At 67.0% G+C, this 225585-nt stretch carries 208 protein-coding genes, 4 tRNA genes and 1 pseudogene (1 of these 213 only partly in view); 76 read left to right on the forward strand and 137 right to left on the reverse strand.

Features of this window, described 5'->3' with window-relative positions; genetic code table 11:
- Nucleotides 1-127: ABC transporter permease subunit (locus KGA65_RS12695; protein WP_445666955.1), on the reverse strand; the 127-nt coding region annotated here is incomplete at its 3' end.
- A gap of 353 nt (nucleotides 128-480) precedes the next feature.
- Between KGA65_RS12695 and KGA65_RS12700 the strand changes: the two genes are divergently transcribed.
- Together KGA65_RS12700 and KGA65_RS12705 are read left to right on the forward strand one after the other, a co-directional pair.
- A complete protein-coding gene (locus KGA65_RS12700) occupies nucleotides 481-2316 on the forward strand; it encodes a sensor histidine kinase (protein ID WP_225863500.1) in 1836 nt (611 codons plus the stop codon).
- The gene (locus KGA65_RS12705; RefSeq protein WP_225863501.1) at nucleotides 2309-3646 is read left to right on the forward strand and encodes a sigma-54-dependent transcriptional regulator; all 1338 of its coding nucleotides are present in this window, start codon (nucleotides 2309-2311) and stop codon (nucleotides 3644-3646) included. Before KGA65_RS12700 ends, KGA65_RS12705 begins: the two co-directional genes overlap by 8 nt.
- Nucleotides 3647-3661: 15 nt before the next feature.
- Here KGA65_RS12705 and KGA65_RS12710 read toward each other — a convergent pair whose 3' ends face one another.
- Entirely contained in the window at nucleotides 3662-4609 is a 948-nt protein-coding gene (locus KGA65_RS12710; RefSeq protein WP_225863502.1) for an amino acid ABC transporter substrate-binding protein, read from the reverse strand.
- A 200-nt stretch (nucleotides 4610-4809) separates the two neighbouring features.
- Here KGA65_RS12710 and KGA65_RS12715 point away from each other — a divergent pair, with 200 nt between their 5' ends.
- Complete coding sequence (locus KGA65_RS12715) at nucleotides 4810-7230, forward strand: methyl-accepting chemotaxis protein (RefSeq protein WP_225863503.1); 2421 nt, start codon at nucleotides 4810-4812, stop codon at nucleotides 7228-7230.
- Here KGA65_RS12715 and KGA65_RS12720 read toward each other — a convergent pair.
- From KGA65_RS12720 to aroC, 3 genes are all read right to left on the reverse strand, one after another.
- Nucleotides 7204-10440 (reverse strand): efflux RND transporter permease subunit, encoded by a 3237-nt coding sequence (locus tag KGA65_RS12720; RefSeq protein WP_225863504.1) that lies wholly within the window; start codon nucleotides 10438-10440, stop codon nucleotides 7204-7206. The two genes, KGA65_RS12715 and KGA65_RS12720, sit on opposite strands and share 27 nt — an antisense overlap.
- Before the next feature lie 36 nt (nucleotides 10441-10476).
- Nucleotides 10477-11625 carry an efflux RND transporter periplasmic adaptor subunit gene (locus KGA65_RS12725; RefSeq protein WP_225863505.1) on the reverse strand — a complete coding sequence of 383 codons (1149 nt, stop codon included), beginning with the start codon at nucleotides 11623-11625 and terminating at the stop codon, nucleotides 10477-10479.
- Nucleotides 11626-11771: 146 nt separating this feature from the next.
- Entirely contained in the window at nucleotides 11772-12875 is a 1104-nt protein-coding gene (aroC, locus tag KGA65_RS12730) for a chorismate synthase (RefSeq protein ID WP_225863506.1), read from the reverse strand.
- Nucleotides 12876-13083: 208 nt separating this feature from the next.
- Between aroC and KGA65_RS12735 the strand changes: the two genes are divergently transcribed.
- Nucleotides 13084-15378, forward strand: a complete 2295-nt coding sequence (locus KGA65_RS12735; RefSeq protein WP_225863507.1) for a putative bifunctional diguanylate cyclase/phosphodiesterase — start codon at nucleotides 13084-13086, stop codon at nucleotides 15376-15378.
- A gap of 24 nt (nucleotides 15379-15402) precedes the next feature.
- On the opposite strand, the gene KGA65_RS12740 is transcribed toward KGA65_RS12735, so the two are convergent.
- Nucleotides 15403-15873 (reverse strand): CBS domain-containing protein, encoded by a 471-nt coding sequence (locus KGA65_RS12740; RefSeq protein ID WP_225863508.1) that lies wholly within the window; start codon nucleotides 15871-15873, stop codon nucleotides 15403-15405.
- Nucleotides 15874-16003: 130 nt separating this feature from the next.
- On the opposite strand from KGA65_RS12740, the gene KGA65_RS12745 reads away from it, so the two are divergent.
- Entirely contained in the window at nucleotides 16004-16798 is a 795-nt protein-coding gene (locus tag KGA65_RS12745) for an alpha/beta fold hydrolase (RefSeq protein WP_225863509.1), read from the forward strand.
- A gap of 18 nt (nucleotides 16799-16816) precedes the next feature.
- Here KGA65_RS12745 and KGA65_RS12750 read toward each other — a convergent pair whose 3' ends face one another.
- Together KGA65_RS12750 and kbl are read right to left on the reverse strand one after the other, a co-directional pair.
- Complete coding sequence (locus tag KGA65_RS12750; protein WP_225863510.1) at nucleotides 16817-17767, reverse strand: NAD-dependent epimerase/dehydratase family protein; 951 nt, start codon at nucleotides 17765-17767, stop codon at nucleotides 16817-16819.
- On the reverse strand, nucleotides 17764-18990 hold the full coding sequence (gene kbl / locus KGA65_RS12755) for a glycine C-acetyltransferase (RefSeq protein WP_225863511.1): 1227 nt from the start codon (nucleotides 18988-18990) through the stop codon (nucleotides 17764-17766). The genes KGA65_RS12750 and kbl overlap by 4 nt, the downstream gene beginning before the upstream one ends.
- Nucleotides 18991-19121: 131 nt before the next feature.
- Here kbl and KGA65_RS12760 point away from each other — a divergent pair, with 131 nt between their 5' ends.
- Entirely contained in the window at nucleotides 19122-19697 is a 576-nt protein-coding gene (locus KGA65_RS12760) for a helix-turn-helix domain-containing protein (protein WP_225863512.1), read from the forward strand.
- A 13-nt stretch (nucleotides 19698-19710) separates the two neighbouring features.
- Here KGA65_RS12760 and KGA65_RS12765 read toward each other — a convergent pair whose 3' ends face one another.
- Nucleotides 19711-20946, reverse strand: a complete 1236-nt coding sequence (locus tag KGA65_RS12765; protein WP_225863513.1) for a YihY family inner membrane protein — start codon at nucleotides 20944-20946, stop codon at nucleotides 19711-19713.
- A gap of 19 nt (nucleotides 20947-20965) precedes the next feature.
- On the opposite strand from KGA65_RS12765, the gene KGA65_RS12770 reads away from it, so the two are divergent.
- The gene (locus KGA65_RS12770; protein ID WP_225863514.1) at nucleotides 20966-21367 is read left to right on the forward strand and encodes a DUF2069 domain-containing protein; all 402 of its coding nucleotides are present in this window, start codon (nucleotides 20966-20968) and stop codon (nucleotides 21365-21367) included.
- The gene (locus tag KGA65_RS12775) at nucleotides 21364-22767 is read left to right on the forward strand and encodes an FAD-binding oxidoreductase (protein ID WP_225863515.1); all 1404 of its coding nucleotides are present in this window, start codon (nucleotides 21364-21366) and stop codon (nucleotides 22765-22767) included. The genes KGA65_RS12770 and KGA65_RS12775 overlap by 4 nt, the downstream gene beginning before the upstream one ends.
- Nucleotides 22768-22801: 34 nt before the next feature.
- Here the strand turns inward: KGA65_RS12775 and KGA65_RS12780 are convergent, their stop codons facing one another.
- From KGA65_RS12780 to tsaD, 24 genes are all read right to left on the reverse strand, one after another.
- Entirely contained in the window at nucleotides 22802-23302 is a 501-nt protein-coding gene (locus KGA65_RS12780) for a DUF1178 family protein (RefSeq protein WP_225863516.1), read from the reverse strand.
- Nucleotides 23303-23306: 4 nt separating this feature from the next.
- On the reverse strand, nucleotides 23307-23894 hold the full coding sequence (locus KGA65_RS12785; RefSeq protein ID WP_225863517.1) for an NUDIX domain-containing protein: 588 nt from the start codon (nucleotides 23892-23894) through the stop codon (nucleotides 23307-23309).
- Complete coding sequence (locus KGA65_RS12790) at nucleotides 23884-24207, reverse strand: DUF2818 family protein (protein ID WP_225863518.1); 324 nt, start codon at nucleotides 24205-24207, stop codon at nucleotides 23884-23886. Before KGA65_RS12790 ends, KGA65_RS12785 begins: the two co-directional genes overlap by 11 nt.
- Before the next feature lie 17 nt (nucleotides 24208-24224).
- Nucleotides 24225-25733: an NADH-quinone oxidoreductase subunit NuoN gene (gene nuoN / locus KGA65_RS12795; protein ID WP_225863519.1), complete on the reverse strand. Its 1509-nt coding sequence runs from the start codon at nucleotides 25731-25733 to the stop codon at nucleotides 24225-24227.
- A gap of 19 nt (nucleotides 25734-25752) precedes the next feature.
- The gene (locus tag KGA65_RS12800) at nucleotides 25753-27228 is read right to left on the reverse strand and encodes an NADH-quinone oxidoreductase subunit M (protein ID WP_225863520.1); all 1476 of its coding nucleotides are present in this window, start codon (nucleotides 27226-27228) and stop codon (nucleotides 25753-25755) included.
- 19 nt (nucleotides 27229-27247) lie between these two features.
- Nucleotides 27248-29266 carry an NADH-quinone oxidoreductase subunit L gene (gene nuoL / locus KGA65_RS12805; protein ID WP_225863521.1) on the reverse strand — a complete coding sequence of 673 codons (2019 nt, stop codon included), beginning with the start codon at nucleotides 29264-29266 and terminating at the stop codon, nucleotides 27248-27250.
- A gap of 20 nt (nucleotides 29267-29286) precedes the next feature.
- The gene (gene nuoK / locus KGA65_RS12810; protein WP_225863522.1) at nucleotides 29287-29601 is read right to left on the reverse strand and encodes an NADH-quinone oxidoreductase subunit NuoK; all 315 of its coding nucleotides are present in this window, start codon (nucleotides 29599-29601) and stop codon (nucleotides 29287-29289) included.
- A complete protein-coding gene (locus KGA65_RS12815; protein WP_225863523.1) occupies nucleotides 29598-30236 on the reverse strand; it encodes an NADH-quinone oxidoreductase subunit J in 639 nt (212 codons plus the stop codon). Before KGA65_RS12815 ends, nuoK begins: the two co-directional genes overlap by 4 nt.
- Nucleotides 30237-30289: 53 nt before the next feature.
- A complete protein-coding gene (gene nuoI, locus KGA65_RS12820) occupies nucleotides 30290-30787 on the reverse strand; it encodes an NADH-quinone oxidoreductase subunit NuoI (RefSeq protein WP_225863524.1) in 498 nt (165 codons plus the stop codon).
- Between the two features lie 20 nt (nucleotides 30788-30807).
- On the reverse strand, nucleotides 30808-31869 hold the full coding sequence (gene nuoH / locus KGA65_RS12825; protein WP_225863525.1) for an NADH-quinone oxidoreductase subunit NuoH: 1062 nt from the start codon (nucleotides 31867-31869) through the stop codon (nucleotides 30808-30810).
- 20 nt (nucleotides 31870-31889) lie between these two features.
- Complete coding sequence (nuoG, locus tag KGA65_RS12830; protein WP_225863526.1) at nucleotides 31890-34202, reverse strand: NADH-quinone oxidoreductase subunit NuoG; 2313 nt, start codon at nucleotides 34200-34202, stop codon at nucleotides 31890-31892.
- Nucleotides 34203-34218: 16 nt separating this feature from the next.
- Nucleotides 34219-35565, reverse strand: a complete 1347-nt coding sequence (gene nuoF, locus KGA65_RS12835) for an NADH-quinone oxidoreductase subunit NuoF (protein WP_225863527.1) — start codon at nucleotides 35563-35565, stop codon at nucleotides 34219-34221.
- 2 nt (nucleotides 35566-35567) lie between these two features.
- Nucleotides 35568-36065 carry an NADH-quinone oxidoreductase subunit NuoE family protein gene (locus tag KGA65_RS12840; protein WP_225863528.1) on the reverse strand — a complete coding sequence of 166 codons (498 nt, stop codon included), beginning with the start codon at nucleotides 36063-36065 and terminating at the stop codon, nucleotides 35568-35570.
- The gene (locus KGA65_RS12845) at nucleotides 36062-37315 is read right to left on the reverse strand and encodes an NADH-quinone oxidoreductase subunit D (protein WP_225863529.1); all 1254 of its coding nucleotides are present in this window, start codon (nucleotides 37313-37315) and stop codon (nucleotides 36062-36064) included. The genes KGA65_RS12840 and KGA65_RS12845 overlap by 4 nt, the downstream gene beginning before the upstream one ends.
- A gap of 15 nt (nucleotides 37316-37330) precedes the next feature.
- Nucleotides 37331-37930 (reverse strand): NADH-quinone oxidoreductase subunit C, encoded by a 600-nt coding sequence (locus tag KGA65_RS12850; protein WP_225863530.1) that lies wholly within the window; start codon nucleotides 37928-37930, stop codon nucleotides 37331-37333.
- A 17-nt stretch (nucleotides 37931-37947) separates the two neighbouring features.
- Entirely contained in the window at nucleotides 37948-38424 is a 477-nt protein-coding gene (locus KGA65_RS12855; RefSeq protein WP_022981287.1) for a NuoB/complex I 20 kDa subunit family protein, read from the reverse strand.
- 69 nt (nucleotides 38425-38493) lie between these two features.
- Nucleotides 38494-38853: an NADH-quinone oxidoreductase subunit A gene (locus KGA65_RS12860; RefSeq protein WP_225863531.1), complete on the reverse strand. Its 360-nt coding sequence runs from the start codon at nucleotides 38851-38853 to the stop codon at nucleotides 38494-38496.
- Nucleotides 38854-39007: 154 nt separating this feature from the next.
- Nucleotides 39008-39092: transfer RNA gene (locus KGA65_RS12865), tRNA-Leu, on the reverse strand.
- A gap of 123 nt (nucleotides 39093-39215) precedes the next feature.
- The gene (gene secG / locus KGA65_RS12870) at nucleotides 39216-39563 is read right to left on the reverse strand and encodes a preprotein translocase subunit SecG (protein WP_225863532.1); all 348 of its coding nucleotides are present in this window, start codon (nucleotides 39561-39563) and stop codon (nucleotides 39216-39218) included.
- A gap of 49 nt (nucleotides 39564-39612) precedes the next feature.
- Nucleotides 39613-40353 carry a triose-phosphate isomerase gene (gene tpiA / locus KGA65_RS12875; RefSeq protein ID WP_225863533.1) on the reverse strand — a complete coding sequence of 247 codons (741 nt, stop codon included), beginning with the start codon at nucleotides 40351-40353 and terminating at the stop codon, nucleotides 39613-39615.
- 42 nt (nucleotides 40354-40395) lie between these two features.
- A complete protein-coding gene (locus tag KGA65_RS12880; RefSeq protein ID WP_225863534.1) occupies nucleotides 40396-41388 on the reverse strand; it encodes an NAD(P)H-quinone oxidoreductase in 993 nt (330 codons plus the stop codon).
- A 9-nt stretch (nucleotides 41389-41397) separates the two neighbouring features.
- Nucleotides 41398-43662 (reverse strand): polyribonucleotide nucleotidyltransferase, encoded by a 2265-nt coding sequence (pnp, locus tag KGA65_RS12885; RefSeq protein ID WP_225863535.1) that lies wholly within the window; start codon nucleotides 43660-43662, stop codon nucleotides 41398-41400.
- A 210-nt stretch (nucleotides 43663-43872) separates the two neighbouring features.
- The gene (gene rpsO, locus KGA65_RS12890) at nucleotides 43873-44142 is read right to left on the reverse strand and encodes a 30S ribosomal protein S15 (RefSeq protein ID WP_225863536.1); all 270 of its coding nucleotides are present in this window, start codon (nucleotides 44140-44142) and stop codon (nucleotides 43873-43875) included.
- A 179-nt stretch (nucleotides 44143-44321) separates the two neighbouring features.
- A complete protein-coding gene (tsaD, locus tag KGA65_RS12895; RefSeq protein ID WP_225863537.1) occupies nucleotides 44322-45350 on the reverse strand; it encodes a tRNA (adenosine(37)-N6)-threonylcarbamoyltransferase complex transferase subunit TsaD in 1029 nt (342 codons plus the stop codon).
- Nucleotides 45351-45493: 143 nt separating this feature from the next.
- Here tsaD and KGA65_RS12900 point away from each other — a divergent pair, with 143 nt between their 5' ends.
- Complete coding sequence (locus KGA65_RS12900) at nucleotides 45494-45757, forward strand: hypothetical protein (RefSeq protein ID WP_225863538.1); 264 nt, start codon at nucleotides 45494-45496, stop codon at nucleotides 45755-45757.
- A gap of 17 nt (nucleotides 45758-45774) precedes the next feature.
- Here the strand turns inward: KGA65_RS12900 and fdx are convergent, their stop codons facing one another.
- The 10 genes from fdx to uvrB form a co-directional block, all read right to left on the reverse strand.
- Complete coding sequence (gene fdx / locus KGA65_RS12905; protein WP_225863539.1) at nucleotides 45775-46113, reverse strand: ISC system 2Fe-2S type ferredoxin; 339 nt, start codon at nucleotides 46111-46113, stop codon at nucleotides 45775-45777.
- A gap of 23 nt (nucleotides 46114-46136) precedes the next feature.
- Complete coding sequence (hscA, locus tag KGA65_RS12910) at nucleotides 46137-47993, reverse strand: Fe-S protein assembly chaperone HscA (protein ID WP_225863540.1); 1857 nt, start codon at nucleotides 47991-47993, stop codon at nucleotides 46137-46139.
- Nucleotides 47994-48002: 9 nt separating this feature from the next.
- The gene (gene hscB, locus KGA65_RS12915) at nucleotides 48003-48521 is read right to left on the reverse strand and encodes a Fe-S protein assembly co-chaperone HscB (protein WP_225863541.1); all 519 of its coding nucleotides are present in this window, start codon (nucleotides 48519-48521) and stop codon (nucleotides 48003-48005) included.
- Complete coding sequence (locus KGA65_RS12920) at nucleotides 48518-49012, reverse strand: GNAT family N-acetyltransferase (protein WP_225863542.1); 495 nt, start codon at nucleotides 49010-49012, stop codon at nucleotides 48518-48520. Before KGA65_RS12920 ends, hscB begins: the two co-directional genes overlap by 4 nt.
- 86 nt (nucleotides 49013-49098) lie before the next feature.
- The gene (gene iscA / locus KGA65_RS12925) at nucleotides 49099-49422 is read right to left on the reverse strand and encodes an iron-sulfur cluster assembly protein IscA (RefSeq protein ID WP_225863543.1); all 324 of its coding nucleotides are present in this window, start codon (nucleotides 49420-49422) and stop codon (nucleotides 49099-49101) included.
- Between the two features lie 4 nt (nucleotides 49423-49426).
- Nucleotides 49427-49828, reverse strand: a complete 402-nt coding sequence (iscU, locus tag KGA65_RS12930) for a Fe-S cluster assembly scaffold IscU (RefSeq protein WP_225863544.1) — start codon at nucleotides 49826-49828, stop codon at nucleotides 49427-49429.
- 30 nt (nucleotides 49829-49858) lie between these two features.
- Nucleotides 49859-51079 (reverse strand): IscS subfamily cysteine desulfurase, encoded by a 1221-nt coding sequence (locus KGA65_RS12935; RefSeq protein WP_225863545.1) that lies wholly within the window; start codon nucleotides 51077-51079, stop codon nucleotides 49859-49861.
- A 68-nt stretch (nucleotides 51080-51147) separates the two neighbouring features.
- Nucleotides 51148-51681, reverse strand: coding sequence for a Fe-S cluster assembly transcription factor (locus KGA65_RS12940; protein WP_225863546.1), 534 nt, complete (start codon nucleotides 51679-51681; stop codon nucleotides 51148-51150).
- Between the two features lie 262 nt (nucleotides 51682-51943).
- A complete protein-coding gene (locus KGA65_RS12945; protein ID WP_225863547.1) occupies nucleotides 51944-52435 on the reverse strand; it encodes a low molecular weight protein-tyrosine-phosphatase in 492 nt (163 codons plus the stop codon).
- Nucleotides 52436-54559, reverse strand: a complete 2124-nt coding sequence (gene uvrB, locus KGA65_RS12950; RefSeq protein WP_225863548.1) for an excinuclease ABC subunit UvrB — start codon at nucleotides 54557-54559, stop codon at nucleotides 52436-52438.
- Nucleotides 54560-54702: 143 nt separating this feature from the next.
- Here uvrB and KGA65_RS12955 point away from each other — a divergent pair, with 143 nt between their 5' ends.
- From KGA65_RS12955 to KGA65_RS13000, 10 genes are all read left to right on the forward strand, one after another.
- On the forward strand, nucleotides 54703-55893 hold the full coding sequence (locus tag KGA65_RS12955; RefSeq protein ID WP_225863549.1) for an amino acid aminotransferase: 1191 nt from the start codon (nucleotides 54703-54705) through the stop codon (nucleotides 55891-55893).
- Between the two features lie 35 nt (nucleotides 55894-55928).
- Entirely contained in the window at nucleotides 55929-56618 is a 690-nt protein-coding gene (locus tag KGA65_RS12960; protein ID WP_225863550.1) for a DUF6445 family protein, read from the forward strand.
- Nucleotides 56619-56788: 170 nt separating this feature from the next.
- Complete coding sequence (locus tag KGA65_RS12965) at nucleotides 56789-58090, forward strand: polyhydroxyalkanoate depolymerase (protein ID WP_225863551.1); 1302 nt, start codon at nucleotides 56789-56791, stop codon at nucleotides 58088-58090.
- Nucleotides 58091-58170: 80 nt separating this feature from the next.
- Complete coding sequence (gene rsxB / locus KGA65_RS12970; protein WP_225863552.1) at nucleotides 58171-58875, forward strand: electron transport complex subunit RsxB; 705 nt, start codon at nucleotides 58171-58173, stop codon at nucleotides 58873-58875.
- Entirely contained in the window at nucleotides 58875-59513 is a 639-nt protein-coding gene (gene nth, locus KGA65_RS12975; RefSeq protein ID WP_225864104.1) for an endonuclease III, read from the forward strand. Before rsxB ends, nth begins: the two co-directional genes overlap by 1 nt.
- Before the next feature lie 363 nt (nucleotides 59514-59876).
- Nucleotides 59877-61676 carry an NAD(P)H-dependent oxidoreductase subunit E gene (locus KGA65_RS21070; RefSeq protein ID WP_225863553.1) on the forward strand — a complete coding sequence of 600 codons (1800 nt, stop codon included), beginning with the start codon at nucleotides 59877-59879 and terminating at the stop codon, nucleotides 61674-61676.
- Nucleotides 61673-62419 (forward strand): 2Fe-2S iron-sulfur cluster-binding protein, encoded by a 747-nt coding sequence (locus tag KGA65_RS12985; RefSeq protein WP_225863554.1) that lies wholly within the window; start codon nucleotides 61673-61675, stop codon nucleotides 62417-62419. The genes KGA65_RS21070 and KGA65_RS12985 overlap by 4 nt, the downstream gene beginning before the upstream one ends.
- A complete protein-coding gene (locus KGA65_RS12990) occupies nucleotides 62416-62994 on the forward strand; it encodes an NADH-quinone oxidoreductase subunit B family protein (protein WP_225863555.1) in 579 nt (192 codons plus the stop codon). The genes KGA65_RS12985 and KGA65_RS12990 overlap by 4 nt, the downstream gene beginning before the upstream one ends.
- Before the next feature lie 5 nt (nucleotides 62995-62999).
- Nucleotides 63000-64514 (forward strand): Ni/Fe hydrogenase subunit alpha, encoded by a 1515-nt coding sequence (locus tag KGA65_RS12995; protein WP_225863556.1) that lies wholly within the window; start codon nucleotides 63000-63002, stop codon nucleotides 64512-64514.
- Nucleotides 64511-65008, forward strand: coding sequence for a hydrogenase maturation protease (locus KGA65_RS13000; protein ID WP_225863557.1), 498 nt, complete (start codon nucleotides 64511-64513; stop codon nucleotides 65006-65008). The genes KGA65_RS12995 and KGA65_RS13000 overlap by 4 nt, the downstream gene beginning before the upstream one ends.
- An 18-nt stretch (nucleotides 65009-65026) precedes the next feature.
- Here the strand turns inward: KGA65_RS13000 and KGA65_RS13005 are convergent, their stop codons facing one another.
- The 7 genes from KGA65_RS13005 to cysS form a co-directional block, all read right to left on the reverse strand.
- Entirely contained in the window at nucleotides 65027-66148 is a 1122-nt protein-coding gene (locus KGA65_RS13005) for an HDOD domain-containing protein (protein ID WP_225863558.1), read from the reverse strand.
- A gap of 120 nt (nucleotides 66149-66268) precedes the next feature.
- Nucleotides 66269-66361: transfer RNA gene (locus KGA65_RS13010), tRNA-Ser, on the reverse strand.
- A 28-nt stretch (nucleotides 66362-66389) separates the two neighbouring features.
- On the reverse strand, nucleotides 66390-67679 hold the full coding sequence (locus KGA65_RS13015; protein WP_225863559.1) for an aspartate kinase: 1290 nt from the start codon (nucleotides 67677-67679) through the stop codon (nucleotides 66390-66392).
- Between the two features lie 74 nt (nucleotides 67680-67753).
- A complete protein-coding gene (tilS, locus tag KGA65_RS13020) occupies nucleotides 67754-69127 on the reverse strand; it encodes a tRNA lysidine(34) synthetase TilS (RefSeq protein WP_225863560.1) in 1374 nt (457 codons plus the stop codon).
- 4 nt (nucleotides 69128-69131) lie between these two features.
- Nucleotides 69132-70103, reverse strand: coding sequence for an acetyl-CoA carboxylase carboxyltransferase subunit alpha (locus KGA65_RS13025; RefSeq protein WP_225863561.1), 972 nt, complete (start codon nucleotides 70101-70103; stop codon nucleotides 69132-69134).
- A gap of 32 nt (nucleotides 70104-70135) precedes the next feature.
- Complete coding sequence (locus tag KGA65_RS13030) at nucleotides 70136-70789, reverse strand: DNA-3-methyladenine glycosylase family protein (RefSeq protein ID WP_225863562.1); 654 nt, start codon at nucleotides 70787-70789, stop codon at nucleotides 70136-70138.
- A gap of 1 nt (nucleotide 70790) precedes the next feature.
- Entirely contained in the window at nucleotides 70791-72167 is a 1377-nt protein-coding gene (cysS, locus tag KGA65_RS13035) for a cysteine--tRNA ligase (protein ID WP_225863563.1), read from the reverse strand.
- 137 nt (nucleotides 72168-72304) lie between these two features.
- Here cysS and KGA65_RS13040 point away from each other — a divergent pair, with 137 nt between their 5' ends.
- Genes KGA65_RS13040 through KGA65_RS13055 form a run of 4 tightly spaced genes read left to right on the forward strand, consistent with a single transcriptional unit; the run spans nucleotide 72305 to nucleotide 74976 of the window.
- Nucleotides 72305-72883 carry a peptidylprolyl isomerase gene (locus KGA65_RS13040; RefSeq protein WP_225864105.1) on the forward strand — a complete coding sequence of 193 codons (579 nt, stop codon included), beginning with the start codon at nucleotides 72305-72307 and terminating at the stop codon, nucleotides 72881-72883.
- A 2-nt stretch (nucleotides 72884-72885) separates the two neighbouring features.
- Nucleotides 72886-73389, forward strand: a complete 504-nt coding sequence (locus tag KGA65_RS13045; protein ID WP_225863564.1) for a peptidylprolyl isomerase — start codon at nucleotides 72886-72888, stop codon at nucleotides 73387-73389.
- Complete coding sequence (locus KGA65_RS13050) at nucleotides 73382-74179, forward strand: UDP-2,3-diacylglucosamine diphosphatase (RefSeq protein ID WP_225863565.1); 798 nt, start codon at nucleotides 73382-73384, stop codon at nucleotides 74177-74179. The genes KGA65_RS13045 and KGA65_RS13050 overlap by 8 nt, the downstream gene beginning before the upstream one ends.
- 8 nt (nucleotides 74180-74187) lie before the next feature.
- Nucleotides 74188-74976 carry a M90 family metallopeptidase gene (locus tag KGA65_RS13055; RefSeq protein ID WP_225863566.1) on the forward strand — a complete coding sequence of 263 codons (789 nt, stop codon included), beginning with the start codon at nucleotides 74188-74190 and terminating at the stop codon, nucleotides 74974-74976.
- A gap of 76 nt (nucleotides 74977-75052) precedes the next feature.
- Here KGA65_RS13055 and clpA read toward each other — a convergent pair whose 3' ends face one another.
- Together clpA and clpS are read right to left on the reverse strand one after the other, a co-directional pair.
- On the reverse strand, nucleotides 75053-77362 hold the full coding sequence (gene clpA / locus KGA65_RS13060) for an ATP-dependent Clp protease ATP-binding subunit ClpA (RefSeq protein ID WP_225863567.1): 2310 nt from the start codon (nucleotides 77360-77362) through the stop codon (nucleotides 75053-75055).
- Nucleotides 77359-77715: an ATP-dependent Clp protease adapter ClpS gene (gene clpS, locus KGA65_RS13065; RefSeq protein WP_225863568.1), complete on the reverse strand. Its 357-nt coding sequence runs from the start codon at nucleotides 77713-77715 to the stop codon at nucleotides 77359-77361. Before clpS ends, clpA begins: the two co-directional genes overlap by 4 nt.
- Before the next feature lie 235 nt (nucleotides 77716-77950).
- On the opposite strand from clpS, the gene KGA65_RS13070 reads away from it, so the two are divergent.
- Nucleotides 77951-78175: a cold shock domain-containing protein gene (locus KGA65_RS13070; RefSeq protein ID WP_225863569.1), complete on the forward strand. Its 225-nt coding sequence runs from the start codon at nucleotides 77951-77953 to the stop codon at nucleotides 78173-78175.
- Between the two features lie 117 nt (nucleotides 78176-78292).
- On the opposite strand, the gene icd is transcribed toward KGA65_RS13070, so the two are convergent.
- From icd to hemN, 3 genes are all read right to left on the reverse strand, one after another.
- Nucleotides 78293-79546: an NADP-dependent isocitrate dehydrogenase gene (gene icd / locus KGA65_RS13075; RefSeq protein WP_225863570.1), complete on the reverse strand. Its 1254-nt coding sequence runs from the start codon at nucleotides 79544-79546 to the stop codon at nucleotides 78293-78295.
- A gap of 133 nt (nucleotides 79547-79679) precedes the next feature.
- On the reverse strand, nucleotides 79680-80378 hold the full coding sequence (locus tag KGA65_RS13080) for a sulfite exporter TauE/SafE family protein (protein ID WP_225863571.1): 699 nt from the start codon (nucleotides 80376-80378) through the stop codon (nucleotides 79680-79682).
- Nucleotides 80379-80380: 2 nt separating this feature from the next.
- Complete coding sequence (gene hemN, locus KGA65_RS13085) at nucleotides 80381-81790, reverse strand: oxygen-independent coproporphyrinogen III oxidase (RefSeq protein ID WP_225863572.1); 1410 nt, start codon at nucleotides 81788-81790, stop codon at nucleotides 80381-80383.
- Nucleotides 81791-81954: 164 nt separating this feature from the next.
- Here hemN and fnr point away from each other — a divergent pair, with 164 nt between their 5' ends.
- A complete protein-coding gene (gene fnr, locus KGA65_RS13090) occupies nucleotides 81955-82689 on the forward strand; it encodes a fumarate/nitrate reduction transcriptional regulator Fnr (RefSeq protein ID WP_225863573.1) in 735 nt (244 codons plus the stop codon).
- A 62-nt stretch (nucleotides 82690-82751) separates the two neighbouring features.
- On the opposite strand, the gene KGA65_RS13095 is transcribed toward fnr, so the two are convergent.
- From KGA65_RS13095 to KGA65_RS13135, 9 genes are all read right to left on the reverse strand, one after another.
- Complete coding sequence (locus KGA65_RS13095) at nucleotides 82752-83033, reverse strand: hypothetical protein (protein ID WP_225863574.1); 282 nt, start codon at nucleotides 83031-83033, stop codon at nucleotides 82752-82754.
- A 65-nt stretch (nucleotides 83034-83098) separates the two neighbouring features.
- Nucleotides 83099-83380: a nitrogen fixation protein FixH gene (locus tag KGA65_RS13100; RefSeq protein ID WP_225863575.1), complete on the reverse strand. Its 282-nt coding sequence runs from the start codon at nucleotides 83378-83380 to the stop codon at nucleotides 83099-83101.
- 23 nt (nucleotides 83381-83403) lie between these two features.
- Nucleotides 83404-84876: a cytochrome c oxidase accessory protein CcoG gene (gene ccoG, locus KGA65_RS13105; RefSeq protein ID WP_225863576.1), complete on the reverse strand. Its 1473-nt coding sequence runs from the start codon at nucleotides 84874-84876 to the stop codon at nucleotides 83404-83406.
- Nucleotides 84877-84890: 14 nt separating this feature from the next.
- On the reverse strand, nucleotides 84891-85808 hold the full coding sequence (ccoP, locus tag KGA65_RS13110) for a cytochrome-c oxidase, cbb3-type subunit III (protein ID WP_225863577.1): 918 nt from the start codon (nucleotides 85806-85808) through the stop codon (nucleotides 84891-84893).
- Nucleotides 85809-85856: 48 nt separating this feature from the next.
- A complete protein-coding gene (locus KGA65_RS13115) occupies nucleotides 85857-86027 on the reverse strand; it encodes a cbb3-type cytochrome oxidase subunit 3 (RefSeq protein ID WP_225863578.1) in 171 nt (56 codons plus the stop codon).
- A gap of 17 nt (nucleotides 86028-86044) precedes the next feature.
- Entirely contained in the window at nucleotides 86045-86665 is a 621-nt protein-coding gene (gene ccoO, locus KGA65_RS13120; protein WP_225863579.1) for a cytochrome-c oxidase, cbb3-type subunit II, read from the reverse strand.
- A 19-nt stretch (nucleotides 86666-86684) separates the two neighbouring features.
- A complete protein-coding gene (gene ccoN, locus KGA65_RS13125) occupies nucleotides 86685-88130 on the reverse strand; it encodes a cytochrome-c oxidase, cbb3-type subunit I (RefSeq protein ID WP_225863580.1) in 1446 nt (481 codons plus the stop codon).
- 32 nt (nucleotides 88131-88162) lie between these two features.
- Complete coding sequence (gene ccoS / locus KGA65_RS13130) at nucleotides 88163-88366, reverse strand: cbb3-type cytochrome oxidase assembly protein CcoS (protein WP_022982560.1); 204 nt, start codon at nucleotides 88364-88366, stop codon at nucleotides 88163-88165.
- 30 nt (nucleotides 88367-88396) lie between these two features.
- The gene (locus tag KGA65_RS13135; protein WP_225863581.1) at nucleotides 88397-90670 is read right to left on the reverse strand and encodes a heavy metal translocating P-type ATPase; all 2274 of its coding nucleotides are present in this window, start codon (nucleotides 90668-90670) and stop codon (nucleotides 88397-88399) included.
- A 75-nt stretch (nucleotides 90671-90745) separates the two neighbouring features.
- Here KGA65_RS13135 and KGA65_RS13140 point away from each other — a divergent pair, with 75 nt between their 5' ends.
- A complete protein-coding gene (locus tag KGA65_RS13140; protein WP_225863582.1) occupies nucleotides 90746-91222 on the forward strand; it encodes a DUF192 domain-containing protein in 477 nt (158 codons plus the stop codon).
- A gap of 75 nt (nucleotides 91223-91297) precedes the next feature.
- Here the strand turns inward: KGA65_RS13140 and KGA65_RS13145 are convergent, their stop codons facing one another.
- Together KGA65_RS13145 and xseA are read right to left on the reverse strand one after the other, a co-directional pair.
- The gene (locus KGA65_RS13145; protein ID WP_225863583.1) at nucleotides 91298-91882 is read right to left on the reverse strand and encodes a superoxide dismutase; all 585 of its coding nucleotides are present in this window, start codon (nucleotides 91880-91882) and stop codon (nucleotides 91298-91300) included.
- Nucleotides 91883-91969: 87 nt separating this feature from the next.
- A complete protein-coding gene (gene xseA, locus KGA65_RS13150) occupies nucleotides 91970-93301 on the reverse strand; it encodes an exodeoxyribonuclease VII large subunit (protein WP_225863584.1) in 1332 nt (443 codons plus the stop codon).
- Between the two features lie 342 nt (nucleotides 93302-93643).
- On the opposite strand from xseA, the gene KGA65_RS13155 reads away from it, so the two are divergent.
- The 6 genes from KGA65_RS13155 to adk all read left to right on the forward strand — a co-directional run bounded on the left by KGA65_RS13155 (nucleotide 93644) and on the right by adk (nucleotide 97512).
- On the forward strand, nucleotides 93644-94267 hold the full coding sequence (locus KGA65_RS13155; protein ID WP_225863585.1) for a MotA/TolQ/ExbB proton channel family protein: 624 nt from the start codon (nucleotides 93644-93646) through the stop codon (nucleotides 94265-94267).
- A gap of 16 nt (nucleotides 94268-94283) precedes the next feature.
- Nucleotides 94284-94718, forward strand: a complete 435-nt coding sequence (locus KGA65_RS13160) for an ExbD/TolR family protein (RefSeq protein ID WP_225863586.1) — start codon at nucleotides 94284-94286, stop codon at nucleotides 94716-94718.
- The gene (gene lpxK, locus KGA65_RS13165) at nucleotides 94715-95776 is read left to right on the forward strand and encodes a tetraacyldisaccharide 4'-kinase (RefSeq protein WP_225863587.1); all 1062 of its coding nucleotides are present in this window, start codon (nucleotides 94715-94717) and stop codon (nucleotides 95774-95776) included. The genes KGA65_RS13160 and lpxK overlap by 4 nt, the downstream gene beginning before the upstream one ends.
- Nucleotides 95766-95963 carry a Trm112 family protein gene (locus tag KGA65_RS13170; protein WP_225863588.1) on the forward strand — a complete coding sequence of 66 codons (198 nt, stop codon included), beginning with the start codon at nucleotides 95766-95768 and terminating at the stop codon, nucleotides 95961-95963. The genes lpxK and KGA65_RS13170 overlap by 11 nt, the downstream gene beginning before the upstream one ends.
- The gene (gene kdsB, locus KGA65_RS13175; RefSeq protein ID WP_225863589.1) at nucleotides 95960-96718 is read left to right on the forward strand and encodes a 3-deoxy-manno-octulosonate cytidylyltransferase; all 759 of its coding nucleotides are present in this window, start codon (nucleotides 95960-95962) and stop codon (nucleotides 96716-96718) included. Before KGA65_RS13170 ends, kdsB begins: the two co-directional genes overlap by 4 nt.
- Nucleotides 96719-96858: 140 nt before the next feature.
- Nucleotides 96859-97512, forward strand: a complete 654-nt coding sequence (adk, locus tag KGA65_RS13180) for an adenylate kinase (protein ID WP_225863590.1) — start codon at nucleotides 96859-96861, stop codon at nucleotides 97510-97512.
- Between the two features lie 119 nt (nucleotides 97513-97631).
- Here the strand turns inward: adk and KGA65_RS13185 are convergent, their stop codons facing one another.
- The 5 genes from KGA65_RS13185 to KGA65_RS13205 form a co-directional block, all read right to left on the reverse strand.
- Nucleotides 97632-100448: a TonB-dependent receptor gene (locus tag KGA65_RS13185; RefSeq protein WP_225863591.1), complete on the reverse strand. Its 2817-nt coding sequence runs from the start codon at nucleotides 100446-100448 to the stop codon at nucleotides 97632-97634.
- Nucleotides 100449-100734: 286 nt separating this feature from the next.
- The gene (locus KGA65_RS13190) at nucleotides 100735-101634 is read right to left on the reverse strand and encodes an LD-carboxypeptidase (protein WP_225863592.1); all 900 of its coding nucleotides are present in this window, start codon (nucleotides 101632-101634) and stop codon (nucleotides 100735-100737) included.
- Nucleotides 101631-102269 (reverse strand): tRNA adenosine(34) deaminase TadA, encoded by a 639-nt coding sequence (tadA, locus tag KGA65_RS13195; RefSeq protein WP_225863593.1) that lies wholly within the window; start codon nucleotides 102267-102269, stop codon nucleotides 101631-101633. Before tadA ends, KGA65_RS13190 begins: the two co-directional genes overlap by 4 nt.
- Nucleotides 102270-102314: 45 nt before the next feature.
- Nucleotides 102315-103004, reverse strand: a complete 690-nt coding sequence (locus KGA65_RS13200; RefSeq protein ID WP_225863594.1) for an LrgB family protein — start codon at nucleotides 103002-103004, stop codon at nucleotides 102315-102317.
- Nucleotides 103005-103014: 10 nt separating this feature from the next.
- Entirely contained in the window at nucleotides 103015-103422 is a 408-nt protein-coding gene (locus tag KGA65_RS13205) for a CidA/LrgA family protein (RefSeq protein ID WP_225863595.1), read from the reverse strand.
- 94 nt (nucleotides 103423-103516) lie between these two features.
- On the opposite strand from KGA65_RS13205, the gene KGA65_RS13210 reads away from it, so the two are divergent.
- Nucleotides 103517-104395, forward strand: coding sequence for a LysR family transcriptional regulator (locus KGA65_RS13210; protein WP_375142644.1), 879 nt, complete (start codon nucleotides 103517-103519; stop codon nucleotides 104393-104395).
- Between the two features lie 33 nt (nucleotides 104396-104428).
- Here KGA65_RS13210 and KGA65_RS13215 read toward each other — a convergent pair whose 3' ends face one another.
- From KGA65_RS13215 to guaB, 4 genes are all read right to left on the reverse strand, one after another.
- A complete protein-coding gene (locus tag KGA65_RS13215; protein ID WP_225863597.1) occupies nucleotides 104429-105022 on the reverse strand; it encodes a 2'-5' RNA ligase family protein in 594 nt (197 codons plus the stop codon).
- Nucleotides 105023-105026: 4 nt separating this feature from the next.
- The gene (gene guaA, locus KGA65_RS13220) at nucleotides 105027-106610 is read right to left on the reverse strand and encodes a glutamine-hydrolyzing GMP synthase (protein ID WP_225863598.1); all 1584 of its coding nucleotides are present in this window, start codon (nucleotides 106608-106610) and stop codon (nucleotides 105027-105029) included.
- Nucleotides 106611-106619: 9 nt separating this feature from the next.
- Nucleotides 106620-107891, reverse strand: a complete 1272-nt coding sequence (locus KGA65_RS13225; RefSeq protein ID WP_375142638.1) for a TCR/Tet family MFS transporter — start codon at nucleotides 107889-107891, stop codon at nucleotides 106620-106622.
- 71 nt (nucleotides 107892-107962) lie between these two features.
- Nucleotides 107963-109435, reverse strand: a complete 1473-nt coding sequence (gene guaB / locus KGA65_RS13230; RefSeq protein ID WP_225863600.1) for an IMP dehydrogenase — start codon at nucleotides 109433-109435, stop codon at nucleotides 107963-107965.
- A gap of 142 nt (nucleotides 109436-109577) precedes the next feature.
- On the opposite strand from guaB, the gene KGA65_RS13235 reads away from it, so the two are divergent.
- Entirely contained in the window at nucleotides 109578-110084 is a 507-nt protein-coding gene (locus KGA65_RS13235) for a DUF4124 domain-containing protein (RefSeq protein ID WP_225863601.1), read from the forward strand.
- A 16-nt stretch (nucleotides 110085-110100) separates the two neighbouring features.
- Here KGA65_RS13235 and KGA65_RS13240 read toward each other — a convergent pair whose 3' ends face one another.
- Complete coding sequence (locus KGA65_RS13240; RefSeq protein WP_225863602.1) at nucleotides 110101-110436, reverse strand: RnfH family protein; 336 nt, start codon at nucleotides 110434-110436, stop codon at nucleotides 110101-110103.
- Nucleotides 110423-110875 (reverse strand): type II toxin-antitoxin system RatA family toxin, encoded by a 453-nt coding sequence (locus KGA65_RS13245; protein WP_225863603.1) that lies wholly within the window; start codon nucleotides 110873-110875, stop codon nucleotides 110423-110425. Before KGA65_RS13245 ends, KGA65_RS13240 begins: the two co-directional genes overlap by 14 nt.
- Nucleotides 110876-110923: 48 nt before the next feature.
- Between KGA65_RS13245 and smpB the strand changes: the two genes are divergently transcribed.
- Together smpB and pip are read left to right on the forward strand one after the other, a co-directional pair.
- The gene (gene smpB, locus KGA65_RS13250; RefSeq protein WP_225863604.1) at nucleotides 110924-111394 is read left to right on the forward strand and encodes an SsrA-binding protein SmpB; all 471 of its coding nucleotides are present in this window, start codon (nucleotides 110924-110926) and stop codon (nucleotides 111392-111394) included.
- Nucleotides 111395-111399: 5 nt separating this feature from the next.
- A complete protein-coding gene (gene pip, locus KGA65_RS13255) occupies nucleotides 111400-112371 on the forward strand; it encodes a prolyl aminopeptidase (RefSeq protein WP_225863605.1) in 972 nt (323 codons plus the stop codon).
- A 7-nt stretch (nucleotides 112372-112378) separates the two neighbouring features.
- Here pip and KGA65_RS13260 read toward each other — a convergent pair whose 3' ends face one another.
- Nucleotides 112379-114190: an NAD(P)/FAD-dependent oxidoreductase gene (locus tag KGA65_RS13260; protein WP_225863606.1), complete on the reverse strand. Its 1812-nt coding sequence runs from the start codon at nucleotides 114188-114190 to the stop codon at nucleotides 112379-112381.
- 352 nt (nucleotides 114191-114542) lie between these two features.
- Between KGA65_RS13260 and KGA65_RS13265 the strand changes: the two genes are divergently transcribed.
- The gene (locus KGA65_RS13265) at nucleotides 114543-116576 is read left to right on the forward strand and encodes a sigma-54-dependent Fis family transcriptional regulator (protein ID WP_225863607.1); all 2034 of its coding nucleotides are present in this window, start codon (nucleotides 114543-114545) and stop codon (nucleotides 116574-116576) included.
- A gap of 9 nt (nucleotides 116577-116585) precedes the next feature.
- On the opposite strand, the gene KGA65_RS13270 is transcribed toward KGA65_RS13265, so the two are convergent.
- From KGA65_RS13270 to phaR, 3 genes are read right to left on the reverse strand one after another with little or no spacing between them, the layout of a single operon-like run.
- On the reverse strand, nucleotides 116586-117776 hold the full coding sequence (locus tag KGA65_RS13270) for a PLP-dependent transferase (RefSeq protein WP_225863608.1): 1191 nt from the start codon (nucleotides 117774-117776) through the stop codon (nucleotides 116586-116588).
- 22 nt (nucleotides 117777-117798) lie between these two features.
- Nucleotides 117799-119205, reverse strand: coding sequence for a 30S ribosomal protein S12 methylthiotransferase RimO (rimO, locus tag KGA65_RS13275; protein WP_225863609.1), 1407 nt, complete (start codon nucleotides 119203-119205; stop codon nucleotides 117799-117801).
- A gap of 43 nt (nucleotides 119206-119248) precedes the next feature.
- Entirely contained in the window at nucleotides 119249-119818 is a 570-nt protein-coding gene (gene phaR / locus KGA65_RS13280; RefSeq protein ID WP_225863610.1) for a polyhydroxyalkanoate synthesis repressor PhaR, read from the reverse strand.
- A 207-nt stretch (nucleotides 119819-120025) separates the two neighbouring features.
- On the opposite strand from phaR, the gene KGA65_RS13285 reads away from it, so the two are divergent.
- The 11 genes from KGA65_RS13285 to KGA65_RS13335 all read left to right on the forward strand — a co-directional run bounded on the left by KGA65_RS13285 (nucleotide 120026) and on the right by KGA65_RS13335 (nucleotide 130360).
- On the forward strand, nucleotides 120026-121324 hold the full coding sequence (locus KGA65_RS13285) for an O-acetylhomoserine aminocarboxypropyltransferase/cysteine synthase family protein (protein WP_225863611.1): 1299 nt from the start codon (nucleotides 120026-120028) through the stop codon (nucleotides 121322-121324).
- A gap of 97 nt (nucleotides 121325-121421) precedes the next feature.
- Nucleotides 121422-122210 carry a TetR family transcriptional regulator C-terminal domain-containing protein gene (locus KGA65_RS13290; RefSeq protein WP_225863612.1) on the forward strand — a complete coding sequence of 263 codons (789 nt, stop codon included), beginning with the start codon at nucleotides 121422-121424 and terminating at the stop codon, nucleotides 122208-122210.
- Nucleotides 122211-122436: 226 nt separating this feature from the next.
- Nucleotides 122437-123024: an NAD(P)H-dependent oxidoreductase gene (locus KGA65_RS13295; RefSeq protein WP_225863613.1), complete on the forward strand. Its 588-nt coding sequence runs from the start codon at nucleotides 122437-122439 to the stop codon at nucleotides 123022-123024.
- 5 nt (nucleotides 123025-123029) lie between these two features.
- Nucleotides 123030-124340, forward strand: a complete 1311-nt coding sequence (locus tag KGA65_RS13300) for an amidohydrolase family protein (protein WP_225863614.1) — start codon at nucleotides 123030-123032, stop codon at nucleotides 124338-124340.
- Nucleotides 124337-124807, forward strand: a complete 471-nt coding sequence (locus KGA65_RS13305) for a RidA family protein (RefSeq protein WP_225863615.1) — start codon at nucleotides 124337-124339, stop codon at nucleotides 124805-124807. The genes KGA65_RS13300 and KGA65_RS13305 overlap by 4 nt, the downstream gene beginning before the upstream one ends.
- A 5-nt stretch (nucleotides 124808-124812) precedes the next feature.
- Nucleotides 124813-125673 (forward strand): creatininase family protein, encoded by an 861-nt coding sequence (locus KGA65_RS13310; protein ID WP_225863616.1) that lies wholly within the window; start codon nucleotides 124813-124815, stop codon nucleotides 125671-125673.
- A gap of 70 nt (nucleotides 125674-125743) precedes the next feature.
- Nucleotides 125744-126748: an ABC transporter substrate-binding protein gene (locus KGA65_RS13315; protein WP_225863617.1), complete on the forward strand. Its 1005-nt coding sequence runs from the start codon at nucleotides 125744-125746 to the stop codon at nucleotides 126746-126748.
- Between the two features lie 65 nt (nucleotides 126749-126813).
- Nucleotides 126814-127644 carry an ABC transporter ATP-binding protein gene (locus tag KGA65_RS13320; protein ID WP_225863618.1) on the forward strand — a complete coding sequence of 277 codons (831 nt, stop codon included), beginning with the start codon at nucleotides 126814-126816 and terminating at the stop codon, nucleotides 127642-127644.
- Nucleotides 127641-128462, forward strand: coding sequence for an ABC transporter permease (locus KGA65_RS13325; protein WP_225863619.1), 822 nt, complete (start codon nucleotides 127641-127643; stop codon nucleotides 128460-128462). The genes KGA65_RS13320 and KGA65_RS13325 overlap by 4 nt, the downstream gene beginning before the upstream one ends.
- 25 nt (nucleotides 128463-128487) lie before the next feature.
- Entirely contained in the window at nucleotides 128488-129867 is a 1380-nt protein-coding gene (locus KGA65_RS13330; RefSeq protein WP_225863620.1) for an FAD-binding oxidoreductase, read from the forward strand.
- Entirely contained in the window at nucleotides 129860-130360 is a 501-nt protein-coding gene (locus KGA65_RS13335; protein ID WP_225863621.1) for a nucleoside deaminase, read from the forward strand. The genes KGA65_RS13330 and KGA65_RS13335 overlap by 8 nt, the downstream gene beginning before the upstream one ends.
- Nucleotides 130361-130449: 89 nt before the next feature.
- On the opposite strand, the gene KGA65_RS13340 is transcribed toward KGA65_RS13335, so the two are convergent.
- The 3 genes from KGA65_RS13340 to KGA65_RS13350 form a co-directional block, all read right to left on the reverse strand.
- Nucleotides 130450-130526: transfer RNA gene (locus tag KGA65_RS13340), tRNA-Val, on the reverse strand.
- Nucleotides 130527-130592: 66 nt separating this feature from the next.
- Entirely contained in the window at nucleotides 130593-132854 is a 2262-nt protein-coding gene (locus KGA65_RS13345; RefSeq protein ID WP_225863622.1) for a RelA/SpoT family protein, read from the reverse strand.
- Nucleotides 132851-133732, reverse strand: coding sequence for an alpha/beta fold hydrolase (locus KGA65_RS13350; RefSeq protein ID WP_225863623.1), 882 nt, complete (start codon nucleotides 133730-133732; stop codon nucleotides 132851-132853). The genes KGA65_RS13345 and KGA65_RS13350 overlap by 4 nt, the downstream gene beginning before the upstream one ends.
- An 81-nt stretch (nucleotides 133733-133813) precedes the next feature.
- On the opposite strand from KGA65_RS13350, the gene KGA65_RS13355 reads away from it, so the two are divergent.
- A complete protein-coding gene (locus KGA65_RS13355; protein WP_225863624.1) occupies nucleotides 133814-134584 on the forward strand; it encodes a 3-hydroxybutyrate dehydrogenase in 771 nt (256 codons plus the stop codon).
- Nucleotides 134585-134614: 30 nt separating this feature from the next.
- Here KGA65_RS13355 and KGA65_RS13360 read toward each other — a convergent pair whose 3' ends face one another.
- Nucleotides 134615-135343, reverse strand: a complete 729-nt coding sequence (locus KGA65_RS13360; protein WP_225863625.1) for an SIMPL domain-containing protein — start codon at nucleotides 135341-135343, stop codon at nucleotides 134615-134617.
- Between the two features lie 152 nt (nucleotides 135344-135495).
- On the opposite strand from KGA65_RS13360, the gene ompR reads away from it, so the two are divergent.
- The 7 genes from ompR (at nucleotide 135496) to KGA65_RS13395 (ending at nucleotide 144658) form a co-directional block, all read left to right on the forward strand.
- Nucleotides 135496-136230, forward strand: a complete 735-nt coding sequence (ompR, locus tag KGA65_RS13365) for an osmolarity response regulator transcription factor OmpR (RefSeq protein ID WP_225863626.1) — start codon at nucleotides 135496-135498, stop codon at nucleotides 136228-136230.
- Between the two features lie 24 nt (nucleotides 136231-136254).
- Nucleotides 136255-137589 (forward strand): sensor histidine kinase family protein, encoded by a 1335-nt coding sequence (locus tag KGA65_RS13370; RefSeq protein ID WP_225863627.1) that lies wholly within the window; start codon nucleotides 136255-136257, stop codon nucleotides 137587-137589.
- Between the two features lie 229 nt (nucleotides 137590-137818).
- A complete protein-coding gene (locus KGA65_RS13375; RefSeq protein WP_225863628.1) occupies nucleotides 137819-138769 on the forward strand; it encodes a TAXI family TRAP transporter solute-binding subunit in 951 nt (316 codons plus the stop codon).
- Between the two features lie 97 nt (nucleotides 138770-138866).
- Nucleotides 138867-140996, forward strand: a complete 2130-nt coding sequence (locus KGA65_RS13380) for a TRAP transporter permease (RefSeq protein ID WP_225863629.1) — start codon at nucleotides 138867-138869, stop codon at nucleotides 140994-140996.
- Nucleotides 140997-141006: 10 nt separating this feature from the next.
- Nucleotides 141007-141381, forward strand: a complete 375-nt coding sequence (locus tag KGA65_RS13385; RefSeq protein WP_225863630.1) for a DUF1850 domain-containing protein — start codon at nucleotides 141007-141009, stop codon at nucleotides 141379-141381.
- Entirely contained in the window at nucleotides 141381-143252 is a 1872-nt protein-coding gene (locus KGA65_RS13390; protein WP_225863631.1) for a sensor histidine kinase, read from the forward strand. The genes KGA65_RS13385 and KGA65_RS13390 overlap by 1 nt, the downstream gene beginning before the upstream one ends.
- A 38-nt stretch (nucleotides 143253-143290) precedes the next feature.
- The gene (locus KGA65_RS13395) at nucleotides 143291-144658 is read left to right on the forward strand and encodes a sigma-54-dependent transcriptional regulator (RefSeq protein WP_225863632.1); all 1368 of its coding nucleotides are present in this window, start codon (nucleotides 143291-143293) and stop codon (nucleotides 144656-144658) included.
- Here the strand turns inward: KGA65_RS13395 and ispF are convergent.
- Together ispF and ispD are read right to left on the reverse strand one after the other, a co-directional pair.
- Complete coding sequence (gene ispF, locus KGA65_RS13400; RefSeq protein ID WP_225863633.1) at nucleotides 144651-145151, reverse strand: 2-C-methyl-D-erythritol 2,4-cyclodiphosphate synthase; 501 nt, start codon at nucleotides 145149-145151, stop codon at nucleotides 144651-144653. The two genes, KGA65_RS13395 and ispF, sit on opposite strands and share 8 nt — an antisense overlap.
- Nucleotides 145152-145522: 371 nt before the next feature.
- Nucleotides 145523-146254, reverse strand: a pseudogene (gene ispD, locus KGA65_RS13405) (2-C-methyl-D-erythritol 4-phosphate cytidylyltransferase); the annotation flags it as partial.
- 94 nt (nucleotides 146255-146348) lie between these two features.
- Between ispD and mfd the strand changes: the two are divergent.
- The 3 genes from mfd (at nucleotide 146349) to KGA65_RS13420 (ending at nucleotide 151307) form a co-directional block, all read left to right on the forward strand.
- Nucleotides 146349-149813 carry a transcription-repair coupling factor gene (gene mfd, locus KGA65_RS13410; protein ID WP_225863634.1) on the forward strand — a complete coding sequence of 1155 codons (3465 nt, stop codon included), beginning with the start codon at nucleotides 146349-146351 and terminating at the stop codon, nucleotides 149811-149813.
- Between the two features lie 4 nt (nucleotides 149814-149817).
- Nucleotides 149818-150528 carry a phosphoserine phosphatase SerB gene (gene serB, locus KGA65_RS13415; protein WP_225863635.1) on the forward strand — a complete coding sequence of 237 codons (711 nt, stop codon included), beginning with the start codon at nucleotides 149818-149820 and terminating at the stop codon, nucleotides 150526-150528.
- A gap of 83 nt (nucleotides 150529-150611) precedes the next feature.
- Complete coding sequence (locus tag KGA65_RS13420; protein WP_225863636.1) at nucleotides 150612-151307, forward strand: PleD family two-component system response regulator; 696 nt, start codon at nucleotides 150612-150614, stop codon at nucleotides 151305-151307.
- Between the two features lie 10 nt (nucleotides 151308-151317).
- Here KGA65_RS13420 and hrpA read toward each other — a convergent pair whose 3' ends face one another.
- Nucleotides 151318-155340, reverse strand: coding sequence for an ATP-dependent RNA helicase HrpA (gene hrpA / locus KGA65_RS13425; RefSeq protein WP_375142640.1), 4023 nt, complete (start codon nucleotides 155338-155340; stop codon nucleotides 151318-151320).
- 11 nt (nucleotides 155341-155351) lie between these two features.
- On the opposite strand from hrpA, the gene argA reads away from it, so the two are divergent.
- The 11 genes from argA (at nucleotide 155352) to dnaJ (ending at nucleotide 168654) form a co-directional block, all read left to right on the forward strand.
- The gene (argA, locus tag KGA65_RS13430; RefSeq protein ID WP_225863638.1) at nucleotides 155352-156692 is read left to right on the forward strand and encodes an amino-acid N-acetyltransferase; all 1341 of its coding nucleotides are present in this window, start codon (nucleotides 155352-155354) and stop codon (nucleotides 156690-156692) included.
- A gap of 45 nt (nucleotides 156693-156737) precedes the next feature.
- Entirely contained in the window at nucleotides 156738-157010 is a 273-nt protein-coding gene (locus KGA65_RS13435) for an oxidative damage protection protein (protein WP_225863639.1), read from the forward strand.
- 194 nt (nucleotides 157011-157204) lie between these two features.
- Complete coding sequence (locus tag KGA65_RS13440) at nucleotides 157205-157510, forward strand: H-NS histone family protein (protein ID WP_225863640.1); 306 nt, start codon at nucleotides 157205-157207, stop codon at nucleotides 157508-157510.
- A 211-nt stretch (nucleotides 157511-157721) separates the two neighbouring features.
- Entirely contained in the window at nucleotides 157722-159623 is a 1902-nt protein-coding gene (gene dnaG / locus KGA65_RS13445) for a DNA primase (RefSeq protein ID WP_225863641.1), read from the forward strand.
- 324 nt (nucleotides 159624-159947) lie between these two features.
- Nucleotides 159948-162164, forward strand: coding sequence for an RNA polymerase sigma factor RpoD (gene rpoD, locus KGA65_RS13450; protein ID WP_225863642.1), 2217 nt, complete (start codon nucleotides 159948-159950; stop codon nucleotides 162162-162164).
- A 46-nt stretch (nucleotides 162165-162210) separates the two neighbouring features.
- A complete protein-coding gene (locus tag KGA65_RS13455) occupies nucleotides 162211-163158 on the forward strand; it encodes an adenylate/guanylate cyclase domain-containing protein (RefSeq protein ID WP_225863643.1) in 948 nt (315 codons plus the stop codon).
- Nucleotides 163159-163206: 48 nt separating this feature from the next.
- Nucleotides 163207-164304: a ferrochelatase gene (gene hemH / locus KGA65_RS13460; RefSeq protein WP_225863644.1), complete on the forward strand. Its 1098-nt coding sequence runs from the start codon at nucleotides 163207-163209 to the stop codon at nucleotides 164302-164304.
- Nucleotides 164297-164728, forward strand: coding sequence for an Hsp15 family ribosome-associated heat shock protein (locus KGA65_RS13465; RefSeq protein WP_225863645.1), 432 nt, complete (start codon nucleotides 164297-164299; stop codon nucleotides 164726-164728). The genes hemH and KGA65_RS13465 overlap by 8 nt, the downstream gene beginning before the upstream one ends.
- A gap of 109 nt (nucleotides 164729-164837) precedes the next feature.
- Complete coding sequence (grpE, locus tag KGA65_RS13470; protein ID WP_225863646.1) at nucleotides 164838-165365, forward strand: nucleotide exchange factor GrpE; 528 nt, start codon at nucleotides 164838-164840, stop codon at nucleotides 165363-165365.
- Nucleotides 165366-165460: 95 nt separating this feature from the next.
- On the forward strand, nucleotides 165461-167398 hold the full coding sequence (dnaK, locus tag KGA65_RS13475; RefSeq protein WP_225863647.1) for a molecular chaperone DnaK: 1938 nt from the start codon (nucleotides 165461-165463) through the stop codon (nucleotides 167396-167398).
- 110 nt (nucleotides 167399-167508) lie between these two features.
- Nucleotides 167509-168654 (forward strand): molecular chaperone DnaJ, encoded by a 1146-nt coding sequence (gene dnaJ, locus KGA65_RS13480; RefSeq protein ID WP_225863648.1) that lies wholly within the window; start codon nucleotides 167509-167511, stop codon nucleotides 168652-168654.
- A gap of 67 nt (nucleotides 168655-168721) precedes the next feature.
- Here the strand turns inward: dnaJ and KGA65_RS13485 are convergent, their stop codons facing one another.
- The 8 genes from KGA65_RS13485 to ppsA form a co-directional block, all read right to left on the reverse strand.
- Nucleotides 168722-169966, reverse strand: a complete 1245-nt coding sequence (locus tag KGA65_RS13485) for a TolB-like translocation protein (protein WP_225863649.1) — start codon at nucleotides 169964-169966, stop codon at nucleotides 168722-168724.
- Between the two features lie 196 nt (nucleotides 169967-170162).
- Nucleotides 170163-171296 (reverse strand): PA0069 family radical SAM protein, encoded by a 1134-nt coding sequence (locus KGA65_RS13490; RefSeq protein ID WP_225863650.1) that lies wholly within the window; start codon nucleotides 171294-171296, stop codon nucleotides 170163-170165.
- Between the two features lie 53 nt (nucleotides 171297-171349).
- A complete protein-coding gene (dnaB, locus tag KGA65_RS13495; RefSeq protein WP_225863651.1) occupies nucleotides 171350-172765 on the reverse strand; it encodes a replicative DNA helicase in 1416 nt (471 codons plus the stop codon).
- 142 nt (nucleotides 172766-172907) lie between these two features.
- Entirely contained in the window at nucleotides 172908-173360 is a 453-nt protein-coding gene (rplI, locus tag KGA65_RS13500) for a 50S ribosomal protein L9 (protein ID WP_225863652.1), read from the reverse strand.
- 14 nt (nucleotides 173361-173374) lie between these two features.
- Entirely contained in the window at nucleotides 173375-173659 is a 285-nt protein-coding gene (gene rpsR, locus KGA65_RS13505) for a 30S ribosomal protein S18 (RefSeq protein ID WP_225863653.1), read from the reverse strand.
- A 16-nt stretch (nucleotides 173660-173675) separates the two neighbouring features.
- The gene (gene priB / locus KGA65_RS13510; RefSeq protein ID WP_225863654.1) at nucleotides 173676-173984 is read right to left on the reverse strand and encodes a primosomal replication protein N; all 309 of its coding nucleotides are present in this window, start codon (nucleotides 173982-173984) and stop codon (nucleotides 173676-173678) included.
- A gap of 34 nt (nucleotides 173985-174018) precedes the next feature.
- Complete coding sequence (gene rpsF / locus KGA65_RS13515; RefSeq protein ID WP_225864106.1) at nucleotides 174019-174381, reverse strand: 30S ribosomal protein S6; 363 nt, start codon at nucleotides 174379-174381, stop codon at nucleotides 174019-174021.
- Nucleotides 174382-174582: 201 nt separating this feature from the next.
- The gene (ppsA, locus tag KGA65_RS13520) at nucleotides 174583-176985 is read right to left on the reverse strand and encodes a phosphoenolpyruvate synthase (RefSeq protein ID WP_225863655.1); all 2403 of its coding nucleotides are present in this window, start codon (nucleotides 176983-176985) and stop codon (nucleotides 174583-174585) included.
- A gap of 223 nt (nucleotides 176986-177208) precedes the next feature.
- On the opposite strand from ppsA, the gene ppsR reads away from it, so the two are divergent.
- Nucleotides 177209-178030, forward strand: a complete 822-nt coding sequence (gene ppsR / locus KGA65_RS13525) for a posphoenolpyruvate synthetase regulatory kinase/phosphorylase PpsR (RefSeq protein ID WP_225863656.1) — start codon at nucleotides 177209-177211, stop codon at nucleotides 178028-178030.
- Nucleotides 178031-178040: 10 nt separating this feature from the next.
- On the opposite strand, the gene KGA65_RS13530 is transcribed toward ppsR, so the two are convergent.
- The 16 genes from KGA65_RS13530 to rpsB form a co-directional block, all read right to left on the reverse strand.
- Nucleotides 178041-178850 (reverse strand): TrmH family RNA methyltransferase, encoded by an 810-nt coding sequence (locus KGA65_RS13530; RefSeq protein WP_225863657.1) that lies wholly within the window; start codon nucleotides 178848-178850, stop codon nucleotides 178041-178043.
- Nucleotides 178847-179473 carry a ribonuclease HII gene (rnhB, locus tag KGA65_RS13535; RefSeq protein ID WP_225863658.1) on the reverse strand — a complete coding sequence of 209 codons (627 nt, stop codon included), beginning with the start codon at nucleotides 179471-179473 and terminating at the stop codon, nucleotides 178847-178849. The genes KGA65_RS13530 and rnhB overlap by 4 nt, the downstream gene beginning before the upstream one ends.
- On the reverse strand, nucleotides 179445-180563 hold the full coding sequence (lpxB, locus tag KGA65_RS13540; protein WP_225864107.1) for a lipid-A-disaccharide synthase: 1119 nt from the start codon (nucleotides 180561-180563) through the stop codon (nucleotides 179445-179447). Before lpxB ends, rnhB begins: the two co-directional genes overlap by 29 nt.
- Before the next feature lie 43 nt (nucleotides 180564-180606).
- A complete protein-coding gene (gene lpxA / locus KGA65_RS13545; RefSeq protein WP_225863659.1) occupies nucleotides 180607-181395 on the reverse strand; it encodes an acyl-ACP--UDP-N-acetylglucosamine O-acyltransferase in 789 nt (262 codons plus the stop codon).
- 16 nt (nucleotides 181396-181411) lie between these two features.
- Nucleotides 181412-181861 carry a 3-hydroxyacyl-ACP dehydratase FabZ gene (gene fabZ, locus KGA65_RS13550; protein ID WP_026096745.1) on the reverse strand — a complete coding sequence of 150 codons (450 nt, stop codon included), beginning with the start codon at nucleotides 181859-181861 and terminating at the stop codon, nucleotides 181412-181414.
- Nucleotides 181858-182910: a UDP-3-O-(3-hydroxymyristoyl)glucosamine N-acyltransferase gene (gene lpxD, locus KGA65_RS13555; protein WP_225863660.1), complete on the reverse strand. Its 1053-nt coding sequence runs from the start codon at nucleotides 182908-182910 to the stop codon at nucleotides 181858-181860. The genes fabZ and lpxD overlap by 4 nt, the downstream gene beginning before the upstream one ends.
- Nucleotides 182911-182926: 16 nt before the next feature.
- Nucleotides 182927-183433 (reverse strand): OmpH/Skp family outer membrane protein, encoded by a 507-nt coding sequence (locus KGA65_RS13560; RefSeq protein ID WP_225863661.1) that lies wholly within the window; start codon nucleotides 183431-183433, stop codon nucleotides 182927-182929.
- Nucleotides 183433-185742: an outer membrane protein assembly factor BamA gene (bamA, locus tag KGA65_RS13565; protein ID WP_225863662.1), complete on the reverse strand. Its 2310-nt coding sequence runs from the start codon at nucleotides 185740-185742 to the stop codon at nucleotides 183433-183435. The genes KGA65_RS13560 and bamA overlap by 1 nt, the downstream gene beginning before the upstream one ends.
- A 14-nt stretch (nucleotides 185743-185756) precedes the next feature.
- On the reverse strand, nucleotides 185757-187121 hold the full coding sequence (gene rseP, locus KGA65_RS13570) for an RIP metalloprotease RseP (RefSeq protein WP_225863663.1): 1365 nt from the start codon (nucleotides 187119-187121) through the stop codon (nucleotides 185757-185759).
- Between the two features lie 3 nt (nucleotides 187122-187124).
- Nucleotides 187125-188318 (reverse strand): 1-deoxy-D-xylulose-5-phosphate reductoisomerase, encoded by a 1194-nt coding sequence (gene ispC, locus KGA65_RS13575; protein WP_225863664.1) that lies wholly within the window; start codon nucleotides 188316-188318, stop codon nucleotides 187125-187127.
- Between the two features lie 11 nt (nucleotides 188319-188329).
- Complete coding sequence (locus KGA65_RS13580) at nucleotides 188330-189166, reverse strand: phosphatidate cytidylyltransferase (protein WP_225863665.1); 837 nt, start codon at nucleotides 189164-189166, stop codon at nucleotides 188330-188332.
- A 10-nt stretch (nucleotides 189167-189176) separates the two neighbouring features.
- Nucleotides 189177-189917 (reverse strand): undecaprenyl pyrophosphate synthase, encoded by a 741-nt coding sequence (gene uppS / locus KGA65_RS13585; protein WP_225863666.1) that lies wholly within the window; start codon nucleotides 189915-189917, stop codon nucleotides 189177-189179.
- Nucleotides 189918-189934: 17 nt separating this feature from the next.
- Nucleotides 189935-190495 (reverse strand): ribosome recycling factor, encoded by a 561-nt coding sequence (gene frr / locus KGA65_RS13590; RefSeq protein ID WP_225863667.1) that lies wholly within the window; start codon nucleotides 190493-190495, stop codon nucleotides 189935-189937.
- Between the two features lie 23 nt (nucleotides 190496-190518).
- Nucleotides 190519-191229 carry a UMP kinase gene (gene pyrH, locus KGA65_RS13595; protein ID WP_225863668.1) on the reverse strand — a complete coding sequence of 237 codons (711 nt, stop codon included), beginning with the start codon at nucleotides 191227-191229 and terminating at the stop codon, nucleotides 190519-190521.
- A gap of 82 nt (nucleotides 191230-191311) precedes the next feature.
- Nucleotides 191312-192202, reverse strand: coding sequence for a translation elongation factor Ts (gene tsf, locus KGA65_RS13600; RefSeq protein ID WP_225863669.1), 891 nt, complete (start codon nucleotides 192200-192202; stop codon nucleotides 191312-191314).
- Nucleotides 192203-192320: 118 nt separating this feature from the next.
- Nucleotides 192321-193070: a 30S ribosomal protein S2 gene (gene rpsB / locus KGA65_RS13605; protein WP_225863670.1), complete on the reverse strand. Its 750-nt coding sequence runs from the start codon at nucleotides 193068-193070 to the stop codon at nucleotides 192321-192323.
- Between the two features lie 473 nt (nucleotides 193071-193543).
- On the opposite strand from rpsB, the gene KGA65_RS13610 reads away from it, so the two are divergent.
- Together KGA65_RS13610 and KGA65_RS13615 are read left to right on the forward strand one after the other, a co-directional pair.
- Nucleotides 193544-194761: an NAD(P)/FAD-dependent oxidoreductase gene (locus KGA65_RS13610; protein WP_225863671.1), complete on the forward strand. Its 1218-nt coding sequence runs from the start codon at nucleotides 193544-193546 to the stop codon at nucleotides 194759-194761.
- Between the two features lie 63 nt (nucleotides 194762-194824).
- On the forward strand, nucleotides 194825-196378 hold the full coding sequence (locus KGA65_RS13615; RefSeq protein WP_225863672.1) for an NAD(P)H-hydrate dehydratase: 1554 nt from the start codon (nucleotides 194825-194827) through the stop codon (nucleotides 196376-196378).
- Between the two features lie 18 nt (nucleotides 196379-196396).
- Here KGA65_RS13615 and rnr read toward each other — a convergent pair whose 3' ends face one another.
- On the reverse strand, nucleotides 196397-198649 hold the full coding sequence (gene rnr / locus KGA65_RS13620; protein WP_375142645.1) for a ribonuclease R: 2253 nt from the start codon (nucleotides 198647-198649) through the stop codon (nucleotides 196397-196399).
- Between the two features lie 115 nt (nucleotides 198650-198764).
- Here rnr and KGA65_RS13625 point away from each other — a divergent pair.
- Nucleotides 198765-198849: transfer RNA gene (locus KGA65_RS13625), tRNA-Leu, on the forward strand.
- A gap of 168 nt (nucleotides 198850-199017) precedes the next feature.
- On the opposite strand, the gene KGA65_RS13630 is transcribed toward KGA65_RS13625, so the two are convergent.
- The 20 genes from KGA65_RS13630 to KGA65_RS13725 all read right to left on the reverse strand — a co-directional run bounded on the left by KGA65_RS13630 (nucleotide 199018) and on the right by KGA65_RS13725 (nucleotide 219617).
- On the reverse strand, nucleotides 199018-199539 hold the full coding sequence (locus KGA65_RS13630; protein ID WP_225863673.1) for a phosphoribosyltransferase: 522 nt from the start codon (nucleotides 199537-199539) through the stop codon (nucleotides 199018-199020).
- A 45-nt stretch (nucleotides 199540-199584) separates the two neighbouring features.
- Nucleotides 199585-200925 (reverse strand): adenylosuccinate synthase, encoded by a 1341-nt coding sequence (locus KGA65_RS13635; protein ID WP_225863674.1) that lies wholly within the window; start codon nucleotides 200923-200925, stop codon nucleotides 199585-199587.
- 46 nt (nucleotides 200926-200971) lie between these two features.
- The gene (locus KGA65_RS13640) at nucleotides 200972-202138 is read right to left on the reverse strand and encodes an ATP phosphoribosyltransferase regulatory subunit (protein ID WP_225863675.1); all 1167 of its coding nucleotides are present in this window, start codon (nucleotides 202136-202138) and stop codon (nucleotides 200972-200974) included.
- Between the two features lie 65 nt (nucleotides 202139-202203).
- A complete protein-coding gene (locus KGA65_RS13645; RefSeq protein ID WP_225863676.1) occupies nucleotides 202204-202398 on the reverse strand; it encodes a DUF2065 domain-containing protein in 195 nt (64 codons plus the stop codon).
- 18 nt (nucleotides 202399-202416) lie between these two features.
- Nucleotides 202417-203316 carry a protease modulator HflC gene (gene hflC, locus KGA65_RS13650; protein ID WP_225863677.1) on the reverse strand — a complete coding sequence of 300 codons (900 nt, stop codon included), beginning with the start codon at nucleotides 203314-203316 and terminating at the stop codon, nucleotides 202417-202419.
- Nucleotides 203317-203340: 24 nt separating this feature from the next.
- Nucleotides 203341-204717 (reverse strand): FtsH protease activity modulator HflK, encoded by a 1377-nt coding sequence (gene hflK / locus KGA65_RS13655; protein WP_225863678.1) that lies wholly within the window; start codon nucleotides 204715-204717, stop codon nucleotides 203341-203343.
- On the reverse strand, nucleotides 204671-205900 hold the full coding sequence (hflX, locus tag KGA65_RS13660) for a GTPase HflX (protein ID WP_225863679.1): 1230 nt from the start codon (nucleotides 205898-205900) through the stop codon (nucleotides 204671-204673). The genes hflK and hflX overlap by 47 nt, the downstream gene beginning before the upstream one ends.
- 40 nt (nucleotides 205901-205940) lie before the next feature.
- On the reverse strand, nucleotides 205941-206183 hold the full coding sequence (gene hfq, locus KGA65_RS13665) for an RNA chaperone Hfq (protein WP_225863680.1): 243 nt from the start codon (nucleotides 206181-206183) through the stop codon (nucleotides 205941-205943).
- 93 nt (nucleotides 206184-206276) lie between these two features.
- Complete coding sequence (gene der, locus KGA65_RS13670) at nucleotides 206277-207617, reverse strand: ribosome biogenesis GTPase Der (RefSeq protein ID WP_225863681.1); 1341 nt, start codon at nucleotides 207615-207617, stop codon at nucleotides 206277-206279.
- A gap of 24 nt (nucleotides 207618-207641) precedes the next feature.
- Nucleotides 207642-208772, reverse strand: coding sequence for an outer membrane protein assembly factor BamB (gene bamB / locus KGA65_RS13675; RefSeq protein WP_225863682.1), 1131 nt, complete (start codon nucleotides 208770-208772; stop codon nucleotides 207642-207644).
- Complete coding sequence (locus KGA65_RS13680) at nucleotides 208769-209431, reverse strand: YfgM family protein (protein ID WP_225863683.1); 663 nt, start codon at nucleotides 209429-209431, stop codon at nucleotides 208769-208771. The genes bamB and KGA65_RS13680 overlap by 4 nt, the downstream gene beginning before the upstream one ends.
- A gap of 69 nt (nucleotides 209432-209500) precedes the next feature.
- Nucleotides 209501-210799, reverse strand: coding sequence for a histidine--tRNA ligase (gene hisS, locus KGA65_RS13685; protein WP_225863684.1), 1299 nt, complete (start codon nucleotides 210797-210799; stop codon nucleotides 209501-209503).
- A 111-nt stretch (nucleotides 210800-210910) separates the two neighbouring features.
- On the reverse strand, nucleotides 210911-212212 hold the full coding sequence (gene ispG, locus KGA65_RS13690) for a flavodoxin-dependent (E)-4-hydroxy-3-methylbut-2-enyl-diphosphate synthase (protein ID WP_225863685.1): 1302 nt from the start codon (nucleotides 212210-212212) through the stop codon (nucleotides 210911-210913).
- Nucleotides 212213-212219: 7 nt separating this feature from the next.
- Nucleotides 212220-213161 (reverse strand): helix-turn-helix domain-containing protein, encoded by a 942-nt coding sequence (locus tag KGA65_RS13695; RefSeq protein ID WP_225863686.1) that lies wholly within the window; start codon nucleotides 213159-213161, stop codon nucleotides 212220-212222.
- Nucleotides 213154-213954 (reverse strand): type IV pilus biogenesis/stability protein PilW, encoded by an 801-nt coding sequence (pilW, locus tag KGA65_RS13700; RefSeq protein WP_225863687.1) that lies wholly within the window; start codon nucleotides 213952-213954, stop codon nucleotides 213154-213156. The genes KGA65_RS13695 and pilW overlap by 8 nt, the downstream gene beginning before the upstream one ends.
- Nucleotides 213955-213957: 3 nt before the next feature.
- Nucleotides 213958-215094, reverse strand: a complete 1137-nt coding sequence (gene rlmN / locus KGA65_RS13705) for a dual-specificity RNA methyltransferase RlmN (protein ID WP_225863688.1) — start codon at nucleotides 215092-215094, stop codon at nucleotides 213958-213960.
- Between the two features lie 38 nt (nucleotides 215095-215132).
- Nucleotides 215133-215558, reverse strand: a complete 426-nt coding sequence (gene ndk, locus KGA65_RS13710; RefSeq protein ID WP_022979854.1) for a nucleoside-diphosphate kinase — start codon at nucleotides 215556-215558, stop codon at nucleotides 215133-215135.
- A gap of 78 nt (nucleotides 215559-215636) precedes the next feature.
- Entirely contained in the window at nucleotides 215637-217607 is a 1971-nt protein-coding gene (locus KGA65_RS13715; RefSeq protein ID WP_225863689.1) for a pseudouridine synthase, read from the reverse strand.
- Complete coding sequence (gene scpB, locus KGA65_RS13720; protein ID WP_225863690.1) at nucleotides 217604-218332, reverse strand: SMC-Scp complex subunit ScpB; 729 nt, start codon at nucleotides 218330-218332, stop codon at nucleotides 217604-217606. Before scpB ends, KGA65_RS13715 begins: the two co-directional genes overlap by 4 nt.
- A gap of 307 nt (nucleotides 218333-218639) precedes the next feature.
- Nucleotides 218640-219617 carry an RluA family pseudouridine synthase gene (locus KGA65_RS13725; RefSeq protein WP_255650550.1) on the reverse strand — a complete coding sequence of 326 codons (978 nt, stop codon included), beginning with the start codon at nucleotides 219615-219617 and terminating at the stop codon, nucleotides 218640-218642.
- A gap of 63 nt (nucleotides 219618-219680) precedes the next feature.
- On the opposite strand from KGA65_RS13725, the gene KGA65_RS13730 reads away from it, so the two are divergent.
- Nucleotides 219681-220484 carry an outer membrane protein assembly factor BamD gene (locus KGA65_RS13730; RefSeq protein ID WP_225863692.1) on the forward strand — a complete coding sequence of 268 codons (804 nt, stop codon included), beginning with the start codon at nucleotides 219681-219683 and terminating at the stop codon, nucleotides 220482-220484.
- 53 nt (nucleotides 220485-220537) lie between these two features.
- On the opposite strand, the gene yoaA is transcribed toward KGA65_RS13730, so the two are convergent.
- Both yoaA and KGA65_RS13740 read right to left on the reverse strand, forming a co-directional pair.
- Complete coding sequence (gene yoaA, locus KGA65_RS13735) at nucleotides 220538-222544, reverse strand: DNA repair helicase YoaA (protein ID WP_225863693.1); 2007 nt, start codon at nucleotides 222542-222544, stop codon at nucleotides 220538-220540.
- A gap of 4 nt (nucleotides 222545-222548) precedes the next feature.
- On the reverse strand, nucleotides 222549-222704 hold the full coding sequence (locus tag KGA65_RS13740) for an HP1242/YdcH family protein (protein WP_225864109.1): 156 nt from the start codon (nucleotides 222702-222704) through the stop codon (nucleotides 222549-222551).
- Between the two features lie 92 nt (nucleotides 222705-222796).
- Here KGA65_RS13740 and KGA65_RS13745 point away from each other — a divergent pair, with 92 nt between their 5' ends.
- Nucleotides 222797-223564 (forward strand): PP2C family protein-serine/threonine phosphatase, encoded by a 768-nt coding sequence (locus tag KGA65_RS13745; protein WP_225863694.1) that lies wholly within the window; start codon nucleotides 222797-222799, stop codon nucleotides 223562-223564.
- A 34-nt stretch (nucleotides 223565-223598) separates the two neighbouring features.
- Here the strand turns inward: KGA65_RS13745 and zapE are convergent, their stop codons facing one another.
- Nucleotides 223599-224696, reverse strand: coding sequence for a cell division protein ZapE (gene zapE, locus KGA65_RS13750; RefSeq protein WP_225863695.1), 1098 nt, complete (start codon nucleotides 224694-224696; stop codon nucleotides 223599-223601).
- Between the two features lie 99 nt (nucleotides 224697-224795).
- On the reverse strand, nucleotides 224796-225585 hold the 3' portion of the coding sequence (gene lpdA, locus KGA65_RS13755) for a dihydrolipoyl dehydrogenase (protein WP_225863696.1). Its footprint extends 638 nt past the window's final position; 790 of the gene's 1428 nt are visible here — the last part of the coding sequence; the start codon falls outside the window, past its right edge — the gene reads right to left on this strand; the stop codon is at nucleotides 224796-224798.

The following is a 225585-nucleotide window of genomic DNA, read 5'->3' on the forward strand; positions in this document are numbered from 1 at the left end:
GCACTTCGCCGTGCGCAAAGTTGATCAGGCTGATGATCCCGTACACCATCGTGTAGCCCAGCGCCACCAGAGCGTACATGCTCCCCAGCACCAAACCATTGATGATCTGTTGAACGAAGATATCCATTCAATGAACCCTGTTGTTGAGCGGCGAACCGCGTCCTGCAATGCAAGGTCATATCGCACAGCCTGTGCCAGCTGGGGTTTGCACCAACATGGTTCATGGATAACCCTGAGCCCAACCGCGCAAGTTCGGCATTTGGCCCCGCTTCGGTGCCCTCTTCTGCACGCCCCTCGTGCGGCCATCGGGTGACTTTCCGCACCCAATTTTTGGCATGAGTGCGGTTTTCCACACCACCACCACCCGCTGTGACGCCCGGCGGGCTGCTTGCCCACGGGAGACCCGCTCCGGAGGCCTCGGCTTTGGGCACACTACGCACCCTGATGTCCGAACCAAGTCCTCCGCTGGATACCGCCGACATGGCGCCCTGGCCCTTGCGCCTGCTGCGCACGGGCACCGTGGCCCTGGGTGTCCTGGCCCTGGTGGGGCTGGGCAGTTGGGTGGGCTACCGCTGGAACGAGCGCGCCGGCCTGGACAACCTGGCGGCGGTGGCCAATGAACGGCTGGAGCTCTATGCCGCCACACTGGAAGCCGAGCTGGCCCGCTACGCCTACCTGCCCAGCCTGATCGCGGCCGATGCCGATGTGCGTGCGATGCTGTTGCACCCCGAGTCGCCGCAGGCCCGGGAGGCCGCCCGGCTGACGCTGGCCCGCATTGGTGTGCGCGCCGGGGCCACCGAGGCAATGGTGACGGACGCCGAGGGCCGTTTGCTGGCCACCAGCGCCCCGAACGGCGGCGACACCCCGGCGCGGGACCTGGCCCAGCCCTCGGACCACTTCGCACGCAACCCGGTGGATGGCAGCACCGACTATCTGTTTGTGCACCCCATCGTTCTGCAGGGAATCACCCGTGGCCGGGTGGTGCTCAAGCTCAACCTGTCGCCGCTGGAGGCCACCTGGGTGGACCTGGGTGCCCGCTCGCAGAGCGAGCGGCTGCTGGTGCTGGACGAGCGCGACACCGTGGTCATCACCTCGGTGCCCGACTGGAAGTACCGCTGGCTGGCCCCCGACCCTGGTCAGATCGGCCCGCTGTCGGCCCCGCCGCATGCCGTGGGCACCCTGGCCCTGGCCATCGATCGCCAGATCTCGCCCACGGTCAGCCTGGTGCGGGTACCGCCCACCAGCCAACCGATGCCGGCACGGCTGCTGCGACAGGAACGGGCCCTGGTGGCACTGGGGGGGCGGCTGCTGAGCCTGTCGGACCCGTCCGAGGTCTGGCGCCAGGCGCGCACCGCGGCCTGGGGCGGCGGCGCTGCTGGCGCTCTGGCGGGCAGTCTGCTGCTCTACGCGCTGCACCGGCGGCGCGCGGTGCGCCAGCTGCTGCAAGCCCGCAACGCCCTGCAGCAGGCGCACGACCAACTGGAACGGCAGGTGGACCTGCGCACCACGCAGCTGCGCACCGCCAACGATGAACTCAAGCGCCAGATCGCCCAGCGCGTGCTGGCCGAGGATGAACTGCTGCAGGCCAGCAAGCTGGCGGTGCTGGGACAGATGTCCACCGGCATCTCGCACGAGATCAACCAGCCCCTGACGGCACTGCGGGTGCTCTCACGCAACAGCCTGCGCCTGCTGGAGGCCGGCCGCCAGCCCGATGTAGCCACCAACCTGCGCACCATCGACGAGATGGCCGAGCGCATGGGACGCATCGTCTCGCAGCTGAAGTCCTTCGCCCGCAAGGACAGCCTGCGCCACCAGCCCGTGGCCCTGGCCGGCGCGGTGCGCAACGTGCTGCTGATGCTGGACCACCGGCTGCGCCACGAGGAGGTGCGCGTGGTGCAGGACGTGCCCGAAGGCCTGTCCGCCCTGGGTGACACCAACCGGCTGGAGCAGGTGCTGCTGAACCTGGCCGGCAATGCACTGGACGCCATGGCCGGCAGCGAGGAAGCCCGCCTGAGCTTCCGGGCCCACCGCGAGGGCGACCGGGTCTGGCTGCAGGTGGAAGACAACGGCCCGGGCATCCCCGAAGCCCAGATGGATCACCTCTTCGAGCCCTTCTACACCACCAAACCCGCCGGTCAGGGCCTGGGCCTGGGCCTGGTGATTTCGGCCAAGATCGTGCGGGAATTCGGCGGTACGCTGCGCGCCCGCCGCACCGCCCAAGGCATGTGTTTCGAATTCGATCTGGCCGCCGAGGCGCCCGGCCAGCCGCCGGCGCCGCGCGGGCCGGTGAACCCGCAAAAGGATGAACATGTTTGACGGATTTCAGGTTCTCTACATCGAGGACGATCCGCCGGTACGCTCCAGCGTGGCGCAAACGCTGGAGTTGTCCGGTCTCGCGGTGCAGGCCTTCGGCACGGCCGAGGACGCCCTGCCCCACATCACCGAAGGCGCCCAGGCCATCGTCATCACCGATGTGCGCCTGCCGCGCATGGACGGCCTGACACTGCTGGAGAAGGTGCAGCAGATCGACGCCGGCATTCCGGTGGTGGTGGTGACCGCGCATGGCGACATCTCGATGGCGGTGCGGGCCATGCGGGCCGGCGCCTACGACTTCATCGAAAAGCCCTTCGACCCCGAACGCTTCGTCGAGACCGCCATCCGCGCGCTGGACAAGCGGGTGATGCGCGTGGCACTGGACGACCTGCGCGCCCAGTTGCAGCACCGCATCGGCATCGAGTCGGTGCTGCTGGGCCATTCGGCGGCCATGCAGGAGGTGCGCCGCAAGGTGCTGCGCCTGGCGGCCACCTCGGCCGACGTGATGATCCTGGGCGAGACCGGCACCGGCAAGGAGCTGGTGGCCCGCTGCCTGCACGACCAGAGCAACCGCCGCGACCGCAACTTCGTCGCGATCAACTGCGGTGGTCTGCCCGAGACCCTGTTCGAGAGCGAACTGTTCGGCCATGAGCAAGGGGCCTTCACCTCGGCCGCCAAACGCCGCATCGGCAAGATCGAGCATGCCAACGGTGGCACCCTGCTGCTCGACGAGATCGAGTCGATGCCGATGGCCATGCAGATCAAGCTGCTGCGGGTGCTGCAGGAACGCAAGCTGGAGCGTCTGGGCTCGAACGACGAGCTGTCGATCAACCTGCGGGTGGTGGCCGCCACCAAGTGCGATCTGCGCGCGCTGAGCGAGCAGCAGAAATTCCGGGCCGACCTGTACTACCGGCTCAACGTGGCCCAGGTGCAGCTGCCGCCGCTGCGCGAACGGCGCGAGGACATTCCGCTGCTGTTCGAGTACTTCGTCGGCCAGGCGACCGAGCGCTATGAACTGGAGGCCCCCGAACTGAGCCCCGAGCGACTGCGCGACCTGATGGCCCACGACTGGCCGGGCAATGTGCGCGAGATCCGCAATGCGGCCGACCGCTTCCTGCTGGAGGGCGACCTGGGCGAACTGCTGGCCGGCGCCAGCAGCGACCCCGTCACCCTGGCCCAGCAGATGGACAAGGTGGAGAAGGCGCTGATCGAGCAGGCCCTGCGGCGCTGCCAGGGGCGCATGCAGGACGTGATGGCACAGCTGGGCACACCCAAGAAAACGCTCTACGACAAGCTGCACCGGCACGGCATCGACCCGGGCCAGTTCCGCTGAGCGGACCCGCCGGTTTCAGCGGTAGACGGCAGGGTCCGGGGAATCGGTCGGGTGGGCCACCACCCGCTTGAGGGCCGGGCTCATCGGCAGCTGCAGGATCACACCACGCGGCGGGATGGGCTGCAGGAACCACTTGGCATAGATGGCCTGAATCTCGCCGCTGCGGTAGAGGCCCACCAGCACGTCGTCCACCAGGCGCTTGAAGACCGCATCCCCCTTGCGCAACGCGATCGCATAGGGCTCGCTGGTCAACGGGGTCGGAGCGATCATGTAGTCGGCCGCGTCGGGGGCATCGGCCAGCAGGCTCTGCAGCAGCACGTCGTCCATGGCGTAGGCGGCAGCGCGACGCGTGGTGACCATGCGGAAGCCCTCAATGTCATACAGACCGGCGAGGATCTTCATGTCCAGCCCGCGCCGCTGGTTTTCCGCCTGCAGGTACTGGATGCTGGTGGTGGCCAGGGTGGTGGCCACCGGGCGGCCACGCAGGTCGTCCAGGCTCAGCACCGGGGCATCGCGGCGCGACAGCAGCTTGCTGCTGGCCACGAAGAAGGTCACCGAAAACGCCGCCGTGCGCTCGCGCTCCACGTTGTGCGTGGTGACACCGCACTCCATGTCCACGGTGCCGTTGGCCACCAGCGGCAGCCGGGTGGCGGAGCTGACCGCCATCATCCGCACCTCCAGGTCCGGCAGCGCCAGCCGCTGGCGCACGGCCACCACCACCCTGCGGCACAGGTCCACGCTGTAGCCCACCGGCTGACGGTCGGCATCCAGGTAGGAGAACGGTGGTGAGGACAGCCGGTAGCCCAGCGTGATCAGACCGGTGTCGTGGATCTTGCGCAGCGTGGCCGAGCCCCCGATCACGAACGCCTCGGAGGTGGCAGCCCGCGCCACGGGGACGGTCAGAACGGCGGCGGCGGACAGACCCGCCAGCAGCAGGCGGTGAAGGGAGAGAGGGCTGGTCATGACGGTACGGCGACGCCGATTGTGACAAATTGCCAGGCAACCTTTCGTGCAACAACGCACATCCGCCAGGCCATTCGTGCTTTCCCGGATCAACCGAAGCATCTCCGCGGCCGATCCCCTGCTGATCCGGCGACTCAGGTTTTTCTGACTCCCCCAACATCGGGGCCGGAGACCACTGCGCGATCCGAGGAAGTCAAACCATGGCCATCTTTCAATCCCCTCTGCGGGCCGGCAATCATCTGATGCGCCGCCTGCGCATGCCCGTCAAACTGACCTTGCTGGGTGCCATGCTGTTGATTCCCCTGCTGGTGAGCGTCATCACCGCCGGGCTGGACAACCAGGCCCGCATCGAAACCGTCCGCGCGGAGCACCAGGGCATTGCCCAGGTGGCGCCCTTGTCGGAGGCGCTGTTCGAGTTGCAGGTGCACCGCGGTCTGGCCAACCGGGTGCTGCGCGGCGACACGGCGGCACGCGCCCCGCTGGCCCAGAGCACCGGGCGCCTGCAGGATCGGCTGGCCGCCCTGGAGCAGGCCCTGGCACTGCCGGGCCGCTATTCGGTCCTCGCCGAATGGCAGGCCCTGCGGCCGGGGCTGACCGCCCTGGCCACGGCCACGCCGCAGGGCACGCCGGCCACGGTCTTTGCCACCCACACCGCCCAGGTGGAGGCCCTGCGCCTGCTGGCCATGCAGATCGCCGAGCGCTCGCAGCTGCTGCTGGACCCGGAAGCGGACACCTATTTCCTGATGACGCTGGCCACCCAGCAGGTGTTGCCCTGGAGCGAGGCCCTGGGGCAGGTGCGGGGCCAGGGCGCCGGCCTGCTGGCCAGCGGCCAGGCCACGCCGACAGAGCGGGCCCAGCTGCTGAGCCGGGCCGCCTCCCTCAGCGAGATGCTGAAGGACCTGCAGTTCTCGGTCGCCGCCCTGGAACGGGCCGGCGTGCCGGCCCCGGCCCATTGGGAGCAGGCCCGTCAGCGCACCGAGACGCTGGCCCGGCAGCTGGCGCAGCGCTTCGCCGCGGACACCCTGCAGGGGGATGCCGACAGCTACTTCCGCGAGGCGAGCAGCGCCATCGACGCAGTGCGCGGCTTCCAGGAGGCGGCGGCCCAGGAGCTGACCCGTCGACTGCAGGCACGTGAACAGAGACTGTTGTCCCTGCAGCGGGTGCAACTCGGTGCCAGCATGGTCGGCCTGCTGCTGATGGTCTACCTCAGCCTGAGCTTCTACCGCAGCTTCATCGGCGCCTTGCGGGTGGTGCAGCGGGGCGTGAAGTCGATGGCCGGGGGCGACATGTCCCAGGCCGTGCAGGTCGAGGGCCGGGACGAGCTGGCGGACATCGGCCGGGGGGTTGAGGCCATGTCCTCACACCTGTCGGCCATGGTGGCCGACATCCGGAGCAGCGCGGTGCGGGTGGGCTATTCCGGCCAGCAGGCCGCCACCCGGGGCAATGCCCTGGCCGAGCGCACCGAGGCCCAGGCCACCAGCCTGCGCCAGACCATGGCCACCGTGAGCCAGCTCAGCCAGGCGGTCACGAACAACGCCCAGGCCGCCCAGGAGCTGGACCATCTGACCCAGGCCCTGCGCGAGCAGGCCGAAGCCGGCGGTGAGGCCATGCAGGCCACCGTGGGGGCGATGGGCTCGCTGGAGACCAGTTCCCGGCGCGTGGGCGAGATCATCAGCGTGATCGACGGCATCGCCTTCCAGACCAACATCCTGGCCTTGAACGCCGCGGTGGAGGCGGCCCGGGCCGGCGAAGCTGGACGCGGATTTGCCGTGGTGGCCACCGAAGTGCGCCAACTGGCCCAACGCAGCGCGGCGGCCGCGGCCGAGATCCGCACGCTGATCGGTCAATCCGGTGAGGAGGTGGCGCGCTCGGTCACCCGGATCCAGTCGGTGGGCCACACGCTCGACCAGGTCGTGGGCGGTGTGCGCAATGTCTCCGACCAGCTGCGCATGATCGCCGAGGCCAGCACCCAGCAAAGCGTGGGCCTGGCTGAAGTCACCAAGACCGTCGGCGCCCTGGAAGACATCACAGTGCAGAACGCGGCGATGGTGGAGGAGGCCGCCGAGGACGCCGCCGAACTGGTGCGGCGCGCCCAGGCCCTCAGCGAAGCAGTGGCCTCGATCCGCCTGCGCCAGGGCAGCGCCGACGAGGCCTGCGCCCTGGTGGAACGCGCCCACGCGCTGGTGACCCAACAAGGCCTGGAGGGGGCGATCCGCACCTTCTCGCAGCCCAACGGGGGCTACATTGACCGCGATCTCTACATCTTCATCGTGGACCGCGAGGGCCGCTACCTGGTGCACGGCCTGAAGCCAGCCATGAACGGCCACCGCGTGCACGAGCTCCCGGGGATTGATGGCGACCGTTTCGTGCGCGAGGCCTGGGCTGCTGCCGGCGGCCATGGCCAGCACTGGGTCGAGTACGACATCATCAACCCGGAAACCGGCCAGGTGCAGCCCAAGGCCAGCTACGTGGTCGCCCTGAACGACCGGCTGCTGCTGGGCTGCGGCATCTACCGCAGCACCAGCGCCGCAGGCGCTGCCGGATCTCTGGCCGCTGGCGACAGGCCGACCGCTGCCGCCGGCCGTGTCGGCAGCTCAGTGCCCCAGGCTTTGCTCGCCTGAGACGGCGCCCTCGTCGGGCTCGTGCAACCGGGCCTCACGCTGCGCCGCCCGGCGCAGCGCCTCGGGCCGCACCAGATAGCTGTAGATCACCGGCACCACCAGCAGCGTCAACAGGGTGGAGGTGAGCACACCACCGATGATGGCGCGGCCCATCGGGGCCTGGATCTCGCCGCCCTCGTTGAAGGCCAGCGCCATCGGCAGCATGCCGAACACCATGGCCGCGGTGGTCATGATGATCGGCCGCATCCGGATCAGGCCGGCCTCCTTCACCGCCTCGGCCACGCTCTGGCCGGCCCGCACCGCGTGGTTGGCGAAGTCCACCAGCAGGATGGCGTTCTTGGTCACCAGGCCCATCAGCATGATCAGGCCGATCAGCGAGAACAGGTTGATGGTCGAGTGCGTGAGCAGCAGCGCCAGCATCACGCCGATGAGTGACAGCGGCAGCGAGGCCATGATCGCCAGCGGCTGCAGAAAGCTGCCGAACTGGCTGGCCAGCACGATGTAGATGAACACCACCGCCAGGGCCAGCGCAGCCACCATGTTGCCGAAGATCTCACCCTGCTCCTTGGCCTGACCACCCACGTCGAAGCGGTAGCCCGGCGGCAGCACGGTGGCCTTGATGAGCTTCTGCACATCGGCGCTCACGTCGCCCACGGCCCGGCCGGAGGCATGGTCCACCCCGGCGTAGATGGCCTGGCGGCGCTCCAGGTTCTGGCGCTTGATGACCAGCGGGTTCTCCACCGGCTCGACCGACACCACCCGCTCCAGCGGGATGGGCGTGCCGTCCTTGGCATAGGCCACCGGCAGCTGGCGCAGCTGGGCCACCTGCTGACGGTCCTGGCTGTTCAGGCGCAGCAAGACCTCCACCTGCTCGCCGTCCGGCGTGGTCCAGTAGCTGGCCACATCGCCATTGACGTAGGTGCGCAGCGCGGTGGCCACCTGGGTGGTGCTGAGCCCCAGTTCACGCACGGCGCTGGGCTTGATGCGCACGGCATAGGCCGGCACGCCGGGTTCCACCGAGCTCTGCAGGTCGGTGATGCCGCGGATCTTCTTGACCTTCTCGCTCAGGTCGGTGGTGATCTGGTTGAGCACGTTCGGATCCGGCCCCAGGATGGCCACGTTGATCGGCCGGTCCCAGCCCAGGATGATCTGGATGCCGGGCACCGAGGCCAGTTCGCTGCGCAAGGCGTCCTCAATCTCCTTCTGGCTGCGGTGGCGCTGGGCCTTGGGCTTGAGCACCAGGCCGATGCCGGCGGTGTTGCGGCCATCCTCGCCGCCCACGGTGGTGCTCATCGACTCCACTTCCGGAAACTTGGCACGGATGATGGTTTCGACCTGGTGGATCTTCTGGTTGGAACGCTCCAGGCTGCTGCCCACCGGCAGCTTGACCTGCACCTGGGTGAAGCCCTGGTCGGTCTGCGGGATGGTCTCAGCCCCGATCAGGGGCGCCAGCATCAGGGCCACCACCAGCGACAGCCCCGCCAGCCACAACACCAGGCCCCGCGGCGTGACCGTGGCCCAGCGCAGGCGCCGGGGCGCCTGGCGGTCCAGCTTGCCTTGTGCATCGCGCGGATGGGCCCAGACCGGCACCGGCGGCAGCCACAACCGGTAGCGGCGCGAGCTGAAGGCCCAATCCACCAGCGCGGCGTAGGCGTCGTGCAGCACGTCCATGCCCCAGTCCACCGCCGCCAGCAAGTGGCGGATCACTGGCAGGCGTCGAAAGCGGTCGGTGGGCGGATCGGGCCAGACCGAGGACAGCATCGGGTCCAGCGTGAAGCTGACGAACAGACTGACCAGCACGGCCACCGTGACCGTGATGCCGAAGGGGTAGAAGAACTTGCCGACGATGCCCTTCATGAAGGCGACCGGCACGAACACCGCGCAGATGGCGAAGGTGGTGGCCATCACCGCCAGGCCGATCTCCTCGGTGCCCTGGCGCGACGCCGTGAGGTGGTCCTTGCCCATGCCGACATGGCGCACGATGTTCTCGCGCACCACGATGGCGTCGTCGATCAGCAGGCCGATGCACAGCGACAGCGCCATCATGGTCATGAAATTCAGCGTGAAGCCGAAGGCATAGACCGCGATGAAGCTGGCGATCACCGAGATCGGCAGCGTCAGGCCGGTGATGACGGTGGAACGCCAACTCTGCAGGAACAGGAAGACGATGGCCACCGTCAGCAGCGCACCCTCGATCAGCGTGCGCTGCACCCCATGCAGCGAGTCCTGCACCCAGTCGCTGTTGGCGTAGATGATGCGCAGTTCCACGCCCGGCGGCATGCTGCCCTGCATGCCCTCCACCGCCTCCTTGATCGATTCCCCCGCCCGGACGATGTTGGCGTCCTTCTGCTTGTAGACCTGCAGCGTGATGGCCGGGTCGCCGTTCACGCGCGACATCGACTCGGCCTCCCGGTCGGTCTCGACCACCTGGCCCAGGTCGCCCAGCGTGGTCACGCCGTTGCCGGTGCGGGCCACGACGATCTGCGCGAAGTCCTTGGGATCGCGCACCCGGCCCTCCACCCGCACGATGGCATCGACCGTGCCGTTGCTGACCAGGCCCACCGGCTCGTCGGCATTGCTGCGCTTGAGCGCGGCGGCCACATCGGCCGGGGTGAGTGCGGCCGCTCGCAGGCGCGCCGGGTCCAGCTCCACCCGCACCTGGCGCACGTTCAGGCCGCTGGCGACCACGCGGGCCACGCCCTCGGCCCGCTCCAGACGTTTGACCACCGTCTGGTCGGCCAGCAGCGACAGCTCACGTTCGCTGCGGTTGTGGCCCACCAGCGCCAGCACCACGGTGGGCTGGGCGTTGTCATTGTCGAAACGGCTGATGAACGGGGCCTTGGCGTCCTCGGGCAACGAGGCCTGCAGCGCGGCGATCTTCTCGCGCACATCCTGGTTGGCCTGGCTGATGTCGGCATCGAGGTTGAACTCGACCACCGTCTCGCTGCGCCCCTCCAGGCTGTTGGAGCGGATCATCTTGACGCCGGCAATGCTGTTGAGCGCCGACTCCACCGGCTTGGTGATCTCGGTCTCCACCGCCGAGGGCGAGGCCCCGGGGTAGCTGATCGAGACGAACACCACCGGCGGGTTGATGTCGGGCATCTGCTCGACACCCAGACGCAGGTACGAGAACAGCCCGAGCACACAGACCGCCACCATCATCATGGTGGCGAACACGGGGTTGTTGATGGCGACGCGGGTCATCCACATGACGGTCTTCCTTCCCAGCGGTGAGGGGACGACGCGTCAGTGCGTCTGCGCCGCAGACGCGGCAGACACGGCCGGGGCCGTCGCCTGCACGCGGGCCGCCTGGCCCTCGCGCAGGTTGTCAAAGCGCGCCGCCAGCACCGGTGTGCCCGCGGCCAGGCCATCGCTGACCTCGACCAGCCCACGCGCGGCGTCCCGCCGGCCGGTGGTCACGGTGCGACGCAGCAGCTTGCCCTGCTCCAGGGTCCAGACATAGTCCTGGCCCGAGCTCGAGGAAATGGCCGTGACGGGCACCGTCAGCCGCGGTTCACCCGAGGGCAGCAACACCACCGCGGTGGCGAACTGGCCCGCCCGCAAACGCTCCTGCGGGTTGTCCAGCGTGACGGTAACGCCGATCGAGCGGGTGCCGGCCTCGGCCGCTGGCGCAATGCGCGCCAGGGTGGCCTGGATGGGTTCGTCCACCCCTTCGACCTGCAACTGCACCGCCATGCCCGGATGCAGTTGGCCCACCTCGAAGGTGGCCACGCTACCGGCCATCTCCAGCTTGCGCAGGTCCACGATGGTCAGCAGCTCCTGTTCGGCCGCCACCTTCTCGCCCGGCAGCGCGTGGCGCTTGGCCACGATGCCGTTGAAGGGCGCCACCAGGGCGGCCTCGCGCAGCTGGATTCGTGCAGTGTCCACCTGGGCCAGCGCGGCCTGGTACTGGGCCTTGGCACTGTCCAGCGAGGCCTTGGAGTTCTCCAGCGCGACAGGCGAGATGAACTTCTGCTCGGCCAGGCCGAGGTTGGAATCGTGGCTGCGCTGGGCCTGGGTCAGCAGCGCCTTGGCGGCTTCGGCCTGGGCCTGTTTCTCGTTGAGGCGGGCGTTGAGTTCCGCCAGGTCGATCACCCCCAGCGACTCACCGGCCTGGACCCGGCTGCCCTCGCCCACCCGCAGACTCACCAGCGTGCCGGCCGCCTTGGCCCGCACGATGGCGGTGGATGGCGCCACCAGCGGCCCCGAGAACGTCACCCGCCCTGGCAACGCCAGGCGCTGCGGCTGCACGACCTCGGCCGGCGTGAAAACCAGCGTCGCCTCCTTGGGCTTGTCCTCGGCTGTCGACCTGGCCTTGCGCGCCACCAGCCCTCCCACCAGAAGGGCCAGCACCACCACGGCGGCCAGACCTCCCATCCACCTGCGTTGTCGCATGTCTGTTCCTGTTTTGTTCGATCACTCTTGTGGAGCGGTCGGAGTGTAGAGGCCGCCTTCGGACTTCAAGAGTCCAGGCGATAAACAGCATGGGGGATGGATGAACTGCAGCCGCCCGCGACGAACGGCGGCAGCACCGGGTCGGCTCAGCCTCGGGCGGCGTGGGCGATGTCGGGGGTGGGCACGCGCACGTCGCCGCACTGCGCCCGGTGGCGCAGCGCATGGTCCATCAGCACCAGCGCCAGCATCGCCTCGGCGATCGGCGTGGCGCGGATGCCCACGCAGGGGTCGTGGCGACCGAAAGTCTCGACCTGCGCCGGCTGGCCCTGCAGGTCGATCGAACGGCGCGGCAGGCGGATCGAGCTGGTCGGCTTGATCGCGATGTTGACCGTGAGGTCTTGCCCGGTGGAGAGACCGCCCAGCACGCCACCGGCGTGGTTGCCGATGAAACCTTCGGGGGTCAGTTCATCTCCGTGCTCGCTGCCGCGTTGGCGCACGCTGTCGAAGCCGGCGCCGATCTCCACGCCCTTGACCGCGTTGATGCCCATCATCGCGTAGGCGATGTCGGCATCGAGCTTGTCGAACAAGGGCGCGCCCCAACCCACCGGCAGGCCCGCGGCCTCGACATAGAGACGGGCCCCGACGGAGTCGCCACTCTTGCGCAGCGCGTCCATGTAGTCTTCCAGCTCGGCCGTCTTGCTGGTCGTGGCGGCGAAGAACGGGTTCTGCTCCACCTGCGACCAGTCGTCGCGCGGAATGTCGATCTCGCCGATGGCCGTCATGCAGCCCCGGATGCGGATGCCGAACTGCTCGGCCAGCCACTTGCGGGCCACGGCCCCCGCGCCCACCATCGGCGCGGTCAGGCGGGCCGAGCTGCGGCCACCGCCCCGGGGGTCGCGGATGCCGTACTTGTGCCAGTAGGTGTAGTCGGCATGCCCGGGGCGGAAGCTCTGGGCGATGTTGCCGTAGTCCTTGCTGCGCTGATCGGTGTTGCGGATCAGCAGACAGATGGGCGTGCCGGTGGTCTTGCCCTCGTACACGCCGGACAGGATCTCGACCGCGTCCGGCTCGTTGCGCTGGGTGACGTGGCGACTGGTGCCTGGGCGACGACGGTCCAGCTCGGGCTGGATGTCGGCCTCGGACAAGGCCAGGCCCGGCGGGCAGCCGTCGATCACGCAGCCAATGGCCGGACCGTGGCTTTCGCCGAAGTTGGTGACACAGAAGAGCTCGCCAAAGGTGCTGCCGGACATGACACGGTGGGGCCGGCAAGCTGGAGGGCGGGCCGCGCCCTGGGGGTTCAGGGAAGGTGCCATTTTATCGACCGGTGCACAAAACTGCCCAAGGTGTGAAACAGCACCGCTTTTCCCGCCCCCATCGGTCGTTCAGATCGGGCCCAGTTCGGCGAAAGTGTTCACATCCCCTAGAACCCAACATCCCCCGTCCCTTGCCGCCCGACCGATGAACATCCTTCCTCCACTGCGGATGCTGTGCCGCCACCTGCGCGCCGGGGCCGGGTGGGGCCTGCTGCTGCCGGCGGCGGGCTGGGCGCAAACAGATCCGGTGTCCGTACTGGGAGACGGTGGCCTGTGGGCCGGCCTGGCACTGGGCAGTGGCACGGTGCTGGCGGCCAACGCATGGCGCTGGTGGCGCCGACGGGGCGAGGACACCAGCGCCCTGCTGCAGGCCATGCTGGACCAAAGCCCGCAGTTCCTGGCCCTGATCACCCCCGCGGGTCGCCTGGTGCGCAGCAATCGCACCGCCGCCCGCTGGCTGCAGGCGGCCAGCCCGAAGCGCGGGCACCGTGACGAAGCCCTTTGGCACCATCCGCTGTGGGGCGCCGCCCAGGGCCAGCAAGAGCCTCTGCGTCTGGCCGTGGCCCAGGCCGCGGGAGGCCGGGTGTCGCGGCTGGACCTGCTGCTGAAGGACGATGGCGGCACGCCGCGCGCGATGGAGCTGACCGTGTGCCCGGTCGCCGCCCTGCCCGGCCAGCCCCAGGGCCACATCCTGATCGAAGCGCAGGACGTCACCGCGCGCCGACAGACGGAAGACAAGCTCAAGCTGGCGTCGGCCGTGTTCGACCAGACCCGCGACGGCGTGCTGATCGCCGACCCGCGCGGGATCATCCTGCTGGCCAACCCGGCCTTCTGCCAGATCACCGGGTTCGAGGCGACCGATCTGCAGGGACAGTCGATCCAGCTGCTGTCGCCCCTGATCGACGACACCGAGCTGCCACGCCAGATGCGCCACGCCCTCACCCACTGCGGCCACTGGCAGGGCGAGGTCCACAGCCTGCGGCGCACGGGAGGGTTTCTGACGGCCTGGGCCTCCCTCAGTGCGCGCCGCGACACCCAAGGGCGCCCCGGGCATGTGGTGGTGATCCTGCATGACATCACCTCGGTGCGCCAGGCCGAGCAGAAACTGCTGCGCCGCGACCACTTTGACGGCCTGACCGACCTGCCCAACCGCCAGTTGCTGGTCGACCGCATGTCCCAGGCGATGTCCTTGTCCAAGCGTCATCACCAGCCGCTGGCGCTGCTGTTCCTCGATGTGAACCAGCTGCGCCACGTCAATGACAACTTCGGCCATACCGCGGGTGACGGCATCCTGCGCGAAGTGGCCCAGCGGCTGCGACAAAGCCTGCGCGAGGTGGACACCGTGGCCCGCCTGGGTGGCGACGAGTTCGCGGTGCTGCTGCCCGGCACCTCCACCGAAGGCGCCGGACAGGTGGCCAGCAAGCTGCTGGAACGTCTGGCCGAGCCCTGCCAGGTCGACGGCCACGACTTCAGCCTGACCTTCTCGATCGGGGTCACCGTCTGCCCGGACGACGCCGACTCCCCCGAAGCCCTGCTGCGCTGCGCCGACACCGCCATGTACCGTGCCAAGCTGGAAGGCCGGGGCCGCTGGTGCACCTATTCGGCGGACATGTCCCACCGGTCGGCGCGTCAACTGCAACTGGAAGCCGCGCTGCGCCTGGCGGAGGAGCGGGGTGAGTTGCAGCTGTACTACCAACCGCAGATCTGCCTGCACACCGGTCGGTGGGTGGGGGTCGAGGCCCTGATCCGCTGGTTCCACCCCGAACTGGGTCTGATCTCCCCGGCCGAGTTCATTCCGCTGGCGGAAAGCAGTGGCCAGATCCTGTCGATCGGTGCCTGGGTGATGCGCACTGCCGTGTCACAGATGAAGCAGTGGATCGAGGCGGGTCAATCGCCGGGCACGGTCGCCGTCAACCTCTCGGCCGCCCAGTTCCGCGACCCGGGCCTGCCCGAGTTGGTGCAGCGCGTGCTGAGCGAAGCCAACCTGCCGCCCGCCTGCCTGGAGCTGGAGCTGACGGAAAGCGTCGCCGCCCACACGCCCGAAGAGGCACGCGCCATCATGGACCGGCTGCATGCCCTGGGGGTTCGCCTGTCGATCGACGACTTCGGCACCGGCTTCTCGTCGCTGAGTCACCTCAAGCGCTTCCCGATCCACACGCTGAAGATAGACCAGTCCTTTGTGCGGGACATCGGCACCGATCCGGACGACCGCGCGATCGTGCAGGCCATCATCCAGATGGCCCGGGCGCTGCGGCTGACGACGATCGCCGAGGGCGTGGAGACCGACGAGCAGGCCGCCTTCCTGCAGTCCCACGGCTGTGAGGTCGTCCAGGGCTACCGCTTCTGCAAGCCATTGCCCCCGGATGAACTACAGACCTGGGCGCAGCAGCACGCCCGCCCGGAACACCCCAACTTCACCCCGGTGGCACAACCGGTCTGAAACTCAGACCGGCAGGAACGACGCTCAGGCCGCGGCCACGCCGCTGGACGAAGCGGCTTCGTCCCCCGGCCAGTCGCGGATGTAGGCCTTGAGCATGCGATTCTCGAAGTCCTGGGCCTCCACCACCGTCTTGGCCACGTCGTAGAACGAGATCACGCCCATCAGCGTGCGGCCGTTGAGCACCGGCATGTAGCGGGCATGGCGCCCCAGCATCATGCGGCGCACTTCATCGATCTCCGTCTCGGGTGTGCAGGTCAGCGGCGCATCGTCCATCACGCTGCGCACCAGGCGCGAGCCGATGACCATCTCGTTGCCCACCACGGCGGCAATCACCTCACGGAAGGTCAGCATGCCCACCAAGTCGCCGTGCTCCATCACGACCACGGAGCCGATGTCATTGTCGGCCATGGTGCGGACGGCTTCGGCCAGCGGCAGGTCTGGCGACACGGTGAACAACGTGTTGCCCTTCACACGCAGGATGTCACTGACTTTCATGGGTTGTCTCCTTGTTCCAGACCTCGAAACCGATCCATTGCTGTTGAACCGGCAACATAGCACACAATCCCCGGTTTTCTTGTTGCGGTCTCCCACGGGAACCGCGTTTTCCCTCGTCTGAAGCCGCCCCATGGAACTGACCGTCGACCACCGCCATGTCCATCTGGCCTGCTGGGAACCCGCCGCCCCAGCCGCCCGCACGCTGCTGCTGCTGCACGGTGCCCTGAACGACCACAGCGTCTGGAATGCCCTCGGCGGCGCCTGCGCAGCGGCCGGCCACCGAGCGCTGGCGCCGGACCTGCCCGCCCATGGCGGCAGCGCCGGCCCGCTGCAGCCGGACATCGACGCGCTGGCCGACTGGGCCCTGCGGGTGGCGGACGCTGCCGGGGTGGCACGCTTGAGCGTGGCCGGCCACAGCATGGGTTCGCTGATCGCGCTGGCGCTGGCCGCCCGGGCCCCGGAACGCATCGACCACCTGCTGCTGCTGGGCACGGCCTTCCCGATGCGGGTCAGCCCGGCCCTGCTGGCGTCGGCCGAGGCCACGCCCGAAGCCGGCATGGACCTGGTCAACACCTTCTCTTACTCCCCGGCGGCGGTGGCACAAAGCGACGGCCCGCTGGCCGAGGCCCGCGCGGCCAGCCGGGCCCTGATGGCCCACACCCAGGCCGGCTGCACCGACGGCAACCTCTTCCTGCACGACTTCCAGCTCTGTGACCGGTACACCGGCGGGCTGGAGGCTGCAGCCCGGGTGCGCTGCCCGGTCACGCTGATCCAGGCCGACGCCGACCGCATGACGCCGGCCAAGGCCACGGTAGCCCTGCTGGAGGTGCTGAACGCCGATGTACGGATGGTGCCCGGCGGCCATGCGATGCTGCAGGAGCAGCCTGAGGCCGTGGCCCAGGCGGTGCTCGACGCGCTGGCCTGAGCCAGCGCCGGCCTGCCCTCAGGCGGCGCGCGACGGCGACAGTGCCGCCAGCATCTCCCGCACCATCTCGGTCAGGCCGAAGCGCGGGGTCCAGCCCCAGTCGGCCCGGGCCTGACCGTCATCCAGCGAGCGCGGCCAGCTGTCGGCGATCGCCTGGCGGAAGTCCGGCGCGTAGTCGATCGTGAAACCGGGCAGCTCGGCCCGGATGGCCGCGGCGATCTGGGCCGGCGTGAAGCTGATGCCCGCCAGGTTGTAGGCCTTGTACTGGGGCAGGCGCGCCAGCGGGGTGTCCATCAGCGCCAGCGTGGCGCGAATCGCATCGTCCATGTACATCATCGGCAGCGCGGTGTCCGGGCTCAGGAAGCTGGTGTAGCGGCCCGCGCGCAGCGCCTCGTGGAAGATCTCCACCGCGTAGTCAGTGGTGCCGCCGCCCGGCGCCGTCTTCCAGCTGATCAGGCCGGGGTAGCGCACGGTGCGCACGTCCACGCCATGGTTGCGGCGGTACCAGGCGCACCAGCCCTCCCCCGCCAGCTTGGAGATGCCGTAGACGGTGGTGGGCTCCATCACGGTTTGCTGCGGCGTCTGGTCGCGCGGCGTGCTGGGGCCGAAGGCCGCGATCGAGCTGGGCCAGAACACCCGCTCCAGCTGATGGGTGCGGGCCAGTTCCAACACGTTGAGCAGGCCTTTCATGTTCAGGTCCCAGGCCCACATCGGGTGCTGCTCGCCGCGGGCCGACAACGCCGCCGCCAGGTGGTAGATCTGGGTGATGCCGTGACGCTCGACCACGGCCGTCAGGGCCGCGGCGTCGGTCACGTCCAGGGCCTCGTGGGCCAGGCCGGGCACGCGACCACGGGGCGAGAGGTCGCTGGTGACCACGGCCTCGCGGCCATGACGCGCCGCCAGCACGCTGGCCAGGTCGGTGCCAATCTGCCCGTTGGCACCGATGATCAGGATGCGGGGTGCGCTCACTGGGCGGTCCCTTTCAGCAGCCCCAGCTCGTGGCCGGCCTGGGCGAAGGCGGCCACCGCACGCTCCAGCTGGGCCCGGTCGTGCGCGGCGCTGAGCTGCACGCGGATGCGGGCCTGGCCCTGCGGCACCACCGGGTAGAAGAAGCCCACCACGTAGACCCCCAGTTCCAGCAGGCGCGCGGCCAGTTGCTGCGCCTTGACGGCGTCGTAGACCATGATGGGCACGATGGGGTGCTCGCCCGGCTTGATCTCGAAGCCGGCCTCGACGATGGCCCGGCGGAAATAGGCCGTGTTGTCGGCCAGCTTGTCGCGCAGCGCGGTGGAGGCTTCCAGCAGATCCAGCACCTTGATCGAGGCCCCGACGATGGACGGCGCGACGGTGTTGGAGAACAGGTAGGGGCGCGAGCGCTGGCGCAGCAGTTCCACCACCTCCTTGCGGGCCGCGGTGAAGCCGCCCGAGGCACCGCCCAGGGCCTTGCCCAGGGTGCCGGTGATGATGTCCACCTTGCCGAAGATGCCGCGGTGCTCGTGGGTGCCGCGGCCGGTGCGGCCCATGAAGCCAGTGGCGTGGCTTTCGTCCACGCCCAGCAGTGCGCCGAAGCGGTCGCACAGCGCGCGGATGCGGTCGAGCTGGGCGATGGTGCCGTCCATCGAGAACACGCCGTCGGTGAACACCAGGATGAAACGTGCGCCGCCGGCACGGGCCTCCTCCAGGCAGCGCTCCAGGTCGGCCATGTCGTTGTGGGTGTAGCGCCAGCGCCGGGCCTTGCACAGACGGATGCCGTCGATGATGGAGGCGTGGTTGAGCGTGTCGCTGATGATCGCGTCCTGCTCGCCCAGCAGGGGCTCGAACAGACCGCCGTTGGCGTCGAAGGCCGCCACGTAGAGGATGGCATCCTCGGTGCCCAGGAAGCGGGCCAAGCGCCCTTCCAGGGTCTTGTGCAGATCCTGCGTGCCGCAGATGAAGCGCACCGAGCTCAGGCCGTAGCCATGGCTGTCCAGGGCCTCGTGGGCCGCGGCGATCACCTCCGGATGGCTGGACAGGCCCAGGTAGTTGTTGGCGCACAGGTTGATGACCTCGCGGCCATCGGTGGTGCGCACCAGCGCGCCCTGCGGCGTGGTGAGGACGCGCTCGCTCTTGTAGAGACCGTCCTCACGCAGGGTTTGCAGTTCCTGGCGCAGGTGGGCGTAGAAGGCATCGGTGGACGCACGGGGATCAGACATGGTGGAGTCCTTGGCGGGTGAACGGATGGTTCACAGTGTTCACTGATTGTTTGCTTGTTCGATATATCGAACATCAGTGCAGTATCATGACACCATTCCCTTCCGTCAAGCCCCCGCGCTGAAAGACCGCGATGTCGCGCCTGCCCTCTTCCGAACCGCCCCGCGTCGGCCAGACACTGGCCACCCTGCGCCAGGCCCGTGCCCTGTCGCTGGACGAGCTCTCACGCCAGGCCGGGGTGTCGAAATCGATGCTCTCGCAGATCGAGCGCAACCAGGCCAACCCCACCGTGGCCGTGGTCTGGCGCCTGGCCAACGCGCTGGGCGTGCCGATGGCCGAACTGCTCAGCGGCGAGGAAAGCGGCACTCCGGCGATGGTGACAGTGCCACCGCACGCCATCCCCTCATTGCGCAGCCCGGACGGGCTGTGCGAATTGCGCATCCTCGGGCCGATCGAGCTGGCCGGCCAGTTCGAGTGGTACGAGCTGACGGTGCAGCCCGGCGGCGTGCTGGCCAGCGAAGCGCATGAACCTGGCACGCGCGAACACCTCACCGTGCATGCCGGCACCCTGCGCGTCGAAGCGGGTGACGACGCCCAAGCCCTGAGCACGGGCGAGACCGCCCGTTACGCGGCGGACCAGCTGCACGTGATCCGCAACCCCAGCGCCGAGACGGCCCGCGCCCTGCTGGTCGTGGTCCACGTCAGCTAGGGCTGCGGCGCCGTCAGCTGCGCAACAGCTCCGCCAGCGTCAGCGTCTCGACGCCGCTGCGCTGACGGAATGTCCGGACCACGTCCTGGGGCGCCAGCAGCAGGCTGTCGACCAGGGGAGCCACCAAGGTGGTGGCCGGATCGCACAGCAGGGTGTGGCGCTGTGCTCCGCCCTCGTCCAGACGTCCCACCCAATCGCGGGCGATCAAGGTGTCCAGCACCGGCTCGATCTGCAAGGGGTCGGTGCGCAACCGCGCCGACAGAGCGTCCAGGGTCAGCCCGCCGCGCCCGGCCTGGCGCACTTCGTCCAGCGCCCGCAGCACGGACAGGCTCAAGGCGAAAGCCCGCCCCGGCACGTCCGGCTGACGCACCACGCCCATTTGCAGACTGGGCGCATAGGCGGCGATCACCGCGCCACACAGCACGATCACCCAGACCAGGTACAGCCAGAGCAGAAAGATCGGCGCGGTGGCGAACGCCCCATAGATCGCCGAGTAGGTGGCGACCGAGGTCACGTACCAGGCCAGCCCGGTCTTGGCCAGCTCGAAGGTCACACCCACGAACAAGGCTCCCCCGAGCGCATGGCGCCAGCGGACATGGGTGTTGGGCACGTAGTAGAACAGCGCCCCCATTCCGCCGATCTGCAGCAGGAACTCCAGCAGAGCCAACACCAGCCGCACCCCACCTGGCAGGGCACTGACCAGGCCCTTGGAGGCGGACAGCACGTAAGAGGTCAGGCTCAGGCTGACACCCAGCACCAGCGGCCCCAGCGTCAAGGCCGCCCAATAGACCAGCACCCGCTGCCCGATCGGCCGAGGCTTGCGCACCCGCCAGATGCCGTTGAGCGTGCGGTCGATCGTCAGCATCAGCGAGATCGCGCTGGCCAACAGGAACAGCAGCCCCACGCCACCGACCCGGCTGGCCTTGCTGGCGAACTGGGTCAGCGCCGCCAGCACCGGGCGGGCGATCGCCTCGGGCACGAGGCTCTGCAGGAAATACTTCTGCAGCGCCATCTGGAACTTGCCAAACACCGGAAAGGCGGTGAAGAGGGCCAGCATCACCGTGAGCAAGGGCACCAGCGCGATCAGCGTCGTGAAGGTCAGGCTGCCGGCGCTGAGGCCCAGCCGGTCTTCGCGAAAGCGCTGGCGCAAGGTGCGCAGGGTGTCGAACCACGGCCAGGTCCGCAAGGTGGTGAACAGCAAGCCGATCTGCGACTGCCAGTGGCCCCGCAGGGCGGTCTTCAAGCTCATGCCAGCTATCATGCCAAACATGTCGGAGCCCTCCCTGGTGACCCTGGCGCCGGATGGCGTCACCCGCGCCACACGCGCCCTCGCGCTGGCCAGCCTGATCGGGCTCATTGCACTGGGTCTGGCCTGGGAACTGTGGCTGGCCCCCACCGGCCACCGCACCATGGCGCTCAAGGTGCTGCCGCTGCTGATGCCCCTGGCCGGCCTGTGGCGCCACCGCCTCTACACCTACCGCTGGGTCAGCCTGATGGTCTGGCTCTATTGCGCCGAAGGCCTGGTGCGCGGCACCAGCGACACTGGCCTGGGCCGCTGGCTGGCCTGGATTGAGGTGCTGCTGTGCGTGCTGCTGTTCGCGGCCAGTGCCTGGCAGGTGCGCTGGCGCCTGCGTCGGGCCCATCGGGCCGCCGAAGGAGAAACCGCATGAGCCAGGCCCTGCTGTCCGAACTGCGCGAACTGCTGGGCCCGGCCCAGGTGCTGACCGAAGGGGACCTCAGCGCCTGGGAGCGCGACTGGCGCAAGCGCTACCACGGCCGTGCACTGGCTGTCGTGCGGCCCGGTACGCCCGAGGAGGTGGCCGCGGTCGTGCAGGCCTGCGGCTTGCACGATGTGAGCCTGGTGCCCCAGGGCGGCAACACCGGGCTGGTCGGGGGCGGCGTACCCGATGACAGCGGGCGCCAGATCCTGCTCAGCCTGTGCCGGCTCAACCAGGTCCGCGCCATCGACCGGGCCAACCTGACGATGACGGTGGACGCCGGCTGCATCCTGCAGCAGGTGCAGCAGGCCGCCGACGAGGCCGGGCTGCTCTTCCCGCTCAGCCTGGCGGCCGAAGGCAGCTGCACCATTGGCGGCAACCTGGCCACCAACGCGGGCGGCACCCAGGTGCTGCGCTATGGCAATGCGCGCGAGCTGTGCCTGGGCCTGGAGGTGGTGACCGCGGCCGGCGAGATCTGGAACGGCCTGAGCGGCCTGCGCAAGGACAACACCGGCTATGACCTGCGCGACCTGTTCATCGGCAGCGAGGGCACCCTGGGCATCATCACCGGCGCCACGCTCAAGCTCTATCCGCGCCCTGTCGGCCGGCGCACCGCACTGGCCACCTGTCGCGACCTGGCCCAGGCCGTGGCCTTGCTGGAGCTGACGCGCCACCACCTGGATGCCGGCCTGACCGGCTTCGAGGTCATGAGCGCCTTTGCATTGCAACTCGTCGCCAAACACTTTCCACAGATCCCGCAGCCGTTTCCCCAGGCGCCCTGGTCGGTCCTGCTGGAACTGGTGGCCCCGGACGACGCCCAGGCCCAGGCGGCGCTGGAGGCGGTGTTGGGCGCCGCCCTGGAGCAGCACATCATCGACGACGCGGTCGTCGCGGAAAGCCTGGCCCAGTCGCATGCCCTGTGGCATCTGCGCGAGTCGATCCCATTGGCGCAAAGCGAAGAGGGCCTCAACATCAAGCACGACATCTCGCTGCCGGTCTCGGCCATCCCGGCCTTCGTCAGCCGTACCGACGCGGCGCTGCAAGAGGCCGTGCCGGGCGTGCGGATTGTCAATTTCGGCCACCTGGGGGATGGCAACCTGCACTACAACGTGCAGGCCCCGGAGGGTGAAGCGGCCCCGGCCTTCCTGGCCCAGCACGAAGACCGCTTCAATGCCCTGGTCTACGACGCGGTGCAGCGTCTTGGCGGCTCGATCTCGGCCGAACATGGCATTGGCGCCCTCAAGCGTGAGCAACTGCCGCAGTACAAGTCACCCGTCGCCCTGCGGCTGATGAAGGCCGTGAAGAAGGCCCTGGATCCGCTCGACCGCCTGAACCCGAACCGGGTGATCTGACCCACCGAGGGGGGGCTGCCCGCAAGGGGCAGCGTCAGTGGGTCGGCCCCTTGAGGGCCTCGGGCACCGGCAGGCTGAAGACCTCGATTCCCTCGTCGCGCAATTCCTCGCGCTCCTCAGGTGTGGCCTGCCCGCGGATGCCGCGCGACGGTGCCTCGCCCAGGTGGATGCGGCGGGCCTCCTCCGGGAAGCGCTCCCCGACATCCTCCGTGCTGGCCATCACCGAACGCACAGCCTGCAGGAAGATGCGCTGCATCTGCTCGGAGGTCGGGTGCACGGCCGTTTCGCCGGTGACCGATGCAGCACCACCGGTGGATGCGGTGGCGGCAGGTGGTGTTGCACCGGTCGGAGAGATCATCTCGCGAGCCCCCGACAGGTTCAGACGGGGCGCGCTGGGTGAGCGCACCACCTGCGCTTCACCGCAGAGCGGGCAGCTCAACAACCCCTGTTCCTGCTGGCGCACATAGTCCTCTTCCGAGGCAAACCACCCCTCGAAGCCGTGCCCATGGGCACACCGCAGGTTCCAGACCTTCATGGTCTCACCGGCCGGTGTCGGCGCTTTGCCACTGGAGCGACCAGCGTCCGGCACGCCAGTTCTGCAACCAGAGCAACCCGATCAGGGTCTTGGCATCGGTCAGTTCGCCCCGGGCCGCCAAGGCGGCAAGTTCGTCCTCGGTCATCAGGCACAGGTCGATCACTTCCCCGGGGTCCAGATGGCGCTCCCCGGCGGTCAGCCCGCGGGCAAACCAGATCTCGATGAACTCCGTGGAGTAAGCGGCCGCGTTGTGCAGCACACCGGCACAGGCCCACTCGCGGGCGCGGAACCCGGTTTCCTCGGCCAGCTCCCGCATGGCGGCGGCCCAGCGCGATTCGCCCGGATCCAGCTTGCCAGCCGGGAACTCCAGCAGCACCTGCTGCAGCGGATAGCGGTACTGCCGTTCCAGCACCAGGCGGCCATCGTCCAGGAGGGGAATGATGACCACGGCCCCCGGGTGGATGACGTATTCCCGCCCGGCCCGGGTCCCGTCGGCCTGGGCGATCTGGTCGCGCCGCAGCGTCAGGAAATGACCCCGGTACACCTCGTCCGAGGACACCGTGGTCTCGACCAGATGGTCTTCACCCTGCATGGAGGGCCTCAGCGGCGGGCGCCCGGCGGAGATAGCGCCAGACGAACCCCGGCGATGCCAAGGTCAGGAACAGGCACCCCATGGCCGCATAGAACTCCCAGCCCTGGGGCGAGCGCTGACCCAGCGACGACTCCAGGCCGAAACCCAGCGCCATCACGCCCAGCCACAGCAGCACGAGTTCCAGCAGACGCCAGGCAAAGGCCTTGGTCGCACGCCGCGGCCCCACCAACAGCAGACGCTGCGAGACAAAAGGAAGATTGGCCGCCACCAGCGCAGCGGCCAACACCAACCAGACAGCCAGACTCTGCGTCATCCGGTGCCGCCGTCGCCTCAGCCGGCCAGGGCCGCGACGATGACGTCGCGGCACAGGGCCATCAGGCCTTCCGGCAGGATGCCCAGCAGCAGCGCTGCCAGGCCATTGACGGCCAGCAGCGCGCCCACGCCGGGGAAGCTCAGGCCACCGAAGGCCTTGCTTTCACGTGCCTCGTCGAAGTACATGACCTTCACGACCCGCAGATAGTAGAAGGCGCCGATCAGCGACAGCAGCACGGCCACGATGGCCAGCCACATGTAGAGGCTCTGCCCCGTGCTCACCAGCGCCTGCAGGATGGCGAACTTGGCATAGAAGCCCACCATCGGCGGCACGCCGGCCAGCGAGAACATGAAGACCGTCATCACCCCCGCCAGCCAGGGGCTGCGCTTGGCCAGGCCGGCCAGGTCGGCGATTTCCTCGCTCTCGAAGCCTTGGCGGCTCAAGTACATGATCAGGCCGAAACCGCCCAGCGTCGTCAGCACATAGGTGACGAGGTAGAACAGCGCCGAGCTGTAGCCGTTGGCCGCCAGCTGGGTCGAGCCCGCAACCACGGTCGGGGTCAGGCCCAGCAGCATGAAGCCCAGTTGCGCAATGGCCGAGTAGCCCAGCATGCGCTTGAGGTTGGTCTGGGCGATCGCCGCAATGTTGCCCACCACCAGCGACAGCACCGCCAGCAGGATCAGCATCTGCTGCCAGTCGTGCGCAATGCCGCTGAGCCCTTCCACCAGCAGGCGGATGGTCACGGCAAAGGCGGCGAACTTGGGCGCCCCGCCAATCATCAGCGTGATGGCGGTCGGCGAGCCTTGGTAGACGTCGGGCACCCACATGTGGAACGGCACCAGACCCAGCTTGAAGGCCAGGCCAGCGACGATGAACACCACACCGAAGCTCAGCACCGTCGCGTTGACCTGCCCGGTCGCGATGGCGTCGAACACCTCCGGGATGTCCAGCGAGCCGGTCGCACCGTAGAGCATCGACATGCCGTACAGCAGAAAACCGCTGGCCAGCGCGCCCAGCACGAAGTACTTCATCGCGGCTTCGGTCGCGACCGAGTGGTCACGGCGCAGTGCGATCAGGGCATACAGCGAGAGACTCATCAACTCCAGGCCGACGTAGATGACCAGGAAGTTGTTGGCCGACACCATCACCGAGATGCCCAGCACCACGAACATCGCCAAGGTGAAGAACTCCCCCTTCAGCATCTCGCGGCTGCCGATGTAGGGCCGTGCGTAGGCGATGGTCAGCATCATGGCCAGCGCCGCGCTGAGCGCCAGCAGGTGGCCCATGGGGTCCGAGACCACCAGCCCCTGCATCGCGTAGACGGAAGCCTTGGCCCCCTCCGCGCCAAGCCCCGCCTGCAGCGCGGCCACGTGCATCACGGCCACGGCGCCCAGCGACAGCTGCGTCAGCCAGAACGTCAGGCTGCGTGCCGGATGGGTCACGTACAGATCCACCAGCGCCACCACACAGGCAGCGACCAGCAGCAGGATTTCAGGATAGACGACGAGCCAGTTCATTTGAGTCATGGTGTGCATCCCGGCTGTGTCAGTTGAGCTTGGACACGGCCACGTGCTTGAGCAGCTCGGTCACGGAAACATGCATCACATCCGTGAACGGCTTGGGATACAGGCCCATGGCCAGCACGGCCGCCGCCAGCATCGCCAGCATCAGGAATTCGCGGGCGTTGATGTCCTTCAGTTCGCGCACATGGTCATTCGCCACGTCGCCGAAGTAGACCCGCTTGTACATCCAGAGGCTGTAAGCCGCACCCAGCACCAGGGCGGTGGCGGCCAGCAGGCCGATCCAGAAGTTGTAGCCCACGGCGCCCAGGATCACCATCCACTCGCCGATGAAACCAGCGGTCCCCGGCAGGCCGCAATTGGCCATCGCGAACAGCAGCGCGAACGAGGCGAACTTCGGCATCGTGTTGACCACACCGCCGTAGGCAGAAATCTCACGGGAATGCACACGGTCGTACAACACCCCGATGGAGAGGAACATCGCCCCCGAGACGAAACCGTGCGAGATCATCTGCACGATGCCGCCTTCCATGCCCAGCTCATTGAAGATGAAAAAGCCCAGGGTCACAAAGCCCATGTGCGCGATGGACGAGTAGGCCACCAGCTTCTTCATGTCCTGCTGCACCAGCGCCACCAGACCGATGTAGATCACGGCGATCAGCGACAAGGCGATGATGAACCAAGCGTAATGGTGCGCGGCGTCCGGTGCGATGGGCAGCGAGAAGCGCAGGAAACCGTAAGCGCCCAGCTTCAGCATGATGGCGGCCAGCACCACCGAACCGCCGGTCGGCGCCTCCACGTGGGCATCCGGCAGCCAGGTGTGCACCGGCCACATCGGCACCTTCACGGCGAAGGCGGCGAAGAAGGCGAAGAACAGCAGCGACTGCGCATCCATCGGCAGCGGCAGCTTCTGCCAGTCCAGGATCTCGAAGCTGCCGCCCGACTTGATGTACAGGTAGGTCAGCGCGACCAGCATCAGCAGCGAGCCCAGCAGCGTGTAGAGGAAGAACTTGAACGCGGCGTAGACGCGGCGCGGCCCACCCCAGATGCCGATGACGATGTACATCGGGATCAGCGTGGCTTCGAAGAACACGTAGAACAGCAAGCCGTCCAGTGCGGTGAAGACACCGATCATCAGACCCGAGAGGATCAGGAAGGCGCCCAGATACTGGTGGGCACGCTCCTTGATGACCTCCCAGCCGGCGATCACGACGATCACGGTGATGAAGGCCGTCAGCAACACGAACCAGACCGAGATGCCGTCCACACCCAGGTGATACCGGATGTTGAAGCGCGCGATCCAGCTCAGGTTTTCGACGAACTGCATTGCGGCCGTCCCGGCATCGAACCCGGTGATCAGCGGCAGCGTGACGAGGAAGCTGAGGATGGCCCCCACCAGGGCGGTCCAGCGGGCCGCTCCGGGGTTCTCGTTACTTCCCAAGGCCAGCAGGATGATGCCGAAGAAGATCGGCAGCCAGATGGCAACGCTCAAAAGACCCATTCTTGTTCTCCGCCCTCTGTCAACGACCCAGCAGGATCGTCAGATGAGGCCACAGTTGCCAAGTCATCAGACCAAACACACCCAGCACCATCACCAGTGCGTACCAGGACAGATAGCCCGTCTGGACAGTCCGCAGCACACCCGCGAACCAACCGACCGCCCGGGCCGAACCATTGACGATCAGGCCATCGATCAGGCCGACATCGCCGATCTTCCAAAGACCACGCCCGATCAGGCGGGCACCGGCCGCCACGATGTTCTCGTTGATCCAGTCCATGTAGTACTTGTTCTCCAGCACACGGACGATGGGCGAGAAAACCCGGGCCAGCGTGGCCGGGATCGAGGGGGCCACCATGTAGAACACGTAGGCCGCCACCACACCCGCCAGGGCCAGCAGGAACGGCACCGAGGTGAAGGCATGCAGGCCCATGGCCAGCGGCCCCTGGAACTCGTGCGCCAGCTCTTCCATCGCTGGGTGGGCCTCGGTGTTGATGAACACCGCGTCCTTCAGCACGCTGCCGTACAGCAAGGGTTCGATGGCCAAGTAGCCGATGATGACCGAGGGGATGGCCAGCAGCACCAGCGGCAGGGTCACCACCCAGGGGGATTCGTGCGGCGTGTGGGCATGACCATGGTCGTCGTGGTCATGCTCACCTGGGAAGGGCTTGTGGTGGAAATGCTCCTTGCCGTGGAAGACCAGGAAGTACATCCGGAAGGAATAGAAGGCCGTCACGAAGACCCCCGCCACCACCGCGAACTGCGCGAAGCCAGCGGCCGGCAGATGGCTGGTGGCCACCGCCTCAATGATCGAGTCCTTCGAGTAGAAGCCCGAGAAGAACGGCGTGCCGATCAGGGCCAGCGAACCGATCAGCGAGGTGATCCAGGTGATCGGCATGTACTTGCGCAGACCACCCATGTTGCGCATGTCCTGGTCATGGTGCATGCCGATGATGACCGAACCCGCGCCAAGGAACAGCAGGGCCTTGAAGAAGGCGTGCGTCATCAGGTGGAACACGGCCACGTTGTAGGCCGACACACCCAGCGCCACGGTCATGTAGCCCAACTGCGACAGCGTCGAATAGGCCACCACCCGCTTGATGTCGGTCTGGATGATGCCCAGGAAGCCCATGAACAGGGCCGTGATGGAACCGATCACCAGGATGAAGTTCAGCGCGGCATCCGAGAGTTCGAACAGCGGCGACATGCGCGTCACCATGAAGATGCCGGCGGTCACCATCGTGGCTGCGTGGATCAGCGCCGAGATCGGGGTCGGACCTTCCATCGAATCCGGCAGCCAGATGTGCAGCGGGAACTGAGCCGACTTGCCCATCGCGCCGATGAACAGGCAGATGCAGGCCACGGTCAGCAGCCCCCAGTCCTGACCCGGGAAGGTCAGCTTCGCCAGTTCGTTCGATTTGGCGAACACCTCGGTGTAGTTCAGCGAGCCGCTGTACGCCAGCAGCAGACCGATCCCCAGGATGAAGCCGAAGTCACCCACCCGGTTGACCAGGAAGGCCTTCAGGTTGGCGAAGATGGCAGTCGGCTTCTTGTACCAGAAACCAATCAGCAGGTAGGACACCAGACCCACCGCTTCCCAGCCGAAGAACAGCTGCAGGAAGTTGTTGCTCATGACCAGCATGAGCATCGAGAAGGTGAACAGAGAGATGTACGAGAAGAAGCGCTGGTAGCCGGGGTCCTCTTCCATGTAGCCGACGGTGTAGATGTGCACCATCAGCGACACGAAGGTCACCACGCACATCATCATTGCGGTCAGTCCGTCGATCAGGAAGCCGACTTCCATCTTCAGGCTGCCGACCGTCATCCACTCGTAGACGGTGGCGTTGTAATGCGCCCCGTCCACCACCACGGACTTGAAGACCGAGGCCGAGCAGAGGAAGGCGATCAGCACGCCAAGGATGGTGACCCAATGCGCGCCACGGCGCCCGATGGTCTTGCCGAACAGGCCGGCCACCAGGGAGCCGACCAGCGGCGCCAGGGGCACGGTCAGAAGCAGATTCTGGGAGAGTTGTGCAGACATGTTCTTCAGGGCTCCGTGCGTCAGCCCTTGAGCGAGTCGAGCTCGTCCACGGCAATCGTCGATCGGTTGCGGAACACCACGACCAGAATGGCCAAGCCGATGGCCGATTCAGCCGCCGCCACGGTCAGGATGAAGAACACGAACACCTGCCCGGCCATGTCCCCCAGGTAGTGGGAGAAGGCCACGAAGTTCATGTTCACCGCCAGCAGCATCAGTTCGATCGACATCAGCAGCACGATCAGGTTGCGCCGGTTCATGAAGATCCCGACCACCGAGAGTGCGAACAGGAAGCCGCCAAGGGTCAGGAAATGGTAGAGCGTGATGCCGTGGCTCATGCCTGGCCTCCTTCAGCTTCCTTGGGCGCGGACGGCTGTTCCACCGTCGGCGCCATCTTCACCAGACGGACCCGGTCGGCCGCCTTGACCCGCACCTGCTCGGCCGGGTTCTGATAGCGGCTGTCCTTGCGGTGCCGCATCGTCAGCGCGATCGCGGAGATCATGCCGACCAGCAGCAACACCGCAGCGACCTGCAACGGATACAGGTACTGGGTGTAGATCTCCACGCCCAAGGCGCGCGTGTTGCCCAGCTTGAGAACGGCCGGATCAAAGGCCTTGGCCACCGGCAGGTTGAAGCCTGCCTTCATCACGATGGCCATCTCGATGGCGATCAGCACCCCGACCAGGGCGGCCAGCGGGAAATGGTTCCAGAAGCCCTCGCGCAGGCTGTCGGTGTTGATGTCAAGCATCATCACCACGAAGAGGAACAGCACCATCACCGCGCCGACGTAGACCAGCGACAGCGTGATGGCCAGGAACTCAGCCTGCAACAGCATCCAGATGCAGGACGCGTTGAAGAAGGCCAGCACCAGGTACAGGACGGCGTGGACGGTGTTGCGGGCCGTGATGACACGGAAACCCGCAAACAGCAGCACGGCCGAGAAGAGGTAGAACAGAACGGAGGTGGGATTCATGTTGTGTGCGCCTGTCAGGTGCGCTGGATCAAGAGGCGGCGACGCCCCTGCCCTCAGCGGTACTTGGCGTCGGCCTCCTTGTTGGCAGCGATCTGCTTCTCGTAGCGGTCACCCACGGCCAGCAGCATGTCCTTGGTGAAGTACAGATCGCCACGCTTTTCACCGTGGTACTCGAAGATGTGCGTCTCGACGATCGAATCGACCGGGCAGCTTTCCTCGCAGAAGCCGCAGAAGATGCACTTGGTCAGATCAATGTCGTAGCGTGTGGTGCGGCGCGAACCGTCGTCGCGCACGTCGGACTCGATGGTGATGGCCATCGCCGGGCACACCGCCTCGCACAGCTTGCAGGCGATGCAGCGCTCTTCGCCGTTCTCATAGCGGCGCAGGGCATGCAGACCGCGGAAGCGCGGCGACAGCGGCGTCTTTTCCTCGGGAAACTGGACTGTGATGGTGGGCGACAGGAAGTGGCGCCCCGTCAAGGCCAGCCCTTTCCACAACTCCAGCAGCAGGAAGCTGGAGAAGAACGTCTTGAGAGATGCGATTGAAGACATGGGAAGCTCTTTCTCGCGCCTTACTGCCAGATGTTGAAGGGCGACTGGATCCACAGTCCCACCACGACCAGCCACACCAGCGTGACCGGAATGAAGATCTTCCAGCCCAGCCGCATGATCTGGTCATAGCGGTAGCGCGGGAACGAAGCACGCACCCACAGGAACATCGTGACGACCACGAAGACCTTGATCGCCAGCCAGATCCAGCCCGGGATGAAATCCAGGAAGGCAAAGGGGCTCAGCCAGCCGCCCAGGAAGAGCAGCACGGTCAGCATCGACACCAGGATCATGTTGGCGTATTCCGCCAGGAAGAACATGGCAAACGACATGCCCGAATACTCGATCATGTGCCCGGCCACGATTTCCGACTCGCCTTCCACCACGTCGAAGGGGTGGCGGTTGGTTTCAGCCAGACCGGAGATGAAGTACACCAGGAACACCGGCAGCAGCGGCAACCAGTTCCAGGACAGCAGGCCCAGACCCGCATTGGCCATGTGGCCGCGCCCCTGCTGCATGACCACGTCGCTCAGGTTCAGGCTACCCGTCACCATCAGCACGATCACCAGGGCAAAGCCCATCGCGATCTCATAACTGATCATCTGGGCCGAGGCCCGCAGCGCCCCCAGGAAGGCGTACTTCGAATTGGAGGCCCAACCTGCGATGATCACGCCATACACCTCCAGGGAGGTGATGGCCATCAGGAACAGCACGCCGGCGTTGATGTTGGCCAGCGCCACATCGGGGCCGAAGGGGACCACGGCCCACGCCGCCAGGGCCGGCATGATGGTCATGATCGGGCCCAGAAAGAACAAGCCCTTGCTGGCCGCGCTCGGACGGATGATCTCCTTGAAGATCAGCTTGACCGCGTCGGCGATGGGGGTCAGCAGGCCATAGGGCCCCACGCGGTTCGGACCCGGGCGGATCTGCGACCACCCAATGGCCTTGCGTTCCCACAGGGTCAGGTAGGCCACGCAGCCCATCAGCGGTGCGACCACCACGATGATCTTGATCAGCGACCACACGACGGGCCACCACAGGCCGCCCATCAAGGCCAGCCCGGCTTGGTAGAAGTTGTCGATCATGAGAGTTCCTGCCCTCGGCCTCAGGCCGCCTCGACGGCGATCGTGCCGAACATCGCGCCCAGTGCGACGGTATCGGGATGCCCGGCCGGCACACGCACCGTATCTGCCGCCAGGTGGCGGTCTTCACGGGCCGGCAGCACCACGGCCTGAGCGCCCTGGCTGACACGGACCTTGGCCCCCTCGGCCAGGCCCAGCTGTTGCCAGAGCGCCGACGGCAGACTGGCCACGGGCGCAGCGGCGTCACGGGTGTGCTGCAGCGAAGGCGCTCGGCGCACCAGGCTGTCCGCACTGTAGATGGGCACATCGGCCAGACGCTGCAGGCCAGCCTGCCCGGCCACCGGCGTGAGCGAGGCCTGCACCGCGTTGCTCAGGCGCGTGGCCAGCGAGGCCACATCACCCAACGCTTCGGCGCGAACCTCCTCGACCGTTTCCTGCTCGAATCCAGGCAGACCTAGCAGGTTGCCCAGCACGCGCAGCACCTTCCAGGCGGGACGGGTCTCGCCCTTGGCCTGCACCACGCCATGGAAGCTCTGCACCCGACCTTCGGCATTCACGAAGGCGCCACCGGTTTCGGTGAATGGCGCGATCGGCAGCATCACGTCGGCGTTGGGCACCGCTGCGTCCTTGAAGGACGTCAACGCCACCACCAGCCCGGCACCTTCGAGCGCGGCTTGGGCCGCAGCACCATCCGCCGCGTCCAGCACCGGTTCGGTGTTCAGCAGCAGCAGCGCCTTCATCGGCTGGGCCAGCATCTGGCCGGCGTTCAGGCCACCATCGCGCGGCTGGGCCCCCACCAGTTGGGCGCCCACCGTGTTGGCCGCCTCGGTGAGATAGCCCACCGTCGCGCCCGTCTGCTCGCCGATCCAGTTGGCCAGGGCCAGCAACATGGAGGCCTGCGGATGTTGCGCTGCGGCGTTGCCCAGCAGGATGGCCTTCTGGCTGCCCGACAGCAGGGACTGCGCCACAGCTTCCGCCTCGGCAGACACCAGGGCGGTCGCGGGAGCGGCCAGACCCTTGGCCGAAGCCACGTAGCCGGCCACGTCGGCCAGTGCCTGGGCCCAGGCCGACGGCGCCGCGGTCAGCGTGCCCTTCAGCGGCATGGCCCAATCGTCGTGCGTGGCGTTCAGGCTGAACAGCTGGGCGCCATGACGCACCGCTTGGCGGATGCGCTGAGCGAACAGCGGGTGGTCCTTGCGCAGGAATGAACCCACCACGAAGACCCGGTCCAGCGAAGACAGCGAAGCAATCGACGTCCCCAGCCAGCGGGCCCCCTGCCCGGCCGTGAAGTCGGCATGGCGCAGGCGGTGGTCCACATTGTCACTGCCCAGGCCACGCACCAGCTTGGCCAGCAGATGCAGTTCCTCCACCGTGCTGTGGGCCGAACCCAGGGCACCGATGCCCGCCGCGCCGAACTCGGCCTTGACCCGCTTCAGGCCATCGGCGACATAGCCCAGGGCGGTGTTCCAGTCCACCGTCACCCACTGCCCGCCCTGCTTGATCATCGGCGCGGTCAGACGCTGCTCGCTGTTCAGGGCCTCGTAGCTGAAACGGTCCCGGTCGGCCAGCCAGCATTCGTTGACGTCTTCGTTCTCGAACGGAACGACGCGCATCACTTCGTGGTTCTTGACCTGAACAATCAGGTTGGCGCCGGTCGAATCGTGCGGGCTGACGCTCTTGCGGCGCGACAGTTCCCAGGTGCGGGCGCTGTAGCGGAACGGCTTGCTGGTCAACGCGCCCACCGGGCACAGGTCGATCATGTTGCCGGAGAGTTCCGAGTCCACCGTCTGACCGACGAAGGTCGTGATCTCGGAGTGTTCGCCGCGGTTCTGCATGCCCAGCTCCATCACGCCGGCCACTTCCTGGCCAAAGCGCACGCAACGGGTGCAGTGGATGCAGCGACTCATCTCCTCCATGGAGATCAGCGGGCCCACGTTCTTGTGGAAGACCACGCGCTTCTCTTCGGCGTAGCGCGAGGCGCCACCGCCGTAGCCCACGGCCAGATCCTGCAGCTGGCATTCGCCGCCCTGGTCGCAGATCGGGCAGTCCAGCGGATGATTGATGAGCAGGAATTCCATCACCGCCTTCTGGGCGGCCACGGCCTTCTCGCTCTTGGTGCGCACCACCATGCCCTGGGTCACGGGCGTGGCGCAGGCCGGCATCGGCTTGGGCGCCTTCTCCACATCCACCAGGCACATGCGGCAGTTGGCCGCGATGGACAGCTTCTTGTGGTAGCAGAAGTGCGGGATGTAGGTCCCTGCCGCATCGGCCGCATGCATCACCATGCTGCCTTCGGGCACCGAGACCTTCTTGCCGTCGAGTTCGATTTCCAACATATCGTGTATGCCCCGCTCAGACGTAGGCCGGGACCATGCAGGTCTTGTGTTCGACGTGGTACGCGAACTCGTCACGGAAATGCTTCAGCATGCCGCGCACCGGCATGGCCGCCGCGTCACCCAGCGCACAGATCGTGCGCCCCATGATGTTGCCGGCCACGCTGTCCAACAGCGCCAGGTCTTCAGGACGGCCCTGGCCGTGCTCGATGCGATCCACCACGCGCCACAGCCAGCCGGTGCCTTCGCGGCAGGGCGTGCACTGCCCGCAGGACTCGTGGGCGTAGAAATAGGACAGGCGCAGCAGGCTCTTGACCATGCAGCGGGTCTCGTCCATCACGATCACCGCGCCCGACCCCAGCATCGAGCCGGCCTTGCTGATGGCGTCATAGTCCATCGTGCAGTCCATCATGATGGAGGCCGGCAGCACCGGTGCGGAAGAACCGCCCGGGATCACGGCCTTGAGCTTCTTGCCGCCCTTCACGCCGCCCGCCAGTTCCAGCAGCTTGGAGAACGGCGTGCCCATTGGGATCTCGTAGTTGCCCGGGCGCTCCACGTCACCGACCATCGAAAAGATCTTGGTGCCGCCGTTGTTGGGCTTGCCGCACGCCAGGTAGGCCTGCCCACCGTTGCGGATGATCCAGGGCACCGCCGCGAAGGTCTCGGTGTTGTTGATGGTGGTGGGCTTGCCGTACAGGCCGAAGCTGGCCGGGAACGGCGGCTTGAAGCGGGGTTGCCCCTTCTTGCCTTCCAGCGACTCCAGCAGCGCGGTTTCCTCGCCACAGATGTAGGCGCCAAAACCGTGGTGGGCATGCAGATTGAAGCTGAAGCCGCTGCCCAGGATGTTGTCCCCCAGCAGACCGGCCGCGCGGGCCTCTTCCAGAGCCGCCTCGAAGCGTTCATACACCTCGAAGATTTCGCCGTGGATGTAGTTGTAGCCCTGGGTGATGCCCATCGCGTAGGCCGCGATCGCCATGCCTTCGATCACGATGTGCGGGTTGTGCCGCAGGATCTCTCGGTCCTTGCAGGTGCCCGGCTCGCCCTCGTCGGAGTTGCAGACCAGGTACTTCTGCCCCGGGAACGCCCGCGGCATGAAGCTCCACTTCAGACCGGTGGGGAAGCCGGCGCCACCACGACCACGCAGGCCGGAGGCTTTCACCTCTGCAATGACCTGATCCTGGCTCAGGCCTTCACCGCCGTCCTTGCCCAGGATCTTGCGCAGGGCCTGATAGCCACCACGCTCGACGTAGTCCTTCAAGCGCCAGTTGGAACCATCCAGGCTGGCGTAGATCTGCGGCGTGATGTGGCGGTCATGGAAACAGGTCTCCAGACCGCTCGCCTGGAAACGGGAAAGATCGAGTGCCATCGTCAGGCCGCCTTTCCTGCTTCGGTGCGGATCAATTCGATCATCTCGTCGAGCTTCTGGTTGCTCATGTAGCTCAGCATCTGGCGGTCATTCACCAGCATCACCGGCGCGTCGGCGCAAGCGCCCAGGCACTCGCACTTGGCCACGGTGAAAAGACCGTCGGCCGTCGTGCCACCGTCCTCCACACCCAGCTTCTCGCACAGGTGCTCCAGCGCTTGCTGGCCATTGCGCAGCTGGCACGGCAGGTTGGTGCAGACGTTCAGCTTGTACCTGCCGCCCGGCTGCTGGTTGTACATGTTGTAGAACGTGGTGACCTCGTGCACCGCGATGGCCGGCATGCCCAGGTAGTCGCCAATGGCGGCTTCGGCGTCCGGCGACACCCAGCCTTGCTCCTGCTGCACGATGGACAGGCAGGCCATCACGGCCGATTGCGCCTGGTCCGCGGGGTACTTGGCCACTTCCTTCGCGAAGCGTGCCTTGGTGGCGTCAGAAAGTGTCATCGATCGATCTCGCCAAACACGATGTCCATGGTGCCGATCACCGCAACGGCATCGGCAATCATGTGGCCGCGCGCCATCTCGTCGAGCGCAGCCAAGTGGGCAAAGCCAGGGGCCCGGATCTTCAGGCGGTACGGCTTGTTGGCGCCGTCGCTGACCATGTAGATCCCGAACTCACCCTTGGGATGCTCGACGGCGGCATAGGTCTCGCCCTCGGGCACGTGGAAACCTTCGGTGAAGAGCTTGAAGTGGTGGATCAGCTCTTCCATGCTGGACTTCATCTCGACCCGCGTGGGCGGCGCCACCTTGTGGTTGTCGGTGATCACCGGGCCCGGGTTGGCCCGCAGCCAGGCCGAGCACTGCTGGATGATGCGGTTGGACTGGCGCATCTCCGCCACGCGCACCAAGTAGCGATCGTAGGTGTCACCGTTCTTGCCCACGGGGACGTCAAAGTCCATGTTGGCGTAGACGTCGTAGGGCTGGGTCTTGCGCAGATCCCAGGCCACGCCGGACCCACGCAGCATCGGGCCCGAGAAGCCGAGGTTGAGCGCACGCTCGGGCGACACCACGCCAATGCCCACCGTGCGCTGCTTCCAGATCCGGTTGTCGGTCAGCAGGGTCTCGTAGTCGTCGACGTTCTTCGGGAAGCGCGCACAGAAGTCGTCGATGAAGTCGAGCATCGACCCCTGACGGTTTTCGTTGAGCTTCTTGATTGCACGTTCGTTGCGAATCTTGCTGGCCTGGTACTGCGGCATGCTGTCCGGCAGGTCGCGGTAGACACCGCCCGGACGGAAGTAGGCCGCGTGCATGCGGGCACCGGACACCGCTTCGTACAGGTCGAACAGGTCTTCGCGTTCACGGAACGCGTAGATCAGGATGTTCATCGCGCCGCAGTCAATGCCGTGCGCACCGATCCACAGCAGGTGGTTCAGCAGCCGGGTGATCTCCGCGAACATGACGCGGATGTACTGGGCCCGCAGCGGCACCTCAATGCCCAGCAGCCGCTCGGCGGCCAGGCAGTAGGCATGCTCGTTGCACATCATAGACACGTAGTCCAGCCGGTCCATGTAGGGCAGCGACTGGATGAAGGTCTTCTGCTCGGCCAGCTTTTCGGTGGCCCGGTGCAACAGACCGATGTGCGGATCGGCACGCTGGATGACTTCGCCGTCGAGTTCCAGCACCAGGCGCAGCACGCCGTGCGCAGCCGGGTGCTGCGGACCGAAGTTCAGGGTGTAATTCTTGATGTCTGCCATGACGGAATCCCGGGCTCAGTGCAGGCCGCCGTAGTTGTCCTCGCGGACCACGCGGGGGGTGATCTCGCGGGGTTCGATGGTGACCGGCTGGTACACCACACGGCGGGTTTCGGCGTCGTAGCGCATCTCGACATGGCCCGAGACCGGGAAGTCCTTGCGCATCGGATGGCCGATGAAGCCGTAATCCGTCAGGATGCGGCGCAGGTCTTGGTGACCTTCAAAGATGATGCCGTAGAGATCGAAGGCCTCGCGCTCGAACCAGTTCGCCGAGTTCCAGATCTCGGTCACGGAGGCCACGATCGGCAGGTCGTCATCCGGCGCAAACACCTTCACGCGCAGCCGCCAGTTGAGCGCCACGGACAACAGGTGAGACACCGCCACGAACCGAGGGCCTTCCCACGGCGCATTGCGATAGGCCGACATGTCCATGCCACACAGATCGATCAGTTGCTCGAACTGGAGCTTCGGGTCGTCGTGCAGCGCCTTGGCCACTTCGAAGTAGTCCGCTGCCTTGACCGTGATCGTGATTTCGCCGCGTTCGCGCTGGAGGCGCTGGATGCGATCACCCAGCACGCTGGTGAGCGCTGCTTGCAGGTTGTCGAGTTTCTGCGTCATCTGAAAAGCGTCCGCGGTCAGCGGGCAATGGTGTTTTCGCGCCGGATCTTGGCCTGCAACTGCAGGATGCCGTAGAGCAGTGCCTCGGCCGTGGGAGGGCACCCGGGCACGTAGACATCGACCGGCACGATGCGGTCGCAGCCGCGAACCACCGAATAGCTGTAGTGGTAATAGCCGCCACCGTTGGCACAGGAGCCCATCGAGAGCACCCAGCGCGGTTCAGCCATCTGGTCGTAGACCTTGCGCAGGGCCGGCGCCATCTTGTTGCACAGCGTGCCGGCGACGATCATCAGATCGGACTGACGCGGACTGGGGCGGAACAGCATGCCGAAACGGTCGATGTCATAGCGGGCAGCCCCCGCATGCATCATCTCGACCGCGCAGCAGGCCAAGCCAAAGGTCATGGGCCACAACGACCCGGTCTTCGACCAGTTCACCAGCTTGTCGACCGAGGTCGTGACGAAGCCTTCCTTCAGAATGCCTTCATTACCCATGTGTAGTGTGCTTCTCGCTGTGACCGTGGTGCCCTGCGTCGGACACCACCTCGAACACCCGGCCCGGGATCATTCCCAGTCGAGAGCGCCCTTCTTCCATTCGTAGGCAAAGCCGACCACCAGGATCGACAGAAACACCATCATCGCCCAGAAACCTGACGCGCCGATGTCTTTGAGCGCCACTGCCCATGGGAACAGAAAGGCGATTTCCAGGTCGAACAGGATGAAGAGAATGGCGACGAGGTAGTAACGGACGTCGAACTTCATGCGTGCGTCTTCGAATGCCTCGAAGCCACACTCATAGGGAGAGTTCTTTTCCGCGTCCGGGCGGTTCGGCCCCAGCAGGAAGCCCAGGATCTGGGGAGCAATCCCCACCAGGGTACCGACCAGGATGAAGAGGATGACGGGGAGATAAGGTTGCAGGTCCATGGTCGGAGTGTTCCAGCAGTCGTCAATGTCCCATCCGGACGTGAAAAAGGCGCGCCACCCCCGGGGTGACACCCCGGACGCTGCGCGCCCAGCCTGTCCCCGATGGTCTCAGGGCGCCCGACAGGACTCCGGATGAGGATCCTGTCATCGAATTTGGTGCCGACGGCGAGACTCGAACTCGCACAGCTTTCGCCACTACCCCCTCAAGATAGCGTGTCTACCAATTTCACCACGTCGGCATCAAGTTGTCTGTCGTCCAATGACGGTCCGGTTGGCTTGAGGACTTGCTCACCGAACAGCCACTGATTCTAACGTGAAAAATGACTTATCTCAGCTCTCGAGCAAGTCATTCAGAGAGTTTGTTAATTGGAGACAGCCGAAGCAGGCGTTTGCACCGCCGTCGGAATCTGCGGCACGGCCGGGGCGGCCTTCTCCAGGACGCTGCCCGTGTCCGCCGGCTGCGCGCGCGAGACGCTGTTGGACATGAAGGCCAGGCCCAGGGTCGACAGGAAGAACACCGTGGCGCAGACCGCCGTGCTGCGCGACAGGAAGCTCGCGCTGCCGGTGGCGCCAAACAGACTGCCCGAGGCACCGCTGCCAAACGAGGCCCCCATGTCGGCCCCCTTGCCATGCTGCATCAGCACCAGCCCGATCATGATGATGGCGGCCAGCATCTGCAGGACCATCAGCAGGTTCATCCAGATATGCATGAGTCGTACTCCAATGATGTGAGAAAAGTGACGTCTGCCCGCCAGCCAGTCAGCCAGCAGCCCGGCAGATCGCCACGAAGTCTTCGGCCTTCAGTGCGGCGCCACCGATCAGACCGCCGTCGATGTCTGTTTGTGCGAACAGACTGATCGCGTTGTCCGGCTTGACGCTGCCACCGTACAGCAGCTTCATGGCGTCAGCCCGCGGCGTGGCCGCCTTGAGCTGAGCCCGCAGCACGGCATGCACTGCCTGGGCCTGCTCAGGCGAAGCCGTGCGCCCGGTACCGATGGCCCAGACCGGCTCGTAGGCCACGACCATCTCGCCCACGCAGTGGGCCAGTTTCTGGATCACCACCGACAGCTGACGCTTGACCACGGCCTCGGTCTCGCCAGCATCGCGCTGGGCCAGGGTCTCCCCCACGCACACGATGGGCGTGATACCACGCGCCAGCGCGGCCTTGGCCTTCTCGGCCACGACCTGATCGGTCTCGCCATGGTAGGCCCGCCGCTCCGAATGGCCGACGATCACATAACGGCAGCCGAACTCGGCGAGCATGCCCACTGACACCTCTCCGGTGTAGGCCCCTTGCTCATGCACGGAACAGTCCTGGGCACCCCAGCGCACATCGGTGCCGGCCAGGGTCACGGCGGTCTCGGACAGGTACGGGAAGGGCACGCACACCGCCACATCGCATCCAAAGGGACGCGCACCGACGATGCCAGCCAGCAGTTCGGCATTCGCCTTGCGACTGCCATGCATCTTCCAGTTGCCAACCACGAGCTTGCGTCGCATGGAACCTCTCTTGTCTCTCTTGTTTTGTGGGATGGGCCCGCGTCAGGCCGTCCAGTCCAGCACGATCTTGCCGACATGCTGGTTGGACTCCATCAGCACGTGAGCCTGCACCGCCTCCGCGGCCGGGAAGACCTGCGCGATCACCGGACGGATGCGCCCAGCCTCGATCAGCGGCCACACCTGCTCGCGCAGCGCCGCGGCAATGGCCGCCTTGAAGGCCACCGGACGCGGACGCAGCGTCGAGCCGGTGATGGTCAGACGCCGCAACAGCACCTGTCCGGCGTGGAACTCGCTCTTCACCCCCCCCTGGATCGCGATGATCACGATGCGACCATCGTCCGCCAGGCAGGACACCTCGCGGGCCACGTAATCACCGGCCACCATGTCCAGGATCACATCCGCGCCATGCCCGCCGGTGAGGCGTTTGACCTCCTCGGCAAAGTCGCTGACCCGGTAATTGATGGCATGGTCGGCCCCCAGCGCGATGCAGGCGGCGCACTTCTCATCGCTGCCGGCTGTCACCAGCACGGTCGCGCCAAAGGCCTTGCCCAGCTGGATCGCCGTGACGCCGATGCCGCTGGATCCCCCCTGCACCAGCAGGAACTCGCCAGCCTTCAGCTGCCCCCGGTCGAACACGTTCGACCAGACGGTGAAGAAGGTCTCGGGCAGGCTGGCCGCTTCGACCAGGCTCAGCCCGCGCGGAACCGGCAGACACTGGGCCAACGGCACCACACACAGCTCGGCATACCCCCCGCCGGCCACGAGGCCGCAAACGGCATCGCCCAACCGAAGACCCGCCGCAGCCAACGCCGTGACGTCTCCAGCAACGATCTCCCCCGCCACTTCCAGACCGGGCAGGTCGGAAGCACCGGGAGGGGGGGCGTAGTGCCCCTTGCGCTGGATGACGTCCGGACGGTTCACCCCCGAGGCGCGGACCCGCACCAGCACCTCACCCGCCCCGGGGACCGGGTCGGGGCGCACGGCCTCGACCAAGACCTCCGGCGGTCCGAAACGGCTGATCTCGATCGCGCGCATCGGATGGGCTTACTGCTGCTGTTGCTGCTGTTGCTGGTCGGCACCTTCGCCGTTGCCAACGGCTTCCGGCGCGGCCTGCTCGGCACGCTCGCGACGCGGACGCTCACTGCGTTCGCCCCGCTCCCGGCGTTCACCACGTTCCCGCGGCGCGCGCTCGTAGCGCTCTTCTTCCATGCCCTCCGGACGCTCCTGCAGTGCCTTCATCGACAGCTTGATGCGACCCTTCTCGTCGGTTTCCAGCACCTTGACCTTGACGATCTGACCTTCGTGCAGGAAGTCGGACACCTTCTCCACGCGCTGGTGGGCGATCTGGCTGATGTGCAGCAGGCCGTCCTTGCCCGGCAGGATGTTGACCAGGGCACCGAAGTCCAGGATCTTGGTGACCGGGCCTTCGTAGACCTTGCCCACTTCCGCCTCGGCGGTGATCTCGGTGATGCGCTTCTTGGCGAACTCGGCCTTGTCAGCGTCGGTCGAGGCGATGGTGATGGTGCCATCTTCACCGATGTCGATCGTGCAGCCGGTTTCCTCGGTCAGCGCGCGGATGGTGGCGCCTCCCTTGCCGATCACGTCACGGATCTTCTCCGGGTTGATCTTCATGGTGTACAGACGCGGGGCGAACTGCGAGACCTCGGTCTTCGCACCGCCCATGGCTTCCACCATCTTGCCCAGGATGTGCATGCGGGCTTCCTTGGCCTGGGCCAGCGCCACCTGCATGATCTCCTTGGTGATGCCCTGGATCTTGATGTCCATCTGCAGCGCGTTCACGCCCTGCGTGGTGCCGGCCACCTTGAAGTCCATGTCACCCAGGTGATCTTCATCGCCCAGGATGTCGGTCAGCACCGCGAAGCGGTTGCCTTCCTTGATCAGGCCCATCGCGATGCCAGCCACGTGGGCCTTCATCGGCACGCCGGCATCCATCAGCGCCAGGCAGCCGCCGCACACGGAGGCCATCGACGAGGAGCCGTTGGACTCGGTGATTTCCGAGACCACGCGGATGCTGTACGGGAAGTCTTCCTTGCTGGGCAGGCAGGCCACCAGGGCCCGCTTGGCCAGACGGCCGTGGCCGATCTCGCGGCGCTTGGGGCTGCCCACGCGACCAGTTTCACCGGTGGCGAACGGCGGCATGTTGTAGTGCAGCATGAAGGACTCGCTGTACTCGCCGGCCAGCGCGTCGATCACCTGGGCGTCGCGGTCCGTGCCCAGCGTGGCGGCCACCAGGGCCTGGGTCTCGCCACGGGTGAACAGCGCCGAGCCGTGGGCGCGCGGCAGCACGCCGGAGCGGATCTCGATCGGACGCACGGTGCGGGTGTCACGACCGTCGATGCGGGGCTCGCCGGCCAGGATTTGACCGCGCACGATGCGGGCCTCGATCTCGAACAGCAGACCATCGACTTCCACGCCGTCAAAGGCCAGGCCTTGCTCGGTCAGCGCGCCCTTCACGGCGGCATAGGCTTCACGGCAGGCCTGGGTGCGGGCCTGCTTGGAACGGATCTGGTAGGCCGCGCGCAGTTGCGGCTCGGCCAGCTCGGCCACCTTGGCGATGAAGGCTTCGTCCTTGGCCGGCGGCTGCCAGTCCCAGGCGGGCTTGCCGGCTTCGCGCACCAGTTCATGGATGGCGTTGATGGCCGCCTTGCCTTGCTCGTGGCCAAACACCACGGCACCCAGCATCACGTCTTCGGACAGCTGGTCGGCCTCGGATTCCACCATCAGCACGGCGGCTTCGGTGCCCGCCACGACCAGATCCAGCTTGGAATCGGCCAGCTGGGTCTTGCCCGGGTTCAGCACGTACTCGCCGTTGATGTAGCCCACGCGGGCGGCACCGATCGGACCGTTGAACGGGATGCCCGACACGGCCAGCGCGGCGGAGGTGGCGATCATCGCAGCGATGTCGGCCTGGACTTCCGGGTTCAGGCTCAGCACGTGCACGACGACCTGCACTTCGTTGAAGAAGCCTTCCGGGAACAGCGGGCGGATCGGACGGTCGATCAGACGGCTGGTCAGGGTCTCCAGCTCACTGGGGCGGCCTTCGCGCTTGAAGAAGCTGCCCGGGATCTTGCCCGCAGCGTAGGTCTTCTCGATGTAGTCGACCGTCAGCGGGAAGAAGTCCTGGCCGGGCTTCGGCTCGGTCTTGGCGACCACGGTGGCCAGCACCACGGTGTCATCGATATTGACGACCACGGCACCGCTGGATTGGCGGGCGATCTCGCCCGTCTCCATGGTGACCTGGTGCGAACCCCATTGGAAGGTCTTGGTGACTTTGTTGAACATGCTCATGGATGTCTCCGGTGAACGCGGCGCACTTGCGGCGGCGCCGGGGGACCGGGAGTCACCGAGTCGGGCGGTATGTCATTCCAGCGGACGGAACCCGCCCGGCCGCTGGAATGACACGACAGTACCCCGAATCCGGCTGCACTCCTCGAATAGACAAAGAGCCTGTGCTGGGAGTGAATCCAGACAGGCTCTTGGTCATGCGTGCCCGGCCAATTACTTGCGCAGGCCCAGCTTTTGAATCAGAGCGGTGTAACGGTCAGCGTCCTTGTCCTTCAGGTAGGACAGCAGGCGCTTGCGCTGGTTGACCATCTTCAGCAGACCGCGGCGGCCATGGTGATCCTTGGCGTGGGTCTTGAAGTGGGGGGTCAGCTCGTTGATGCGAGCGGTCAGCAGGGCCACTTGCACTTCAGGCGAACCGGTGTCGTTGGCGCTGCGCGCGTGGGCCTTGACGATGTCGGCCTTGATGAGGTCTGCCACGGACATGGCGATTTCCTTTGTTGTGTGGATTCCGCCAAGCCACGCCACCGCTCTCCAGGAGCTGTGCAGCGCCACCCCAACGGTTTCCGTTGATGACTCGCGGTCGCAGGTGAAACCAACCCGCGCCGTGCTTTTCCCTGAGATCCTCAACGGATCACGGAATTCGTGAGTATAGCCGAATCCGCTCAGGCGGCCATCAGATCCCAGCGCGGGCGGACCTCGAAGCTGTAGCGGGTGGCGGGCTGCGCCAAGCCAGCCTGCCAGCGCATGGCCGCGGCCAGCGCGATCATGGCGCCGTTGTCGGTGCACAGGGACAGTTCCGGATAGTGGACGCGCCAATGGCGTTTGGCCGCCGCGTCATCGAGCGCCGCCCGCAGCGCCCGGTTGGCACTCACCCCACCCGCCACCACCAGGCGTTTCAGACCGGTGGCCTTCATGGCCTTGATCGATTTCTGAGCCAGCACATCGACGATGGCGGCCTGGGCACTGGCGGCCACGTCGGCCCGCTGGACCTCGGTCGGCGCAGGCCCCAGTTTGCGCAGCGTGGTCATCACGGCGGTCTTCAGCCCGGCAAAGGAAAAATCCAGGTTCGGCTGATGCAGCAGCGGCCGTGGCAACTCATAGGCATCGGCCCGCCCCGTCTCGGCCAGGCGGGACAAGGCCGGGCCGCCCGGATAACCCAGCCCCAGCAGCTTGGCGGACTTATCAAAGGCCTCGCCCGCCGCATCGTCGATGGTTTCGCCCAGCAGGGTGTAGTGCCCCACCCCATCGACCCGCATCAGTTGGGTGTGACCGCCCGACACCAGCAGCGCCACAAAGGGAAACGCAGGCGGATCGGCCGACAGGAACGGCGAGAGCAGGTGCCCTTCCAGGTGGTGCACGGCCAGCGTCGGTTTGTTCAAGGCTGCCGCCAGGGCGGTGGCCACCCCGGCCCCCACCAGCAGAGCACCCGCCAACCCCGGCCCCTGGGTGTAGGCCACGGCGTCGATGTCCTGCAGCGTCAGGCCGGCCGCCTGCAAGGCCTCCCGCGCCAGCGGAATGGCGCGACGCACATGGTCGCGTGAGGCCAACTCCGGCACCACCCCGCCATAGGCCTGGTGCATGCGAATCTGGCTGTAGAGCGCCTGGCCCAACAGCACGGGCACGCCCGTGGGGACACAGCGCACGATGGCCACGCCGGTTTCGTCACAGGAGGACTCGAATCCCAGGATCACCGCTTCGCGAGGGTTTGTCACAAAAAAATTCCCTTCTGCTTGATCTAGGGCTGTGCCATTGTCACCAACTTTGGTGAGAATCAGTGGTCGATGATTCCACGAGGGCATTGCGAATGCCCCGCCATTCCGAGGACGTTGGGACCATGAAGGAATACAAGATCACGGCTTGGCCTGATTTGCCCGCAGAGTTTCGGCGCACGGCGTACCGGCGCATGGTGAGCGAGTTGTCGCAGCGCCATGTCTCGGAAGCGCATCTGCAGAAATGCACCGGTGCTTCGGCCGCCGAGGTGATGCGCTTGCTGGATTACCTGGAAACCTGCGAACTGCTCGACACCCAGGAAACGGCCGATGGCCTTCCCAAACGCCGGCGGTTTTCCTGGCCCTTCCACATCTTCGCCAATTCCTGAACCACCCGCCGCAGAACTCAGTGGTTCTCGCGGGCGTGGTTGATGGTGTATTTGGGAATCTCGATCGTCACATCCTCTGAGCCCAGAATGGCCTGACAGGACAGACGCGAGGTGGGCGTGAGGCCCCAGGCCTTGTCCAGCAGGTCTTCCTCGATCTCGTCGGGTTCCCCCAGCGAACGGTAGCCCTCCTTCACCACCACATGGCAGGTGGTGCAGGCGCAGCTCATCTCACAGGCATGCTCAATGGCGATGTCATGGTCGAGCAGGGCTTCGCAAATGGACGTGCCAGTGGGCGCCTGGATCTCCGCCCCCTTGGGGCACAGGCTGGCATGCGGCAGGATTCGGATGATGGGCATGGGGAGTCGTCGTCAGACTGGGTTCAGAGGGTGTCCAGGCGTCGCCCAGTCAGCGCTGCCTGGATGCCGCGGTTCATGCGGGCGGCGGCAAAGGCCTCGGTCGCCTTGGCCAAGGCCTCGATGGCCTGGGTGATGGCATCGGGTTGATCGCCCGCCCGGACATCCCGCAGGTTGGCCATCTGGGCGTCGATCGCCTCTCGCTCAGTTGCCTGCAGCAAGTCACCATCGGCCGCCAGGGCCGCCTGGGTGGCCAGCAGCATGCGGTCCGCCTCCACCTGGGCCTCGCGCAGCGCCCGGGCCCGCATGTCCCCTTCCGCACTGGAAAAGCCCTCACGCAGCATGCGGGCGATGTCCTCATCGGCCAGCCCGTAGCTGGGCTTGACCTGCACGGCGGCTTCCACACCGGTGGTCTGCTCGCGCGCTGACACACTCAGCAGGCCATCGGCATCCACCTGAAAGCTCACCCGGATGCGGGCGGCCCCAGCCGCCATCGGCGGAATGCCCCGCAGTTCGAAACGCGCCAGCGAGCGGCAATCCGACACCAGCTCCCGCTCGCCCTGCACCACATGGATGGCCATTGCGGTCTGGCCGTCCTTGAAGGTGGTGAAATCCTGCGCCTTGGCCACCGGGATGGTGGTGTTGCGCTCGATCACGCGCTCCACCAACCCGCCCATGGTTTCCAGCCCCAGGGACAGGGGAATCACGTCCAGCAGCAGCAATTCGCCGTCGGCCGCATTGCCCGCCAGGGCATTGGCCTGGATGGCGGCGCCGAGGGCCACCACCTGGTCCGGGTTCAGGTTGGTCAGCGGCGGTCGGCCGAAGAACTCGCCCACCGCCGCCCGGACGGCGGGCACCCGGGTCGAGCCCCCCACCATCACCACGCCTTGCACCTCGTCGCGGGTGACACGCGCATCCCGCAATGCGCGGCGAACCGCCTGCAGCGTGCGGTCCACCAGCCCCCGGGTCAGGGCATCGAACTGAGTCCGGCTGACGGCCACGCTCCATTCGCGACCGCCCACCGACGCATGCAACGTCACCTGCTCGTTCGTGGTCAACGCTTCCTTGGCGGCACGCGCGGCCACCAGCAGGCTGCGCTTGTCCTGCGGCGTGCGAGGCATCATCCCGGCCTGCGCCGCAGCCCAATCGGCCAGCGCGTGGTCGAAGTCATCGCCACCGAGCGCGGCATCGCCCCCCGTGGCCACCACCTCGAAGACGCCGTGCGAGAGCCGCAGCAGCGAGATGTCGAAGGTACCGCCTCCCAGGTCATAGACCGCATAGAGACCTTCCGAGCCGTTGTCCAACCCGTAGGCCACGGCCGCGGCAGTCGGCTCGTTGATCAGGCGCAGCACGTTCAGGCCCGCCAGCTGGGCGGCGTCCTTGGTGGCCTGGCGCTGTGCATCGTCGAAGTAAGCTGGCACCGTGATCACCGCGCCAAAAATCTCATCGTCGAAGGTGTCTTCGGCGCGGAAGCGCAGCGTGGCCAGGATCTCGGCCGACACCTCGACGGGCGTCTTCACGCCCTGCCGCGTCTGCAGCGCCACCATGCCGGGCTGGTCGACGAAGTGGTAAGGCAGCCGTTCGTGGCCTGCCACATCCGCCAGCCTGCGCCCCATGAAGCGCTTGACCGAGACCACCGTGTTCTCCGGGTCCTCGGCCTGCACCTCCGCGGCCTCCCAGCCGATCTGGCGACCGTCGCCTTCCAGGTAGCGCACCACGGATGGCAGCATCACCCGGCCCTGTGCATCGGGCAGGCACTCGGCCACGCCATGACGCACCGAGGCCACCAGGGAATTGGTGGTCCCCAGGTCGATGCCGATCGCGATGCGGCGTTGATGGGGATCCGGCGCCTGGCCGGGCTCGGAGATCTGCAGCAGAGCCATGGGAAAGATTCAGGAGTCCAGTGCCTCCAGCCGACGGTCGATGTCGGCCCGGAAGCGGTTCACGAACATCAGTGCGCGAACCTGTTGCGCCGCCGCAGCGGCATCGTGGGCCTGGTCGAGCAGACGTTCCAGCTCGGCCAGCATGCGTTGTTCCTCGGCCACCACCTGGTGGTCCAGCCCCTCGACGGCGGCGACATCGCCGGCCTCGTCGAGTGCCTCGCGCCATTCCATCTGTTGCATCAGAAAGCTCGTCGGCATGGCGGTGTTGCTCTCAGCCCCCACCTCCGCACCCGCCAGTTCGCACAGATAGCCCCCCCGGGCGAGCGGATCCTTCAGACGACGGTAGGCCTCGTTCACCCGCACGGCCCACTGCATGGCCACACGCTGGGCCGCCGGCCCTTCGGCCGCGAAGCGATCCGGGTGGACCTGGGTCTGCAGGTCCCGCCAGCGCTGATCCAGCGCAGCGCGATCCAGATGGAACTGCCGAGGCAGGCCGAACAAGGTGAAGTCGTCGTCTTGCAGGTTCATACCGAGAGTCGTTTTTCGTAGAACACCGACAAACCGTTGTCCGGATAGCCGGCAAACGGTCCCCGACGCGTGTAGCCACAGCGCTCGTACAAGCGAATCGCTTCGTGCTGGTCGCGTCCGGTCTCCAGCGTTGCAAGGGACAGGCCGGCCGCCAGCAGACGCTGCTCCAGCGCACTCAACACCTGCTCGGCAATGCGGCGTCCCCGGGCGGCCGGCAACACGAACATGCGCTTGACCTCGCCATAGGGCTGGCCCGCAGTGTCCGGCTCGCCCGGCATGCGGCGCATCGCGCCACAGCCCACCAGTTGTCCGTCCAGCTCCGCAACCAGAAAGTCGATGTCGGGCGCCAGCAATGCCGCCACATCCAGAATGTGGTTGTCTTCGGGCGCATACAGCGAACCGAGGTAGGCATCCAATGCGTCCAGCATGGCCACGACCTCGGGGCGGTCAGCACGCTCGGGACGAATGACAAGGGCGGTGGGTTCAGTCATACAAGGCAACAAAAAGGCGCGGCCCCGGGGCACCGCGCCATCGACTCAGGGCCGTCATTGTCGGCCAAACGGGAACGCCTCTTCCGTCAGATGCGGAAGGACTCCCCACAGCCACAACGGTCCTTTTCGCGCGGGTTGTGGAACTTGAAGCCTTCGTTCAGGCCTTCACGGACAAAGTCCAGCTCCGTGCCGTCGAGGTAAGGCAGGCTCTTCGGGTCCACCAGCACCTTGACGCCATGCTTTTCGAACACGATGTCCTCCGGGGCCACTTCGTCGGCGTACTCCAGCTTGTAGGCCAGGCCGGAGCAACCGGTGGTCTTGACCCCCAGCCGCACCCCCACGCCCTTGCCGCGACGGCTCAGGTAGCGGGTGACGTGCCGAGCGGCAGCTTCGGTGAGCGTGACAGCCATGGTCTCAGTCCACCTTCTCCGGGCTGGTGGCCTTGGCGCGGTAGTCGTCGACCGCCGCCTTGATGGCGTCCTCGGCCAGGATCGAGCAGTGGATCTTCACCGGCGGCAGCGCCAGTTCCTCGGCGATCTGGGTGTTCTTGATCTCCAGGGCCTGATCCAGCGTCTTGCCCTTGACCCACTCGGTCACCAGCGAACTGGATGCGATGGCCGAGCCGCAGCCATAGGTCTTGAAGCGGGCATCCTCGATCAGCCCGGTGGCCGGGTTGACCTTGATCTGCAGCTTCATCACGTCGCCACAGGCCGGCGCGCCGACCATGCCCGTGCCCACCGTGTCGTCGCCCTTGTCGAAGCTGCCGACGTTGCGGGGATGTTCGTAGTGGTCGATGACCTTGTCGCTGTATGCCATGTCTAACTCCTGAACTTCACGGTGCGGCGCTCAGTGCGCGCTCCATTGGATGGTCGACAGATCGACGCCCTCGCGGTACAGGTCCCACAGCGGGGACAGCTCGCGCAACTTGGCCACGCGGTCCTTCAGCGTGGCGATGGCGTAGTCGATCTCTTCCTCGGTCGTGAAACGGCCGATGGTCATGCGCAGGGACGAGTGCGCCAGTTCATCGCTGCGGCCCAGGGCACGCAGCACGTAGCTGGGTTCCAGGCTGGCCGAGGTGCAGGCCGAGCCCGACGACACCGCCAGCCCTTTCACGCCCATGATCAACGACTCGCCCTCGACGAAATTGAACGAGATGTTCAGGTTGTGCGGCACACGGCGGGTCAGGTCACCGTTGATGAACACCTGCTCGATCTCGGTCAGGCCCTTGACCAGACGCTCGTGCAAGGCCCGGATGCGCGGCAGCTCCAGGGCCATCTCTTCCTTGGCGATGCGGTAGGCCTCGCCCATGCCGACGATCTGGTGCGTCGGCAACGTGCCCGAGCGCAGACCACGCTCATGGCCACCGCCGTGCATCTGCGCTTCCAGGCGCACGCGCGGCTTGCGGCGCACGTACAGCGCACCGATGCCCTTGGGGCCGTAGCTCTTGTGCGAAGCCAGGCTCATCAGGTCGATCGGCAGCGTCTTGACGTCGATCTCGACCTTGCCAGTGGCCTGGGCGGCATCCACATGGAACAGCACGCCGTGCTCGCGGCAGATCGCCCCCAGCGCGGGGATGTCCTGGATCACACCGATCTCGTTGTTCACGAACATCACCGAGGCCAGGATGGTGTCGGGCCGGATGGCGGCCTTGAAGGCCTCCAGGTCCAGCAGGCCATCGGGCTGCACATCCAGGTAGGTCACCTCGAAGCCCTGGCGCTCCAGCTCCCGCATCGGGTCCAGAATGGCCTTGTGCTCGGTCTTGACCGTGATGAGGTGCTTGCCCTTCGTCTGGTAGAAGTGGGCCGCCCCCTTCAAGGCCAGGTTGTCCGATTCGGTCGCGCCGCTGGTCCAGACAATCTCACGCGGGTCGGCACCGATCAGGTCGGCCACCTGCTGGCGGGCCTTCTCGACGGCCTCCTCGGCCTCCCAGCCCCAGGCGTGGCTGCGCGACGCCGGGTTGCCAAAGTGCTCCCGCAGCCAGGGAATCATGGCGTCCACCACGCGGGGGTCCACCGGGGTGGTGGCGCCATAGTCCATGTAGATCGGGAAATGCGGAGTCATGTCCATGATGAATCTTCTAGACGGCGCAGCCGCGGCGCGCCCCCTGGCGCCCGCTCTGTCCGCACGACAAATGCTTATTTCGAAAAGGCGTTGCCCAGGGCGAACACCGAATTCGGTGCGGTCACCTTGATGGGCTTGACCACCGGCACGGTGGAAATGGCCCGTTTGACCGGCGCTTCCTCGATGGTCAGGCCCTTGGCCAGCTGGTCGTCGACCAGCTTGCGCAGGTTGATCGAATCCAGGTACTCGATCATCTTGGCGTTCAGGTTGGACCAGAGTTCGTGGGTCATGCAGCGGCCGATGTCATCGCCCATGCAGTTTTCCTTGCCGCCGCAACCCGTGGCATCGATGGGTTCATCCACGGCCACGATGATGTCGGCGACGCTGATCTCTTCGGCCTTGCGGCCCAGCGAGTAGCCGCCGCCCGGCCCACGGGTGCTCTCCACCAGTTCGTGACGGCGGAGCTTGCCGAACAGCTGTTCCAGGTAGGACAGGGAAATCTGCTGACGCTGACTGATGGCAGCCAACGCCACCGGCCCATTGGTGGACCGCAGCGCCAGATCAATCATCGCCGTGACGGCGAAACGGCCCTTGGTGGTCAGACGCATGTGAATCTCCTGTCAACTCGGTTGGCGACGGAGTCACGGCACCATGCCGTGCCTCCGCTGGACGTGGCCTCGCCAGTCCCGTCCTGGCACCAGCCAGAGCGGGTCAACCCTCGGTTGTTCCCGAGCGTTTTGGTCGATTATACACGAAGCCGAGTCTTTTAGTCGAGATTGGCGCCGACAAGTTCCCCAGCCCCGTGCGGAGGCCGCCGTCCCCCGGTCCAAGCAAGATCGCCGCCAGCCGATCCGGCCGTCGTTCAGACTGTCACAGCCCGGTCACGTCCAGCTGATCCAGGAAGCCCTCGCAGGCCGCGTCGACCATGTCGAGCACCTGCTCGAAGCCCTCCGGGCCGCCGTAGTAGGGGTCCGGCACTTCGCGCAGCGGGTGCTCGGGCGCGAAATCCATCAACAGACGGATCCGCCCCTGCAGGCCCGGCGGGCACTGCGCTTGCAGCGCCCGCGCGTGGCCGCGGTCCAGCGCCAGCAGCCAGTCGAATTGGGAGAAGTCCGCCAATTCGACCTGTCGGGCCCGCAGACGGCTCAAGTCCAACCCGCGCCGGGCGGCATGGACCTGCGAGCGCCGATCCGGCGGCTCGCCCACGTGGTAATCGGCGATCCCCGCCGAATCCACCTGCACCCGATCGGCCCAGCCGCGCTCGGCGGCCCGCCCACGCAACACCGCCTCCGCGGTGGGAGAGCGGCAGATGTTGCCGGTGCAGACCATCAACACCCTGACCACGCGGTCCCCCATGCTCATTCAGGCCTTGGCCGCGCCAGGGAACGGCACCACATTGCCGTCATGCACCGGACCGCCACCAAAGGCCTGTTCGCGCAGCGCGGCCAGTTGGTCGCGCACCCGGGCGGCCTTCTCGAACTCCAGGTTGCGGGCATGTTCCAGCATCTGTTTTTCCAGCGCCTTGATGCGCTTGGACAGATCCTTCTCGGACAGCACCTCGACCTCCGCCGCCTGCTGGGCCAGCCGCAGGTCGTCCTGCCCGGACTTGTCCACCACCACGCCATCGATCAGCTCACGCACCTGCTTGTGAATGCCGCGCGGCACGATGCCATGGGCCTCGTTGTAGGCGATCTGCTTGGCGCGCCGGCGTTCAGTCTCGCCAATGGCCTTCTTCATCGATTCGGTGATCCTGTCCGCATACAGGATGGCCCGGCCATGGACGTTGCGCGCCGCCCGGCCGATGGTCTGGATCAGGCTGCGCTCGGCCCGCAGGAAGCCTTCCTTGTCGGCGTCCAGGATGGCCACCAGGCTCACCTCGGGGATGTCCAGGCCCTCGCGCAGCAGGTTGATGCCCACCAGCACGTCGAAGGTGCCCAGGCGCAGGTCGCGCAGGATCTCCACCCGCTCCACCGTGTCGATGTCGGAGTGCAGGTAGCGCACCTTGACCCCGTTCTCGGTCAGGTAGTCGGTCAGCTGCTCGGCCATGCGCTTGGTCAGCGTGGTGATCAACACCCGCTCGCCCAGCTCCACCGTGGTCCGGATCTCCTGCAGCACATCGTCCACCTGCTGGGTGGCCGGCCGCACCTCGACCAGCGGGTCCACCAGGCCAGTGGGGCGCACCACCTGCTCGACCACCTGGCCGGCATGGGTCTTTTCGTAATCGGCCGGCGTGGCCGAGACGAAGATGCACTGCCGCATGCGCCGCTCGAACTCCTCGAACTTCAAGGGCCGGTTGTCCAGCGCACTGGGCAGGCGGAAGCCGTATTCGACCAGCGTGGTCTTGCGGGCCCGGTCCCCGTTGTACATGCCGCCCAGCTGACCGATCAGCACATGGCTTTCGTCCAGGAACATCACGGCGTCGGCCGGCATGTAGTCCACCATGGTCGGTGGCGGATCACCGGGCTTGGCGCCGGAGAGATGGCGCGAGTAGTTCTCGATGCCCTTGCAGTGCCCCACCTCCTGCAGCATCTCCAGGTCGAAGCGGGTGCGCTGCTCCAGGCGCTGAGCCTCGACCAGCTTGCCTTCCTTGATGAAGAAGTCCAGGCGCTCGCGCAGTTCGGCCTTGATGCCCTCAATGGCGGTCAGCACCGTCTCACGCGGCGTCACGTAATGGCTGGCCGGGTAGATCACAAAGCGCGGGATCTTCTGGCGCACCTGGCCGGTCAGCGGGTCCAGCAGCGCCAGCCCATCGATCTCGTCGTCGAACAGCTCGATGCGCACCGCCAGCTCGGAATGTTCGGCCGGAAAGACGTCGATGGTGTCGCCCCGCACACGGAAGGTGCCGCGGCCGAAATCCATGTCGTTGCGGGTGTACTGCATGCGGATCAGGTGGGCGATCAGGTCGCGCTGCCCGACCTTGTCCCCGCTGCGGAGGATCAAGCGCATCTGCGTGTAATCCTCGGGCTTGCCAATGCCGTAGATGGCACTGACCGAGGCGACCACGATGGTGTCGCGCCGCTCCAGCACGCTCTTGGTGGCCGACAGCCGCATCTGCTCGATGTGCTCGTTGATCGCGCTGTCCTTCTCGATGAACAGGTCGCGCTGCGGCACATAAGCCTCGGGCTGGTAGTAGTCGTAATAGCTGACGAAGTACTCCACCGCGTTCTTCGGGAAGAACTCGCGGAACTCGCTGTAGAGCTGCGCCGCCAGCGTCTTGTTGGGCGCGAACACGATGGCCGGCCGGCCCAGACGGGCGATCACGTTGGCCATCGTGAAGGTCTTGCCCGAGCCCGTCACGCCCAGCAGGGTCTGGTAGGCCAGACCGTCTTCCACCCCTTCCACCAGTTGCTCGATGGCGGCCGGCTGGTCACCCGCCGGCGGATAGGGCTGGAACAGCTGGAACGGCGAGCCCGGGTAGGTGACGAACTGCCCCTGGGGAGCCGCGACGGGCGGCTCGGACACGGTGGCGGCAGTGGCATCGGACATGGGGTCTTCCCTCGGTGAGCGCGTAAAATCTGGACGACCCGGCGAACTCCGGTCTTCCGGGTCAATCTGACAGCGTAGCGCATTCACTGAAACAGCGCCGACTGTCTGCACTCCCCGCACCATCTCCTGAACAGGATTTCTCCATGTCGCTCTTCGCTGCCGTCGAAATGGCCCCGCGCGACCCCATCCTGGGGCTCAACGAACAGTTCAACGCGGACCCCAACCCCGCCAAGGTCAATCTGGGCGTGGGTGTGTACACCGACGAAAACGGCAAGCTCCCCCTGCTGGCCTGCGTGAAGGCTGCCGAGACCCAGCTGGTCGAAGCGGCCCGTGCCCGCGGCTATGTGCCCATCGACGGCCTGCCCGCCTATGACAAGGCCGTGCAGACCCTGGTCTTTGGCGAAGGCAGCGACGTGCTGCCCCGCGTGGCCACCGTGCAGGCCCTGGGCGGCACCGGCGGCCTGAAGGTCGGCGCCGACTTCCTGAAGAAGGTGAACCCGAACGCCAAGGTGCTGGTCAGCAACCCCAGCTGGGAAAACCACCGCGCGCTGTTCACCAACGCCGGCTTCCAGGTCGACAGCTACCCCTACTACGACGCCGAGAAGAAGGGCGTGAACTTCGAGGGCATGCTGGCGGCGCTGAACGCCGCGGCTGCCGGCACGGTCATCGTGCTGCACGCCTGCTGCCACAACCCGACCGGCTACGACCTGGTGCCCGCCCAGTGGGAACAGGTCATCGCCGCGGTGAAGGCCCGCAATCTGGTGGCCTTCCTGGACATGGCCTACCAAGGCTTCGGCGACGGCATCGCCGAGGACGGCGCGGTCGTCAGCCAGTTCGTGAAGTCGGGCCTGAGCTTCTTCGTCGCGACCTCGTTTTCCAAGAGCTTCTCGCTCTATGGCGAGCGCGTGGGCTCGCTGAACGTGGTCTGCGCCTCGGCCGAGGAAAAGGCCAAGGTGGTGTCACAGCTGAAGGTCACCATCCGCACCAACTACTCCAACCCGCCGACCCACGGCGCCCAGGTGGTGGCCACGGTGCTGTCCACCCCGGCCCTGCGGGCCCAGTGGGAGGAGGAACTGGCCACGATGCGCAACCGCATCAAGGCCATGCGCGCCAAGCTGGTCGAGCGCCTGCAGGCCCACGGCGTCAAGGGTGACCTGAGCTTCATCACCACCCAGCGCGGCATGTTCAGCTACTCCGGTCTGAGCAAGCCGCAGATGGAACGCCTGCGCAACGAGTTCGGTGTCTACGGTGTCGACTCCGGCCGCATCTGTGTGGCCGCCCTGAACGACAAGAACATCGACTACGTGGCCGCGTCCATCGCCAAGGTGATGTGATCGCACGGGCGCGGGAAGCCGGACAATCCGGCGCCATGAACCCGCGCCCGCCTCAGCCGGTGACCCCCAAGGCCCACCGGCTGATCTACCGCCCGCCCCTGCTGGGGCGGGACTATTGGATCCTCGACGACGCCCTGCCCGACCCTGTGGCAGTGCGCCAGCGGCTGCTGCAGCGCCAGGACTGGGTGCTGGGCGCCCCCCACCGGCCGGAAGCTTGGCCTGGCATGCGCGCCCAGCCGGCGCTGACGCCCGAGGAACTGGCGCCGCTCGAGGCCTGGGCCCGGCAACAGACCCGCCAGAAGAAGCTGTTTGCCGTCGGTGCTGGCCTGCAGGGCAGCCAGTTCAACCACAACTGCGTGCAACTGGTGGGCGCAGGCGAATCCGGCCCTCGGCCCCATACCGATTCGCGCCGGCTGTGCAAGTACGCCGCCGTGCTGTACCTCAATCCGGAGGTGCCGGACCATTGCGGCACGGCCCTCTACCGGGTTCGGCTGCCGGATGGTTCGCCGGGTGGCAACACCCTGCCTGCCCGCTTCAGCAACCTGGTCGAGGCGCTGGACAGCCGCTTCGTCCCGCCCGACCTGTTCGTGCAGGATCTGGCTTTCGACCACCGCTTCAACCGGCTGGTCATGTACAAGGCCGACCTGATCCACAGTGCCACAGGCTACTGGGGCCAGACCCTGGCGGACAAGCGCATGACCCTGGTGTTTTTCTGGATGGCCTGAGCCCCTCCCAGGGGGAACACGGATGCGGTCAGCCCCAATGGCGGGCCGGGATGTTGCGGTGCACAATGCGCTCAGAATCGGATGTCAGACAGATCTGACGGCCGTGGCTGGGCCGCGGCACGCCGGACAGCCCGCCGGCCCCAGGCCGGCACAACCGCGGAGCATGCTTCATGCTGTACCAGATCTATGAAACCCAGCGCGCGCTGCTGGCCCCGTTTTCCGAGTTCGCCAGCGCGACCGCCAAGCTCTACAGCCACCCGATGTCGCCGTTTGCGCATGTGCCGATGTCCCAGCGCTGGGCCGCGGGCCTGGACCTGATGCACCGGGTGACCAAGGAATATGAACGTCCCGAATTCAACATCCGCTCCGTCGATGTGAAGGGTGTGCCGGTCGCGGTGCAGGAGCAGGTGGCCATCCACAAGCCGTTCTGCGACCTGATCCGCTTCAAGCGCTTCACCGACAACGCCGAGGCGCTGGACACGATGAAGGGCCAGCCGGTGGTGCTGGTGGTGGCGCCATTGTCGGGCCACCATGCCACGCTGCTGCGCGACACCGTGCGCAGCCTGCTGCAAGACCACAAGGTCTACATCACCCGCTGGACCGATGCCCGGCTGGTCCCGCAGGAGGACGGCGACTTTCATCTGAACGACTATGTGGCCTATGTGCAGGAGTTCATCCGCCACATCGGCCCGGAGGTGCACGTCATCTCCGTCTGCCAGCCCACCGTGCCGGTGCTGGCCGCCATTTCGCTGCAGGCGACGACGGGGGATGTGGTGCCGCGCAGCATGACGATGATGGGCGGTCCCATCGACGCCCGACGCTCGCCCACCGCGGTGAACAACCTGGCCATGAGCAAGAGCTTCGAGTGGTTCGAGAACAACGTCATCTACCGTGTGCCCCCCAACTACCCGGGGGCCGGCCGCCGCGTCTACCCGGGCTTCCTGCAGCACACCGGCTTCGTGGCGATGAACCCGGACCGCCACCTCAGCTCGCACTACGACTACTTCCTGGACCTGGTGCGTGGCGACGGCGAAAGCGCCGAGGCGCACCGCGAGTTCTATGACGAGTACAACGCCGTGCTCGACATGCCAGCCGATTACTACCTGGACACCATCAAGACCGTGTTCCAGGATTTCGCCCTGGTCAACGGCAGCTGGGTGGTGGATGGCGTGCGCGTCGCCCCGGAGGACATCACCACCACCGCACTGCTGACGGTCGAAGGCGAACGCGACGACATCTCCGGCGCCGGCCAGACGCGTGCGGCGCACGACCTGTGCCACAACATCCCGGCGGACCGCCAGTTCCATTATGACGTCGAAGGCGCGGGCCACTATGGCATCTTCTCCGGCCGACGCTGGCGCGAAAACGTCTACCCGGTCGTGCGGGACTTCATCCTGCGCTTCAACCAACCGGCCCAGGCAGCGGCTCCCGCCCCGGCCAGCAAGCATAGCGCCCCCCGCAAGGTGGCCTGAGCAGTCGGCGCGCCCGCCGCCCCGCGCATGCCGGGGGCGGCGGCGCCGATAATCCCGGGGTGACCACCACGCCCGCCCCCATGCCCTTGGCCCCGGTGAGTGCTGACCCGGAACAAGTCCGGCGCATCGACGCCGCCCTGCCCCAGACTCAGTGCACCCGCTGTGGCTATCCGGACTGCCACGCCTACGCTGTGGCCATCGCCAGCGGCGAGGCCGACATCCACCAATGCCCGCCGGGCGGACAGGAAGGCATCGCCCGGCTGGCCCGCCTGACCGGGCGGCCGGCCCGACCACTGGCCCCGGCCTGCGGACAGGAAAGCCCGCGGGCCGTGGCCGTCATCGACGAGGCCTGGTGCATCGGCTGCACGCTGTGCCTGAAGGCCTGCCCGGTGGACTGCATCGCCGGCAGCAACAAGCGCATGCACACCGTCATCGAAGCCCAGTGCACCGGCTGTGAACTCTGCGTTCCCGTCTGCCCCGTCAGCTGCATCGCGATGGAACCCGTCAGCGGCCAGGTCACTGGCTGGGCAGCCTGGAGCCCCGCCCAAGCCGACGAGGCCCGCCAGCGCTATGCCTTCCACCAACTGCGGGTTCAGCGCGAACAGCGCGAGAACGAGGCGCGCCTGCTGGCCAAGGCCGAGCACAAGCTCTCCGACCTGGAAAACCAGACCCGCCACACCGACCCCGAGGTGATCGCCCGCAAGCGGGCGGTCATTGAGGCAGCGATCGCCCGGGCCCGCGCCTTGCGTGCGCCCCAGGACCCCTCAAAGGGCTCCCCCTCATGATGTCTCCCCGCAAGATCGAACGCTTCTTCGCCACGCTGCAGGCGGCCAACCCGCACCCCGAAACCGAACTGGTCTACAGCAATCCCTTTGAACTGCTGGCCGCCGTGCTGTTGTCCGCCCAGGCCACCGACGTCAGTGTCAACAAGGCCACCGGCCCGCTGTTCCAGGTGGCGTCCACCCCGGGCCAGATGCTGGCGCTGGGTGAAGAGGGCTTGATCCCGTACATCAAGACCATCGGCCTGTACAAGACCAAGGCAAAGCACCTGATCGAGACCTGCCGCATCCTGATCGAACAGTACGGCGGCGAGGTACCGCAGGACCGCGAGGCCCTGGAAGCCCTGCCCGGCGTGGGCCGCAAGACCGCCAACGTGGTGCTCAACGTGGCTTTTGGCGAACCGACCATCGCGGTGGACACGCACATCTTCCGGGTGGCCAACCGCACCGGGCTGGCCCCGGGCAAGACCCCGCTGGCGGTCGAACAGGCCCTGCTCAAGCGGGTGCCGCCCGCCTACCGGGTGCATGCCCACCACTGGCTGATCCTGCATGGGCGCTATGTCTGCCAGGCCCGCAAGCCGCGCTGCGGCGCCTGCCAGGTGGCCGATGTGTGCGAGTACCCGGACAAGACCACGGCCATCTGAGCGCATGAATCTGAGCGCGCATGAAAAAGGCCGCCCCAGGGCGGCCTAGAAATGCCAAGGGCCACAAGATGTGGCCCTGATAGCAACCGACCCTGGAATCGCCTTCAGGCGAAAGGGCCGGGATCCTGCGACGCCGGTGACGGGTTCCGGTGTTCTGCCCAGTGCTGCAGTCGGTTTGTCGTCTCAGTGCTTTGCATTGTGCGCCGCTTCGGTGACGGCGATGTGACAAAGTGCAGCCCCTTTCTCCCGCTGTTCCGCTGAGCCGGATCCCCTGGCACCGAAAGCCCCTCATCGGTGCTCGGGTTTCGTCCGCAGCCACGGCAGGCGGTGCAGGATGCCCCTTCCTCAGCCTCTCGTCACGCCGTGCCCCAGGACGCTCTTGTCTCCGCCGCGCTCCACCGGCATGACCGCCAGGCCAATGCCTTGGTGCAGATCCTGCGCGAACTCCAGGCGACGCTCGGCTGGCTGCCACGCGAGGCCCTGACCCAGGTGGCGCAGGCCACCGGCCGGTCGTTGGCCGATGTGGAGAGTGTGGCCAGCTTCTACCGCTTCCTGCACCTGTCACCCGTGGGCGACTACCGGGTGCTGTTCAGCGACAACATCACCGACCGCATGCTGGGCAGCCAGGCCCTGATGGACCGGCTGTGCCAGCGCTTGGGCGTGCTGCCCGGCCAGGTTCGCGCCGACGGACGGGTCAGCGTGGCCCCGTGTTCCTGCACCGGCCTGGGTGACCAGGGCCCCGCGCTGCTGATCAACCACCACCAGGTGATCACCCGCCTCACCCCCGAGCGGGTGGATGCGCTGGCCAACCACATCGAGGCCCAGGTGCCCCCCGCGGACTGGCCGGCCGAATGGTCCATGGTGGACGACCAGATCCGCCGCCCGGACGTGCTGCTGGGCACCCCCTTCACGCCAGGGAGCGCCCTGCAGGCCGCCCGGGGTCTGGGGCGCGAAGCCACCCTGGACCAGATCCAGCGGTCCAAGCTGCGCGGCCGTGGAGGTGCCGGCTTCGCCACCGGGCTCAAGTGGGAGCTGTGCCGCGATGCGCCAGGGCAAAGCCGCTGCGTGGTCTGCAATGCCGACGAAGGCGAGCCCGGCACCTTCAAGGACCGGGTGTTGCTGACCCGCCATGCCGACCTGGTGTTCGAAGGCATGACGCTGGCCGCCTGGGTGGTTGGTGCCCGGCAGGGCTTCGTCTACCTGCGCGGCGAGTACCGCTTCCTGCTGCCCCACCTGGAGGAGGTGCTGCGCCAGCGCCGCGCGGCCGGTCTGCTGGGACAGGCCCTCCAGGGCGAAGCCGGCTTCGACTTCGACATCACGGTCCACGTGGGTGCCGGCGCCTATGTCTGTGGCGAAGAGTCGGCCCTGCTCGAATCCCTGGAGGGGCACCGCGGCACGCCGCGCATTCGCCCGCCCTTCCCGGTCGAGCACGGCTACCTGGGCCAGCCCACCACGGTGAACAATGTCGAGACCTTTTGTGCTGCAGCCCACATCCTGCTGCGCGGCGGCGACTGGTGGGCCAGCCTGGGCACGCCCCACTCCACCGGCACCAAGGTCCATGCCATCTCCGGCGACTGCGCCCGGCCAGGCATCTACGAATACCCGCTGGGCACGCCCGTCGACCAGATGCTGGAGGACTGCGGCGCCACCGACACGCAGGCGGTGCAGGTGGGCGGCCCCTCCGGCACCTGCCTGTCGGTGACCGAGTTCGGCCGCCGCATCGCCTACGAGGATGTTCCGTCGGCCGGCGCCCTGATGGTGTTCGACCGCCATCGGGACCTGTTCGAGGTGGCGCGCAATTTCGCCCACTTCTTCGCCCACGAGAGCTGCGGTTTCTGTACGCCCTGCCGCGTAGGCACCGAGCTGCTGGCCCGCCGGATGGACAAGCTGGCCGCGGGCCAGGGCTCGCGCCACGACATGCAGGTGCTGCAGGAGCTTGACACCCTGCTGCACCAGAGCACCCACTGTGGCCTGGGTGCCGCGGCCTGCAACCCGCTGCGCGACACGCTGCTGAAGTTCCGGCCCAGCTACGAGCGGCGCCTGCAGTCGCTGCACTTCCTGCCTGCGCTGGATCTGGACGCCGAGCTGTCCATCGCCCGTGCCGCCACCGACCGCCAGGATGCCGGCGCCCACTGGCCGCCCCCCCACGGGATCACCCCATGAGCCGCTACACCGCCTCCAGCCAGAGTTTCCTGCTCGATGGCGAAGAAGTGCCGATGGCGCCCGGCGACACGGTGCTGCAGGCCGCCCACCGGGTGGGCCGCTACATCCCGCACCTGTGCTGGCACCCGGGCCTGCCGGCCCATGGCTCGTGCCGGCTGTGCCTGGTGAAGTTCAATGGCCATCCGGTGTCGGCCTGCACCGCGCTGGCGGCCCCCGGGGCGGTGGTGGAGTGCCAGACCCCGGACCTGCAGACCGAGCGCCGCACCCTGCTGCAGATGCTGTTCGTCGAGGGCAATCACTTCTGCCCCTCCTGCGAACGCAGTGGCAACTGCCTGCTGCAGGCCACGGCCTACCAGCACGACATGGCGGGCCCGCACTTCGAGGAGTTCTACCCGAACCGGCCGGTGGACGCCTCGCACCCCGATGTGCTGCTGGACCACAACCGCTGCATTCTCTGCGGCCTGTGCGTGCGGGCCAGCCAGCTGCTGGACGGCAAGTCGGTCTTCGCCATCGGCGGGCACGGCATCCACAGCCACCTGGTGGTCGACAGCCCCAGTGGACAGTTGGGCGATTCGGCGCTGAGCGTGCACGACCAGGCGACCGGCATCTGCCCCGTGGGCGCGCTGATGCCCAAGCGGGTGGGCTTTCAGGACCCGATCGGCCAGCGGCGCTTCGACCTGCACCGGGTGGACGAGCCGCACAGCCAGGAGGCCCCGCCGCCCGGCCAGGAAGACACGCCATGACGACGCCCGCGCCCCCCGCCTATCCGGAGCCGGCCCCGCGCAAGCTGAAGGTGGCGACCACCTCGCTGGCCGGCTGTTTCGGCTGCCACATGTCGCTGCTGGACATCGACGAGCGGCTGTTCACGCTGATCGAGCATGTGCAATTCGATTGCTCTCCGCTGACCGACCTGAAGGAGGTTGGCCCCTGTGATCTGGGGCTGATCGAGGGGGGCCTGTGCAACGTGGAGAACATCGAGGTGCTGCAGGCCTTCCGCGCCCAATGCAAGGTGCTGGTGGCCGTGGGCGCCTGCGCGATCAACGGCGGCCTGCCTGCCCAGCGCAACCGGCTGGACATCGGCGATGTGCTGCGCGAGGTCTACGTCCACCGGCCCGGCACGCGCGCGGATGCCCAGGTGCCCAACGACCCCGAGCTGCCGCTGCCGCTCAACCAGGTGCGGCCCATCCACGAGGTGGTGCTGGTGGATTACGAGCTGCCGGGCTGCCCGCCTTCGGCCGACACCTTCTGGGCCTTCTTCACCGACCTGCTGGCCGGGCGCACCCCGCGCCTGGCCCACGGCCAGATCCACTACGACTGAACCCCATGGCCAGCACCGACCTGGAAACCGCCGCCCACCCGCAAGGCCTGCGCCGCGTGGCCATCGACCCGGTGTCGCGGGTGGAAGGCCACGGCAAGGTCACGCTGCTGCTGGACGAACACCACCGCGTCCAGCAGGCCCGGCTGCACATTGTCGAATTCCGGGGTTTCGAGGCCTTCATCGAAGGCCGCCCCTACTGGGAGGTGCCGGTGATGGTGCAGCGCCTGTGCGGCATCTGCCCGGTGTCGCACCACCTGGCCGCCTGCAAGGCCCTGGACCATGCGCTGGGCATCACCACCCTCCCCCCCAGCGCCGAGAAGCTTCGCCGGCTGATGCACTACGGCCAGGTGCTGCAGTCGCACGCGCTGCACTTCTTCCACCTCTCGTCCCCCGACCTGCTGTTCGGCTTCGACTCGGAGCCGGCCCGGCGCAACATCGTCGGCGTGGCTCAGGCGCATCCGGACATCGCCCGCCAGGGCGTGCTGCTGCGCAAGTACGGGCAGGAGATCATCCGCGCCACTGCCGGCAAGCGGGTGCATGGCACGGGCTCGGTCCCGGGTGGGATGAACCGCCACCTCAGCCCCGAGGACCGCGGGATGCTGCGCGCCCAGGCCGACACGATGGTGCAATGGGCCCAGGATGCCGTTCACCTGGTGCAGCGCCTGCATGCCCAGAACCCGGCGCTCTATGACCAGTTCGCCCGCCACCCGGCCCACCTGCTGTCGCTGGTCCGGCCGGACGGTGCGCTGGACCTCTACGCCGGCCGGCTGCGGGTGCGCCATGCGCAGGGCACGCTGCTGGAAGACCAGGTGGACGACCAGCGCTACCTCGATCTGATCGAAGAGGAAGTCCGCCCCTGGAGCTACATGAAGTTCCCCTACCTGCGCCGCCTGGGCCCGGCCGAGGGCTGGTACCGGGTGGGCCCGCTGGCCCGGGTGCAGAACTGCGACCGCATTCCCTCGCCGCTGGCCGAGACCGAACGGCAGGCGTTCGTCGCCCATGGTCAGGGCGCGCTGATCGACGCCACCCTGGCCTACCACTGGGCCCGGATGATCGAGCTGCTGCACACGGCGGAAGTGGTGCGTGAGCTGCTGGACGACCCGGACCTGCTGGCCGGCGAGCTGCTGGCCAGCGGCCAGCGCACGGGCGAAGGCGTCGGCATCCTCGAAGCCCCCCGCGGCACGCTGATCCACCACTACCGGATCGACGACGATGACCTGGTGCGCTACTGCAACCTGATCGTCTCCACCACCCACAACAACCAGGCGATGAACGAGGCCGTGCGCTCGGTGGCCCGCACCTACTTCGACGGGCGCGAGGTCACCGAAGGCCTGCTCAACCACATCGAGGTGGCGATCCGCGCCTACGACCCCTGCCTGTCCTGCGCCACCCACGCCATGGGCCAGATGCCGCTGGAGGTCGTGGTGCTCGACGCGGCGGGCCACTGCCTGTCGCATGTGCGCAAGTCCAGCCAGGGCGAACTCACCCAGGGGTCCGGGACGCTGGATTGGACGGCTTGACGTCGCTGGCCTCCCCTGCTGACAACGCCCCCTGGCTGCTGATCGCCTGGGGCAACCGCAGCCGTGGCGATGATGCGCTGGGGCCTCTGTTGCTGGACCGCCTGCAAGCCTGGCTGGGCCAGACGGTTGGCGCACAGGCGCCCCAGGTGGCCTGCATCGAAGACCAGCAACTGCAGGTCGAACACGCACTGGACCTGCTCGGACGCCGGGGCGTTCTGTTCATCGATGCCGCGCTCGATCTGAGACAACCCTTTGCCATCGAAACCCTCCGAGCGAGGCGGGACGCCAGCTTCAGCACCCACGCCCTGTCCCCGCAGGCCGTGCTGCAAGCCCACCTCGACGTCTGCCGATGCCCACCGCCACCCAGCACCCTGTTGACACTGCGGGCCTCTGCCTTCGACCTGGGGACCCCGCCCAGCGCGCAAGCGCTGAGCGATCTCGCGCTGGCCGAAGTCTGGGCACGTGACTGGCTGACCCGTTGCCGGCGGACGTGACGCGGCCGGTCGATCAGCTCATGCGGCCGCCGCGCCTGGCAGCGTGGCCATCAGGCGCTGCAACCGCGCCGCCAGCTCCGGCGACGTCAATGCCAAAGGGAGGCGGGCCATGCGCGGATCGGCCAGACAGGCCTTCACCCGGGTGAACGTGGGCGAAGGGTCACTGGCCAGATCGAAGTCCTGCAGAGACTTCAGCTGGCCCTGGGCCAGCAATTCCCCCAGCCGGGCGCACAGATAGCCCAGGGCCAAGGGCAGCGCCCGCGCGCCGTCCAGCGAGCGATAGGAACGGACCAGCAGTTCGTCCGCATCGCTGGCATCGGCAATGACGCTCGCCGGCAAACCCCACTGCGCCATCAGCAGGCGGCCGATCTCTGAGGCTGGCAGGCCCAACTGGGCTTGCTCAGCGGCACAGCGCCCCGGGTGATCGGGCTGCACCAGGTCCTTGAGCAAGCCCATCGGCGTGGTCGCCACCACCGCCAGCCGGCCCAGAAAGGACAGCAGCACCGCACTCACCACCGCGCCACGGTCCTCGATCGGCAATTCGGCCGTCAGATGCTGCGCCAGCTCACTCGCCAGGGCACTGGCGCGCCAGACACGGTCCAGCATCGGCTGGCGCACCGGAGCATCTGGTGCGAAGGAGGACATCATGGCGTAGCGCAGGCAGATCGCACGCACCTCGGTCAGGCCCAGGTGGATCACGGCCTGAGCCACGCTGGTCACCGGCGTCTCCAGCCCATACAGCGGCGAGTTCACCGCCGACAGCAGCTTGCCCGCAATGACCGGTTCCGAGACGATGAGATCCACCAGTTGGGCCGAGCTGGCTTCACTCAGCAGATCGGTCGACACCAGGTGCAGCATCAGGCGCGATGGCCGGGGTATGTGCTGAAACACGGCCACCAAGGCGGCCTGCCGCGCTGGCGGCACCTCTGCTGCGGACACCCAATGGAAAGGCGCGGGGGGATCGGGTTCGGCGTCCTCGGTGGCCCCGCTTGGAGCCGACGAACCCGCTTCGGTGGGCTGTGCGACGGGAATCACGCGCTTCATGGCCTCCGGACGAGACCGTTGGGAACGCTGCCCCAGGACAACCCAGGCCAGGGCCACCACGCCCAGGGCCACCGCCAGCCAGATGATGTTGCTCATGGCGCGGATTCTGCAATTGGGCGTGACACCCCGAAACCGGGACAAGCCAGCCCCAAAGGCCTCAAACCGCACGTGCCAATGAAAAACGCCGCTTTGAAGCGGCGTTTTTGGCAAGGCGGTTGGCGGAGACGGAGGGATTCGAACCCTCGATGGAGTTTTTGACCCCATACTCCCTTAGCAGGGGAGCACCTTCGGCCTCTCGGTCACGTCTCCAACCTAAGCTTTGCAGTATAGCGTGAAATTACGCTTTTGCCTCGTCGATTGTCGGAATTGCTGCATCCAGATCGAAAGCCTTGTGCAGCGCGCGCACGGCGAGCTCCATGTACTTCTCCGCGATCACGACCGAAGTCTTGATTTCGCTGGTGCTGATCATCTGGATGTTGATGCCCTCTTCGCTCAGCGAACGGAACATCTTGCTGGCCACGCCCACATGGCTGCGCATGCCAATGCCGACGATCGAAACCTTGCAGATCTTGGGATCGCCCAGCACGTCTGACGCGCCAGTGGCCGGCTGCACCTGTGTGCGCAGCAGGTCCAGCGTGCGCTGGTAATCGTTGCGGTTGACCGTGAACGAGAAGTCGGTCTTGCCGTTCGACGACACGTTCTGGATGATGACATCCACCTCGATGTTGGCGTCCGCCACCGCACCCAGGATCTGGGACGCAACGCCCGGCTTGTCCGGCACGCCCGTCACGGTGACCTTGGCTTCGTCGCGGCTGAAGGCGATGCCCGAGACAACGGCTTGTTCCATCTTTTCGTCTTCCTCGAAGGTGATCAGAGTGCCCGACTTGGCCTCTTCCTCAACACTGATATCCCAGGGGGTGAAGCTGGAGAGCACCCGCAGCGGCACGCGGTACTTGCCGGCGAACTCGACCGAGCGGATCTGCAGCACCTTGGAGCCCAGGCTGGCCATTTCCAGCATTTCCTCGAAGCTGATCGTGCTCAGACGACGGGCTTCGGGCACGATGCGCGGATCGGTGGTGTAGACACCGTCCACGTCGGTGAAAATCAGGCATTCGTCGGCCTTCATCGCCGCGGCAATCGCCACCGCCGAGGTGTCCGAACCGCCCCGACCCAGCGTGGTGACGTTCTGGCCCTCGTCCACGCCCTGGAAGCCGGTGATCACGACCACCTTGCCGGCCGCCAGATCGGCGCGCACCTTGGTGTCGTCGATGCTCTCGATGCGCGCCTTGGTGTAGGCCGAATCGGTCTTGATGGGCACCTGCCAGCCTGAATAGCTGATCGCCTCCATGCCTTCGGCCTGCAGCGCCAGGGACAACAGCCCGACCGACACCTGCTCGCCGGTGCAGGCGATCATGTCGAGCTCGCGCAGCATCGCAGGCGTCTGTTTGGCGGGAGAGACTTCCTTGGCCAGGCCCAGCAGGCGGTTGGTTTCCCCGCTCATTGCCGAAGGAACGACGACCATCTGGTGGCCCGCGCGGGCCCACTTGGCCACGCGCTTGGCGACATTGCGGATGCGCTCGGTCGAGCCCATCGACGTGCCGCCGTATTTGTGTACGATCAAAGCCATGAGGTTGCGAATGTAGCGACAGCGCCCAGGTGGGCGAAAGACTTGCACAGCCGCTTCGCGACCACGCAAACCCCCTATTCTATGGGATCGCTGGCGTTTTCGAGCCGGTCGGCCGTCCAGACAGGCCGCCACTGGCGCACCCCGGGGGCAGCCCACTGGCGGGCATCCACCCCCAGCCCCGGCACGAACAGCACCGTGGGCGCGTCCGTGTGGGGATCCAAGCGGCACAGCAGCGGCGCATCGCGCAGCCAGGCCGGAACACCGACCGCCTGGAATTGTTTCTTCAGGTTGCGGGGCGGCCGCCCGGGCCCCAGCTGAAACGTCTCCCCGCCCTGGCGCGACAGGACCCAGGCATCCTGCAGCTGAGCCTGGCTGAGCCCACCTTCCTGGGCGGGCTCGAAATGCAGCGTGCCCCTCCAGGCGCTCAGCCTGATGGGGCTCACCCCCCGCACCGGCCATCGCGAGCCCCATGCCAAGGGCTTGGCAGAGGATGCAACCTCCGCCTGTGTGACCGACAGAACGCCCCGGTAGAGCTGCCAGACCAGCCCCCCTTCGGACGGCCAGCGGGCAGCACCGGGCCGCCCCAGGCGCGCCAGCATCTGACGCTGCAGCATCTCGTGCGGTGGCGGCTGTTGAAACATCCGGGCGGCCTGCCGCAGCCAGGCCTGCAACGCGAACTGCTGCCGCACCGGCGACAGCTGAGCCCAGGCCTGCAAGGGCAGCCGGTCTGGCTGACCGCCCAGCTGATGCAGATCGGCCTGTGCCACCTCGTCGATCAACTGGGCCGCCGCCTGGCTGTGCCGGGCCACTGTCACCAGAGCCTCCGAAGCGGCCGGAAAGTGCTGCGTCAGCACCGGCAGCACGGCCTGACGAATTCGGTTGCGCGCGAAGCGGAGGTCCTGGTTGCTGTCGTCCTCCACGTGCCGCAGCCGGTGCCGGGCCACATAGTGCGCAATCGCCGTGGCTGGCTGATCCAGCCAGGGACGGATCCAGCACAGGCCGTCGCGCCACATCAGCCCCGGCATGGCCGCCAGGCCCCTCGGGCCTGCGCCACGCAGGGCTTGCAGCAACACGGTCTCGGCCTGGTCGCGCCGGTGGTGGGCCAACAGCACCGTGTCGGCCCCTTCGGCCCGGGCCAGTTCGGCCAAGGCGGCGTAACGTTCGCGCCGGGCCCAGGCCTCCACGCTTTCGCCAGCGGACGGTCGGGAGGTCAATCGCCGCGCACGAAACTGCAAGGCCGCATCACCGGCCGCCCAGCGGTGCACCTGTGCGCGGGCCTGGGCCAGCCAGCGGTCGGCCTGCGGCATCAGGCCGTGGTGAACATGCAAGGCCACCACCCGCAGCCCGGTGCCCCGGGCCTGGCGCCACACGGCGTGCAGCAAGGCGGTCGAATCGCGCCCACCGCTGAAGGCCACGGCGAGCACGGGGGCCGCCGGTGCGGCGGCCATGGTCTCAGCGCGCCGAGGTGTCGGTGAAACGGCCGTAGGACTTCAGGCGCTCATAGCGGCGCGCCAGAAGATCCGGTACCGACAGGTCGGACACCTGCCGCAGCGCATCGACCAGCGCGCGCTTGACCGAGGTGGCCATGTGCTTGGGATCGCGGTGGGCACCGCCCACGGGTTCGTTGACGATCTTGTCGATCAGGCCGAGCGCCTTCAGACGGTGGGCGGTGATACCCAGGGCCTCGGCGGCATCCGACGCGCGCTCGGCCGTCTTCCACAGGATGGAAGCGCAGCCTTCCGGCGAGATGACGGAATAGACGGAGAACTGCAGCATCAGCACCTGGTCGGCCACGCTGATGGCCAGCGCGCCGCCCGAACCGCCTTCCCCGATGATCGTGGTGATGATCGGCACTTCGAGCTGGGCCATCTCGAAGATGTTGCGGCCGATGGCCTCGGACTGGCCACGCTCCTCGGCGCCGATACCGGGATAGGCGCCCGGGGTGTCCACAAAGGTGAACACCGGCAGGCCGAACTTCTCGGCCAGCTTCATCAGGCGCAGCGCTTTGCGGTACCCCTCGGGCCGCGGCATGCCGAAATTGCGCGCTGCGCGCTCCTTGGTGTCCCGGCCCTTCTGCTGCCCCACGACCATGCAGGCCTGGCCATTGAAACGGGCCAACCCCCCGACGATGGACTGGTCGTCCGCGAAGGCGCGATCGCCGTGCAGTTCCTGGAAGTCGGTGAAGATCTCGTTGACGTAGTCCAGCGTGTAGGGACGCTGAGGATGGCGGGCGATCTGCGTGACCTGCCAGGGTGACAGCTGGGTGTAGATGTCCTTGGTCAGCTGCAGGCTCTTCTTGTCCAGCCGATCGATCTCTTCCGAGATGTCCACCGCCGACTCGTTCTGGACGTAGCGCAGTTCTTCGATCTTCGACTCGAGTTCGGCAATCGGCTGTTCAAAGTCCAGGAAGTGTCGCTTGCTCATGGGCGGGTACTCCTTTTTCAAGCGCAAAGAGATCAGTAATCGACGGGCAGCGGATCGAGGCTGCGCCACAGGTACCAGGTGGCCACCGAACGGTACGGCGCCCAGCCTTCTCCCAGCTCACGCGCCTCGGCACGCGACACGGGCTCGCCGCTGAAGTAGCGGTTGCTGATGCCCTTGAGCAGGCCCAGGTCGTCAAGCGGCAACACGTTGGGGCGCATGAGGTGGAAGATCAGAAACATCTCGGCCGTCCAACGACCGATGCCGCGGATTGCCACCAGCTCGTCGATGATGGCTTCATCGTCCATGTGCTGCCACTGCGGCACATGGACCTCGCCCTCGACGAAATGCCTGGCCAGATCCCGCAGGTATTCTGCCTTGCGCGCCGACAGACCGGCAGCGCGCAAGCTAGGGGTCTCCTGCGCCAGGACGAGCGTGGGATCAATCGCGTAAGAGGGGCCGCCCAGCAGCGCGGCGAACTTGTCCCAGACCGATTGGGCCGCCTTGACCGAGATCTGCTGCCCGACCACCGAGCGCGCCAGCGTGGTGAAGGCGTCGCCCCGGCTTTGCAGACGGGCCTCACCGAACTGGGGGATGAGCTTCTTCATCACCCGGTCGCGCTTGGAAAGGTACTTGCAGGCGTCGTCCCAGTAACCGGGGGTGACGCCTAGACTGGATGCATCTGCCACGTCAGGCCTTCACCCAGGTGGTGCCTTGCGGCGAATCCTTGAGCAGGATCCCGGCCGCGGCCAGTTCGTCGCGGATGCGGTCGGCGGTGGCAAAGTCGCGTGCTGCCTTGGCCGCCTGGCGTTCGGCAATGCGGGCTTCGATGGTCGTGGCATCCAGCGCCGTGCCCGCCTGCAGGAAGCTCGCGGGCGGCTGCTGCAGGATGCCCAGCACCTCGCCCAGCCCCTTGAGCAGGCCTGCCAGTGCGGGCTGGGCACTGCGGTTCAATTCGCTGGCCAGCTCGAACAGCACGGCCATGGCGCCGGGCGTGTTGAAGTCATCGTCCATCGCGGCGCGGAACGCCTGCGCGGCCGGCAAAGACCAGTCCACCGGCACGGCAGCCTGCGCCTCGTACGGTGCCAGCGCGGTGTAGAGGCGCCGCAGCGCCTGCCGAGCGTCGTCCAGATGGGCGTCGCTGAAGTTGAACGGACTGCGGTAGTGCGTGCGCAACATGAAGAAGCGCAGCGTCTCGCCGTCGTAGTCCTTCAGCACATCCCGGATGGTGAAGAAGTTGCCCAGCGACTTGGACATCTTCTCGTTGTCCACGTTCAGGAAGCCGTTGTGCATCCAGACGTTGACGAAGGGTTGTTCGTTGGCCCCCTCGCTCTGGGCGATCTCGTTCTCATGGTGCGGGAACTGCAGGTCCAGCCCGCCGCCATGGATGTCGAAATGCGGCCCCAGCAGCGCACAGCTCATGGCCGAGCACTCGATGTGCCAGCCCGGCCGCCCCGGCCCGAACGCCGACGCGTACTTGGCATCCTCGGGCTCCTCGGGCTTGGCAGCCTTCCAGAGCACGAAGTCCAACGGGTCCTGCTTGCCATCGCCGACGGCCACACGCTCGCCAGCCCGCAGATCGTCCAGCGACTTGCCGCTGAGCTTGCCGTACCCCGGGAAACGCCGCACCGCGAAATTGACGTCGCCGTTGTCGCCCTGGTAGGCCAGGCCCCTGGCCTGCAGCGTGCCGATCATCGACAGCATCTGGGGGATGTAGTCGGTGGCCCGCGGTTCGTGCGTCGGCGGCGTGATGCCGATCGCGGCGATGTCGGTCCGCATCGCGGCGATCATCTCGTCGGTCAGCGCCCGGATGCTGATGCCGCGGTCCAGGGCGCGACGGATGATCTTGTCATCGATGTCGGTGATGTTGCGCACATAGGTGACGTCGTAGCCGCTGGCCCGCAGCCAGCGGTAGACCACATCGAAGGCCATCATCATCCGCGCATGGCCCATGTGGCACAGGTCGTAGATGGTCATGCCGCAGACGTACATGCGCACGCGGCCGGGTTCGATGGGAGTGAAGGGCTCAACCTGACGGGTGAGCGTGTTATGGATGCGCAACGTCATCGGGGAAACGGCTGGCGCACCGGCTGCCATGCCCCCGTGGACCCACGGGAAAACAGCCGGCTGACGCTCGATACAATCGGGTGAGTATAGCCAAGGAGCCCTTGAACGTGACCGCTACCCTGTCCCGCGTGCCCCGGATGACCCACCCCATTTCCCTCGGTACCAGCCATTGGGCGGCTATCGCGCTGCTGTGCTTGGGTGCCCTCACACCGGCCTGGGCACAGAAGGTGAAGCTGGCCACCACGGAAGGCGACATCGTGCTGGAACTGGATCACGACAAGGCGCCCAAGACCGTCGACAACTTCGTCCAGTACGTCAAGAGCGGCCAGTACAACGGCACCATCTTTCACCGCGTGATCGACGGCTTCATGATCCAGGGGGGCGGCTACACCCCCGACCTGAAGGAAAAGCCGACCCGCGCGCCCATTCCGCTGGAAAGCCGCAACGGGCTGCGCAATGTCCGTGGCAGCCTGGCCATGGCCCGCACGATGGTGCCGGATTCGGCCACCGCACAGTTCTACATCAACGTCGCCGACAATCCGGCGCTGGACCAGCCCAATGCCCGCGATGGCGAGGGCTATGCCGTGTTCGGCAAGGTGGTCCAGGGCATGGACGTCGTCGACAAGATCAAGGCCGTGGCCACCGGCAACAAGGCCGGCTTTGCCAATGTCCCCGTGCAACCCATCCTGATCAAAAAAGCCACGCTGGAGAAATAAGCATGACCAAGACCGTTGAACTGACCACTTCTGCCGGCGTGATCCGCCTTGAACTGGACGACACCAAGGCCCCCGTCACGGTGGCGAACTTCCTGTCCTATGTGAACAAGGGCCACTACGACGGCACCGTGTTCCACCGCGTGATCAAGAGCTTCATGGTCCAGGGCGGCGGCATGACGGCCGACATGAGCCAGAAGTCGACCGACGCCCCGATCCAGAACGAGGCCAACAACGGCCTGAAGAACGACAAGTACACGATCGCCATGGCGCGCACCAATGCGCCGCACTCGGCCTCGGCCCAGTTCTTCATCAACACCAAGGACAACGACTTCCTGAACTTCACCAGCGAGTCGCCCAGCGGCTGGGGCTATGCCGTGTTCGGCAAGGTTGTGGCCGGCACCGACGTGGTCGACACCATCGAGAAGGTGCGCACCGGCCGCAAGGGCTTCCACGACGACGTGCCGCTGGAAGCCGTGGTGATCGAGAAGGCTGTCGAGATTGCCTGAATCCCTGGCTGCCCAGGCCTCCCCGGGCGCAGCCCCCGCCATCGCGGAGCTTCGGCTGCCGGCGGTCTGGCAGCGCCTGGTCTTCATCTCGGACCTGCACCTGTGCGAGGAACTCCCGCGCACCGGGGCAGCGTTCGAGTCGCTGCTGGCGACGGTGCAGGCCGATGCGCTGTTCATCCTGGGGGACCTGTTCGAGTACTGGGTGGGCGATGACATGCTGGCGCAGCCTTTCGAGGCCCATTGCGCCAACGCATTGCGCCAGGCCACCGCCCGGCTCCCCATCCACGTGCTGCGCGGCAACCGCGACTTCCTCCTCGGCGAGCGCTTCTTTGCAGCCACTGGCTGCGTGGATCTGGCCGACCCCACGGCGTTGCGCGCCAGCTGGGGCGAATCGCTGCTGGTCACCCATGGGGATGCCTTGTGCATCGCCGACACGGCCTACCAACAGTTCCGGGCCCAGGTGCGGCAACCGGCCTGGCAGGCCGCCCTGCTGGCCCGCCCGCTGGAAGAACGCCTCGCCTTGGCCAGGCAGATGCGCGCCGCCAGCCGAAGCGGTGACCGCGCACCTGAGAGCTACGCCGATGCCGACCCCGCGCTGTGTTGCCAGTGGCTGGAAGCGGTAGCGGCCCGGCATCTGATCCACGGGCATACCCACCGCCCGGGTCGCGACCGGCTGCCCTGCGATGGCTGGCGGGATGTGCTCAGCGACTGGGAGCTGGACCAGCCGCAGCCACGCGCCGACATGCTGATCTGGTCGCGCGAAGGCGTTCAGCGCCAGTCCCTGGTCTGAGGGCGCCCATGGGCTGGTGGGCACGCTGGCGGGCCTGGCGGGAACGCCGCAAGCGCGCCCGCCACGAGATTCCGCGCCCCCTGTGGCATCAGGTGCTGGCCCACTACCCTTTTCTGGCAGCGTTGCCCCCACCGGAACAACAAGCCCTGCGCGACCTGAGCGCCAGCTTCCTGGCCCGCAAGGAGTTTGCCGGGGCCCATGGCCTGCAGGTGTCCGACGAGATGGCGGTAGCCATTGCCGCCCAAGCCTGCCTGCCGATCCTGAAGCTGGACCTGTCGCTCTACGACCGCTTCGTCGGCATCGTGGTCCAGCCCGATGAAGTCGTCGCCCGCCGCCATGTGATGGACCCGGACGGCGTGGTGCACGAATATGACGAGCCCCTGTCCGGCGAGGCCATGTCCGGCGGCCCCGTGATGCTCTCCTGGCCAGACGTGGCCGAGGCCGGGGTGCTGGCCATCGATGGCTACAACGTGGTGATCCACGAGTTCGCCCATGTGATCGACATGTGCAATGGCGAGGCCGACGGCATCCCGCCCTTGCCCAACGCCAAGGTGTTGGCGCATTGGATTTCGGTGATGGACACGGCCCTGGACGAATTCCGTCAACAGCTGGCGGCGGGCCACCCCACCCTGCTGGACCCCTACGGCGCGGAAGGACCACAGGAATTCTTTGCCGTTTCGGTCGAAGCCTTCTTCGTCAACCCGCAGCCGTTTCGCGCGCACCATCCCACGCTGTACGAACTGCTGGCAGGCTACTTCCGGCAGGACCCCGCCCACCGTACACGCCTCGCGCCGTAGGCAGCAACCGTTCCGCGCCACCAAGGTAGAAGGGCCCGCCGAAGCGGGCCCTTTCGGATGGGGAGGGCCGCCCGCTTCAGGCCGCCGCGGCTTCCGCCTTGGGCTTGTCCCCGCTCTTGCCGGCCGGCTGGATGTCCAGCTGAACCTGACCTTCGGCATCAACATCCACCGTCAGGCGGCCGCCATCGACCAGACGGCCGAACAGCAGCTCGTCGGCCAAGGCCTTGCGGATGGTGTCCTGGATCAGGCGCTGCATCGGCCGCGCCCCCATCAATGGGTCGAAGCCGCGTTTGGCCAGGTGCTTGCGCAACGCGTCGGTGAAGGTGACCTCCACCTTCTTCTCGGCCAATTGCTGTTCCAGTTGCAGCAGGAACTTGTCGACCACCCGCAGGATGATCTCCTCGTCCAGCGCACGGAAGTTGATGATCGCGTCGAGGCGGTTGCGGAATTCCGGTGTGAACAGACGCTTGATGTCCCCCATCTCGTCACCCTGCTCGCGCTTGGTGGTGAAGCCGATGGTGGACTTCTGCATGGCCTCGGCCCCCGCGTTGGTCGTCATGATGATGATGACGTTGCGGAAATCAGCCTTGCGTCCGTTGTTGTCGGTCAGCGTGCCATGGTCCATCACCTGCAGCAGCACGTTGAACACATCCGGATGCGCTTTCTCGATCTCGTCGAGCAGGAGCACCGCATGGGGCTTCTTGGTGACGGCCTCCGTCAGCAACCCGCCTTGGTCGAAACCTACGTAGCCCGGAGGCGCACCGATCAGCCGGCTGACCGCATGACGCTCCATGTACTCAGACATGTCGAAGCGGATCAGTTCAATGCCCAGGATGTAGGCCAACTGCTTGGCCACCTCGGTCTTGCCGACACCAGTGGGGCCGCTGAACAGGAAGGCGCCGATCGGCTTGTCCGCCCGGCCCAGCCCGGAACGGGCCATCTTGATGGCGGAGGACAAGGCCTCGACCGCCGGGTCCTGGCCGAACACCACGCTCTTGAGGTCGCGATCCAGGCTCTTGAGCTTGCCACGATCGTCGCTGGACACATTGGCCGGCGGGATGCGGGCAATCTTGGCCACGATGTCCTCGACCTCGGCACGCGTGATCGTCTTCTTCTGCCGGCTCTTGGGCAGCACACGCTGGGCCGCGCCGGCCTCGTCGATCACATCAATGGCCTTGTCGGGCAGGTGGCGGTCGTTGATGTACTTGGCGGACAACTCAGCCGCAGCCTGCAAGGCCCCCAGGGCGTACTTGACACTGTGGTGTTCCTCAAAGCGCGACTTGAGGCCCTTCAGGATCTCGACCGTCTGCTCGACCGAAGGCTCGACCACGTCCACCTTCTGGAAGCGGCGGGAGAGGGCCGCATCCTTCTCGAAGATGCCACGGTATTCCTGGAAGGTCGTCGCCCCGATGCACTTCATCGCGCCGCTGGACAGGGCCGGCTTCAGCAGGTTGCTGGCGTCCAGGGTGCCACCTGAGGCTGCACCGGCCCCGATCAGAGTGTGGATTTCGTCGATGAACAGGATGGCCTTGGGCTGCTCCTTGAGCTGCTTGAGCACACCCTTGAGCCGCTGCTCGAAGTCACCGCGGTACTTGGTCCCCGCCAGCAGCGCGCCCATGTCCAGCGCATAGACTGTGGCATCGGACAACACCTCGGGCACATCGCCTTCGGTGATCCGCCAGGCCAGGCCCTCGGCGATGGCCGTCTTGCCCACGCCCGCCTCCCCCACCAGCAGCGGGTTGTTCTTGCGGCGCCGGCACAGCACCTGCACCACCCGCTCGACCTCGGCCTCTCGGCCGATCAGAGGATCGATCTTGCCTTCCTTGGCCTGCTGGTTGAGGTTGGTGGTGAACTGTTCCAGCGGGGAACCCTTGCCCTCGCCGCCCTCTTCCTTGTCGCCTTCAGGGCCACCGCCTTCGTTGGCACCCTTGGCCGGCTCCGGCGGATCGGACTTCTTGATGCCATGGGCGATGAAGTTCACCACATCCAGACGGGTGACGCCCTGCTGGTGCAGGTAGTAGACCGCGTGCGAATCCTTTTCACCAAAGATGGCCACCAGCACGTTCGCGCCGGTCACCTCCTTCTTGCCACCGCCAGTGGACTGCACATGCATGATGGCGCGCTGGATCACGCGCTGGAAACCCAGCGTCGGCTGGGTGTCCACCTCATCGGTGCCCCCCACGGTGGGGGTGTTCTCGCGGATGAAGGCCACGAGGCTCTTGCGCAGATCCTCGATGTTGGCCGCACAGGCCCGCAGGACCTCGGCGGCCGAAGGGTTGTCCAGCAAGGCGAGCAGCAGGTGCTCCACCGTGATGAACTCATGGCGTTGCTGCCTGGCCTCGACGAAGGCCATGTGCAGGCTGACTTCCAGTTCTTGCGCGATCATGCGGCCTCCATAATGCATTGAAGCGGATGTCCAGAGCGACGTGCTGCGGCGAGCACCAGTTCGACCTTGGTCGCGGCAATGTCCTTGCTGAACACCCCGCACACCGCACGCCCCTCATGGTGGATCTTCAACATGATTTGGGTGGCGGCCTCAAGATCAAGCCTGAAATATTCCTGCAGCACCATCACCACGAACTCCATCGGGGTGAAATCGTCATTCAGCATGACCACTTGGTACATGCGAGGAGGACGCGTACGCTGTGCCTTGCGCTCGGCAACGACCGCCCCCTGCCCATCATCGGGCTTGGTCGTCGGAATCGCCCCGGGGGGCGATGAGGGTCGGTTCGAGGGCATGAATTCAGTATAGCCAGTTGATCGCCCGTGCACACAGGTAGGAAATGGTCACCCGCCCTGGTGAAGCACATGCCTTGAAAAGCAGACCGATCACCCCCATATCCGCGGCATCCGGCGAGCCGGCTGAGTGCTTCATCTTCATGCACGACCCCGTGCAGCCGGGGAGATTGACACAGCCCGAGCTCCTGCCAAGAATGACGCAACAAAAGCCCGAAAAGGGCCGCAGGAGGAAGAGATGGAAGCCATTGGCACTGTGAAATGGTTCAACGACGCCAAGGGGTTCGGCTTCATCGAACCCGAAAGCGGCGGCGGCGATGTTTTTGCGCACTTTTCAGCCATCCAGATGGATGGCTTTCGCACCCTGAAGCAGGGTGGCAAGGTGCGCTTTGAGCTGGTGGAAGGCCCCAAGGGGCAGATGGCGCAGAACATCCGCCCGCTCGAGGAGCAGGTTCGCTCCTGAGCAGACCTCCACGCCGGCCTCCAGCGGGTCGGTGGCTTGCCCAATGAAAAAGCCCGGCACCGCTGCTCGCGGTGCCGGGCTTTGTGCATGGACGCGGCAAAATGCCGCGCCTCAATCTCACATGTTGTCGATCAGCACCTGGCCGAAGCCCGAGCAGGACACCTGGGTGGCACCGTCCATCAGACGGGCGAAGTCATAGGTGACCTTCTTGCTCAGGATGGACTTTTCCATCGCGGAGATGATGGTGTCCGCCGCTTCCGTCCAGCCCATGTGACGCAGCATCATTTCGGCCGACAGGATTTCGGAACCCGGGTTCACATAGTCCTTGCCTGCGTACTTCGGGGCGGTGCCGTGGGTGGCTTCGAACATCGCCACCGAATCCGACAGGTTGGCCCCTGGCGCGATGCCGATGCCGCCGACCTGGGCGGCCAGAGCGTCGGAGATGTAGTCGCCGTTCAGGTTCAGCGTGGCGATCACCGAGTACTCGGCCGGACGCAGCAGGATCTGCTGCAGGAAGGCATCGGCGATCGAGTCCTTCACCACGATGTCCTTGCCGGTCTTCGGGTTCTTGAACTTGCACCACGGGCCGCCATCGATCGGCTCGGCGCCGAATTCCTTCTGCGCCAGCGCATACGACCAGTCGCGGAAGCCACCTTCGGTGAACTTCATGATGTTGCCCTTGTGGACGATGGTCACGCTGGGCTTGTCATTGTCGATGGCGTACTGGATGGCCTTGCGCACCAGACGTTCGGTCCCTTCGCGCGAGACCGGCTTGATGCCGATGCCCGAAGTTTCCGGGAAACGGATCTTCTTGACGCCCATTTCCTCGATCAGGAACTTGATGACCTTCTTGGCCTTGTCGCTCTCGGCTTCCCATTCGATGCCGGCATAGATGTCTTCCGAGTTCTCGCGGAAGATCACCATGTTGGTCTTCTCGGGCGCCTTGACCGGAGACGGCACGCCGGTGAAGTACTGCACCGGACGCAGACAGACATACAGGTCCAGTTCCTGGCGCAGCGCCACGTTCAGCGAGCGGATGCCACCGCCAACCGGCGTGGTCAACGGACCCTTGATCGACACGACGTAGTCGCGCAGCACTTCCAGCGTCTCGGCGGGCAGCCAGACATCCGGACCATAGATCTTGGTCGACTTCTCGCCGGCGTAAATCTCCATCCAGTGGATCTTGCGCTCGCCGCCATAAGCCTTGGCCACCGCAGCATCGACCACCTTGATCATCACGGGCGTGATGTCAAAGCCCGTGCCGTCACCCTCGATGTAGGGAATGATCGGGTTGTTCGGCACGGTGAGCGAGAAGTCCGCGTTCACGGTGATCTTCTGCCCACCCTCGGGCACCTTGATGTGCTGGTACATGTCGCTTGGCTCCAGGCGTCGTTATGAAAAGAGGTTCCAGAGTCTGAAATTCTAGTTCAGACCGACTGTCTTTCGCCTGACGTTTGTCCGCAGAAACCACCCCGCTCGGAAATGAGCACAGGCACCAGGGTTCTCAGGAGAAACAATAGGCGGCGACCCGCATCCACAGGTCATGCCCCAGGGCCCAGGCCGATGCCCCCGCCAAGGCCGCACCGGACAGACGCACAGCCCAGGCGGTGACACCGCCCCCCAGGGTTGCCTGGTGGCCCCACCAACGCAGCAAGAGCGCCGGGGCGGCCCCCAGGGCCACCGATGACGCCAGGGCGAAGACCCCCATCACTGCGGCGCCGCCCAGTGGACCATTGGCCAGCGCCGCCACCACCAGGGCCGACTGAAGCAGCCCGCAAGGCCAGGCCACCCAGACCACGCCAGCGCCCAAGGCCTTGGACGGCCCGCGCATGGCCTGCCAGCCGTGGGCATCCGGTGCACTGCGATGCCCGTCCCGCCCCAGCCGGTCCAGCCAGGCGGGCTGCCGCCCCATCAGCAGCAGCCAGACCCCCAACGCCAGCGCGGCCACGTGCGCCAGCACCCACAATGGCCGCAAAGCCGGAGACCACTGCCCCAGACTGCCCAAGACCGCCACGCTGGACGCGGCAACCGCCCCGGCCGTGGCATAGCCCAGGATGCGCCCCAGATGGAACCCCATCCAGGTCGAGCGCCCGCCGCCACAGCCCTTCACCACGGCGGCACTGGACGCGCCACACATGGCCACGCAGTGCACCGTCCCGGCCAGCCCCATCATCAGGGCACTGAAAATCAGCGCGAAGTTCACCGTCAGATGATGCGCGAAAACCGTTCCCGCATGCGGTCTGCCTGCAGATGTTTGTCAAACGCCATCGCGATGGCCCGCACGAAGAACCAGCCCTTGGCCGTCACCTGAATGGCGCCGGGCTCGCGCGTCACCAGCCCCATCTCCACGTAAGGAGCCAAGGAGGCCAGTTCGCTCTTGAAATACTCGGGCACCTTGATCAGGTGGGCCAACTCGATGGACTCGAACTCCAGACGCCCCTGGCACATCAACGCCATGATCACCGCGCGACGCAGGAGGTCGTCCCGGGTCAGGGCCAAACCACGGACCACCGGAAACTGACCTTGGCGCACCGCGTCATAGTATTCCGGCAGGGTCTTGGCATTTTGGCTGTAGGTGGCCCCCATGCGCCCGATGGCCGACACCCCCAGGCCGATCAAGTCGCAGTCGGGCTGGGTGCTGTACCCCTGGAAATTCCTGTGCAGGCGCCCCTGCCGCTTCGCTGCGGCCAAGGCATCGCCCGGCAGGGCGAAATGGTCCATGCCGATGTAGACGTAGCCGCCGGCCAAAAAGCCCGCGATGGCGCCCGACAACATCGCCACCCGATCCGCCGCGGGAGGAAGGTCGGCCGAATCGATGCGCCGCTGCGGCTTGAAGCGCTGCGGCAGGTGGGCATAGGCATACAACGCGATCCGGTCCGGCCGCAACTCGCTCACCTGGCGGATGGTGGTGGCAAAGGACGCTGGATGCTGCTTGGGCAAGCCGTAGATCAGATCCACATTCACCGACTCGTACCCCAGCGCTCGCGCCTGCTGGACCAAGTCCCGCACGCTCTCGAACGGCTGCACACGATGAACCGCCTTCTGAACATCCGGGTCAAAATCCTGCACCCCGAAGCTCAGGCGATTGAAGCCCATCTCGCGCCATCGCGCCAGGCGCTCCGCCGAGGCCGTGCGGGGATCCACCTCGATGGAAATCTCCGCCCCGGGGGCCAGCTGGAAGGCACGCCCCAACGACGCCATCAGACGCTGAAGCTCCGCGTCGCTCAGAAACGTGGGAGAGCCACCGCCCAGATGCAACTGAGACACCACCTGCGGCTCCCCCAGGACCCTGGCATGCAGATCAATCTCCAGATCCAGCGCATCCAGGTACTCCGTGGCGCGCTCGTGGTGCTTGGTGATGACCTTGTTGCAGGCACAGTAGTAGCACACGGACTCACAGAACGGGATATGGATGTACAGGGAGAGCGGCGGCTTCCCGCCCACCACGGCCCCCTCCGCCCGCTGCCGCAGGGCACAGGCATAGTCCTCTGCCCGGAACGCCTCGACGAACCGGTCGGCCGTTGGATAAGAGGTGTAACGCGGCCCCGGCACATCGAACTGTTGCAGCAGTTCCACCGGCAGCGTCACGGCATCTGTGTCTGATGTCTGAACCATGCCGGCATGGTGCCAGCACGCACGCCCCCCGGCTTGATTTGACTCAAGCCAGCACCGATACCGACGCCGCAGCGCCCGACAACTTTTGTCCTCCCCGTCAAGAGGCCACACGCCCCGGATGTCCGCTTTTCGCCCCCTCTTGGGGCTTCATTCATAATGTGCGCATGACCGACGCCACACAAGTGAAACCGGACGCGTTCAAGGTTGCGTGTTCCAGTTGTAACCTGCGCGAACTCTGCCTGCCTGTGGGGTTGGGCAGGCCGGATCTTGAGCGCCTTGATGCACTCGTGGCCACCCGCCGCAGCGTTGCCCGCGGCGATACCCTGTTCCGTGCTGGCGACCAGTTCCAATCCCTTTATGCCGTGCGCACGGGTTTCTTCAAGACCTGCGTGTCATCCGAAGACGGCCGAGACCAGGTCACCGGCTTCCAGATGGCCGGCGAGTTGCTGGGACTGGACGGTATCAGCAATGACCGCCATTCCTGTGATGCCGTGGCGCTTGAGGATTCGCAGGTCTGCATCATCCCCTACGGCCAGCTGGAATCGCTGTCCCGTGAATTCACCGACCTGCAGCACCAGTTCCACAAGATCATGAGCCGCGAGATCGTGCGCGACCATGGCGTGATGCTCTTGTTGGGCAGCATGCGTGCCGAAGAGCGTCTGGCGGCCTTTCTGATGAACCTCACGCAGCGCCTGCAGGCCCGCGGCTTCTCGGCCTCTTCTCTGATCCTGCGCATGACGCGCGAGGAGATCGGCAGTTACCTGGGACTCAAGCTGGAAACAGTGAGCCGCACCTTCTCCAAGTTCCAGGACGACGGCCTGCTGGAAGTGAAGCAGCGTCAAATCCGCATCGTGGATCAGGACGGCCTGCAACAGCTGATCAACGGCACGCCCTGCTGAGCGAGGCAGAAGACAGGAATGCCTCCCCGGCAGTGCGCGGGCGGGGGTGAGGCGGGGCCGCCTCAGACGGGAAACGTGCGTCCAGAGGATCCACCGGCATCGCCCTCAGGCCCGGACAGCAATTGCGTCAGGGCCGACGCCGTCGCAATGACGCCCCAGAACAGGAGAAAGGTCACCGAGTAGATGGTGTCCTTGCTCCAGTCGATGCGTTCCTCCCCGAACCAGTGAAGTTCAGCGGGATCGACCACCGCGAAGACCAGCCCCTCGGCCACTCCGGCCATCAGGAATGCAGGCCAGAGAATGCACAGCCACCGCACCGCGCACGAACGCACCGATTCAGACATGTCCTCGCTCCTTTTCTCAGACCTGAACGCCTGAGCGGGAAGCGGCAATGCCTGAATGACAGGCCTTACCGTTCCTGCTTGGGTGTCGCCGCGTGATTGCGGGCCGCCAACGCAGGCGTCATGGCGTCCACCCCTTCACGGGCCTCGGAGGCACCACCCGACTCGTCCTTCAACAGCACCGGATCAGCCCCCCGCACAGCCACCACGGCCGACACGACACTGGCGATGACCACAATCAAGGGGCCGGAAATCACCATCCACACCATCGGATGCCGCCACCATGGCTTCTGGACATCGTCTGCCTTGGAAAGAGGACCTGCAACAGGGGAAACTTCGGATATGGTCATCACAGTAGGGCTCAACGAGTGGGTCAGCGCGGCACCATGAAGGTGGACTTTTCGCTCACCTCGACCGACTGGGTCTTGGCATCGTGCGGCATCCGTTCCACCTTGAACTGGATGGGGTGCATGCCGCTCCCGGATTGCTGGGCTGATTCGAAGGGAATTTGCGCGTTGACAGTGATCCAGCGCGCCTCGGCCGGTGCCAGTTCAAATTCGGTCGGCCCTGCAATCATGATGGCCGGCAGCCCCTGCACCTCGACACGATAGCGCTGCACTTCCTCGGCCGAGTTCATGATCTGGACACGGTAGACATTCTCGACTCGCCCGTCATCGACGATGCGGGCCAGAGAAGCGCGATCCCTCACCACATCGACGCGGAAGGGGCTGCGCAAGGCGATGCTCACGGCAAAGGCTGCGACGATGGCCACCAGGATGCTGGTGTAGATCAACACGCGCGGACGCAGGATCCGACGGAACATGCTGCCACGGTCCAGGTGTTGTTCCAGACCGTTCTCGGTTGCATATCGGATCAATCCGGGCGCATACCCCATCTTGTCCATGATGCCGTTGCAGACGTCGATGCAGGCCGCACAGCCGATGCACTCATACTGCAATCCCTTGCGGATATCGATGCCGGTCGGGCAGACCTGCACACACAGGCCGCAATCCACGCAAGACCCCAATCCCAGCTTGGCCGGATCGGCCTTCTTGGAGCGCGAACCACGCGGCTCGCCTCGCTCCGTGTCGTAGCTGATGATCAGCGTGTCACGGTCGAACATCACGCTTTGGAAGCGTGCGTAAGGGCACATGTACTTGCAGACCTGTTCACGCATGTAGCCCGCGTTGCCATAGGTCGCGAACCCATAGAACAGCACCCAGAACCACTCCCATGGGCCGAAGCTCAGGGTCAGGGCTTCCTGCCCCAGGATGCGGATCGGGGTGAAATACCCCACGAAGGTGAAGCCGGTCCACAGGCCGAACAGAATCCAGGCGCCCTGCTTCCCAAGCCGCCGCCACAGACGGTTGAAAGTCCAAGGGCCCTCGTCCAGCTTCATGCGCTGGGTGCGGTCCCCTTCGAACACCCGTTCGAACCACATGTAGATCTCGGTGTAGACCGTCTGGGGACAGGCATAGCCGCACCACAGCCGCCCCGCCACCGCGGTGAACAGGAAGAGGCTGTAGGCCGAAACAATCAACAGGCCTGTCAGGTAGATGAAGTCCTGCGGGTACAGAACCAGGCCAAAAATATAAAAACGGCGCGAGGCCAGATCGAAAAGAACGGCCTGACGGTCGTTCCAGGTCAACCACGGCAAACCGTAGAAAACAATTTGCGTGAGCCAGACCAAAACCCAACGCCACGTGGCAAACCAGCCACTGACGGCACGGGCATAAATCTTCTTTTGCTTTTGATAGAGCGACACCACCGCCGCTGTACTGTCACGACCAGAGTCCGGTGCTTGTCCTGCCGGAGATGAAGAGATAGGGGTGGTGGTATCGCTCATAAAGTCACTTTAGCTCATTGGGCAGCAACTTTTGTGCTGTGGGACAAGTTCCAGACGTAGGCCGCCAGCACCTTGATCTGTTCGGGCGTGAAGCGCTGGCCCTGCGGTGGCATGACATTGGTCTTGCCATTGTTGACCATCGCCATCACGGCATCCTCACCCCAGCCGTGCAGCCAGACCTTGTCCGTCAGGTTCGGCGCCCCGACCACCGGATTGCCCTTGCCTTCCGGGCCGTGACAAGCTGCGCAAGCCGCGAACTTGGTCTTGCCCAACTGTGCGGCCACCGAGTTGTGCGGGCTGCCCGACAGGCTCAGCACATAGTTGGCCACGTTGCGCACGTCTTCCGGCGTTCCCACGGCAGGCGCCATCACCGGCATCACACCTTGGCGACCGTTGACGATGGTCTTCTCGATGTACTCGGGACCGCCATCCCCACCCAGCCAGTCCTGGTCGGTCAGGTTCGGGAAGCCCTTGCTGCCACGGGCATCGGCGCCGTGGCATTGCGCGCAGTTGTTGACGAACAGCCGCTCGCCAATGGCCATGGCCTGCGGGTTCTTGGCCAGTTCCGGGGCTGGCACATTGTTGAAGGCGGCATACACCGGCGCCATGGCCGCACGTGCCTTGTCGTTCTCAGTCTGCAGCTGACCGATCTCGGTCCAGCCCAGGGCCCCCTTGTTGGAACCCAGGCCCGGATAGAGCGTCAGGTAGACCGCAGCAAAGACCACGGTGATCACGAACAGCCCCATCCACCAGCGCGGCAGTGGGTTGTTCATCTCCTTCAGGTCCTCGTCCCAGACGTGGCCGGTGCTGTTGTCATCGGCCATGACCCTTCTGCGGCTGGCAATGATCAACAGCGCCAGGCAGAAGACCAGCCCGCCGATCACGACGGCCGCGATATAGATCGACCATCCGACGTTGAAAAAGTCACTCATTCTTTTCTCCTGTGGTGAGCGGGCCGGCGCTGCCGGCCCTCGCGCACATCACTTCAGGTGGTGAGCACCGTCGCTCTCATCATCCATGAAGGGCAGCTGGGCCGCCTCGTCAAACCCCGACTTGCGATGCCGACTCCAGGTCCACACCATCAGCGCGACGAACAACACCAGAGACACCACGGTCACGATGCTGCGCAACATGTTCAGATCGATTGACATGCTCGGCTCCTATTCCTTTACTTGCGGGCAGTCCCGAGGACCTGCAGGTAGGCCACCAGGGCATCCATTTCGGTCTTGCCCTTGACCTCGTCACCTGCCGCCGCAATTTCGGCGTCGGAGTAAGGCACCCCCACCTTGCGCAGCGCGCTCATCTTGGGACCGATGGCTGCCGGATCCAGCGTGGCGTCCTTCAGCCACGGGAAGGACGGCATGTTCGACTCCGGCACCACATCGCGCGGATTGTTCAGATGCACGCGATGCCATTCATCGCTATAGCGACCACCAACGCGCTGAAGATCAGGCCCCGTGCGCTTGCTGCCCCACTGGAACGGGTGGTCGTAGACGTACTCGCCGGCCACCGAGTAGGGGCCATAGCGCAGGGTCTCCGCACGGAACGGACGCACCATTTGTGAGTGGCAGTTGTAGCAGCCCTCGCGCAGGTAGACGTCCCGTCCTGCCAGCTGCAGCGCGGTGTAGGGCTTCAGGCCCGGCACCGGTTGCGTGGTCGAGTGCTGGAAGAACAGCGGAACGATTTCCACCAGCCCCCCGATCGCCACGGCGACCAGGATCAGCACAATCATCAGAAAGTTGCTGGTCTCGATCTTCTCGTGACCAGACGGCTTGTGATTGCTCGCCATTTGTTGTTCTCCTTCAGTCTCAGGCGTGAGCGACCACGGCCGGGATCGGCGTGGGCACGGCACGGCCATTGGCGATCGTCATGACCGTGTTCCAGGCCATGATCAGCATGCCGGTCAGGTACATCAGACCGCCGCACACACGAATCACGTAGAACGGATAGGTCGCCTTCACCGATTCGACAAAGCTGTAAACCAGCGTGCCGTCAGGGTTCACCGCGCGCCACATCAGGCCTTGCATCACACCGGCAATCCACATCGCGGCGATGTAGAGCACGATGCCGATGGTGGCGATCCAGAAGTGCAGCTCAATCGCGCGGGTGCTGTACATGCTCTTGCGACCGAACATGCGCGGGATCAGGTGATACAGGGCACCGATCGACACCATGCCCACCCAGCCCAGGGCGCCAGAGTGCACGTGGCCCACCGTCCAGTCCGTGTAGTGCGACAGGGCATTCACGGTCTTGATGGACATCATCGGACCTTCGAAGGTCGACATGCCGTAGAACGACAGGGACACGATCAGGAACTTCAGGATCGGGTCGTCACGCAGCTTGTTCCAGGCCCCCGAGAGGGTCATGATGCCGTTGATCATCCCGCCCCAGCTCGGCGCCAGCAGCACCAGCGAGAAGATCATGCCGACCGACTGCGCCCAGTCCGGCAGCGCGGTGTAGTGCAGGTGGTGAGGACCCGCCCACATGTAGGTGAAGATCAGGGCCCAGAAGTGCACGATCGACAGGCGATACGAGTACACCGGACGCTCGGCCTGCTTGGGAATGTAGTAGTACATGATTCCCAGGAAGCCGGCGGTCAGGAAGAAGCCCACGGCGTTGTGGCCATACCACCACTGGACCATGGCGTCCTGGACACCGGCGTAAGCCGAGTAGGACTTCATCGGCCACAGCGACACCGGCACTTCAGCGCTGTTCACGATGTGCAGCAGCGCGACAGCGATGATGAAGGCACCGAAGAACCAGTTGGCCACGTAGATGTGACGCACCTTGCGGATGCCGATGGTGCCGAAGAAGACGATGGCGTAGGACACCCAGACGACGGCGATCAGGATGTCGATCGGCCATTCGAGTTCGGCATATTCCTTGCCAGCGGTCATCCCCAAGGGCAGCGTCACCACAGCCAACAGCACCACGATGTTCCACCCGATGAAGGTGAACCACGCCAGCTTGGGCAGAAACAGCGCGGTTTGACAGGTGCGCTGAACCACGTGGTAGCTGGTGGCGAAGAGCACCGAGCCGCCAAATGCAAAGATCACAGCGTTCGTGTGCAACGGGCGCAGACGACCGTAGGTCAACCACGGGATGCCATTGATGAGCTCAGGCCACGCCAACTGGGACGCGACGATCACCCCTACCAGCATCCCTACGATGCCGTACAACACCGCAACGAGGGCGAACCCCCTCACCACGGCGTCTGTGTATGCCGGTTGTGCCGGCGCGGAACTATTTGCCATCGGAAGGCCTCCTTCTTATCGAGACTCTTGACTCACTGAGACGGGTTGGATTGTTTTTGAACACCCTGACGAGGCGCTTGATCGTCATCAACGACGGTCGCGTCCTGTTGCAGGATGCGTTCGCCTTCGCGCTCCAGATCATCAAACTGGCCGCGGTGCAGCGCCCAGCCGAACACGCCGATGATGACCAGGACCAGCACAGCGGACAGCGGAATCAGCAGATAAAGAATGTCCATCGAATGCCTTGCAGGGGTGTACTGGACACGTCAGCGCCCAATGCGCCAGGCGTTTCCAACCACCAGCAGTGAACTCAAGGCCATGCCCAGCCCCGCCGCCCAGGGCGGAAGATAACCCAGCATGGCCAAAGGAATGCAAGCGCTGTTGTAGAGCGCCGCCCAAATCAGGTTCTGTCGCACCACGGTCATCGCCTGTCGGGCCAGCCGCCGCGACAGCACCAAATCCTCCAGGCGATTGGACACGATCACGGCATCGGCATGCGAACGGGCCACCAGGGCGCCCTGCCCCATCGCAAAGGAGACATTGGCCCGCGCCAGCACCGGCGCATCGTTGATGCCGTCTCCCACCATGCCAACGATGGCGCCGTCGGCCTGAGCCCGAGCCAGCACATCGCGCTTGATCGCCGGCGTCGCATCACCATGGAATTCGGTCAGCCCCAGCGCGGCCGCCAAGCGGCTGACGCGCTCTGTGCTGTCTCCTGACAACAGGCCCACCTGAATGCCCTCGGCGCCGAGCGCCTGAAGCGCCTGAGCGGCATCGGGCCTGAGTCGCTCGTCGAACTCAAAGCGTGCCAGCGGCTGCCCCACCGGGCCGAAATAGACGGCCTGCCCCTCATCCTGCCCGGCAGCATGCCGCAGGGCCCCTTCGCCCCCTACCCAGGCGAAGGACCCCAGCCGCCAGCGACGTCCGGTGCCATCCGCCCCCTCCAGGCCGGCCCCTGCCTGTTCCTGCACCGCGTCCCATGGGGCCTGCTCCGAGGCCATCCCCTGCGCAGCCAAGGCCTGGGACAACGGGTGACTGGACCAGCGTGCCAGCGACGCCGCTTGTGCGGTCAGCGTCACCGCATCGCCATCGTCCGCCAGCAGCACCGTCCGCGACCACTGTGGCCGCTCCTCGGTCAAGGTGCCGGTCTTGTCGGTGTAGAGCCGGGTCATGGTGGCCAGGGCCTCCAGTGCATCCAGCCGCTGCACCATCACACCGCGCCGCGCCAGGGCACCGGCGGCAGCCACCAGGGCCGAGGGCGCCGCCAGAGACAAGGCACAGGGGCAGGTGACGATCAGCACCGACACCATGACCCAGACCGCCCGGGACGGATCCACCCACGACCAGACCAGCCCGGCCCCCAGCGCCAAGGCCAGCACCGTCCACAGGAAAGGAGCCGCCCAGGCATCCGCCCACCGGGCCAGCGCCGGGCGCTGGCTCATGGCATCGCGCATCATGGCCACGATGGCCTCGTGCCGGGTGTCTGCGCCCACCCGCTCTACCTGCATGGTGGCCGGCGCGCCCAGGTTGATGCTGCCCGCCACCACCTCGTCGCCGGCCTGCTTCACCACCGGACGGGACTCCCCGGTCAGCAGGGATTCATCGGCCTCGGTTTGCCCTTGCTCCAGTCGGCCATCGGCCGGGAAGGCCGCCCCCACCGGCACGCGCACCCGGTCTCCGCGCACCAGACGGAGCACGCTGACCGTCTCGACCGCGTCACCGACCTTGAGCCGCAAGGCCGTCTCCGGCATGCCGGAAAGCGTCTCTTCCAGCGCCTCGGCGGCGCGGTGGCGAGCGCTCATCTCCAGATAGCGCCCCCCCAGCAAGAAGCTCACGAACATCGTGAGCGAATCGAAGTAGACGTCATGCCCGAAAGGGCCGGTCGGGTCGAAGGTGGCCCCTGAGCTCGCGACGAAGGTCACCAGCAGCCCCAGCGCGACGGGCACGTCCATGCCGATCTTGTGCAAGCGCAGACTGCGCCACGCCCCCGTGAAGAAGGGCCCCGCGGAAAACAGCAGCACCGGCAGCGTCACCACCCAACTGCCCCAGTTCAACAGCTGCCGCAGGTCTGGCGCCAGTTCGTTGCCATGCGCGACATAACTGGGCGTGGCGAACATCATGACCTGCATGGCGCAGAAACTGGCCACAAACACCCGCCACAGCGCCTGCCGTCGCTCCTTGCGACGCAGCTCCCGCACCGAGGCTGCCGCATCCGGCGCCGCGTCATAACCCGCCCCCCGGATGGCCTGCACCAGCCGGGACGGCGAGGTCTGCGCCGGGTCCCAGCGAATCTGGGCCCGCCGAGAGGCCGAATTGACGTGCGCCTCCGCGACCCCCGGCACCGCTGCCAGCGCCGATTCGATGATGCCGGCACAGGCGGCACAGTACATTCCGCTCAGCTGGAACGCGGATTCCGCTTGGCGTTGCCCATCCGCGGCCTCGGTCCAGCGGGTGAAGCGCTGTTGTTCGATCGGGTCGTCCAAGACGGCCAGATCAAGACCCGAAGTCGGTTCGGCGCCAAGGGAAACAGCAGCATTCATGAAGCAATCGGAAGATGTCAGCCGCCCAGCGGGCCAGCACGTTGAGGCATGTTATGGCCATCCATCCCCTTTGAAATGACATTCATCAAGAGTAATTCCGTCGTCCTCGGCGCCATTTGGTGGTTGGTCGGGGTTTTCCCGGGCCTGGCCCAGGCCCAGGGCAGCAGCCCACAAGCCCAGCACCTGCCCTCGGTGACCCTGTCGGCGGGGATGTACAACATCGTGGCCCAGGTGGCCCAGACGCCGGAGCAGCGGGAAATCGGCCTGATGTTCCGGAAGGCGATGGCCCCGCACGAGGGCATGCTGTTCGTGTTCGAGCTGCCGGCCACCCAGTGCTTCTGGATGAAGAACACCTTGATTCCGCTGTCCGCAGCGTTCGTCGCCGAGGACGGCACGATCGTGAACATCGAGGACATGGCCCCGATGACCGAAGCCTCCCACTGCTCCCGCAAACCGGTGCGGTTTGTGCTGGAGATGAACCAGGGCTGGTTCACCAAGCGGGGGCTGAAGGCGGGGGCTCGCCTGAGCGGCCCGGCCTTTGCGGCCCCCTGAGCCCGCCGTTGATGGGACAACAAAAAAGGCCGGCATGAAGCCGGCCCTTTTTGGGAGGCGAAGCTCGCTCGCCGATCAGGCGGCGAAATTGGCTTCCGCGAACGACCAGTTCACCAGGTTGTTCAGGAAGGTTTCGACAAACTTGGGGCGCAGATTGCGGTAATCGATGTAGTAGGCGTGTTCCCAGACATCAATCGTCAGAACCGGCTTGTCACCGGTGGTCAGCGGCGTGCCGGCGGCCCCCATGTTGACGATGTCCAGCGAACCATCGGCCTTCTTCACCAGCCAGGTCCAGCCCGAACCGAAGTTGCCGACGGCGCTCTTCGTGAAGGCTTCCTTGAAGGCCGCAAACGACCCCCACTTGGCGTTGATGGCCGCAGCCAGCGCACCCGTGGGCTCGCCGCCGCCATTCTTCTTCAGGCAGTTCCAGAAGAAGGTGTGGTTCCAGGTCTGGGCCGCGTTGTTGTACACGGGGCCGCTGGACTTCTTGACCACGTCTTCCAGCGGCAGGCCCGCGAATTCCGTGCCACCGATCAGGTTGTTGAGGTTCACCACATAGGCATTGTGGTGCTTGCCGTAGTGGTACTCCAGCGTCTCCCGGCTCATGTGGGGCGTCAGGTCGTCCAGGCCAAACGGCAGCGGCGGCAGAGTGTGTTCCATGCAGATTCCTTTCGTGGATGACACGGCGGTCGTCAAGCCCGCCGGCTTCATGGGTGAAGAGTCGGCGTCGATTGTAGGCACGGGTGCCTAATCCGAGCCGCGAGCAGGCCCAGTATCCCTGGCCCCAGCTTCGATATCGGTGACGGTGGCCCGGGCGGCACCATCCTGCCAGACAGCGCGCACGGCCTGCCCGGTGGACAACTGGGCCACCGACAGGATTGGTCGACCATCCGCGCCTTCCACCCAGGCGTAGCCGCGCGCGAGAACGGCCCGGGGATCCAGCGCAGCCAGCCGGGCTGCCCGCAGTCGCAGCGCATGCTGCTGCGTCTGCACCATCTGCCCGGCCGCCCGCTGCCAACGGGTCTCCAGATCGGCCCGCCGCTGCCGGGTCCGCAAGACCTGCGCATTTGATGCCGCGACCAGACGCTGCCGCAAGCGGAGCAGCCGCTCGGCCTGCAGCTGAAGCTGCCGCCGGGGGTCACGCAGCCGCAGCCCCGCCCGGTCCAGCTGTTGCACCGCACTTTCCAGGCGTTGATGCACCCGCCGGATCATCCACTGGGCCCTGCCGTCCAGTGCCGCCAGCAGTTCGTCGCGCGCCGGGGACACCAGCTCCGCGGCGGCCGTCGGCGTGGGCGCCCGCAGGTCCGCCGCCCAGTCGGCCAGGGTCACGTCGGTCTCATGCCCCACGCCGCAGATCACCGGCAGGGCCGACTGTGCCACCGCCAGCACCACACGTTCGTCGTTGAAGGCCCACAGGTCCTCCAGGCTGCCGCCCCCTCGGCAAAGCAGGATGACATCGACCTCCGCCCGCGCATTGGCCTGGGCCAAAGCGGCCTGCAGCGCGGCCGGCGCCTCCGCCCCCTGGACCAGCGACGGGTACAACACCACCTCAACATGTGGCGCACGACGGCGCAGCGTGGTCACGACGTCGTGCCAGACCGCGCCGCTGGCCGAGGTCAGCACCCCCACGGCGCGCGGATGGGCCGGCAGGGCCCGCTTGCGGGCGGGGTCAAACCACCCCTGTGCCGCCAGCCGGGCCTTCAGGCGCAGAAACTCCTCATACAGCGCCCCCGCCCCCAGGGGCTGCAGCGCCTCCACCACCAGCTGCAGTTCGCCCCGCGGTTCGTAGATGGACAGCCGCCCCCGCAGCTCGACCTGTTGCCCATCCCGTGGCGGGCTGGCCAGCATCGCGGCCTGGCGCCGGAACATGACACAGCGGATGGCCGCACCGTTGCCCTGCCCATCCTTGAGCGAGAAATAGCAGTGCCCACTCGCCGCCCGCATGTAGCCCGACAGCTCCCCCCGGACCGTGACGGCGCCGAAGCGCACGGCCATCGCATCGGCGACGGCCAGCAACAGCCCGGCCACACTCCAGGCCCGCCCGACACCATCTTGCCGCGGCTCCAGCTCATCGGTCATGGCCGCATCCTCGAAGCGATCGCGACAGATATCCACGCGCCCGCCATCCCGACGCAACGCGCCCAGAGCCCCTCACGAAAAACGATTCTTCGTCACAACACATTGATTTGTATGGAAATTTGATCGCCATCTTTTTGGGCAATCTAGTGGAAAGCCCGTAGCGACAGGCTTTTCGGCCGCCCCGCACCGGCTTACCCACAAAGTTATCCACAGAAAATGTGGATGCCCCAGGGCACAGACAGCCACCGTCGCACATCTGCCGCACGCTGCAATCGACGACCGCCCCTTCAGTTCATAATCGCGGGCACGCTGTCTGCAAGGCCTTGGGCCAGAGGGGTATCGTTGCTGTCCATCATACAAGCCGCCGGCTGGCCGATTTGGCCGCTGATCCTGTGCTCCGTCGGGGCCCTGGCCCTGGTTCTGGAGCGTCTGGTTTACCTGCGCAAGGTGCGCGTGGCCCCCGAGGGACTGACCGACGAGGTGCTGACCGTGGCCAAGCAGGGTGTTCCCAGTACCGAGGTGCTGAAGAAGCTCGCTGACAACTCCCTGCTGGGCAGCGTGCTGGCCGGTGGCCTGCGTGCCTGGTCCAGCGATCCACGGGCCCCCGAATCCACCCTGCGGCAGGCCTTCGAAACGGCCGGACGCTCGGCGGCACACCAGTTGGACCGCTATCTGAACGCCATTTCCACCATCGCCTCGGCCGCTCCGCTGCTCGGGTTGCTGGGCACGGTGATCGGCATGATCGAGATCTTCGGTTCCCAGGCTCCCGGCAACGGCACCAACCCGGTTCAACTGGCTCATGGCATCTCCGTCGCGCTGTACAACACGGCGTTCGGTCTGATGGTGGCCATTCCGTCGCTGATGGCGCACCGCTACTTCCGCGGCCGCGTCAACGACTATCTGCACGACATGGAGCAGGCCAGCGAGCGACTGCTGCTGCAACTGATGCGCCAAGGCAACCGCTGAGCCCGCAGAAATGGCCATGAACTTCCGTGCCCGCTCTTCCGATGAACCGGAGATCAACCTGATCCCGTTCATTGATGTCTTGCTGGTGATCCTCATCTTCCTGATGCTGTCGACCACCTACTCCCGGTTCACGGAGTTGCAGGTCAATCTGCCCTCTGCGGCCGCCGATGCCGTGCACGAGCGCCCTGCGCAGATCATCGTCGCCGTCGCGGCCGATGGCCGTTATGCCGTCGACAGCCAGGCCGTCGACGGTCGCAGCGTGGACGCGCTGACGGTTGCGCTCCAACGGGCTGCCACGGATCAACAGAACCCCTTCGTGATCATTTCGGCCGATGCCACCGCGGCCCACCAGTCGGTCATCAACGTGTTGGATGCCGCCCGCCGCGCCGGCCTGGTGCGCATCACCTTCGCAGCCCAGGCGCCAGGCTCTGGCGGCAGCCCCAACCCGTGACGACTTCCCGGCTGGCCAACTGGCTGCAGCGCCAGTGGTGGCAGCCTCGCCCTGGCATGGCCGCATGCCTGCTGTGGCCTCTGTCACTGCTGTATGTGGCACTGTCGTCCTTGCAGCGCTGGCGTGGCCGTCGCTGGGCCCAGCGACAGCGGCCCTTGCGGACACCGGTGATCGTGGTTGGCAACCTGATCGTGGGCGGCGCAGGCAAGACGCCCACCACCATTGGCCTGCTGCAGGCGTTGCAAGCACGCGGCTGGCACCCCGGTGTGGTGTCGCGCGGTTATGGGCGCCAGGATGACGAGATGGTGGAGGTTCATGCCGACACCCCGGCCGGCGTTGCCGGTGATGAGCCCCTGCTGATCCATTTGCGTACGCGCGCGCCCCTGATGGTCGGCCGCGACCGCTTTGCTGCGGCCCGCGCACTGCTGGATCGGCATCCGGAGATCGACGTGCTCTTGGCCGACGATGGCCTGCAGCACGCGCGCCTGCCCAGGGACTTGGCCATCGTGGTCTTCGACGCACGCGGACAAGGCAACGGCCTGCCCCTGCCCGCCGGCCCGCTGAGGCAACGCCTGCCCCGCGAGCTGCCCGACGACTGGCAGGTGCTCTACAACGCCGACCGCCCTTCAACGCGCCTGCCCGGGCCCTGCGCCCAGCGCCGTCTGTCCGGCGCCGCGCTGCTGCCCCACTGGTGGCAAGGCCTGCCACCGTCGCCCGAGGCCTTGCGGACACTGGCCGGCCAGTCACAACAGCACCCGCTCGTCGCTGCGGCGGGCATTGCCGAACCCGAGCGCTTCTTCCGCCAGCTGGAACAGGCCGGCCTTCGGCTGAGCCGCCTGCCCCTGCCCGACCACGCGGTGCTGCATCCGCCGCCCTGGCCAACCGATGCGTCGGACGTGCTGATCACCGAGAAGGACGCGGTGAAACTGCAGCCGCAGGCACTGCCACCCCTGCCACGCCTCTGGGTGGTCGCGCTAGACTTGCAGCTTCCTGACGATCTGCTTCGGCGCGTCGACCAAGCTCTGCTCCATTCCAAGAATACGCACCATGACCGCTGACCACCGACTGCTCGAGATGCTGGTATGCCCCGTTTGCAAGGGCCCTCTCCAACTGCGGCGAGATGAACAGCAACGCCCCATGGAACTGGTGTGCGCAGCGGATCGCCTGGCCTTTCCCATTCGTGACGGCATTCCCATCATGCTGGAGGGCGAGGCACGTGTGCTGGGTGCAGAGGAAACACTGTGACCTTCAGCGTTCTCATTCCGGCGCGCCTGTCCTCCTCGCGTCTGCCAAGCAAGCCATTGGCCGATCTGGGGGGCAAACCCATGGTGGTGCGTGTGGCGGAACGCGCACTGCAGTCCGGTGCCCGGCGGGTGGTGGTCGCCACCGATGCCGAAACCATTCAACAGGCCTGCACAGCACATGGCGTCACGGCCATCCTGACGCGCCACGACCATCAGAGCGGCAGTGACCGATTGGCAGAGGCCTGCACACAACTGGGCCTGGATGGCGACGCCATCGTGGTCAATGTGCAAGGGGACGAGCCGCTCATCGACCCCACGCTGATCCGTGCTTGCGCCGAGCAGCTGATCCAACACCCCGATTGCGTCACCGCCACCGCTGCCCACGCCATTCATTCCGAGGCGGAGCTGCGCAATCCCAACGTGGTCAAGGTCGTGCTCGACCGGCGGGGCCGTGCCCTGTACTTCAGCCGCGCCCCCATTCCTTGGTGGCGTGACGGCTCCTCGGGCGGGCACCCCTCGCTGACGTCGAGCTGCCCTCCGCTGCGCCACATCGGCATCTACGCCTATCGAGCAGGCTATCTGCGCGGCTTCCCTGGACTGGAGGCCTCGCCACTGGAACAGGTCGAGTCCTTGGAACAGCTGCGCATCCTCTGGCATGGCGAGAAGATCGCGGTTCATGTCACAGACACCCCGCCGCCCGCGGGCGTGGACACCCCCGAAGACCTCGCCCGCGTCCGCCAGCACTACCTGGGGTAAGCCCGGAGTTTTCAGGCTGAGGCGCGTCAGGTCTGCGCAGGTAAGCCCATGCTATCCTGCCCTCAATCCAGGAACTGCCCGCAGCGCGGGCCAGTTCGCCCACAGCGGCAACAAGAATTCATCATCACGAGGCATTTCCCATGCGATTGATTCTCCTCGGCGCGCCCGGCGCTGGCAAAGGAACCCAGGCGGCATTCATTTGCCAGAAGTTCGGTATTCCCCAGATCTCCACCGGCGACATGCTGCGCGCTGCCGTCAAGGCAGGGACCGAACTGGGATTGGCCGCCAAGAAGGTGATGGATGCGGGCGGCTTGGTCAGCGATGACATCATCATCGGGCTGGTCAAGGAACGCATCGCCCAGCCGGATTGCGCCAAGGGCTTCCTCTTTGACGGATTTCCCCGCACCATTCCGCAGGCCGAGGCCATGAAGGCGGCAGGCGTCAAGCTGGACTATGTGTTGGAGATTGACGTTCCGGACGAGGCCATCATCGAGCGCATGAGTGGCCGCCGTGTTCACGTCGCTTCTGGGCGCACCTACCACGTCAAGTTCAACCCGCCCAAAGTGGAAGGCAAGGACGATGTGACCGGGGAAGAACTGGTCCAGCGTCCCGATGACGAGGAGACGACGGTGCGCAAGCGTCTGGATGTCTACCATTCCCAGACTGAACCCTTGGTCAGCTATTACAGCGACTGGGCCGCCACCGGGGACTCAATGGCACCGGCATATCGGAAGATCTCCGGAATGGGGACGGTGGATCAAATCACGGCGCGCGCGCTGGATGCTCTGCAGTAACCAAGGTTTCACCTCACCCAAAAAAGAGCTCACCTTTGGTGAGCTCTTTTTTTATCGTGCAGCTGCACTGCATAAAAGAGGCGACCCGAGGGTCGCCTTTTCTTGCTCTCAGAACGACATCAATAGAACTTGTACTTCACACCGAAGTTAAACACCGTTCCCAGCGCGCCGGCTTGATGGTAAGTCGCATTGTAGTGCGTCGAACCATAATATGCGGTCAGATCGTAAGGGGCCTTCCGATCAAGGATGTTCTGAATCGATCCATAGACTTGGAGAGCGTCAGAATACTTATAGCTACCGCTCAGGTCCACAGTCGTGAACGAAGGCGTCCGGCAGCCCTTCGGTGCATCCTCTCCATCCGCAAAAGTCAGCAGGCAACCATTCGGATCGCCAGCGTACTCCACGTTGCGGATACTGGACACGTAGTTCACAGTTCCCGTCAACGAGTAGGGACCATTGTCCCAGCCGAGCGAGAAAGTGGCCTTGTCCTTGGGGTTACCAGAAGACGAACTCATCGCCGTCGGACCATAGGTACCCGCATACTGGAACGCCGTACCATCTGCCAGCTTGCGCTTGAATGTGTTGACGTGGGTCCAAGTCGCCGACGCAGTGAACTTGCCAATCGCTTCAATCTTGAAGCGCTGACGCACGTCCAGATCAAAACCGCCAGTGATGGTCGAAGGGCCGTTCGTGTACGGCGTTGAGACAGCCAGCAGCGTACCGGAATTGGGCACGCCAGCCAGTTCGTCCGACGTATCGCGAATCACGGTCGCCGACGGGAAAGCACCCGGGTTGTTCAGCACCGCCGCCACGTCCGCCCCCAGGATCTCATTGGTGCGCTTGATGCGCCAGAAATCCAGAGAAACGCTGGTGTCCTTGAAAGGCTCCAGCACAAAGCCAAACGTGTAGCTGTCGGACTTCTCAGGCTTCACCTTCGGGTTAGCCGCACTCACCACCACCGTTTCGCCTGAACCGCAATCAACCGGATCATTGGTGATCGGGCAGCGTACCGGGTCCACGTACGAGGTATAGCCAGCCGAGCCGCCAACGCTCTTGCCACTTTCGGCAGGGCCAGGTGCGCGGAAACCCTTGGCAAACGTGCCACGCAACACCAGTTCATCCCAAGGCGTGAACTTCAATCCCAGCTTCGGGGTAAACGAGTTTCCGTAGTCGGAATAGTGGTCGTTACGAGCCGCTGCGGTGATTTCGAAGTTCTTCAGCACGGGGGCAGACAACTCCGCGTAGAGCGCGTAAACATCCCGCTTGGCGCTAAAACCAGAGTAACCAAGGCCGATGATGTCAGCTTCATAGGTGCCCGGAGTGGGGGGGCTGTCAACATCTTCATGACGGAACTCCGCACCGACCGCCAACTGCATGGGCCCACCGGGCAGCGTCATCAGCTCGCGGCTTGCCTTGGCATCCAACGAAGTGATCGAGGTCGTCGCGCTGTTGCTCAGTGTCGGCGAGATGGCATTCCGAGTGGCTTCGCTGTTCAGGCCGGCATTCACACCCAGGCGATAAAAGGTCAGATCAGGGTTCTTACCAGTCGTGTTGGTACCATTCAGGTAATCGCGCAGCACGCTGTTGCTGAGGTACCCGTTCTTAGTCACATCGGTCTTGCTCTGGGTGTACAGCAGGCCGGTTTCCCAATCCCAACCAAAGTTCGAGCCCTGCAAGCCCACCAAGGCACGGCTCACCGTGGTGTCATAAATGCTGTCACGCCCCCCCAGGTCTGCGGTCACGTAACGCAAGCGCGCGTACTCACCAGAAGGGTTGTCCGGATGGTCCGGACTCATGGTGATGTAGGTGTTGTCCTTGAAATTTGCATTGATGGCGTCATACCAAGTGCTGCTCACCGAGCTAGGAGTGCCAATGGTAAAGACCTTCGACTTGAACAAACCCACTTCAGCAAAACCGCTCAGCCCATCGCCCAGATCCAGCGTGCCACGCGACAGGAAGTTGATCTTGTCTTCCTTCGGCTGCAACTGGGAATAGTCCAGGGTATTCCAAGTGCATCCAGAGTAGCCCTCCGGCAAAGCGTAATTCGTGGGGCAACCCGTGCTGGGAAGGGCCAGCTGGGTATAAGCACCCAGCGCCGTCTGCCCTTCCGGTTCGGACACCGCGCGATACCAACCCCAGGGACTTGCAGAGGCGCCGCCAGCCGGTGTCTTGTAACCGCGGATGCTTCCTGCGGTAAAGCCGTATCCAAAATGGGTCGCATCAGGATCGCCGATGCCGTTCCGGTTCTTGCGATCAGACTGGAGGATCTCTCCGATTTGCTGTGCTTCCAACGTGAAGAACACGTTGTACTTGTCGGCACCGAAATCGCCGAAGCCACCGGTCAGCGAAGCCTTCGGCGTCTTGCCGTCGCCATACGACGTCACGCCGTAGGAGACGTTGGCCGCCAGGCCTTGGTAGTCACGGCGGGTGATGATGTTCACCACACCACCCATGGCATCAGAACCATAGATCGCAGAAGCCCCGTCCTTGACGACCTCAATGCGATCCACGGCCTCCATCGGAATCGTGCTCAGGTCAACGAAGGTACGTTGACCATCATCCGCCAAGCCATAAGGCGCCATGCGACGCCCATTCAGCAACACCAGTGTGGCATTGGGGCCCAGACCACGCAGGGATACACCGGAGGCGCCAGCCGCAAACCCATTGCCGAACGCCAGCGGAACCGATCCATTGTTGGAAGCGTTCAGCCCCAGAATCACATCGGCGATCGACGTCTTGCCGGACTTCTCGATGTCTTGACGAGAAATCGTTTGAACAGGCGAAGCCGTCTCAGAATCGACACGCTTGATGTTCGAACCGGTCACGGTGATGCGCTGAACGGCCTCGTCAGCGGCTTGTGCCGGCACCCCGGCCAGCATCGCACCGCTGCCAAAAGCAATCAGCAGGCTGCGTGCCAGCTCTGTTCGTTTGATCATCAGAGAACTCCTCAGTGGTTGATCGATAGACCACTCCTGAGCAAGCCACATGCCGGTCTTGTGAAGCCTTGATGTACTTGCAGCAGGAACGTGTGAATCGATTGTGACTGAAGGTCAAGCGATGGCATCCCCCTCAAAAATCCCGATCAGCGCTCTTTCGATGGAAACTGTTGCATCCATGCCGCAATGACATAGGGGGGGCGGCATTTCGGCCGTCCGCCGACGTTCCTGGGACCGTCAATACCCCTATGTCCTTGAGATGACCATGGATTTGGCGCGCACGGAATCAGTGCCAACCGACCAGTGCATCCCGCCCTTCCACGGCCAGTTGGACCCGCAGGCCCAGCGGCATGGTGATCTTGGTGGGCACGTGTCCGAATGGGAATCCCGTGAGGATGGGGACCTGGGTCTGGCTGCGCAGATGGTCGACAACCGTCTTCAGGGTGTAGCCGCGGTCCATTGGCGACTTCTTCCAATCCGAGAACGCTCCCAATAGAACCGCCTTCTGGTTGGACAACACGCCCGCCTGCAACAGTTGCAGCAACTGCCGTTCGACGCGGTAGGGATGCTCTGCCACGTCCTCCAGAAACAGGATACCGCCGCGCACCTTGGGCCAATGTGGCGTGCCCAGCAGCGAGCACAGCACTGTCAAATTGCCGCCCCACAGCACACCACGGGCCTCCAGACCATCAAACCCTGCCGGCGCCCGAAAGCCAACGGCCTCTAACTCACCCGACATGGCTTCACAGAAGCAGTCCGGGGTGATGTCGTCCAACGCCTCAGCACCAAAATCAGCCGCCGCCATGGGGCCGCACCATGTCGGTGCCTTCTTGTGGGCCAACAAGCCCATCTGGAGGCCGGTGAGGTCGCTGTGCCCCACCCACCGGGTCCCCTGGGCCACGCTCTTGGCCAGCAGATCCCAGTCGAGTCGATCCAGCAAACGCGTCAAACCATAGCCACCGCGCGTCGCCATGGCCACCGACGGAGCGGTTGCCGCGACCCGGTGAATGGCCGCCAGTCGCTCGTCGTCCGTCCCGGCAAAGCGTTGGTACTTGCGCGCAGCGGCTTCGTCGATGTGAACGTCGAAGCCGCGCTCTTTCAGACGGCGCGCCGCCAGGCGCAGCGGCGCTGCCTTCAGAAGGACACCGGCAGGCGAATAAAGGATCAGGGAAGGATCTGCGGTCATGATGAACTCGAAGCAGGAGGAAATCCCGCCAAAGCTTCGGGAGGCAGCTCCAACGCCTCGCCTGCGGGAATGGAAAGCGGCTCCGGCGGCACAGCGAGTGATGACGTGGCCGCCTCTTCTGGCACGGTCTGCCGGATGCGCTGTTGCGAACGACGCTCGGCGAAAAAGTCCCGCAGGACCTGCCCGCAGGCCTCGGCCATCAGCCCGCCCTGCACCACCGTGTGGTGGTTCAGCTGCCGGTTGGCGAACAGATCCACCACCGAGCCCGCCGAGCCTGTCTTGGGATCGAACGCACCGAAGACCACGCGCTTGAAGCGCGCATGCATCAATGCCATCGCGCACATCGCGCAGGGCTCGAGCGTCACGAACAGCTCGCAGTCCGGCAACCGGTAGTTCTCGGCCAGTTGGGCTGCATGGCGCAAGGCAACAAGCTCGGCGTGGGCCGTCGGATCATGGGTGGTGATCGGCCGGTTGTAACCGGTGGCCAGCACTTGGCCGTCGCGCAGGATCACGGCCCCCACGGGCACCTCTCCGGCCAACCAGGCGTTCTGCGCCTGGTCCAGGGCGATCCGCATGGCGAATTCGTCCTGGGCAGAAAATGAGGGCTCTTCTGAAGGGGAGGTCGGAGAGGTCATGATCGGTCGCAGTGGACCGGCATCATGCCACGAGGGATACCTGTCTCAGCGCAGCATCAGCGCCAGCAACGGCGCCATCAGGACGTTGAGCACGCCGACCAGGACCATCACCAAACCGGCGACCGCGCCTTCCTCCTGCCCGACCTGGTTGGCCTTGGCCACGCCGGCGCCGTGAGCGCCCATGCCGAACAATGCACCGCGCGCCAGGCTGCTGCGCAGGGGCAGCCAGCGCAGCAGGCCCTCACCCAGTGCCGCGCCCAGCACCCCAGTGAACACGACGAACACCGCCGTCAGATCCGGCACACCCCCGATGTCGCCCGACACCGTCATCGCGAACGGCGTGCTGATGGAACGTGGCAACAAGCTCAAGCGCAGTTCACCGCCCACGCCCAGCACGCTGGCCAAACCCCATGCGGACAGCATCGCCGCTGCGCTGCCAGCCACCATGCCCATCAGCAGGGCCGGCCAATGGCGACGGATCAGCGCCCGCTGCTCGAAGATCGGCACAGCGAACGCCACCGTGGCCGGCCCCAGCAACAGCACCATCCAGTGCGTTCCCCGGATGTAGTCGGCGTAGTTCTCATGCGCGAGCAGCACCAGCGCGATCAACACCGCAGGCGTCACTGCCAGCGGCATGCTCCACCAGCGCGGGTACAAGCGATGGAACGACTTGGCAGCCATGTAGATGACGATCGTGATGGTCGACCAGCCGAGCGTCTGCAGCAGCACGTTCATGGCAGATTCCTCAGGCCGCTGTGTGGCGATGGGCCAGGCGCAGCGTGATGTCCACCACCACGGAGGTCACGGCCATCACCGTCATGGTGCCCAGGATGATCACGGCCAGGATCTTCATCCCCAGCCAGCCAAACAGTTCCGGATGGTCCAGCACCGCCGGCACAGCCGGCACGAAGAACAGCAGCATCTCGGCCAGGAACCAGCGCGCACCTTGGCGCAGGCTGCCCAGTTGAATCCAACCAGTGGTCAGTGCCAGCAGCAACAGCGCCATGCCCACGATCCCGCCCGGCAAAGGCAGGCCGCTCAGACGCACCAGCGCCTCGCCCAACCCCCAGGCCAGCATCAGCATGGCAATCTGCACCAGGCGGTGGTGCCGCCATTGGCGACGCGCCATCACGGACATGTCATGCAAGCTCATAAGGGAAACCTCCTGTTGACTTGCAATGTATGCCGCAACGCATCATGATGAAAGCGAATTGTTCTACTAACTTCAATTCCAAATTGGAATGGACATCAAACTCCGCCCCCTGCGGGCCTTGGTCGAGGTGATGCGCCAGGGCGGCTTCTCACAAGCCGCCCGCACGGTGTTCGCCACCCAGTCGGCCGTCAGCAAGGCCGTGCGCCAACTGGAGGACGACCTGGGCTTCGTGCTGCTTGACCGCGAGGTGCATCCTCCCCGGCTGACCGCGGCCGGGGAGATCGTCTATCGCCGCGCCCTGACCCTGCTGACCGAGCAGGACGACCTGCTGGCTGAACTGAATGCCTTGCGCGGCCTGCAGCGCGGTGAGCTGCGGCTGGGCTTGCCCCCGATCGGCAGCAGCCAGCTGTTTGCCCCGGTGTTTGCCGCCTTCCGCGCACGCTATCCCGGCATCGACATCCGGTTGGTCGAGCACGGCTCCAAGCGGCTGGAAGAGGTGCTGCGCGCTGGCGAAATCGATCTGGCCGGTCTGTTGGCACCGGTGGCGGATGACTTTGATTGCAAGCCCGTGCGCGAAGAACCCATCATGGTGCTGATCGCGGCCAGCCACCCCTTCAGCCAACTGTCCGAAGTGGCCCTGGGCCGGCTGTCCGCCCTGCCCTTCCTGTTATTCGAATCAGGCTTCGCGCTCAACCCGATCATTCTGGAGGCCTGCCAGCAGGCCGGCTTCACGCCAACCGTGGCTGCCCGCACCAGCCAGATCGACTTCATGATCGAGCTGGTTGCCGCAGGCCTGGGCATCGGCTTCCTGCCGCGGATGATGGCCGAGCAGCGCCACCACGCCGGCGTGCGCACCGTGCACCTGACCGAGCCAGCGCTCACATGGCAGATGGCCCTGGCCTGGCGGCGCGGCGCCTACCTGTCCCATGCAGCCCAGGCCTGGCTGGACCTGATCAACCCCACCGCCAGCTGAGGCGCCGCGGCGGGTGCACGCCCCCTGCGCCCGTCAGAGGTGCAGAGGCCAGGTGCCCAGCACCCGGTGCTCCGTGCGCCCCAACAGGCTGTGGATCAGCACGAACTCCTGCGCGGTCCAGGCAATGGGGGCCACGGCTTCCTCAGGCAACTCGCGCGGGGCATAGGTCAGGGTCACATGCGGCGTGAACCGCGTCTCGACCCAGCGGCCCAGTCCTTCCCGGGCCATCGCCAGCCCCAGTTGACGCTGGAAGTCCAGCAAGGCGGCCTCTTGCGCCACAGCCGAGCGCAGCACGTAGGGCGCCTTGTCGCGCCGCAGGCGAAAGCTCGCCCCCCGGTCGAACACCACCTCGAAGGGTGCGACGCAAAGCGAGGCGGCCGCGCGCGAAGCGGCCTGGACCAGATCCTCCGGGACACCCGCATGGTCACCCAGGTGGTGCAAGGTGATGTGCAGTCGCTCGGGTGCGATGGGCTTGCTGCGCAGGTCATGGGCCTCGCGCAATGCCTGGCTGGTCTGCGCCAGCTGCAGACACGCCTGCGGGGATGGGCGCAGCGCAAAAAAGAGCCGATCGGTCGGCGGCGAAGCCGCCGGCGCGTCAAAGCCCATCAGCGGGAGCTGATCGCCCACCCCCTCACTCCCACTCAATGGTGGCGGGCGGCTTGCTCGAGACGTCGTAGGTCACGCGGTTGATGCCGCGCACCTCGTTGATGATCCGGCTGGAGACCTTCTTGAGCAGGCTGTAGGGCAGCTCGGCCCAGTCTGCGGTCATGAAGTCGCTGGTCTGCACCGCGCGCAGGGCCACCACGTAGTCATAGGTGCGGCCATCGCCCATCACCCCCACGCTCTTGACCGGTAGGAACACCGTGAAGGCCTGGCTCGTCAGGTCGTACCAGCTCTTGCCCGAGTTCGGCTCGATGGTGGCACGCAGCTCTTCGATGAAGATCGCATCGGCCCGCTTGAGCAGATCGGCGAACTCCGCCTTCACCTCGCCCAGGATGCGCACCCCCAGACCCGGCCCCGGGAAGGGATGGCGATAGACCATCTCGTGCGGCAGGCCCAGGGCCACGCCCAGCTCGCGGACTTCGTCCTTGAACAGTTCGCGCAGCGGCTCCAGCAGCTTCAAGCCCAGCGTGGCGGGCAGGCCACCCACGTTGTGGTGGCTCTTGATCGTCGTGGCCTTCTTGGTCTTGGTGCCACCGCTCTCCACCACGTCCGGGTAGATGGTGCCCTGGGCCAGCCACTTGGCATTGGTCAGCTTCTTGGCCTCGGCCTGAAAGACCTCGACAAACTCGCGGCCGATGATCTTGCGCTTCTGTTCAGGGTCGGTCACGCCCTTCAGATGCCCCAGGAACTGGGTTGAGGCATCGACATGCACCACCTTCGCATGCAGTCGGCCCGTGAACATCTCCATCACCATCTGGCCTTCGTTCAGGCGCAGCAGGCCGTGGTCGACAAAGACGCAGGTCAGTTGGTCGCCGATGGCGCGGTGGATCAGCGCGGCGGCCACGGAGGAATCCACCCCGCCGGACAGGCCGAGGATCACCTCTTCATCGCCGACTTGCTCGCGGATGCGGGCCACCGCCTCTTCGATGTAGTTGCCCATGATCCAGTCGCCCGCGCAGCCGGCGATGTCCCGCACGAAGCGGGTCAGCATCTCGGCCCCCTGGATGGTGTGGGTCACCTCGGGGTGGAACTGCACCGCGTAGTAGCCCTTGTCCTCATTGGCCATGCCGGCAATGGGGCAGCTGGGCGTGGAGGCCATCAGCTTGAAGCCCGGGGGCAGCGTGGTGACCTTGTCGCCATGGCTCATCCACACCTTGAGCATGCCATGGCCTTCGGGCGTCGCGAAGTCCTGCACCCCCTCCAGCAGACGGGTGTGACCATGGGCCCGCACCTCGGCGTAGCCGAACTCGCGGGTGTCGCTCCAGCGCACCTCGCCGCCCAGTTGCACGGCCATGGTCTGCATGCCGTAGCAGATGCCCAGCACCGGCACGCCCAGGTCCCACACGGCCTGCGGTGCGCGCAGCTGGTGGTCCTCGTAGGTGCTGGCGTGGCTGCCCGACAGGATGATGCCTTTGGGGGCATAGCTGCGGATGAACTCGTCCGACACGTCGTTCGGATGGATCTCGCAGTAGACATGCGCCTCGCGCACGCGCCGCGCGATCAGCTGCGTCACCTGGGAGCCGAAGTCGAGGATCAGGATCTTGTCATGCATGGTGGGATCTCAGGAGGAAGGCGCCTCGGTCGAGGCAGGCATCACCACGGACGGGTGGCGCCGGAAATGGCGGAAGGCCAGCACGGTGGCGGCCACTTGCAGCAGCGCGCACAGGTAGAACGGCGCACCGATGCGCCAGTCGCCATGCGGGAAGTGCGCCGTCATCTGCAGCAGGAAGGAACCGATGACCGGCGCGGCCACCGCGGTGAGGCTGTTGAGCGAAGCGACCGAACCGAGCGTTCGGCCCTGCGAATGCTCGTCCACGGCGGTGGACACCAGCGTCTGCAAGGAGGTGCTGACCATCATGCCGAAGATGTCGAGCACGATGATGGCGTACATCATCCAGCCCTGGGTGGCCAGGCCCCAGAGCAGATAGCACACCGCAGAGGACACCAGACCGATCACCGCGATGCGCTGCGGCGCCATGCGCTTGAGCGCCACCCGGATCAGACCGCCCTGCACCAGCACCGCCATCACGCCGATGGTGAACAGCGACCAGCCGTTTTCCTTGGGGCCCCAGCCGAACTTGAAAGTGGTGTAGAGCACCCATGTGGTGTGCAGGATGAACTGCGCCAGGCTGGACAGGCCGATCACCGCCACCAGCATGCCCACCCCTTGCACCTCGCCCAGGCGTTTGAGCGAAGCCACCGGGTTGGCCTTGCGCCAGTCGATGGGATGGCGGCGCTCCTTGGGCAGCGACTCCGGCAGCACGAAGATGCCGTACAGCGAATTCAGAATGGCCAGGCCGCCCGCCACGAAGAACGGCAGGTGCAGGCTGATGTGGCCCAGCAGACCGCCCATCACCGGGCCCAGCACGAAGCCCATGCCAAAGGTGGCGCCCAGCATGCCGAAACGCTTGGCCCGCTCGCTGGGGGAGGAGATGTCGGCCACATAGGCCTGGGCCACCGCCGCATTGGCCTGCAGCGCGCCGCTCACCAGCCGCACCGCGATCAGCATCCACAGCGCTGTGGCCAAGCCGGTGACGAAGAAGCTCAGTGCCAAGCCGGTGAAGCCGATGAGCAGCACCGGTCGGCGGCCGAAGTGGTCCGACGCGGCGCCGAGGATCGGCGAACCGAAGAAGTTCGCCAGCCCGAAGGCCAGGCTGACGATGCCGTACCAGAAGGCCTGGTCGGTCTGCGAGCCGGTGAAGGTACCGACCAACGGTGCCAGCACCGGAATGATCAGACCGATCGACACCATGTCGATCAGGACGGTCAGCATGATGAACGGCATGGCAGCCGTCCGTTGGCGGGCGCTTCCCGCAGTCTCGGCAGAACTCATCGGACCTCAGACTGATGCTTCAATGACAGCGCCCGGACGGGCCGGGCGCTGCGATGGAGCACGACGGGTTGTCACTCCGCCCGGTAGTTGGGCGCTTCCTTGGTGATCTGCACATCGTGCACGTGGCTCTCGCGGATGCCCGCGGCCGTGATCTCGACGAACTCGGCCCGCTCACGCATCTGGTCGATGGTGGCACAACCGCAATAGCCCATCGAAGCCCTCAGGCCGCCGGCCATCTGGTAGATGATCGACACCAGAGAACCCTTGTACGGCACCCGGCCTTCGATGCCCTCGGGCACCAGCTTGTCCGCGTTCGGGTTGGTGGTTTCGTCGTTCTCCTGGAAATAGCGGTCGGCGGAGCCGGCCTTCATCGCGCCGATCGAGCCCATGCCGCGGTAGCCCTTGTAGCTGCGGCCTTGGTAGAGGATGACCTCACCCGGTGCTTCCTCGGTACCGGCAAACATGCCGCCCATCATCACGGTGCTGGCACCGGCGGCGATGGCCTTGGCGATGTCGCCCGAATAGCGGATGCCACCATCGGCGATCAGCGGCACGCCGGTGCCCTTGAGCGCGGTGGCGACGTTGTCGATCGCCGTGACCTGAGGCACGCCCACACCGGCCACGATGCGGGTGGTGCAGATGGAGCCCGGGCCGATGCCGACCTTGACCGCATCGGCGCCGGCCTCGACCAGCGCCAGCGCCGCAGCACCGGTGGCAATGTTGCCGCCCACCACCTCGACCTGCGGGTAGTTGCGTTTGACCCAACGGACCCGCTCGATCACACCGGCCGAGTGGCCGTGCGCGGTGTCGACGATCAGCGCATCCACGCCGGCCCGGACCAGCAGCTCCACACGTTCCTCGGTGCCCTCGCCCACGCCAACGGCCGCCCCGACACGCAGCTTGCCGTGATCGTCACGGGCCGCATTCGGGAAGGTGGTCTGCTTGGTGATGTCCTTGACGGTGAACAGGCCGCGCAGTTCGAAGGCGTCGTTGACGACCAGCACCCGCTCGAGCTTGTGCTTGTGCATCAGCTCCTTGGCCTCGGCCAGCGACGCCCCCTCCTTCACGGTGATCAGACGCTCACGCGGGGTCATGATCTCGCGCACCGGCACATCCAGGCGGGTCTCGAAACGCAGGTCGCGGCCGCTCACGATGCCAACCACCTTGCCCGCCTCGATCACCGGGAAACCTGAGATGCCGTGCTGCTCGGACAGGGCCTTCACCTCGTGCACCCGGGTATCGGGCGAGATGGTGATCGGGTCCTTCAACAGGCCGGATTCATAACGCTTGACCCGCGCCACCTCGGTCGCCTGCTGCTTGGGCGTGAGGTTCTTGTGCACGATGCCCATGCCACCTTCCTGTGCGATCGTGATCGCCAGGCGGGCCTCGGTCACCGTGTCCATCGCTGCCGACACGAGCGGCAGGTTCAGGACAATGTTGCGGGAGAAGTGGGTTGCCAGCGAGGTGTCGCGCGGCAGGACTTGAGAGAACGCGGGGACCAACAACACATCGTCAAAGGTCAGCGCTTTGCCAAGAAGGCGCATGGGGAAGCTCCAGACGCAAAAGCGGATTATACGGAATGTGCACCGGAGCAGCCTGTCGGCCTGGATACACATTGCCCGTCCACCCGGGCATGGGGCCGCATACACTGGCGGCTGCGCCCCATTCCCTCCCTGCCAGCCTGCCATGAAGCTGTCCCATCTCTGCCTCCTCGGTGTCCTGGCCGTCGCTACCTCGGTGGCATCGGCCCAATCGATCTGGAAATGGCGTGACCGGGACGGTCACCTGATGGTCAGTGACCGGCCGCCCCCCGCCGACATCCCCGAGAAGAGCATCCTGCAGCGCCCCAACGGCCCGCGGATGATGGCCACCAGTGATGAAGCAGCGGCCGCACCGTCCACCCCGGCTTCGGCCGGCCTGGACAAGGAACTGGAAGCCCGCAAGCGCAAGATGCTGCAGGATCAGGCGGCCGAGAAACAGGAAAAGCTGGCTCAGGCCGCTGCGGCCAAGGAGCGTGCCTCGGCCCAGAAGCTGGAGAACTGCCAACGCGCCCGCAACCAGCTGACGATGCTGCAAAGTGGCGTGCGCGTGGCCCGCCCCAACGCCCAGGGTGAGCGGGAGTACCTGGACGACAAAGGCCGCGCCGCCGAGATCGCCCGCACGCAGCAGCTGATCAGCGCCAACTGCAACTGAGCGCGCACCCTGCGTCTCAGGCCTTGTGCCCGCCCGGCGCGGGCCGATCGGTCTTCTGCTTGCGGTAACGCAGACGCCGGGCCTCTTTGGGATCCACACGCAGCCCCCGCCAGACTTCCACCCGGTCGTGCTGGCGCAGCACGGTGTCCAAAGGTTTGGCCTTCATCCAGATGCCGACCGGCAGTTGCTCGTCCAAGAGCAGGCCATGCCGTTCCAGCAGGCCACTGACCCGCAGCGCCTGAGCCAAGGTGCTGCCCGGGGCCATCTTCAACGCCACCCGGTCCACTGCCCGTGGCGCGGGGCTGTAGACCACCTCGATGTCCAGCAGGTCGGCCGGCTCAGCGGGCACCATAGACCTGCTCCGCGCGCTTGACGAAGGACTCGACGAAGGTGTTGGCCACCCGGTCGAACACCGGACTCAGCACCAGTTCCAGCGGACGGCTGGAAAAGGCGTAGCGCAACTCGAACTCGATGCGACAGGCCTTGGGCGGTTCATTGGCCGGCCCGACCGGCAGAAAGTCCCAGGAACCTTCCAGCATCGAGAACGGTCCATCGACCAGCCGCATCAGCACCTGCCGGTCCGGCTGGTGGGTGTTGCGGGTGGTGAAGGCGTGGCGCACCCCTGCGTAGTGCAGGTGCACCTTGGCGGTCACGCCGTCCTCGCGCCGCTCCAGGACTTCACCCCGTTCACACCAGGGCAGGAACTGCGGATAGGCCGGCACATCGGTCACCAGGCGGTACATCTCGGCCGGGGTGTACCAGAGCAGGACGGACTTCTTGACGTGCTTCATACAATGGTCCGATTTTAAGGGGCCCACCGGCCCACCCTGATTGCCCCCATGTCCGCCCTGATCGCAGAAAACCGCCGCGCCCGTTTCGAATACCACATCGAAGAGCAATTCGAGGCCGGTGTGGTGCTGGACGGCTGGGAGGTCAAGGCCATCCGCGCCGGCCAGGTGCAACTCACCGACGGCTACGTGGTGATCCGCAATGGCGAGCTCTACCTGATCGGCTGCCGCATCAACGCGCTGCGCAGCGCCTCCACCCACGTCAGCCCGGAGGCCGACCGCACCAAGAAGCTGCTGATGCACAAGGAGCAGATCAGGCGCCTGATCGGCAAAGTGGAGCAGCGCGGCTTCACGCTGGTGCCCTTGGACCTGCACTACAAGGCAGGCCGGGTGAAGGCCGAGATCGCATTGGCCAAGGGCAAGGCCCAGCACGACAAGCGCGAGACCGAGAAGAAGCGCGACTGGGAGCGGGAGAAGGGCCGCCTGATGCGCCACAAGGTCTCCGGCCCGGCCAAGGATTGAATGCGATGAACACGCCTGCCCTGGACGACATCCTCTACCCGCCGCTGGAGCCGCTGCGCAGCGGCCACCTGCAGGTCGATGGCCGCCACAGCCTCTACTGGGAGACCAGCGGCAACCCCGCCGGCATCCCGGTCATCTTCGTGCACGGCGGCCCCGGCGCGGGCACCTCGCCGCGCAGCCGCCGCTACTTCGATCCGGCCCGCTACCACATCATCCTGCTGGACCAGCGCGGCTCGGGCCAGTCCACCCCGCTGGGCGACTGCCAGGACAACACCACCGATCGGCTGATCGCCGACTTCGAGCAGCTGCGCGAGATGCTGGGCATCGAGCGCTGGCTGGTCTTCGGCGGCTCCTGGGGCTCCACCCTGTCGCTGGCCTATGCCCAGGCCCATCCGCAGCGCTGCCTGGGCCTGGTGCTGCGCGGCATCTGGCTGGGCACGCAGGAAGAGATCGACTGGTGGCTCTATGGGGTGCGCAACATTTTCCCGAGGGAATGGGAAGCCTTCGCCGGCTTCATTCCCGAGGCCGAGCGCGGCGACCTGCTGGGCGCCTACCAGCGCCGCCTGACCCACACCGACCCGGCCGTCTACCTGCCCGCGGCCCGCGCCTGGGCCCGCTACGAAGGCGCCTGCATCTACCTGCGCCCGCAGCCCGAGTCGGTGGCCGCCATGACGGACGACACAGCCGCGCTGGGCATGGGCCGGCTGGAAGCGCACTACTTCGCCCACCAGGCCTTTCTGCGGCCCGGGCAGCTGATCGACGGCGTGCCGGGCATCCAGCACCTGTCGGCCATCATCGTGCACGGCCGCTACGACGTGATCTGCCCGGTGCGCTACGCCTGTGCGCTGGCCGACGCCTGGCCGCAGGCGCGGCTGGTGGTCGTGCCCGATGCCGGGCACTCGTCCTACGAGCCCGGCATCGCTGCCGAGCTCGTGGCCGCCACCGACCGCTTCGCGGCCACCGGCCGGCTGGTCTGAGCCGGGCTCAGCGGGTGTGGTGCACGGCCTGCTGGCCGTAGACCGACACCGGCAGCCCCTCCATGCGGGCCTTGAGCTGCAGCGCCAGGTACAGCGAGTAGTGGCGTGACTGGTGCAGGTTGCCGCCGTGGAACCACAACCCATCCTGCTGGGTGGGCTTCCACATGTTGCGCTGCTCGCCTTCCCAGGGCCCCGGGTCCTTGGTGGTGGCCGAGCCCAGGCCCCACACCTTGCCCACCCGGTCGGCCACCTCGGGGCTGATCAGGTCGGCCACCCAGCCGTTCATCGAGCCGTAGCCGGTGGCATAGACCACCAGGTCGGCCGGCAGCTCGGTGCCGTCGTCCAGCACCACCGCGTTCTCGCTGAGGTGGCTGATGCCCTTGCCCGACTGCAGCTTGATGCTGCCGTCGATGACCAGGTCGCAGGCGCCCACGTCGATGTAGTAGCCCGAGGCCCGCCGCAGGTACTTCATGAACAGGCCCGAGCCATCGTCGCCGAAGTCCAGCATGAAGCCGGCCTTCTCCAGCGCGCGATAGAAGCCCGCATCCCGCTCGCGGATCTGGTCGTACAGCGGCTTCTGGAAGTCGGCCATGATGCGGTAAGGCAGCGAGGCGAAGATCAGGTCCGCCTTGCGGGTGCTGACCCCGTTGGCCACGGCCTGCTCCGAATACAAGGCGCCCAGGCCGATCTCCATCAGCGAGTCCGAACGCACGATGTGGGTGGACGAACGCTGCACCATGGTCACATCGGCCTCGTGCTCCCACAGCGCGGCGCAGATGTCGTGTGCCGAGTTGTTGGCCCCGATCACCACCACCTTCTTGCCGCGGTAGGCGTCCGGCCCCGGGTGCTGCGAGGAGTGCTGCTGCTCGCCACGGAACACGTCCTGACCGGGGATCTTCGGGATGTTGGGCTTGCCGGACATGCCGGTGGCGAACACCAGCTGCTGGGGCCGCAGCACCAGGGTCTCGCCGTTGCGCTGCACCGTCACTTCCCAGGCCTGGGTGGTCTCGTTCCAGCGCGCCTGCGTCGCCCGGGTGGACGGCCAGTAGTTGACCTCCATGACCTTGGTGTACATCTCCAGCCAGTCGCCGATCTTGTCCTTGGGCGCGAACACCGGCCAGTTGTCCGGAAAGGGCAGGTACGGCAGGTGGTCGTACCAGACCGGGTCGTGCAGGCACAGCGACTTGTAGCGCCCACGCCATTGGTCGCCCGGGCGTTCATGGGTGTCGATCACGATGTGCGGCACGCCCAGCTGGCGCAGCCGCGCGCCCAGGGCAATGCCGCCCTGCCCGCCCCCGATCACCAGCACATAGGGCTGCGTGCTGCGGCCCAGCTCGGCGGCCTCCTGCTCGCGCTTCTCCAGCCAGGTCTGGCGGTGCTTGTGGATGCCGTGCTCGGCCCCCTTGGGGCGACGCTGGCCCAGCGGCTCCTCGAAGCCCTTGAGCTCCTGCATCGTGGTCAGCAGGGTCCAGATGCGGCCGTTCTTCAGGCGCAGGTGGCCGGTGCCCCGGGCCAGGCTGGTGTCAATGGTCAGCCAGGCCGAGACCACGCCGTCGGCCTCCTCCACCGTCTCCTTCGGATCGAGCTCAAAGCGCACCGGCAGGGCCGGGCTGAGCTGGTGGCGCAGCATCTCGGTGATCTGCGCCGGTCCCTCCATCGTCTTCAGGTTCCAGGTGAAGAGCACGAGGTCGCGCCAGTAGCTCTCGTCGGCGAAGAGGCCGGCCACAGCCTCGCTCTTCTCGGCGGCCAGGCCCTGGTTGAGCGCGTCCAGCACCGCCTGTGCTGCGGCCTGGGGATCGGAGGTGGAAGGAAGGGTCATGCGTGTCTCCTGTGTCGTGTTGCAGCGCTCGTCGGCGCCGCACCTCTTTCGGCAATGCCTGTGCCAGCCACCGGGTCGGCACCGCGCTGCGCCCGGCTTCGAGGCACCTCTTCCCTCGTGCAGGCCCGTGCACCGGCCCCTCTGCGCCCGCCCCGCTGGCCCCGACTGCCCGGGCTCGCCGCATCCGGTCCCGCGCCACAGGTGTTGCATCGGCGATGGTCCGCTGCAACAGTCCTGCGACACCTGTCGTGCCGGCCTGTCGCGCACCGCCTCGCCAGGCTGTGGGTAAACCTCCATGCAGCGCCGCAGGGCCCTTGCTCACAATCAAGTGACGCCCACGGTGGCCCCTCGCATGAACGCACGCTCCTACGCCTCCCACGTCCAGGAGATCGAGTCCTTCGGCCTCGGTCTGAACCGCAGCACGCCCGCGCGCGACGCGGCCGTGCTGCGCAGCTGGCAGCGCTGCATCGAACGCCATCGGCTGGATCCGGCCGCCACCTGCGAGGCCTACATCGTCCCCGAGGGCCAACTGCGGGTGCACCGCGAGGAATCCGAGCCGCTGATCCGCATTGCCCGCAGCGGGCTGGAGCGCCTGTACCAGCAACTGGCCGGCCTGCAGTACGTGCTGCTGCTGGCCGACCGCCACGGCATCACGGTGGACTTCCTCGGGCATGAGGGCGACGCCGACGCGCTGCGCCAGGCCGGGCTCTACCTGGGCTCCGACTGGCGGGAAGACCGCGCCGGCACCTGCGCGGTGGGGGCCTGCCTGGAAGGCGGCGAGGCGCTGATCATCCACCAGAGCGACCACTTCGACTACACGCACACACCGCTGTCCTGCACCGCCGCGCCCATTTACGACCACCGTGGCGAGCTGGCCGCGGTGCTGGACCTGTCGCTGCTGCGCTCGCCCGAATCGCGCAGCAGCCAGAGCCTGGCCCTGCACCTGGTGACGTCCACAGCCCGGCGCATCGAGCTGGCCCACCTGATGGAGCGCTCGCGCAGCGACTGGGTCTTGCGCCTGTCCCGCTCACCCGACTTTCTGGACGTGGACCCGGACGCCGCGCTGACGCTGGACGGCGCGGGCCGGGTGCGTGGCATGACGCAGGCCGCGGCCCGCATCCTGGCCCAGGCCATCGGCCTGCCCTGGGCCGAGCGGCGCGACCTGCTGGGCCTGCCGCTGGAACGCTTCTTCGAGCTGGATGTGGACGGCCTGCCCAGCCTGCTGCGCCACCGTCTGGCGCAGGACCGCATCGTGCGCGCCCGCGACGGCAGCATCCTGTTCGCCCACGCCATCGAGCCGCAGCGCGGTGGCGCCACGCCGGTGCGCGACGCAGCCCCGAGCGCCGCCACCACGACCGCCAGCCCGGTGCCGCAGGCGCTGCGCGCCCTGTCGGCCGGCGACGCCAGTCTGGACGCCCTGCTGCACAAGGCCGCCCGGCTGGCCCCGCAGCGCCTGCCGGTGATGATCCAGGGCGAGACCGGCGCCGGCAAGGAGTACCTGGCCCGGGCCCTGCACGCGGCCAGCGGCCGGCCGGGGCCCTTCGTCGCCATCAACTGCGCCGCCATCCCCGAGACCCTGCTGGAGAGCGAGCTCTTCGGCTACCTGCCCGGCACCTACACCGGCGGCGCCAGCCGCGGCAAAACGGGCCTGGTGGAGGCCGCGCACCGCGGCACCCTCTTCCTGGACGAGATCGGCGACATGCCGCTGCACCTGCAGGCCAAGCTGCTGCGGGTGCTGTCCGAGTCGGAGATCACGCCGCTGGGCGCGCGCCAGCCCAAGCCGCTGGATCTGCGGGTCATTTCGGCCAGCCATCGGCCGTTGGCGGTGCTGGTGGAGCAGGGCCTGTTCCGCCAGGACCTGCTGTTCCGCCTGAACGCGGCCCAACTGAGCCTGCCGCCGCTGCGCCTGCGTCAGGACCTGGACGCCCTGATCGACCGCCTGGCCGAGGCCCAGTGCCCGGGCCTGCGGCCCACGCCCGAAGCCCGCGCCCTGCTGCGCGCCCACAGTTGGCCCGGCAACCTGCGCGAGCTGCACAACGCCCTGTGCCATGCAGCCGCGCTGAGCGAAGGGCCGTGCTTCGGCCCGGAACATCTGCCGGAAACGGTGCTGGCCACGGCCGCGGGAGAGCCCCAGACTCGCGCGCTGCCCCCTCGCCTGCCTGCGCCGCCCCAGGAACCGCCCCCGCAGGTCGGCAAAGCGGCTGATCCCGTGGAAACCGCTGATCCTGCGATGGCGCTGGAGCAGCTGCTGCAGCGCTGCCAGGGCAATGTGTCCGAAGCGGCCCGCCTGCTGGGCGTCAGCCGCTCCACCATCCACCGCCGCATCCAGCGCCTGGCGCTGGGCGAACGGCGGGTGCGCTGGTCCCCCGCGGACGGACGGGACTGAGCCCGCTCTTCAGCGCGCGTCCAGCCGGGCCAGGCCGGCGGCCAGGTCGGCGATCAGATCGTCCACGGCTTCCAGGCCGATGCACAGGCGCACCAGCGTGCCGCGGTAGGGGCTGCCCAGCGTGCGCATGGCGCCACCCTGGTAAGGCACGGCCAGGCTCACCGGCCCGCCCCAGCTCCAGCCGATGCGAAAGCGCTGCAGCCCGTCGACGAAGCCGTCGACCTGCGCGGCGCTGAAACGCGGGTCCATCTCCAGCGTCAGCAGGCCGGCCGCGGCGCGGCACAGCGCCGCCCAGTGGGCATGGCCTGGGGAATCCGGCAGCGCCGGGTGCAGCACGCGTGTCACCTGCGGCTGGGCCTGCGCCCAGGCCGCGATGCGCCGGGCGGCGGCGTCCTGCGCCGCATAGCGCAGCGGCAGGCTGGGCAGGTTGCGCAGCACCAGCTCGACATCGTTGGCACCCACGCCCAGGCCCAGGCGGCTGTGCGTCCAGGCCAGCTTCTCGTACAGGGCCGTGTCGCGGCAGGCCACCGAGCCCATCAGCACGTCCCCGCCGCCCGAGGGGTACTTGGTCAGCGCATGGATGGTCACATCCACCGCGAGCCCCTCGCCCAGCGCGAAGGCATCGAAGGCCAGGCCGGCGCCCCAGGTGTTGTCCAGGGCGATCACGGCCTGCGGCGCCTTCTCCCGCACCGTTCGCACCAGGGCCGGCAGGTCGGGGAACTCCAGCGTCACCGAGCCCGGTGCCTCCAGCCAGACCAACTTGACGGTCTCGTCCAGCGCCTGGGCCAGGCTGTCGGGCTGCATCGCGTCGTACAGGCGGTGGCCAATGCCCCAGGCTGCCATCTCGTGGCGGGCGAAGTCCTTGCTGGGGTTGTAGACGTTGTCCGGCATTAGCAGGGTGTCGCCCGCCTTCAGCAGGCCCATGTTGACCACGGTGATGGCCGACAGCCCGCTGGGCGCCAGCAGCACATGCTGGGCGCCTTCCAGCGTGGCCAGCCGGGCCTCCAGCGTGAAGGTGGTGGGCGTGCCGTGCAGGCCGTAGGTGTAGGCGCTCTTGTCCACCCAGCTGCGCTGGCGCAGCGCCGCCATGGTGGGGAAGTAGACCGTGGAACCCTTGCACACCGGCACGGCGGGCGATTCGAAATCGCCCGGGGCCTGGTAGGGGTGGTGGATCAGGTCGGTGGACTTGGAATCACTCATGGGACAGGCCTGCGCTGAAGGATCAGAAAGGTTCGCCGACCAGGTCGTGGCCTTCGGCCCCGACGATGCGGACCTTGGCGAATTCGCCCACCTTCAGCTGCACCGAGGCCTTGGCCGGCGGCAGGATGCGCACCGTGCCGTCGATCTCCGGCGCGTCGGCGTAGGTGCGCCCCACCCCGCCGCGGCGGCCCAGGGCCGGCGCGCTGTCCACCAGCACCTGCATGGTGGCGCCCACGCGGCGGCTCAGGCGCTCGATGGAGACCTGCTCGGCCACGGCCATGAAACGGGCACGGCGTTCCTCGCGCACGTCGTCGGGCAGCGCGCCCGGCAGCTCATTGGCGGTGGCGCCATCCACCGGCGAATAGGCGAAGCAGCCGGCGCGGTCGATCTGCGCCTCGCGCAGGAAGTCCAGCAGGTACTGGAATTCTTCTTCGGTCTCGCCCGGGAAGCCGGCGATGAAGGTCGAGCGGATCACGATCTCTGGGCACAGCTCGCGCCAGCGCAGGATGCGCTCCAGGTTCTTCTCGCCGCTGGCCGGGCGCTTCATGCGCTTCAACACATCCGGGTGAGCGTGCTGGAAGGGCACGTCCAGGTAGGGCAGGATCAGGCCCTCAGCCATCAGCGGGATGACCTCGTCCACATGCGGGTAGGGGTAGACATAGTGCATGCGCACCCAGGCGCCATGCTCGCGGGCCAGCTCGCCCAGTTTGGCCGCCAGGTCCAGCATGCGGGTCTTGACCGGCGCGCCGTTCCAGAAGCCGGTTCGGTACTTCACGTCCACGCCATAGGCCGAGGTGTCCTGGCTGACCACCAGCAGCTCCTTCACCCCGCCTTCGAACAGGGCCCGGGCCTCGTTGAGCACATCGCCCACCGGGCGCGAGACGAGGTCGCCGCGCATGCTGGGGATGATGCAGAAGGTGCAGCGGTGGTTGCAGCCCTCGCTGATCTTCAGGTAGGCGTAGTGCTTGGGGGTGAGCTTGATGCCGGCGGCCGGCACCAGGTCCACGAAGGGGTCGTGCGGCTTGGGCACGTGCTGGTGCACCGCATCCATCACCTCCTGGGTGGCGTGCGGGCCGGTCACGGCCAGCACCTTGGGGTGCACCTCGCGCACCATGTTGCCGCCGTCCGCGCCCTCGCGCGCGCCCAGGCAGCCAGTGACGATGACCTTGCCGTTCTCGGCCAGGGCTTCGCCGATGGCGTCCAGGCTCTCCTGCACGGCGTCGTCGATGAAGCCGCAGGTGTTGACGATCACCAGGTCGGCGCCCTGGTAGGTCTTGGCGGTCTTGTAGCCTTCGGCCGAGAGCTGGGTGAGGATCAGCTCAGAGTCGGTCAGCGCCTTGGGGCAGCCCAGGCTGACGAAGCCGATGGTGGGGGTCTCGCCGCTGGTGCCCGGGGTGGCGACGGCGGCGGTGTCGGATGCGGAGCTCATGGGGCCGGATTGTCTCAAACCCGTCCCGGCCCTGGGGGAGGGCTTATTTCTCCGTCGGCGGCGGGAAACCGCCGAACAGGTTGCCAGCCTGCTTCTGCATCTGCTCCTGCATCTGCACGAACAGGTTCTTGGACTGCTCCAGGTAGTTGCCCATCAGGCCCTGCATCATCGGGGCCTGGCCGCTCATGAACTGGGACCACATCTCGGGCGTGAAGCTCTTGGGGTCGTACAGGCCGCTGGCCTGCTCGGCCAGGCGGCTTTGCATGTCCACGAAGGTCTGCAGGTTCTTCTCGAGGTAGCTGCCCATCATGCCCTGCATGGCGTGGCCGTAGAAGCGGATGATCTGCGCCAGCGAACGGGCGCTGAACATGGGCATGCCGCCCGCCTCTTCCTCCAGGATGATCTGCAGCAGGATGCTGCGGGTCAGGTCCTCGCCGGTCTTGGCGTCCCGCACCTCGAACTCGAGGCCGTCCAGCACCATCTGCTTCACATCGGCCAGCGTGATGTAGCAACTGGCCTGGGTGTCGTACAGACGCCGGTTCGGGTACTTCTTGAGGATGCGCAGGGCGGCTGTCGAGGCCGTTCCGCTGGCGTCCGGGTGCTCTTGGGTCATCGGGATGGGGCTCCGTGGTGCTGGCGCCCCCGGGGCATCGGGAGGCGCGACCGATTCTAGTGGTGCCCCCCCGGTGTCGAGCCCCGGGATTGCACGGTTGGCTGCAGCGCAGCAAAGCGCAGCTGCTTATGCGCGTCACGTGCTTCGCGCCGGCCCGAGAAGGCGATAGCCTTGGGGGCTGCTTTCACACCCCACACACAAAACACCATGAGCTCTGCACCGCAACGCTTCGAAACCCTGGCCGTCCATGCCGGTTACGACCCCGACCCCACCACCAAGTCGGTGGCCGTGCCGCTCTACCAGACGGTGGCCTACGCCTTCGACAGCGCCCAGCACGGCGCCGACCTGTTCGACCTGAAGGTGCCGGGCAACATCTACACCCGCATCATGAACCCGACCACCGACGTGCTGGAAAAGCGCGTCGCGGCGCTGGAAAGCGGCATCGGCGCCCTGGCCCTGGCCTCGGGCCAGGCCGCAGTCACCTATGCCATCCTGACCATCACCGAGGCCGGCGACAACATCGTCTCCTCCAGCGCCCTGTACGGCGGCACCTACAACCTGCTGGCCCACACGCTGCCGCAGTATGGCATCCAGACCCGCTTTGCCGACTACCGCCAGCCCGAGCAGTTCGAAAGCCTGATCGACGAACGCACCAAGGCGCTCTACGCCGAGACCCTGGGCAACCCCAAGGGCAATGTGACCGACATCGCCCGCCTGGCCGAGATCGCCCACCGGCACGGCATCCCGCTGATCGTGGACAACACGGTGGCCAGCCCCTACCTGTGCCGGCCGATCGAGCACGGCGCCGACATCGTGGTGGAGTCGCTCACCAAGTACCTGGGCGGCCACGGCACCAGCCTGGGCGGCGCCATCATCGATTCGGGCAAATTCCCCTGGGCCCAGCACAAGGCGCGCTTCAAACGGCTGAACGAGCCGGATGTGAGCTACCACGGCGTGGTCTACACCGAGGCCCTGGGCCCGGCGGCCTACATCGGCCGGGCGCGCGTGGTGCCGCTGCGCAACACCGGCGCGGCCATCTCGCCCTTCAACGCCTTCCAGATCCTGCAGGGCATCGAGACCCTGGCCCTGCGCATGGACCGCATCTGCGACAACACCCTGGCGCTGGCCCAGTACCTGCAACAGCACCCCAAGGTGGGCTGGGTCAACTACGCCGGGCTGGCAGACCACCCCGAGCACCCGCTGGCCCAGAAGTACCTGGGCGGCCGCCCCTCGGGCCTGTTCACCTTCGGCGTGAAAGCGCCGGCCGGCCACGGCCGTGAAGCCGGTGCGCGCTTCCTGGATGGCTTGAAGCTCTTCACCCGCCTGGTGAACATCGGCGACGCCAAGTCGCTGGCCACCCACCCGGCCTCCACCACCCACCGCCAGCTCTCGCCCGCGGAACTGGAGAAGGCCGGTGTGAGCGAGGACGCGGTGCGCCTGTCGGTGGGCATCGAGCATGTGGACGACCTGATCGCCGACCTCGACCAGGCGCTGGCGGCCGTCTGAGCTGCGCGGCATGAAGAAAGGCCGCCGGCACAGAGGTGGCCTATAAGATGCTTGCCGCTGGGGGCCTGTGTGCCCCCGGCCGCACGCTTCATCGTTCATGACTCCCCCCGCTTCGTCCCCGATCCGCAAGGCGCGCGCTGCCGCCACGCGCGCCGGTGGCGTGCTGCGGCCCGCCCCGCCCCCTTCGGTGACGGAGGCCCCCTCGCCGCTGTTCCGCCCGACGCTACCGCCCAGCAGCGAGCCGGTGGCCCCGCCGCGGCGCACCGTGCGCCAGCCCCGGCAGCGCCACCATGCCGGCCGCGCGCAGATCCTGGCGGCCATCCGCAGTTCGGCCATCGACGTCTTCAGCCGCCACGGCTTTGCCGGTGCCACCATGCAGGCCGTCGCCGAGGGCGCCGGCCTGACCAAGCAGCAACTGCTCTATTACGCCGGCAGCAAGGACGAGCTCTACGCCAACCTGCTGCACGAGGTGGTCAACGAATGGCGCGAGGCCTTTTCGCTGACCGAGGAAGCGGGCCAGACCCCCGCCCAGTTGCTGCGCGACTATGTGCACCGCAAGCTGCACTACGCCCTGGTCAATGGGCCGGTGTCGCGCATCTTCACCGCCGAGATGCTGGCCGGTGGCACCCACATCGCCCGCTACTGGCCGGAGATGCTGGCCTCGACCCAGTCCAAGGCCCGGCTGCTGCAGCGCTGGATGGATGCCGGCCTGCTGCGCCCGCGCGACCCGCTGCTGCTGCTGCAGCAGATCTGGGGCATGACCCAGTACTACGCCGACTACCAGGCCCAGGTGGCGGTGATGATGGGCGCCCACCCGCCGCAGGACGCCATCGCTGACGAGATCGCCACCACGGTGCTGCTGGCCTGCGGGCTCTCGCCCGACTGATCTGCCGATCCGCCGGACGGATTCTGGTGCGGCACGCCTCAAGTGCGTGCATCGCGCACCCTGGGCGTGAGCCCTTCCCGGGGCTCCGTCGTCCCCTTTCCCAGCACGCCCCAGCGGCGCTGAAGACGCAGCGCCGACGCCGCGCCACCCGGCGCTGGCCCCGCCGTGCCGCCTGGCATCGCGCTTGCTTATTTTGACCAACAGTCCAATTTAAGAGCCGATCGCCATGCGTGTCCTTGTGATCTTCTGCCACCCGGTGGAAACCAGCTTCAACGCGGCCCTGCACCAGGAAGTGTTGCAAGGCCTGCGGGCCGCCGGCCACGAGGTCGATGACTGCGACCTCTACGCCGAAGGCTTCAACCCGGTGCTCTCGCGCGAGGAACGCCTGGGCTACCACACCGTGCCCAGCAACCAACTGCCCGTCAAACGCTATGTGGAGCGGCTGCAGTGGGCCGAGGGCCTGGTGTTCTGTTTTCCCACCTGGTGCATGGGCCTGCCGGCCATGCTCAAGGGCTTCTTCGACCGGGTGCTGATGCCCGGTGTGGCCTTCGACATCAGCGACCCGGCCCACGTCAAGCCGGCGCTGACCCACCTGAAGCACATCTCGGCGGTGGTCACCTACGGCCGGCCGCGCTATGTGGCCTGGTACATGGGCGACCCGCCGCGCCGCGTCATCCAGCGCTACCTGCGCCTGCTCACCGGCGGCACCGCGCGCATCAGCTACCACCCGTACTACCACATGAACGTGGCCACGCCGACCACGCTGGGGGCCTTCAAGGCCAAGGTGCGCGCCGCCATGGAACGCTTCGCCTGAACGCCATGGCCAGCCCCACCCTCACCGCCACGGCGCCCACGCGGCTGCTCAACGCCCGCCTGCCGCGCTGGCTGCTGCCGGCCGCTTGGCCGATGGACGCCGCAGGCCGTCCGGCCCTGGCCTGCCTCCGTCTGCAAGACGGCCGCATCCAGGCCCTGGCCCCGATGGCACCGGACACCGCAGCGGCCTCCGCCGCCGACTGGGACCTGGCCGGCGCGCCGGTGCTGCCCGGCCTGGTGGACGCCCACACCCACCTCGACAAGACCTTCACGCTGGACCGCATCGGCGCCGTGAAGCCGGGCCTCCTGGCCGCCATCGAGGCCATGATGGCGGACCGCGCCCACTGGACCCGCGCGGACATCCATGCCCGTGCCAGCCAAGCCCTGCGCTGGGCCTGGGAAGCTGGCGTGACCCGCATCCGCAGCCATGTGGATTGGTGGGAACCCAGCCAGGAGCCACTGGGCTGGTCGGTGCTGGGCGAGCTGGCGCAAGAGTGGGCCGGCCGCATCCAGCTGGAGCGCGCCGCGCTGATCCCGCAGACTGCCTTCGAGGACCTGACCCAGGCGCACCGCCTGGCCCGCCACATCGCCGCCAGCGGCCCCGGTGCCCTGCTGGGCGGCTTCATCCATTCGCACCACTGGACGGCCCGCTCGGCCCGCCAGCTGCTGCAGGCCGCGGCCGAGGCCGACCTGGACCTGGACCTGCATGTGGACGAAGAACTCAACCCTGCCGCCGAGGGCCTGGCCCTGGTGGCCCGCACGCTGCGCGAGATCGGCTACGCCGGCCGGGCCGTCTGCGGCCATGTCTGCGCGCTGTCGGCCCAACCCGAAGCCCAGGCCCTGGCCACGCTGGACGCGGTGGCCCAGGCCCCCATCACACTGGTCTCCCTGCCCATCACCAACCTGCTGCTGCAGGACGCCGTGACCGGCCGCACCCCGCGCCAGCGCGGCATCACCCTGGTCAAGGAAGCGCGCGAGCGCGGTATCCCGGTGCTGCTGGCCAGCGACAACGTCGAGGACCCGTTCTGCGCCATCGGCAGCTACGACCCGGTCGACGCCTTCGCCACCGGCGTGCAGGTGGCCCAGCTGCCCGAGGCCTTCGACAGCTGGTCCCAGGCCCTGTGTCGGCCCGACTGGCTCGACCGGTGCGCCAGCGCTGGCTGGGAGGCGTCGCCGGCCCTGACCGGCCGCGTGGCCGACCTCGTCATCTTCACCCGCGCCGGTGCCAGCGGCTGGCCCTCGCGTGCGCAACACCGGGTGGTGCTGCGCGCCGGGCAGCGGCTGGCGCCCACCTCTTTCGACACGGTGACCCCATGAACACCTCTGCTTCTGCCGGCGCCGCGCCGCTGGCCCGCTACGCCGCCAGCCGCCGCGTGGGCGACTACATCTTCCTGTCTGGCGTCATCGCGGTGGACCCGGCCGCCAGCCGCATCGTGCGCGGCTATGACGACATCCCGCCCGAGGCGGCGGCGTTGATTGGCCGCACTGGCGAGTTCTCCTGCGACATCAAGGAAGGCCCGATCCTGGCCCAGAGCTGGTACGTGCTGGACCGCATCCGCCAGACCATCGAGGCCGAGGGCGGCCGCATGGAGGACGTGTTCAAGCTGGTGCAGTACTTCCGCGACCTGGACCACTTCCCGCTCTACAACCGGGTGCGCAAGCTGTTCTATCCGAACCAGCCCCCGGTCTCCACCGTGGTCGGGGTCAGCGGCCTGATGCCCACCGACGACATCCTGATCGAGGTGGAAGGCACGGCCTATCTGCCGCTGCCCCGCCCGGAGTGAACGCCATGCTGCACGGCTTCTGCCCCCCTGCCCGCTTTCTGCCCTACCTGAGCTGGACCGACATCACGACCCTGCCCGACCGCGAGAACACCGTCATCGTGCTGCCTGTGGGCGCCACCGAACAGCACGGGCCGCACCTGCCCTGCGCGGTGGACACGCTGATCGCCGCCGGTGTCGTGGGCCATGCGCTGTCGCGCCTGCCGGCCTCGGTGCCGGCCTATGCGATGGCGCCCATCACCTACGGCAAGTCCGAGGAGCACCTGCACTTTCCCGGCACCGTCACCCTCACCGGCCGCACGCTGCTGTCCACCATCGAGGAGTTGGGCGAGTCGGTCTACCGCGCGGGCTTTCGCAAGCTGCTGTTCGTGAACGGCCACGGCGGCCAGCCCCAAGTGCTGGAGATGGCGGCGCGCGAACTGCGCCTGCGCCACGGCGACTTCATCGTCGTGCCCAGCTTCACCTGGCGGGTGCCGCATGTGGCGGGCCAGTACCTGAGCGAACGCGAGAAGCGCCTGGCCATGCACGCCGGCCATGCCGAGACCGCGCTGGTGCTGGCCCTGGCCCCCGAGACCGTGCACATGGAACGGGCCGAGGCCCACTACCCGCCCGAGTTCCCGTCCAAGCTGCTGTCGCCCGATGGCCGGCCCGCCTGCGCCTGGGCCGCCCGCGACTTCGGCGACAGCGGTGTGATCGGCGACCCGACCCCGGCCACCGCCGAACAGGGCCAGGCCATCCTCGATTCGCTGGCCACGGGCTGGGCCCAGGCCATCACCGAGCTGCATGCAGCCCGCTGGCCCGCGCGCAGCGCCGAGACCTGGGAGCGCGGCCACTTCACCGGCGATGTGGCCGGCCGTACCGCCGCCTGAACGGGCGCACCCCGATCCCTCGTTCACCTTTCACCGTCCCTTCCTCCCTTAGCCGTAGGAGTTCTTCACGATGCAACGCCGTACTTCCTTCTCCTTCAAGCGCACCGGCCGCGTGCTGGCCGCTGGCCTGGCTCTGCTGGCCGCGGGCGCCTCGCACGCCGCCGAGGAGAAGTTCGTCTACCTGACCAACTGGTTCGCCCAGGCCGAGCATGGCGGCTTCTACCAGGCGGTGGCCACCGGCCTGTACAAGAAGCACGGCCTGGACGTGACCATCAAGATGGGCGGCCCACAGGTCAACGGCGTGCAGCTGCTGGCCGCCGGTCAGGCCGACTGCATCATGGGTTCCAGCCAGCTGCAGATGACCCAGGCCCGCTCGAACGGCGTGCCCATCGTCACAGTGGCCGCGCTGTTCCAGAAGGACCCGCAGGCCCTGATCGGCCATGAGGATGTGCACGGCTTCCCCGACATGAAGGGCAAGACGATCCTGATCGCCTCGTCGGCCCGCCAGGGCTTCTGGCCGTGGCTGCAGACCAAGTATGGCTTTACCGATGCCCAGACCCGCCCGTACACCTTCAACATCCAGCCTTTCCTGGCGGACAAGAGCGTGGTGCAGCAGGGCTACATCACCTCCGAGACCTATGCCCTCCACAAGGCCGGCGCCAAGGCCAACGCATTCCTGATGGCGGACGCGGGCTACCCGTCCTATGCCACCACGGTGTCCTGCATGGACAGCACGGTGGCCAAGCGCCACAAGGCCGTGCAGGCCTTCGTGCAGGCAAGCATCGAGGGCTGGAAGAGCTACCTGGCCAACCCGGCTCCGGCCAATGCGCTGATCAAGAAGGACAACCCGCAGATGACCGACGACCAGTTGGCCTTCAGCGTGGCCAAGCTGAAGGAATACGGCTTGGTGACCGGTGGGGATGCGGCCAAGAACGGCATCGGCACCATGACCGAAGCCCGCGTCAAGGAAGGCTATGACTTCCTGGTGGCCAACAAGCTGATCGACCCGGCCAAGGTCAAGCCCGAGCAGACGGTGGACTTTGCCTTCACCAAGGGCGTCAAGGTCCTGCCCTGAGCCTGCAGCGCGGCCGGCCTGCCACCCCGTGGGCCGGCCGCCCTTGTCGTCCTCGCAACCGCACCATGGCTGACACCGACACCCCCACGCCCGCGGGCCCGCGCCCGTACGCAGTCGAGATCCTCTCGGCCGAGAAGACCTACCCCAACGGCACCCGCGCGCTGTTGCCGGTGGACCTGCGCATCGCCCCCGGCGAGTTCGTGACCCTGCTGGGCCCCTCGGGCTGCGGCAAGAGCACGCTGCTGAAGATGATCGCCGGCCTGCACGCGCCCAGCGATGGCCGCCTCCTGCTGTGGCGCCAGCCGGTGGAGCAATTGGCGCGCACCGGCCATGGCATGGACTTCGTGTTCCAGTCGCCCACGCTGATGCCCTGGGCCGATGTGCGGCGCAACGTGCGCCTGCCGCTGGACCTGGCCGGCGTGGCCCGCGCCGAGGCGGATGCCCGGGTGGACGAGGTGCTGACGTTGGTGGGCCTGGAGAAGTTCGACCGCGCCCTGCCACGGGCCCTGTCGGGTGGCATGCAGATGCGCGCCTCCATCGCCCGCGGCCTGCTCACCCGGCCGGACCTGCTGCTGATGGACGAGCCCTTCGGCGCGCTGGACGAGATCACCCGCCACCGCCTGGACGCCGACCTGCTGGCCCTGTGGAAGCAGCGCGGCCTCACCGTCGTCTTCGTCACCCACTCCATCCACGAGGCGGTGTTCCTCTCCACCCGCGTGGTGGTGATGGCCGCGCGGCCCGGCCGCGTGGTGGAAGAGTTCACCATCGACGAGCCCTATCCGCGCAGCGCGGACTTCATGGTGTCCGAGCGCTTTGCCGCCCAGGCCCGCCGCCTGCAGGACAGCCTGCTGCGCGCCAGCCAGGCCGGTCAGGACACCGAGGAGGTCTCCGCATGAGCCGGCCCACCACCCCGACCCGCACCCCGCTGCTGCTGCGTCCGCGCGTGCAGCAGGTGGTCTACCCGCTGCTGGTGCTGCTGGTGCTGCTGGGCGCCTGGGAAGGCGCCGTGGATGCGCTAGAGCTGCCGGCCTACCTGGTGCCCTCGCCCATCCTGATGTTCAAGACCCTGGTGGAGGACGCGGGCATGCTGATGCCGGCGCTGTGGGTCACGCTGAAGATCACGCTGCTGTCCTTCGCGGCGGCCACCGTGATCGGCGTGCTGATCTCCTTCCTCTTCGTGCAGAGCCGGCTGATCGAGCTGGCCCTGCTGCCCTATGCGGTGCTGCTGCAGGTTACGCCCATCGTGGCGGTGGCCCCGCTGATCATCATCTGGGTCAAGGACCCGACGCTGTCGCTGGTGGTCTGTGCCACGCTGGTGGCGCTGTTCCCGGTCATCTCCAACACCACGCTGGGCCTGCGCAGCGTGGACCCGGACCTGCTGGCCTACTTCCGCATGAAGCGCGCCAGCCGCTGGCAGCAGCTCATCCGCCTGCGCGTGCCCGGCGCCCTGCCCTACTTCTTCGGCGGCCTGCGCATCTCCAGCGGCCTGGCGCTGATCGGCGCGGTGGTGGCCGAGTTCGTGGCCGGCACCGGCGGCAGCGGCGCGGGCCTGGCCTACCAGATCCTGCAGGCCGGCTTCCAGCTCAACATCCCCCGCATGTTCGCCGCGCTGCTGCTGATCTCGCTCACCGGCGTGCTGCTCTTCGCCCTGATGGGCCTGCTGGCCCGCTGGGCCCTGGGCGGCTGGCACAGCAGCGCCCAGGCCCAGGAATGAAGCACCCCTCTTCGACATCCCGACCATGACCCCTTCCGCCTACCCCATCGACACCCTGCGCGCCGAGCTGCCCACGCTCGACTGGATCACCGAACCCCACCGCGTCGAGAACCTCTCGCGCGACTTCGCCTGGTACAGCCCGGTGCTGGAACGCACCCTGGCCGGCAAGCACGGCGACATCGCGGTGCGGCCCCGCAGCGAAGACGAGATCCGCGCCGTGGTGGGCGCCTGCGCCCGCCTGGCCATCCCCATCACGCTGCGCGGCACCGGCACCGGCAACTACGGCCAGTGCACGCCGCTGCACGGCGGCCTGATCCTGGACATGAGCAGCTACAACGCCTTCCTGTGGGCCAAGCCTGGCGTAGGCCGTGCGCAGGCCGGCATCCGCCTGGCGGCCTTCGACGACGCCGCGCGGCCGCTGGGCTGGGAGCTGCGCTGGCTGCCCTCCACCTTCCGCAGCGCCACGCTGGGCGGCCTGTTCGGCGGCGGCTTCGGCGGCGCGGGCTCGCTGCGCTACGGCCCGCTGGCCGCGCCGGGCAACATCCTGGCGGTGCGTGCCATGACGGTGGAGCCCGAGCCGCAGATCATCGAACTGCGCGGGCCCGAGGCGCTGGTGATGCACCATGTGTACGGCACCAACGGCATCGTGCTGGAGCTGGAGGTGGGCCTCGCCCCGGCCCACGACTGGCTGGAAGGCGTGGCCACCTTTGACAACTTCGACGCCGCGCTGCGCTTTGGCGCCGACCTGGGTCGCGCCCCGGGCCTGGTGACCAAGGAAGTCAGCTTCATGGCCACCCCCATCACCGACTACTTCACCAAGCTGGGCCTGCCCCAGGGGCGCCATGCAGTGGTCTTCCTGGCCGCGGAGTTCTGCGAAGAGACCATCGCCCAGATGCTGGCCGAGCGCGGCGGCACGCTGAGCTACCGCGCCACCGCCGCCGAGGTGGCCGCCAGCCGCCGCACCCTGCTGGAGTACGTGTGGAACCACACCACGCTGCACGCCTTCAAGGTGGAGAAGAACCTCACCTACATCCAGAGCGCCTACAACCCCAGCTGCTACCTGGAGCAGGTGCGCACACTGGCCCAGCGTTTTGCCGGCGAGGTGCAGATGCACGTCGAATTCCTGCGCACCAAGGAAGGCGAGTACAGCTGCAGCGGGCTGGAGATCATCTGCACCCGCGACGAAACCCGCCTGGCCGAGATCATGCAGGCCTACCGCGACAGCGGCGTCATCATCAACAACCCGCACACCTGCTACGTGGAAGAAGGCAAGCAGAACCTCAAGCTCAACCCGCAGGTGCTGGCCATGAAGCAGCGCTTCGACCCGCAAGGCCTGCTCAACCCCGGCAAGCTCAAGAGCTGGGCCCCGGCACAACCCCTGGCCCAGGAGCCCGCCCATGCCTGAGATCAACGACGCCGATGCGCGCCTGCTGCGGCGCGCGATCGAGCTCTCGTCCGTGGCCACCGCCCACGGCAACCGCCCCTTCGGCGCGGTGATCGGCAGCGCCAGCGGCGAGCTGCTGGCCGAAGGCGCCAACAGCAACAGCCAAACGGGCGACTGCACCGCCCATGCCGAGGTGATGGCGCTGCACGATGCCGCCACCAAGGGCCTCTCACGCGAGGTGCTGGCCCAGGCCACGATGTACGCCTCCGGCGAGCCCTGCGTCATGTGCGCGGGGGCCATCTTCTGGTCCGGCATCGGCCGGGTGGTGTTCGGCATCGACGCCGAAGGCATGCGCGCCTTCCGCAAGCTCGATCAGGGCGCGGGCGACCTGGAGTGGTCGTGCCAGGAAATCTATGCGCGCTCGCCGCGCGCCATCGAGGTCCACGGCCCGGTGCTGCGGAAAGAGGCCACTGTGCCCCACACGGCCTACTGGTCGCGGTTTCAGCCCGACTGAGCCTAGCTCCGCGCCACACAACGCCTGGCCCCCAAAGCAAAAAACCCCCGGTTCCAGAAGAAACCGGGGGCTTGGCAACAGCAGAATTTTGGTAGGCGCGATTGGATTCGAACCAACGACCCCCACCATGTCAAGGTGGTGCTCTAACCAACTGAGCTACGCGCCTGCTGAGCCTCGCAGTATAGACCGCTTTTCAGGAACTGTGCAAGTTTCCGCTGAAAATTTTCGGTGATCAGCGTCGACGCACCTGCCGCACCCCGGCCACCTGCCCCACCTGCGCCAGCACCTGCTGCAGGCGGGAGGCATCAGCCACCTCGATGGTGAAGGTCATGCGCGCGGTGCGGCCGTGCATGTCGTTGACCGTCTGGCTGTGCACACCCACCACCTGCATGCGCTCCTTGGCAAAGACCTCGGAGATGTCGCGCAGCAGCGCCGTGCGGTCCGCCGCTTCGATCTGCACGTCCACCGGGTAGGCGGCTTCGCCGGCCTTGGCGGCCGCGCCCCAGGTCACGGCAATCACCCGCTCGGGCATGCGGTCGGCCATGTGGCGGAAGTTGGAGCAATCCAGCCGGTGCACTGCCACGCCCTTGCCCCGGGTGACGAAGCCACCGATGGCGTCGGGTGGCGCCGGCCGGCAGCAACGGGCCAGGTTGGTCAGCAGGCTGTCCACCCCCACCACCAGCACGCCGCCGCGGGCGGTCGGGGCCGGCCCCGTCGCCCGCCGCAGCAGTGGACTGTCGTCTTCCGCAGGAACCGGTGGCGGGCGCAGCAACTGTTCGATGTTGCGCAGCGAGTACTCGTCCTTGCCGACCAGTTCGAAGAGACTGTCCGCCTCCTTGAAGCCGAGCTGACTGGCCAGCTCGCTGAGTTTGAGCGCGGTCTTGCCCTCGCGCTGCAGCAGCTTCTCCACCGCCTCGCGGCCGCGGGCGATGGTGTCGGCCTGGGCTCGGGCGTTGAACCAGGCCCGCACCTTGGCCCGCGCCCGCGGGCTCTTGAGGAAGCCGGCCTCGGGGTTGAGCCAGTCCAGCGAGGGGCCACCCTCCTTGACCGCGGTGATCTCGACCGTCTGTCCATTCGCCAGCGGGGTGGTCAGCGGCACCATCGTGCCATCCACCTTGGCGCCACGGCAGCGGTGCCCCAGATCGGTGTGCAGCGCGTAGGCGAAGTCCACCGGCGTGGCGCCAGCGGTCAGCTCCACCAGCGCTGCCTGCGGCGTGAAGACGTAGATGCGGTCGTCGAAGTGGCCCTGTACCTGGCCCGCACCCTGACCGGAGAAGTCGCGTTCCCAGGCCAGCAGCTGACGCAGCACGGCCTTGCGCGCCTCGGCCACGCGCTGCTCGAAATCACCGGCAGCGCTGACGCCGCCATAGCCCCTGGTGCCGGCCTCCTTGTAGGCCCAGTGCGCGGCCACGCCGTACTCGGCATGTTCGTGCATGGCCTGGGTGCGGATCTGCACCTCCAGCGGCCGCCCTTCATCGTCCAGCACCACCGTGTGCAAAGAGCGGTAGCCATTGGGCTTGGGCTTGGCGATGTAGTCGTCGTACTCGGCCGCCATCGCGCGGTAACGCTCATGCACCCGGCTGAGGGCGGCGTAGCAGGCCGGGATGTCGGCCACCACCACGCGCAGCGCGCGCACGTCCATCACCTTCTCGAAGGGCAGGTGCTTGCCCTGCATCTTCTTCCAGATGCTGTAGATGTGCTTGGGCCGGCCATAGACCACGGCCGGGATGCCATGGGCCTGCAAGTCGCTGGCCATCTGCAAGCGGGCGGCCTCCACGCTGGCTTCGCGCTCCACGCGCTTCTCGGCCAACAGCTTGGCAATGCGACGGTACTCATCGCCCTGCAGGAAGCGGAAGGACAGGTCCTCCAGCTCCCACTTGATCTGCCAGATGCCTAGCCGGTTGGCCAGCGGGGCAAACACGGCCCGCGCCTCCTCGGCCAGCGCTGCAGGACATTCCCGCTTGCTGGCGGCGAACCAGCGCAGGGTCTGCAGGCGCGAAGCCAGGCGCAGCAGCACCACCCGCAGGTCCTTGGAGAAGGCCAGCAGCATCTTGCGCACGCGCTCGGTCTGCTCGGCGCGCTGCGCGTCGCCCAGCCGGGCCTCGCGGGCGGCGCGCTGGATCTGCACCAGCTTGCGGGTCAGCACCACCAGGCTGGCGTAGGAAGGGCCGAAGGCCTTCTCGACGATGTCCTCAGGACGCTGCAGAAAATCCGCGGCATAGACCAGGAAGGACGCCGCCTGCAGCGACGGCCCGCCCCCGATGCTGGCCAGGATGGCGGCCACGCCCTGGGCGTGGGCGAAGGCATCCTCGCCGCTGTCGAGCACGCGGCCGGTCAGCAGGGGCTCGGCAAAAGCGGTGGCCCGGTTCAGCGCCGACAGGCCGTCTTCGAGCAGCGGTGGCCGCGGCAGGGGTTCCGCCGCCACCTCACTGGCATCGGAAGCCAGCGAGACGATCGGCGCGGTCGGGCTCTGGGTTTCCGAAATGCTCCTCATGGCGCCAGCAGGAAGTCGCGCACCACGGCCACCTGGTCGGGTGCCACCAGCGTGGGGGCATGGCCCACACCGGCAAATTCATGCAGCTGCGCCCGCGGGCCGCGCTGGGTCATGGCCTCGGCCGTGGCCCGCGACAGCAGATCGGATTCGGCCCCACGCAGCAACAGCGTCGGGCAGCGCAGGCGGTCGTAGCCGGCCCACAGCGCGGCCTCGCCGGCGGCCACCAGCTCCGGCGTGAGCGCCAGAAAGGCCTGTCGGATCGCCGGGTCGTAATGGAGTTTGAAGCCTGCCCCGTCGGGACGGATCTGGTGCTCAGTCAGCGCCAGCCACTGGGCCCGGGTGTGCGGGCCAAAGCCATCCGAGATGGCCCACAGCGCATCGGCCGCCTCGTCCAGGGTGGCCCAGTGGGCCGGCTGCCCCAGGTACTGGCCAATGCGCTGCAGCGACACCGGCTCGATGGCCGGCCCGACGTCGTTGAGCACCAGCCGGGTGATCGGCGAACCGCTCAGGCTGGCCAGGCTCAGCCCGATCAAGCCACCCATCGAGGTGCCCACCCAGTGCAGCTCCTGCGCATCCAGCCGGGCCAGCAGCGTCACCATGTCGGCCACGTAGAACGGGATCGCATAGCCCATCGGGTCGGCCAGCCAGTCGGATTCACCACGGCCCACCACATCGGGGCACACCACGCGGTACTCGCCGGCCATGGCCTGCGCCAGGGTGTCGAAGTCGCGCCCCTGCCGCGTCAGCCCATGCACGCACAGCAGCACCTTCGGATTGGTCGGATCGCCCCACTCGTGATAGGCCATGCGGTGCAGCCCGCGGCTGTCGAGGCATTGCACGAAATGCAGGCGGGGTGCTTGTTCGGTGAAGTCGTTCATGGTGTCATGCGTGGCAAGAATGGGCGCCACATAATCGACTGTAGCAACCTCGCAGCCCATCCACTTCAAGGAGACTTGCATATGCTCAAAGGAAAAACAGCCTTGGTCACGGGTTCCACCAGCGGCATCGGACTGGGCATCGCCAAGGCGCTGGCCGCCGAAGGCGCCCAGGTGATGCTCAACGGCTTCGGTGACGTGGAGGCTGCGAAGGCCGAAGTGGCCGCACTGGGCGTGGCGGTGGGCTATCACGGCGCCGACATGAGCAAGCCGGCCGAGATCGCGGACATGATCCAGGCCTGCCAGACCCAGTTCGGCGCGCTGGACATCCTGGTCAACAACGCGGGCATCCAGCATGTCGCGCCGGTGGACGAATTCCCGGTCGAGCGCTGGGACGCGATCATTGCGATCAACCTGTCCTCGGCCTTCCACACCACCCGCCTGGCGCTGCCGGGCATGAAGGCCCGCGGCTGGGGCCGCATCATCAACATTGCCTCGGTGCATGGCCTGGTGGCCTCGGCCAACAAGTCGGCCTATGTGGCCGCCAAGCACGGCATCATCGGCCTGACCAAGACCACCGCGCTGGAGACCGCCACCACCGGCGTGACGGCGAACGCCATCTGCCCGGGCTGGGTGCTGACCCCGCTGGTGCAGAAGCAGGTGGATGCGCGCGCGGCCGCCAACGGCCTCTCGAACGAAGAGGCCAAGCGCCAGCTGCTGGCCGAGAAGGAACCTTCGCTGCAGTTCACCACGCCCGAAGAGCTGGGCGCGATGGCGGTGTTCATGTGCTCGCCGGCGGCCCACAACCTGCGCGGCGCCGCCATCAACATGGACGGCGGCTGGGTCGCGCAGTGAGCCAGGGCCCGGGATCGGGGCCGCCGCGCGTCACTTGAGCTGGATGCTGCCCGTGACCGTGGCCGACACGCGGCCCTGGCCGGCCTCGACCGGCAGGGCCTCGCCATCGCCCACCTTGGCGGCGGCCAGGGTCACCCGAAAGCGCGGCTCGGGCATCGGCGCGGCGCCATCGGTGTTCACCGACACCTCGCGCAGCGTGTAGCCGGCAAAGCCGAATTGACGGGCGTAGTCGGCCGCGTCGGTGCGGAAGCGGGCGATGGCCTGGGCCGTGGCCTCGGCCTGCAGCTTCTCCCGCGCTTCCCGCGACAGGCTGTAGTTCACCCGGGCAATGGTGAGCGTGCCGATCTCCCCGGACAGGCGGGCGATGGTCGGCATGTCCCGGCCCTCCAGCACCACCTCGGTTGAGCCCTGCCAGCCGGTGATGGCGCCCTTGTTGCCATAACGCGGGAAAACCGAGAAGCCGCCGGTGCGCACCTCCAGCTGGCCCGGACGGGCCTGCCGACGCGCTTGCGCCAGCGCGGCCTCGACGGCCTGCTTGAGCTGCTGCTGCACCGCGGTGGCATCGCTGCCCTCCCGCGTCACGGACAGCGTCAGGCTCATCCAGTCCTGCGGCGCCTCCACCGTGGACTGGGCGCTGAGGTTCAGCACCCCGGACGGTGCCGCCACCGTCTGGGCACCGGCCCCGGCCGCCAGGGGCAGCAACACCACACCGGCCCAACGGCTGCCGGAACGCCATGCGAGGGGAAAAGTCGTCTTCATGCTGCGATTAACGCACAAACCCACCCCAGCAGGCCACAGCATCCTCCCGTTGTGTGAAGCAGCAGGAACATTTGTAACAGAGGGTCAGACCCAGCCGGAAACCCCGTGCCGGGCCCCCACAATCCGCCTCTGTTACAAATTGGGGTCTGCCCATGAATGCCACCACCACCGCCCGTCAGGACCGGATCGTCGTTGTCGATGACGATGCCCGCATCCGCGACCTGCTGCGCCGCTATCTGACCCAGGAGGGTTTCGATGTCCTGCTGGCCGAGGATGCCAAGGCCCTGGCCCGCCTGCAGACCCGCGAGACCATCGACCTGATCGTGCTGGACCTGATGCTGCCTGGCGAGGATGGCCTGTCCATCTGCCGCCGCCTGCGCGCGGCCGGCGACCGCACCCCCATCATCATGCTGACCGCCAAGGTCGAGGATGTGGACCGCATCGTCGGCCTGGAAGTGGGCGCCGACGACTACCTGCCCAAGCCCTTCAACCCGCGCGAGCTGCTGGCCCGCATCCATGCCGTGCTGCGCCGCCGCCCCGCCCAGGAGGCCCCCGGCGCGCCCGCCAAGGAAGCCCAGGTCGTCCATTTCGGGCCGTTCGAATTCGACCTCTCGCTGCGCCGCCTGACCAAGGACGGCGAGCAGATCACGCTGACGACCGGCGAGTTCTCGATGCTCAAGGCCCTGGTGCGCCACCCGCGCCAGCCGCTCTCGCGCGACAAGCTGGCCCAGTTGGCCCGCGGACGCGAGTTCGAGCCCTTCGACCGCAGCCTGGACGTGCAGATCTCCCGGCTGCGCAAGATGCTGGAACCCGATCCCTCCAACCCCCGCTACATCCAGACGGTGTGGGGCGTGGGCTACGTCTTCATCCCGGGCGACGCGCCCTGATCCCTGGTCTGTGCAGTCCCCACCGTGTCGCTCAAGCGCCCATCCCTGTCGCTGAACCTCTTCTGGCGCACTTTCGTGCTGCTGGCCCTGCTGCTGACCGGTGGCGTGGCGGCCTGGGTGCAGACGCTGCGGCAGCTGGAGTTCGAGCCACGGGTGGCGCAGGCGGCCCAGCAGATCGCCAGCCTGGTGAACCTGTCGCGTGCGGCACTGCAGTACTCGGACGGCATCAACCGCATCGCGGTCATCAAGACCATGAGTGAGCAGGAGGCGGTGCGCATCCTGCCGCGCAAGCAGGATGACCGCTGGGAGCCCTTCGAGACCGACCGTTTCACCCGCCTGGTGGGGGAAGAGCTCAAGACCCGGCTGGGTGAAGAGACCATCGTGGCCCGCTCGGTCAACGGCGAGCAGGCCCTGTGGGTGGGCTTCACGATCGAGCAGGACCCATACTGGCTGCAGGCCGACTACGCCCGGCTGGAGCCGCTGGCCCCCCGCACCTGGTTTATCTGGGTCTCGATTGCGCTGGTGGCCTCGGTGCTGGGCGCCGCGGTGATCGCCAGCCTGATCAACCGGCCGCTGAAGAACCTGTCGTTTGCTGCCAGCCGCATCCGTGAGGGCGAATACGACTCCCGGCTGGATGAGAGCAACATCACCAGCGAGATCCGCGAGGTCAACATCGGCTTCAACCGCATGGCCCGCGAGCTGGCCAAGGTCGAGGAAGAGCGCGCGGTGATGCTGGCCGGCATCTCGCACGACCTGCGCACGCCGCTGGCCCGCCTGCGGCTGGAGGCTGAGATCAGCGTGGCCGATGAAGAGGCCCGCAAGGCCATGGCGCAGGACATCGACCAGCTCGACGCGATCATCGACAAGTTCATGGACTACGCGCGGCCGGACGACACCAAGACCCGCGCCGTGGACCTGTCCCATGTGGTGGAGCGGGAGGCCGCCGCCTTCCGCGATGGCTCGCAGATCCGTTTCTCGCTGCGCCTGCCGCCGGGCATCAAGGTGCAGGGCGATGATGTGGAACTGGGCCGGGTGTTCGCCAACCTGTTCGAGAACGCGCGCCGCTATGGCCGCACGGTCGAGACCGGCGTCGCCAAGGTCAAGGTCAGCCACGTCATCACGGGTGACACGGTGATCGTCACCGTGCGGGACTACGGCCAGGGCGTGCCCGCCGAGAAGCTGGACCAGCTCACCACACCCTTCTTCCGGGGCGACGCGGCCCGCACCGCCGCCACCGGGGCCGGCCTGGGCCTGGCCATCGTGAAGAAGGCCTTGCAGCGCATCGGGGCCTCGCTGGAACTGGTCAACGCCCGCGATGGCGGCCTGATGGCCCACATCCGGCTGCGCCGCGCCGCCTGAGCCGCCCTGGCGGAAATCCGCCACCAGCACCTGCCCCAGGCGGTTCACCGCCACCGGGTACACCCGTAGCGCGGCCTGCCCGAGGCTGACCAGACGGCCTTGGGACCCCGGATTCCAAGGGCTATCCCTGAGGTTTTCCCGGCCCGGACCATTGGCATGGAGCGTGCAAAGATGCTGGCGCAAAGTGGCCTGATCGCTCTGCCCACAGCACACAACAATGGAGACACGCATGCGAAAACTGCACGCCCTGATCACTGGCGCCCTCTGCGCCTTCTCGCTGGTCACCGCCTCGGCCCAGACCTCCTACATCAACGTCCTGACCGGCGGCACCAGCGGGGTGTACTACCCGATGGGCGTGGCGCTGTCCCAGCTCTACGGCAAGGCTCTGCCCAGCGCCAAGGTCACGGTGCAGGCCACCAAGGCCTCGGCCGAGAACCTGAACCTGCTGGAAGCCGGTCGCGGCGAGATCGGCTTCACGCTGGGTGATTCGCTGTCCGACGCCTGGCAGGGCAATGCCGAAGCCGGCTTCAAGGCGCCGCTCAAGAAGCTGCGCACGGTGGCAGGCATCTACTCCAATTACATCCAGATCGTCGCCAGCGCCGATTCCGGCATCCGCACCCTGGCCGACCTGAAGGGCAAGCGGGTCTCGGTCGGCGCGCCCAAGTCGGGCACCGAACTGAACGCCCGCGCGATCCTGCGCGCCGCCGGCCTGAGCTATCAGAGCCTGGGCAAGGTCGAGTACCTGCCCTTCGGCGAATCGGTGGAGCTGATGAAGAACCGCCAGCTCGATGCCACGCTGCAATCGGCCGGTCTGGGCGTGTCGGCGCTGCGCGACCTCTCCACCTCGATGAAGATCGTGGTCGTGCCCATTCCGGCTGACATCGTGGCCAAGGTGGGTGACGCGGCCTACCAGCCCTCGACGATCCCGGCCCACACCTACGAGGGCCAGAGTGCCGATGTGCCCACCGCCGCGATCCAGAACTTCCTGGTGACCCATGCCGGCGTGTCCAACGACACCGTCTACCAGATGACCAAGGCGATGTTCACCAACCTGCCGGCCCTTGCGGCCGCGCACTCCGCCGCCAAGGGCATCACGCTGCAGAACGCCACCAAGACCTCGCCCATCCCGCTGCACCCGGGGGCCATCCAGTACTACAAGGAAGTGGGCCTGCTGAAGTAAGCCAGCAAGCCACTTCCTTCTTCGCTGCCCATGTGACCCCCGCGCTCCGGCCGCCTGGCCGGAGCGTCCCTCCGCCCTGCGTGCAGGAGCCTTCCCCATGTCCGTCCCCTCTGCCATCGGCGCGTCGCCTGCCGCCGACGATCTGCTGCATTCCCTCGACCATCCCGCCGATGACCATGGCCACACCCGCCGCCTGGCCGGCTGGGGCGCCTGGCTGATCGCGTTGTCGGCCCTGGCCTTCTCCAGCTTCCAGCTGGTGGTGGCCGCCTTCTCCCCGTTGTCGAGCCTGCCCACGCGCTCGATCCACGTCGGCTTCCTGATGCTGCTGGCCTTCTTGCTCTACCCGGGCCGGGCCAAGAGCGCCCGTGACCGGCTGCCCTGGTGGGACCTGGCGCTGGCCGTGGGCTGCTTCGTGCTGGGCCTCTACCACTGGAAGTTCGAGGCCGACCTGGTGATGCGCTCAGGCGACCCCAGCACCGCCGACATGGTGGTGGGCACCGCCTGCGTGGTGCTGCTGTTCGAAGCCTGCCGCCGTGTGCTGGGCCTGGCCCTGCCCATCGTCTGCGCCCTGTTCCTGGCCTACGGCATTTTTGGTGAATACCTGCCCGGCGAGCTGGGCCACCGCCCCTTCGGCATGGACCAGATCATCTCGCAGCTGCACCTGGGCACCGAAGGCATCTACGGCACGCCCACCCTGGTGTCGGCCACCTACATCTTCCTGTTCATCCTGTTCGGTGCCTTCCTGGAGCACGCCGGCATGATCCGGCTGTTCAACGAGATGGCGCTGGGCTTCGTGGGCCATGCCAAGGGCGGCCCGGCCAAGGTGGCCGTGGTGTCCTCGGGCTTCATGGGCACCATCTCCGGCTCGGGCGTGGCCAATGTGCTGACGGTCGGCCAGTTCACCATCCCGTTGATGAAGCGCTTCGGCTACGCGCCGCACTTTGCCGGCGCGGTGGAGGCCACCGCCTCGATGGGCGGCCAGATCATGCCACCGGTGATGGGCGCCGTCGCCTTCATCATGGCCGAGACGCTCAACGTGCCCTACGCCGAGATCTGCAAGGCTGCGGTGGTGCCGGCCCTGCTCTATTACGTGACCACCTTCTGGATGGTGCACCTGGAGGCCGGCCGGGCCAAGCTGCTGGGCCTGCCCAAGGACCAGTGCCCCAGCCCCTGGAAGGCCATCCGTGAACGCTGGTACCTGCTGCTGCCGCTGGCCGCGCTGGTGGCCATGCTGTTCCATGGCTTCACGCCGATGTTCGCCGGCCTCACCGGTCTGGCCCTGACCGGCGTGCTGATCCTGGGCACCACGGTGGCAGCGCAGTTCGGCCAGCGCGCCATGCGGGTGGTGTTCTGGATCGGCCTGGGCATCGTGGCCTCGTTCTTCGTCCAGTTCGGCATCTGGGTCATCATCGGCCTGCTGGCCGCGCTGGTGCTGGCCAACGTGGTGGGCCAGGGGGGCCGCAGCACGCTGGCCGCGCTGCGCGACAGCCTGATCGACGGCGCCAAGCAGGCCGTGCCAGTGGGCCTGGCCTGCGCCATCGTCGGCGTGATCATCGGCACGCTGACCCTGACCGGCGCGGCCACCAGCTTCGCTGGCTTCATCCTGCAGGTGGGCGAGAAGAGCCTGTTCCTGTCGCTGGTGCTGACGATGATCGTCTGCCTGATCCTGGGCATGGGCATCCCGACGATCCCGAACTACATCATCACCAGCTCGATCGCCGCGCCGGCTCTGCTCAAGCTGGGCGTGCCGCTGATCGTCTCGCACATGTTCGTCTTCTACTTCGGCATCATGGCCGACCTGACGCCGCCGGTGGCCCTGGCCGCCTTCGCCGCCGCGTCGATCGCCCGCGACTCGCCGATGAAGATCGGGCTGAAGGCCACCCAGATCGCCGCGGCCGGCTTCGTCGTGCCCTACATGGCCGTCTATGACCCGGCGCTGATGCTGCAGCCCGGCGCCGATGGCGTGCTGCACTGGGGCGCCGCGGTCTACATGCTGTTCAAGTGCCTGGTGGCCATCGGCCTGTGGGGCGCCGCCGCCATTGGCTACCTGGCCCGCCCCCTGCACCCGCTGGAGCGGGTCTGGAGCGCTGCCGGGGCCCTGCTGCTGGTGGCGGCCGTGCCCTTCACCGACGAGCTGGGCTTTGCCGTGGGGGCCTTGATGCTGGCCTGGAACTGGCGCCAGCTGCGCCGCCAACCCGCCGTGCCGCCGGTGGCCCCCAGCCTCTGAGGCCGACGCCATGCCGCTGGCCCTTTGCCTGGCCCGGGCTGGCGCCACCACGGTGGTGGCGGCCAGCCAGTTCAGCCTGAGCTGGACCCACTCGATCGAGAAGATCCGCTGGGAGGAGCTGTGGCGCATCACCCCGGCCGGCCTGGTGGTCGAGGAGGCCCGCATCCAAGGCCACGGCGCCGGCATGGAACCGCCCGAGGGCGCCGTGCTGCGCGACGGCGTGTGGCACTACCACCCGCAGGTGCCGCCCCAGCCCGAGGTGGTGCTGGCGGCCTCGGACTTCACCGCCGACCACACGCTGTGTGCCGAAGGCCGTTGCCAGCCGCTGCACCAGTGGATCGCCGGCGACGGGCCGGTGCATCTGTCGCGCTGCGAGGCCCCGTGATGCGCCGGGCCGCGGGCTGGACGGCGGTGGGCCTGGTGACGCTGGGCCTGGCGATCGTGCTGGGCACCTTTGCCGCCGCCTACCACCACGGCTGGCAGCAGCTGCACGACCAGGCCCAGCGGCGCCTGGCCTTCCTGGCCAGCGACCTCACCACCACGCTGGAGAAGTACGAAAACCTGCCGATCGCGCTGGCCAGCCACTCGGAGCTGCCAGACCTGCTGCTGCATCCGGACGATGCGGCGCGGCGCGACACCGTGAACCGTCGCCTGGAGCGCCTGGCCCAGGCCACCCATGTGTTCGCGATCTACCTGATCGCCGCGGACGGCCAGACGCTGGCGGCCAGCAACTGGCGCACCCCCACCAGCTTTGTCGGCCAGAACTACGCCTTCCGGCCCTACTTCCGCGATGCGCTGGCCGGCGGCACCGGCCGCTTCTATGCCATCGGCGCCACCACCAAGGAGCCTGGCTACTTCCTGGCCCAGCCGGTGCGCGACGAGGACGGCCGCCCCTTCGGCGTGCTGGCGGTGAAGATCTCCTTCGACGACCTGGAGGCCAACTGGCAGCGCAGCGGCGAGCTGCTGATGCTGGCCGATGCGCGCGGGGTGGTGTTCCTGTCCAGCCGGCCGGAATGGCGCTTCCACACCCTGCGCCCGCTGGACGCCGGCACGCAGGCCCTGCTGCAGGCGACCCAGCAGTACGGCGTCCAGGCCCTGGCGCCGCTGCCACTGGACCGCCCCGACGAGGCCTTCGAAGGCCGCGCCACCCGCCTGGCCACCCAGGCGGAGAGCGGCCGCGCGCCGCACTGGCTGCGGGTGGCCGCCCAGCGGCGCACGCTGGGCCCGATGGACTGGACGCTGCTGTCCTTTGCCGAGACCGACGGCCTGCTGCAGGACGCCCGGGCCCAGGCCCTGGCCGCCGGTCTGGCCTATGCGGTGGTGGTGGTGGGCCTGCTCTACGCCCGGCTGCGCCGCCGGCGCGACGAAGAGCTGCGCCTGGTCCGGCGCGACCTGGAGCGCGCCAACGCCGAGCTGGACGCCCGCATCGACGAGCGCACCGCCCACCTGCGCGAGGCCAACGAGGAGCTGGCCCACAAGATCGTGCAGCTCGACCGCACCCAGAGCACGCTGCGCGCGGCACAGGACGAGCTGGTGCAAGCGGGCAAGCTGGCGGTGCTGGGGCAGATGGCCGCCAGCATCACCCATGAGATCAACCAGCCGCTGGCGGCGCTGCGGGCCCTGAACGACAACGCCGGCATGCTGCTGGCGCGCGGCGACCTGGCGGCGGTGCAGGCCAACATCGGCCGCATCGGCGGGCTGACGCTGCGCATTGCCGAGATCGTCGGCCGACTCAAGGGCTTCGCCCGCAAGGACGAGCTGCAACCCATGCCCGTGGCCGTGGCACCGGCCGTCGAAGCCGCCTGCGCCCTGGTGGCCGCCGACGCCCAGCGGGCCGGCATGACCCTGGACGTCGCCCCCATCGCGCCCGAGCTGGCCATGCTCGGCCAGACCGTGCGCATCGAACAGGTGCTGGTGAACCTGCTGCGCAACGCACTGGACGCCAACCGCGACCATGGTGGCCACCACGTGTGGATCAGCGCCCGGCACGAGGGCGACCGGGTCCGGCTCGCGGTGGCCGACGAGGGCCCGGGCCTGAGCCCGGCCGCCCGCCAGCGCCTGTTCGAGCCCTTCTTCACCACCAAGTCCGCGGGCCAGGGCCTGGGCCTGGGCCTGGCCATCTCGGCCTCCATCGCCAATGCGCTGGGCGGCAGCATCGACTTCCAGGACCGCCCGGGCGGTGGCACCGTGGCGACCCTGACGCTGCCGGCCGCCGTGCTGGCCGCCCCCGTGCAGGCCCTGTCCACCATCGGCTGAGACTGAGCGATGATGCCGGCCTCCGCCCTGCCCACCCCATGAGCCACTTCCTGCGCACCGTTGTCCTGATCGAAGACGATCCCGGCGTCCAGCTGGCCGCCGCCCAGGCCCTGGAGATCGGCGGCTTCGAGGTACAGACCTGCGACAGCGCCGAACAGGCCCAGGCCCTGCTGAAACCCGACTTCGCTGGCGTGGTGGTGTGCGACGTGCGCCTGCCCGGCAAGGACGGCCTGACCCTGCTGCGCGAGCTGCACCGCGCCGACCCCGACCTGCCGGTCACGCTGGTGACCGGCCACGGCGACGTGGCGATGGCGGTGGAGGCCATGCGCGAAGGCGCCTGGGACTTCATCGAGAAGCCCTTTGCCTCCGAGCGCCTGATCGACGTGACCCGGCGCGCCGCCCTGCAGCGCCAGCTGGTGCTGGAGAACCGGCGCCTGAAGGCCGCACTGTCCGGCGCGTTGTTGGGCACCGGGCGGCTGATCGGCACCTCGCCGGCGATGGAGCGCATCCGCACCCTGGTGGCCAACCTCGGCCCCACTGGGGTGGACGTGCTGATCGAGGGCGAGACCGGCGCCGGCAAGGAGGTGGTGGCCCAGGCCCTGCACGAGGCCAGCGGTGCCAGCGGCCCCTTTGTGGCGATCAACTGTGGCGCCCTGCCGGAGACGGTGTTCGAGTCCGAGATCTTCGGCGCCGAGCCGGGGGCCTACACCGGCGCCACCAAGCGCCGCGTCGGCAAGCTGGAGCATGCACGCGACGGCACGGTCTTCCTCGACGAGATCGAATCGATGCCGCTGGCCCTGCAGGTCAAGCTGCTGCGGGTGCTGCAGGAACGCTGTTTCGAGCGCCTGGGCGGCAACGCACTGCTGCCGCTGCAGGCCCGGGTGATCGCCGCCACCAAGGTGGATCTGAAGACGCTGTCCGACCGGGGCGGCTTCCGGGCCGACCTGTACTACCGTCTCAACGTGGCCACGCTGCCGCTGCCGCCGCTGCGCGAGCGGCGCGAGGACATCCCCCTGCTGCTGACCCATTTCGCCGAGCTGGCCGGGCTGCGCTTCCGACGCCCGGTGCCGCGCTGGGGCGCGGCGCAGATGGCCGCCTGGCAGGCCCGCGATTGGCCCGGCAATGTGCGCGAGCTGCGCCACCTGGCCGACCGCTGGGTGCTGGGGCTGGAGACCGCCGCGGAGGAACCCGCCACACCCGACCGGGCCAGCCCCGAGGCCCCGGCCGCGCGGGCCGGGCTGGAAGCCCAGCTGGAGGCCTTCGAGCGCGGGCTGATCGAGGCTGCGCTGCGTGAATCGGCGGGCAGCGTGAGTGCGGCGGCCAGCGCACTGGACCTGCCGCGCAAGACCCTGTCCGACCGCATCCGCCGGCTGGGCCTGGACGCCGAAAGCTACCGCCTCAACTGAGCGCGGCCAGCAGGCAGACGGCGCGGGTCTCGATCGCCCGCCCCTCGCCCACCGGGCCCATCTTCTCCGCCGTCTTGGCCTTGACGTTGACCCGCTCGGGCTCGATGCCCAGGGCCTCGGCGATGCGCGCCACCATGGCCGGCACATGCGGCGCCATCTTGGGCGCCTGAGCGACGATGGTGCAGTCGACGTTGACCACCTGCCAGCCAGCCGCGCGCACCCGGCGCATGGCCTCGCTCAGCAACCGGTGCGAATCAGCGCCTTTGAACTCGGCGGCGGTGTCTGGAAAGTGGCGGCCGATGTCACCCAGGCCGGCCCCGCCCAGCACCGCGTCGGTGATGGCGTGCAGCAGCGCATCGGCGTCCGAATGGCCCAGCAGGCCATGGCTGTGCGGGATGGTGATGCCCCCCAGCACCAGCGGCCGGCCCACCACCAGAGCATGGGTGTCCCAGCCCTCCCCGACCCGCAGCGCGGGCAAGCTCGTCGTGCTCATTCGGCCACCTCCATGCGCTGGGCGATGCGCCAGAGCACCCCGCTGGGGTCGGTCAGTGTCATGTCCAGCAGGCCCCAGGGCTGCTGCCGCGGCGCCTCGGCGCGCACGCCGTGTTCAGCGAACTGGTCCAGCACGCCTTCGCGCTCCAGCCGGGTCCAGAAGGCTGGCAGATCGTCCAAGGTCAGGTGCATCCTGGCGTTGGCCGCCTGGGCCGGCTCGAAGGCGTCCTGCAGCAGAAAGGCCGTCTGCCCGAGACGGTAGCCGGCCAGGCCGCCCTGCGCAAACTCACGGGTGAAGCCCAGCGCCTCGTAGAAGCGCTGCGACAGCGCGAAGTCGCGGGCCGGCACATAGGCCCGCAGCTCGGCGCCGCGCTGGGCAGTGCTGAGCAGGCGCTCGGCCAGCGCGAAATCGCCCGGCCAGGTCACCTTGAAGTTCTCGTAGTCGCCGCGCACCAGCTTCGGGCTGTGGCCCAGGGCTTCGATGGCGCTGGCCTCGTCCGTCACCTGCTCGCCGGCAAAGGCCAGCGCCGGCGCCAGCAGGCCCAGGCGGAACATCTGCGGCGTCTGCGCGGCCCACTTGCCGTTGCGTGCCACCGTGGCGGCCACGCGGCCGCTGTGGCCGTCCATGCCCTCAGCCTTGAGCGTGTCGGCCACGGGCAGCGCCAGCAGGCCCCCCACCTCGTCGTCCTGGCAGGCGTCGATCAGCCGGTCCACCCAGGCCGGGCGCAGCAGGCAGCGGGCGGCGTCGTGCACCAGCACCCAGTCCTGCGGCTGGGCGCCGCGGGCACGCAGCTCGTTCAGGCCATTGGCGACGGTCTCGGCGCGGGTCGCGCCGCCCACCTTGGCCAGCCAGAGGCGGCCGTCGGCGGCGTCCACCAGGCCCGGCAGGTCTTCCTCGAACTGGGTGTCGTCCTCGGCCAGCACCACCAGGATGCCGGCCAGGCGCTCCACGCGAGCGAGTGCGGCCAGGGTGTGGGCCACCAGCGGCTGGCCCGCCACCGGCTCGTATTGCTTGGGTTGGAAGCTGCCCGCGCGGCTGCCAGTGCCCGCACAGGGCACGATCGCGAAGCAGCGGGGCTCGGCCCCGACGGTGTAGGTGGTCATCGCCCGGATTCTAGAATTGCAGGGTCCAACGCCCCCGAGCCGTGCTCCGGGGCGTGTTGTCGTTTTCAGCGTGCCCGCGCGCACGCCCTGCCCCATGCAACTGCCCCACATCGCTCCCGGCAAACGTTTCACCCTGCCCCGCCCCACCGGTTCGGGCGACGCCCTGCTGCTGGCCCGCTTCGCCCAGGCCCGCGTGGCCGAGGAGCGGGTGCTGGGCATCGTCACCGCCGAGCCAGGCGACGCCCAGCGGCTGGCCGAGGAGCTGGCCTTTTTCGCCCCGGGGCTGCGGGTGGCCGTGTTCCCGGACTGGGAGACGCTGCCCTATGACACCTTCAGCCCGCACCAGGACCTGATCTCCGAGCGCCTGGCCACGCTCTGGCGCATCCACTGCGGCACGGTGGACGTGGTGCTGCTGCCGGCCACCACGGCCCTGACCCGACTGGCCCCGCCCTCCTTTCTGGCCGGCACCACCTTCCAGTTCAAGCAGAAGACCAAACTGGACGAGGCGGCGCTCAAGGGCCAGCTCACGCTGGCGGGCTACAGCCATGTCAGCCAGGTGGTGTCGCCCGGCGAGTACGCCGTGCGCGGCGGCCTGATCGACCTCTACCCCATGGGCTCGCACGTGCCTTACCGGGTGGATCTGTTCGACAACGAGATCGACTCGATCCGCACCTTCGACCCCGACAGCCAGCGCAGCCTCTACCCGGTGCCCGAGGTGCAGCTGCTGCCCGGGCGCGAGTTCCCGATGGACGAGACGGCCCGGCAGCGCTTCCGCGAGCGCTGGCGCGAGAAGCTCGAAGGCGACCCGACCAAGAGCCGCATCTACAAGGACATCGCCCAGGGCATTGCCACCGCCGGTATCGAGTACTACCTGCCGCTGTTCTTCGACGAGACGGCGACGATCTTCGACTACCTGGGCGCGCAGGCCAGCCTGGTGCTGCACGGCGAGGTGGACGAGGCGCTGCAGCGTTTCTGGACCGACACCCGCGAGCGCCACCGCTTCCTGCAGCACGACCCAGAGCGGCCCATCCTGCCGCCCGAGGCGCTTTTCATGAAGGTGGAGGAGTTTTTCGCCGCCACCAATGCCCACGCGACGCTGGCCGTGCGCGGCAGCGAGGCCGTGGACTGGGCCCGCCCGCTGCCGGACCTGAGCGTCAACCGCGGCGCCACCGAGCCGCTGGCCGCGCTGGAGAAGCACCTGGACAGCACACCCCACCGGGTGCTGCTGATGGGCGAGAGCGAAGGCCGGCGCGAAAGCCTGCTGGAGTTGCTGCGCGACCACAGGATCCAGGTGCCCACGGTCGAGACCCTGGCCGACTTCCTGGCCGGCGACGAGAAGGTGGCGATCACCGCCGCCCCGCTGACCACCGGCTTCTTCTGGCACGAGCCCGAGGCCCAGGTCGCGGTGCAGTTCGTGACCGAGAGCGAGCTCTTCACCGGCGCCACCGGCACCCGCCGCCGGCGCAAGCAGGAGCAGACCAGCAACGTCGACGCGCTGATCAAGGACCTCTCCGAGCTGAAGCTGGGGGATCCGGTGGTGCACTCGGCGCACGGCATCGGCCGCTACCGCGGGCTGATCAAGATCGACACCGGGCTGGAGGGCCCCAGCGAGTTCCTGCACCTGGAATACGCCGACGACGCCACGCTCTATGTGCCGGTCAGCCAGCTGCACCTGATCAGCCGCTACACCGGCGTCAGCCCCGAAGAGGCCCCGCTGCACAAGCTGGGCAGCAACCAATGGGACAAGGCCCGCCGCAAGGCTGCCGAGCAGGTGCGCGACACTGCGGCCGAGCTGCTCCACATCTACGCCATGCGCGCCGCGCGCGAGGGCATGGCGCACCGCTTCTCGCCGCACGACTACGAGGCCTTCGCCGCCAGCTTCGGCTTCGAGGAGACGCCCGACCAGCAGGCCGCGATCCACGCGGTGATCCAGGACATGATCAGCCCGCGGCCGATGGACCGGCTGGTCTGCGGCGACGTGGGCTTCGGCAAGACCGAGGTGGCCTTGCGCGCGGCCTTCGTCGCGGTGCACGCGGGCAAGCAGGTGGCCTTCCTGGCACCCACCACGCTGCTGGCCGAGCAGCACTACCAAACCATCGTCGACCGCTTCGGCAAGTGGCCGGTCAAGGTGGCCGAGCTCTCGCGCTTTCGCAGCGCCAAGGAGGTCAAGGTCGCGTTGGACGGCATGGCCGACGGCAGCATCGACATCGTCGTGGGCACGCACAAGCTGCTGTCCAAGGACGTGCAGTTCAAGCGCCTGGGCCTCTTGATCATCGACGAGGAACACCGTTTCGGCGTGCGCCACAAGGAGGCCATGAAGGCCTTGCGCGCCGAGGTGGACGTGCTGACGCTGACCGCCACCCCCATCCCCCGCACCCTGGGCATGGCGCTGGAAGGCCTGCGCGACCTGTCGGTCATCGCCACCGCGCCGCAGCGCCGCCTGGCCATCAAGACCTTCGTGCGCAACGAGGGCAAGAGCGTGATCCGCGAGGCGGTGCTGCGCGAGTTGAAGCGCGGCGGCCAGGTCTACTTCCTGCACAACGAGGTGGAGACCATCGAGAACCGCCGCCAGGCGCTGCAGGAACTGATCCCCGAGGCCCGCATCGGCGTGGCCCACGGCCAGATGCCCGAGCGCGAGCTGGAACGGGTGATGCGCGAGTTCACCACCCAGCGCTTCAACGTGCTGCTGTGCTCGACCATCATCGAGACCGGCATCGACGTGCCCAGCGCCAACACCATCATCATCGCCCGGGCCGACAAGTTCGGCCTGGCCCAGCTGCACCAGCTGCGCGGGCGTGTGGGCCGCAGCCACCACCAGGCCTACGCCTACCTGCTGGTGCCCGATGTGGAGGGCCTGACCAAGCAGGCCAGCCAGCGCCTGACCGCCATCCAGGAGATGGAGGAACTGGGCTCGGGCTTCTACCTGGCCATGCACGACCTGGAGATCCGCGGCGCCGGCGAGGTGCTGGGCGACAACCAGAGCGGCAACATGATGGAGGTGGGCTTCCAGCTCTACAACGAGATGCTCAACGAAGCGGTGCGCGCGCTGAAGAACGGCGAAGAGCCCGACCTGCTGAGCCCGCACAGCGCCGTGTTCGGCGCCGCCACCGAGATCAACCTGCACACCCCGGCCCTGCTGCCGGACGCCTACTGCGGCGACGTGCACACCCGGCTGAACTTCTACAAGCGCCTGGCCACGGCCGACAAGGCCGAACAGCTGGACCGCCTGCTGGAAGAGGTCACCGACCGCTTCGGCAAGCTGCCCCCCCAAGGCCAGGCCTTGTTCGACACCCACCGTCTGCGCATCCAGGCCAAGCCCTATGGCGTGGTGAAGATCGACGCCAACCCCAAGCTGATGAACGTGACCTTCCGGCCCAACCCGCCGGTGGACGCGCTGCGCATCATCGAGCTGGTGCAGAAGAACCGCGCGGTCAAGCTGGTGGGCAACGAGAAGCTGCGCATCGACCGCGAGATCGCCGACCCGCGCGAGCGCGCCAGCTACCTGCGCGACCTGCTGCGCTCGCTGGGCCAGCCGGTGGCGGCGACTCGGGGACAATAAGCCCATGAGCCGCACCGAACACACGCCCGGCCTGAGGGTCCAGGGCATCACCCCGCCGCTGCGCTGGGCGGACTACCGTCTGGCCGCCTTCGACATGGACTCCACGCTGATCAACCTCGAATGCGTGGACGAGATCGCCTCGGCCGTGGGCAAGAAGGCCGAGGTGGCCGCCATCACCGAGGCGGCGATGCGCGGCGAGATCGCCGACTACAAGGAAAGCCTGCGCCAGCGGGTGGCCCTGCTCAAGGGCGTGCCGGTGTCGGCCATGCAGGCCATCTACGACGAGCGGCTGCAGCTCAACCCGGGCGTGGCCACCTTCGTGGCGGCCTGCCAGGCGGCCGGCCTGAAGACGCTGCTGGTTTCAGGTGGCTTCACCTTCTTCACCGACCGGGTGAAGGACCGGCTGAAGCTGGACTTCTCGCGCTCCAACGTGCTGGACGTTCAGGACGGCCTGCTGACCGGCCGCATGGTCGACCAGCCCTGGGGCGACATCGTGGATGGCGAAGAGAAACGCCGCGCGCTGCTGCAGACCTGTGAACAGCTGGGCATCGCCCCCGCCCAGGCCATCGCCGTGGGGGACGGCGCCAATGACCTGCCGATGATGGGCGTGGCCGGCCTGTCGGTGGCCTTCCACGCCAAGCCCGCGGTGCGGGCCCAGGCCAAGGTGTCGATCGAACAGGGCGGCATGGACCGCCTGCTTGAACTGCTGCGCTGAGGCCGACAGCGCGCGGTCTCGCGCGGCTTTCCTCCGGTATTTCCCGGCTTAACCCCGGGGCGCCAGCGGCCGATATCGCTGGCATGAGCCACATCCTGATCGTCGACCCCGTCGCCGCCCGCAGCCGGGTGGTGCTGGAACTGCTGGCCACCGTGGGCTGGAAGCCCGAGGCCGTGCGCACTCCCTGGGAAGCCCTGGAGGTGCTGCGACGGACGCCGGTGCGGCTGATGCTGGTCAGCGGTGGCGTGCATGGCAGCGCCGGGCTGGCCCTGGGCTACCTGATGCGCACCTGCACGGCCTGGCAGCACATTCCCATGCTGCAGCTGGGCGGTGACGACACCGAGACGGAATGGCGCGAAGCCCGCCGGGCCGGCCTGAACCTGTGCATCGGCTACGAAGCCGGCTTCGAGGATCTGCTGCTGCAGGTGGCCCTGGCCACGGGCAACGGCGAGGTCACCCGGGCCGTGATCGAGAGCTGCCCGCCGGCGGCCTTCGACGATGCGCTGACCCAGGCCTGGCAGGCGCAGATCGACCTGCTGCACCACCCGCACCTGATGCCCGGCAGCCTGCATGCAGCCCGCGAGATGCTGGAGCGGCTGCTGAGCGTGCGCCACGACGAAGCGGCCATCGAAGCCGCCCTGACCCTGACCCGGGTTCCCAAGGGAGGCCCGGCCCTACGCCGCTGGGCCGACCAGCACCTGCCCTGCCCGCCCAAGGTGATGGACCCGGACTTCGAGCGGCTCATGAGCCGCTGCCTGGGCCCGGTGGCGGTGGTCTGAGCCGCCAGGCTCAGCTGGCCAGTTGAGCCCAGGTCTTTTCCAGCCGTTTGACCGAGACGGGTTGCGGCGTGCGCAGCTCCTGCGCGAACAGGCTCACCCGCAGCTCTTCGAGCTGCCAGCGGAAGTCGTCCAGCCGGCTGTCGGCCTGGCCCTTCAAGTCCGCCAGACGGCGCTGATGACGCTGCTCCAGCGGACGCAGCTCCGACAGCCGCTGGGCGTCGCGCGCCGGATCGGCCCGCAGCTTGTCCAGCCGCATCACGATGCCCTTGAGGTAGCGCGGGAAGTGCTGCAGCTGGGCGTAGGGCGTGAGCGCGACAAAGCGCTTGGGCATCAGCCGCTGCAGCTGGGCCGTCACGTCCTCGGCGACCTCCTTCGGGGGGCGGGCGTCCTTGAGCTTGCGCGTGGCCGCGGCGTATTCGGTCAGGATGGTGCCGGCCAGGCGCGCCACCTCCTGGGCGATCAGGTTCAGGCGGCTGCGCCCTTCCTCGATGCGCCGCTCGAAGGCGGTCTTGTCCTGCGGCAGCGGATCGGCCAGGAAGGCCTTGTCGAGCGCCACGTCAATGATCTGCGCCTTCAGCTCCTCGGCCGTGCCCAACGGCATGTAGGCCACCGCCATTCGGGTCAGGTCCGGGATGTTCTTCTCGAGGTATTTGAGCGGCTCGCGGATCTGCAGCGCCACCAGCCGGCGCAGGCCGGCACGGTGCCTGGCTGCCGCCACCTCGGGCTCGTCGAAGACTTCGATCTCCACATGGTCGCCGTGATCGATCAGCGCCGGAAAGCCGATCAAGGTCTGCCCACCCTTGCGGATCTCCATCAGCTCGGGCAGCTCGCCAAAGGTCCAGGCCGTGAGCCGCTGCGCGGCCGGCTCGGCCGGCGCCGGTGGGCGGGCCTTCACGGCCGCGACCACGCCCCGTCCACCCGATGGCGTGGTCACCACCTGGGGCTGAGGGGCCGGTGCAGGCGCCGCCTGCAGCTTGAGGGCGGCCAGGGCCTGGAAGGCCGAGCGCGCCTGCCCGCCCAGCTCGGCCTTGAGCGTGGCCAGCTGCCGGCCCAGGCCCAGCTGGCGGCCATGCTCGTCCACCACCCGGAAGTTCATGAACAGGTGGGGCGCCAGCTGCTCCAGCTTGAAGTCGTTGCGCTGGATGGCCAGCTGGGTGCGTTCGCGCACGGCCTTGAGCAGCACGTCCACCAGGTGCCCCTGCGCAAACGGCACGCTGGCACAGAACTCGGCGACGAACTCGGGCAGCGGCACCAGGCGTGAGCGCGGACGCTGGTGCAGGCTCTTGACCAGCGCCAGCACCTTGGCCTCCAGCATGCCGGGCACCAGCCATTCGCAGCGCTCTTCGCTGACCTGGTTCAGGGCGTAGATCGGCACGGTGACGGTGACGCCGTCCTTCGCATCGCCGGGCTGGTGCAGGTAGTTGACCGCGCAGTCCACCCCGCCCAGGCGCAGCGTGCGCGGGAAGGCGCTGGTGGTCACCCCGGCCGCCTCGTGGCGCATCAGCTCCTCGCGGCTGAGGAACAGCAGCTGGGGATGGGCCTTGCTGGCCTCGCGGTACCAGCGCTCGAAGGTCGCCCCGCTGACCACCTCCGCGCCCACATGCTGGTCGTAGAAGGCGACGATCAGCTCCTCGTCCACCAGCACATCCTGCCGGCGCGACTTGTGCTCCAGCTCCTCGACCTGGGCGATCATCTTGCGGTTGTGCGCGATGAAGGGCAGCCGGCTGTCCCACTCGCCATTCACCAAGGCTTCGCGGATGAAGATCTCGCGCGCGGTCTTGGCATCCACCCGGCCGAAGTTCACCTTGCGCTGGTGGTAGATGACGATGCCGTAGAGCGTGGCGCGCTCCAGCGCCACGACTTCGGCCGCCTTCTTCTCCCAGTGCGGTTCCAGCAACTGCTTCTTGAGCAGGTGGCCGGCGATGCGCTCGATCCATTGCGGCTCGATCGCGGCCAGGCCGCGGCCAAAGAGGCGGGTGGTGTCCACCAGCTCGGCGGCCACCAGCCAGCGGCCCGGCTTCTTGGACAGGTGCGCGCCGGGGTGGCGCCAGAACTTGATGCCGCGCGCGCCCAGGTACCAGTCCTCGTCGTCGGACTTGCAGCCCACATTGCCCAGCAGGCCGGCCAGCATGGCCAGGTGGATCTGCTCGTAGGTGGCCGGGCTCTGGTTCAGGCGCCAGCCGTGTTCGGCCACCACGGTGTGCAGCTGGCTGTGGATGTCGCGCCATTCGCGCACCCGGCGCGGGTTGACGAAGCTCTCGCGCAGCCGCGCTTCCTGCTGCCGGTTGCTGAGCTTGTGCGCCGACGGGCCCTCGCCGGTTCCCCGCCCTTCCTCGATCCACTGCCAGAGCTTGAGGTAGCCGACGAATTCCGACTTCTCGTCGTCGAACTTCCTGTGCTTCTCGTCGGCCGCCTGCTGCTGCTCCAGTGGCCGGTCGCGCACGTCCTGGCCCGACAGGGCCGAGGCGATGATCAGCACCTCGGAGAGGCTCTGACGGTCGCGCGCCTCCAGGATCATGCGGCCCACCCGCGGGTCCAGCGGCAGGCGCGACAGTTCCTGGCCGATGGCGGTGAGCTCATTGGCCTCGTCCACCGCGCCCAGCTCGCCCAGCAGCGCATAGCCATCGGCGATCGCCTTGCGCGGCGGCTCTTCCAGGAAGGGGAAGTCCTCCACCGAACCCAGGCGCAGCGACTTCATGCGCAGGATCACCCCGGCCAGCGAAGAGCGCAGGATCTCCGGGTCGGTGAAGCTCGGCCGGCCCAGGAAGTCCTTCTCGTCGTAGAGCCGGATGCAGATGCCATTGGCCACCCGGCCGCAACGGCCCGCACGCTGGTTGGCCGCAGCCTGGCTGATGGCCTCGACCTGCAGCTGCTCGACCTTGTTGCGGTAGCTGTAGCGCTTGACGCGCGCCAGGCCGCTGTCGACCACGTAGCGGATGCCCGGCACCGTCAACGAGGTCTCGGCCACGTTGGTCGAGAGCACGATGCGCCGGCCGTTGCCGGGGGTGAAGACCCGGTCCTGCTCGGCCTGCGACAGGCGCGCGAACAGCGGCAGGATGTCCGGCTGCGGCCCGTGGCGCAACCGCTGCGCCAGGTGCTTGTGCAGGTGGTCGGCGGCCTCGCGGATCTCGCGCTCGCCCGGCAGGAAGACCAGGATGTCGCCCGGCCCCTCGCGCCACAGTTCATCCACGGCGTCGGCGATCGCGTCGTTGAGGTCGAACTCCTTGCTCTCCTCGAAGCTGCGGTAGCGTTGCTCCACCGGGAAGGTGCGGCCGCTGACCATGATCACCGGCGCCGGCCCGTGGATCGAGGCGAAATGCCGGGCGAAACGCTCGGCGTCGATCGTGGCCGAGGTGACGATGATCTTCAGGTCCGGCCGACGCGGCAGGAGCTGCCGCAGGTAGCCCAGCAGGAAGTCGATGTTCAGGCTGCGCTCATGGGCCTCGTCGATGATGATCGTGTCGTAGGCCTTGAGCAGCGGATCGGTCTGGGTCTCGGCCAGCAGGATGCCGTCGGTCATCAGCTTGACGCTGGCGCCGGGCTGCAGCCGGTCGTTGAAACGGACCTTGTAGCCCACCACCTCGCCCAGCGGCGAGTTCAACTCCTCGGCAATGCGCTTGGCCACCGAGCTGGCGGCAATCCGCCGCGGCTGGGTGTGGCCGATCAGCCCGCTGCCGCCGGCCCCCAGCCCCCGCCCCAGCGCCAGTGCGATCTTGGGCAGTTGAGTGGTCTTGCCGGAGCCCGTCTCGCCGCAGACGATGACCACCTGGTGGGCTTGCAGGGCCTGTGCGATCTCCTCGCGCCGGCTGGAAACGGGCAGCGATTCGGGAAAGCTGATGGGTGGCACGGGCGTGGCCGGCCGGGGCGCCCGGGGGCCGTTGGCAGCGCGCGGCGGACGGGCACGCCGCGCGGCAGGTGCAGAGGACGCAGCGGGCGCGGGACGGGAGGAGGAGGCAGAGTCAGTCACAGGGGCGGGATTATCGGTGCAGGGGCCGGGCCCTGCCGCGCTGCGGCCGGCGGCCGTGCGGCACAATTCCGCCCACCATGGACCTTGTCTTCCCCTACACCTTCGTCCCCTGGTTTCGCTCGGTTGCGCCGCACATCCACGCGTACCGAGGCAAGACCTTCGTGATCGGCATCACCGGCGAGCTGATTGCCGCGGGACGGCTCAACGCCTTCGTGCAGGACATCTCGATCCTGCACGCGATGGGCGTGCACCTGGTGCTGGTGCATGGTTTCCGCCCGCAGGTGAATGAGCAATTGCATGCCAAAGGCCACGAGTCGGTCTTTTCCCACGGCATGCGGGTGACCGATCCCGTGGCGCTGGATTGCGCCCAGGAGGCGGCCGGACAGCTGCGCTTTGAGATCGAAGCGGCGTTTTCCCAGGGTTTGCCCAACACGCCGATGGCCAATTCCACGATCCGGGTCATCTCGGGCAATTTCCTCACCGCCCGGCCGGTGGGCATCGTGGACGGCGTGGATTTCATGCACAGCGGCGTGGTGCGCAAGGTGGACGCCGCCGCCATCCGCCGCTGCATGGACATCGGCGCACTGGTGATGCTGTCCCCTTTCGGCTTTTCGCCCACCGGCGAGGCCTTCAATTTGTCGATGGAAGACGTGGCCACCCAGGTGGCGATTGCACTGCAGGCCGACAAGCTGCTGTTCATGACCGAGATTCCCGGCATCCGCGAAAACCAGGCCGATCCCGACAGCCCGGTCGACACAGAAATCGCGCTGCAGGATGCCGAACGCCTGCTGGCCTCGCTGCCGCGCCCGATGCACCCGACCGACCCAGGCTTCTACCTGCAGTATTGCGTGCGGGCCTGCCGTGCCGGGGTGGAGCGCTCGCATATCCTGCCCTTCGCCATGGATGGCGCCCTGCTGATGGAGGTTTTCACCCACGATGGCATCGGCACGATGGTGGTGGATGAAAAGCTGGAAAGCCTGCGCGAAGCCACCTCGGATGACGTGGGGGGCATTCTGAAACTGATCGAGCCGTATGAAATGGACGGCACGCTGGTCAAGCGCAGTCGCACCGAGATTGAGCGCGATATCGCCAACTACACCGTGATCGAACACGATGGCGTGATCTTCGGTTGCGCGGCGCTCTACCCCTACCCAGAGGCCAAGACCGGCGAAATGGCCGCGGTGACAGTGTCCCCGCAGGTGCAAGGGCAAGGCGATGGTGACAAGATTGTCAAACGCATTGAGCAACGGGCCCGGGCCATGGGCCTGGACAGCCTCTTCGTGCTGACCACCCGCACCATGCACTGGTTCATCAAGCGCGGCTTCGTGCAGGTCAACCCCGATTGGCTGCCCGAGGCCCGAAAACGCAAATACAACTGGGACCGCCGCTCGCAGGTCCTGGTCAAAAAACTCGGCTGAAGCCGGCCCCCCATTTCCCCACCGCACTCCGGAGACGCACCGCACATGGCACGCACCGTTCACTGCACTTACCTGAAGAAGGACGCCGAAGGGCTGGACTTCCCCCCCTATCCCGGGGAGCTGGGTAAGCGCATCTACGACAACATCAGCAAAGAGGCTTTCGACCTCTGGAAACGTCACCAGACGATGCTGGTCAACGAGAACCGGCTGAATCTGGCCGATGCCCGGGCACGCCAATATCTGGCCCGCCAAATGGAGCAATTCCTGTTTTCTGGCGCGGCCGACCAGCCCACCGGCTACGTCCCGCCCTCGGCCTGACCAGCGGGCCCGCGGCGCAATTGCCGCGGCGTCCCATTCCTGGCTTGGCGGTTTTCCGGGGTCCGGCTACCGCAAAGCCAGGAAAAGGCGCCCCGCCGTTGCAAGAGATAACCTTTGCCGATTGAATTTCCTGGAAAAGCTCGGCTATCATCCGATCGCCCTCCCCGGGCTCCATCAAGATTGGAGATAAACCGATGACGAACATCCAGGAACTGCTGGCCCAGAAGGCCGCCCTCGAAAAGCAGATTGCAGAAGCCCAGCGCGCCGCCCGCGCCGACGCGATTGCCAAAGTCAAGTCGCTGATGACCGAATATGGCCTCACCGCCGCCGATCTGAGCGGCCGTGCGCCCGCCGCCCCGAAGGCAGAAGGCACCCGCAAGGTGGCTGCCAAATACCGCGACCCGGCCACCAACCAAACCTGGACCGGCCGTGGCCTGAAGCCGAAGTGGCTGCAAGCCGCGCTGGCCGAGGGCAAGTCGCTGGGCGATTTCGCCATCTGAATTTCGTCCATCGCGATATCCGGGCGCTCGACACCGACCCGCCCATAAACGGTCCAGCACAGGGGGACGCCTTCAGGCGGTGCAAGCCGATTCGGGTCGCTGTCGCGCCATGTCCATCCAGTTGATTTCGACACCTTCCAAGGGGCAGCCAAGGCTGCCCCTTTTTTCTTCGCGCCCCAGGCGGCCTCGGCGCCTGCACTAGACTCCCCCCGTGATTCCCCACGGCTTCATCCAAGATCTTCTTTCGCGCGTCGACATCGTGGATGTCGTCGGGCGCCATGTCGAGCTCAAGAAGGCCGGCATCAACCACAAGGGCCTGTGCCCCTTCCACGGCGAAAAGACGCCCAGCTTCATCGTCAGCCCGACCCGGCAGACCTACCACTGCTTTGGCTGCGGCGCGCATGGCGATGCCATCCGTTTCCTGACCGAGCTGCACGGCATGAGCTTCGTGGAAGCCGTGCAGGACCTGGCCCAGCAGGTGGGCATGCAGGTCCCCGAGGACGAGCGCAGCGTCGAGGAGCAGGTTGCAGCCGCCGAACAGCGCCAGCGCCAGCGCACGCTCAGCGAGGTGCTGGAGCGGGCTGCCCAGCATTACCGGCATCAGCTCAAAGGCTCGCAGCGCGCCATCGCCTACCTGAAAGGCCGGGGGCTGAGCGGTGAGATCGCCCAGCGCTTCGGCCTGGGCTATGCCCCGGACGGCTGGCACAGCCTGGCCAGTGCCTTCGCGCGCTATGACGACCCGCTGCTGGTCGAGGCGGGACTGGTGATCCTGCACGGCGAGGAAGGTGCAGAACAGCGCCGCTACGACCGCTTCCGGGACCGCATCATGTTCCCGATCCGCAATGTCAAGGGCGAGACCATCGCCTTTGGCGGCCGGGTGCTGGACAAGGGCGAGCCCAAGTACCTGAACTCCCCGGAGACCCCGGTCTTCGTGAAGGGACGTGAGCTTTACGGCCTGTACGAGGCACGCGGCGGCTTGCGTGAGAAGGGCTACGCGCTGGTGACCGAGGGCTACATGGACGTCGTCGCCCTGGCCCAGCTGGGTTTCCCGAATGCGGTGGCCACGCTGGGCACCGCCTGCACCGCCGACCACGTGCACAAGCTGCTGCGCTTCACCGAGCAGGTGGTGTTCAGCTTCGACGGCGACGCCGCCGGGCGGCGCGCGGCCGGGCGGGCGCTGGAGGCCGCGCTGCCCCATGCAAGTGACACCCGCAGCTTCCGCTTTCTGTTCCTGCCACCCGAGCATGACCCGGACAGCTATGTGCGCGCCTTTGGCCCCCAGGCCTTCGAGGCGCAGGTGCGGGACGCCGTGCCGCTGTCGCGCCAACTGCTCGACCACGTGGCCACCGACTGCGATCTGGCAACCGCCGAAGGCCGGGCCCGGATGCTGGCCCAGGCCAAACCTCTGTGGCAAGCCCTGCCCGACGGTGCCCTGAAGCTGCAGCTGCAGGGCGAACTGGCCCGGTTGGGCAGCCTGCCCACCGAGGAACTGGCCCGACTCTGGCACGACGGCGCGCCACGCGCCCGGCCGGCGCCGACCGAATCCGCGGACGGCACGCCGCCCGACGCCATCGCACCGCGCAGTGCCGGCCGGCCCTGGCCGCGTCGCCCCTTCCCCGGGCGGGACCGCGGTGCACGCCAGAGCGGCGGTTTCGGTTCGCGTCGCCTGCCCCCCAAGCGGCCGGAGGACCGGGTGATGCAGATGCTGTTCGGCCAACCCGGCTGGTGGCTGGACCTGCCCCCCATGGAGCAGGAGTTCCTGCATGCGCTGCCGCCCCCCCACGGCCCCCTGGCCGCCTGGCTGGAACGGGACCTGGCCGAACACGGCCCGCGCCCCTGGGCCGTGCTGAAGGAGGTGCTGGCCCAAGACCCCGGCCTGGATGACGAGGCCCGCGGCATCGCCGACGGCGATGCCGATCCCGGCGCCACGCCCGAAGACCTGCGCCGCGCCCTGGATGTGCTGATGGAGCGGGAACTGGGGCGCGAAATGCAGGCCCTGCTGGCCGAAGCAGCCCATCAGCCAGACCTGCTGGCCCGCTACCGGGAGCTGGACCGTCAGTGGCGCGAAGTGAAATTGCGCCTGGCCCAGGCCTCGACCACCAGCGCCGGCTGAGCCGAAGACCCTGCCGAGAACCAGGCTGCTGCGCAGCCTTTCAAGGCCAAACCAGGTATAATCCAAAACTCTTTTCGGCAAGAGGGACAGCAGCACCTCCGGTCCAGGCCACCCGCGACACGGGTCAGACATCGGCCACCTCCCCCGCCAGGGCTGCAGATTCGATCAACGTCCCCGCGATCTTGCCTGTCCGGCGGGCGTCCCCATGTGTGTGATGCCATCGCTTGCGCACGCCCTTCGTTGAATGGAATGGCCTGATTCCAGGCCGCTGCGTGCGTTGGCCAGCCGTCGGACCTGATCCCGATTCACACCTCAAGGATTTGCATGACCGCGAAGAAGACCGCCGCCAAGACTGCCAAGCCCGCTGCCGAGGCCGAGGAGCTGCAGCCGGTGAAGACCCGTGCCACCAAAGCCAAGACGGCCACCGCCGAGGAAGGCAAGGCCAAACGGGGACGCAAGCCCAAGGCGGAAACCACCAGCAAGAAGAAGGCGGACGCCGAGGAGCTGGTGGAAGACGACCTGAGCGACATCGAAGCCGATCTCGAGGGTGAAGCCGAGGCCGAGGTCGACACCGCGGAAGCCGCCGATGTGGTGGAAGTGGGCGAAGAGAAGCCCAAGGCCAAGCCGCTGCGCATGAAGGTCAGCCGCGCCAAGGAGCGCGCGCTGATGCGCGAGTTCGGCCTGGACGAAACCGCCCTGACCGAAGAGGAAGTCGCCAAGCGCCGCCAGGAGCTCAAGACCCTCATCAAGATGGGCAAGACGCGTGGCTACCTCACGCACCAGGAAATCAACGACCACCTGCCCGAAAAGCTGGTCGAGAACGAGATCCTGGAAGCCATCGTGTCCATGTTGAACGACATGGGCATCGCGGTCTATGAACAAGCGCCCGATGCGGCCACGCTGCTGATCGCCGGCGGCGCCACCTCGACCGCCACCGAAGAGGAAGCGGAAGAGGCCGCGGAAGCCGCGCTGTCCACCGTCGATTCCGAGTTCGGCCGCACCACCGACCCCGTGCGCATGTACATGCGCGAGATGGGCTCGGTCGAACTGCTGACCCGGGAAGGCGAAATCGAGATCGCCAAGCGCATCGAAGGCGGCCTGCAGGCCATGATGCTGGCCATCTCGGCCTCGCCCACGACCATCGCCGAGATCCTGGGCATGGCCGACAAGATCGCCGCCGGTGAGATGCAGATCTCCGAGGTGGTGGACGGCTTCGTGGCCGAGGACGAGGCCGATGACTACGTGGCCGAAGAAGACTTCGACGAATTCGACGAAGACGATGACGACGACGGCAACGGCGGCTCCAAGGCGCTGACCAAGAAGCTCGAAGAGCTGAAGGTGGCGGCGCTGGCCAAGTTCACCGAACTGCGTACGAACTTCGACAAGATGCGCAAGGCCTTCGAGAAGGAAGGCTACAAGTCGCAGGCCTACAACAAGGCCCAGCAGGCCATCAGCGACGAGCTGATGACCATCCGCTTCACGGTCAAGACCATCGAGAAGTTGTGCGACATCCTGCGCTCGCAGGTGGATGACGTGCGCCGCTACGAACGCGAGATCCGCAAGATCGCGGTCGACAAGTGCGGCATGCCGCAAGAGCACTTCATCAAGAACTTCCCGCCCAACGTGCTGAACCTGAAGTGGGCCGAAAAGGAAATCGCCACCGGCAAGCCCTACAGCGCCGTGCTGAGCCGCAACCTGCCTGCCGTGCAGGAACTGCAGCAGAAGCTGATCGACCTGCAGGCCCGTGCCGTGGTGCCCATCGAGGATCTGAAGGGCATCAACAAGCGCATGAACGAAGGCGAACGGGCCTCGCGCGATGCCAAGAAGGAAATGATCGAGGCCAACCTGCGGCTGGTGATCTCGATCGCCAAGAAGTACACCAACCGCGGTCTGCAGTTCCTGGACCTGATCCAGGAGGGCAACATCGGCCTGATGAAGGCGGTGGACAAGTTCGAATACCGTCGCGGCTACAAATTCTCGACCTATGCGACGTGGTGGATCCGTCAGGCCATCACCCGCTCGATCGCCGACCAGGCCCGCACCATCCGCATCCCGGTTCACATGATCGAGACGATCAACAAGATGAACCGCATCTCGCGCCAGCACCTGCAGGAGTTCGGCTACGAGCCGGACGCCCCGACGCTGGCCGAGAAGATGGAGATGCCCGAGGACAAGATCCGCAAGATCATGAAGATCGCCAAGGAGCCGATCTCCATGGAGACGCCGATCGGCGACGACGACGACAGCCACCTGGGCGACTTCATCGAGGACACGAACAACGTGGCCCCGGTGGAAGCCGCGATGCAGGCCGGTCTGCGCGACGTGGTCAAGGACATCCTCGACAGCCTCACCCCGCGCGAAGCCAAGGTGCTGCGCATGCGCTTCGGCATCGAGATGTCCACCGACCACACGCTGGAGGAGGTGGGCAAGCAGTTCGACGTGACCCGAGAACGCATCCGGCAGATCGAGGCCAAGGCGATCCGCAAGCTCAAGCACCCAAGCCGCTCGGACAAGCTGCGGACCTACCTCGACAACATGTGACGATGCCGTGCCGACCGCGAGGTCGGCACGCTAAACTGCGCCGGACATGGCTTCGATCAAGCGCAGAACCGTCCTCTTTGCCGACTTGCGCGGCAGCACGGCGCTGTACGAGGCCCTGGGCAATGCCCAGGCCAGCTCGGTCGTGTCGGAGCTGATGCGGCCGCTGGTGCGTTGCATCCCTGCGTGCGGGGGCCAGCTGGTCAAGACCCTGGGGGACGGCCTGATGGCCATCTTTCCCACGGCCCGCGAGGCCTTGGCTGCCGCCATCCAGATGCAGGATGAACTGGCGGGCCTGCCTCCGCGCCGCCTGAGCCAGGAACGCACCGGCCTGCCCCAACTGCAGATCGCCATCACCGCCGGCGAGGTGGTCGAGATGGGCGGCGACTGCTTCGGCGATGCGGTCAACGTGGCCGCACGCTTGCTGGAACACGCCGGCGACGGCGAACTGCTGATCAGCCGCGAAGTCCACGACGACCTGCCCTGGGAAGCCCAGACCCGCTTTCGCCGCCTGGACCGGGTGCACCTGCGCGGCCGCAGCGAGCCGGTCGAGGTGTTCCAGTTCAGCCGCCTGGGCGGGCCGGACACCCAGGTCACCCAGTTGGACGCGCCGCCCCTGCCTGCCGAGGCCCAGGGCATCGAGCTGGTCTGGGGCGGCGGAGTGCACAGCTTTCACCGCGACGACCTGCCACTGGTGCTGGGGCGTGCCTCCAGTGCCAATCTGGTGATCGACGAGGCGCGCGTCTCACGCACCCATGCGCGGATCGAGGTCCAGGGCGGTGCCCTGCAGCTGACCGACCTCAGCATCAACGGCACCTTCGTGCGCTTCGCGGGCGAGGAAGAGGTGCTGAGCCTGCGCCGTGGCAGCTGCACCCTGCATGGCCAGGGCGAGATCGCGCTGGGGGGACCGCCGGGCGAGCCCGCCACCCCCGTGGTCCGGTTCGCCCTGCTGAGCGAGCCCCCCGAACGGCACGACACCCTGCCCCGGCTCTTCTGAGCCACTCCTCCTGCCCGCCTGCCGGCCACCACGACACGCGCCCTGCCCATGCACTACGCCCCGCCCCCCCCGTTCCAGCACGGACAGTCTGAACCCATCGGCATCCTGCTGCTCAACCTGGGCACCCCGGATGCACCCACGCCCGCCGCGGTGCGGCGCTATCTGGCGGAGTTCCTGAGCGACCCGCGGGTGGTGGAACTGCCTCGGCTGCTCTGGGCCCCCATCCTGCACGGCATCATCCTGCGGGTCCGGCCGGCCAAGTCGGCCCGCAAATACGCCAGCATCTGGACCCCGGAGGGCTCCCCGCTGCTGGCCTGGACCCGCCGACAGGCCCAGGCCCTGCAGGCCCGGCTGGACGAGCGCCACACGCCAGGCGCCCTGCGGGTGGAGCCGGCCATGCGCTATGGCCACCCTTCGGTGCCGGAAGCCCTGAACCGGTTGCAGGCAGCGGGCGCCCGGCGCATCCTGGTGCTGCCGGCCTATCCGCAGTATTCCGGCGCCACCACGGGCAGTGCCTTCGACGCCGTGGCGGCCTGGGGCCGCTGCACCCGCTGGGTTCCTGAACTGCGCTTCGTCGGTGCCTACCACGACGACCCGGCCTACATTGCCGCGCTGGCCGACAGCATCCGCAGCCAATGGCAGCAGTTGGGCACGCCCGACATCCTGGTGACCAGCTTCCACGGCATGCCCGAGCGCACCCTGCACCAGGGCGACCCCTATCACTGCCAGTGCCAGAAAACCGCCCGCCTGCTGGGCGAGGCTCTGGACTGGCCCCGCGAGCGCCTGCGGGTGACCTTCCAGAGCCGATTTGGCAAGGCCAAGTGGCTGGAGCCGGCGACGGAACCCACCTTGCAGGCGCTGGCCCAGGAAGGCCACCACCATGTCCAGGTGGTCTGCCCCGGCTTCTCGGCCGACTGCCTGGAGACCCTGGAGGAAATCGCCCAGGAGGGTCGCGCGACCTTCCTGAACGCCGGGGGGCAGCAGTTCCACTACCTGCCCTGCCTGAACGACAGCCCGCAAGGCATCGACACCCTGCTGACGCTCACGGAGCGCCACCTGAGTGGCTGGCCCCTGGCACCCCACTCCGCCGAGGCGGCCCAGGCCTGCCGGCAGCGCGCACAGGCCATGGGGGCCTCCCATGGCTGAGCGCTCACCCGCCTCCGAGGCCAGCGGCGTGCGCCTGGACAAATGGCTGTGGGCGGCCCGTTTCTTCAAGACCCGTTCACTGGCGGTCGAGGCCATCGGCAAGAACCGGGTGGACGTCAACGGCCAGCCGGCCAAGGCCAGCCGCGAGGTGCGTCCTGGCGACCTGGTGCTGCTGCGCGAACCCGGCCAGCCCCCCCGTGAACTGCAGATCCGCGCCATCAGCCAGGTGCGCGGCCCGGCCCCGGTGGCCCAGCAACTCTATGAAGAAACCGCCTCCAGCCTGGCGGCCCGGGAAGCCGCCCGGGAAGCCCGGCGGCAGGGCATCGAACCCGCTCAGGCGATCATCCACGGGCGGCCCACCAAACGCGACCGGCGTCAGCTGACCGACTGGGCCCGTTGGAGCGTCAGCCTGGACGAGGAGTGATGGACCGTGACAGACGGGCCCCACCCGCAGAGAATTTCCTGCGAGGGGCTTGAAATCCAATCCCAGGGCCCCATGTTGCCTAGCAACCGGATATTTCGTCGACCCACCCATGAATCCCAACGACATCCCTGCCGACCACCCGAATCCCGAGACGGCCGCTTCCCCATCGGCCGAGGCCGTTGCCCCCGAGGCGCAACTGGCTGATTTGCAGGCCAAACATGCCGAAGTGTCGGACGCCTACCTGCGGGCCAAGGCGGAAGCCGAGAACATCCGCCGCCGCAGTGAGGAGGAGATTTCCAAGGCCCGCAAATTCGCCGTTGAATCCTTTGCCGAGAGCCTGCTGCCGGTGAAGGACAGCCTGGAAGCCGCCATCGCGATGCCGGATGCCCCGGTCGACAAGGTGCTGGAGGGCGTGCACGCCACGCTGCGCCAGCTCGCCTCGGCGCTGGAGCGCAACAAGGTGCTGGAGATCAACCCGCCGGGCGGCACCAAGTTCGACCCGCATCAGCATCAGGCCATCAGCATGGTGCCTGCCGAGCAGGAGGCCAATACCGTCGTGGCGGTCCTGCAAAAGGGCTACCTGATTTCCGACCGCGTGCTGCGCCCGGCCCTGGTGACGGTGGCCGCGCCAAAGTAATCCCGAATTGACAAGAATCCTGGCCCTGGCGCCTTGAAAAGCCGGCGGCCACCCGCAATTCCCGCTCAACGGAAACGAATACAGGAGAAACACAGATGGGCAAGATCATTGGCATCGACCTGGGCACCACCAACTCGTGCGTGGCCATCATGGAAGGCAACTCGACCAAGGTGATCGAGAACTCCGAAGGCGCGCGCACCACGCCGTCCATCATCGCCTACCAGGAAGATGGTGAGGTGCTGGTGGGTGCCTCGGCCAAGCGCCAGGCGGTGACCAACCCGAAGAACACGCTGTTCGCCGTGAAGCGCCTGATCGGCCGCAAGTTCGCCGAAAAGGAAGTGCAAAAGGACATCCACCTGATGCCCTATGCCATCGCCGCGGCCGACAACGGTGATGCTTGGGTGGAAGTGCGCGGCAAGAAGATGGCGCCTCCGCAAGTCAGCGCCGAAGTGCTGCGCAAGATGAAGAAGACCGCCGAGGATTACCTGGGCGAGCCGGTGACTGAAGCCGTGATCACGGTGCCGGCCTACTTCAACGACGCCCAGCGCCAGGCCACCAAGGACGCCGGCCGCATCGCCGGTCTGGAAGTCAAGCGCATCATCAACGAGCCCACGGCCGCGGCCCTGGCCTTCGGCCTGGACAAGGGTGGCAAGGGCGACCGCAAGATCGCCGTCTATGACCTGGGTGGCGGCACCTTCGACATCTCGATCATCGAGATCGCCGACGTGGACGGCGAAATGCAGTTCGAGGTGCTGTCGACCAACGGCGACACCTTCCTGGGTGGCGAGGACTTCGACCAGCGCATCATCGACTACATCATCGCCGAGTTCAAGAAGGAATCCGGTGTCGACCTGACCAAGGACGTGCTGGCTCTGCAGCGCCTGAAGGAAGCCGCGGAAAAGGCCAAGATCGAGCTGTCGAACTCCTCGCAGACCGATGTCAACCTGCCCTACATCACGGCGGACGCCTCCGGCCCGAAGCACCTGAACGTCAAGCTGACCCGCGCCAAGCTGGAAAGCCTGGTCGAGGAACTGATCGAACGCACGATCGAGCCCTGCCGCACCGCCATCAAGGACGCCGGCCTGAAGGTGTCGGACGTCGATGACGTGATCCTGGTCGGCGGCATGACCCGCATGCCCAAGGTGCAGGAGAAGGTCAAGGAGTTCTTCGGCAAGGAGCCGCGCAAGGACGTGAACCCGGACGAGGCCGTGGCCGTCGGTGCCGCCATCCAGGGCCAGGTGCTCTCGGGTGAGCGCAAGGACGTGCTGCTGCTGGACGTCACTCCGCTGAGCCTGGGCATCGAGACCCTGGGCGGCGTGATGACCAAGATGATCAAGAAGAACACCACGATCCCGACCAAGTTCTCGCAGGTGTTCTCGACCGCCGACGACAACCAGCCGGCCGTGACCATCAAGGTGTTCCAGGGCGAGCGCGAAATGGCCTCGGCCAACAAGAGCCTGGGCGAGTTCAACCTGGAAGGCATTCCGCCCGCTCCGCGTGGTCTGCCGCAGATCGAGGTGACCTTCGACATCGACGCCAACGGCATCCTGCACGTCAGCGCCAAGGACAAGGGCACGGGCAAGGAGAACCAGATCACCATCAAGGCGAACTCGGGTCTGACCGAAGACGAGATCCAGAAGATGGTGAAGGACGCCGAGCTCAACGCCGCCGAGGACGCCAAGAAGCTGGAACTCATCCAGGCCCGCAACCAGGCCGACGCGATGATCCACTCGGTCAAGAAGAGCCTGTCCGAGCATGGCGACAAGCTCGACGCGGCCGAGAAGGAGAAGATCGAGGCCGCGCTGAAGGACGCCGAGGAAGCCATCAAGGGCGATGACAAGGCCGCCATCGACGCCAAGACGGAAGCCCTGATGACCGCGAGCCAGAAGCTGGGCGAAAAGATGTACGCCGAACAGCAGGCCGCCCAGGCGGGCGATGCCCAACCGGGCGCCCAGGCTCAGCCGGGTGCGGAATCGGCCAAGGCCGGCGAGGACGACGTGGTCGACGCCGAGTTCAAGGAAGTCAAGAAGTGATCGGCTTGGCCGGGCGACCCAGCCCGGCCTTCCATCGCGCCGCGTCCGGCGCGCAGTGCAGCACTGCGTACCGGCGCGGCGTCTCCATTTCTCAGCGTTGAGTGCTGTTCATGGCAAAGCGTGATTACTACGAAATCCTGGGGCTCGCGAAAGGGGCCACCGAGGACGAGATCAAGAAGGCCTACCGCAAGCTGGCCATGAAGTTCCACCCGGACCGCAACCAGGGGGACGGCGCCAAGGCGGCTGAGGAGAAGTTCAAGGAGGCCAAGGAGGCCTACGAGATCCTCTCCGACGAGCAGAAGCGCGCGGCCTATGACCAGTATGGTCATGCGGGTGTGGACCCCAATGCCGGCGGCTTCCGTGGCGGCCCGGGTGCGGAAGGTTTCGGCGGCTTCGCCGAGGCCTTTGGCGACATCTTCGGCGACATCTTTGGTGGCGGCGGCGGGGGGGGCCGACGCGGTGGCCAGCAGGTCTACCGTGGCAACGACCTCAGCTACGCCATGGAGATCACGCTGGAAGAGGCCGCCCTGGGCAAGGAAACCCAGATCCGCGTACCGAGCTGGGACAACTGCGACACCTGCGGCGGCACGGGTGCCAAGCCGGGCACCAAGACCAAGACCTGCAGCACCTGCGGTGGCTCCGGCACGGTGCACATGCGCCAGGGCTTCTTCAGCGTGCAGCAGACCTGCCCGCACTGCCATGGCACCGGCAAGATCATCCCCGAGCCTTGCACGGCCTGCAATGGTGCCGGCAGGATCAAGCGCCAGAAGACGCTGGAGGTGAAGATCCCCGCCGGCATCAACGAAGGCATGCGCATTCGCTCCGCTGGCAACGGCGAACCGGGCCAGAACGGCGGTCCGGCGGGGGATCTCTACATCGAGATCCGCATCAAGCCGCACGACATCTTCGAGCGCGATGGCGACGATCTGCACTGCACGGTGCCGGTGTCCATCACCACCGCCGCCCTGGGCGGCTCGGTCGAGGTTCCCACGCTGTCCAGCAAGCTGGAGATCGAACTGCCCGAGGGCACCCAGCACGGCAAGACCTTCCGGCTGCGTGGCAAGGGCATCAAGGGCATCCGCTCCTCCTACCCCGGTGATCTGTACTGCCACGTCACCCTGGAGACGCCGGTCAAGCTGACGGAGCATCAGCGCAAGCTGCTGAAGGAGCTCGACGAATCCCTGAAGAAGGGCGGCGACAAGCACTCCCCCAACAGCAAGAGCTGGACGGACCGGGTGAAGGAGCTCTTCAAGTAAGCCCCCTCTGGCGCGGCCACCGCCCTGCCCCCTCAGGGACACCGCCAGGTGTCCCTTTTTTTCGCGCTCAGTGCGCCGCGCGCATGCCCGCGATGGCCGGCCCCAGCTGGGTGTCGACGCGCCAGACCCCTTCCGGCACGAAGGTCTGACTGCCGGCGAACCACTGATAGCGGTTGTAGTAGATGAAGGGCCCCTGGGCCGTGATGAAGTATTCCGGGTCCATGCGCACGCGTGCGGGTGCATCCGCCGGCGTCAGGTTCACCAGGGCAGCGTTCTCCGGCAGGATGCCCACCATGGCCAACCGGCTGGGCTGGGAGAAGTCCGACGGATCCTGGCCGGTGTTCATCTGGAAGAAGATGTAGGACTTGCCGTTGTGGATGAAGTACTCCGGCGACCACAGGTACGGGGTTTCCGCAGGCAGCGACACCTCGTTGAGGATCACCCAGCGCCGGCGGCCATTGGCCTGCAACTGGTAGCGGTAGACCACCAGCTGCGCCCCGTTGCGGATCGAGAAGAACACCCAGTCGCCGCCATATTCCGGCGCCGCCCACATCATCGCGCCGAAGTTGTCGGCGGCCTCGTTGGTGATCTGCTCCGTCGCTCCGGTGTCGGTGTCGTACAAGAACACGGCGTGGTAGCCGGCCGAAGGCGTCAACCGCTGCCCCCGTGCCGACAGGATGATCTTGTGGGTGCCCGGCACCCAGCGCCGAGACCCCGCTGCATAGCCGCTGAGGGGCACCACGGTCAGCGGCTGGGCGACATCCAGCATCTGCCAATAGGTCTTCAGCTTGGCCAGGTCCTGGTAATGCACCCGGGCCTCGAGGTCCGACGCATCCCCCGAAGCCAGCGGTGACTGCATGTGCGCACCACTGGGCAACACGCTGGGCACCCACCCGGAGCCGACCTGCGACGCCATGACCACGCCAGCAGTCGTTTTGTCCGGCGTGCTGCTGCCGACGTACTTGGTGTAGACGATCTGCGACCCCTGCTGGGACAGCGCCCACTCCGGGCCGTTGCCAAAATCGGTCGCAAAGGCCGCCATCCGGTCGACACGCTCCCCCTTGCCATCGGCCGGCAGGAAGGCACCTGTCAGCGGATCCACATGGGCCACCCACAGCTGGCGCGATCCATCGACGAAGGTGAGCCGCGAGTTCCCGTCACCGCCGTTGCAACTGGGACAGTCGACGCCGTCGCGCCCCCAATCGAACTCGTAGTCGATGATCGGGCTGGTGGTGACCCGCACCTCCGCGCCCGAGGGAACATCCGACGCCCTCGGCGCGGCCTGGGCGCCGAGCGCCGCGGCCAACAGCACCCAGGACCATGCCCCCACACGGCCGGGCCGATGTGCGGGATTGCGGTGATTCACTGTCTGCATCTGTCCCTCCCCCTTGAATCCAGCGGTTGCGTGCTGGTGGCGAAGGGCGAATGGTCAGGGGGCCCTACACAGGCGTCAATCAGCGACGGCACGGAGCCATCCTGCAACGAATGGATACATTCTCAAGGCGGCCTCAAAAGAGGGACATCTGCTCGCTGGCGTGCCCTTCCGGCGGAGGGGCGGGACGGGAGGAGAACAGGCGCTCGTCCAGGGGAATGCGCTGCTGGCGCAGGCCGTGGCGGCGGCAGGCCATGGCAAACCGTTGATGGGCCAACTCGGCCCATGGCCCCTGCCCGGTCATGCGATGGCCGAAGCGCGCATCGTTGACCCGGCCACCGCGGAGATCCCGGATGCGGGCCATCACCCGCTCCGCCCGGTCGGGGAAATGGGTGCCCAGCCATTGCTGGAACAGCGGAGCCACCTCCCAGGGCAGACGCAGCGGAATACTGAAGCCGGCCGAAGCCCCCGCCTTGGCGGCGGCTTCGACGATGTGCTCGATCTCCGGCTCATTCACGAAGGGAATGACCGGCGACACGCTCAGCCCCACAGGCACCCCGGCCTCGGTCAGACGCTGCATGGCCTGCAGGCGGCGGGCAGGGCTGGCCGCGCGTGGTTCCAGAATCCGGGCCAGTGCGGGGTCCAGGGTGGTGATCGACTGGTACACCGCCACCAGCCCCTGCGCGGCCAGCGGCGCCAGCAGGTCGAGGTCCCGGACCACGCCGGCGGACTTGGTGATGATCGAGAACGGGTGGCGGAACTCTGCCAGCACCTCGATCAGGGCACGGGTGATGCGCAGCGTGCGCTCGGCCGGCTGATAGGCGTCGGTCACGGAACCGATGTTCAGCGCCCCAGGCCGGTAACCGGGCCGACCCAGGGCCTCCCGCAGGCGCTGCGCCGCATTGGTCTTGGCAACAATGCGGATTTCGAAATCCAGCCCCGGCGACCAGCCCAGGTAGCCATGCGTGGGCCGGGCATAGCAGTAGATACAGCCATGCTCGCAGCCCCGGTACGGGTTGATGGAGAGGTCGAAACCGACGTCGGGCGAGTCGTTGCGGCTGAGGATGGCACGGGCCAGCTCCGCCGTCACCACCGTGGCCGGCGGCGTACCGTCTTGCCGGCGCAGCCCCTCGGCTTCCAGACCGCCCCAGCCGTCGTCCAGCGGGGCGCGCTCAGCCCCGTCGAAGCGACTGTGGATCGCCCAGACGGTGCCGCGCCCCTTGCGCGCGGGCGGTGTGCAGGCGGAGGGAAGGTGGGGCGCGTCGGACATACTGTATTTTTATACAGCATGCCGCTGGCTTTCAAGCGGCGCCCGGCCCTCGTTCAGTATTCACCGTAAGAGGCCTCAGGCGCCAGGTTGTCAAACTTGGTCGACTGCTTCAGGAAGGCCAGCCGCACCGTGCCCACCGGGCCATTCCGCTGCTTGCCGATGATGATCTCGGCCACGCCCGGCTCCTTGGATTCCTTGTTGTAGTACTCGTCGCGGTAGATGAACATGATCACGTCCGCATCCTGCTCGATGGCCCCCGATTCCCGCAGATCGGACATCATCGGTCGCTTGTCGGTGCGGGTTTCCACGCTGCGGTTGAGCTGGGACAGCGCGATCACCGGGCAATTGAGCTCCTTGGCCAGGGCTTTGAGGCTCCGGGAGATTTCCGACAGCTCGGTGGCGCGGTTCTCGCCTGCAGACGCATTGCTGCCGGACATCAGCTGCAGGTAGTCGATCACGATCAACCCCAGCTTGCCGCATTGGCGAGCCTGTCGCCGCGCACGTGCGCGCAGTTCGGCCGGGTTCAGACCCGGCGTCTCGTCGATGAACACCGCGGCCTTCGACAGCCGGTCCACGGCCTCTGTCAACCGGGCCCACTCGTCGTCCTTCAACGCACCGGTGCGCAAATGCTGCTGGTCGATCCGGCCCAGCGAACCCACCAGACGCAGGGCCAACTGGTTGGCGCCCATTTCCATCGAGAACACCACCACCGGCAGGCCTTCGTTGACCGCCACGTTCTCGGCGATGTTCAGCGCAAAGGCGGTCTTGCCCATGGAAGGCCGGGCGGCCAGGATGATCAGGTCGCCGCCCTGCAGCCCGGCGGTCATGCGGTCCATGTCGTAGAAGCCGGTGCGCACGCCCGTGACTTCCTCGGCCCCGTTCTCGGCCAGCTCGGTCACGCGGTCGATCAGGTCCATGACCAGCTTGTCCATGCTGTGGAAGCCGACCTTGGTGCGCTGCCCCTCCTCCGCGATCTTGAAAATCTTGGTTTCGGCCTCGTCCAGGATGGTCGAAGCCGCCTTGCCCTGCGGATTGAAGGCCTGGGTGGCGACCTCGTCCGAGACGGCGATCAGCTTGCGCAGCACCGCACGCTCACGCACGATCTCCGCATAGCGGCGCATGTTGGCCGCGCTCGGCACACTCTGTGCCAGGGCGTTCAGGTAGTTCAGGCCACCACAGTCCTCGGCCTTGCCCAGCACCTGCAGCTGTTCGAAGACCGTGATCACGTCGGCCGGTTTGCTCGCGCCGATCAGCGTCCCGATGGCAGCAAAGATCATCCGGTGCTCGTAGCGGTAGAAATCCCCCTCCCCCAGCACGTCCGCCGCGCGGTCCCAAGCGCCGTTGTCCAGCAACAGCCCCCCCAGCACGCTTTGCTCGGCCTCAATGGAATGTGGTGGCACCCGCAGCTTGGCGATTTCCTCGTCGCGAGGACCGGCCTGGGGATCGTGGGCGTCGAAGATGGTGGGCATCGTCAAATGATACGGGGAGGCTTGCCATTCGCGTTGTGCACAAGCCTGTGGATTTCGCGGGGACAGCCGGTGGATGTCTGTCGCGCCCAAAAGAAAAAGGGCCGGTCAAGACCGGCCCCTGTGGATGGTGGCGAAAACCGGATTATTCGGCTTCGGCAACCACCTTCACGGTGATGTCCACCACCACGTCGGTGTGGGCCGCCACGCTGACGGGGAACTCGCCCACGGCCTTCAGCGGGCCATTGGGCATGCGCACCTGCGCCTTGGGGATCTCGAAACCGGACTTGCCCAGAGCTTCAGCGATGTCATGGTTGGTGACCGAGCCGAACAGACGGCCGTCCACACCGGCCTTCTGAGCGATGGTGACGGTCAGGCCAGCCAGCTTCTCGCCCACGGCTTGGGCGGCGGCCAGCTTCTCAGCCGCCACCTTCTCCAGCTCGGCACGGCGGGCTTCGAATTCCTTGATCGCGACATCCGTGGCACGACGGGCCAGCTTGGTCGGGATCAGGAAGTTGCGGGCGTAGCCGTCCTTGACCTTGACGATGTCGCCCAGGTTGCCCAGGTTGGCCACTTTTTCCAGCAGGATGATTTGCATGGTGGGCTCTCCTATCAGACCTTGTGTTGGTCGCTGTACGGCAGCATGGCCAGGAAGCGGGCACGCTTGATGGCGTTGGTCAGCTGACGTTGGAAGAAGGCACGGGTACCGGTCAGGCGGGCCGGCGTGATCTTGCCGTTTTCACCCACGAAATCGCGCAGCAGATCCACGTCCTTGTAGTCGATGTGCTCGACACCGGCGACGGTGAAGCGGCAGAACTTCTTGCGGCGGAACAGCAGCGATTGCTGGTTGCGCTTGGGACGACGGTCCTTCGAAAAACGGGACTTTGACGGGGGCATGATGACCTCTGAATTTCTATCCGGGTTGCGATGCAGGTTCGGGCGCAGCGATGCTCGTCACATGGAACACCACCCCTTTGCCGTTGCGCGAGGGAGCCAGGAAGCCGGCGAACTGGGCCGGAACTCCCAGCACCAGCGTCAGCGCCGGGCGGGTGATGTCTCCAATCGCCACCGCACGGATCTGGAGAGATACCTTGCGAGGCAAGCCGTTCTGGGTGACCTCCGAATCCGACTGCAAGGTCAGATCCAGGGCCGGCAGACCGGCGGGGGTGTAACGCAGCGCACCACGTTCGATCACCTGGGCTGCGAGAACCAGACGGTTCATGGCAGAGTCAGTGACCGAACCGAACCTGGCGGGTTCAGGCGGCGGATTCCTGGGCAGCCTTGCGGGCTTCTTCCTTCTCGACCGACTTCATCATGATGGAGGGGGCGGTTTCAGCCTTGTCCATCTTGACGGTCAGGTGACGCAGCACGGCATCGTTGAAGCGGAAGCCAGTTTCCAGCTCGTTCAGGATTTCACCCGAGCACTCGATGTTCAGGCACAGGTAATGCGCCTTGGCGAGCTTCTGGATCATGTAGGCCAGCTGACGGCGGCCCCAGTCTTCCACGCGATGAACCTTGCCGCCGCCTGCGGTGACGAGGCCCTTGTAACGCTCCAGCATGGCCGGAACTTGTTCGCTTTGATCCGGATGGATCAGCAGAACGATCTCATAGTGACGCATGAAAACTCCTTGTGGTTTCCGTGGTCCCTTGCGGGATGTCCCTTTCGGATGCGGGACGGAAGCTGCCCAGGCGCGTCGATGAACCTTGGACAGCAAGGGGAAAGCCGATGATTATAGCCCCAATGAAACAGGCCGGGCAAACCCGGCCTGTGCCATGGTGAGGAAGCCTCTTGCGAGAGGCCCCCCCCTGGATCGGCCTGCTCAGCTGGCCTTCTTGGCCAGCAGCGTCCAGGTCTCGACCACCGAATCGGGGTTCAGCGAGATCGAGACGATGCCCTCATCCGCCAGCCACTGGGCGAAATCGGGATGGTCGCTGGGGCCCTGCCCGCAGATGCCGATGTACTTGCCGGTGGCACGGCAGGCCGCGATGGCGCGCGAGATCATGGCCTTCACAGCCGGATCACGTTCGTCGAAGTCCTCGGCCAGCAGCTCCAGGCCGGAGTCGCGGTCCAGGCCCAGGGTCAGCTGGGTCAGGTCGTTCGAGCCGATGGACATACCGTCGAAGTGCTGCAGAAACTGCTCAGCCAGGATGGCGTTGCTGGGCACCTCGCACATCATGATGACGCGCAGGCCGTTCTCACCGCGCTTGAGACCACGCTTGGCCAGCAGGTCGATGACACGCTCGGCCTGACGCACCGTGCGCACGAACGGCACCATGATTTCGACGTTGGTCAGGCCCATGTCGTTGCGCACGCGCTTCAAGGCCTCACACTCCATGCCGAAGGCGTCGGTGAACTCGCCGCTGATGTAGCGGGAGGCACCGCGGAAGCCCAGCATGGGGTTCTCTTCGTCCGGCTCATAGCGCGAGCCACCGATCAGCTTTTTGTACTCGTTGGACTTGAAGTCCGACAGGCGCACGATGACCGCCTTGGGCCAGAAGGCTGCGGCGATGGTGGCGATGCCCTCGGCCAGCTTGTCCACGTAGAAGGCGCGCGGCGAAGCGTGGCCCCGGGCCACCGACTCGACCGCCTTCTTCAGGTCCGGGTCGACATTGGGATAGTCGAGGATGGCCTTCGGGTGGATGCCGATGTTGTTGTTGATGATGAACTCCAGGCGGGCCAGGCCGACACCGGAGTTGGGCAACTGGGCGAAGTTGAAGGCCAGCTGGGGATTGCCCACGTTCATCATGATCTTGACCGGGCTGTGCGGCATCTCGCCACGGCTCACCTCGGTCACTTCGGTTTCCAGCAGACCGTCGTAGACGTAGCCGGTGTCGCCTTCAGAGCAGGCCACGGTCACCAGGGCACCGTCGGCCAGCTTCTCGGTCGCGTCGCCGCAACCCACCACGGCCGGGATGCCCAGTTCACGCGCGATGATCGCCGCGTGGCAGGTGCGGCCGCCGCGGTTGGTCACGATGGCGCTGGCGCGCTTCATCACTGGCTCCCAGTTGGGGTCGGTCATGTCGGTGACCAGCACATCACCAGGCTGCACGCGGTCCATCTCGGTGATGGAGCTGACCAGGCGCACCGGGCCGGTACCGATCTTCTGCCCGATGGCACGGCCTTCGGCCAGCACCGTGCTGTGGCCCTTGAGCTTGTAGCGATGCTCGACCTGGTTCTCGGCCTGGCTGCGCACGGTCTCGGGACGGGCCTGCAGGATGTAGAGCTTGCCGTCCACACCGTCCTTGCCCCACTCGATGTCCATCGGGCGGGCATAGTGCTTCTCGATGATCATCGCGTAACGGGCCAGCTCGGTGACGTCGGCGTCGCTCAGCGAGTAACGGTTGCGCTGCTCCGGCGGGGTGTCTTCGGTCTTGACCAGCTTGCCGCTGGCGGCCTTCTCCTCGGGCGAGGCGAAGGTCATCTTGATCAGCTTGGAGCCCAGCGTGCGGCGAATCACCGCCAGCTTGCCGGCTTCCAGCGCCGGCTTGTGCACGTAGAACTCGTCGGGGTTCACCGCGCCCTGCACCACCGTCTCGCCCAGGCCATAGCTGGAGGTGACGAAGACCACGTCCTTGAAGCCGGACTCGGTGTCGATGGTGAACATCACGCCGGCCGCACCCAGGTCGGAACGCACCATGCGCTGCACGCCAGCCGACAGAGCCACCACGTCATGGGCGAAGCCCTTGTGCACGCGGTAGCTGATGGCGCGGTCGTTGTAGAGGGAGGCGAAGACCTCCTTCATCTTGTGCAGCACATCCTCAATGCCATGCACGTTCAGGAAGGTCTCCTGCTGACCGGCGAAGGAGGCGTCGGGCAGATCCTCGGCCGTGGCCGAGGATCGCACGGCCCAGCTGGCGTCGGGCGAACCGGCCGAGACACGTTCGTACTCGGCGCGCACGGCAGCCTCGAAGTCAGGCGGGAACGGCGCGTCTTCCACCCACTTGCGGATCTCGGCGCCAGCTTCGGCCAGGGCACGCACATCCTCGATGTCCAGCGCGGCCAGACGGGCACTGATCTTGTCGGTCAGGCCACCGTGGGCCAGGAAGGCGCGGAAGGCATGGGCGGTGGTGGCAAAGCCCCCCGGCACGCGCACGCCGGCCTCGGCCAGCTGGCTGATCATCTCGCCGAGGCTGGCGTTCTTGCCGCCGACGGTCTCGACGTCGGTCATCCTCAGATGTTCAAAGGGGACGACCAGTGCGGTGTCCGAGAAGTTGTGGGACATGAAAGCTCCTTGATGACAAAAAACCGGTGCCGCCACGACACGACCGGACCCGACGCGCTTCCCCCCAGGCATGTGATGGTTGTTCTGGCCTGGCAGAGCGCCGATCCGGGCAGACCACTGACGGATTTCCGTCACACAGCCCGCGCCATCGTGGCGAAGATCCCCGAATTCTACGGACGGAATGCCTATGATTGGCCTCGACACTCGACAAAAGGTTGCCTACATGCCCAATCGCACTGTGTTTTATGTCTCTGATGGCACCGGCATCACGGCAGAAACCTTCGGCCACTCCATCCTGGCACAGTTCTCGGCCAAACCCCGCCACGTGCGGCGGCCCTTCATCGACACCATCGACAAGGCCCACAAGGTGGTGACGGAAATCAACACGGTGGCCGCCGCCGAAGGACGCCGCCCCATCGTCTTCATCACACTGGCCCGGCTGGATGTGCGCAGCGTGCTCAACAGCAGCGACTGCAAGGGGCTGGTGATGGACCTGTTCCAGTCGTTCGTGGAGCCGCTGGAACGCGAGTTCGGCCTCAAGTCCAACCACCGGGTGGGCCGCTTCTCCGACATCGCCCGCAGCCAGGAATACAACGACCGGATCGAGGCCATCAATTTCTCGCTGGCCCATGACGACGGCCAGTCCTCGCGCAACCTGGAGGCCGCCGACGTGATCCTGGTGGGGGTGAGCCGCAGCGGCAAGACCCCGACCTCGCTGTACCTGGCCATGCAGCATGGCATCAAGGCCGCCAACTACCCACTGATCCCCGAGGACTTCGAGCGCGGTCACCTGCCCTCCTCGCTCACACCCTACAAGCACAAGTGCTTCGGGCTGACCATCGACCCGGAGCGGTTGGCCCACATCCGCAACGAACGCCGCCCCGACAGCCACTACGCATCGATCGAAAACTGCCGCTACGAGGTCAAGGAAGCCGAGAAGCTGATGAAGCGCAGCGGCATCCACTGGCTCAGCTCAACCCACAAGTCGATTGAGGAGATCGCCGCCACCATTCTGCGCGACGTGCTCTCCGACCACACGGTCTGAGGGAGAAGGCTCAGCGTGCCGGCTGGATCACGCCGGTCGCACTGGCGAAGAGGCAGATCGCCGCGGCGGCGGCCACGTTGAGGGATTCCTCGCCCCCTGGCTGGGGAATGCTGACCGTGTGGGTGCAGCGGGCCATCAGGGCGGGCGCAATGCCCTGCCCCTCGTGCCCCAGCACCCAGCCACAAGGGTGTGGCAGCGGTGACTGCCCCAGCACCAGCCCGGCGTGCGAGCTGGTGGCCAGCAGTGGCACCCCCAGCTCGGCCACGGCGTCCGTCGCCAGGCCCTCGACCAGATGCAGGCCGAAATGGGCCCCCATGCCGGCCCGCATCACCTTGGGCGACCACAACGCCGCCGTGCCCTTGAGCGCCAGCACCTGGTGAACGCCAAAGGCCGCCGCGCTGCGCAGGATGCTGCCGACGTTGCCCGCGTCCTGCAGGCGGTCCAGCACCAGGGTGAAGACCCCTGGCGCAATCGCCGCAGCGGGCGGCAGCGTGACCAGCGCCCCCACCGAGACCGGCGACTCCAGCGTCCCCAGCTGGCGGAACAGCTCCGCCGGCACCTGCACCGTGCGCCGGGCCTGGTCGCTCCATGACTGCCAATCGGCGCGGGCCGTCCAGGCCTGGTCGCTCATCACCAGCGCGTCCAGCATCCAGCCTCGGGCCAGGGCCGCGCTCACCAGATGATCGCCCTCCAGCCAGACCTGTCCAAGCTTGCGGTAGGCCCCGGGATCGGCCGACAGCTTGCGGATGCGCTGCAGCAGCGGGTTGTCCCGCGAGGTGACGGGCTGCGCCTCGCGCGGCGCGGAACCGGTGTCGCTCATGCCTGCGCCTCCAAGGCCGCCCGCACCGGGCCAAAGCTGCGCCGATGCACCGGCGCCGCGCCCAGGTCGCGCAAGGCCGCCAGGTGCTCGGGCGTCGGGTAGCCCTTGTGGGTGGCAAAGCCATAGGCCGGCCACTGGGCGTGCATGGCCTCGCACAGGCGGTCCCGGTGCACCTTGGCCAGGATGGAGGCAGCCGAGATGGCCGGCACCTTGGTGTCGCCTTTGACGATCGCCTCGCCCGGCACCTTCAGCACCGGCAGTCGGTTGCCATCGACCAGCACCTTGGCCGGGGGCAGGCGCAGGCCCTCCACCGCCCGGCGCATGGCCAGCATCGTGGCGTGCAAGATGTTGAGGCGGTCGATCTCCTCGACACTGGCCTCGGCGATGCAGCAGCACAAGGCCTTGGCCCGGATCTCGTCGTAGAGCCGGTCGCGCCGGCGCGGCGTGAGCTGCTTGGAATCGCGTAGGCCCTCGATCGGATGCAGGTCGTCCAGGATCACGGCGGCAGCCACGACCGGCCCGGCCAAGGGGCCACGGCCGGCCTCGTCCACGCCGGCCACCAGGCCGGGTACATCAAAGGGCAGCATCATTTGTTCAGGCGCCGAGGACTTGCGCGATGGCATCGCTGGCCTTGCGCGCCGTGTCCTGACGCAGCGTGTGGTGAAGTTCGGTGAAACGGGCCTGCAGGCGCTCGCGGCGGGCCGCATCGTCCAGCCAGGCCAGACCTTCGCGGGCCAGCGCCTCGGGCGTGGCGTCGTGCTGCAGCAGCTCCGGCACCGCGAAGTCCCGCAGCAGGATGTTGGGCAGGCCCACCCAGGGCAGGTAGGCCATGTGCCGCATGTACTGCCAGTTCAGCCAGTGCATGCGGTAGGTGATGACCATCGGCCGTTTGAACAGTGCGGCCTCCAGCGTGGCGGTGCCGCTCGCGATCAGTGTGAGATCACAGGCCGCCAGCACCTCGTGCGAACGTCCCGGCAGGCATTGCAGATCGAGGGCGGGCGCATGCTGCGCCACCAGGGCCTGCACCTCCGCCTCCAGCCCCGGTGCCATCGGCAGCACAAACCGCAGGCGAGAGCGCTGAGCCGCCATCCGCACCGCCGCCTGCAGCAGCGACGGGCCGATGTAGCGCAGCTCGCTGCGCCGGCTCCCCGGCAGCAAGGCCACCACGGTGTCGTCCTGCCCCAGGCCCAGGGTCGCACGGGCAGCCGCCTGAGGCACCTCCAGCGGAATCTCGTCCGCCATCGGATGCCCCACGAAGGTGGCGGCCACGCCATGCTCGGCCAGCAAGGCCGGCTCGAACGGAAACAGGCACAGCACATGGTCGGCGGCGGCGGCGAGCCTCTTCACCCGCCCCCCGCGCCAGGCCCAGATGGAGGGGCAGACGAAGTGCACCGTGCGAATGCCCTGGGCCTTGAGCGGTTGCTCCAGGCCGAAATTGAAGTCCGGCGCGTCCACCCCGATGAACACGTCAGGCCGCTGTACCAGCAGGCGGTCACGCAACTGGGTGCGGATGCCCAGCAGCTCGCGGTAATGGCGCAGCGCATCCACATACCCGAAGACCGACAGCTTGTGGCTGGGCCACCAGGCCTCGAAGCCCTGGGCCTGCATGCGCGGCCCGCCGATCCCGGCGGCGTTCAGCCCGGGCCAGCGTGCATGCAGCCCCTGCAGCAACAAGCTGGCCAGCAGGTCACCGGACGCCTCGCCGGCCACCATGCCGATGCGAGGTGCCTGGACCGGTGCGAGAGTGCCCGGCACCTCAGCGCACGATGCCGCGCTCGGCGGCGGCCAGGAAGGACAGCATGGCGTCCACATCCCCGTCGGCCTCGGGCACCTGCCCGCGCAGGCCGGCAATCGCTTCCTGGGCCTGGGCCAGCGTGAGCCCGCTGCGGTAGAGCAGCTTGTGCATCTGTTTGATCACGCCCTGCCGCTCGGTCGAGAAGCCGCGCCGGCGCAGACCGGTCAGGTTCACCGCCCGCGCGGTCAGCGGGTTGCCGTCCACCGTCATGAACGGAGGCACATCCTGCGCCACATGGCCTTGGAAGCCGATCATCGCGTGCGCGCCGATCTTGACGAACTGGTGCACACCGCTCAGCCCACCGATGGTGGCCCAGTCGCCCACATGCACATGGCCGGCCAGCGTGGCGTTGTTGGCCAGCACGCAGTGGCTGCCCAGTTGCACGTCATGGGCCACATGCACATAGGCCATGATCCAGTTGTCGGAGCCGACCCGGGTCACGCCACCATCCTGCACGGTACCGGCGTTGAAGGTACAAAACTCGCGCACGGTGTTGCGGTCGCCGATCACCAACTCGGTGTCTTCGCCCGCGTACTTCATGTCCTGCGGCACCGCGCCGATGGAGCTGAATTGGAAGAACCGGTTGTCGCGACCGATGGTGGTGCGGCCCTCGATGACGCAATGCGCCCCGACGGTGGAGCCGGCCCCGATGCGGACCTGGGGGCCGATCACCGCGTAGGGCCCGACGCTCACCGAACTGTCCAGTTCAGCGGCCGGGTCGACCAGGGCTGTGGAATGGATGCTGGCCATCGCCGCGCCTCCCTGCTCAGGTGATATTGCGCACCGCGCACATCAGCGAGGCTTCCGCGGCGAGTTCCTCACCCACCAGCGCACGGGCGCTGTACTTGTAGATGCCCGCCTTGGCACGCTCGATGGTCGCCTCCAGGATCAGCTGATCGCCCGGCTCCACCGGCCGCTTGAAACGCGCGCCGTCGATGCCGGCGAAGTAAACCACCGTGTCCTCGCCTGGATACTGGTCCACCGAAGCGAAGGACAGCAGCGCAGCGGCCTGGGCCATGGCTTCCAGGATCAGCACCCCCGGCATGACCGGACGATGCGGAAAATGCCCCGTGAAAAAGGGCTCGTTGATCGTGACGTTCTTGATCGCCCGCACGCGCACGTTCTTTTCCAGCTCCAGTACCCGGTCCACCAGCAGGAAAGGGTAGCGGTGCGGCAGGCGCTTGAGGATGTCGTGGATGTCCATTGTGCTTGTCATGGTGTGAGCTTCTTCTCGAGCGCGCGCACGCGGCTGCGCAGGGTGTGCAACTGGCGCAGCGTGGCTGCGTTCTTTTCCCAGTTGCTGTTTTCATCAATGGGGAAAAAGCCGGTGTAATGCCCCGGCTTCATCAGGGAGGCCATGACCAAGCTGCCGGCGGTGACATGCACATCGTCTGCGATCTGCAAATGCCCGCTGATCATCGCCGCGCCACCAAAGGTGCAACGCGCGCCGATGCGGGCGCTGCCGGCCACGCCCACGCAGCCGGCCATGGCCGTGTGGTCACCGATCTGCACGTTGTGGGCGATCTGAATCAGGTTGTCCAGCTTGACGTCGTTGCCCAGCACGGTGTCGTCCAGCGCACCGCGGTCCACGCAGGTGCAGGCCCCGATGTCCACATCGTCACCGATGCGCACGATGCCCATCTGCTCAATTTTCTGCCAGCCCGCAGGGGATGGAGCAAAGCCAAAGCCATCGGAGCCGACCACGGCGCCACTCTGCAACTTGCCGCGCTGGCCAATCAGGCAGCCTTCGCCGAACATCGCCCGCGGCGCAAAGACCGTGAAGGCCCCCACCTGGGCGCGCGCGCCCACATGGCATTGGGCGCCGATCACCACACCCTCGCCGATCACCGCCCCGTCGCCGATGAAGGCCAGCGGCCCGACCGACGCGGAGGGATGGATCTGCACCCCTTCGCCGATCACCGCCGACGGATGAACGCCGGCCACCGGAGCCGGGCGGAAGCGTTTGGCCCACCAGCCGGTCAAACGGGCATGGTAGAGGTAGGGATCGGCCGTCACGATGACGGCGCCCCGGGCGGCGGCCTCGTCACGCCACTCGGGGCGGACGATCACACAGGCCGCCTCGGTGGTCTGCAGCAGGGGCTTCAGCTTGGCCTGGGCCAGAAAGCTGATGCTGGCGGCATCGGCAGCCTCCAGCGAGGCCAGACGGCAGATGGCAGTCGCGCCATCGCCAATGAGTTCGCCGCCCAGATCCTGAACAATGTCAGCCAAGCGGACCGGAGCGGCCACGCCCGGCAGAGAGTTCATGGTAGGACGGCCTTTCTCACTTGCCAGCGTTCAGAGCGTCGATCACCTTCTTGGTGATGTCCACGCGCGGGCTGGCAAACACCACCTCCTGCAGGATCACATCGTACTTTTCCTGCTCGAAGATCTGCTTGATGACCTTGCTCGCACGTTCGGTCACCGCGGCCAATTCTTCGTTCTTGCGCTGATTGAGGTCTTCCATCAGCTCACGGCGCTTGCGTTCGAAGTCGCGTTGTTGCTCGGTCAGGTCGCGCTGCCGGCGGGTGCGCTCGCTCTCGGAGAGGGTCGGCGCTTCCTTGTCGAGCTTGTCCATGTCGGCACGCAGCTTGGTGCCGGTGTCGTTGATCTCGGACTCCCGCTTCTTGAACTCGGCTTCCAGACGCGCCTGAGCCGCCTTGGCCGGAACTGCCTCACGCAGCACCCGCTCGGCATTCACGTAGCCAATCTTCAACTCCTGAGCCGATGCACCGACGGCCAGGGACAGGGCCGCACAGGCCAGCACAGATTTCACAAGCGAGGTCATCATTAAAAGGATGTTCCGATCTGAAACTGGAATCGTTGGATTTTATCGCTGCTGAAGGCACGCACCGGAATGCCGTAGCTCATCTTCAGCGGCCCCACCGGCGAAATCCAGCTGAGGCCGAAACCGGCGGACACGCGCAGGTCATCCAGATGCGCCGTCTCCGACACGCCCCAGACATTGCCGGTATCGGCAAAGGCAAAGATACGCAGGCTCTTGTCGTTGCCGGTTCCCGGCACCGGGAAATACAACTCCGCATTGGCGTTGAATTTCTTGTTGCCACCGATGTAGGCCCCCGTCACGTCGGTCGTGCCAAAGGAGTTCTGCTCGAACACGCGCACCGATCCCAGGCCACCACCGTAGTAGTTCTTGAAGACCGGATAGGAACGGCCACTCAAACCCGTGCCCACGCCCAGCTCGGCGTTCAGCCCCAGCGTCAGGCGCGGGAAGTACGGCACACCCAGGTATTGCTGGATCTGGCCGTTCATCCGCGCATAGCGCACATCGCCCACCAGACTGAAGTCGATGTTGACGCGTTGGTAGCGCCCACGGGTGGGCGTCATCGGGTTGTCACGCTCTTCACGCGCCCAGCCGATGGTGAACGGCATGTCCCAGCTGTGGGTGCCGAATTCATCGGCAAACTTGGTGTAGCTCAGCGGCAAGCCCTTGGACGTGCCGATGATGGTGGCTTCCGCCCCGACGCCGAAATACACCGTGTCGACTTCGGTGAACGGCACCCCAAAACGGATCGACACCCCCGGGGTGGCCAGATCGTAGGAACTGCCCCGGCTGTTGTACGGCTTGGACTGTCGGTAGTAGACGTCGATCGCACGCGACACGCCATCGTCGGTGAAGTAAGGGTCGACGGTGCTGACCGCCAGCGACCGGCTGGACTTGGCCGTGTTCACCCCGAAGGACAGCGAATTGCCCGAACCGAAGATGTTGTCCTTGCTGATCGAGGCCGACAACGACAGGCGATCCGCGCTGGAATAACCCGCAGACAGGTTCAGGCTGCCGGTGGGCTTTTCCTTCACGTTCAGCGTCAGGTCCACCTGGTCGGGCGCGCCGGGCACCTCGTTGGTGTCGAAGTTCACATCCTCGAAATAACCCAGCCGCTCCACCCGGTCCCGCGAGAGCTTGATGCGGTTGCCGTCGTACCAGGCCGATTCGAACTGACGGAATTCGCGTCGAATCACCTCGTCCCGGGTGATGGTGTTGCCCGCGATGTTGATGCGACGGACATTCACCCGCACCCCCGGCGTGGCACGCAGCACGACCACCACCTGCCCGGTCTTGCGGTCCAGCTCCGGCTGAGGCTCCACCTTGGCAAAGGCATAGCCGTAGGCGGCATAGAGGTCGGTGAAGCGCCGCACCGTGGCGGTGACGTCATCCCCACGATAGGGTTCGCCGGGCTTGATCGACACGCGTGACTTGAACTCGTCGTCCTTGCCCAGGAAACTGCCCTCCAGCCGGACACCCGCCACCGTGTAGGGCAGCCCTTCATCGATCGTGATGCCGATGTCGATGTCCTGCTTGTTCGGCGAGATCGTCACCTGGGTCGACTTGACCTCGAACTCGAGATAACCCCGGTTCAGGTAGTAGGAGCGGATTTTCTCCAGGTCGGCGTTCAGCTTGGTCCGGGCGTACCGATCGGACTTGGTGTACCAGGTCAGCCAACCGCTGGTGGTCAGGTCCATCAGACCCAGCAGGGTCGATTCATCGAAAGCATGCGCACCCTGGATGTGGATGTCGTGGATCTTGGCCACGCCGCCTTCCACCACATTGAAGGTCACATCCACCCGGTTGCGCTCGATCGGCGTCGCGGTGGTCACCACCTGCGCACCGTAATAGCTGCGCGACAGGTACTGCCGCTTGATCTCCTGTTCGGCCCGGTCGATGACCGCCTTGTCGTAAGGCTGCCCCTCGCTGATGCCGTTGTCCTTGAGGGCCTTGACCAAGGTGTCCTTGTCGAACTCCTTCAAGCCGCTGAAGTTCACCGTGGCGATGAAGGCCCGTTCCTGGACCACGACCACCACGACGCGGCCATCCAGTTCGATGCGCACGTCCTTGAACAAGCCCGTCGCGAACAAGGCCCGCAGGGCCGCAGCGGCCTTGTCGTCGGTGTAGCTGTCGCCCACCCGGAAAGGCAGGGCCGCAAACACACTGCCTGGATCACTGCGCTGCAGCCCTTCCACACGGATGTCAGCGATGTCGAAAGGCTCGACCGCGAGCGCCTGGGGGGCATGCGCGACAGTCAACAAAGCCACGCAAGCGGGAACCGGCCGCAGCCAGCGCTCAAGAGGGGAAGATCGCATCGGAAGGATTGTCACTACAGGCCCAGCAAGCGGGCCACATCGTTGGATAGGGCAATGGACATCAGCAGCAGCAGCACGATGGCACCGCCGCGTTGCAGCCAAGCCTGCCATTGGTCCGGGACCGGACGGCCGGTCACCCCCTCGAACACGTAATATAGCAGGTGACCACCGTCGAGCATGGGCAGGGGCAGCAGGTTCAGAACCCCCAGACTGACGCTGATCATCGCCAGAAAGCCCAGGTAATAGGCCAGCCCCAGCTGGATGGACTGGCCCGCGTAATCGGCAATCGTCAGCGGGCCACTGAGCTGGCGCAGCGAGGCCTGCCCCACCACCATCCGCCCCAGCATCCGAAGGCTGGTCCATGCCGTGTCCCAGGTCTGCTGCAGCCCCTGCTGCAGACCTTCCACCGGCCCCAGGCGCACCAGCACCGTCGCAGGCGGTTGCCCCACATAGGCGTCGATGCGGCCAATGGGGCCGGTGCCTTTCTCATCGACCTGCCTCGGCTGCACCGCCAGCGTGCGCCGCTGCCCGCCGCGCTCGATCTGCCACTGCATCACGGTGCTTTCGCGCGCGCCGGCCAGGCGGATCTGCTCACGCAGAAACTGGGCGTCGACCACCGTCCGGCCATCGATGACCAGCACCCGATCTCCCGCCTGCAGGCCGGCCCGCGCCGCCGGTCCGCCCGGCTGGACCTCGCCCAGCACCGGCTCGCTGTAGGCGCTGCCCACGCCGATCCGGCGGATCAGCTGGGCATCCAGCTCGGTGCCGGCCAGGTTCTGCAGCGGCAATTGCGCCACGCGGCGATGCCCCCCGTCCCGGTCGCTGAGCTCCAGCGCCACCGGTTGCCCCTCCAGCACACCTTGGGTGACGGCGCGGCGCACGTCCGTCAGGGACCGCACCGGCTGCCAGCCGGCCTCGCCCACGCTGTAAGACTGGACGCGCTCTCCCGCCTGGATGCCGGCTTGCGCCGCCAGGCTGTCTGCGGGCGGCGAGGCCAGCACCGGCACGGCCTCCCAGGTGCCCCACCAGGACGCCCCGGCGTACAGCGCCACGGCGAGCACGAGGTTGGCCACCGGGCCGGCCGCCACGATCGCCACCCGACGCCGCAAGGGCTGGCGATCAAACGCCTGCGCCGCCTCCGCTTCGGCCACCGGCCCCTCGCGGCTGTCGAGCATGCGCACATAACCCCCGAGCGGCAGCAGCGAGATCGTGAACTCAACCCCGTCCGCCGAGGAACGCCGCCAGAGCACCCGTCCGAAACCGATGGAGAAGCGCAGTACCTTGACCCCAGCCCAACGCGCCACCCGGTAGTGGCCGTACTCGTGCACGACGATGAGCACGCCCAGCGTCAACAGGAAGGCCAGCGGGGTGATGAGCATGGGTCAGTGGAGCTGCGCGATGACGTTGCAGGCCGCGCGGCGGGCTTGCCCGTCCAGTTCGATCAGGGCTTCCACCGGCACGTCCAGGGACAGACTCAGGCGAGGCACCTCAAGTTCCAGGGTGCGCGCCACCACCCCATGGATGTCGGTGAAGCGAATCTGCCGGGCCAGGAAGGCCGCCACCGCTTCTTCATTGGCCGCATTGAGCACGGCCGTGCTGCCATGCGGCCCCGCCAGAGCCTCCCAGGCCAGGAACAGGCCCGGGAAACGGGCACGCTCCGGGGCCTCAAAGGTGAGCGACTTCAGGGCCAGCAAGTCCAGGGCCGACGCCCCTGACGCGATGCGCTCCGGGAAGGACAGGCCATAGGCGATCGGCACCCGCATGTCCGGCGTGCCCAGCTGGGCCAGCACCGACTGGTCGCGGCAGACCACCATCGAGTGGATGATGCTCTGTGGATGGATCACCACCTGCACCTGCTCAGGCTGCAGGTCGAACAGCCACTTGGCCTCGATCACCTCCAGCGCCTTGTTCATCATGGTGGCCGAATCGACCGAGATCTTGCGGCCCATCACCCAGTTGGGATGGGCACAGGCCTGGTCCGGGGTCACATCCCGCAGGCTGGCCGGCTCGCGCTGGCGGAAGGGGCCGCCCGACGCCGTCAGCACGATGTGGTCGACGCGTTGCGCCCAGGCACTGCGGTCTTCGGGCAGGCACTGGAAGATGGCCGAATGCTCGCTGTCGATCGGCAGCAACTGGGCCCCGCCCTCGCGCACCGCGGCGATGAACTGCGCCCCCCCCACCACCAGTGCCTCCTTGTTGGCCAACAACAGCCGTTTGCCCGAGCGCGCCGCGGCCATGCAGGACGGCAGACCGGCGGCGCCGACGATGGCCGCCATCACGCTGTCCACCTCCGGGTGCGCCGCCAGGTCCACCAGCGCCTGTGGGCCCGCCAGCACCTCGGTGCGCAGGCCCTCGGCCCGGATCTGCTGCTGCAGGCGCTGGGCCGACGCGGCATCGCTCATGGCCGCCCAGCGCGGCCTCCACTGCCGACATTGCGCCAGCAACTCATCCACGCGCGTGTGGGCCGTCAGCGCGACGACCTCATACCGCGCCGGGTGGCGGGCCACCACGTCCAAGGTGCTGGTGCCGATCGAACCGGTCGACCCCAGGATGCACAGCCGCTGCCGTGTCGTCATGATCTTCATCCTCACAGGCTGGCCAGGGCCATCACGGCCGGCAGCACGGGCAACAGGGCATCCACACGGTCCAGCACCCCACCGTGGCCCGGCAACAGGCCACTCGAATCCTTCATGCCTGCCGCCCGCTTGGCCAGCGACTCCAGCAGGTCCCCCATGATCCCCAGGGCGACCAACGCGGCCAGCGCCAGGACGGCCCCGACGCTCCCCAGGGACTGCCACAGGCGGTCGAACAGACTGCTGCCCGCCCAGCCCTGCCAACGCTCAATGCCCACCCAGGCCAGCGCCAGCAGGCCCACGCCGACCGCGCCGGTGAGAGCGCCTTCCCAGGTCTTGCCCGGGCTGATGGTGACGGCCAACTTGTGGCGCCCCCAGGTCTTGCCGCCGAAATAGGCCGCGATGTCCGACATCCAGACCAGGCACAAGGCGGACAGCAGAAAGTTCAAGCCTTGGGAGCGCGCCGCGCTGAAGGCCAACCAGGCCGCCGCCAGCACCACCACACCGATGAGCCAGCGGGCCGTGCGCGGCAGATGCGGCCAAGCCTCTGGCCCACTGCGCAGCCCCACGCTGCCCCCCAGCGCCCAGCAGATCGTGGCCGCCCACCAGACCACGGCCGGCGCCTGCTGGGCCCAGCCAGCCCAGGCCCCCAAGCCGCACAATGCCACCACCCCCCCCCCGGTGGCCCAGGCTTGGACGCCATGCCAGCCGTTCAGGCGGGCCCATTCCCAACCACCCGCGCCCAGCAGGGCCAGGGTCAGCAGTGCAAAGGGCCAGGGGCTGTCCGCCACCAGGGCAGGCAGCAGCAGCGCCAGCAGGACCAGCGCCGTGATGATTCGTTGGATCAGCATGTCAGGCCGTTCAGGCGGAAGGTCCCGACGCCGCGCCGGTCTTCACGCCGCCAAAGCGGCGGTCCCGGCGCGCATAGTCGGCAAAGGCCTGATCGAGCTCATGCTCGTCGAAATCGGGCCACAGACAGTCGGTGAAGTACAACTCGGCATACGCCAGCTGCCAGAGCAGGAAGTTGCTGATGCGGACTTCCCCGCCGGTGCGGATGAACAGGTCTGGATCGGGCGCATAGGACAGCGCCATGTAGCGCGACAAGGCCTCTTCAGACAGGGCCTCAGGCGCCACGCCGTCCGCCAGGGCGCGCTGGCAGGCCTGGACGATGTCCCAGCGTCCACCGTAGTTGAAAGCCACCGTCACATGCAGGCCAGTGTTATGACGGGTGTGCTCTTCTGCCTCGTGCCAGGCTTGGCGCACGCGCTCGGACACCTTGCTGCGGTCACCCGCCACATGGATGCGCACGCCCCGCGAGGCCAGCTTGGCCAGGTACTTGGAGATCCCGACCAGCACCAGGTTCATCAACCCGGACACCTCATCCTCGGGCCGCTTCCAGTTTTCAGACGAGAAGGCGTACACGGTGAGGTACTCGACCCCGCGCTTCTGGCAGTGGTCGATCACCCGGACCACCGTCTCCATGCCGTACTTGTGGCCGAAGATGCGGGGCATGAAACGCTTGCGCGCCCACCGCCCATTCCCATCCATCACGATGGCCACGTGCCGCGGCACACCGGCAGCCTCCGGTGAAGCAAGCGCCATGGAGGTGCTCATCCCGATCAGACGGCCAGGATGTCGGCTTCCTTCGACTGCACCGTCTTGTCGATCTCGGCAATGGTGCGGTCGGTCAGCTTTTGGACGTCATCCTGGGCACGGCGCTCGTCGTCCTCGGTGATCGCCTTGTCCTTGAGCAGCTTCTTCAGGTGTTCGTTGGCATCGCGACGCAGGTTGCGCACGGCCACCTTGGCATCCTCGCCCTCACCGCGGGCCAGCTTGGTGAGTTCCTTGCGGCGCTCCTCGGTCAGGGCCGGCATCGGCACCCGGATCAGGTCGCCTTGCGAGGCCGGGTTCAGGCCCAGATCGGATTCGCGAATCGCCTTCTCGATCTTCGCCCCCATGCCCTTTTCCCAGGGCTGTACGCTGATCGTGCGGGCGTCCAGCAGGCTCAGGTTGGCCACTTGGCTCAGCGGCACCATCGAGCCGTAGTACTCGACATGCACCTGATCCAGGATACCCGGGTGAGCCCGGCCGGTCCGGATCTTTTGCAGTTCGTTCTTCAGCGCTTCGACCGACTTGGCCATCTTGGTCTCGGCGGTCTTCTTGATGTCAGCAATGGTCATGATCGTTCGCGTTCAGAAGAGACTCAGACGTGCACCAGCGTGCCCTCGTCCTCACCCAGCACCACTCGCTTGAGGGCACCGGGCTTGAAGATGGAAAAGACCTTGATCGGCAGCTTCTGGTCACGGCACAGCGCAAAGGCGGTGGCGTCGAGCACCTGCAGGTTCTTGGAGATGGCCTCGTCGAAGCTGATCTGGCTGTAGCGGGTGGCCGAGGGATCTTTCTTCGGATCGGCGGTGTACACACCATCCACCTTGGTGGCCTTCAACACCACCTGGGCGCCAATCTCTGCCCCCCGCAGCGCCGCCGCGGTGTCGGTGGTGAAGAAGGGGTTGCCGGTACCCGCGGCGAAGATCACCACCTTGCCCTCTTCCAGGTACTGCAGCGCCTTGGGCCGCACATAGGGCTCCACCACCTGCTCGATCGAGATGGCAGACATCACGCGGGCGGTCATGCCTTCCTGGCGCATCGTGTCGGCCAGGGCCAGCGAGTTCATCACCGTGGCCAGCATGCCCATGTAGTCGGCGGTGGCACGGTCCATGCCCACCGAGCCGCCGGCCACACCACGGAAGATGTTGCCGCCGCCAATCACCACGGCCACTTCGCAGCCCATGTCCGTCACTTCCTGCACTTCCTTGACCATCCGGACGATGGTCGCGCGGTTGATGCCATAGGCATCGTCCCCCATCAGGGCTTCACCGGAGAGTTTGAGCAGGATGCGCTTGTAGGCTGGCATGGATTCCTCAGGGCGTGGATCTCGTGAATCGGGAAGGACACGCGACGCGCCTCAAGGCGAGGCCGCCGCGCGCCGGGTCGGCTTACTGACCCTTGGCAGCGGCCACCTGGGCAGCCACTTCGGCGGCGAAGTCGTCCGTCTTCTTCTCGATGCCTTCGCCCACCACGTACAGGGTGAAGCCCTTCACCAAGGTCTCGGCGGCCTTGAGCATCTGCTCGACGGTCTGCTTGTCGTTCTTCACGAAGGGCTGGTTGAACAGCGAGACTTCCTTCAGGAACTTCTGCACCGAACCCTCGACCATCTTGGCCACGATCTCGGCCGGCTTGCCCGATTCGGCCGCCTTCTCGGCAGCGATCTTGCGTTCCTTCTCGATCAGATCGCTCGGCACGTCAGCCGACGACAGGGCCACCGGCTTCATCGCGGCCACATGCATGGCCACGTCCTTGGCGGCGGTGTCGTCACCGGTGTACTCGACCATCACGCCGATGCGGGTGCCGTGCAGGTAGTTGGCCAGCTTGCCGCCTTCGGCCCAGCGCTGGAAGCGACGGATCGACATGTTCTCGCCGATCTTGCCGATCAGGCCCTTGCGCACGTCTTCCACGGTCGGGCCGAAGCTGTCCTGCGACAGCGGCAGGGCCGACAGCGCGGCCACATCGGCCGGGTTGTGCTTGGCCACCAGTTCGGCACAGGACTTCGCGAACGCCAGGAAGGAATCGTTCTTCGAGACGAAGTCGGTTTCGCAGTTGATCTCGACCATCGCGCCGACATCGCCGTCCACCGCGGCGGCCACCACGCCTTCGGCCGTCACGCGCGAAGCGGCCTTGCCGGCCTTGTTGCCCAGCTTGACGCGCAGGATTTCCTCGGCACGGCCCAGGTCGCCTTCAGCCTCGGTCAGGGCCTTCTTGCACTCCATCATCGGGGCATCGGTCTTGGCGCGCAGTTCGGCAACCATGCTTGCGGTAATAGCAGCCATGTTTCTTTCTCCGTAAGAGGTGGTTCGACGAACCACCCGAGGTTCAATCAGAAATCGTTTCGGGGGTATGAAAAAGGGGCTGTAGCAGCCCCTTGGTCATTGGCGCGATGCGCCCTGCTCAGGCTTCTTCGCTGACTTCGACGAATTCGTCACCGTCGGCCGCCACGGCCTGCACCAGTTCGGTGGCCGCGTTGGCCTTGCCTTCCAGCACGGCGTCAGCCATCGCCTTGGCGTACAGCGCCACCGCCTTGGCCGAGTCATCGTTGCCGGGGATCACATAGTCCACGCCATCGGGCGAGTGGTTGGTATCCACCACGCCGACCACCGGGATGCCCAGCTTCTGGGCTTCGGCCACGGCAATCTTGTGGAAGCCCACGTCGATCACGAAGATGGCGTCCGGCAGCGCGCCCATGTCCTGGATGCCGCCGATGTCCTTTTCCAGCTTGGCCAGCTCGCGGTCGAACAGCAGCGCTTCCTTCTTGATGCGCATTTCGGCGCCAGAGTCCTTCTGGGCCTGCATGTCCTTGAGCTTCTTCAGCGAGCCCTTGACCGTCTTGAAGTTGGTCAGCATGCCGCCCAGCCAACGCTGGTCGACGTAGGGCATGCCACAGCGGGCAGCTTCCAGGGCCACCACGTCACGCGCCTGACGCTTGGTGCCCACGAACAGGATGGTGCCGCGCTTGGCCGACAGTTGACGGACAAACTTCAGGGCTTCCTCGAACTTCGGCAGCGTCTTTTCGAGGTTGATGATGTGGATCTTGTTGCGATGCCCATAGATGAACGGGGCCATCTTCGGGTTCCAGAAGCGGGTTTGGTGGCCGAAGTGGACACCAGCTTCCAGCATTTCGCGCATAGAAACGGAGGACATGGAAAACTCCAAAGGTTGAATCTAGAAGACCGGCCTTGATCACGCCCCCGCGAGCTTCTCAGCGGAGGAACGCGACACCTTGAGACGCCGGTTTCGCAGTTGAGGCAGCGCCACCATGGCCACCGCCTGCCACCCGAGCCCTCAGCCGAGGGCCACAAGTAAACCGCAAGAGTATAGCAGAGACCACCCACCCTTTGACGACACGCTGACTGGCCGCGCGGCAGGATCGGTATCCAAACGCAAGGCACAATGCCAGCTGTCAACAACGCGATGCCGGGTTGGCGCTCACCGCTGCCTCCACGAACGGATGCCGGCGGAAGCACCTCAGGCGCTGGCGCACGGGTTCCGACCCTGTCAGCCCACCCGCAGCCTACCGATGCTTTCCCGGTTCCCGATCCGTTTCCGCCTCCGGATGGCGCCCGTGCGCGCCGCGGTTTCTTCTTCTTCTCTTTCGCCGTCCAGGAGTCTTTGAAGTGCACATTGGCATCGTGGGTGCCGGGCTGATCGGTGTCAGCACGGCGCTAGAACTCAGCCTGCGCGGCCATCGGGTCGAGGTGTTCGACCAGCGCAGCGGCATCGCGGCGGAATCCAGCTTCGCCGGTGCCGGACTGTGGTGCCCGACGGTGCTGCCCAGCCTGGGCCTGCACCCCGACTGGCGCCAACGTGCGCCCTGGAACCACTGGGCCCGCCGACAGGCCCAGGCCCGCAAGGCGCCGGTCTGGCGCGAGCGTCAGCAGACCCTGGTCCGGCTGGGTCAGCAGGGGCAGCAATGGCTCGACGCGCTGACCAGCTCCCACCGGCTGGAGTTCGAGCAGCGCCAGGGCTGGCTGATCCTGCGCCCGGATGCGCGCAGCCTGCGACAAGATGCGGCGGACACCAACCATCTGGACGCGCTGGGCCTGCCCTACCGGCTCCTGACCCCGAAGGAGCTGGGTGCCGTGGAACCCGCACTGCAACTGCAGGCGCCACCCGCTGGTGGTCTCTATCTGCCCGAAGTCCGCGTCATCAATGGGCGCCAACTCGCCCAACAGCTGCGCGCAGTCGCCCAGCAGCTCGGCACCGTCTTCCACCTGGGGACCGAGGTCAGCCAAATCGTGGCGGGCCGGCCTGCCACGCTGCGCTGGCAGCACCTGGGCGAAGCCCGCAGCGGCGAGACCCGCTTCGACGCGGTGGTTCTCTGCATGGGCACCGCATCATCGGCCGCCCTCCAGTCGCTGGGACTGCGCCTGCCGCTGTTCGCACGCCCGGGCGCCTCGCTGACGGCGCCGCTGTCGCTGCCCGAGGCCATGCCCGACCCCGGCCCCCAAGGGGCGGTGACCGAGTCCACCCAGGGGCTGACCCTGTCGCGGCTGGGCGTGCGGGTGCGCATCACCGACCCCTGGCTGGCCCCCGATGCACAAGGGCGCCCGTCGCTCCGCGCCCAGACCCGCATGTACGCCGCGCTTGAACGCTGGTTCCCGGAGGCGGGACACGGCGCACAGGTGCAGGCCTGGCAGGGCCAGCGCGCCAGCCTGCCCGATGACGCGCCGGTACTGGGCGCCAGCCCCTGGACGGGCGTGTGGTTGAACCTGGGCCACGGCGACCAGGGCAGCGCCCTGGCCGGGGGCAGCGCCCTCGCCCTGGCCGACGCCCTGCAGGGCGAGGCCATCGCGGACGACCTGCAGCTGCTGTCCTGCGAACGCTGGCGTTGAGCCCAGGCACATCGTGACAGGCGAGGCGGTGCAGGCCACACTGCGGGCATGACTTGCGCACCGATGCCGCGGCCTGTGTCCGCGCTGCCCACCCCCGCCCTGCACGACAGCCAGACCTCGCGCCAGATCGAAACCCTGGCCCTGGCCACACAGCCTGCGGCCGGTGCCCTGATGGCCCGTGCCGGATTGGCCGTGGCCCGGCTGGCATTGGCGCTGGGTCGCCCCACCGGCACCTTCTGGGTGCTGTGCGGCCCCGGCAACAACGGGGGTGACGGTCTGGTGGCGGCACGCTGGCTGCATCGGCACGGCCACACCGTGCGCGTGGTGTTCACCGGCCAGGCCGATACCCTGCCCCCCGACGCGTGCCAGGCCCATGCTGCCGCTCTGGCCGCTGGCGTGCTGTTCTGCGACACACCGCCGGACGAGGCCGCACAGGACGCCCCGCCTCGCCTGGTGATTGACGCCCTGCTGGGGCTGGGCCAGCGGCGCCCGCCCGCCGGCCGCCTGGGCGAACTGGTCACCTGGTGCAACCGCCAGGCCGGCCCCGTGCTGGCCGTGGACCTGCCCACCGGCCTGGATGGCGACACTGGCCAAAGCACCGGCGGTGCCGTGGTGCGCGCCACCGCCACCGTCTCGCTGCTGACGTTGAAACCCGGCCTGTTCACCGGCATTGGCCAGGACGTGGCTGGCACGGTGTGGTGGGACGACCTGGCCGCAGGCCAAGACATCGACCGCATCCCACCCACGGCCCGGCTCACCGAGGAGACCCGGGCTCGCCATCTGTGGCCCCTGCGGCTGCATCAGCAACACAAGGGCAGCTTCGGCGACCTGTGGGTGCTGGCCGGAGCCCCTGGCATGACCGGCGCTGCCTTCCTGGCGGGACGGGCGGGCCTGACGGGCGGTGCGGGGCGCGTGTATGTGAGCCTGCTCGATGAGCGCCCGGGCAGCCACTGGGATCCGATCCATCCGGAGCTGATGTTCCGGCCCGCCAGTGGCTGGCAGGCCGACGGCGTGCTGGAACAGGCCACCGTGGTGTGCGGCTGCGGCGGCGGAGAGGCCGTGGCCGAGGTGCTCCCCCAGGTCCTGCACCGCGCCCACCGGCTGGTGCTGGATGCCGACGCCCTCAACGCCATCGCGCAGGCCCCGGCCCTGCAGCAGGCGCTGCAACAGCGGGCCTCCCGGAGCCTGGCCACCGTGCTCACCCCCCACCCGCTCGAGGCCGCCCGTCTGGCCGGCCTGACCGTGGCCCAGATCCAGGGCGATCGCATCGCCCAGGCCTGCGCCTTGGCCAAGCGGTTCCAGGCCGTGGTGTTGCTCAAGGGCTCGGGCACCGTGATCAGCGCCCCTGGCGGCGCCACCTGGATCAACCCCACAGGCCACGCGGCACTGGCAACCCCGGGCAGCGGCGATGTGCTGGCCGGCTGGCTGGGCGCCACCTGGGCGGCCCAGCCTGAGCAGGGCGACCCGGTGCAGCAGGCCCACGACACCGCAGCGGCCACCGCCTGGCTGCATGGCCGGGCTGCCGAACAGCGGATCCCGCATCCCCGCCTGCCCTTGCTGGCCGGCGACCTGATTCAAGCCATGGCGGCTGCGCTTCAGGCGCCCGAAGCGGCCTGAAAGCGCAGCGCGGTCGCCTCAGCGCCGCTTGCTGCCGGACTTGCGTCCCACGCCGGTCTTGCGGGAAGCCCCCGGCGCGGCGGCCGAGGCGGGCGCGGCCACCGCAGCCTGCGGCTTGACCGCAGCCGGCCGGCTCCCCTTTCGGGCGGCCTTGGCGGCGCGCTTGTGACTGCGGTCGGCCTGTTCAACCTCGGCCAGTTCGTCCACCGCCCGTCGGTTGCCGCGCCCTGTGCCGGTAGATTTCCGAGACGCTGAGGCGCCTGCCAGCTCCCCATCGCGCACCATGCGGAAGTCGATGCGTCGGCCGTCCAGGTCGACCCGGCTGACCTGGATGCGCACGCGGGTACCGATGACATAACGCAGGCCGGTGCGCTCGCCACGCAGTTCCTGCCGCACCTCGTCGTAGCGGAAGTACTCGCCGCCCAGCTCGGTGATGTGCACCAGGCCTTCGACATACAGCGCATCCAGGGTGACGAACACGCCAAAGCTGGTGACCGCGGTGACGGTGCCGCTGAATTCCTCACCCAGGCGCTCGCGCATGTAGCGGCACTTCAGCCAGGCCTCCACATCCCGAGAGGCCTCGTCAGCCCGCCGTTCGTTCGCGCTGCAATGCTCGCCGGCAGCTTCCCAACGCTCGGCCTCCGCCTGCTGCACCTTGGTCAGCTTGCCGTTCTTGCGGGCGGGTGCCGGGCCCAGTTCGCCCTTTCCCAGGTGGTAGCGCTTGCCTGCCAGAATGGCCTTGAGCACCCGGTGCACCAGCAGATCCGGATAACGCCGGATCGGGCTGGTGAAGTGGGCGTAAGCGTCATAGGCCAGCCCGAAGTGGCCGCTGTTGACCGGCGTGTAGAGCGCCTGCTGCATCGTCCGCAACAACATGGTGTGGATCTGCACCGCATCCACCCGGTCTTTGGTGGCCACCGAGATGGCCTGGAACTCGGCCGGCGTGGGCTCCTCGCTCAAGGACAGGCCGATGCCCAGCGTCTTGAGATAGTTCTGCAGCGTCAGCCGTTTCTCGGGCGTCGGCCCTTCGTGCACGCGGAACAAACACGGGTGCTGGTGCTGGTTGATGAAATCCGCCGCGCAGACATTGGCGGCCAGCATGGCCTCCTCGATCAGACGGTGGGCCTCGTTGCGCACCCGCGGCACGATCTTCTCGATGCGGCCGTTCTCATCGCAGACGATCTGTGTCTCGGTGGTGTCGAAGTCCACCGCGCCGCGCCGTTCACGCGCCTTGAGCAGACCGCGGTAGACCTCGTGCAGGTCCAGCAGTTGCGGCATCAGCGCACTGCGCTTGGCGGCCTCCGGCCCCCGGCTGTTGGTCAGCGCGGCCGCCACCTCGGTGTAGGTCAGCCGCGCGTGCGAGCAGATCACCCCCGGATAGAACTGGTAGGCCGTCACCTCGCCCACATCGCTCACCACCATGTCGCAGACCATGGTCAGTCGATCCACCTCGGGATTGAGCGAGCACAGGCCGTTGGAGAGCTTCTCCGGCAGCATCGGGATCACCCGGCGCGGGAAGTAGACGGAAGTGGCCCGCTCGTAGGCATCCCGGTCCAGCGGCGCGCCCGGCGTCACGTAGTGGGAGACATCGGCGATGGCGACCAGCAGACGCCAGCCCTTGACGGCCTTCGCACCGCGTCCCGTGGTGAAAGGCTCGCAATAGACGGCATCGTCGAAGTCGCGTGCATCCTCGCCGTCGATGGTCACGAAGGGCACGTCGCGCAGGTCCACCCGCTGCTTCAGGTCGGCCGCCTTGAGCTTGTCGGGCAGGGCCGCGGCCTGGGACAGGGTTTCGGGCGAGAAACGGTGCGGCACCTCGTACTTGCGCACCGCGATCTCGATCTCCATGCCCGGGTCGTCGATCTCCCCCAACACCTCGCTGACCCGCCCCACAGGCTGCGAGTACATCGAGGCCGGCTCGGTCAGCTCGACCGCCACCACCTGCCCGGCCGCCGCATTGGCAATGCCGTTCTTCGGGATCAGGATGTCCTGGCCATAGCGCTTGTCTTCCGGCGCCACCAGCCAGACGCCGTTCTCGAAGAGAAGCCGACCGATGATCGGCGCCTTGCGGCGCTCCAGGATGTCGAGCACCCGCCCCTCGGGCCGCCCCTTGCGGTCCAGGCGCAAGATGCGCACCCGCACCCGGTCGCGGTGCAACACCGCGCGCATCTCCTGCGGCGAGAGGTAAATGTCCCCCTCCCCATCGTCCCGGCGGACGAAGCCGTGTCCATCCCGGTGTCCCAGCACGACGCCGTCGACATCGCCCAGCATGGTGCCGGTCTGCACGCCGGCACTTGTGTTTTGTTTTGCTTTAATGGTATAGTCCTATCTTTCGCTTCACCGCTACCCCAACAGGGTCGCTGGCGAAGCCACAAAATCCTGAAATGCCCAGGTGGCGGAATTGGTAGACGCACTAGTTTCAGGTACTAGCGGGTAACTCCGTGGAGGTTCGAGTCCTCTCCTGGGCACCAAGAATAACGAGAATTTCTCGGATGTTCTTCTTTCGAAGGCCGGCACGATGTGTCGGCCTTTTTGTTTGGTGCTTTCTGTGCCGTGGCAGCCACGGGCAGCACCACCTGAAGGGATCGACCGGCAACCACGCAGTGAACCTGGACTGTGGCGGCCGGCCGAGACACGCATCAGATCGCGTGCTTGCGTTCCAGACCCTCGGGACGCATGGTGTCGTACTCTTCGAAGGGCTGGTGAATCCAGGGACTGGTGACCAGCTCTTCGATGTAGTAGTCCGGCTTGTAGATCGACACCGATTTGGTCCAGATCACGGCCGAGCGCAGTTCGGCGATCTGCGGCATGCCGCGCAAGCGCTCCACCACGGCCTTCAGGGTCTCGCCAGAGTCCGCCAGGTCATCCACCAGCAGCACACGCCCGGCCAGCTCGCCCTTGGGCAGGGTGATGTACTTGGCCATGTCCAGGCGCCCCTGGATGGTGCCCGACTCAGCCCGGTACGAACTGGTGGACATGATCGCCAGCGGCTTGTCGAAGACGCGCGACAGGACATCGCCCGGCCGCATGCCGCCTCGGGCCAGACACAGGATCTGGTCAAACTGCCAGCCGGAATGGTGCACCTTCAGGGCCAAGCGTTCGATCAGCAGGTGGTACTCGTCCCAGGACACGTAAAGATGCTTGCCGTCGTCGGTGAGCATGGGTTCTCCAATCAATCAGGGTGCAGGTGTGGCGCCGGTGGGCGCTCAGGCCTTGTAGGGGTGGCGCAGCAGGATGGTGTGGTCCCGGTCGGGGCCGGTGGAGACCATGTCGACCGGTGCGCCGATGAAATCCTGCACCCGCTCCAGGTAGCGGCGCGCATTCAGCGGCAGGTCATCCCAGCGCGTCAGACCGAAGGTGCTGCCCTCCCAGCCCGGGAAGGTCTCGTACACCGGCTCGCAGGCGGCGATGTCGTCCGCATCCAGCGGCAGGATGTCGATCTCCAGTCCGTTCAGGCGATAGCCCGTGCAGACCTTGATCTCTTTCAGGCCATCCAGCACGTCCAGCTTGGTGATGCACAGGCCGGAAATGCCGTTGATGATGATGGCGCGCTTGAGGGCGGCCGCATCGAGCCAGCCGCAGCGACGGGCCCGGCCGGTCACCGTGCCACGCTCGGCCCCCACGGTGGACAGGTGATGGCCCACGGTGCCTTCGGCATGGATGTCCAGCTCGGTCGGGAACGGCCCCGAACCCACGCGGGTGGTGTAGGCCTTGGTGATGCCCAGGATGTAGTGCAGCATCTGCGGGCCCAGGCCCGAACCGGCCGCGGCATTGCCGGCCACGCAGTTGCTGGAGGTGACGTAGGGGTAGGTGCCGTGGTCGATGTCCAGCAGCGTGCCCTGTGCACCCTCGAACAGCAGGTTCTGACCGGCCAGGTGGGCCTTGTGCAGCGCATAGCCCACGTCGGCCAGCATCGGGCGCAGCACCTCGCCCATGGCCATGGCCTGGTCGAAGATCGGCTGGAAGGCCAGTTCCTCCGCCTTCAGGTAGCCCTTGAGAACATAGTTGTGCAGTTCCAGCAGCTCGCGCAGCTTGGCCGCGAAGCGCTCGGGGTGCTTCAGATCCTGCACGCGCAGCGCACGGCGCGCCACCTTGTCCTCGTAGGACGGACCGATGCCCTTGCAGGTGGTGCCGATCTTGCCGGCACCGCTGGTTTCCCGCAGGGCCTCGCGGGCCTTGTCCACCGCCACATGGAACGGCAGGATCAGCGGGCATGACTCGCTGATGTACAGGCGCGAACGCACGTCCAGGCCGATCTTTTCCAGGCGCTCGATCTCACCCAGCAGATGGGTCGGATCCACCACCACACCGTTGCCGATGTAGCAGGCCACCCCTTCGCGCATGATGCCCGAGGGGATCAGCTGCAGCGCGGTCTTCACGCCCTTGATGACCAGCGTATGGCCGGCGTTGTGGCCGCCCTGGAAGCGCACCACGCCCTGGGCGTGGTCCGTCAGCCAATCCACGACCTTGCCCTTGCCCTCATCACCCCACTGGGTGCCGACGACGACGACGTTGCGCCCGCGCGCGAAAGTGTTGCCTTGTTGCATGGCGTTCTAACGATTCAAAAAAAACGGGATGTGCAGCAGGGAGCGCTCACAGCGCACGCACCTGCCAACGGCCATCGACCAGGCTGAGCACCCGGTCGCAATCGAATTCCTGGGTTTCCTGCTCGTGCCCGGGCAGCACGCAGACCACGGTTTCCCCCTGCTGCCGCAGCTGGCGGATGGCGGCACGCAACGCGTCGTCCTCGGCCCAGGGGGCCCGGACGGCGGCACGCACGCGGCCGGCCGGCACCAGCGCGGCCAGGTTCTTCAGGTCGATCACACTGAAGCCCACGGCGGGCCGGTTACGGCCGAACACGGCGCCGATCTCGTCATAGCGTCCACCGCGCACCAGCGCATCGGCCGAGCCCGCGCCGTAGATGGCGAAGCGCACACCGCTGTAATAGGCGTAGCCGCCCATGTCCGACAGATCGAAGCCCAGCTGGACCTCGGGGTTGGAGCGCCGCAGATGACGCGCCAGCCAGGCCAGATCGTCCAGCGCCGCCTGGATGGGCCCCCGCGTCGGCAGCAGCGAACGGGCCTGCGCCAGCACCTCGTCACCACCGTAGAGGTCCAGCAAGGCCACCAGGCCTTCTCGGGTCTCGGCCGGGCAGCGTGCGGCCAGGGCACGCACGGCACTGCCGTCCTTGGCGGTCAGGGCCGCCACCAGTTCCGTCAGCGCTTCGCTGTCGAGCAGGGCCCCGGCCAGCACCGAGCGCACGATCCGGGCATCGCCCAGGTCGATCGTCAGATGCGGCACCCCCGCAGCCTTGAGGCCGTCGAGCGCCAGCTCCTGCACCTCCAGCTCGGCTTCCAGGCCGGCATGGCCGAAGATTTCAGCGCCGAACTGCAGCGGCTCACGCGTGGCGTAGAGACCGGCCGGGCGGGTGTGCAGCACCGGCCCGCAGTAACACAGGCGGGTGACACCCTGCCGGTTCAACAAGTGGGCGTCGATGCGGGCCGCCTGTGGCGTCGTGTCGGCGCGCAAACCCAACGTGCGGCCACTGAGCTGATCAACCAGCTTGAAGGTCTTCAGATCCAGCTCACGACCGGTGCCCGACAGCAGGGAGTCCAGATGCTCCAGCAGAGGAGGCATCACCAGTTCGAAACCGTAGCCGCGCGCCAGGTCAAGCCATTGGCGGCGCAACTCCTCAATGCGTCGAGCCTCGGCGGGCAGGACATCAGCAATATGCTCTGGCAGCAGCCAAGCAGAGGACATGAAATGGCACCGGGGTTAAAAGCAGCATTGTACAGACCCTGGCAGGGCCTGACATGCTGGCCAACTCAGCCTGCCTGCCACCAGAGCAGCAAGGTGGTCAGCCCCAGCGCCAGACTGAGCAGCCCCAGAAAACGGATCTGACCATCGCTGAGCTGCGTGGCCCGCTCGAACACGGCGCGCCAGCGCTGCGGACTCAGAAAGGGCAGCAAGCCTTCCATCACCAGCATCAGCCCCAGGGCGGTCCAGAACAGATCACCCATGCGCTCAGCCCTTTCAACTCACTTGTGCTTGGGCGCCCCACCACCCGCAGCAGCACCACTGCCGCGCATGGCCTTGAAGAAGTCCGAACTCGGATCCAGGACCATCACGTCGCTCTTGCTGTGGAAGCTGGCCCGGTAGGCCTCCAAACTGCGGTAGAACTGGGCGAACTGCGGATCCTTGCCGAAGGCTTCGCCGTACAGCGCGGAGGCCTGGGCATCCCCCTCGCCCTTGATCTTCTGCGCATCCCGGTAGGCCTCGGCAATGATCACCTCGCGCTGCCGGTCGGCATCGGCGCGGATCTTCTCGCCTTCGGCCTGGCCTTGCGAGCGCAACTCGTTGGCCACCTGCTTGCGCTCGGACTCCATGCGCCGATAGACCGAATCGGTGATGTTGGCCACGAAGTCCACGCGCTTGATGCGCACATCCAGGATCTCAATGCCGAAGGAGTTGGCCTCTTCCACCAACCGGGCCTTGACGTCGTTCATGACCTTTTCACGCGCAGTGGCCAGCACCTCGCCCACGGTGCGCTTGGTCACCTCCTCGTTGAAGGCCGCCTGCACCACCGGGCTCAGCCGGTTTTCCAGGATGCGGATGTCCGTGCCGTTGTTGCGAATGAACTGACGCGGCTCACGGATGCGCCACTTCACCAGCCAGTCGATCACCAGGCTCTTCTTCTCCGCCGTGAAGATCGGACGGCTCTCCGGGCTGTCCAGGGTCTGGATGCGACGGTCGAGGAACACCACGTTCTGGAACGGCGGCGGCAGCTTGAACTTCAGCCCCGGCTCGGTGATGACCTCCCGGATCTCACCCAGCGCGTAGACCACCGCCACCTGGCGCTGATCGACCACGAACATCATCGAGGCAGCCAACATCAGGGCCACCAGGACGCCCCCCACCAACAGTGCAATGCGATTCATCGTGTTCTCGTCCTGGAGGATGCTTCAACGGGTTTCCCGGTCACGGCTGCGTGCGCCATCCCGGCTGCGGGCATCCTGCCCATTGCTGTCCGGCAGGGTCACGGCCGGCGCCGCAGGCGTGGTGCTGGCACCTGCCGGGGCCGTGGCGGCGCCACTGCCCGACTGCTGAACGATCTTGTCCAACGGCAGGTACAGCAGCGGCGAAGAGGCCTTGGCATCCACCATCACCTTGGTGACGCTCGAGTAGACCTCGCGCATCGTGTCGGTGTAGAGCCGGTCGCGGGTGACGCCAGGCGCCTTCTGGTACTCGCGGTACACCGACAGGAAGCGTTGCGAATCACCCTCCGCCTGCGCCACCACCCGGGCCTTGTAACCCTGCGCTTCCTCCGACAGGCGGGCGGCAGTGCCTTGCGCCTTGGGAATCACGTCGCTGGCGTAGGCCTGGCCTTCGTTCTTGAAACGGTCGCGGTCGGCGCCGGCCTTCACCGCATCGTCAAACGCGGCCTGCACCTGTTCGGGCACCTGCACGTTCTGCAGGTTCACATTCTTGATACTGACGCCCGCATTGAGCCGGTCCATCTGGTTCTGGATGGACTTGACCAGATCCGCGGCAATCGCGTCGCGCCGCTCATAGAGCACCCCGTCCACCTTGCTGCGGCCGACGATCTCGCGCACGGCCGATTCGGCCGCCTGCACGATGGCCTGATCGGTGTCGCGGTTCTCGAACAGGAAGGCCCGCGCATCCTTGAGCGTGTACTGCACCGTGAAACGGATGTCGACGATGTTCTCATCCTGCGTGAGCATGGAGGAATCCCGCAGCCCGGTGGCCGAGACCACGTTGCTGCCCCCCACCTCGACGGACCGCAGCTGCGTCACCGGGACCATCTCGTGCGCCTGGATGGGATACGGCAGCCGCCACTGAATGCCGGCCCCGAGGGTCGCGCTGTAGCGACCGAAGGTCGTCACGACGGCCTGATGGCCTTCCTGCACGATGAAGGCACCACTGCCCAACCAGATCAGCAGCACCACGCCGGCGATCAGCCCCACGCCCTTGCCCGCGCTCTTCATGTCTGGCTGGAAATTCGGGCTGTTGCCGCCTTCCGGTGAAGAGGGCCCGCCGGACTTGCCGCCGAACAGGTTGGAAAGCTTGCGGTTGAAGTCACGCCAGAGCTCGTCCAGATCCGGCGGGCCGTCGTTGCGGCCGTTGCTCAACACCACAGAGGCGCCACGCAGCCGCGCCAACCCGCCTGACAACAAGGCACGGGCAGCCTGCGTCAGGGCGGTCAGCCGTTCCGGCCAGGGGGTGGAGGAAAGGGTGTGCTCGCGCATCGTCTTGCCAATGAAGAATTCGGGGTCAATGATAGCCAGCGGCTCGTCCGGGACCGGCAGTGGGCGTGCCATCGGGCAACACCTGCACCTGTCCGTCGTCGGCCGGCGAAGGTGGCGGCACCGCGTGCTCGGCAATCATCTGGCGCAGCAGGTCCAGCCCCTCACCCGTCAAGGCGCTGACGAAGACACGCGGCACCCGATGCCCGGCACCCAGTTCCAGTTCGTCGCGCAGGGCCCGGGGCCGCTGGGCCGGCTCGATCGCGTCGAGCTTGTTGTAGACCAGGATCTGCGGGATGCCCTCGGCGCCGATCTCCTCCAGCACGCGCTCGACCTCCACCTGCTGCTCATGCAGCAGCGGGCTGGATGCATCGATCACATGCAGCAGCAGGTTGGCATCGGCCGCCTCCTGCAGGGTGGCCTGGAAGGCCTCGACCAGCTTGTGAGGCAGATCGCGGATGAACCCCACGGTGTCAGACAGCGACACCGACCGACCGGCCTCGCCCAAGTAGAGCGAGCGCGTGGTGGTGTCCAGCGTGGCAAACAGCTGATTGGCTGCGTAGCTGCGGGCCTTGGTCAGCGCGTTGAACAGCGTGGACTTGCCGGCATTGGTGTAGCCCACCAGAGAAACCCGGAAGGTGCCACTGCGTTCGCGGGCCCGACGCTGCGTGCCACGCTGGCGCTTGACCTTCTCCAGGCGCTCCTTGATCGACTTGATCCGGTCGCCGATCATGCGGCGGTCCAATTCGATCTGGGCTTCGCCCGGGCCACCGCGTGTGCCGATGCCGCCCTGTTGACGTTCCAGGTGGGTCCAGCGCCGCACCAGCCGCGTCGCGATGTACTGCAGCCGCGCCAGCTCGACCTGCAACTTGCCTTCGTGGCTCTGGGCACGCGCCGCGAAGATTTCAAGGATCAGCGCCGTGCGATCCGACACTGGCACGCCCAGGTGGCGCTCCAGGTTGCGTTGCTGGGCCGGTGAGAGCGCCTGGTCGAAGATGACCCCATGGGCGCCATGGGCCTGGACCAGCAGCTTGATCTCGTCCGCCTTGCCCGACCCGACAAAAAGCGCCGGATCGGGTGACTTGCGCTTGGCCAGCACCTTGCCGACGACCTGATCGCCCGCCGATTCGGCCAGCAGACCGAGCTCGTCGAGTGTCGGATCGAAGGAGGAACCGGGGCCCAGATCGACGCCCACCAAGACAGCCCGCGCCTGACCGGAGGCCTGCGCGGTTTCGCTGCTGAACGTGGCGCTCGTCACGATCGCGATGCCCCGGTGCTGGGGACGCTCAGATCGGGGCTCAGTTGGCTTCGCCCGATTCGGCGGCGTGGAAGTTCACCGCACGGCCGGGCACGACCGTGGAGATGGCGTGCTTGTAGACCATTTGAGTGACCGTGTTGCGGAGCAAGACGACGTACTGGTCGAAGGACTCAATGTGGCCTTGGAGCTTGATGCCATTGACCAGATAGATGGAAACCGGAACGTGCTCCTTGCGCAGCAGGTTCAGGAAGGGGTCTTGTAGAAGTTGCCCTTTGTTGCTCACGATATGCTCCGTGTTGAAGAGAAAACAATGCTGTGCACCTTAACACAGCCTGCCCTGCCCCCACAGTCGAAAGGTTTGTGGGAGCGATTCCTGTCAGTGTTCGGAATCGGTGAAAGGGTTCCGTGAAAGCTTCATTTCAATGCGCAGCGGGGTGCCCACCAGCTTGAAGTGTTCACGGAAACGCCCTTCCAGGTAGCGCTTGTATGCATCGGTCACGTGTTCCAGCGAATTGCCGTGGATCACGATGATCGGCGGGTTCATGCCACCCTGGTGGGCATAGCGCAGCTTGGGCCGGAAGGTGCCGCTGCGCTTGGGCTGCTGATGCTGCACCGCCTCAAGCAGCAGACGGGTCAGCACCGGCGTGGGCATCTTGCAGGTGGCCGAGGCATGGGCGTCGGTGATCGCCTTCCACAGCGGCCCCAGGCCTTGGCGCTTCAAGGCCGAAATGTTGACGATCGGCGCGAAGCGCAGGAACGCCAGCCGCTGCTCGATCGAGCGCTCCAGCATCTGACGCTGGTAGCTGTCGATCGCATCCCACTTGTTGATTGCGATGACCACCGCTCGCCCGGAATCCAGAACGTAGCCCGCGATGTGGGCGTCCTGTTCGCTCACCCCCTGGGTGGCATCGATCATCAACACCACCACGTTGGCATCGGCAATCGCCTGCAGGGTCTTCACGACCGAGAACTTCTCGATCGCCTCGAACACCTTGCCCTTGCGCCGCAAACCGGCAGTGTCGATCAGCTCGAACTTCTGCCCCTGGCGCTCCAGCGGCACCTTGATGGCGTCCCGCGTGGTGCCTGGCATGTCGAAGGCAATCAGCCGGTCCTCCCCCAGCCAGGCGTTGATCAACGTGGACTTGCCAACGTTGGGTCGACCGGCCACGGCCAGGCGGATGGGCTTGTCGACACCGTCCTCTTCGTCCGCCGTCTCCTCTTCCTCGGGGAACTCCTCCAGCGCCGCTTCCAACAGGCTGCGGATCCCCTGGCCGTGCGCAGCCGAGACCGGGTGCGGCTCGCCCATGCCCAGCTCATGGAACTCGGCCAGATGGGGGGAATCCGTCATCCCTTCGGCCTTGTTCACGGCCAGCAGCACGCGCTTGTTGCACTGCCGCAGATAACGGGCGATGTCCTGATCCTGACCGGACAGGCCGGTGCGGACATCGGTCACGAGGATCACGACATCGGCTTCGGCCACGGCTTGCCGCGTCTGGCGGGCCATCTCCTTGACGATGCCCGTCGAGCTGTCAGGTTCGAAACCACCGGTGTCGATGACGATGAACTCGCGTGTGCCCAGGCGACCGTCGCCGTAGTGGCGGTCGCGGGTCAGACCGGCGAAGTCGGCGACGATCGCGTCGCGGCTCCGGGTCATCCGGTTGAACAGTGTCGACTTGCCCACGTTGGGGCGTCCGACCAGGGCAATGACGGGTTTCAAAACAGGCCTGAAAAAACGAAAGGGTTACTCGGGACGGAAGGCAAACAGCCCGCCGTCGTGGGTGGCCACCAGCACGGTGGTCCCGGACAGCACCGGCGTCCCCACGATGGCCGAGCCATCGGTGGGCAGGCGCAGCAGGATGTCACCGTTGCTGCGGGACAGAAAATGGATCTGGCCTTCCAGGTCACCGAAGACGACCGCGGTGCCCACCACCAGCGGCGCCGTCAGACGACGGTTGAGCAAGCGCTCGTTGGACCACAGGCTGACACCGTCGGCGCGACGCCGGGCGGTCACGCGGTCGGCCGCATCGGTGGCATAGACCTTGTCCTCGTCGGCCGCGACGCCGGCGGTCCCGGTCGTGCTGGTGTTCCAGGTGGTGGTGGCCGAGGCCGCGTCCACGCAGCCGACCGCCGTCTGGTAAGCCCGCACGCAGAACACGCTGCCCACCCGGGCCGAGGGTCCGATCAGGTCGGACAGTCGCTCGATCTCATTGGTGCCGCGCGGCAAGGCCACCGTGGCCTCCCAGCGCACCGCCCCCTTGAGCGGATCCAGCCCCATCAAGCGGTTGCCCTGCCCCACCAGCAAGGTGTCCTTGTAGGCGGTCAGCACGGAAGCCTGGGCCAGCGTCAGCGCATCGCCGGGGCGCCGCATCACCCACAGCAAGCGTCCGTCCTGAGCGTCGAAGGCTTGCACCGAACGGTCCACCCCCACCACGAACACCCGCTCCCCCGCCACCAGGGGCGCCGTGACGACCCGCACGCCCAGCTTGGCACGCCAGCGTTCGGTGCCCTGTTCCAGCGTCACCAACTCGTTGCGCCGGGTCACGACCGAGGTCCAACGGCCATCACTGCCCACACCGGCGCTCAGGTCATCGCCGACGCGAGTGTGCCAGACCTCGTGACCGTTGGCCGCATCCAGCGCCAGCACCGTGCCACCGCCATCGGCCGCAAAGAAGCGGTCCTTGGTCGCCACCAACGCCAGCGGAAACCCGACCTTGTCCGACAGCCGGGCCTGCCAGACCTGCCGGCCAGCAATCTGGGGCTTGATGACCTGCAGCGGCGCCGGCGGCAGCGTGTCCTTGGAAGCGCACCCGGCCAGCAGAGCCAACGCGGCCCCCAGCCAGAAGCCGCTCCGAATCCAGCAAGCGGCGTTCATTGTGCAGCTCCCGAGGCGGCCGGCTGGACACCAGCGGCAGTCAACTTGGCTTCGACCACACGGCGATAGTCCAGCTTGTCGCTCAGCGCATCCCAGGATTTCTTCCAGGCCGCCACGGCTTCGTCCTTCTTGCCCTGCGCGGCGAGCACATCACCCCGGCGATCGGCCACCAGCCCGTCGAAAGCCCCGGGCTTGACGGCATCGAGCTGCTTGAGCGCGCCGTCGGCATCCTTCTTGTCCAGCAGCAGGCCAGCCAACCGCAGGTGGGCCAGCGCGCGGTAGTCCTCGTCGCCGGCCTCGTCGGCCACCCAGGTCAGGGCCGCGATGGCTGCCTCCGCCTGTCCCTTGTCCGCCTCCACCTTGGCCGCCAGCAGACCGGCCTGCTGCGCATAGGTGGTGCGGCCGAAGCGGTCCTTCAGGTCCTTGAACACCCGACCGGCCTTGTCCGCGTCGCCGGCCTGAACAGCCTGATCCAGTTCATCGAACATCACCGCGGCCTTGCCCGCCTGATCCCGCTGCCACCAGTTCCAGCCGCTCCAGCCGGCAAAGGCCACCAGCACCAGCGTCACGGTCCAGGTGATCAGATTGCCGTATTGGCCCCAGAACGCCTTGACCGCGTCAATCTGTTCCTGTTCCTGAAGATCGAGATTCGTTGCCATGAAAACAGAGGCCCGCAGAACGCGGGCAAGAGGTGAAGTTGCGCCCCGCCGGAAGGCGGAGCGCGCTGATTATGCTTCGGCGCCAGCCTGACGCAGGTCAGGCCCCCAGGCAGACAGGTCCGCAAGCGGACGCAACACCTGTTCTGCACCGGCATCGCGCAGCGGCTTGACGGCCACCATGCCCTGCGCCAGTTCGTCGGCCCCGAACACCAGGGCATGACGGGCGCCGCTGGCATCGGCCTTCTTGAACTGCGACTTGAAGCTGCCCTGGCCTTCCTTGCCACCAGCATGCATCTGCACCCTCACGCCCAGCGCCCGCAAGGCTTCCAGCGCGGCAATGACCTGCGGCGCCGCGACCGCATCCGGCACCACGGCATAGACATCCGGCACCACCGGCGGCACGGCCACACCGCCATCCTCCAGCAACGCCAGCACCCGCTCGATGCCCATGCCCCAGCCCACGGCCGGCGCCGACTTGCCACCGATCTGTTCGATCAGCCCGTCGTAACGCCCCCCGGCGCAGACCGTTCCCTGTGCGCCCAGCCGGTCGGTCACCCACTCGAACACGGTCAGGTTGTAGTAGTCCATGCCGCGCACCAAGCGCGGATTGATCGTGTAGGGCTGGCCCACGGCGTCCAGGGCGGCCTTCACGCCCTCAAGGTGGGCCAACGAGGCCTCACCCAGATGCGCGAGCAGCTTGGGCGCGCCCTCCACCAAAGCCTGCATCGCCGGGTTCTTGGTGTCCAGGATGCGCAGCGGATTGCTGTAGAGGCGGCGCTTGGCGTCCTCGTCCAACTGGTCCGCATGGGCCTCGAAGTAGGCGATCAGCGCGGCCCGGTGGGCCTGCCGTTCGGCCGGCTGCCCCAGGCTGTTGATCTCCAGGCGCACATCGGTCAGCCCCAGCTCACGCCACAGCGTGCGGGCCATCAGAATGACCTCGGCATCGATGTCCGGCCCGGGGAAGCCCAGCGCCTCCACACCCACTTGGTGGAACTGGCGGTAGCGGCCCTTCTGCGGCCGTTCGTGGCGGAACATCGCCCCGATGTAGAAGAGACGCTTGGCGCCGTCGTACAGAAAGGAATGCTCGTTGACCGCGCGCACCACGCCGGCCGTGCCTTCGGGCCGCAGCGTCAGCTGGTCGCCATTGAGCTTGTCCTCGAAGGAGTACATCTCCTTCTCGACGATGTCGGTGACCTCGCCCAGCCCGCGCACGAACAGCGGCGTCGGCTCCACCAGCGGCGTGCGGATGTTCTGATAAGCGTAGCCCTGCATCACACGACGCACAGTCGCCTCGAACCATTCCCAGCGCGCCGATTCCGGCGGCAGGATGTCGTTCATGCCTTTGACGGCCTTGAGTGATTCGCTCATGAAGATTCGCAAGAGAGCGGCTGCGGCCCAGAGACCGCAACCAGACAACAAATGGGGATCACGCCCGCCCCTGCACGGGAGCGGACGCAGGCTGGCAGCGCGGTGACGACGTCAATGGGCGTCGGTGACGCTGCCGAAGCGACGTTCGATGTATTGCTCGACCACCGCCTGGAACTCGGTGGCGATGCCTTCCCCGCGCAGCGTCATGGCCTTCTCGCCATCAATGAAGACCGGGGCGGAGGGTGCCTCGCCGGTGCCCGGCAGGCTGATGCCGATGTCGGCGTGCTTGCTCTCGCCGGGGCCGTTGACGATGCAGCCCATCACGGCCACCTTCATCTGCTCGACCCCGGGGTACCTGGCACGCCAGACCGGCATCTGGGCCCGCAGGAAATCGTCGATCTGCTTGGCCAGCTCCTGGAACACGGTGCTGGTGGTGCGGCCGCAGCCGGGACAGGCGGTCACGCTGGGGTTGAAACTGCGCAGGCCCAGGGCCTGCAGGATCTCCATCGCCACTACGACTTCCTGGGTACGTGCCTCGCCGGGTTGCGGCGTCAGCGACACGCGGATCGTGTCACCAATGCCTTCCTGCAGCAGCACCGACAGCGCCGCGGCCGAGGCCACCGTGCCCTTGGTGCCCATGCCGGCCTCGGTCAGGCCCAGGTGCAGCGGATAGTCGCAGCGCTTCGCCAGCGCACGGTAGACCGCGATCAGGTCCTGCACGCCGCTGACCTTGCAGCTGATGATGATCTGGTTCGGGTCCAGGCCCACGTCCTGCGCCTGCGCAGCGGACTGCAGGGCCGACTGCACCAGGGCCTCGTACATGACCTGCCGAGCCTCCCAGGGCTTTGCCCGGCGGCTGTTGGTGTCCATCAGAGCGGCCAGCACCTCCTGATCCAGGCTGCCCCAGTTGACACCGATGCGCACCGGCTTGTTGTGGCGACAGGCCACCTCGACCATCTGGGCGAACTGCCGGTCGCCCTTGTCCCCCTTGCCCACGTTGCCGGGGTTGATGCGGTACTTGGACAAGGCTTCGGCACAAGCCGGGTAATCGGTCAGCAGGCGATGGCCGTTGTAATGGAAGTCCCCCACCAGCGGCACATCCACGCCCATGCGGTCCAGTTGCGCGCGGATCTCCGGTACCGCGGCAGCGGCCTCGGGCGTGTTGACCGTCAGGCGCACCAGCTCGGAACCTGCCCGCGCCAGCTCCTTGACCTGCACGGCCGTGCCGATCACATCCACCGTGTCGGTGTTGGTCATCGACTGCACCCGCACGGGTGCATCCCCCCCGACGGTCACCACGCGGTCCCCCCAAACCACCCGGGCCTGCCGTGAACGACGCGCCGCCGGTGCGGCCACCTCGATCGGGCGCTCGTCGGCGCCGTCCAGGTTCAGGGGACTGTCTTGTTCGGTCATCTCGTCATCACTTGAGTTCGAGGCGTGCGACGTTGTCGCGCGCCAGCGGCTTCAGGTCCACCGGTCGGCCCTGAAACACCACTTCGGTGCCGGCCACGTTGCCGACCTTCAGCCGCATGGGCAGCACGCCTTCGATGTTGATCATTTCCCCCTGGTGCAGGATGCGCCCCACCAGGGACTGGCCGGTCGCGTCGATCAGTTCGACCCAGCTGGGCGCCGCGGCCCGCAGCTGCACCATGCCATGCCCCGTCGGGGCAACGGGCGGCGCCGACGCGGCAGGCGCCACCACGCCAGAGGCCCCCAGCGGCGCCCCCGCCACGGCCGCCTCATGGGCTTCCGAGGCGCTGAGTGCCGGCGCCGAAGCGGTTGCCGCCGAAGACGCCACGGTCTCCATCGCCGCAGCCGACTGCCCCACCACGGAGGACGCCGCGCTGGCCACGGATTCGACGGCCGAGGCCACCGACGAAGCCGGCAAGGCCGTCTCGACCGTGGTCGTCAGCGAACCCCACTGAAACACCCCAGACGGCAGCAGCCACAGGGCGGCGGCCGCCAGCACCAGGACCACGACGGCGATCAGCAGTCCACGCTTCGAGCCCCCGTTGTCCACCAATTCACGCTGCGGCTGATCGGCCCGGAAACGCGCGTTGATACCCTGTCCGATCGTGCCCAACGGATCCACCTCGGCACGCGGCAGACGGGCCAGAACCGGCGCGGGGTCGATCTTCAGCGCCCGACAAGCCGCTTTGGCCAGGGCCCGCAGAAAGGTCGCGCCCTGCAGCTCATCGTAGCGGTCCGCTTCCAACGCCTCCAGCTTGGCTGCAGGAACCTTCAACACGGCCGCCAGGGCCGCCACATGCATGCCCTGCGCCTCACGGGCCGCGCGCAACAGTTGCCCCGCGGACGGGGAGGCCGAAGCGCCCGACACCGGCCCTTCGTTGCTATCAGTCATCGAATCGACCCTTTTCGTACAACAGGGTTTCCGGCGCTTCAGGGAAGCGGGCATGCAACTGCGAGCCCAGCACACGCACCTGCTCGGTCTGGCCCATCTTCTGCTCGATGCGCAAGGCCAGCCACAGGGTCTGCGCCGTCACCAGTTCATCAGACGCGTTGACGCGGCGGATGTAGAAACGGGCACGCTCATACTGTTGCTCACGGTAGAGCACCTCGGACAGATTCACCGCCACAGCCGGGTTGCTCGGATCCAGCTCGTAGGCCCGCTGCAGCGACTTCTCCGCCTCGGCCCAATGGGTGTTGCGGGCCTGGCACACGCCGCGGGCCAGCAGGCTGCGCTGCTGATCCCGGTAGTCCGGCTCCGCCGCCAGTCGTGCGAACTGGGTGTCCGCTTCGTCGTAACGGCGGCGCTGGCACAGGAACCAGGCGTAGTTGTGGACGGCGCTGTAGTCCCGCGGGTTGATCTGCAACCCTTGGCGGAAGCTGTCCTCGGCCAGTTCTGGCTGCTCCATGCTGGCGTAGATCAGACCGCGCAGGTTGTAGGCGGCGCTCGAATCCGGCTTCGCGGCCAGCGCCTTCTTGACGTCGTCCAGGGCGGCCTCGTTGTTGCCCCGGCTGAAATAGGCCGCGGCCAGTTCCATGTGCAGATCGGCCGACCGATCGGTCTTGGTCAGGTCTGAATCCGTCACCAGATCCTTGCGGGGCGCCTGCGCCGCGCATCCCGTCAACCACAACATGGCCACGGCCAAGGCACCCAGCCCAGCCTTGCGGCAGCAACCCATCCAGTTCATCGGCTACTTGACTCCCAACGGCACGATCGGAACAGGCAGGCGCTTCATGCGCTCGCCCACACGGGTCCGGTCCTGGACCTCCCCCGCGAGTTGACCACAAGCTGCGTCGATGTCATCGCCCCGCGTCTTGCGGATGGTGGTGATCAGGCCCGCGTCCTGCAGGATCTTGGCAAAACGCTGCACGCGTTCACGGGGGGAACGGTGCAGTCCCGACGCCGGAAAGGGATTGAAGGGAATCAGATTGAGCTTGCAGGGCACGTGGTGTTCCCCGCGCCCATGCACCAGCGCCAGCAAGGCGCGCGCATGCTCTTCGGTGTCATTGACACCTTCCAGCATGCAGTATTCAAAAGTGATGAAGTCCCGAGGCGCCGCCTGCAGGTAGCGCTTGCAGGCGGCCATCAGCTCCGCCAGCGGGTACTTGCGGTTGAGCGGCACCAGTTCATCGCGCAGCGCATCGGTGGGCGCGTGCAGCGACACGGCCAGGGCCACCGGGCAGTCCTCGCGCAGGCGGTCCATCATCGGCACCACGCCGGAGGTGGAGACCGTGACGCGGCGGCGCGACAGGCCGTAGCCGTGGTCGTCCAGCATCACCCGCAACGCGGGGAACAAGGCGCTGTAGTTCTGCAGCGGCTCGCCCATGCCCATCATCACCACGTTGGTGATGGCCCGCTCGCCGGCCGGCAGCTGCAGCCGTTCGCGCAAGCGGTGTTCGGCAAACCACAGCTGTGCCAGGATCTCCCCCGTCGTCAGGTTGCGACTGAAGCCCTGGTGGCCGGTGGAACAGAAGCGGCAGCCCACGGCACATCCCGCCTGGGAGGACACGCACAGCGTGCCCCGGTCATCTTCGGGGATGAACACCGATTCCACGGCGTTGCCGGCCCCGACGTCGAACAGCCACTTGGTCGTGCCGTCGGCCGAGATCTGCTCGGTCAGCAGCGGCAATGCACGGATCTCGGCCCGTCCGGCGAGCTTCTCGCGCAGGGACTTGGCCAGGTCCGTCATGGACGCGAAATCCTTCGCGCCCTTCTGGTGAATCCAGCGGAAGAGCTGGGTGGCGCGAAAACGCTTTTCGCCCAGCCCTTCGCAGTACGCACTCAGGCCATCCAGGTCATAGTCGAGCAGATTGACGACATCGTCCATGGACAGCCTCCTGTGGCGTGCGTGAGCCCTCGCGCCGATCAGCGCGAGTGGATGTTCATCGCCGGGAAGAAGAAGGCGATTTCGACTGCGGCGGTCTCGGCGGCGTCAGAGCCGTGCACGGCGTTGGCATCGATCGAGTCGGCGAAGTCGGCGCGGATGGTGCCCTTGTCGGCCTTCTTCGGGTCGGTGGCGCCCATCAGGTCGCGGTTCTTCAGAATGGCGCCTTCGCCTTCCAGCACTTGCACCATCACCGGGCCGGAGATCATGAAGCTCACCAGGTCCTTGAAGAAGGGGCGCGCCTTGTGCACGGCGTAGAAGGCCTCGGCATCGGCCTGCGACAGCTGCATCATGCGGGCAGCGATCACCTTCAGACCAGCGCCTTCGAAGCGGCTGTAGATCTGGCCGATGACGTTCTTGGCCACGGCGTCGGGCTTGATGATGGAGAGAGTGCGTTCGATGGCCATTGTGGTTTTCCTTGAAAGTTCGATGAGGGTTCGGACAAAGCGTGGAATTTTAGCCTTGCCGGCTGACATTCCTGCGAATCAACGGCGGCGGCGGCCACCGCCGCCCCCCTTGCCCTGGAGCTTGCGGGTGAAGGCATCCGCCCCGATGTACCCCACCGAGGTCTGCATCGGATCGGGCTGACGCTGGTTGCCACCGGCGCCGGCACCGCCCCCCTTGCCCTTGCCGCCACGGCCTCCGCCGCGGTTGTCCTGCACGAAACGACGGTCGTAGGTCTGCTGCAGCGGGTTCGGGATCGGGCCGTCCTCGAAATCATCGTCGCGCACGGACGCACTGCGTTCGCGCTGGATGGCCCGGCGGTCGTAGGTCTGTTGCAGCGGGTTCGGAATGCGGCTCGGATCCCCCGGCTCACGCAGCTCACGCGGCGCCATGTCCCCCTGTTCAGGGCGGCCGCCGTTGCGGTCGCGATCCCGTTCGTTCCGGCGTCCGCCCTCGGGGCGATCCCGGCGCTGCTCATTGCCGCGCGCCTTGCCGCCACGCTCATCGGCCCGCGGGCCACGTCCTCCGGCCGGCTGTCCCCCCTGCGCCTTGCGGCCATCGCGCCGGCCACCCTCGTTGCGCCCGCCTTCGTTGCGCCCGCCCTCGCTGCGGCCTGTGCCTGCAACGTCGGTCAGGCGGCGCAAGGCCTTCACATCCGCCTCGCCCAGGTCCACCCAATCGCCCCGCTTGAGACCACGCGGCAGCACCACGCAGCCATAGCGGATCCGGATCAGCCGGCTCACGGTCAGGCCGACCGCATCGAACAGCTTGCGCACCTCGCGGTTGCGGCCTTCGGTGATGACAACCCGGTACCAGCGGTTCACGCCTTCACCACCGCCATCCTCGATGCTCTTGAAGGCAGCCGCCTGGCCGTCGATCTCGACCCCGGCCAGCAGACGCTCGCGTGCCTCCTTTTCCAGCGAGCCCAGCACGCGCACCGCGTACTCGCGCTCCACGCCGAAACGAGGGTGCATCAGCTTGTTGGCCAGATCCCCCGAGGTGGTGAACAGCAGCAGGCCTTCGGTGTTGATGTCCAGTCGGCCCACCGACTGCCACTTGCCCTGCCCCAGACGCGGCAGCTTGCGGAACACCGTGGGACGCTGCTGCGGATCGTCGTGGCTGACCACTTCGCCCGCGAGCTTGTGATAGGCGATCACACGCGCCGGCGGCGGCGCGATGCGCACCCGCACCGGCTTGCCATCGATCGCGACCCGGTCGCCAAACGACACCCGCATGCCCGTGTGCGCGACCTCGTCGTTCACCGTGACACGCCCCTCCTGGATCATCTGCTCCATGTCGCGCCGCGAACCGATGCCGGACTGAGCCAGCACCTTGTGCAGCTTGGGCGCATCGGCATCGGGCAGCAGCACACGCTTCTCAGCCTGCGGCTCGGCCGACACGGCCTCTGCCTCAGCGGCCGGCTCCGCGGCACCGTCGAACTCGCCGGCCACGACGGCGGCGAACAGCTCCCCGGCTTCGACCGGCGCCGGCGCCGCATCAGCCACCGGCGCAGCACCCACGCCTTCGCCGTCCTCCTCCCGGCGCGCACCTCGACGGCCACGGCGGCGGTTGCGGGAACGGCCTCCCGCCTCCGCTTCGCCCCCGGCCTCGTCCGGCGTGGACTCGCCTTGCGCCCCTTCCGCGGCTTGCGCCACGACGGATTCGGACGGTACGACCGCGGCAATCACCGGCGGACGTTCGGGTTCAGCCTCGGCAGCCGGTGCCTGCTCGGGCAGGGACTCGACCGGCGCGGACACGGCCGTCTCCGCCACCGGCTCGACACCCTCGGCGGCCACGACCTTCTTGCGCGGAGCCCGTTTGCGGGCCGGCTTGGCCGCCACCTCGTCGGCCACGGCTTCCGACGGTGGCGTCACCACAGGCGCCATGTCGGTCTGCTCGGACGGCTCGGCCGCCGCCACGACCTTGCGGGTGCGGGTGCGCTTCTTGGGGGCATCGGCAGCAGGCACATCGGCCTGCGGCGATTGCGGATTGTCTTGATCGGCGTCGTTCATGCTTCGGGGGGGGTTGATTCGTGATTCGCACCGGAGGCGACGGCGCCCCCAGCGGGTGATTCGGTGGCCGGCAGGTCAGCCGGCGGCAATGCCAAGTGGGGCGGCGCGGCCACAGCCTCACCGCCGGCGGATTCGGGCACCTCAAGGGGCAGTTCGCCCTGCTCGCCCAACAGGTCAGGCTGGCCACCCAGCCCCACCAGTGCCTCCAGCCCACCAGGGCCTTCCAGCAGCGGCAACTGATCCAGGCTGGACAGGCCCAGGTCATCCAGAAACTGGCGCGTCGTGGCGTAGAGTGCCGGCCGGCCCGGCGCATCCCGGTGCCCGATGGCTTCGATCCAGTTGCGGTCTTCCAGCTGTTTCATGATCTGGCTGGAAACGACCACGCCCCGGATGTCCTCGATGTCGCCCCGGGTGACAGGCTGCCGGTAGGCAATGATGGCCAGCGTCTCCAGCACCGCCCGGGAATAGCGCGGCGGCTTCTCCGGATTCAGCCGGTCCAGGTACTCACGCAGCTCCGGCCGGCTCTGGAAGCGCCAGCCGGTGGCCACGCGCACCAACTCCACGCCGCGCCCGGACCAGTCGCCCATCAGCTCATCGAGCAGCATGCGCAGCGAGTCCGCACCCAGCTGGTCGTCGAACAGCACCCGCATGTCCCGCACCGACAGGGGCTGGCTGGCACAAATCAGTGCCGTTTCGAGAACGCGCTTGGCATCCTGAGTGTTCATCGACAACGCATCGCGATGCCGCTCATACCGGGCGGCGTGTTCGTGGAACCGCGCATCAGGCGCGGATGCATGTGCTCGGACGTCCGCACCCACATTCGGGGTACCTGGGGACGGGCAAGGATTCAGGTCTACAGGGCCGGAGCCCACTGCAACCGGCGGGGCCACCAGGGGATCAAGGCACCGCCCCGCTCCGGCCGTCATGGGACCGTGGCCGGGTCTGGCGAACCACGCCAGCGCCCTCAAAGCCAAGACGACCCAATGCTTGGACCGCCATTGTATTACAGCTGTGGCCTCCGCCACCAGCAGGTCAGGTCTGTGCGTTTTTCACCACAGCCGCCCAGGCGATCGACAGGTCGGCGGGCAGGGGCGCCTCGAAGTGCAGCGGCTCACGGCTGATGGGGTGGGCAAAGGCCAGCTCGGCCGCGTGCAAGGCCTGACGCTGCAGCCCCAGGGCAGGACACCCCCCATACAGCGCATCGGCCACCAACGGATGCCCCTGCTGGGACAGGTGGACGCGGATCTGGTGCGTCCGGCCGGTGTGCAACTTGCAGCGGATGGCACTGATCTGCCCATCGAACCCGACCGGCTCGACGTCCGTGCGGGCCGGCTTGCCCGACGCCACCACCGCCATGCGGGTGCGCAGCGCGGGATCGCGGCCGATCGGCGCCTCCACCGTGAACGGCCGGCGCCCCACATCCCCATGGGCCAGGGCCATGTAGCGGCGATGGATGTCGCGCTGCGCCATGTCACGCACCAGCGCCGTCACCGCTTCCAGCGTGCGGCCGACCACCATCAGGCCCGAGGTGTCCTTGTCGAGCCGATGCACGATGCCCGCCCGCGGCAGCTGCGCGGCCCGGGGGTCGCGTGCCAGCAGGCCGTTGAGCAGCGTGCCCGACCAGTTGCCGGCCGCGGGATGCACCACCAGCCCGGCCGGCTTGTTGACCACCAGCACATGCACATCCTCGTAGACCACCTCGATCGGCAAGGCCTCCGGGCGGTAGGCCAGGCTTTCGGCCGGCGGCACCAGCCGCACCTCCAGCCGCTGGCCCGCCCGCAGCTTGCGCGAAGAGACGGTGGCGGGCTGGCCATCCAGGGTGACTTCCCCGGCCTCAACCAGACCCTGCAGGTGGCTGCGGGAGAACTCCGGCACCAGGACGGCCAGCACGCGATCCAGGCGCTGGCCATGGGCGGCAGCGTCCACCACCTGCCCGCGGCGCTCGAACTCGCTGTCCAGCTCGACGTCGTCTGTGTTCGGCACGGGGTCGGCCCGCTCACTGCCACTCATATAATCGTCCGACCTTTCGTCCGCTTCCAGCGTGTCGCGGTCACCCTGGTGACCGCCCGACCCATGACCCAAACCCTGCCCCGAGCTTTCTCCCGCGCCGCATTGACGGCACTGCTGGTGACCCTGGCTGCCTGCAGCGCCCTGAAAGATCCCGAGATCAAGGGCACTGCCGAAGAATTGTATGCAACGGGCAAGTCGGAGATGGCTTCCAGCAACTGGCCCAATGCCATCAAGTACCTGGAAAAGGTCGAAGGACGCGCGGGCGGTGGCCTGATCGCGCAGCAGTCCCAGCTGGACCTGGCCTATGCCTACTGGAAGTCCGGTGAGAAGGCCCAGGCCCTGAGCACGCTGGACCGCTTCATCAAGCTCAACCCGTCCAGCCCGGGGCTGGATTACGCGCTGTACCTGCGCGGCATGGTGAACTTCATCGACGACTCGGGCATGCTGGCCTCACTGACGCGCCAGACCATGTCGGAGCGGGACCAGCAGGCCTCGCGCGAGGCCTACCAGTCCTTCAAGCAGCTGGTTGACCAGTTCCCGGACTCGCGCTACGCCGCCGATGCCCGCTTGCGCATGGACTACATGGTGAACATGCTGGCCGAGTACGAGGTGCAGGTGGCCCGCTACTACCTGCGCCGCGGCGCCCTGGTGGCGGCGGCCAACCGGGCCCAGCAGGCCCTCACCACCTATCCGCAGACTCCCGCCACCGAAGAGGCGCTGTACATCCTGGCCCAGGCCTATGACCGGCTGGGGCTGGACAAGCTGCGCGACGACACCGACCGCGTGCTGAAGCTGAACTTCCCGGAGAGCCCGCTGCTCCGCCAAGGGCCGCAGGCCCGGGACAAGGCCTGGTGGCAGCTCTGGTAAGCCGACGCCCTCCCCGCTCTTGATCCCACGGCCCGTTCAGGGCCGTGATCGTTTCAGCCAGCGGTGTGCGCCGCCGCCAGCTCGCGCAACCAGCTCAGGGCCTGCTCACCGCTGGACAGCATGGCCATCGGCGGCAGCGCGGCCAGCAGGCGGGCGCCATAGCGGGCCTGCAGCAGGCGAACGTCGCACAGCACCAGCAACCCGTGGTCGGTCTCCGTGCGGATCAGTCGTCCGGCCCCTTGCTTGAGGGCGATCGCGGCCTCCGCCACGAAGTAGTCGTTGAAGGCATCGCGCCCCTGGCTCTTGAGTTGGCGCACGCGCGCCTCCACCAGCGGGTCGTTGGGGGGCGGAAATGGCAGCTTGTCGATCACGACGCACTGCAAGGCCTGGCCGGGCACGTCGATGCCCTCCCAGAAGCTGTGCGACCCCACCAGCACGCAGCCTCCCTCCTGGAAGCGCTGCAACAAGCTGCGCTTGGCCGCCGTGCCCTGCACCAGCACCTCCAGGGTGCTGCCCAGGGCCTTGAGCTCCCCGGTCAGGGCCTCGGCGACCGTGCGCATGGCCCGCAGCGTGGTGGTCAGCACAAAGGTGCGCCCGCCCAGCGCATGGGCGCAGTGGGCCGACGCCCGCCCCACCATCACCGGGTGGGCCGGCTCGTTGGGCTGCGGGAAGCGGGGCGGCACATAGACCCGGGCATGGTGCGGGTAGTCGAACGGGCTGCCGACCCGCAACTTGCGGGCATCGTCCAGCCCCGCGGCCTCGCTGAACCAGCTCAGGTCCGCGTCGTCCCCCAGCGTGGCGGATGTGAAGACCCAGGCCCGGTGGCCCTGGGCACGCTGCTCGCCCATCATGCTGCGGATGTCCAGCGGTGACTCGATCAGCCGGGCCTGGTGCGGTGTCAGGTCCACCCAGCGCACCCGCTCGGGAGGGGTCTCCTGCCCGAAACGGGCCACCTGACCCAGCAGGCCCTGGGCACGCGCCTGCAGCTTGGCGAAATCCGGCGAACTGCCGGCCACCAGCTCCAGGGCCGCCCCCGCGGCACGAAGCCGCTCGGCCAGTGTCTCCAGCCCCTGGGCCAGACGGGCCGCGCGGCCACCGCCCGCCACCTCATCCCAGCGCAGGCGCAACACGCCTCGCACCTCGTGATGGGCGCCGGCCACCACCAGCCTCAGCTCGCGAGCGGCCTGCTCGCAGCCGGTGGACAACTCGGCCCAAGGCGCTTGGCCACGGGCCTGCTGCAGCCCCGCCGCCAGCAGGTCCTGCGCAAAATCGGTCACCTGCCCGGTCCCCAGGGTCTGGCCCAGGAACTGGACCCCGGCTTCGACCATCTGATGGGCTTCGTCGAACACGGCGATGTCGACCGTGGGCAGCAACTCAGCCACCCCACTGTCGCGCAAAGCCAGGTCGGCGAAGAACAGGTGGTGGTTCACCACCACCACATCGGCCGCCATGGCCTCCCGCCGGGCCTTCATCACATGGCAGGCGTGGTACTCCCCGCACTCGCTGCCCAGGCAGTTGTCGCGGGTGGACGTGACCAGGGGAATGACCTCGGAGCGCTCGTCCAGCCCCTCGAGCTCGCTGATGTCGCCGCTGGTGGTGGCCTGGGCCCAGCTTTCGATGCGCGCCAGCGCCCGCACCGCGAACCGATCCGGCAGGACAGCGCCTTCGCGGGCTTGCACCAGCCGGTGGCGGCACAGATAGCTGGCCCGCCCCTTCAGCAGCGCCACCGTCACCGGCAGCTTCAGCAGATCGCGCAGCCGCGGCAGGTCCCGGAAGAACAGCTGATCCTGCAGGCTCTTGGTGGCCGTGCTGACCAGCGTGCGGCGGCCGGACAGGAGCACGGGCAGCAGGTAGGCGTAGGTCTTGCCCACCCCGGTGCCGGCCTCGGCCACCAGGGCCTCGCGCCGCTCGATGGTCTCGGCCACGGCGGTCGCCAGGTCGGTCTGGGCGGCACGCGGCAGAAAGCCGACATCGGCCAGGGCCAGGGGGCCTTCCACCGACAGGGCTGCCTGCACCGCCGCGACGAGGTCGGCGGGCGCACTGGAAACAGCGTCACTCATCCGGTCAGGCAGGTTCAGGAGGCTCCAGCATCGCCTCCAACTGGGCGATCTGGTCGCGCAAGGCCAGACGTTGCTTCTTCAAGCGCCTCAACGTGAGCTCGTCAGGTCCGTCCAAGGGACCTGCACCGTCGATACGGCTGTCCAGCTCGGCATGCACCATGCGCAACTCGATCAGTCGCCGGAGGGGCGAATGGAGATTGTCGGGCGGGGAAAGATCGGCGTTCACAGGTCGATGAGTTTATATTGCACCCCATGACAACGACATCCCAGGGCTACCGGATTTCTGCCGCCACCGGTATCCACAAGGGCGACCGGGCCTACCAGCAGGATCAGGTCATCATCCTGGCGCACCCGCAGGTGTCCGGCTGCGCCCTGGCCCTGGTGGCCGATGGGATGGGGGGCAAGAGTGGCGGTCGCACGGCCTCGGACCAGGTGGTGATGACCGCCAAGCAGGTGTTTGAGCGCTACACGCCCGCCACCGACGATCCTTCGGTCATGCTGCATCAGCTGGTGGTGGAGTCCCACCTGATGATCAAGCTGACCGCGATCACGGCCGACGAGGAGCCGCACAGCACGCTGGCGGCCTTTCTGGTGCTGCCCGACCGCAGCGCCTACTCGGTGCATGCGGGCGACTCGCGCGTCTACCATTTCCGCGGCGCCGAGATGCTGCGCCGCACGATCGACCACTCCTACGTGCAGCGCCTGATCGACGAAGGCAAGATCACCGAGGCCCAGGCCAACACCCATCCGCAGGCCAACCTGCTGACCGGCTGCCTGGGCACCCAGCAGGATCCGCCGGTGGAGATCACCCCGCTGGACCGGATCGAGGTGGGGGACACCTTGCTGGCCTGCTCGGACGGCCTGTGGCACTACCTGACCCCGCGTGAACTGGGCGCCATCGTCAGCGCGCTGCCGCCGCGCGAGGCCAGCGAGATGCTGATCGGCAAGGCCCGTCAGCGCGCCCGCGGGATGGGCGACAACCTGTCGCTCGCCCTGGTGCGCTTCGACGCCATCGCCTGAGCGCACCGCCCCGGAGCCGTCGAGGCGCACCGCCTCAGGTCAGCGAGGTGTCCACCGTCCGGCGCTCGAGCGCCAGGTATTCGGCCGAACGCATTTCGTTGAGGCGGGACACGGTGCGGGGAAACTCGTGCGCCAAAGGGCCGTCCAGGTACAGCTGTTCGGCCGGCACCGCTGCCGACAGGACCAGCTTCACCCGACGGTCGTAGAGCACATCCACCAGCAGCGTGAAGCGGCGCGCCTCTGACGCCAGGCGGGGCGGCATCTGTGGCACCCCGGACAGCAGCAGGGTGTGAAAGCGCGAGGCCAGCTCCAGGTAGTCGTTCTGTGACCGCGGGCCGCCGCACAGGGTCTGGAAGTCGAACCAGATGACCCCGCCCGCCCGGCGGCGCGCCTTCAGCTCACGGTGCTCGATGTTGAGCACCGGGTTCTCGTCGGGCACCTCGGCCAGATCGTCGAAGGTGCGGGCCATCGCCGCTTCGGCCTCGGGGCCCAACGGCGTGTGGTAGAGGTCCACCTGCTCCAGCGTACGACGGCGGTAGTCGATGCCCGCATCGACGTTGATCACCTCCAGGTTGGCTTTGAGCAGCTCGATGGCCGGCAGGATGCGGTCGCGGTGCAGGCCGTTGGGGTACAGCCCGTCGGGGTGGAAGTTGGAGGTGGTGACGATGGAGACGCGGTGCGCGAACAGCGATTCGAGCAGCCGGTACAGGATCATCGCGTCCGTCACATCGGCCACATGGAACTCGTCGAAGCAGATCAATCGGTAGCGCCGGGCGATGCGCGCGCCCAATTCCTCCAGCGGGTTCTGCCGGCCCTTGAGCTCCTGCAGCTGGCGGTGCACCTCGCGCATGAACTCATGAAAATGCAGGCGCGTCTTGCGCGTCAGTGGCACCGCACGGTAGAAGCAATCCATCAGGAAGCTCTTGCCGCGCCCCACCCCGCCGTACATGTACACGCCGCGCGGGATGGGCGGCTTGACCAGCGCCTTGGTGAGCGCATTGCGGCGGCGGGCCTTGTAGGCCGTCCATTCGTTCTCGCAACGCTCCAGCGCCGCCACGGCGCGCAGTTGAGCCTCGTCGGCCTTGAAGCCGTTCTCGGCAAGCAGTTGCTCATACAGCTGGCGAACGCTCATCGGTCAAACCATTTCCGGAGACATGAAAAGGCCCGCCAGCCTGGGCAGGCGGGCGGGCCGATGGGCAGCCGGGGCCGGCAGGCCCCGAGGCGGCCCGGGTCAGAAGTTCAGCGTGCGCTTCTCGACGGCCAGCGCGGCTTCCTTGGTCGATTCCGACAGCGAGGGGTGCGCATGGCAGATGCGGCCGATGTCCTCGGACGATGCCTTGAACTCCATCGCCACCACGGCCTCGGAGATCAACTCCGAGACCATCGGACCGATCATGTGCACGCCCAGGATCTCGTCGGTCTTGGCATCGGCCAGGAACTTGACGAAACCGGTGGTGTCACCCAGCGCGCGGGCGCGACCGTTGGCCAGGAAGGGGAACTGACCTGCCTTGTAGGCCACGCCTTCGGCCTTGAGCTGCTGCTCGGTCTTGCCGACCCAGGCGATCTCCGGGCTGGTGTAGATGACGTAGGGAATGGTGTTGAAGTTGACGTGACCATGCTGGCCGGCAATGCGCTCGGCCACGGCCACGCCTTCTTCTTCCGCCTTGTGCGCCAGCATCGGCCCGCGCACCACGTCACCCACGGCCCACACGCCCGGCAGGTTGGTCTTGCACTCGGCGTCGACCACGATGGCGCCACGCTCGTCGAGCTTCAGACCCACGGCTTCGGAGTTCAGGCCGATGGTGTTGGGCACGCGGCCGATCGAGACGATCAGCTTGTCGACATCCAGCGTCTGGGCTTCGCCCTTGGCGTTGGTGTAGGCGATGCTGACGCCCTTCTTGGCAGCCTTGACCTCACCAACCTTGGCGCCCAGCTCGATCTTCAGACCCTGCTTGGCGAAGACCTTGGCGGCCTCCTTGGCCACGCCCTCGTCGGCGGCCGGCAGGAACGCCGGCATGCCT

The sequence above is a fragment of the Ideonella benzenivorans genome (genome assembly GCF_020387415.1).
Classification (GTDB): domain Bacteria; phylum Pseudomonadota; class Gammaproteobacteria; order Burkholderiales; family Burkholderiaceae_C; genus Ideonella; species Ideonella benzenivorans.

What these genes read in the sequence shown, in the direction of transcription:
- KGA65_RS12700 (WP_225863500.1), top strand. Translation starts at nt 481, where the DNA reads ATGGCGCCCTGGCCCTTGCGCCTGCTGCGCACGGGCACCGTGGCCCTG.
- KGA65_RS12705 (WP_225863501.1), top strand. Translation starts at nt 2,309, where the DNA reads ATGTTTGACGGATTTCAGGTTCTCTACATCGAGGACGATCCGCCGGTA.
- KGA65_RS12710 (WP_225863502.1), bottom strand. Translation starts at nt 4,609, where the DNA reads ATGACCAGCCCTCTCTCCCTTCACCGCCTGCTGCTGGCGGGTCTGTCC.
- KGA65_RS12715 (WP_225863503.1), top strand. Translation starts at nt 4,810, where the DNA reads ATGGCCATCTTTCAATCCCCTCTGCGGGCCGGCAATCATCTGATGCGC.
- KGA65_RS12720 (WP_225863504.1), bottom strand. Translation starts at nt 10,440, where the DNA reads ATGTGGATGACCCGCGTCGCCATCAACAACCCCGTGTTCGCCACCATG.
- KGA65_RS12725 (WP_225863505.1), bottom strand. Translation starts at nt 11,625, where the DNA reads ATGCGACAACGCAGGTGGATGGGAGGTCTGGCCGCCGTGGTGGTGCTG.
- aroC (WP_225863506.1), bottom strand. Translation starts at nt 12,875, where the DNA reads ATGTCCGGCAGCACCTTTGGCGAGCTCTTCTGTGTCACCAACTTCGGC.
- KGA65_RS12735 (WP_225863507.1), top strand. Translation starts at nt 13,084, where the DNA reads ATGAACATCCTTCCTCCACTGCGGATGCTGTGCCGCCACCTGCGCGCC.
- KGA65_RS12740 (WP_225863508.1), bottom strand. Translation starts at nt 15,873, where the DNA reads ATGAAAGTCAGTGACATCCTGCGTGTGAAGGGCAACACGTTGTTCACC.
- KGA65_RS12745 (WP_225863509.1), top strand. Translation starts at nt 16,004, where the DNA reads ATGGAACTGACCGTCGACCACCGCCATGTCCATCTGGCCTGCTGGGAA.
- kbl (WP_225863511.1), bottom strand. Translation starts at nt 18,990, where the DNA reads ATGTCTGATCCCCGTGCGTCCACCGATGCCTTCTACGCCCACCTGCGC.
- KGA65_RS12760 (WP_225863512.1), top strand. Translation starts at nt 19,122, where the DNA reads ATGTCGCGCCTGCCCTCTTCCGAACCGCCCCGCGTCGGCCAGACACTG.
- KGA65_RS12765 (WP_225863513.1), bottom strand. Translation starts at nt 20,946, where the DNA reads ATGAGCTTGAAGACCGCCCTGCGGGGCCACTGGCAGTCGCAGATCGGC.
- KGA65_RS12770 (WP_225863514.1), top strand. Translation starts at nt 20,966, where the DNA reads ATGTCGGAGCCCTCCCTGGTGACCCTGGCGCCGGATGGCGTCACCCGC.
- KGA65_RS12775 (WP_225863515.1), top strand. Translation starts at nt 21,364, where the DNA reads ATGAGCCAGGCCCTGCTGTCCGAACTGCGCGAACTGCTGGGCCCGGCC.
- KGA65_RS12780 (WP_225863516.1), bottom strand. Translation starts at nt 23,302, where the DNA reads ATGAAGGTCTGGAACCTGCGGTGTGCCCATGGGCACGGCTTCGAGGGG.
- KGA65_RS12785 (WP_225863517.1), bottom strand. Translation starts at nt 23,894, where the DNA reads ATGCAGGGTGAAGACCATCTGGTCGAGACCACGGTGTCCTCGGACGAG.
- KGA65_RS12790 (WP_225863518.1), bottom strand. Translation starts at nt 24,207, where the DNA reads ATGACGCAGAGTCTGGCTGTCTGGTTGGTGTTGGCCGCTGCGCTGGTG.
- nuoN (WP_225863519.1), bottom strand. Translation starts at nt 25,733, where the DNA reads ATGACTCAAATGAACTGGCTCGTCGTCTATCCTGAAATCCTGCTGCTG.
- KGA65_RS12800 (WP_225863520.1), bottom strand. Translation starts at nt 27,228, where the DNA reads ATGGGTCTTTTGAGCGTTGCCATCTGGCTGCCGATCTTCTTCGGCATC.
- nuoL (WP_225863521.1), bottom strand. Translation starts at nt 29,266, where the DNA reads ATGTCTGCACAACTCTCCCAGAATCTGCTTCTGACCGTGCCCCTGGCG.
- nuoK (WP_225863522.1), bottom strand. Translation starts at nt 29,601, where the DNA reads ATGAGCCACGGCATCACGCTCTACCATTTCCTGACCCTTGGCGGCTTC.
- KGA65_RS12815 (WP_225863523.1), bottom strand. Translation starts at nt 30,236, where the DNA reads ATGAATCCCACCTCCGTTCTGTTCTACCTCTTCTCGGCCGTGCTGCTG.
- nuoI (WP_225863524.1), bottom strand. Translation starts at nt 30,787, where the DNA reads ATGTCTTCAATCGCATCTCTCAAGACGTTCTTCTCCAGCTTCCTGCTG.
- nuoH (WP_225863525.1), bottom strand. Translation starts at nt 31,869, where the DNA reads ATGATCGACAACTTCTACCAAGCCGGGCTGGCCTTGATGGGCGGCCTG.
- nuoG (WP_225863526.1), bottom strand. Translation starts at nt 34,202, where the DNA reads ATGTTGGAAATCGAACTCGACGGCAAGAAGGTCTCGGTGCCCGAAGGC.
- nuoF (WP_225863527.1), bottom strand. Translation starts at nt 35,565, where the DNA reads ATGGCACTCGATCTTTCCCGTTTCCAGGCGAGCGGTCTGGAGACCTGT.
- KGA65_RS12840 (WP_225863528.1), bottom strand. Translation starts at nt 36,065, where the DNA reads ATGACACTTTCTGACGCCACCAAGGCACGCTTCGCGAAGGAAGTGGCC.
- KGA65_RS12845 (WP_225863529.1), bottom strand. Translation starts at nt 37,315, where the DNA reads ATGGCAGACATCAAGAATTACACCCTGAACTTCGGTCCGCAGCACCCG.
- KGA65_RS12850 (WP_225863530.1), bottom strand. Translation starts at nt 37,930, where the DNA reads ATGACGCAGAAACTCGACAACCTGCAAGCAGCGCTCACCAGCGTGCTG.
- KGA65_RS12855 (WP_022981287.1), bottom strand. Translation starts at nt 38,424, where the DNA reads ATGGGTAATGAAGGCATTCTGAAGGAAGGCTTCGTCACGACCTCGGTC.
- KGA65_RS12860 (WP_225863531.1), bottom strand. Translation starts at nt 38,853, where the DNA reads ATGGACCTGCAACCTTATCTCCCCGTCATCCTCTTCATCCTGGTCGGT.
- secG (WP_225863532.1), bottom strand. Translation starts at nt 39,563, where the DNA reads ATGCATATCTGGATGAACCTGCTGATGGTCCTGCAGATGCTGGCCGCC.
- tpiA (WP_225863533.1), bottom strand. Translation starts at nt 40,353, where the DNA reads ATGCGACGCAAGCTCGTGGTTGGCAACTGGAAGATGCATGGCAGTCGC.
- KGA65_RS12880 (WP_225863534.1), bottom strand. Translation starts at nt 41,388, where the DNA reads ATGCGCGCGATCGAGATCAGCCGTTTCGGACCGCCGGAGGTCTTGGTC.
- pnp (WP_225863535.1), bottom strand. Translation starts at nt 43,662, where the DNA reads ATGAGCATGTTCAACAAAGTCACCAAGACCTTCCAATGGGGTTCGCAC.
- rpsO (WP_225863536.1), bottom strand. Translation starts at nt 44,142, where the DNA reads ATGTCCGTGGCAGACCTCATCAAGGCCGACATCGTCAAGGCCCACGCG.
- KGA65_RS12900 (WP_225863538.1), top strand. Translation starts at nt 45,494, where the DNA reads ATGAAGGAATACAAGATCACGGCTTGGCCTGATTTGCCCGCAGAGTTT.
- fdx (WP_225863539.1), bottom strand. Translation starts at nt 46,113, where the DNA reads ATGCCCATCATCCGAATCCTGCCGCATGCCAGCCTGTGCCCCAAGGGG.
- hscA (WP_225863540.1), bottom strand. Translation starts at nt 47,993, where the DNA reads ATGGCTCTGCTGCAGATCTCCGAGCCCGGCCAGGCGCCGGATCCCCAT.
- hscB (WP_225863541.1), bottom strand. Translation starts at nt 48,521, where the DNA reads ATGAACCTGCAAGACGACGACTTCACCTTGTTCGGCCTGCCTCGGCAG.
- KGA65_RS12920 (WP_225863542.1), bottom strand. Translation starts at nt 49,012, where the DNA reads ATGACTGAACCCACCGCCCTTGTCATTCGTCCCGAGCGTGCTGACCGC.
- iscA (WP_225863543.1), bottom strand. Translation starts at nt 49,422, where the DNA reads ATGGCTGTCACGCTCACCGAAGCTGCCGCTCGGCACGTCACCCGCTAC.
- iscU (WP_225863544.1), bottom strand. Translation starts at nt 49,828, where the DNA reads ATGGCATACAGCGACAAGGTCATCGACCACTACGAACATCCCCGCAAC.
- KGA65_RS12935 (WP_225863545.1), bottom strand. Translation starts at nt 51,079, where the DNA reads ATGGACATGACTCCGCATTTCCCGATCTACATGGACTATGGCGCCACC.
- KGA65_RS12940 (WP_225863546.1), bottom strand. Translation starts at nt 51,681, where the DNA reads ATGCGTCTGACCACCAAGGGCCGTTTCGCCGTCACGGCGATGATTGAT.
- KGA65_RS12945 (WP_225863547.1), bottom strand. Translation starts at nt 52,435, where the DNA reads ATGAGCATGGGGGACCGCGTGGTCAGGGTGTTGATGGTCTGCACCGGC.
- uvrB (WP_225863548.1), bottom strand. Translation starts at nt 54,559, where the DNA reads ATGTCCGATGCCACTGCCGCCACCGTGTCCGAGCCGCCCGTCGCGGCT.
- KGA65_RS12955 (WP_225863549.1), top strand. Translation starts at nt 54,703, where the DNA reads ATGTCGCTCTTCGCTGCCGTCGAAATGGCCCCGCGCGACCCCATCCTG.
- KGA65_RS12960 (WP_225863550.1), top strand. Translation starts at nt 55,929, where the DNA reads ATGAACCCGCGCCCGCCTCAGCCGGTGACCCCCAAGGCCCACCGGCTG.
- KGA65_RS12965 (WP_225863551.1), top strand. Translation starts at nt 56,789, where the DNA reads ATGCTGTACCAGATCTATGAAACCCAGCGCGCGCTGCTGGCCCCGTTT.
- rsxB (WP_225863552.1), top strand. Translation starts at nt 58,171, where the DNA reads ATGCCCTTGGCCCCGGTGAGTGCTGACCCGGAACAAGTCCGGCGCATC.
- nth (WP_225864104.1), top strand. Translation starts at nt 58,875, where the DNA reads ATGTCTCCCCGCAAGATCGAACGCTTCTTCGCCACGCTGCAGGCGGCC.
- KGA65_RS12985 (WP_225863554.1), top strand. Translation starts at nt 61,673, where the DNA reads ATGAGCCGCTACACCGCCTCCAGCCAGAGTTTCCTGCTCGATGGCGAA.
- KGA65_RS12990 (WP_225863555.1), top strand. Translation starts at nt 62,416, where the DNA reads ATGACGACGCCCGCGCCCCCCGCCTATCCGGAGCCGGCCCCGCGCAAG.
- KGA65_RS12995 (WP_225863556.1), top strand. Translation starts at nt 63,000, where the DNA reads ATGGCCAGCACCGACCTGGAAACCGCCGCCCACCCGCAAGGCCTGCGC.
- KGA65_RS13005 (WP_225863558.1), bottom strand. Translation starts at nt 66,148, where the DNA reads ATGAGCAACATCATCTGGCTGGCGGTGGCCCTGGGCGTGGTGGCCCTG.
- KGA65_RS13015 (WP_225863559.1), bottom strand. Translation starts at nt 67,679, where the DNA reads ATGGCTTTGATCGTACACAAATACGGCGGCACGTCGATGGGCTCGACC.
- tilS (WP_225863560.1), bottom strand. Translation starts at nt 69,127, where the DNA reads ATGGCCGCCGCACCGGCGGCCCCCGTGCTCGCCGTGGCCTTCAGCGGT.
- KGA65_RS13025 (WP_225863561.1), bottom strand. Translation starts at nt 70,103, where the DNA reads ATGAGCAAGCGACACTTCCTGGACTTTGAACAGCCGATTGCCGAACTC.
- cysS (WP_225863563.1), bottom strand. Translation starts at nt 72,167, where the DNA reads ATGACGTTGCGCATCCATAACACGCTCACCCGTCAGGTTGAGCCCTTC.
- KGA65_RS13040 (WP_225864105.1), top strand. Translation starts at nt 72,305, where the DNA reads ATGACCCACCCCATTTCCCTCGGTACCAGCCATTGGGCGGCTATCGCG.
- KGA65_RS13045 (WP_225863564.1), top strand. Translation starts at nt 72,886, where the DNA reads ATGACCAAGACCGTTGAACTGACCACTTCTGCCGGCGTGATCCGCCTT.
- KGA65_RS13055 (WP_225863566.1), top strand. Translation starts at nt 74,188, where the DNA reads ATGGGCTGGTGGGCACGCTGGCGGGCCTGGCGGGAACGCCGCAAGCGC.
- clpA (WP_225863567.1), bottom strand. Translation starts at nt 77,362, where the DNA reads ATGATCGCGCAAGAACTGGAAGTCAGCCTGCACATGGCCTTCGTCGAG.
- clpS (WP_225863568.1), bottom strand. Translation starts at nt 77,715, where the DNA reads ATGCCCTCGAACCGACCCTCATCGCCCCCCGGGGCGATTCCGACGACC.
- KGA65_RS13070 (WP_225863569.1), top strand. Translation starts at nt 77,951, where the DNA reads ATGGAAGCCATTGGCACTGTGAAATGGTTCAACGACGCCAAGGGGTTC.
- icd (WP_225863570.1), bottom strand. Translation starts at nt 79,546, where the DNA reads ATGTACCAGCACATCAAGGTGCCCGAGGGTGGGCAGAAGATCACCGTG.
- hemN (WP_225863572.1), bottom strand. Translation starts at nt 81,790, where the DNA reads ATGGTTCAGACATCAGACACAGATGCCGTGACGCTGCCGGTGGAACTG.
- fnr (WP_225863573.1), top strand. Translation starts at nt 81,955, where the DNA reads ATGACCGACGCCACACAAGTGAAACCGGACGCGTTCAAGGTTGCGTGT.
- KGA65_RS13095 (WP_225863574.1), bottom strand. Translation starts at nt 83,033, where the DNA reads ATGTCTGAATCGGTGCGTTCGTGCGCGGTGCGGTGGCTGTGCATTCTC.
- KGA65_RS13100 (WP_225863575.1), bottom strand. Translation starts at nt 83,380, where the DNA reads ATGACCATATCCGAAGTTTCCCCTGTTGCAGGTCCTCTTTCCAAGGCA.
- ccoG (WP_225863576.1), bottom strand. Translation starts at nt 84,876, where the DNA reads ATGAGCGATACCACCACCCCTATCTCTTCATCTCCGGCAGGACAAGCA.
- ccoP (WP_225863577.1), bottom strand. Translation starts at nt 85,808, where the DNA reads ATGAGTGACTTTTTCAACGTCGGATGGTCGATCTATATCGCGGCCGTC.
- KGA65_RS13115 (WP_225863578.1), bottom strand. Translation starts at nt 86,027, where the DNA reads ATGTCAATCGATCTGAACATGTTGCGCAGCATCGTGACCGTGGTGTCT.
- ccoO (WP_225863579.1), bottom strand. Translation starts at nt 86,665, where the DNA reads ATGGCGAGCAATCACAAGCCGTCTGGTCACGAGAAGATCGAGACCAGC.
- ccoN (WP_225863580.1), bottom strand. Translation starts at nt 88,130, where the DNA reads ATGGCAAATAGTTCCGCGCCGGCACAACCGGCATACACAGACGCCGTG.
- ccoS (WP_022982560.1), bottom strand. Translation starts at nt 88,366, where the DNA reads ATGGACATTCTTTATCTGCTGATTCCGCTGTCCGCTGTGCTGGTCCTG.
- KGA65_RS13135 (WP_225863581.1), bottom strand. Translation starts at nt 90,670, where the DNA reads ATGAATGCTGCTGTTTCCCTTGGCGCCGAACCGACTTCGGGTCTTGAT.
- KGA65_RS13140 (WP_225863582.1), top strand. Translation starts at nt 90,746, where the DNA reads ATGACATTCATCAAGAGTAATTCCGTCGTCCTCGGCGCCATTTGGTGG.
- KGA65_RS13145 (WP_225863583.1), bottom strand. Translation starts at nt 91,882, where the DNA reads ATGGAACACACTCTGCCGCCGCTGCCGTTTGGCCTGGACGACCTGACG.
- xseA (WP_225863584.1), bottom strand. Translation starts at nt 93,301, where the DNA reads ATGACCGATGAGCTGGAGCCGCGGCAAGATGGTGTCGGGCGGGCCTGG.
- KGA65_RS13160 (WP_225863586.1), top strand. Translation starts at nt 94,284, where the DNA reads ATGAACTTCCGTGCCCGCTCTTCCGATGAACCGGAGATCAACCTGATC.
- KGA65_RS13170 (WP_225863588.1), top strand. Translation starts at nt 95,766, where the DNA reads ATGACCGCTGACCACCGACTGCTCGAGATGCTGGTATGCCCCGTTTGC.
- adk (WP_225863590.1), top strand. Translation starts at nt 96,859, where the DNA reads ATGCGATTGATTCTCCTCGGCGCGCCCGGCGCTGGCAAAGGAACCCAG.
- KGA65_RS13185 (WP_225863591.1), bottom strand. Translation starts at nt 100,448, where the DNA reads ATGATCAAACGAACAGAGCTGGCACGCAGCCTGCTGATTGCTTTTGGC.
- KGA65_RS13190 (WP_225863592.1), bottom strand. Translation starts at nt 101,634, where the DNA reads ATGACCGCAGATCCTTCCCTGATCCTTTATTCGCCTGCCGGTGTCCTT.
- tadA (WP_225863593.1), bottom strand. Translation starts at nt 102,269, where the DNA reads ATGACCTCTCCGACCTCCCCTTCAGAAGAGCCCTCATTTTCTGCCCAG.
- KGA65_RS13200 (WP_225863594.1), bottom strand. Translation starts at nt 103,004, where the DNA reads ATGAACGTGCTGCTGCAGACGCTCGGCTGGTCGACCATCACGATCGTC.
- KGA65_RS13205 (WP_225863595.1), bottom strand. Translation starts at nt 103,422, where the DNA reads ATGAGCTTGCATGACATGTCCGTGATGGCGCGTCGCCAATGGCGGCAC.
- guaA (WP_225863598.1), bottom strand. Translation starts at nt 106,610, where the DNA reads ATGCATGACAAGATCCTGATCCTCGACTTCGGCTCCCAGGTGACGCAG.
- KGA65_RS13225 (WP_375142638.1), bottom strand. Translation starts at nt 107,891, where the DNA reads ATGAGTTCTGCCGAGACTGCGGGAAGCGCCCGCCAACGGACGGCTGCC.
- guaB (WP_225863600.1), bottom strand. Translation starts at nt 109,435, where the DNA reads ATGCGCCTTCTTGGCAAAGCGCTGACCTTTGACGATGTGTTGTTGGTC.
- KGA65_RS13235 (WP_225863601.1), top strand. Translation starts at nt 109,578, where the DNA reads ATGAAGCTGTCCCATCTCTGCCTCCTCGGTGTCCTGGCCGTCGCTACC.
- KGA65_RS13240 (WP_225863602.1), bottom strand. Translation starts at nt 110,436, where the DNA reads ATGGTGCCCGCTGAGCCGGCCGACCTGCTGGACATCGAGGTGGTCTAC.
- KGA65_RS13245 (WP_225863603.1), bottom strand. Translation starts at nt 110,875, where the DNA reads ATGAAGCACGTCAAGAAGTCCGTCCTGCTCTGGTACACCCCGGCCGAG.
- smpB (WP_225863604.1), top strand. Translation starts at nt 110,924, where the DNA reads ATGTCCGCCCTGATCGCAGAAAACCGCCGCGCCCGTTTCGAATACCAC.
- pip (WP_225863605.1), top strand. Translation starts at nt 111,400, where the DNA reads ATGAACACGCCTGCCCTGGACGACATCCTCTACCCGCCGCTGGAGCCG.
- KGA65_RS13260 (WP_225863606.1), bottom strand. Translation starts at nt 114,190, where the DNA reads ATGACCCTTCCTTCCACCTCCGATCCCCAGGCCGCAGCACAGGCGGTG.
- KGA65_RS13265 (WP_225863607.1), top strand. Translation starts at nt 114,543, where the DNA reads ATGAACGCACGCTCCTACGCCTCCCACGTCCAGGAGATCGAGTCCTTC.
- KGA65_RS13270 (WP_225863608.1), bottom strand. Translation starts at nt 117,776, where the DNA reads ATGAGTGATTCCAAGTCCACCGACCTGATCCACCACCCCTACCAGGCC.
- rimO (WP_225863609.1), bottom strand. Translation starts at nt 119,205, where the DNA reads ATGAGCTCCGCATCCGACACCGCCGCCGTCGCCACCCCGGGCACCAGC.
- phaR (WP_225863610.1), bottom strand. Translation starts at nt 119,818, where the DNA reads ATGACCCAAGAGCACCCGGACGCCAGCGGAACGGCCTCGACAGCCGCC.
- KGA65_RS13285 (WP_225863611.1), top strand. Translation starts at nt 120,026, where the DNA reads ATGAGCTCTGCACCGCAACGCTTCGAAACCCTGGCCGTCCATGCCGGT.
- KGA65_RS13290 (WP_225863612.1), top strand. Translation starts at nt 121,422, where the DNA reads ATGACTCCCCCCGCTTCGTCCCCGATCCGCAAGGCGCGCGCTGCCGCC.
- KGA65_RS13295 (WP_225863613.1), top strand. Translation starts at nt 122,437, where the DNA reads ATGCGTGTCCTTGTGATCTTCTGCCACCCGGTGGAAACCAGCTTCAAC.
- KGA65_RS13300 (WP_225863614.1), top strand. Translation starts at nt 123,030, where the DNA reads ATGGCCAGCCCCACCCTCACCGCCACGGCGCCCACGCGGCTGCTCAAC.
- KGA65_RS13305 (WP_225863615.1), top strand. Translation starts at nt 124,337, where the DNA reads ATGAACACCTCTGCTTCTGCCGGCGCCGCGCCGCTGGCCCGCTACGCC.
- KGA65_RS13310 (WP_225863616.1), top strand. Translation starts at nt 124,813, where the DNA reads ATGCTGCACGGCTTCTGCCCCCCTGCCCGCTTTCTGCCCTACCTGAGC.
- KGA65_RS13315 (WP_225863617.1), top strand. Translation starts at nt 125,744, where the DNA reads ATGCAACGCCGTACTTCCTTCTCCTTCAAGCGCACCGGCCGCGTGCTG.
- KGA65_RS13320 (WP_225863618.1), top strand. Translation starts at nt 126,814, where the DNA reads ATGGCTGACACCGACACCCCCACGCCCGCGGGCCCGCGCCCGTACGCA.
- KGA65_RS13325 (WP_225863619.1), top strand. Translation starts at nt 127,641, where the DNA reads ATGAGCCGGCCCACCACCCCGACCCGCACCCCGCTGCTGCTGCGTCCG.
- KGA65_RS13330 (WP_225863620.1), top strand. Translation starts at nt 128,488, where the DNA reads ATGACCCCTTCCGCCTACCCCATCGACACCCTGCGCGCCGAGCTGCCC.
- KGA65_RS13335 (WP_225863621.1), top strand. Translation starts at nt 129,860, where the DNA reads ATGCCTGAGATCAACGACGCCGATGCGCGCCTGCTGCGGCGCGCGATC.
- KGA65_RS13345 (WP_225863622.1), bottom strand. Translation starts at nt 132,854, where the DNA reads ATGAGGAGCATTTCGGAAACCCAGAGCCCGACCGCGCCGATCGTCTCG.
- KGA65_RS13350 (WP_225863623.1), bottom strand. Translation starts at nt 133,732, where the DNA reads ATGAACGACTTCACCGAACAAGCACCCCGCCTGCATTTCGTGCAATGC.
- KGA65_RS13355 (WP_225863624.1), top strand. Translation starts at nt 133,814, where the DNA reads ATGCTCAAAGGAAAAACAGCCTTGGTCACGGGTTCCACCAGCGGCATC.
- KGA65_RS13360 (WP_225863625.1), bottom strand. Translation starts at nt 135,343, where the DNA reads ATGAAGACGACTTTTCCCCTCGCATGGCGTTCCGGCAGCCGTTGGGCC.
- ompR (WP_225863626.1), top strand. Translation starts at nt 135,496, where the DNA reads ATGAATGCCACCACCACCGCCCGTCAGGACCGGATCGTCGTTGTCGAT.
- KGA65_RS13375 (WP_225863628.1), top strand. Translation starts at nt 137,819, where the DNA reads ATGCGAAAACTGCACGCCCTGATCACTGGCGCCCTCTGCGCCTTCTCG.
- KGA65_RS13380 (WP_225863629.1), top strand. Translation starts at nt 138,867, where the DNA reads ATGTCCGTCCCCTCTGCCATCGGCGCGTCGCCTGCCGCCGACGATCTG.
- KGA65_RS13385 (WP_225863630.1), top strand. Translation starts at nt 141,007, where the DNA reads ATGCCGCTGGCCCTTTGCCTGGCCCGGGCTGGCGCCACCACGGTGGTG.
- KGA65_RS13390 (WP_225863631.1), top strand. Translation starts at nt 141,381, where the DNA reads ATGCGCCGGGCCGCGGGCTGGACGGCGGTGGGCCTGGTGACGCTGGGC.
- KGA65_RS13395 (WP_225863632.1), top strand. Translation starts at nt 143,291, where the DNA reads ATGAGCCACTTCCTGCGCACCGTTGTCCTGATCGAAGACGATCCCGGC.
- ispF (WP_225863633.1), bottom strand. Translation starts at nt 145,151, where the DNA reads ATGAGCACGACGAGCTTGCCCGCGCTGCGGGTCGGGGAGGGCTGGGAC.
- mfd (WP_225863634.1), top strand. Translation starts at nt 146,349, where the DNA reads ATGCAACTGCCCCACATCGCTCCCGGCAAACGTTTCACCCTGCCCCGC.
- serB (WP_225863635.1), top strand. Translation starts at nt 149,818, where the DNA reads ATGAGCCGCACCGAACACACGCCCGGCCTGAGGGTCCAGGGCATCACC.
- KGA65_RS13420 (WP_225863636.1), top strand. Translation starts at nt 150,612, where the DNA reads ATGAGCCACATCCTGATCGTCGACCCCGTCGCCGCCCGCAGCCGGGTG.
- argA (WP_225863638.1), top strand. Translation starts at nt 155,352, where the DNA reads ATGGACCTTGTCTTCCCCTACACCTTCGTCCCCTGGTTTCGCTCGGTT.
- KGA65_RS13435 (WP_225863639.1), top strand. Translation starts at nt 156,738, where the DNA reads ATGGCACGCACCGTTCACTGCACTTACCTGAAGAAGGACGCCGAAGGG.
- KGA65_RS13440 (WP_225863640.1), top strand. Translation starts at nt 157,205, where the DNA reads ATGACGAACATCCAGGAACTGCTGGCCCAGAAGGCCGCCCTCGAAAAG.
- rpoD (WP_225863642.1), top strand. Translation starts at nt 159,948, where the DNA reads ATGACCGCGAAGAAGACCGCCGCCAAGACTGCCAAGCCCGCTGCCGAG.
- KGA65_RS13455 (WP_225863643.1), top strand. Translation starts at nt 162,211, where the DNA reads ATGGCTTCGATCAAGCGCAGAACCGTCCTCTTTGCCGACTTGCGCGGC.
- hemH (WP_225863644.1), top strand. Translation starts at nt 163,207, where the DNA reads ATGCACTACGCCCCGCCCCCCCCGTTCCAGCACGGACAGTCTGAACCC.
- KGA65_RS13465 (WP_225863645.1), top strand. Translation starts at nt 164,297, where the DNA reads ATGGCTGAGCGCTCACCCGCCTCCGAGGCCAGCGGCGTGCGCCTGGAC.
- grpE (WP_225863646.1), top strand. Translation starts at nt 164,838, where the DNA reads ATGAATCCCAACGACATCCCTGCCGACCACCCGAATCCCGAGACGGCC.
- dnaK (WP_225863647.1), top strand. Translation starts at nt 165,461, where the DNA reads ATGGGCAAGATCATTGGCATCGACCTGGGCACCACCAACTCGTGCGTG.
- dnaJ (WP_225863648.1), top strand. Translation starts at nt 167,509, where the DNA reads ATGGCAAAGCGTGATTACTACGAAATCCTGGGGCTCGCGAAAGGGGCC.
- KGA65_RS13490 (WP_225863650.1), bottom strand. Translation starts at nt 171,296, where the DNA reads ATGTCCGACGCGCCCCACCTTCCCTCCGCCTGCACACCGCCCGCGCGC.
- dnaB (WP_225863651.1), bottom strand. Translation starts at nt 172,765, where the DNA reads ATGCCCACCATCTTCGACGCCCACGATCCCCAGGCCGGTCCTCGCGAC.
- rplI (WP_225863652.1), bottom strand. Translation starts at nt 173,360, where the DNA reads ATGCAAATCATCCTGCTGGAAAAAGTGGCCAACCTGGGCAACCTGGGC.
- rpsR (WP_225863653.1), bottom strand. Translation starts at nt 173,659, where the DNA reads ATGCCCCCGTCAAAGTCCCGTTTTTCGAAGGACCGTCGTCCCAAGCGC.
- priB (WP_225863654.1), bottom strand. Translation starts at nt 173,984, where the DNA reads ATGAACCGTCTGGTTCTCGCAGCCCAGGTGATCGAACGTGGTGCGCTG.
- rpsF (WP_225864106.1), bottom strand. Translation starts at nt 174,381, where the DNA reads ATGCGTCACTATGAGATCGTTCTGCTGATCCATCCGGATCAAAGCGAA.
- ppsA (WP_225863655.1), bottom strand. Translation starts at nt 176,985, where the DNA reads ATGTCCCACAACTTCTCGGACACCGCACTGGTCGTCCCCTTTGAACAT.
- ppsR (WP_225863656.1), top strand. Translation starts at nt 177,209, where the DNA reads ATGCCCAATCGCACTGTGTTTTATGTCTCTGATGGCACCGGCATCACG.
- KGA65_RS13530 (WP_225863657.1), bottom strand. Translation starts at nt 178,850, where the DNA reads ATGAGCGACACCGGTTCCGCGCCGCGCGAGGCGCAGCCCGTCACCTCG.
- rnhB (WP_225863658.1), bottom strand. Translation starts at nt 179,473, where the DNA reads ATGCCATCGCGCAAGTCCTCGGCGCCTGAACAAATGATGCTGCCCTTT.
- lpxB (WP_225864107.1), bottom strand. Translation starts at nt 180,563, where the DNA reads ATGGTGGCCGGCGAGGCGTCCGGTGACCTGCTGGCCAGCTTGTTGCTG.
- lpxA (WP_225863659.1), bottom strand. Translation starts at nt 181,395, where the DNA reads ATGGCCAGCATCCATTCCACAGCCCTGGTCGACCCGGCCGCTGAACTG.
- fabZ (WP_026096745.1), bottom strand. Translation starts at nt 181,861, where the DNA reads ATGACAAGCACAATGGACATCCACGACATCCTCAAGCGCCTGCCGCAC.
- lpxD (WP_225863660.1), bottom strand. Translation starts at nt 182,910, where the DNA reads ATGAACTCTCTGCCGGGCGTGGCCGCTCCGGTCCGCTTGGCTGACATT.
- KGA65_RS13560 (WP_225863661.1), bottom strand. Translation starts at nt 183,433, where the DNA reads ATGATGACCTCGCTTGTGAAATCTGTGCTGGCCTGTGCGGCCCTGTCC.
- bamA (WP_225863662.1), bottom strand. Translation starts at nt 185,742, where the DNA reads ATGCGATCTTCCCCTCTTGAGCGCTGGCTGCGGCCGGTTCCCGCTTGC.
- rseP (WP_225863663.1), bottom strand. Translation starts at nt 187,121, where the DNA reads ATGCTCATCACCCCGCTGGCCTTCCTGTTGACGCTGGGCGTGCTCATC.
- ispC (WP_225863664.1), bottom strand. Translation starts at nt 188,318, where the DNA reads ATGACGACACGGCAGCGGCTGTGCATCCTGGGGTCGACCGGTTCGATC.
- KGA65_RS13580 (WP_225863665.1), bottom strand. Translation starts at nt 189,166, where the DNA reads ATGCTGATCCAACGAATCATCACGGCGCTGGTCCTGCTGGCGCTGCTG.
- uppS (WP_225863666.1), bottom strand. Translation starts at nt 189,917, where the DNA reads ATGGCGCTTGCTTCACCGGAGGCTGCCGGTGTGCCGCGGCACGTGGCC.
- frr (WP_225863667.1), bottom strand. Translation starts at nt 190,495, where the DNA reads ATGACCATTGCTGACATCAAGAAGACCGCCGAGACCAAGATGGCCAAG.
- pyrH (WP_225863668.1), bottom strand. Translation starts at nt 191,229, where the DNA reads ATGCCAGCCTACAAGCGCATCCTGCTCAAACTCTCCGGTGAAGCCCTG.
- tsf (WP_225863669.1), bottom strand. Translation starts at nt 192,202, where the DNA reads ATGGCTGCTATTACCGCAAGCATGGTTGCCGAACTGCGCGCCAAGACC.
- rpsB (WP_225863670.1), bottom strand. Translation starts at nt 193,070, where the DNA reads ATGTCCTCCGTTTCTATGCGCGAAATGCTGGAAGCTGGTGTCCACTTC.
- KGA65_RS13615 (WP_225863672.1), top strand. Translation starts at nt 194,825, where the DNA reads ATGCCGCGGCCTGTGTCCGCGCTGCCCACCCCCGCCCTGCACGACAGC.
- rnr (WP_375142645.1), bottom strand. Translation starts at nt 198,649, where the DNA reads ATGCTGGGCGATGTCGACGGCGTCGTGCTGGGACACCGGGATGGACAC.
- KGA65_RS13630 (WP_225863673.1), bottom strand. Translation starts at nt 199,539, where the DNA reads ATGCTCACCGACGACGGCAAGCATCTTTACGTGTCCTGGGACGAGTAC.
- KGA65_RS13635 (WP_225863674.1), bottom strand. Translation starts at nt 200,925, where the DNA reads ATGCAACAAGGCAACACTTTCGCGCGCGGGCGCAACGTCGTCGTCGTC.
- KGA65_RS13640 (WP_225863675.1), bottom strand. Translation starts at nt 202,138, where the DNA reads ATGTCCTCTGCTTGGCTGCTGCCAGAGCATATTGCTGATGTCCTGCCC.
- KGA65_RS13645 (WP_225863676.1), bottom strand. Translation starts at nt 202,398, where the DNA reads ATGGGTGATCTGTTCTGGACCGCCCTGGGGCTGATGCTGGTGATGGAA.
- hflC (WP_225863677.1), bottom strand. Translation starts at nt 203,316, where the DNA reads ATGAATCGCATTGCACTGTTGGTGGGGGGCGTCCTGGTGGCCCTGATG.
- hflK (WP_225863678.1), bottom strand. Translation starts at nt 204,717, where the DNA reads ATGGCACGCCCACTGCCGGTCCCGGACGAGCCGCTGGCTATCATTGAC.
- bamB (WP_225863682.1), bottom strand. Translation starts at nt 208,772, where the DNA reads ATGAACGCCGCTTGCTGGATTCGGAGCGGCTTCTGGCTGGGGGCCGCG.
- KGA65_RS13680 (WP_225863683.1), bottom strand. Translation starts at nt 209,431, where the DNA reads ATGGCAACGAATCTCGATCTTCAGGAACAGGAACAGATTGACGCGGTC.
- hisS (WP_225863684.1), bottom strand. Translation starts at nt 210,799, where the DNA reads ATGAGCGAATCACTCAAGGCCGTCAAAGGCATGAACGACATCCTGCCG.
- ispG (WP_225863685.1), bottom strand. Translation starts at nt 212,212, where the DNA reads ATGACCGAACAAGACAGTCCCCTGAACCTGGACGGCGCCGACGAGCGC.
- KGA65_RS13695 (WP_225863686.1), bottom strand. Translation starts at nt 213,161, where the DNA reads ATGACTGATAGCAACGAAGGGCCGGTGTCGGGCGCTTCGGCCTCCCCG.
- pilW (WP_225863687.1), bottom strand. Translation starts at nt 213,954, where the DNA reads ATGAACTGGATGGGTTGCTGCCGCAAGGCTGGGCTGGGTGCCTTGGCC.
- rlmN (WP_225863688.1), bottom strand. Translation starts at nt 215,094, where the DNA reads ATGGACGATGTCGTCAATCTGCTCGACTATGACCTGGATGGCCTGAGT.
- ndk (WP_022979854.1), bottom strand. Translation starts at nt 215,558, where the DNA reads ATGGCCATCGAACGCACTCTCTCCATCATCAAGCCCGACGCCGTGGCC.
- KGA65_RS13715 (WP_225863689.1), bottom strand. Translation starts at nt 217,607, where the DNA reads ATGAACGACGCCGATCAAGACAATCCGCAATCGCCGCAGGCCGATGTG.
- scpB (WP_225863690.1), bottom strand. Translation starts at nt 218,332, where the DNA reads ATGAACACTCAGGATGCCAAGCGCGTTCTCGAAACGGCACTGATTTGT.
- KGA65_RS13725 (WP_255650550.1), bottom strand. Translation starts at nt 219,617, where the DNA reads ATGAGTGGCAGTGAGCGGGCCGACCCCGTGCCGAACACAGACGACGTC.
- KGA65_RS13730 (WP_225863692.1), top strand. Translation starts at nt 219,681, where the DNA reads ATGACCCAAACCCTGCCCCGAGCTTTCTCCCGCGCCGCATTGACGGCA.
- yoaA (WP_225863693.1), bottom strand. Translation starts at nt 222,544, where the DNA reads ATGAGTGACGCTGTTTCCAGTGCGCCCGCCGACCTCGTCGCGGCGGTG.
- KGA65_RS13740 (WP_225864109.1), bottom strand. Translation starts at nt 222,704, where the DNA reads ATGGTGCATGCCGAGCTGGACAGCCGTATCGACGGTGCAGGTCCCTTG.
- KGA65_RS13745 (WP_225863694.1), top strand. Translation starts at nt 222,797, where the DNA reads ATGACAACGACATCCCAGGGCTACCGGATTTCTGCCGCCACCGGTATC.
- zapE (WP_225863695.1), bottom strand. Translation starts at nt 224,696, where the DNA reads ATGAGCGTTCGCCAGCTGTATGAGCAACTGCTTGCCGAGAACGGCTTC.